Annotated in this window: 213 protein-coding genes, 1 tRNA gene, 1 pseudogene and 1 riboswitch (2 of these 216 only partly in view); of the genes and pseudogenes, 83 read left to right on the plus strand and 132 right to left on the minus strand. The window is 62.6% G+C overall.

Annotation, left to right across the window (positions count from 1 at the left end):
• On the plus strand, positions 1-57 hold the final stretch of the coding sequence (locus A3AU_RS1000000139715; protein WP_154674529.1) for a hypothetical protein. 87 nt of this gene lie to the left of the window's left edge; 57 of the gene's 144 nt are visible here — the last part of the coding sequence; its start codon lies beyond the left edge, outside the window; its stop codon occupies positions 55-57.
• Between the two features lie 125 nt (positions 58-182).
• Here A3AU_RS1000000139715 and A3AU_RS1000000140085 read toward each other — a convergent pair whose 3' ends face one another.
• Positions 183-380, minus strand: a complete 198-nt coding sequence (locus tag A3AU_RS1000000140085) for a hypothetical protein (protein ID WP_209444636.1) — start codon at positions 378-380, stop codon at positions 183-185.
• A gap of 29 nt (positions 381-409) precedes the next feature.
• On the opposite strand from A3AU_RS1000000140085, the gene lexA reads away from it, so the two are divergent.
• Positions 410-1,162: a transcriptional repressor LexA gene (gene lexA / locus A3AU_RS0105390; protein ID WP_027051872.1), complete on the plus strand. Its 753-nt coding sequence runs from the start codon at positions 410-412 to the stop codon at positions 1,160-1,162.
• Here lexA and A3AU_RS0105395 read toward each other — a convergent pair.
• Entirely contained in the window at positions 1,156-3,609 is a 2,454-nt protein-coding gene (locus A3AU_RS0105395) for a ComEC/Rec2 family competence protein (RefSeq protein WP_027051873.1), read from the minus strand. The two genes, lexA and A3AU_RS0105395, sit on opposite strands and share 7 nt — an antisense overlap.
• A 102-nt stretch (positions 3,610-3,711) precedes the next feature.
• Here A3AU_RS0105395 and gltX (A3AU_RS0105400) point away from each other — a divergent pair, with 102 nt between their 5' ends.
• Both gltX (A3AU_RS0105400) and gltA read left to right on the plus strand, forming a co-directional pair.
• Positions 3,712-5,136 (plus strand): glutamate--tRNA ligase, encoded by a 1,425-nt coding sequence (gene gltX, locus A3AU_RS0105400; RefSeq protein WP_027051874.1) that lies wholly within the window; start codon positions 3,712-3,714, stop codon positions 5,134-5,136.
• 183 nt (positions 5,137-5,319) lie between these two features.
• Positions 5,320-6,645, plus strand: a complete 1,326-nt coding sequence (gltA, locus tag A3AU_RS0105405; RefSeq protein WP_027051875.1) for a citrate synthase — start codon at positions 5,320-5,322, stop codon at positions 6,643-6,645.
• A 32-nt stretch (positions 6,646-6,677) separates the two neighbouring features.
• Here gltA and lpxB read toward each other — a convergent pair whose 3' ends face one another.
• The 13 genes from lpxB to A3AU_RS0105475 form a co-directional block, all read right to left on the minus strand.
• Positions 6,678-7,850 carry a lipid-A-disaccharide synthase gene (lpxB, locus tag A3AU_RS0105410; protein ID WP_027051876.1) on the minus strand — a complete coding sequence of 391 codons (1,173 nt, stop codon included), beginning with the start codon at positions 7,848-7,850 and terminating at the stop codon, positions 6,678-6,680.
• On the minus strand, positions 7,843-8,742 hold the full coding sequence (locus A3AU_RS0105415) for an LpxI family protein (protein ID WP_245235417.1): 900 nt from the start codon (positions 8,740-8,742) through the stop codon (positions 7,843-7,845). The genes lpxB and A3AU_RS0105415 overlap by 8 nt, the downstream gene beginning before the upstream one ends.
• Complete coding sequence (gene lpxA / locus A3AU_RS0105420; protein WP_027051878.1) at positions 8,729-9,562, minus strand: acyl-ACP--UDP-N-acetylglucosamine O-acyltransferase; 834 nt, start codon at positions 9,560-9,562, stop codon at positions 8,729-8,731. Before lpxA ends, A3AU_RS0105415 begins: the two co-directional genes overlap by 14 nt.
• Before the next feature lie 13 nt (positions 9,563-9,575).
• Positions 9,576-10,043, minus strand: a complete 468-nt coding sequence (fabZ, locus tag A3AU_RS0105425) for a 3-hydroxyacyl-ACP dehydratase FabZ (RefSeq protein WP_027051879.1) — start codon at positions 10,041-10,043, stop codon at positions 9,576-9,578.
• The gene (gene lpxD / locus A3AU_RS0105430; RefSeq protein ID WP_027051880.1) at positions 10,036-11,091 is read right to left on the minus strand and encodes a UDP-3-O-(3-hydroxymyristoyl)glucosamine N-acyltransferase; all 1,056 of its coding nucleotides are present in this window, start codon (positions 11,089-11,091) and stop codon (positions 10,036-10,038) included. The genes fabZ and lpxD overlap by 8 nt, the downstream gene beginning before the upstream one ends.
• A gap of 75 nt (positions 11,092-11,166) precedes the next feature.
• Positions 11,167-13,545 carry an outer membrane protein assembly factor BamA gene (bamA, locus tag A3AU_RS0105435; protein ID WP_027051881.1) on the minus strand — a complete coding sequence of 793 codons (2,379 nt, stop codon included), beginning with the start codon at positions 13,543-13,545 and terminating at the stop codon, positions 11,167-11,169.
• Between the two features lie 217 nt (positions 13,546-13,762).
• The gene (rseP, locus tag A3AU_RS0105445; RefSeq protein WP_027051882.1) at positions 13,763-14,905 is read right to left on the minus strand and encodes an RIP metalloprotease RseP; all 1,143 of its coding nucleotides are present in this window, start codon (positions 14,903-14,905) and stop codon (positions 13,763-13,765) included.
• Between the two features lie 95 nt (positions 14,906-15,000).
• Entirely contained in the window at positions 15,001-15,813 is an 813-nt protein-coding gene (locus A3AU_RS0105450) for a phosphatidate cytidylyltransferase (protein ID WP_027051883.1), read from the minus strand.
• On the minus strand, positions 15,810-16,544 hold the full coding sequence (locus tag A3AU_RS0105455) for an isoprenyl transferase (RefSeq protein WP_027051884.1): 735 nt from the start codon (positions 16,542-16,544) through the stop codon (positions 15,810-15,812). The genes A3AU_RS0105450 and A3AU_RS0105455 overlap by 4 nt, the downstream gene beginning before the upstream one ends.
• 32 nt (positions 16,545-16,576) lie before the next feature.
• Positions 16,577-17,131: a ribosome recycling factor gene (gene frr / locus A3AU_RS0105460; protein ID WP_027051885.1), complete on the minus strand. Its 555-nt coding sequence runs from the start codon at positions 17,129-17,131 to the stop codon at positions 16,577-16,579.
• Positions 17,132-17,240: 109 nt separating this feature from the next.
• Positions 17,241-17,963 (minus strand): UMP kinase, encoded by a 723-nt coding sequence (gene pyrH / locus A3AU_RS0105465; RefSeq protein WP_027051886.1) that lies wholly within the window; start codon positions 17,961-17,963, stop codon positions 17,241-17,243.
• A 142-nt stretch (positions 17,964-18,105) separates the two neighbouring features.
• A complete protein-coding gene (locus A3AU_RS0105470; protein WP_027051887.1) occupies positions 18,106-19,215 on the minus strand; it encodes an aldo/keto reductase in 1,110 nt (369 codons plus the stop codon).
• Positions 19,216-19,268: 53 nt separating this feature from the next.
• Entirely contained in the window at positions 19,269-19,796 is a 528-nt protein-coding gene (locus tag A3AU_RS0105475; protein WP_027051888.1) for a nuclear transport factor 2 family protein, read from the minus strand.
• A gap of 112 nt (positions 19,797-19,908) precedes the next feature.
• On the opposite strand from A3AU_RS0105475, the gene A3AU_RS0105480 reads away from it, so the two are divergent.
• Complete coding sequence (locus A3AU_RS0105480) at positions 19,909-20,844, plus strand: LysR family transcriptional regulator (protein WP_027051889.1); 936 nt, start codon at positions 19,909-19,911, stop codon at positions 20,842-20,844.
• A gap of 13 nt (positions 20,845-20,857) precedes the next feature.
• Here the strand turns inward: A3AU_RS0105480 and tsf are convergent, their stop codons facing one another.
• The 4 genes from tsf to A3AU_RS0105500 all read right to left on the minus strand — a co-directional run bounded on the left by tsf (position 20,858) and on the right by A3AU_RS0105500 (position 24,019).
• Positions 20,858-21,778 (minus strand): translation elongation factor Ts, encoded by a 921-nt coding sequence (tsf, locus tag A3AU_RS0105485; protein ID WP_027051890.1) that lies wholly within the window; start codon positions 21,776-21,778, stop codon positions 20,858-20,860.
• Positions 21,779-21,887: 109 nt separating this feature from the next.
• On the minus strand, positions 21,888-22,670 hold the full coding sequence (rpsB, locus tag A3AU_RS0105490) for a 30S ribosomal protein S2 (protein WP_023777441.1): 783 nt from the start codon (positions 22,668-22,670) through the stop codon (positions 21,888-21,890).
• Positions 22,671-22,873: 203 nt separating this feature from the next.
• A complete protein-coding gene (locus A3AU_RS0105495) occupies positions 22,874-23,152 on the minus strand; it encodes a DUF4031 domain-containing protein (RefSeq protein WP_027051891.1) in 279 nt (92 codons plus the stop codon).
• A gap of 36 nt (positions 23,153-23,188) precedes the next feature.
• Positions 23,189-24,019 carry a cell envelope integrity EipB family protein gene (locus A3AU_RS0105500; RefSeq protein WP_027051892.1) on the minus strand — a complete coding sequence of 277 codons (831 nt, stop codon included), beginning with the start codon at positions 24,017-24,019 and terminating at the stop codon, positions 23,189-23,191.
• 138 nt (positions 24,020-24,157) lie between these two features.
• On the opposite strand from A3AU_RS0105500, the gene A3AU_RS0105505 reads away from it, so the two are divergent.
• The 4 genes from A3AU_RS0105505 (at position 24,158) to A3AU_RS0105520 (ending at position 27,147) form a co-directional block, all read left to right on the plus strand.
• A complete protein-coding gene (locus A3AU_RS0105505; protein WP_027051893.1) occupies positions 24,158-24,622 on the plus strand; it encodes a RidA family protein in 465 nt (154 codons plus the stop codon).
• A 13-nt stretch (positions 24,623-24,635) separates the two neighbouring features.
• Entirely contained in the window at positions 24,636-25,364 is a 729-nt protein-coding gene (locus tag A3AU_RS0105510) for a glycerophosphodiester phosphodiesterase (RefSeq protein WP_027051894.1), read from the plus strand.
• Between the two features lie 55 nt (positions 25,365-25,419).
• Positions 25,420-26,646: a GNAT family N-acetyltransferase gene (locus A3AU_RS0105515; protein ID WP_027051895.1), complete on the plus strand. Its 1,227-nt coding sequence runs from the start codon at positions 25,420-25,422 to the stop codon at positions 26,644-26,646.
• A gap of 72 nt (positions 26,647-26,718) precedes the next feature.
• Positions 26,719-27,147 (plus strand): HIT family protein, encoded by a 429-nt coding sequence (locus A3AU_RS0105520; RefSeq protein ID WP_027051896.1) that lies wholly within the window; start codon positions 26,719-26,721, stop codon positions 27,145-27,147.
• A 12-nt stretch (positions 27,148-27,159) separates the two neighbouring features.
• On the opposite strand, the gene A3AU_RS0105525 is transcribed toward A3AU_RS0105520, so the two are convergent.
• From A3AU_RS0105525 to A3AU_RS0105550, 6 genes are all read right to left on the minus strand, one after another.
• On the minus strand, positions 27,160-27,534 hold the full coding sequence (locus tag A3AU_RS0105525; RefSeq protein WP_245235418.1) for an AzlD domain-containing protein: 375 nt from the start codon (positions 27,532-27,534) through the stop codon (positions 27,160-27,162).
• Positions 27,507-28,244: an AzlC family ABC transporter permease gene (locus tag A3AU_RS0105530; RefSeq protein WP_027051898.1), complete on the minus strand. Its 738-nt coding sequence runs from the start codon at positions 28,242-28,244 to the stop codon at positions 27,507-27,509. Before A3AU_RS0105530 ends, A3AU_RS0105525 begins: the two co-directional genes overlap by 28 nt.
• Positions 28,245-28,376: 132 nt before the next feature.
• Positions 28,377-29,006, minus strand: a complete 630-nt coding sequence (locus A3AU_RS0105535; RefSeq protein WP_027051899.1) for a chloramphenicol phosphotransferase CPT family protein — start codon at positions 29,004-29,006, stop codon at positions 28,377-28,379.
• Between the two features lie 59 nt (positions 29,007-29,065).
• Positions 29,066-31,534 (minus strand): ATP-dependent Clp protease ATP-binding subunit ClpA, encoded by a 2,469-nt coding sequence (gene clpA / locus A3AU_RS0105540; RefSeq protein ID WP_027051900.1) that lies wholly within the window; start codon positions 31,532-31,534, stop codon positions 29,066-29,068.
• 6 nt (positions 31,535-31,540) lie between these two features.
• On the minus strand, positions 31,541-31,870 hold the full coding sequence (gene clpS / locus A3AU_RS0105545; RefSeq protein ID WP_027051901.1) for an ATP-dependent Clp protease adapter ClpS: 330 nt from the start codon (positions 31,868-31,870) through the stop codon (positions 31,541-31,543).
• 276 nt (positions 31,871-32,146) lie between these two features.
• Entirely contained in the window at positions 32,147-32,476 is a 330-nt protein-coding gene (locus A3AU_RS0105550; RefSeq protein WP_010909566.1) for a phasin family protein, read from the minus strand.
• A 284-nt stretch (positions 32,477-32,760) separates the two neighbouring features.
• Between A3AU_RS0105550 and A3AU_RS0105555 the strand changes: the two genes are divergently transcribed.
• The gene (locus tag A3AU_RS0105555) at positions 32,761-34,188 is read left to right on the plus strand and encodes a D-alanyl-D-alanine carboxypeptidase (protein WP_027051902.1); all 1,428 of its coding nucleotides are present in this window, start codon (positions 32,761-32,763) and stop codon (positions 34,186-34,188) included.
• Positions 34,189-34,234: 46 nt separating this feature from the next.
• Here the strand turns inward: A3AU_RS0105555 and A3AU_RS0105560 are convergent, their stop codons facing one another.
• From A3AU_RS0105560 to A3AU_RS0105570, 3 genes are all read right to left on the minus strand, one after another.
• On the minus strand, positions 34,235-34,936 hold the full coding sequence (locus A3AU_RS0105560; protein ID WP_027051903.1) for a DnaJ domain-containing protein: 702 nt from the start codon (positions 34,934-34,936) through the stop codon (positions 34,235-34,237).
• A 275-nt stretch (positions 34,937-35,211) separates the two neighbouring features.
• Complete coding sequence (locus tag A3AU_RS0105565) at positions 35,212-35,649, minus strand: DUF1489 family protein (RefSeq protein WP_027051904.1); 438 nt, start codon at positions 35,647-35,649, stop codon at positions 35,212-35,214.
• 77 nt (positions 35,650-35,726) lie between these two features.
• Complete coding sequence (locus tag A3AU_RS0105570; protein WP_027051905.1) at positions 35,727-37,130, minus strand: L-serine ammonia-lyase; 1,404 nt, start codon at positions 37,128-37,130, stop codon at positions 35,727-35,729.
• A gap of 175 nt (positions 37,131-37,305) precedes the next feature.
• Between A3AU_RS0105570 and A3AU_RS0105575 the strand changes: the two genes are divergently transcribed.
• On the plus strand, positions 37,306-38,025 hold the full coding sequence (locus tag A3AU_RS0105575; RefSeq protein WP_027051906.1) for a DUF599 domain-containing protein: 720 nt from the start codon (positions 37,306-37,308) through the stop codon (positions 38,023-38,025).
• Here the strand turns inward: A3AU_RS0105575 and A3AU_RS0105580 are convergent.
• The 5 genes from A3AU_RS0105580 to A3AU_RS0105605 form a co-directional block, all read right to left on the minus strand.
• Complete coding sequence (locus tag A3AU_RS0105580; RefSeq protein WP_027051907.1) at positions 37,998-38,795, minus strand: YdcF family protein; 798 nt, start codon at positions 38,793-38,795, stop codon at positions 37,998-38,000. The two genes, A3AU_RS0105575 and A3AU_RS0105580, sit on opposite strands and share 28 nt — an antisense overlap.
• Positions 38,796-38,916: 121 nt before the next feature.
• Positions 38,917-40,482 carry an amidase gene (locus A3AU_RS0105585; RefSeq protein ID WP_027051908.1) on the minus strand — a complete coding sequence of 522 codons (1,566 nt, stop codon included), beginning with the start codon at positions 40,480-40,482 and terminating at the stop codon, positions 38,917-38,919.
• A complete protein-coding gene (locus tag A3AU_RS0105590) occupies positions 40,482-40,937 on the minus strand; it encodes a GNAT family N-acetyltransferase (protein ID WP_027051909.1) in 456 nt (151 codons plus the stop codon). The genes A3AU_RS0105585 and A3AU_RS0105590 overlap by 1 nt, the downstream gene beginning before the upstream one ends.
• Before the next feature lie 7 nt (positions 40,938-40,944).
• On the minus strand, positions 40,945-41,232 hold the full coding sequence (gatC, locus tag A3AU_RS0105595) for an Asp-tRNA(Asn)/Glu-tRNA(Gln) amidotransferase subunit GatC (protein WP_027051910.1): 288 nt from the start codon (positions 41,230-41,232) through the stop codon (positions 40,945-40,947).
• A 389-nt stretch (positions 41,233-41,621) separates the two neighbouring features.
• The gene (locus tag A3AU_RS0105605; protein WP_027051911.1) at positions 41,622-42,329 is read right to left on the minus strand and encodes a metal-dependent hydrolase; all 708 of its coding nucleotides are present in this window, start codon (positions 42,327-42,329) and stop codon (positions 41,622-41,624) included.
• 124 nt (positions 42,330-42,453) lie between these two features.
• On the opposite strand from A3AU_RS0105605, the gene ruvX reads away from it, so the two are divergent.
• Positions 42,454-42,960, plus strand: coding sequence for a Holliday junction resolvase RuvX (ruvX, locus tag A3AU_RS0105610; protein ID WP_027051912.1), 507 nt, complete (start codon positions 42,454-42,456; stop codon positions 42,958-42,960).
• Here ruvX and A3AU_RS1000000140270 read toward each other — a convergent pair.
• The 3 genes from A3AU_RS1000000140270 to A3AU_RS0105620 form a co-directional block, all read right to left on the minus strand.
• Positions 42,878-43,219, minus strand: coding sequence for a DUF6105 family protein (locus A3AU_RS1000000140270; protein WP_081709449.1), 342 nt, complete (start codon positions 43,217-43,219; stop codon positions 42,878-42,880). The genes ruvX and A3AU_RS1000000140270 overlap by 83 nt on opposite strands.
• A complete protein-coding gene (locus A3AU_RS0105615; RefSeq protein WP_027051913.1) occupies positions 43,219-43,767 on the minus strand; it encodes a hypothetical protein in 549 nt (182 codons plus the stop codon). The genes A3AU_RS1000000140270 and A3AU_RS0105615 overlap by 1 nt, the downstream gene beginning before the upstream one ends.
• Positions 43,768-43,915: 148 nt before the next feature.
• On the minus strand, positions 43,916-45,544 hold the full coding sequence (locus A3AU_RS0105620) for a DNA alkylation response protein (RefSeq protein WP_027051914.1): 1,629 nt from the start codon (positions 45,542-45,544) through the stop codon (positions 43,916-43,918).
• Positions 45,545-45,768: 224 nt separating this feature from the next.
• On the opposite strand from A3AU_RS0105620, the gene A3AU_RS0105630 reads away from it, so the two are divergent.
• Genes A3AU_RS0105630 through dprA form a run of 4 tightly spaced genes read left to right on the plus strand, consistent with a single transcriptional unit; the run spans position 45,769 to position 49,791 of the window.
• Positions 45,769-46,734 carry an aspartate carbamoyltransferase catalytic subunit gene (locus A3AU_RS0105630; protein ID WP_027051915.1) on the plus strand — a complete coding sequence of 322 codons (966 nt, stop codon included), beginning with the start codon at positions 45,769-45,771 and terminating at the stop codon, positions 46,732-46,734.
• The gene (locus tag A3AU_RS0105635) at positions 46,731-48,017 is read left to right on the plus strand and encodes a dihydroorotase (RefSeq protein WP_027051916.1); all 1,287 of its coding nucleotides are present in this window, start codon (positions 46,731-46,733) and stop codon (positions 48,015-48,017) included. The genes A3AU_RS0105630 and A3AU_RS0105635 overlap by 4 nt, the downstream gene beginning before the upstream one ends.
• A 56-nt stretch (positions 48,018-48,073) precedes the next feature.
• Positions 48,074-48,661 (plus strand): glycerol-3-phosphate 1-O-acyltransferase PlsY, encoded by a 588-nt coding sequence (gene plsY, locus A3AU_RS0105640; protein WP_027051917.1) that lies wholly within the window; start codon positions 48,074-48,076, stop codon positions 48,659-48,661.
• Entirely contained in the window at positions 48,658-49,791 is a 1,134-nt protein-coding gene (dprA, locus tag A3AU_RS0105645; protein WP_027051918.1) for a DNA-processing protein DprA, read from the plus strand. Before plsY ends, dprA begins: the two co-directional genes overlap by 4 nt.
• A gap of 8 nt (positions 49,792-49,799) precedes the next feature.
• Here the strand turns inward: dprA and A3AU_RS0105650 are convergent, their stop codons facing one another.
• The 5 genes from A3AU_RS0105650 to A3AU_RS0105670 form a co-directional block, all read right to left on the minus strand.
• Entirely contained in the window at positions 49,800-50,012 is a 213-nt protein-coding gene (locus tag A3AU_RS0105650; RefSeq protein WP_027051919.1) for a hypothetical protein, read from the minus strand.
• A 45-nt stretch (positions 50,013-50,057) separates the two neighbouring features.
• A complete protein-coding gene (gene otsB / locus A3AU_RS0105655) occupies positions 50,058-50,840 on the minus strand; it encodes a trehalose-phosphatase (RefSeq protein ID WP_032916932.1) in 783 nt (260 codons plus the stop codon).
• Positions 50,840-52,609 carry an alpha,alpha-trehalose-phosphate synthase (UDP-forming) gene (locus A3AU_RS0105660; protein ID WP_027051921.1) on the minus strand — a complete coding sequence of 590 codons (1,770 nt, stop codon included), beginning with the start codon at positions 52,607-52,609 and terminating at the stop codon, positions 50,840-50,842. Before A3AU_RS0105660 ends, otsB begins: the two co-directional genes overlap by 1 nt.
• Positions 52,610-52,714: 105 nt before the next feature.
• A complete protein-coding gene (locus A3AU_RS0105665) occupies positions 52,715-54,877 on the minus strand; it encodes an amylo-alpha-1,6-glucosidase (RefSeq protein ID WP_027051922.1) in 2,163 nt (720 codons plus the stop codon).
• Positions 54,878-54,922: 45 nt separating this feature from the next.
• Positions 54,923-55,984 carry a glycosyltransferase family 4 protein gene (locus tag A3AU_RS0105670; protein ID WP_027051923.1) on the minus strand — a complete coding sequence of 354 codons (1,062 nt, stop codon included), beginning with the start codon at positions 55,982-55,984 and terminating at the stop codon, positions 54,923-54,925.
• Between the two features lie 85 nt (positions 55,985-56,069).
• Here A3AU_RS0105670 and A3AU_RS1000000140090 point away from each other — a divergent pair, with 85 nt between their 5' ends.
• From A3AU_RS1000000140090 to A3AU_RS0105685, 3 genes are all read left to right on the plus strand, one after another.
• Positions 56,070-56,651 (plus strand): hypothetical protein, encoded by a 582-nt coding sequence (locus A3AU_RS1000000140090; RefSeq protein ID WP_245235420.1) that lies wholly within the window; start codon positions 56,070-56,072, stop codon positions 56,649-56,651.
• Between the two features lie 147 nt (positions 56,652-56,798).
• A tRNA-Lys gene (locus tag A3AU_RS0105680) sits at positions 56,799-56,874 on the plus strand.
• Positions 56,875-57,095: 221 nt separating this feature from the next.
• Complete coding sequence (locus A3AU_RS0105685) at positions 57,096-57,572, plus strand: BA14K family protein (protein ID WP_027051925.1); 477 nt, start codon at positions 57,096-57,098, stop codon at positions 57,570-57,572.
• 69 nt (positions 57,573-57,641) lie between these two features.
• Here the strand turns inward: A3AU_RS0105685 and glpK are convergent, their stop codons facing one another.
• From glpK to A3AU_RS0105765, 16 genes are all read right to left on the minus strand, one after another.
• The gene (gene glpK, locus A3AU_RS0105690; RefSeq protein WP_027051926.1) at positions 57,642-59,132 is read right to left on the minus strand and encodes a glycerol kinase GlpK; all 1,491 of its coding nucleotides are present in this window, start codon (positions 59,130-59,132) and stop codon (positions 57,642-57,644) included.
• Between the two features lie 90 nt (positions 59,133-59,222).
• Positions 59,223-60,947: an ABC transporter substrate-binding protein gene (locus tag A3AU_RS0105695; RefSeq protein WP_027051927.1), complete on the minus strand. Its 1,725-nt coding sequence runs from the start codon at positions 60,945-60,947 to the stop codon at positions 59,223-59,225.
• Between the two features lie 78 nt (positions 60,948-61,025).
• Positions 61,026-61,313: a DUF2160 domain-containing protein gene (locus A3AU_RS0105700; RefSeq protein ID WP_027051928.1), complete on the minus strand. Its 288-nt coding sequence runs from the start codon at positions 61,311-61,313 to the stop codon at positions 61,026-61,028.
• Between the two features lie 2 nt (positions 61,314-61,315).
• Positions 61,316-62,236 (minus strand): carbohydrate ABC transporter permease, encoded by a 921-nt coding sequence (locus tag A3AU_RS0105705; protein WP_027051929.1) that lies wholly within the window; start codon positions 62,234-62,236, stop codon positions 61,316-61,318.
• A 1-nt stretch (position 62,237) separates the two neighbouring features.
• On the minus strand, positions 62,238-63,104 hold the full coding sequence (locus tag A3AU_RS0105710; protein WP_027051930.1) for a carbohydrate ABC transporter permease: 867 nt from the start codon (positions 63,102-63,104) through the stop codon (positions 62,238-62,240).
• Positions 63,105-64,172, minus strand: coding sequence for an ABC transporter ATP-binding protein (locus A3AU_RS0105715; RefSeq protein WP_027051931.1), 1,068 nt, complete (start codon positions 64,170-64,172; stop codon positions 63,105-63,107). It lies immediately after the preceding gene.
• Positions 64,173-64,182: 10 nt separating this feature from the next.
• The gene (locus A3AU_RS0105720) at positions 64,183-65,262 is read right to left on the minus strand and encodes an ABC transporter ATP-binding protein (protein WP_027051932.1); all 1,080 of its coding nucleotides are present in this window, start codon (positions 65,260-65,262) and stop codon (positions 64,183-64,185) included.
• 42 nt (positions 65,263-65,304) lie between these two features.
• Positions 65,305-66,831, minus strand: a complete 1,527-nt coding sequence (gene glpD, locus A3AU_RS0105725) for a glycerol-3-phosphate dehydrogenase (RefSeq protein WP_027051933.1) — start codon at positions 66,829-66,831, stop codon at positions 65,305-65,307.
• A 125-nt stretch (positions 66,832-66,956) separates the two neighbouring features.
• Positions 66,957-67,724 carry a DeoR/GlpR family DNA-binding transcription regulator gene (locus A3AU_RS0105730; RefSeq protein WP_027051934.1) on the minus strand — a complete coding sequence of 256 codons (768 nt, stop codon included), beginning with the start codon at positions 67,722-67,724 and terminating at the stop codon, positions 66,957-66,959.
• A 125-nt stretch (positions 67,725-67,849) separates the two neighbouring features.
• Positions 67,850-69,262: a pyridoxal phosphate-dependent decarboxylase family protein gene (locus tag A3AU_RS0105735; RefSeq protein ID WP_027051935.1), complete on the minus strand. Its 1,413-nt coding sequence runs from the start codon at positions 69,260-69,262 to the stop codon at positions 67,850-67,852.
• Positions 69,263-69,351: 89 nt separating this feature from the next.
• The gene (locus A3AU_RS0105740) at positions 69,352-70,083 is read right to left on the minus strand and encodes a proteasome-type protease (protein WP_027051936.1); all 732 of its coding nucleotides are present in this window, start codon (positions 70,081-70,083) and stop codon (positions 69,352-69,354) included.
• Positions 70,084-70,114: 31 nt separating this feature from the next.
• Positions 70,115-70,909 (minus strand): transglutaminase family protein, encoded by a 795-nt coding sequence (locus A3AU_RS0105745; RefSeq protein ID WP_027051937.1) that lies wholly within the window; start codon positions 70,907-70,909, stop codon positions 70,115-70,117.
• Between the two features lie 7 nt (positions 70,910-70,916).
• Positions 70,917-71,858, minus strand: a complete 942-nt coding sequence (locus A3AU_RS0105750; protein ID WP_027051938.1) for an alpha-E domain-containing protein — start codon at positions 71,856-71,858, stop codon at positions 70,917-70,919.
• A gap of 92 nt (positions 71,859-71,950) precedes the next feature.
• A complete protein-coding gene (locus tag A3AU_RS0105755; RefSeq protein WP_027051939.1) occupies positions 71,951-73,363 on the minus strand; it encodes a circularly permuted type 2 ATP-grasp protein in 1,413 nt (470 codons plus the stop codon).
• Positions 73,364-73,533: 170 nt separating this feature from the next.
• A complete protein-coding gene (locus A3AU_RS0105760; protein WP_010909609.1) occupies positions 73,534-73,770 on the minus strand; it encodes an Lrp/AsnC family transcriptional regulator in 237 nt (78 codons plus the stop codon).
• Positions 73,771-73,851: 81 nt separating this feature from the next.
• Positions 73,852-74,460, minus strand: a complete 609-nt coding sequence (locus tag A3AU_RS0105765; protein WP_245235421.1) for a DsbA family protein — start codon at positions 74,458-74,460, stop codon at positions 73,852-73,854.
• A 210-nt stretch (positions 74,461-74,670) separates the two neighbouring features.
• On the opposite strand from A3AU_RS0105765, the gene A3AU_RS0105770 reads away from it, so the two are divergent.
• Positions 74,671-75,084, plus strand: a complete 414-nt coding sequence (locus A3AU_RS0105770; RefSeq protein ID WP_027051941.1) for a DUF4864 domain-containing protein — start codon at positions 74,671-74,673, stop codon at positions 75,082-75,084.
• Between the two features lie 4 nt (positions 75,085-75,088).
• Here the strand turns inward: A3AU_RS0105770 and tgt are convergent, their stop codons facing one another.
• From tgt to coaD, 7 genes are all read right to left on the minus strand, one after another.
• The gene (gene tgt, locus A3AU_RS0105775; RefSeq protein WP_027051942.1) at positions 75,089-76,219 is read right to left on the minus strand and encodes a tRNA guanosine(34) transglycosylase Tgt; all 1,131 of its coding nucleotides are present in this window, start codon (positions 76,217-76,219) and stop codon (positions 75,089-75,091) included.
• The gene (locus A3AU_RS0105780; protein ID WP_027051943.1) at positions 76,212-76,481 is read right to left on the minus strand and encodes a hypothetical protein; all 270 of its coding nucleotides are present in this window, start codon (positions 76,479-76,481) and stop codon (positions 76,212-76,214) included. The genes tgt and A3AU_RS0105780 overlap by 8 nt, the downstream gene beginning before the upstream one ends.
• A complete protein-coding gene (gene queA / locus A3AU_RS0105785; RefSeq protein ID WP_027051944.1) occupies positions 76,471-77,559 on the minus strand; it encodes a tRNA preQ1(34) S-adenosylmethionine ribosyltransferase-isomerase QueA in 1,089 nt (362 codons plus the stop codon). The genes A3AU_RS0105780 and queA overlap by 11 nt, the downstream gene beginning before the upstream one ends.
• Positions 77,559-78,008 carry a DMT family transporter gene (locus tag A3AU_RS0105790; protein ID WP_027051945.1) on the minus strand — a complete coding sequence of 150 codons (450 nt, stop codon included), beginning with the start codon at positions 78,006-78,008 and terminating at the stop codon, positions 77,559-77,561. The genes queA and A3AU_RS0105790 overlap by 1 nt, the downstream gene beginning before the upstream one ends.
• Positions 78,009-78,020: 12 nt before the next feature.
• On the minus strand, positions 78,021-78,533 hold the full coding sequence (locus A3AU_RS0105795; RefSeq protein ID WP_027051946.1) for a peptidylprolyl isomerase: 513 nt from the start codon (positions 78,531-78,533) through the stop codon (positions 78,021-78,023).
• A gap of 30 nt (positions 78,534-78,563) precedes the next feature.
• Entirely contained in the window at positions 78,564-79,058 is a 495-nt protein-coding gene (locus A3AU_RS0105800; RefSeq protein WP_245235427.1) for a peptidylprolyl isomerase, read from the minus strand.
• Positions 79,059-79,168: 110 nt separating this feature from the next.
• Positions 79,169-79,669, minus strand: a complete 501-nt coding sequence (gene coaD / locus A3AU_RS0105805; protein WP_027051948.1) for a pantetheine-phosphate adenylyltransferase — start codon at positions 79,667-79,669, stop codon at positions 79,169-79,171.
• Positions 79,670-79,863: 194 nt separating this feature from the next.
• Here coaD and A3AU_RS1000000139730 point away from each other — a divergent pair, with 194 nt between their 5' ends.
• Positions 79,864-80,016, plus strand: a complete 153-nt coding sequence (locus A3AU_RS1000000139730) for a hypothetical protein (RefSeq protein ID WP_081293956.1) — start codon at positions 79,864-79,866, stop codon at positions 80,014-80,016.
• 66 nt (positions 80,017-80,082) lie between these two features.
• Here the strand turns inward: A3AU_RS1000000139730 and gyrA are convergent, their stop codons facing one another.
• On the minus strand, positions 80,083-82,884 hold the full coding sequence (gyrA, locus tag A3AU_RS0105815; RefSeq protein ID WP_027051949.1) for a DNA gyrase subunit A: 2,802 nt from the start codon (positions 82,882-82,884) through the stop codon (positions 80,083-80,085).
• A gap of 211 nt (positions 82,885-83,095) precedes the next feature.
• Between gyrA and A3AU_RS01000000134960 the strand changes: the two genes are divergently transcribed.
• A complete protein-coding gene (locus A3AU_RS01000000134960) occupies positions 83,096-84,799 on the plus strand; it encodes a SulP family inorganic anion transporter (RefSeq protein ID WP_032916937.1) in 1,704 nt (567 codons plus the stop codon).
• Positions 84,796-85,419, plus strand: coding sequence for a ParB-like protein (locus A3AU_RS0105825; RefSeq protein WP_027051950.1), 624 nt, complete (start codon positions 84,796-84,798; stop codon positions 85,417-85,419). The genes A3AU_RS01000000134960 and A3AU_RS0105825 overlap by 4 nt, the downstream gene beginning before the upstream one ends.
• Before the next feature lie 24 nt (positions 85,420-85,443).
• On the opposite strand, the gene A3AU_RS0105830 is transcribed toward A3AU_RS0105825, so the two are convergent.
• Positions 85,444-86,274 carry a helix-turn-helix transcriptional regulator gene (locus tag A3AU_RS0105830; RefSeq protein ID WP_027051951.1) on the minus strand — a complete coding sequence of 277 codons (831 nt, stop codon included), beginning with the start codon at positions 86,272-86,274 and terminating at the stop codon, positions 85,444-85,446.
• A gap of 85 nt (positions 86,275-86,359) precedes the next feature.
• Here A3AU_RS0105830 and A3AU_RS0105835 point away from each other — a divergent pair, with 85 nt between their 5' ends.
• Both A3AU_RS0105835 and A3AU_RS0105840 read left to right on the plus strand, forming a co-directional pair.
• On the plus strand, positions 86,360-86,890 hold the full coding sequence (locus A3AU_RS0105835) for a hypothetical protein (RefSeq protein ID WP_027051952.1): 531 nt from the start codon (positions 86,360-86,362) through the stop codon (positions 86,888-86,890).
• A 312-nt stretch (positions 86,891-87,202) separates the two neighbouring features.
• Positions 87,203-87,832: a MarC family protein gene (locus tag A3AU_RS0105840; RefSeq protein WP_027051953.1), complete on the plus strand. Its 630-nt coding sequence runs from the start codon at positions 87,203-87,205 to the stop codon at positions 87,830-87,832.
• A 25-nt stretch (positions 87,833-87,857) separates the two neighbouring features.
• On the opposite strand, the gene A3AU_RS0105845 is transcribed toward A3AU_RS0105840, so the two are convergent.
• A complete protein-coding gene (locus A3AU_RS0105845; protein ID WP_027051954.1) occupies positions 87,858-88,283 on the minus strand; it encodes an OsmC family protein in 426 nt (141 codons plus the stop codon).
• Between the two features lie 129 nt (positions 88,284-88,412).
• Complete coding sequence (locus A3AU_RS0105850; RefSeq protein ID WP_027051955.1) at positions 88,413-88,931, minus strand: single-stranded DNA-binding protein; 519 nt, start codon at positions 88,929-88,931, stop codon at positions 88,413-88,415.
• 223 nt (positions 88,932-89,154) lie between these two features.
• Here A3AU_RS0105850 and A3AU_RS0105855 point away from each other — a divergent pair, with 223 nt between their 5' ends.
• From A3AU_RS0105855 to A3AU_RS0105895, 9 genes are all read left to right on the plus strand, one after another.
• Positions 89,155-89,469, plus strand: a complete 315-nt coding sequence (locus A3AU_RS0105855; RefSeq protein ID WP_027051956.1) for an ArsR/SmtB family transcription factor — start codon at positions 89,155-89,157, stop codon at positions 89,467-89,469.
• The gene (locus tag A3AU_RS0105860; RefSeq protein WP_027051957.1) at positions 89,466-89,945 is read left to right on the plus strand and encodes an SRPBCC family protein; all 480 of its coding nucleotides are present in this window, start codon (positions 89,466-89,468) and stop codon (positions 89,943-89,945) included. The genes A3AU_RS0105855 and A3AU_RS0105860 overlap by 4 nt, the downstream gene beginning before the upstream one ends.
• A 21-nt stretch (positions 89,946-89,966) precedes the next feature.
• On the plus strand, positions 89,967-90,572 hold the full coding sequence (locus A3AU_RS0105865) for an ATP-dependent Clp protease proteolytic subunit (RefSeq protein ID WP_027051958.1): 606 nt from the start codon (positions 89,967-89,969) through the stop codon (positions 90,570-90,572).
• 87 nt (positions 90,573-90,659) lie between these two features.
• Entirely contained in the window at positions 90,660-90,959 is a 300-nt protein-coding gene (locus tag A3AU_RS0105870; protein WP_051355286.1) for a hypothetical protein, read from the plus strand.
• 777 nt (positions 90,960-91,736) lie between these two features.
• Complete coding sequence (gene uvrA / locus A3AU_RS0105875; protein WP_027051960.1) at positions 91,737-94,658, plus strand: excinuclease ABC subunit UvrA; 2,922 nt, start codon at positions 91,737-91,739, stop codon at positions 94,656-94,658.
• 41 nt (positions 94,659-94,699) lie between these two features.
• A complete protein-coding gene (locus tag A3AU_RS0105880) occupies positions 94,700-95,065 on the plus strand; it encodes a DUF302 domain-containing protein (RefSeq protein ID WP_335334237.1) in 366 nt (121 codons plus the stop codon).
• Positions 95,065-95,529, plus strand: coding sequence for a GNAT family N-acetyltransferase (locus tag A3AU_RS0105885; protein WP_027051962.1), 465 nt, complete (start codon positions 95,065-95,067; stop codon positions 95,527-95,529). The genes A3AU_RS0105880 and A3AU_RS0105885 overlap by 1 nt, the downstream gene beginning before the upstream one ends.
• 28 nt (positions 95,530-95,557) lie before the next feature.
• Positions 95,558-96,364 carry a DUF72 domain-containing protein gene (locus A3AU_RS0105890; RefSeq protein ID WP_027051963.1) on the plus strand — a complete coding sequence of 269 codons (807 nt, stop codon included), beginning with the start codon at positions 95,558-95,560 and terminating at the stop codon, positions 96,362-96,364.
• A gap of 171 nt (positions 96,365-96,535) precedes the next feature.
• Positions 96,536-97,684 carry a GGDEF domain-containing protein gene (locus A3AU_RS0105895; protein ID WP_027051964.1) on the plus strand — a complete coding sequence of 383 codons (1,149 nt, stop codon included), beginning with the start codon at positions 96,536-96,538 and terminating at the stop codon, positions 97,682-97,684.
• Positions 97,685-97,734: 50 nt separating this feature from the next.
• Here A3AU_RS0105895 and A3AU_RS1000000139735 read toward each other — a convergent pair whose 3' ends face one another.
• The 6 genes from A3AU_RS1000000139735 to urtA all read right to left on the minus strand — a co-directional run bounded on the left by A3AU_RS1000000139735 (position 97,735) and on the right by urtA (position 103,966).
• Positions 97,735-97,911 (minus strand): hypothetical protein, encoded by a 177-nt coding sequence (locus A3AU_RS1000000139735; RefSeq protein ID WP_081293955.1) that lies wholly within the window; start codon positions 97,909-97,911, stop codon positions 97,735-97,737.
• Between the two features lie 269 nt (positions 97,912-98,180).
• Positions 98,181-98,876 (minus strand): urea ABC transporter ATP-binding subunit UrtE, encoded by a 696-nt coding sequence (gene urtE / locus A3AU_RS0105905; RefSeq protein ID WP_027051965.1) that lies wholly within the window; start codon positions 98,874-98,876, stop codon positions 98,181-98,183.
• Between the two features lie 69 nt (positions 98,877-98,945).
• A complete protein-coding gene (gene urtD / locus A3AU_RS0105910) occupies positions 98,946-99,692 on the minus strand; it encodes an urea ABC transporter ATP-binding protein UrtD (protein WP_027051966.1) in 747 nt (248 codons plus the stop codon).
• Between the two features lie 6 nt (positions 99,693-99,698).
• Complete coding sequence (gene urtC / locus A3AU_RS0105915) at positions 99,699-100,934, minus strand: urea ABC transporter permease subunit UrtC (RefSeq protein WP_027051967.1); 1,236 nt, start codon at positions 100,932-100,934, stop codon at positions 99,699-99,701.
• The gene (urtB, locus tag A3AU_RS0105920) at positions 100,931-102,547 is read right to left on the minus strand and encodes an urea ABC transporter permease subunit UrtB (protein WP_027051968.1); all 1,617 of its coding nucleotides are present in this window, start codon (positions 102,545-102,547) and stop codon (positions 100,931-100,933) included. The genes urtC and urtB overlap by 4 nt, the downstream gene beginning before the upstream one ends.
• A gap of 108 nt (positions 102,548-102,655) precedes the next feature.
• Entirely contained in the window at positions 102,656-103,966 is a 1,311-nt protein-coding gene (gene urtA, locus A3AU_RS0105925; RefSeq protein ID WP_027051969.1) for an urea ABC transporter substrate-binding protein, read from the minus strand.
• Between the two features lie 313 nt (positions 103,967-104,279).
• Here urtA and A3AU_RS0105930 point away from each other — a divergent pair, with 313 nt between their 5' ends.
• Together A3AU_RS0105930 and A3AU_RS0105935 are read left to right on the plus strand one after the other, a co-directional pair.
• Positions 104,280-104,678: a hypothetical protein gene (locus tag A3AU_RS0105930; RefSeq protein WP_027051970.1), complete on the plus strand. Its 399-nt coding sequence runs from the start codon at positions 104,280-104,282 to the stop codon at positions 104,676-104,678.
• Between the two features lie 252 nt (positions 104,679-104,930).
• Positions 104,931-105,179, plus strand: a complete 249-nt coding sequence (locus A3AU_RS0105935) for a hypothetical protein (RefSeq protein ID WP_064988562.1) — start codon at positions 104,931-104,933, stop codon at positions 105,177-105,179.
• Between the two features lie 290 nt (positions 105,180-105,469).
• On the opposite strand, the gene A3AU_RS0105945 is transcribed toward A3AU_RS0105935, so the two are convergent.
• The 3 genes from A3AU_RS0105945 to A3AU_RS0105955 form a co-directional block, all read right to left on the minus strand.
• On the minus strand, positions 105,470-107,041 hold the full coding sequence (locus tag A3AU_RS0105945) for a GMC family oxidoreductase (protein WP_027051972.1): 1,572 nt from the start codon (positions 107,039-107,041) through the stop codon (positions 105,470-105,472).
• Positions 107,042-107,092: 51 nt separating this feature from the next.
• On the minus strand, positions 107,093-107,623 hold the full coding sequence (locus A3AU_RS0105950) for a hypothetical protein (protein ID WP_027051973.1): 531 nt from the start codon (positions 107,621-107,623) through the stop codon (positions 107,093-107,095).
• Positions 107,624-107,701: 78 nt separating this feature from the next.
• Positions 107,702-108,097 carry a VOC family protein gene (locus tag A3AU_RS0105955; protein ID WP_027051974.1) on the minus strand — a complete coding sequence of 132 codons (396 nt, stop codon included), beginning with the start codon at positions 108,095-108,097 and terminating at the stop codon, positions 107,702-107,704.
• Positions 108,098-108,332: 235 nt separating this feature from the next.
• Between A3AU_RS0105955 and A3AU_RS0105960 the strand changes: the two genes are divergently transcribed.
• Positions 108,333-108,638 carry a ribbon-helix-helix domain-containing protein gene (locus A3AU_RS0105960; RefSeq protein WP_027044642.1) on the plus strand — a complete coding sequence of 102 codons (306 nt, stop codon included), beginning with the start codon at positions 108,333-108,335 and terminating at the stop codon, positions 108,636-108,638.
• Here A3AU_RS0105960 and A3AU_RS0105965 read toward each other — a convergent pair.
• Both A3AU_RS0105965 and cckA read right to left on the minus strand, forming a co-directional pair.
• A complete protein-coding gene (locus A3AU_RS0105965) occupies positions 108,635-109,348 on the minus strand; it encodes a purine-nucleoside phosphorylase (protein ID WP_027051975.1) in 714 nt (237 codons plus the stop codon). The two genes, A3AU_RS0105960 and A3AU_RS0105965, sit on opposite strands and share 4 nt — an antisense overlap.
• Positions 109,349-109,437: 89 nt before the next feature.
• Positions 109,438-112,014 carry a cell cycle histidine kinase CckA gene (cckA, locus tag A3AU_RS0105970; RefSeq protein WP_027051976.1) on the minus strand — a complete coding sequence of 859 codons (2,577 nt, stop codon included), beginning with the start codon at positions 112,012-112,014 and terminating at the stop codon, positions 109,438-109,440.
• Positions 112,015-112,259: 245 nt separating this feature from the next.
• Here cckA and A3AU_RS0105975 point away from each other — a divergent pair, with 245 nt between their 5' ends.
• Complete coding sequence (locus tag A3AU_RS0105975) at positions 112,260-113,018, plus strand: flagellar biosynthetic protein FliO (RefSeq protein WP_027051977.1); 759 nt, start codon at positions 112,260-112,262, stop codon at positions 113,016-113,018.
• Between the two features lie 141 nt (positions 113,019-113,159).
• Here A3AU_RS0105975 and dksA read toward each other — a convergent pair whose 3' ends face one another.
• Entirely contained in the window at positions 113,160-113,576 is a 417-nt protein-coding gene (dksA, locus tag A3AU_RS0105980; RefSeq protein WP_006202025.1) for an RNA polymerase-binding protein DksA, read from the minus strand.
• Positions 113,577-113,847: 271 nt separating this feature from the next.
• Here dksA and A3AU_RS0105985 point away from each other — a divergent pair, with 271 nt between their 5' ends.
• The 4 genes from A3AU_RS0105985 (at position 113,848) to A3AU_RS0106000 (ending at position 117,659) form a co-directional block, all read left to right on the plus strand.
• Positions 113,848-114,351 (plus strand): SixA phosphatase family protein, encoded by a 504-nt coding sequence (locus tag A3AU_RS0105985; protein ID WP_027051978.1) that lies wholly within the window; start codon positions 113,848-113,850, stop codon positions 114,349-114,351.
• 75 nt (positions 114,352-114,426) lie between these two features.
• Positions 114,427-115,902, plus strand: a complete 1,476-nt coding sequence (locus A3AU_RS0105990; RefSeq protein WP_027051979.1) for a YcjX family GTP-binding protein — start codon at positions 114,427-114,429, stop codon at positions 115,900-115,902.
• The gene (locus A3AU_RS0105995) at positions 115,899-116,984 is read left to right on the plus strand and encodes a YcjF family protein (protein ID WP_027051980.1); all 1,086 of its coding nucleotides are present in this window, start codon (positions 115,899-115,901) and stop codon (positions 116,982-116,984) included. The genes A3AU_RS0105990 and A3AU_RS0105995 overlap by 4 nt, the downstream gene beginning before the upstream one ends.
• A 123-nt stretch (positions 116,985-117,107) precedes the next feature.
• Positions 117,108-117,659: a hypothetical protein gene (locus A3AU_RS0106000; RefSeq protein ID WP_027051981.1), complete on the plus strand. Its 552-nt coding sequence runs from the start codon at positions 117,108-117,110 to the stop codon at positions 117,657-117,659.
• Between the two features lie 92 nt (positions 117,660-117,751).
• Here the strand turns inward: A3AU_RS0106000 and A3AU_RS0106005 are convergent, their stop codons facing one another.
• From A3AU_RS0106005 to A3AU_RS0106020, 3 genes are all read right to left on the minus strand, one after another.
• Positions 117,752-118,018 carry a hypothetical protein gene (locus A3AU_RS0106005; RefSeq protein WP_027051982.1) on the minus strand — a complete coding sequence of 89 codons (267 nt, stop codon included), beginning with the start codon at positions 118,016-118,018 and terminating at the stop codon, positions 117,752-117,754.
• A 181-nt stretch (positions 118,019-118,199) separates the two neighbouring features.
• Entirely contained in the window at positions 118,200-119,408 is a 1,209-nt protein-coding gene (locus tag A3AU_RS01000000134965) for an MFS transporter (RefSeq protein ID WP_032916883.1), read from the minus strand.
• 59 nt (positions 119,409-119,467) lie between these two features.
• Positions 119,468-120,457: an AraC family transcriptional regulator gene (locus A3AU_RS0106020; RefSeq protein WP_027051984.1), complete on the minus strand. Its 990-nt coding sequence runs from the start codon at positions 120,455-120,457 to the stop codon at positions 119,468-119,470.
• 161 nt (positions 120,458-120,618) lie between these two features.
• Between A3AU_RS0106020 and A3AU_RS0106025 the strand changes: the two genes are divergently transcribed.
• Genes A3AU_RS0106025 through A3AU_RS0106035 form a run of 3 tightly spaced genes read left to right on the plus strand, consistent with a single transcriptional unit; the run spans position 120,619 to position 123,271 of the window.
• A complete protein-coding gene (locus A3AU_RS0106025; protein ID WP_027051985.1) occupies positions 120,619-122,454 on the plus strand; it encodes a monovalent cation:proton antiporter-2 (CPA2) family protein in 1,836 nt (611 codons plus the stop codon).
• A 14-nt stretch (positions 122,455-122,468) separates the two neighbouring features.
• A complete protein-coding gene (locus A3AU_RS0106030) occupies positions 122,469-123,014 on the plus strand; it encodes a DUF924 family protein (RefSeq protein ID WP_027051986.1) in 546 nt (181 codons plus the stop codon).
• Between the two features lie 17 nt (positions 123,015-123,031).
• Positions 123,032-123,271: a hypothetical protein gene (locus A3AU_RS0106035; RefSeq protein ID WP_027051987.1), complete on the plus strand. Its 240-nt coding sequence runs from the start codon at positions 123,032-123,034 to the stop codon at positions 123,269-123,271.
• 13 nt (positions 123,272-123,284) lie between these two features.
• Here A3AU_RS0106035 and folK read toward each other — a convergent pair whose 3' ends face one another.
• From folK to folP, 3 genes are all read right to left on the minus strand, one after another.
• A complete protein-coding gene (folK, locus tag A3AU_RS0106040; RefSeq protein ID WP_027051988.1) occupies positions 123,285-123,797 on the minus strand; it encodes a 2-amino-4-hydroxy-6-hydroxymethyldihydropteridine diphosphokinase in 513 nt (170 codons plus the stop codon).
• Complete coding sequence (folB, locus tag A3AU_RS0106045) at positions 123,781-124,140, minus strand: dihydroneopterin aldolase (RefSeq protein ID WP_027051989.1); 360 nt, start codon at positions 124,138-124,140, stop codon at positions 123,781-123,783. The genes folK and folB overlap by 17 nt, the downstream gene beginning before the upstream one ends.
• Before the next feature lie 90 nt (positions 124,141-124,230).
• Positions 124,231-125,097: a dihydropteroate synthase gene (gene folP / locus A3AU_RS0106050; RefSeq protein ID WP_027051990.1), complete on the minus strand. Its 867-nt coding sequence runs from the start codon at positions 125,095-125,097 to the stop codon at positions 124,231-124,233.
• 114 nt (positions 125,098-125,211) lie between these two features.
• On the opposite strand from folP, the gene A3AU_RS0106055 reads away from it, so the two are divergent.
• Entirely contained in the window at positions 125,212-125,835 is a 624-nt protein-coding gene (locus A3AU_RS0106055; protein ID WP_027051991.1) for a DUF922 domain-containing Zn-dependent protease, read from the plus strand.
• 233 nt (positions 125,836-126,068) lie between these two features.
• Entirely contained in the window at positions 126,069-127,550 is a 1,482-nt protein-coding gene (locus A3AU_RS0106060; protein WP_027051992.1) for an MDR family MFS transporter, read from the plus strand.
• A 64-nt stretch (positions 127,551-127,614) separates the two neighbouring features.
• Here the strand turns inward: A3AU_RS0106060 and A3AU_RS0106065 are convergent, their stop codons facing one another.
• The 3 genes from A3AU_RS0106065 to A3AU_RS0106075 all read right to left on the minus strand — a co-directional run bounded on the left by A3AU_RS0106065 (position 127,615) and on the right by A3AU_RS0106075 (position 129,519).
• The gene (locus A3AU_RS0106065) at positions 127,615-128,646 is read right to left on the minus strand and encodes an NAD(P)/FAD-dependent oxidoreductase (protein ID WP_027051993.1); all 1,032 of its coding nucleotides are present in this window, start codon (positions 128,644-128,646) and stop codon (positions 127,615-127,617) included.
• 83 nt (positions 128,647-128,729) lie between these two features.
• Positions 128,730-129,050, minus strand: a complete 321-nt coding sequence (locus A3AU_RS0106070) for a 2Fe-2S iron-sulfur cluster-binding protein (protein WP_027051994.1) — start codon at positions 129,048-129,050, stop codon at positions 128,730-128,732.
• 100 nt (positions 129,051-129,150) lie between these two features.
• Positions 129,151-129,519 carry an Hpt domain-containing protein gene (locus tag A3AU_RS0106075; protein ID WP_027051995.1) on the minus strand — a complete coding sequence of 123 codons (369 nt, stop codon included), beginning with the start codon at positions 129,517-129,519 and terminating at the stop codon, positions 129,151-129,153.
• A gap of 271 nt (positions 129,520-129,790) precedes the next feature.
• Here A3AU_RS0106075 and A3AU_RS0106080 point away from each other — a divergent pair, with 271 nt between their 5' ends.
• Positions 129,791-136,393 (plus strand): kinesin, encoded by a 6,603-nt coding sequence (locus tag A3AU_RS0106080; RefSeq protein WP_027051996.1) that lies wholly within the window; start codon positions 129,791-129,793, stop codon positions 136,391-136,393.
• A 186-nt stretch (positions 136,394-136,579) separates the two neighbouring features.
• A complete protein-coding gene (locus A3AU_RS0106085; protein ID WP_027051997.1) occupies positions 136,580-137,194 on the plus strand; it encodes a 3'-5' exonuclease in 615 nt (204 codons plus the stop codon).
• Positions 137,195-137,229: 35 nt separating this feature from the next.
• On the opposite strand, the gene A3AU_RS0106090 is transcribed toward A3AU_RS0106085, so the two are convergent.
• From A3AU_RS0106090 to A3AU_RS0106110, 4 genes are all read right to left on the minus strand, one after another.
• The gene (locus A3AU_RS0106090) at positions 137,230-137,826 is read right to left on the minus strand and encodes an ABC-type transport auxiliary lipoprotein family protein (protein WP_027051998.1); all 597 of its coding nucleotides are present in this window, start codon (positions 137,824-137,826) and stop codon (positions 137,230-137,232) included.
• 87 nt (positions 137,827-137,913) lie between these two features.
• A complete protein-coding gene (locus tag A3AU_RS0106100; protein ID WP_027051999.1) occupies positions 137,914-139,287 on the minus strand; it encodes an MlaD family protein in 1,374 nt (457 codons plus the stop codon).
• A 14-nt stretch (positions 139,288-139,301) separates the two neighbouring features.
• Positions 139,302-140,123 (minus strand): ABC transporter ATP-binding protein, encoded by an 822-nt coding sequence (locus A3AU_RS0106105; RefSeq protein ID WP_051355287.1) that lies wholly within the window; start codon positions 140,121-140,123, stop codon positions 139,302-139,304.
• Between the two features lies 1 nt (position 140,124).
• Positions 140,125-141,312 (minus strand): MlaE family ABC transporter permease, encoded by a 1,188-nt coding sequence (locus A3AU_RS0106110; RefSeq protein ID WP_027052001.1) that lies wholly within the window; start codon positions 141,310-141,312, stop codon positions 140,125-140,127.
• A gap of 78 nt (positions 141,313-141,390) precedes the next feature.
• Between A3AU_RS0106110 and dgcA the strand changes: the two genes are divergently transcribed.
• Entirely contained in the window at positions 141,391-142,374 is a 984-nt protein-coding gene (gene dgcA / locus A3AU_RS0106115; RefSeq protein WP_027052002.1) for an N-acetyl-D-Glu racemase DgcA, read from the plus strand.
• Here dgcA and A3AU_RS0106120 read toward each other — a convergent pair.
• Complete coding sequence (locus A3AU_RS0106120; RefSeq protein WP_027052003.1) at positions 142,294-143,559, minus strand: MFS transporter; 1,266 nt, start codon at positions 143,557-143,559, stop codon at positions 142,294-142,296. The two genes, dgcA and A3AU_RS0106120, sit on opposite strands and share 81 nt — an antisense overlap.
• A 123-nt stretch (positions 143,560-143,682) precedes the next feature.
• On the minus strand, positions 143,683-144,462 hold the full coding sequence (locus A3AU_RS0106125; RefSeq protein ID WP_032916885.1) for a UDP-2,3-diacylglucosamine diphosphatase: 780 nt from the start codon (positions 144,460-144,462) through the stop codon (positions 143,683-143,685).
• A gap of 151 nt (positions 144,463-144,613) precedes the next feature.
• On the opposite strand from A3AU_RS0106125, the gene A3AU_RS0106130 reads away from it, so the two are divergent.
• The 4 genes from A3AU_RS0106130 (at position 144,614) to A3AU_RS0106150 (ending at position 150,026) form a co-directional block, all read left to right on the plus strand.
• Positions 144,614-145,393, plus strand: a complete 780-nt coding sequence (locus tag A3AU_RS0106130; RefSeq protein WP_027052005.1) for an SDR family oxidoreductase — start codon at positions 144,614-144,616, stop codon at positions 145,391-145,393.
• A gap of 161 nt (positions 145,394-145,554) precedes the next feature.
• Positions 145,555-147,879, plus strand: a complete 2,325-nt coding sequence (locus A3AU_RS0106140; protein ID WP_027052006.1) for an NADP-dependent malic enzyme — start codon at positions 145,555-145,557, stop codon at positions 147,877-147,879.
• Between the two features lie 184 nt (positions 147,880-148,063).
• The gene (locus A3AU_RS01000000134970) at positions 148,064-148,744 is read left to right on the plus strand and encodes an outer membrane protein (RefSeq protein WP_032916887.1); all 681 of its coding nucleotides are present in this window, start codon (positions 148,064-148,066) and stop codon (positions 148,742-148,744) included.
• A gap of 73 nt (positions 148,745-148,817) precedes the next feature.
• Entirely contained in the window at positions 148,818-150,026 is a 1,209-nt protein-coding gene (locus tag A3AU_RS0106150) for a DUF2865 domain-containing protein (protein ID WP_027052007.1), read from the plus strand.
• Here A3AU_RS0106150 and gltX (A3AU_RS0106155) read toward each other — a convergent pair.
• The 3 genes from gltX (A3AU_RS0106155) to A3AU_RS0106165 all read right to left on the minus strand — a co-directional run bounded on the left by gltX (A3AU_RS0106155) (position 149,944) and on the right by A3AU_RS0106165 (position 154,659).
• On the minus strand, positions 149,944-151,317 hold the full coding sequence (gltX, locus tag A3AU_RS0106155; RefSeq protein WP_027052008.1) for a glutamate--tRNA ligase: 1,374 nt from the start codon (positions 151,315-151,317) through the stop codon (positions 149,944-149,946). The two genes, A3AU_RS0106150 and gltX (A3AU_RS0106155), sit on opposite strands and share 83 nt — an antisense overlap.
• A gap of 138 nt (positions 151,318-151,455) precedes the next feature.
• The gene (locus A3AU_RS0106160) at positions 151,456-152,628 is read right to left on the minus strand and encodes a hypothetical protein (protein ID WP_027052009.1); all 1,173 of its coding nucleotides are present in this window, start codon (positions 152,626-152,628) and stop codon (positions 151,456-151,458) included.
• Between the two features lie 225 nt (positions 152,629-152,853).
• On the minus strand, positions 152,854-154,659 hold the full coding sequence (locus A3AU_RS0106165) for an ABC transporter ATP-binding protein (protein ID WP_027052010.1): 1,806 nt from the start codon (positions 154,657-154,659) through the stop codon (positions 152,854-152,856).
• 133 nt (positions 154,660-154,792) lie between these two features.
• On the opposite strand from A3AU_RS0106165, the gene A3AU_RS1000000138805 reads away from it, so the two are divergent.
• The gene (locus A3AU_RS1000000138805) at positions 154,793-155,593 is read left to right on the plus strand and encodes a hypothetical protein (protein ID WP_154674530.1); all 801 of its coding nucleotides are present in this window, start codon (positions 154,793-154,795) and stop codon (positions 155,591-155,593) included.
• A gap of 96 nt (positions 155,594-155,689) precedes the next feature.
• Here A3AU_RS1000000138805 and A3AU_RS0106175 read toward each other — a convergent pair whose 3' ends face one another.
• Positions 155,690-155,929 carry a DUF6471 domain-containing protein gene (locus A3AU_RS0106175; protein ID WP_032916890.1) on the minus strand — a complete coding sequence of 80 codons (240 nt, stop codon included), beginning with the start codon at positions 155,927-155,929 and terminating at the stop codon, positions 155,690-155,692.
• Positions 155,930-156,031: 102 nt separating this feature from the next.
• On the opposite strand from A3AU_RS0106175, the gene A3AU_RS0106180 reads away from it, so the two are divergent.
• Together A3AU_RS0106180 and A3AU_RS0106185 are read left to right on the plus strand one after the other, a co-directional pair.
• Positions 156,032-157,015: an IS1595 family transposase gene (locus A3AU_RS0106180; protein ID WP_027052013.1), complete on the plus strand. Its 984-nt coding sequence runs from the start codon at positions 156,032-156,034 to the stop codon at positions 157,013-157,015.
• Between the two features lie 97 nt (positions 157,016-157,112).
• The gene (locus A3AU_RS0106185; RefSeq protein WP_051355288.1) at positions 157,113-158,114 is read left to right on the plus strand and encodes a ParA family protein; all 1,002 of its coding nucleotides are present in this window, start codon (positions 157,113-157,115) and stop codon (positions 158,112-158,114) included.
• 2 nt (positions 158,115-158,116) lie between these two features.
• Here A3AU_RS0106185 and A3AU_RS0106190 read toward each other — a convergent pair whose 3' ends face one another.
• The 3 genes from A3AU_RS0106190 to A3AU_RS0106205 all read right to left on the minus strand — a co-directional run bounded on the left by A3AU_RS0106190 (position 158,117) and on the right by A3AU_RS0106205 (position 161,441).
• Positions 158,117-158,545 carry a hypothetical protein gene (locus tag A3AU_RS0106190; protein ID WP_027052015.1) on the minus strand — a complete coding sequence of 143 codons (429 nt, stop codon included), beginning with the start codon at positions 158,543-158,545 and terminating at the stop codon, positions 158,117-158,119.
• Positions 158,546-158,939: 394 nt separating this feature from the next.
• Entirely contained in the window at positions 158,940-160,616 is a 1,677-nt protein-coding gene (locus A3AU_RS0106200; RefSeq protein ID WP_027052016.1) for an NAD+ synthase, read from the minus strand.
• A 108-nt stretch (positions 160,617-160,724) separates the two neighbouring features.
• Positions 160,725-161,441: a DNA-3-methyladenine glycosylase I gene (locus A3AU_RS0106205; RefSeq protein WP_027052017.1), complete on the minus strand. Its 717-nt coding sequence runs from the start codon at positions 161,439-161,441 to the stop codon at positions 160,725-160,727.
• Positions 161,442-161,529: 88 nt separating this feature from the next.
• On the opposite strand from A3AU_RS0106205, the gene A3AU_RS0106210 reads away from it, so the two are divergent.
• Both A3AU_RS0106210 and A3AU_RS0106215 read left to right on the plus strand, forming a co-directional pair.
• Complete coding sequence (locus A3AU_RS0106210; RefSeq protein WP_027052018.1) at positions 161,530-162,093, plus strand: DUF1003 domain-containing protein; 564 nt, start codon at positions 161,530-161,532, stop codon at positions 162,091-162,093.
• A complete protein-coding gene (locus tag A3AU_RS0106215) occupies positions 162,090-162,677 on the plus strand; it encodes a DedA family protein (RefSeq protein WP_027052019.1) in 588 nt (195 codons plus the stop codon). Before A3AU_RS0106210 ends, A3AU_RS0106215 begins: the two co-directional genes overlap by 4 nt.
• A gap of 30 nt (positions 162,678-162,707) precedes the next feature.
• Here A3AU_RS0106215 and A3AU_RS0106220 read toward each other — a convergent pair whose 3' ends face one another.
• Together A3AU_RS0106220 and A3AU_RS0106225 are read right to left on the minus strand one after the other, a co-directional pair.
• Complete coding sequence (locus A3AU_RS0106220) at positions 162,708-163,067, minus strand: diacylglycerol kinase (RefSeq protein WP_027052020.1); 360 nt, start codon at positions 163,065-163,067, stop codon at positions 162,708-162,710.
• 78 nt (positions 163,068-163,145) lie between these two features.
• Positions 163,146-163,562: a GFA family protein gene (locus A3AU_RS0106225; RefSeq protein ID WP_027052021.1), complete on the minus strand. Its 417-nt coding sequence runs from the start codon at positions 163,560-163,562 to the stop codon at positions 163,146-163,148.
• 413 nt (positions 163,563-163,975) lie between these two features.
• Between A3AU_RS0106225 and A3AU_RS0106230 the strand changes: the two genes are divergently transcribed.
• The gene (locus A3AU_RS0106230; protein ID WP_027052022.1) at positions 163,976-165,046 is read left to right on the plus strand and encodes a diguanylate cyclase; all 1,071 of its coding nucleotides are present in this window, start codon (positions 163,976-163,978) and stop codon (positions 165,044-165,046) included.
• Between the two features lie 225 nt (positions 165,047-165,271).
• Here A3AU_RS0106230 and A3AU_RS0106235 read toward each other — a convergent pair whose 3' ends face one another.
• From A3AU_RS0106235 to A3AU_RS0106245, 3 genes are all read right to left on the minus strand, one after another.
• A complete protein-coding gene (locus A3AU_RS0106235) occupies positions 165,272-166,645 on the minus strand; it encodes a class II 3-deoxy-7-phosphoheptulonate synthase (protein WP_027052023.1) in 1,374 nt (457 codons plus the stop codon).
• 136 nt (positions 166,646-166,781) lie between these two features.
• On the minus strand, positions 166,782-170,285 hold the full coding sequence (mfd, locus tag A3AU_RS0106240) for a transcription-repair coupling factor (RefSeq protein WP_027052024.1): 3,504 nt from the start codon (positions 170,283-170,285) through the stop codon (positions 166,782-166,784).
• Positions 170,286-170,356: 71 nt separating this feature from the next.
• Positions 170,357-170,644: a succinate dehydrogenase assembly factor 2 gene (locus A3AU_RS0106245; RefSeq protein WP_027052025.1), complete on the minus strand. Its 288-nt coding sequence runs from the start codon at positions 170,642-170,644 to the stop codon at positions 170,357-170,359.
• A 92-nt stretch (positions 170,645-170,736) separates the two neighbouring features.
• On the opposite strand from A3AU_RS0106245, the gene recG reads away from it, so the two are divergent.
• Entirely contained in the window at positions 170,737-172,845 is a 2,109-nt protein-coding gene (gene recG / locus A3AU_RS0106250; RefSeq protein ID WP_027052026.1) for an ATP-dependent DNA helicase RecG, read from the plus strand.
• Here recG and A3AU_RS0106255 read toward each other — a convergent pair.
• From A3AU_RS0106255 to A3AU_RS0106270, 4 genes are all read right to left on the minus strand, one after another.
• The gene (locus A3AU_RS0106255) at positions 172,797-173,549 is read right to left on the minus strand and encodes a DUF502 domain-containing protein (protein ID WP_027052027.1); all 753 of its coding nucleotides are present in this window, start codon (positions 173,547-173,549) and stop codon (positions 172,797-172,799) included. The genes recG and A3AU_RS0106255 overlap by 49 nt on opposite strands.
• 217 nt (positions 173,550-173,766) lie before the next feature.
• The gene (glmS, locus tag A3AU_RS0106260; protein WP_027052028.1) at positions 173,767-175,590 is read right to left on the minus strand and encodes a glutamine--fructose-6-phosphate transaminase (isomerizing); all 1,824 of its coding nucleotides are present in this window, start codon (positions 175,588-175,590) and stop codon (positions 173,767-173,769) included.
• Between the two features lie 174 nt (positions 175,591-175,764).
• On the minus strand, positions 175,765-177,123 hold the full coding sequence (gene glmU / locus A3AU_RS0106265; RefSeq protein ID WP_027052029.1) for a bifunctional UDP-N-acetylglucosamine diphosphorylase/glucosamine-1-phosphate N-acetyltransferase GlmU: 1,359 nt from the start codon (positions 177,121-177,123) through the stop codon (positions 175,765-175,767).
• 142 nt (positions 177,124-177,265) lie between these two features.
• Positions 177,266-178,012, minus strand: coding sequence for a cytochrome c biogenesis CcdA family protein (locus tag A3AU_RS0106270; protein ID WP_027052030.1), 747 nt, complete (start codon positions 178,010-178,012; stop codon positions 177,266-177,268).
• Between the two features lie 265 nt (positions 178,013-178,277).
• On the opposite strand from A3AU_RS0106270, the gene A3AU_RS0106275 reads away from it, so the two are divergent.
• The 8 genes from A3AU_RS0106275 (at position 178,278) to rpmG (ending at position 187,345) form a co-directional block, all read left to right on the plus strand.
• Positions 178,278-178,655 carry a COG4315 family predicted lipoprotein gene (locus A3AU_RS0106275; RefSeq protein WP_027052031.1) on the plus strand — a complete coding sequence of 126 codons (378 nt, stop codon included), beginning with the start codon at positions 178,278-178,280 and terminating at the stop codon, positions 178,653-178,655.
• Between the two features lie 364 nt (positions 178,656-179,019).
• A complete protein-coding gene (topA, locus tag A3AU_RS0106280; protein WP_027052032.1) occupies positions 179,020-181,641 on the plus strand; it encodes a type I DNA topoisomerase in 2,622 nt (873 codons plus the stop codon).
• Between the two features lie 6 nt (positions 181,642-181,647).
• On the plus strand, positions 181,648-183,954 hold the full coding sequence (gene rnr / locus A3AU_RS0106285; protein WP_027052033.1) for a ribonuclease R: 2,307 nt from the start codon (positions 181,648-181,650) through the stop codon (positions 183,952-183,954).
• The gene (locus A3AU_RS0106290) at positions 183,954-184,406 is read left to right on the plus strand and encodes a DUF983 domain-containing protein (RefSeq protein WP_027052034.1); all 453 of its coding nucleotides are present in this window, start codon (positions 183,954-183,956) and stop codon (positions 184,404-184,406) included. Before rnr ends, A3AU_RS0106290 begins: the two co-directional genes overlap by 1 nt.
• Before the next feature lie 72 nt (positions 184,407-184,478).
• A complete protein-coding gene (locus tag A3AU_RS0106295) occupies positions 184,479-185,219 on the plus strand; it encodes an NUDIX hydrolase (protein WP_027052035.1) in 741 nt (246 codons plus the stop codon).
• A gap of 73 nt (positions 185,220-185,292) precedes the next feature.
• A complete protein-coding gene (locus tag A3AU_RS0106300) occupies positions 185,293-186,471 on the plus strand; it encodes an MFS transporter (RefSeq protein WP_027052036.1) in 1,179 nt (392 codons plus the stop codon).
• 93 nt (positions 186,472-186,564) lie between these two features.
• Positions 186,565-187,023: a YqfO family protein gene (locus A3AU_RS0106305; RefSeq protein ID WP_027052037.1), complete on the plus strand. Its 459-nt coding sequence runs from the start codon at positions 186,565-186,567 to the stop codon at positions 187,021-187,023.
• A gap of 154 nt (positions 187,024-187,177) precedes the next feature.
• Positions 187,178-187,345 (plus strand): 50S ribosomal protein L33, encoded by a 168-nt coding sequence (gene rpmG, locus A3AU_RS0106310; RefSeq protein WP_006201775.1) that lies wholly within the window; start codon positions 187,178-187,180, stop codon positions 187,343-187,345.
• A 125-nt stretch (positions 187,346-187,470) separates the two neighbouring features.
• Here rpmG and A3AU_RS0106315 read toward each other — a convergent pair whose 3' ends face one another.
• From A3AU_RS0106315 to A3AU_RS0106355, 9 genes are all read right to left on the minus strand, one after another.
• Complete coding sequence (locus tag A3AU_RS0106315) at positions 187,471-188,538, minus strand: ABC transporter ATP-binding protein (protein ID WP_027052038.1); 1,068 nt, start codon at positions 188,536-188,538, stop codon at positions 187,471-187,473.
• A 4-nt stretch (positions 188,539-188,542) separates the two neighbouring features.
• The gene (locus tag A3AU_RS0106320) at positions 188,543-189,391 is read right to left on the minus strand and encodes a carbohydrate ABC transporter permease (protein ID WP_027052039.1); all 849 of its coding nucleotides are present in this window, start codon (positions 189,389-189,391) and stop codon (positions 188,543-188,545) included.
• A complete protein-coding gene (locus A3AU_RS0106325) occupies positions 189,391-190,314 on the minus strand; it encodes a carbohydrate ABC transporter permease (protein ID WP_027052040.1) in 924 nt (307 codons plus the stop codon). The genes A3AU_RS0106320 and A3AU_RS0106325 overlap by 1 nt, the downstream gene beginning before the upstream one ends.
• 226 nt (positions 190,315-190,540) lie before the next feature.
• Positions 190,541-191,818, minus strand: a complete 1,278-nt coding sequence (locus tag A3AU_RS0106330) for an ABC transporter substrate-binding protein (protein WP_027052041.1) — start codon at positions 191,816-191,818, stop codon at positions 190,541-190,543.
• A 29-nt stretch (positions 191,819-191,847) separates the two neighbouring features.
• The gene (locus tag A3AU_RS0106335; RefSeq protein WP_027052042.1) at positions 191,848-193,035 is read right to left on the minus strand and encodes a PLP-dependent transferase; all 1,188 of its coding nucleotides are present in this window, start codon (positions 193,033-193,035) and stop codon (positions 191,848-191,850) included.
• On the minus strand, positions 193,032-193,766 hold the full coding sequence (locus A3AU_RS0106340; protein ID WP_027052043.1) for a FadR/GntR family transcriptional regulator: 735 nt from the start codon (positions 193,764-193,766) through the stop codon (positions 193,032-193,034). The genes A3AU_RS0106335 and A3AU_RS0106340 overlap by 4 nt, the downstream gene beginning before the upstream one ends.
• 139 nt (positions 193,767-193,905) lie before the next feature.
• Positions 193,906-195,426, minus strand: coding sequence for an FAD-dependent monooxygenase (locus A3AU_RS0106345; RefSeq protein WP_051355289.1), 1,521 nt, complete (start codon positions 195,424-195,426; stop codon positions 193,906-193,908).
• A 532-nt stretch (positions 195,427-195,958) separates the two neighbouring features.
• On the minus strand, positions 195,959-197,332 hold the full coding sequence (locus A3AU_RS0106350) for a PleD family two-component system response regulator (protein WP_027052045.1): 1,374 nt from the start codon (positions 197,330-197,332) through the stop codon (positions 195,959-195,961).
• Positions 197,333-197,365: 33 nt separating this feature from the next.
• Positions 197,366-197,737 carry a response regulator gene (locus A3AU_RS0106355; RefSeq protein WP_006334976.1) on the minus strand — a complete coding sequence of 124 codons (372 nt, stop codon included), beginning with the start codon at positions 197,735-197,737 and terminating at the stop codon, positions 197,366-197,368.
• Positions 197,738-197,984: 247 nt separating this feature from the next.
• On the opposite strand from A3AU_RS0106355, the gene A3AU_RS0106360 reads away from it, so the two are divergent.
• Both A3AU_RS0106360 and A3AU_RS1000000136780 read left to right on the plus strand, forming a co-directional pair.
• Entirely contained in the window at positions 197,985-198,284 is a 300-nt protein-coding gene (locus A3AU_RS0106360) for a DUF3572 domain-containing protein (protein ID WP_027052046.1), read from the plus strand.
• Positions 198,281-198,934 (plus strand): annotated as a pseudogene (locus tag A3AU_RS1000000136780) (hypothetical protein). The gene A3AU_RS0106360 and the pseudogene A3AU_RS1000000136780 overlap by 4 nt, the downstream one beginning before the upstream one ends.
• Before the next feature lie 10 nt (positions 198,935-198,944).
• Here the strand turns inward: A3AU_RS1000000136780 and A3AU_RS0106370 are convergent.
• Both A3AU_RS0106370 and A3AU_RS0106375 read right to left on the minus strand, forming a co-directional pair.
• On the minus strand, positions 198,945-200,513 hold the full coding sequence (locus A3AU_RS0106370; RefSeq protein ID WP_032916892.1) for a hypothetical protein: 1,569 nt from the start codon (positions 200,511-200,513) through the stop codon (positions 198,945-198,947).
• Between the two features lie 85 nt (positions 200,514-200,598).
• On the minus strand, positions 200,599-201,186 hold the full coding sequence (locus A3AU_RS0106375; RefSeq protein ID WP_027052048.1) for a GNAT family N-acetyltransferase: 588 nt from the start codon (positions 201,184-201,186) through the stop codon (positions 200,599-200,601).
• Between the two features lie 66 nt (positions 201,187-201,252).
• Between A3AU_RS0106375 and A3AU_RS0106380 the strand changes: the two genes are divergently transcribed.
• Entirely contained in the window at positions 201,253-202,581 is a 1,329-nt protein-coding gene (locus A3AU_RS0106380; protein ID WP_027052049.1) for a DNA polymerase IV, read from the plus strand.
• 146 nt (positions 202,582-202,727) lie between these two features.
• Here the strand turns inward: A3AU_RS0106380 and A3AU_RS0106385 are convergent, their stop codons facing one another.
• The gene (locus A3AU_RS0106385) at positions 202,728-203,234 is read right to left on the minus strand and encodes a hypothetical protein (RefSeq protein WP_027052050.1); all 507 of its coding nucleotides are present in this window, start codon (positions 203,232-203,234) and stop codon (positions 202,728-202,730) included.
• Between the two features lie 192 nt (positions 203,235-203,426).
• Between A3AU_RS0106385 and A3AU_RS0106390 the strand changes: the two genes are divergently transcribed.
• Positions 203,427-204,308, plus strand: coding sequence for a DMT family transporter (locus tag A3AU_RS0106390; RefSeq protein WP_027052051.1), 882 nt, complete (start codon positions 203,427-203,429; stop codon positions 204,306-204,308).
• A 3-nt stretch (positions 204,309-204,311) separates the two neighbouring features.
• On the opposite strand, the gene A3AU_RS0106395 is transcribed toward A3AU_RS0106390, so the two are convergent.
• The 3 genes from A3AU_RS0106395 to A3AU_RS0106405 all read right to left on the minus strand — a co-directional run bounded on the left by A3AU_RS0106395 (position 204,312) and on the right by A3AU_RS0106405 (position 210,815).
• Complete coding sequence (locus A3AU_RS0106395) at positions 204,312-205,115, minus strand: ion channel (RefSeq protein ID WP_027052052.1); 804 nt, start codon at positions 205,113-205,115, stop codon at positions 204,312-204,314.
• A 52-nt stretch (positions 205,116-205,167) separates the two neighbouring features.
• Positions 205,168-208,695 carry a DNA polymerase III subunit alpha gene (gene dnaE, locus A3AU_RS0106400; protein ID WP_027052053.1) on the minus strand — a complete coding sequence of 1,176 codons (3,528 nt, stop codon included), beginning with the start codon at positions 208,693-208,695 and terminating at the stop codon, positions 205,168-205,170.
• A 107-nt stretch (positions 208,696-208,802) separates the two neighbouring features.
• Positions 208,803-210,815 carry an acetyl-CoA carboxylase biotin carboxylase subunit gene (locus tag A3AU_RS0106405; RefSeq protein ID WP_027052054.1) on the minus strand — a complete coding sequence of 671 codons (2,013 nt, stop codon included), beginning with the start codon at positions 210,813-210,815 and terminating at the stop codon, positions 208,803-208,805.
• A gap of 258 nt (positions 210,816-211,073) precedes the next feature.
• Here A3AU_RS0106405 and A3AU_RS0106410 point away from each other — a divergent pair, with 258 nt between their 5' ends.
• The 7 genes from A3AU_RS0106410 (at position 211,074) to A3AU_RS0106440 (ending at position 216,281) form a co-directional block, all read left to right on the plus strand.
• A complete protein-coding gene (locus A3AU_RS0106410; protein ID WP_027052055.1) occupies positions 211,074-212,201 on the plus strand; it encodes an S-(hydroxymethyl)glutathione dehydrogenase/class III alcohol dehydrogenase in 1,128 nt (375 codons plus the stop codon).
• Between the two features lie 68 nt (positions 212,202-212,269).
• Positions 212,270-212,839, plus strand: a complete 570-nt coding sequence (gene gfa, locus A3AU_RS0106415; protein ID WP_027052056.1) for an S-(hydroxymethyl)glutathione synthase — start codon at positions 212,270-212,272, stop codon at positions 212,837-212,839.
• A gap of 62 nt (positions 212,840-212,901) precedes the next feature.
• Positions 212,902-213,369: a YaiI/YqxD family protein gene (locus A3AU_RS0106420; RefSeq protein WP_019858415.1), complete on the plus strand. Its 468-nt coding sequence runs from the start codon at positions 212,902-212,904 to the stop codon at positions 213,367-213,369.
• A 30-nt stretch (positions 213,370-213,399) separates the two neighbouring features.
• Complete coding sequence (locus tag A3AU_RS0106425) at positions 213,400-214,077, plus strand: DUF1345 domain-containing protein (protein ID WP_027052057.1); 678 nt, start codon at positions 213,400-213,402, stop codon at positions 214,075-214,077.
• A gap of 98 nt (positions 214,078-214,175) precedes the next feature.
• On the plus strand, positions 214,176-215,051 hold the full coding sequence (locus A3AU_RS0106430; protein ID WP_032916894.1) for a cytochrome b/b6 domain-containing protein: 876 nt from the start codon (positions 214,176-214,178) through the stop codon (positions 215,049-215,051).
• A 1-nt stretch (position 215,052) separates the two neighbouring features.
• The gene (locus A3AU_RS0106435) at positions 215,053-215,844 is read left to right on the plus strand and encodes a molybdopterin-binding protein (protein ID WP_027052059.1); all 792 of its coding nucleotides are present in this window, start codon (positions 215,053-215,055) and stop codon (positions 215,842-215,844) included.
• The gene (locus A3AU_RS0106440; protein ID WP_027052060.1) at positions 215,844-216,281 is read left to right on the plus strand and encodes a GNAT family N-acetyltransferase; all 438 of its coding nucleotides are present in this window, start codon (positions 215,844-215,846) and stop codon (positions 216,279-216,281) included. Before A3AU_RS0106435 ends, A3AU_RS0106440 begins: the two co-directional genes overlap by 1 nt.
• Here A3AU_RS0106440 and A3AU_RS0106445 read toward each other — a convergent pair.
• The gene (locus A3AU_RS0106445) at positions 216,278-217,279 is read right to left on the minus strand and encodes a hypothetical protein (protein ID WP_027052061.1); all 1,002 of its coding nucleotides are present in this window, start codon (positions 217,277-217,279) and stop codon (positions 216,278-216,280) included. The genes A3AU_RS0106440 and A3AU_RS0106445 overlap by 4 nt on opposite strands.
• 222 nt (positions 217,280-217,501) lie before the next feature.
• A riboswitch (glycine riboswitch) is annotated at positions 217,502-217,588 on the plus strand.
• Between the two features lie 149 nt (positions 217,589-217,737).
• Here A3AU_RS0106445 and gcvT point away from each other — a divergent pair.
• The 3 genes from gcvT to gcvP are packed head-to-tail and all read left to right on the plus strand — an operon-like array spanning position 217,738 to position 222,041.
• Positions 217,738-218,838 (plus strand): glycine cleavage system aminomethyltransferase GcvT, encoded by a 1,101-nt coding sequence (gcvT, locus tag A3AU_RS0106450; protein WP_027052062.1) that lies wholly within the window; start codon positions 217,738-217,740, stop codon positions 218,836-218,838.
• Between the two features lie 5 nt (positions 218,839-218,843).
• On the plus strand, positions 218,844-219,212 hold the full coding sequence (gene gcvH / locus A3AU_RS0106455) for a glycine cleavage system protein GcvH (RefSeq protein ID WP_027052063.1): 369 nt from the start codon (positions 218,844-218,846) through the stop codon (positions 219,210-219,212).
• Positions 219,213-219,230: 18 nt separating this feature from the next.
• A complete protein-coding gene (gcvP, locus tag A3AU_RS0106460) occupies positions 219,231-222,041 on the plus strand; it encodes an aminomethyl-transferring glycine dehydrogenase (RefSeq protein ID WP_027052064.1) in 2,811 nt (936 codons plus the stop codon).
• 12 nt (positions 222,042-222,053) lie between these two features.
• Here gcvP and A3AU_RS0106465 read toward each other — a convergent pair whose 3' ends face one another.
• The 5 genes from A3AU_RS0106465 to A3AU_RS0106485 form a co-directional block, all read right to left on the minus strand.
• Entirely contained in the window at positions 222,054-223,229 is a 1,176-nt protein-coding gene (locus A3AU_RS0106465) for a GGDEF domain-containing protein (RefSeq protein WP_027052065.1), read from the minus strand.
• A gap of 175 nt (positions 223,230-223,404) precedes the next feature.
• A complete protein-coding gene (locus A3AU_RS0106470; RefSeq protein WP_027052066.1) occupies positions 223,405-223,878 on the minus strand; it encodes a hypothetical protein in 474 nt (157 codons plus the stop codon).
• A 137-nt stretch (positions 223,879-224,015) separates the two neighbouring features.
• Entirely contained in the window at positions 224,016-224,837 is an 822-nt protein-coding gene (locus A3AU_RS0106475; RefSeq protein ID WP_245235423.1) for a PA3715 family protein, read from the minus strand.
• A 118-nt stretch (positions 224,838-224,955) separates the two neighbouring features.
• Entirely contained in the window at positions 224,956-225,927 is a 972-nt protein-coding gene (locus A3AU_RS0106480) for a type II secretion system F family protein (RefSeq protein WP_027052068.1), read from the minus strand.
• A gap of 1 nt (position 225,928) precedes the next feature.
• Positions 225,929-226,703, minus strand: the 3' portion of a protein-coding gene (locus tag A3AU_RS0106485) for a type II secretion system F family protein (RefSeq protein WP_027052069.1). 191 nt of this gene lie beyond the right edge of the window; only the last 775 of its 966 coding nucleotides appear in the window; its start codon lies beyond the right edge, outside the window — the gene reads right to left on this strand; the stop codon is at positions 225,929-225,931.

Raw genomic sequence — 226,703 nt, forward strand, 5'->3', positions numbered from 1 at the left:
AACATCGATGCCTGCGCCTATGCGCAGGTCCTGGCCGGAACGGCGCCGGAGGCCTGAACCGCCAGCCGCGCCCGACAAACGGTGATCGTTGGCGTTTTGATTTCGTTTCGTTCCGCCGGGAATGGATCGACAAACCATACAAATCCACCTCGCAGGCGCCTTTGAGAAGCTGGTGCCAAGCGTCACCATGCGCTAGGCCACAGGCCATTAACCATAACAATTTCAATGCCGGTGCCGGCGGTGGGATCAGCCGATAGGCGTCCTCCGCCGGGACAGATAATTGCCGACGCCTTAACAAATTCACTAAACTTTAAACAGTTGCGGAACACAACTGGAACAGATAGGGTTTGTTCTGGGTTTGTTTTTCGATTCTGGTTCATACCCTTCGTCCAATGCCTTGGGGGGCGCCATGCTGACGCGCAAGCAACACGAACTGCTGATGTTCATTCATGAACGGCTCAAGGAAAGCGGCATCCCGCCCTCCTTCGACGAGATGAAGGAAGCACTCGATCTCGCCTCGAAATCGGGCATCCATCGCCTGATCACGGCACTGGAGGAACGTGGTTTCATCCGCCGGCTGCCCAACCGGGCGCGCGCGCTGGAAGTGCTGCGGTTGCCGGATTCGATCGCGCCGGGCCTCAACGCGGCAAAGAAATTCTCGCCGAGCGTGATCCAGGGCAGTCTTGGTCAAGGCAGTGTTGGTCAAGGCGGCCTCGGCCGCCAGATCAAGCCGGCGCCGTCGCGCTTGCCCGCGGCCGGCAATGACGACGACGCGGTTCCCGCCGTGTCGATCCCGGTCATGGGCCGTATTGCCGCCGGTGTGCCGATCGATGCCATCCAGCATCAGACACATTCGATCTCGGTGCCGCCTGACATGATCATGGGCGGCGTGCATTACGCGCTGGAGGTCAAGGGCGACTCGATGATCGAGGCCGGGATCTTCGATGGTGACACGGTCATTATCCGCAACGCCGACACGGCGAGCCCGGGCGAGATCGTCGTGGCGCTGGTCGACGAGGAGGAAGCGACCCTGAAGCGGTTCCGCCGCAAGGGCGCCTCGATTGCCCTTGAAGCCGCCAACCCCGCTTACGAGACGCGCATCTTCGGGCCGGACAGGGTCAAGGTGCAGGGCAAGCTCGTCGGGCTGATCCGGCGCTACTGAGCAGGGACGGCGGCCGGCTTTCCGGGTTTTTGATAGGGCGGCAGCCCCCTCGCCTCGCGTGAATATTTTCGCTGCTCGTGCCAAGGCCGATACGGCCCGTCCACCGCGAAGCTGACGATTGGCGGACTGCTCGCCGATTGGCGGTCGAAGAAGACGGCGGCGCTACCCTTGCGGGCGAGTTGCCGTTTGGTGACGACGAGAACCAGCGGATTGTGGCAGGCGTCGTAGCCGGTCGCGTCATTGACGACGATCAAATCGGCGAAACCGCAAGCCTTCCACGTATCCTTGCGGTCCTCGACATGCGCGATAATCGCGCCGGACGGATGCCGGGCGAGACAGACGCCGTCCGTGCAATAGAATGGCGCTCCCGGGGGCAGATTGACAGCATCGGCAATGTCGAATCGCCCGTCTGCCTCGTTGAACATTTCCGGCACGACGATGGTTTCGGCTGCCAGCGCGCGTTTCCAGTTGTCGACGGTGAACTCGTTCGGACGAGCCCGGCTGACCGCGAGTTCGCCACCGCCGATCGGTAACGCGACTAGCCGTGCATCTTCCGAGATCAACACATCGGGCGTACGCGTATCCGACACCGTCAGCAGGCCGGCAAGCGCGAATGGAACTGCGGCAAGCCGCAGCCAGGTTGTCGCCATCGTTGCGATGACCAGGGCGATGGTCACCAGCAGTACGGATTGCTGCGAGATCAGCCCGACCGCATCGACCGGCGAGCGTTCCGATATCCAAGCCGATATCGCGATCATCGCCGTCAGGCCCTTGCCCATCAGGTAAAGGGATGGCGCATCCAATCCGAACGGCATCAGCAACGCACTGGCAACGGCCAGGAACATCACCACTGACACAATTGGCATGACAGCCAGGTTGGCGAACAGGCTGAGCGGCGACACACGCTGGAAATGCCAGATGGCAAACAGCGCCGTGGCGCAGCCGGCAATGATCGAGGTCATCGCCAATCCGCCTGTTGCCAGCAGGAACTTTCTTGTCAGAAATCCAGGCAAGGATCGCTTTGGCGGGGGCGGTCTGGTCTTTCCCGCATGGTGATCAGCCCAGCCGGCATAGGCCCCGACCAGGGCTGCCGTTGCGGCGAACGACATCTGGAAGCTCGGGCCGACCACTTCGTGCGGCGACACCACGATGACGGCAATCGCCGAGATCGCCAGATTGCGCATGGTCAGCGCGGCGCGATCAAAGAGGACGGCCGTCAGCATCACCGCCAGCATGATGAAACTCCGTTCGGCGGCAACGACGACGCCGGAAATCACCAGATAGGCGGCGATCGATAAGAGGGCTGCGGTGGCCGCGTATTTCTTCACCGGCCGACGCGCGGAGAAGTCCGGGAACAGCGCAAAGGCGCCGCGCAGCAGGCCCATGATGGTGCCGGCGACGAGCGCCATATGCAGTCCCGAAATAGAGATGATGTGATAGATGCCGGTGCGCCGCATCGCTTCGTTGATTTCATCGGGAATGCCGGCGCGCACGCCGACGATCAGCGCCGCCGCGATCTCGCCTTCGGCACCGCCGACGGTGGCTCGGATATGATCGGCAATGGCTTCGCGGGCATTTTCTATTCCCGAGAAAAGGCGTGCCGTGAGGGGCATCTTCCCATCGGCGGCCGCGATCAGCTTTGGATTGCCGAGAAAGAAGCCGCTGCCGCCTATGCCGGCGAAATAGCTGTCGAAGGAGAAATCGTAGCTGTCCGGCCGCACCGGACCGGTCGGCGGCAATAGTTTGGCGTAGCCTGTGACCAAGGAACCAGCGGTCATTTCCACCGGGATATCGCGCGCCGAAAGCCGGACCCTTTCCGGCGCATAGCGCAGTTTCGGCCGGTCGGTCGACGTCACGTCTATGGTCAGTCGGATGCGTCCGGTCTCCATCCGGTCGAGCGAGACGACGCGGCCGGTCACTTGCGTCGAGATTTCGGAACCCAGCATCTGGGTACCCGCCCGCCATGTCTCGACCTTGGCGGCAAGCAGGCCAAGCGCGCATAGCAATGCCGCCATGAAGCCCAGATGGGTTTTCGGCCAGGAACGCGAGACCAAGGCACAGACCGCCATCAGCACGACGACCGTGACAGGCCTTGCAAAATCAGGCTCCGCGTCAAGCGAATAATAGCCGATCGCTCCAGTGGCCAGACAGACCGGCACCAGCAGGAAGGCGATGCCACGGTCAAGCTCGAGCTCGGCCGCCTTGGCCACGCCATGGCGCAGGCGAGGCAAGGAAACCTGGCCAAGTTGCCGCCGCACACGCACGATCCTGCCCGAGGCAGGGGACTGAAGAGGCGCCGGGTTATCCGCCTGCGACGGCCGGCTGCCGGGCGCGGGCACGAGAGGCGATGGCAGGGGGGTTGCCAAAGGCATCGCAAACAGCGACCGCTCGCTGACGCCAACGCTGGCGTCCTCGCCCTGATCCAAGCCTCGGCCTCGTCCAGCCATCGGGTCTGCCCCTTGCACCCCTGACGCCCTATGCTACATGAACGCCGGGCGCGCGAAAGTCCGCGCAGCCGCACCCCGCTTCAGATGGTTTGCGAGAGTTCCATGTCCGACAAGGTCGTCACCCGTTTTGCCCCCTCGCCCACCGGCTATCTGCACATCGGCGGCGCGCGCACGGCGCTGTTCAACTGGCTCTACGCAAAACACACGAGCGGCACGATGCTGCTGCGCATCGAGGACACCGACCGCGAGCGTTCGACCGATGCCGCGACCGCTGCCATCCTCGACGGCCTGACCTGGCTCGGCCTGTCATGGGACGGCGACGCGGTTTCTCAGTTCGAGCGCGCCCCGCGCCACCGCGAGGTGGCCGAGGAACTCGTGCGTCTGGGCAAGGCCTATTACAGCTACGAGACGCCTGCCGAGCTGGAGGCAATGCGCGAGGCAGCGCGGGCCAAAGGCCTGCCGCCGCGCTACAACGGCCAGTGGCGCGATCGCGATCCATCCGAGGCACCGCCAAGCGTCAAGGGCGCCATCCGCATCAAGGCGCCGACCGCGGGCGAGACGATCGTCCACGACCGCGTCCAGGGCGAGGTGCGCTTCCCCAACAAGGATCTCGACGACTTCATCATCCTGCGTTCGGACGGCAATCCGACCTACATGCATGCCGTCGTCGTCGACGACCACGACATGGGTGTGACGCACATCATTCGTGGCGACGACCACCTGACCAATGCCGCCCGCCAGACGGTGATCTACAATGCCATGGGTTGGGATGTGCCATCGATGTCGCATATCCCGCTGATTCACGGCGCCGACGGGGCCAAGCTTTCGAAGCGTCACGGCGCGCTGGGCGTCGAGGCTTATCGCGCCATGGGCTACCTGCCGGAAGCGCTGCTCAACTATCTGGCGCGCCTGGGCTGGAGCCACGGCGATGACGAGATCATGTCGATCAAGGACATGATTTCCTGGTTCGACATCGGCGACGTCAACAAGGGCGCGGCCCGCTTCGATTTCGCCAAGCTGGAAGCGATCAACGGCGCGCATATGCGCCGCATGGCCGACCCCGAGCTGTTCGATATCTTCATCGCCACTCTGCCTTATCTCGAGGGCGGCCCGGCGATGGCCGAACGCCTTGATGATCGGAACAAGGCACAGCTGCTGGCGGCCCTTCCGGGCCTGAAGGAGCGCGCCAAGACGCTGGTCGAGCTTGTCGACGGCGCGGCCTTCCTGTTTGCCACGCGGCCCATGCCGATCGACGAAAAGGCGGCCCTCCTGCTCAACGCCGATGCCCGCAAGGTCCTGCGTGGCGCTCTCGAAGCTTTGAACGCGCTTTCAGCCGACTGGACGGCTGCCGCGGCGGAAGCCGCGATCCGCGACTATGCGCTGGCTGGAGGGCACAAACTCGGCGCTGTGGCCCAACCATTGCGGGCCGCGCTGACCGGCAAAAGCACCTCGCCGGGTGTATTCGACGTGCTTGCCGTGCTCGGGCGCGAGGAAAGCTTGGCGCGCATAGCGGATCAAATCGATTAGGAGCAACCTGGCCCAAGAAGATTGGCATTGAAAGGCGCGTTTCGCAGTGCAACATTGTGCCTTGGCCCAATCTGGCACGCACCTCCTAGAATGCGGTGGCGAATACGCGCATTGCGGTGATTTCGACGTGTCGCTCTGCGGAATTTGCCTTTGCCGGCATGAGGAAACAAGAAGGAGTTTGCAATGACCGAAGCTGCGAAAAAACTGGATGTGGGCGCGAACCCAGAGGCTACGGCAACGCTTCAATTCGCCGGCAAGACCCATGAATTCAAGGTGCGGAGCGGCTCCGTCGGGCCTGATGTCATCGACATCGCCTCGCTCTACAGCACGACCGGCGCCTTCACCTACGATCCCGGCTTCACCTCGACGGCAAGCTGCGAGTCCGAAATCACCTTCATCGACGGCGATGCCGGTATTCTTCTCCACCGCGGCTATCCGATCGACCAGTTGGCCGAACACGGCGACTTCCTCGAAGTCTGCTACCTCCTGCTCTACGGCGAACTGCCGACCAAGGCGCAGAAGGACGATTTCGATTACCGAGTGACGCGCCACACAATGGTGCACGAGCAGATGTCGCGGTTCTTCACCGGCTTCCGCCGCGATGCGCACCCGATGGCGGTGATGTGCGGCGTGGTCGGCGCGCTGTCGGCCTTCTATCACGATTCCACCGACATCTCGGATCCGTACCAGCGCATGGTTGCATCCATGCGGTTGATCGCCAAGATGCCGACGATCGCGGCCATGGCCTACAAGTACCATATCGGCCAACCCTTCATCTACCCGAAGAACGATCTCGGTTTTGCGGCAAACTTCCTGCATATGTGCTTTGCGGTGCCGTGCGAGGAGTACAAGATCAACCCGGTGCTGGCTCGCGCCATGGAGCGCATCTTCATCCTGCACGCCGATCACGAGCAGAATGCCTCGACCTCGACGGTTCGTCTCGCCGGCTCGTCGGGCGCCAACCCGTTCGCCTGCATCGCCGCCGGCATCGCTTGCCTGTGGGGTCCGGCCCATGGCGGCGCCAACGAGGCGGCGCTCAACATGCTGGGCGAGATCGGCCATGTCGATCACATCCCGGAATTCATTGCCCGCGCCAAGGACAAGAACGACCCGTTCCGGCTGATGGGATTTGGCCACCGCGTCTACAAGAACTACGATCCTCGCGCGAAAATCATGCAGAAGACGGCGCACGAGGTTCTGGGCGAGCTCGGCATCAAGGATGATCCGTTGCTCGACATCGCGATGGAGCTGGAAAAGATCGCGCTGACCGACCCCTATTTCATCGAGAAGAAGCTTTACCCGAACGTCGACTTCTATTCCGGCATCACGCTGAAGGCGCTGGGCTTCCCGACCACCATGTTCACCGTGCTGTTCGCGGTCGCCCGCACCGTCGGCTGGATCGCGCAGTGGAAAGAGATGATCGAGGACCCGCGCCAGAAGATCGGCCGCCCGCGCCAGCTCTACACCGGCGCGCCGGAGCGCGACTACGTGCCGATAGCCAAGCGCTGATTGAAGGCAGCTTGAAATCGAAAAGGCGCCGCTCAGGGCGCCTTTTTCATGTGACGCAGGACCACGCCCGCAGCGATCTCGCCCGACGGCTTGTCCGTTGCCATGCGCCTGGCGATCTCGGCAAACCCGTCCTTCTGCCAGGCGCGCATGCCGCTGTCGGCGAACAGCGCTTCCAACTGGCGCGCCAGATTGTTCGGCTTGACGTACTCGTTGTAGAACTCCGGGATAAGCGCACGATCCGCGATCAAATTGGGCAACAGCGCCGACCAGACTGAAACGAAATAGGGCGCAATGGCGCGTGCGATGGGATCGAGCCTGTAGCAAGAGACCATCGGCACGCCGGCCAACGCCAATTCCAGCGACACGGTCCCCGACGCGATCAACGCGGCATCGGCCTTGCCGAACGCCTGCCATTTGCGCTGGGGGTCGACGATGATCTCAGGCTTTTCATCCCAGCGGTTGACCGAGGATTTGACCAGATCGGCAACGTGCGGAACCGTCGGTAGCAACAGCCTCAGGCGATGTCCGCGCGCACGCAGCATCGACACGGTCTCGCCGAACGCGTCGACTAGCCGCCGCACTTCGCCGCGCCGCGAGCCGGGCAGGACGAGCAAAGTCTTGGTGCGGTCCTGGGCAAGATCGCGCGGCAATGCCTGCGCCTTCTCAGCGGCAAGCACACCCGCATCATGCGTCAGGCGATGCCCGACATAGGTGCCGGGTGGCCCCCCCAGCCGCTCGAGTTCCTTCACCTCGAACGGCAGGATGCAGAGGATATGGTCGACATAAGGCTTCATCGCCACCGCCCTGCCCGGCCGCCACGCCCAGACGCTCGGACAGACATAGTGGATGATCGGTATCGACGGATTGGCCGCGCGCACCTTCCTGGCGACGCGCAAGGAAAAGTCCGGGCTGTCGATGGTGATCAGACAATCCGGCTTTTCGTCGGCGATGGTTTTGGCCAGCTGGCCGATCCGCCTGATTAGGCGCGGCAGATCGCGCAGGACCGCACTGAAACCCATCAGGGCAATCTCGCCGGCATCGAAGGGCGACACCAGGCCCAGTTCGCCGAGATGGCGGCCGCCGAGGCCGACGAGTTGAACCTTGCGGCCCGTTATCTGGCACAGAGATCGCACGATGTCGGCGCCAAGCAGATCGCCCGATTCTTCCCCAGCGACGATCGCGATCTTAAGCGCCTTGTCAGCCATGCGCAGGCTCCGCTGCAGCCAGGCCGACGATGAACAGGCCCAGTTCATTGGCGCGTGACAGGGTTGCGGGACCTTCGAGAATCAGCGAGCGCCCCGCCTCGACGGCGATACCAGCAAGCCCGGCCGCATGCGCCGCCTCCACCGTCTGCGGGCCGATGGAGGGAAGATCCGCACGCAGCTCCTGACCGGGCTTGGCGCATTTGACCAGCACGCCGCGTGTCTTGCCGGCGATACGGCCGTGGCTGCGCAACTCCCGCGTTCTCTCGAGCAGGCCGCTGGTGCCTTCTATGCCTTCGAGAGCGATCGCCCGGCCACCGATCGCAATCGCTGCCTGGCCAATGTCGAGCGCGCCGATCGCCTTGGCGGCTTGCCTCGCTGCCTCGATATCACGCCAGTCCGATTGCTGTGGTCTTGTCGAGGTCAGCGTGCCTTGGCCGGCGGCGAGTTCGGGAACGACCTCATGCGCACCGATCACCTTGATGCCTCGCTTTTCCAGGCCGCGTGTCACAACCTTCAACAGGCCGTCATCGCCGCGCGCCAGTGCCATGATCACCGACGGCACGATCGACAGCAAGCCAAGGCTCGGGCGAATCTTGGCCAATTGCGGCCTGCGTTTGATCTCACCAGCCAGCACCAGATGCGTGATTCCGTGCCGCTTCAGAGTCGGCACCAGGGAACCGATCTGCTCGAGGGCCAGACTGTCGTGCTCGTATCGGCGCAAATCCTGCTGGCGATCGGCTTCCCCATCCATCAGGAGGACGAAAGGCGGATAACCATGCGCGGCCAAACCCTGTGCGACTTCGACCGGGAGACTGCCGCCGCCGGCGATGATGCCGACCTTGGCATCTGGCGGGAGAAGAAGACCTGCGGCCGCTGTCTCAGTCTTCATCATCGGTGTCGTCGCCATCGCCTGCCTTGAGCGATGGCACCGCATAGTGGCGCTTGCCGCGGCTGGAGATGAAATCGATGATCTTCATGGCTGTTGGCGAAGAGGCAAACTCGGCCTTGGCGAATTCGATGTTCTCGCCGACGGTGCGGGAGCGGTCGAAAATCGTCCTGTAAGCCTTGCGCAGCAGATAAATCTCGGAACGCGGCAGACCGGCGCGCTTGAGACCGATGATGTTCAAACCGCGCAAGGAGGCACGGTTGCCGACGGCAATGGCATAGGGAATGACGTCACCGACAAAAGCCGAGCACCCGCCCAGAAAGGCGTTGTCGCCGACACGCACGAATTGATGAACGGCGCTGAGGCCGCCGATATAGACATTGTCGCCGATCTCGCAGTGTCCGCCCAGCGTCGCGCCATTGGCGAAGGTGGCATTCTTGCCGACAACGCAATCATGGGCGATGTGGGCGTAGGCAAGGAAATTGCCGTTGTCGCCCACCGTCGTTTCGCCGCGGCTGGTATCGGTGCCGACATGCATGGTGACGCCTTCGCGGATGGTGCAGTTGGCGCCGATGACAAGCGTGGTGCGACCGCCCTTGTGCTTGGTGTTCTGCGGCGGCGCGCCCAGTGTCGCCATCGGGTAGACCTTGGTCGACGCCCCGATCGTCGTCGCGCCCATCACGGAGACATGGCTGACCAGTTCGACACCATCGCCGATCACGGCATCGGCGCTGATATGGCAGAACGGGCCTATGCGCACGCCCTGGCCGAGTCGGGCGCCTTCCTCCACGACGGAGGAAGGATGGATTGAAGTCTTGATTTTCATAGGCACTCGATCGTCAGTCGCCGGTGACCATCATGGCTGAAATCTCGGCCTCGGCCGCCTTGGTGCCATCGACCAGGGCCTCGCAGGCGAATTTGAGCAGGTTGCCGCGCTTCTTGATTTTCTTGACATGAATCTTCAACTGGTCGCCGGGAACGACCGGTTTGCGGAATTTAGCGTTGTCGATGGTCAGGAAATAGACCAGCGACGGCTTCGACGCCCCGAGGCTGCGGATGCAGATGGCGCCCGCCGTCTGCGCCATGGCCTCGACGATCAGCACGCCCGGCATAACCGGCTGCTCCGGAAAATGCCCCTGAAAATGCGGCTCGTTGATGGTGACGTTCTTGATACCGACGGCAGAATTGTCACCGTCGATGTCGACGATACGGTCGATCATCAGGAACGGATACCGGTGCGGCAGAAGCTTCATCAGCCCCATTATGTCGACCGCTTCCAGCGTCGCCGCCGCCACCATATCAGCCATTGTCCTTGCCCTGTTTGCGTGCCCTGGCCATCGTGCGCAACATGGCTATCTCCCGCATTGCTTCCGCCATCGGCTGCGCCGGATAACCGCCCCATATCTCGCCGGCAGGCACATTGCTCATGAACCCACTTCTGGCGGCAAGCTTGGCTCCTGTGCCGATCGTCAGGTGATCCGCAAGCCCGACGCCGCCGCCCATGGTGACATTGTCACCCACGACCACGGAACCGGAGATACCCGAAAGCCCGGCCACTATGCAATTGCGACCGATGCGGACGTTATGGGCGATCTGCACGAGATTGTCGATCTTGGTGCCCTGACCGATGATCGTATCGGACATGGCGCCGCGATCGACGGTCGAATTGGAGCCGATCTCGACATCGTCCTGGATGATGACACGTCCGATCTGGGGAACACGTTCCGGTCCCTTGGCGCCGCCCACGAAGCCAAACCCGTCCTGGCCGATCCTGGCGCCGCCATGGATGATGACCCGATTGCCGATCAGCGCATACTGGATGCTGGCGCCCGGTCCGACATAGCCGTCGCGGCCGATCTGGCAGGACTGTCCAATGACGGCGTTCGGCGCGATGACGGTGCCGCGGCCTATCGAGGCGCGCGGCCCGATGACCACGCCGGCCTCGATGACGGCGCCGGCCTCGACATGCGCGGTCGGATCGATATGGGCATGCGGCGACACACCGGTTTCACCGGTCATCGGCCCCGGCGTGGCGGCTGTCGGGAACAGCAGTCGACCGACCAGCGCGAATGCCTGTTGCGGACGCGGATGGATCAGCACAGCCACGCCAGCCGGCGCCTTGTTGGCGAATTCCGCCGGGCACAGGACCGCGGCCGCCCGCAGCGACGGCATCAACGCGGAATTGCGCCTGCCGTCGACGAAGACAAGTGCACTGCCGCCGCCCTCGTTGGCCGGTGCCAAGGCCTCGATCGAAACGTCGGAGTGGCCGGAATCGACAAGCACCGAGCCGGTCAGATTCGCGACTTCGGCCGCCGTATACCGGCGTGATGGCGCGAAGAACACCGGATCGGTCATTCCAGAAGCTATATCCAGCTAGGTCGGAACATTTCTCCCGAATCCAAAAAATCCGGGAGCATCGTTTGCCGCCGATCAGAAGCGGGTCGATATGCCGAAGTTGAATTCCTGCACGTCGTCGCTCGCTTCCTTCTTGACCGGGATCGCATAGTCGATACGGATCGGACCGAACGGCGAGGCCCACATCAGGCCAACACCGACCGAGGCACGCAATTTCATGCCAGTAGAATCTGGATTGACCAAGCCAGTTGCAAGCTTGCTGCCATAGAGCGTCGCCGCATCTGCGAACACCGCGCCACGCAAGCCGAAGCTCTCCGGAACAACCGGCAACGGGAACTGGGCTTCGGTAGACGCGTTGAAGTATGTCGTGCCGCCGAGATGGTCACCGCTTGTGCCGGAAGCGACCGGACCAATACCACCGTAGGCAAAGCCACGGATCATGCGGTCTGTACTCTGGAAGTGATCGAATACGCGCAGCTCGCCGTCGCTGCCATAACCTTCGACGTGACCAGCGCCACCCGAAATCAAGCCCACGAGGTCGAGCTGCTCGGACAGTGTCTGATAAACGCTGGCACGGCCAGTGACCTTCACGAACTTGGCATCGCCCCCGAGACCCGCGACCTCGACGGTCGTGTTGGCATAGATACCCTCATGTGGGTTCTTCATGTCGTCGATGGTGTTGTAGACCAGCCCCAGGCTGACCGACGACTTGATCCACGGACTTTGGTGTTCTATGGCATCCAGGATGGCTGCGGAAATATTACAGGTACCTTGCGGTATCGCGTCGGTGGGATTGCAATTGCTGTCGACCTTATACTTCTCCTGAGAGATATTATACGCCAGCTGGGTCGTGATGCTGTTGGTGATCGGCAGTCCGAAACGGACCGTCGCACCCGTGGTGTCGCTGTCGTAGTTGTTGTTATACTGCCTCGTCGATTTGTAGATATCGAAGCCGGCTGCGATACGCCGCCCGAGGAAATACGGCTCGGTGAAGGACAGGCTGTAGTCGCGCGAATTCTTGCCGCCACCCGCCGACAGCTTGATGAACTGGCCGCGGCCGAGGAAGTTGCGCTCGGTGATGGAACCTTCGACGGACGGACCCGCCGTGTCGCCGCCGGTCGAATAGCCGGCACCGACCGAGAATTCACCCGTCGACTTCTCGACCACGGTGACCACCAGGACGACCTGGTCCGGCTGCGAGCCGGGCACTGTCGAGATGTCGACCGACGTGAAGTAATCGAGGTTCTCCAGGCGCTTCTTGGCACGCTGGATGAGAACCTGGTTGAAGGCGTCGCCTTCGCTGACATCGAACTCGCGGCGGATGACATAGTCACGCGTGCGGTCGTTGCCGCGGATCTCGATGCGCTCGACATAGGCCTTGGTGCCCTGGTCGACCGTATAGACCACCGAAATCGTATGGTTCTCGAAATTGCGGTCGCCGCGCGGCGTCACCTGCGCGAAGGCGTAGCCCGAACCGGCCACCTTCTCGGTGAGCGCGATGATGGAGTCTTCGACATTCTTGGCGTTGTAGACGTCGCCCTTGCGTGTCTCGACAACCGATTCCAGCGATTTCGAATCGACTTCCGGGATCGTGCTTTCGACGCTGATATCGCCGAAATTGTAACGCTCACCCTCCTGGACGGTGATGGTGACGGTGTATTTGTTCGTCGCATTGTCGAGCTCGCCGACGGCCGACACGACCTGGAAATCGGCATAGCCGTGATTGTAGTAGAAGCGACGCAGCAACTCCTGGTCGGCGCGCAGCTTATCCTCGTCATAGACGTCATCGCGCAGGATGAACGAAACCCAGGACGAGCGCTTGGTGTTGATAACGTCGGACAAGCGGCGGCTGGAATAGGCGCTGTTGCCGACGAAATTGATCGCCGCAATCTGCGTACGGTCGCCCTCGGTGATCTTGAAAACCACGTTCACGCGATTGTCGCCGAGATCCATGATCTGCGTGGTCACGCCGGCATCGTCGCGTCCAATGCGCCTGTAGGCAGCCTTGACCGCCTCGACGTCGGAATCGAGCGTCGCCTGCGAGAACGTCCCGCGCGGCTTCAACTGAACCGCCGCCTCAAGCGCATTGTCCTTGAGCTTCTTGTTGCCCTGGAACAGGACCTGGTTGACGACCTTGTATTCGGCAACCTTGACCACCAGGGTCGAGCCGACCTGGTTGATCTGCACATCAGAGAACAGCCCTGTGCCGAACAGCGCCTTCACCGCGCTGTCGATGTCGGAACTGGAGAAGGCTTTGCCAGGCTTGATGGTGATGTAGTTGCGGATGGTTTCGGCGTCGACACGCTGGTTGCCGGTCACCTCCACCCTGCTGACGACGGCGGCTTCAGCCGACGATGTGGCAACGAACTGCACTGCGAGCGCACCTGGTACGACCAGAGCGGCGGACAGTGCCGCCGCGGACGCGGCGCTTAGAAACTTGGATGCTGCCTTCATCGGGCTTAATAACCTTTTCTCGTAGTCCCCACGGCGAGAAAACCGGACGTGCGGTAATTTCCCCTACCGTATTAACCGGATTTTCCCTACACGCAAGGCTTCTGGTTAATTTGTATTTACTTAACCCTGGTGCGTGGCTTTCGCGTCACTCATATCCCCGCGCATGGTAAACGGCGTCTCAACATCGACCGCTGCCAGGCCAAATTTCTTCATGATTTCAGCATCCAAACAGATCGTTCCAGAACACGAAACCCATGAAGCATAGGACCACAAGCAGACCGGCCCGATAGGCCATTTCCATCATCCGTTCCGACACCGGCCGGTGGATGACAGCCTCCACCCCGTAGAACAAGAGATGGCCGCCGTCGAGGGGGGGAATCGGCAAAAGATTTAGAATACCTATGCCCACGGAAAGCAGCGCGACGAGCTGCACCAGCCATTCGAAACCGAGTTTGGCCGCCTTGCCGGCCATGTCGGCGATCTTGACCGGCCCCCCCAACTGGCACTTGTCCTCGCGACCGACGGCGAAACGCTGCAGGAACTGGCCGGTGCGCTCGATGACGTGGCCTGTTTCCTCGACTGCCGCCGCAACCGCCCCGACCGGGGTGTAGGTGATGAGACGGGGCTGGCCGAGCTCCTTGTTGTTGACGACACCGATCACGGCGACCTTGACCTTGTTGCCGAGCGCGTCGTCCTGTTCCATCAGCCGCGGGGTCGCGGTCACTGTGACTTCCTTGCCATCGCGCAGCATGACAAAGGTGATGGTATCGCCGGCGCGGCCCGAGACCAGCCGCTGCACATCGCCGAAGGTTTCGACCTTGCTGCCGTCGACGCTGACGAATCGATCGCCGGGCTGGATGCCGGCCTTTGCGGCCGGACTGTCCGCTGTAACCTCCGCCACCATGGGCTCTGCGACATAACGCCCATAGGCGGCAAACAGCACGGAAAAGACGACGATCGTCAGCAGGAAATTGAACAGAGGCCCGGCCGCCACCGTCGCCGCGCGCTTCCAGATAGCCTGGGTGTGGAAGGCAACTTTGCGCTCCTCCTCGGTCAACGTCTCGAGTTCGTCCGACGTCGGCTTGCTGGAGGTGGCGCTCATATCGCCGACAAATTTGACATAGCCGCCAAGCGGTATCGCGCAAAGCTTCCAGCGCGTGCCGTGCCTGTCGTTGAAGCCGAAGAGTTCGGGACCGAAGCCGATCGAGAAGGCCCTGACCCCGATGCCGCACCAGCGGCCCACGAGGTAGTGGCCCATCTCGTGGACGAACACCACCACGGTCAGCACGAAGAGAAACGGCACGAGCGTGCCGAGAAACAAGCCGTCGGTGCTGAAAATCGCGTGAAGAATCCCGTTCAACTCATCCCCTCAAATTCTTCCGCTGCCGCGCGGTGACTGTGACATCAATCCGGGCGAATCCAAGGCGCCCGCACCAGATCGTGGAACGACATCATTCAAATCGGAAACAGCCCCTGCGCCGGATGATCGGCGCCCGCCGAAATCCAGCCGATCACGTATAGAGCGAGAGCCGCCGCGACAAGGCCGTCGACACGATCCATGACGCCGCCATGGCCTGGAATGAGCATGCCCGAATCCTTGCAGCCATGCCGCCGTTTGACCCAGGATTCGAACAGGTCGCCGGCCTGGGCGACAATCGAAAGCACAAGTGCGACAAGGCCAAGCAAAGCCAGGTTGCCGGCACCGGCGGCGGCCGCCAGCATAACCCCGGCGACAACGCCACCGACAGCGCCTCCGAGCGCGCCGCTGCGCGTCTTGCCGGGCGAAATCGACGGCGCCAACTTGGGACCGCCGATGGCGCGCCCGACGAAATAGGCAAAAATGTCGGTCGCCCAGACGACGGCGAACAGGAACAGGATGGCGACCAGGCCCGAATTGTCGCCATCGCGCAACAGGGCGAGCGACAGGCCGGACACGCTGGCATAGGCAAGGCCGCTCGCCTCCCATTGCCCCGTCTTGCGTACCTGGGCGGCTATCGCCGTCACGGCAGTCAGAAACGCGACAAGCAGCAGCAGCCAGGATGCCGAAAGCCCGCCAATCAAGGCGCCTATGAAAACGACGACCAGCGCCTCGGGCAGGAAGCTCAGCCCATTGACCGCAGGCCGCGACATGCGTGTCCACTCGTAGAAGATCATCGCCGACATGGCTGCGCACAGAAGTCGGAAAGGCAGGCTGCCAAGCCAGGTCAGGCCAAGCGCAATGACGGCAAGCACGACCGCTGAAATGACGCGGAGCTGAAGGTTGCTCATCCCGCGGCCGGTCGCGAAGCGACGTCTTGCGGCCCCAATGCGCCGAATCGGCGCTCGCGGCCGGCAAATTCGCGCAACGCCTCGGTGAGATGCTCGCGGCTGAAGTCGGGCCAATAGCAAGGCAGGAAGACGAGTTCGCTATAGGCGGCCTGCCATAACAGGAAGTTGGACAGGCGAAGCTCGCCGCTGGTGCGTATGACCAGCTCCGGATCGGGAATGCCTTGCGTGTCGAGAGCGCCGGCAAAGCTTTCGGCGGTGATCGCCTCGCTGTCGATTTCGCCCCGTGCCACGGCCGCGGCAAGTTTGCGCGCCGTGCGGACGATCTCGTCGCGCCCGCCATAGTTGAAGGCGATCACCAGCGTCAGCGCTTCGTTGCCGGCTGTGAGCGATTCGGCCTCGTCGAGCAGCCCCCGGATGTCGGCCTGCAGCCCGGCCCTGTCGCCGATGATCCTGACCCGCACGCCACTCTGGTGCAGTTCGGCGAGGTCGCGGCGGATGAACAGCTTCAACAGCCCCATCAGGTCGCTGACCTCGGACTTCGGCCGCGACCAGTTCTCCGACGAGAAGGCGTAGACGGTCAGGAAGGAGATGCCGAGATCCGGTGCCGCGCGCACCGTCTTGCGCAACGCCTCGACGCCGGCGCGATGACCGGCGAGCCTCGGCATGCCGCGCGCCTTGGCCCAGCGTCCATTTCCATCCATGATGATCGCGACATGCGCGGGCGTTGTCATGATCTCGCTTTCGGGTCAGTCGGCGGCCAACCCTAAACCTGCATGATTTCAGCTTCCTTATCGGAAAGCAGATGATCGATGGTGCTGATCGTTTCGTCGGTAAGTTTCTGGACCTGGTCCGAACGCTTGCGCTGATCGTCCTCGCTGATCGTGCCGTCCTTCTCCGCCTTCTTCAGGAAATCCATGCCGTCGCGGCGCACATGGCGTGCGGCGACACGGGCGTTCTCGGCATAGCCATGCGAAATCTTGACCAGTTCCTTGCGGCGCTGCTCGTTGAGCTCCGGCAGCGGAATCCTCAGATTGGTACCGTCGACGATCGGATTGAATCCCAGATTCGATTCGCGGATGGCGCGGTCGACGGCGCCAACCATCGACTTATCCCAGATCGACACCGAGATCATGCGCGGCTCCGGCACCGTCACGTTGGCCACCTGATTGATCGGCATGGTGGTGCCATAGGCCTGCACCTGGATGGCATCGAGCAGATTGCTGGAGGCGCGACCGGTCCGCAACGAAGCCAGGTCATGCTTGAACGCGGCGATTGCCCCATCCATGCGCCGCTTGAGATCGTCGTACTCACCACTCATCTTAGTCTCCTCGACCCGTCTGCCGCGGGTTCACTGCTTCGGGCACGGCCCCGTTCGAGCCTGATCTTCGAAAAAGCCGGTTTCCCCTTTTCAAGGGATCAGGCCCGGATCAATTGTCCGCGACGACCGTGCAGCGGCCGCCGCCCCTCAGAATGTCGCCGAAACCACCTTTTTCGTGGATCGAATAGACGATTATCGGAATGTTGTTTTCGCGCGCAAGTGCAATCGCTGCCGTATCCATGATGGAAAGGCCGCGATTTATGACTTCGGCATGGGTAATGCGCTCGAAACGCGTCGCGTTCGGGTCCTTTTTCGGATCGGCCGAATAGACGCCATCGACCTGCGTGCCCTTGAACAGCGCATCGGCGCCGATTTCGGCCGCGCGCAGTGCCGCGGCCGAATCAGTGGTGAAGAAAGGATTGCCGGTGCCGCCGGCGAAGATCACCACCTTGCCCTGGTTCATGTAGGCGGTGGCCTGGCGCTGCGAAAAGCTTTCGCAAAGCTCGGGCATGGCGATCGCCGACAACACCACGGCTTCGACGCCGATCTTGTTCAGCGATGTGCGCAGTGCCAGCGAGTTGATGACCGTGGCAAGCATGCCCATGTGGTCGCCGGTGACGCGGTCTCCGCCCTTGGAGGCGACAGCCACGCCGCGGAAAATATTGCCGCCGCCGATGACGACGCCGACCTCGATGCCCAGTGCACGAGCCTCGGCAATGTCGGCGGCGATGCGATCGACGACCGAGACGTCGATGCCGAAATGCTGTTCGCCCATCAACGCTTCGCCCGACGCTTTCAACAAGACACGTCGGTAGAGGGGCTTCACCGTCATCTGGTCCTCGTCATTTTGCATATGGTATCCGGGCAGGCATTCGCACAGGCGCCATCCCAAAACACCGGGTTCCGATACACGAAGGGCGCCGCGATGTCACGCGGCGCCCGACCTGCCAATTTATGCGATCCTGCCCGATCGATCAGTTGGTGGACACGCTCGCCGGCACGCCCTCCACAAGCACCGGTGATGCGTAGCCGGAGGGCTTGTCACCGGTTGCGGCGCCGCCGGTGACGCGCGCCTGTATCTGCGGCCCGAAATAGGAATAGGGGAACGGCGCCGGCGTTCCGCTGACCGAATCCAGCCGGTCGCGAAGCCTTGCCGGGATGTCGAAGTTCAGCGCGGAAAGATTGTCCTGGATCTGGGAAAGGGTCGTCGCACCGAGGATGACGGTGGCGATCCCCGGCTGCGTCGCCACCCAGTTGAGCGCGACCTGCGGCATGCTGCGGCCGAGTTCGGACGCGACCTTCTCGAGTTCGGCCACGATGGCCCAGTTGCGCTTCGTGAACTTCTGGAAGCCCGGATGGGTCGAATTGCGGAATCCGTCGAGCCGGCCGGCGTTTCCGGCCTGGGCTGGCCGATACTTGCCGCTGAGCAGCCCGCTGGCGAGCGGGCTCCACACCATGATGCCGGCACCATGGCGCGTGCCGAATGGCACGAACTCGTTCTCGATCATCCGTTCGGCCAGCGAGTATTCGAGCTGTAGCGCCGAAACCGGCTCATATCCGCGCAGTTCGGCGATCGCCTGTGCCCGCCCCGCATACCAGGCCGGCACATCGGACAGGCCGACATGGCGCACCTTGCCCACCCGCACCAGGTCATCCAGGGTGCGCATGACCTCTTCGGCCGGCGTCAGCCTGTCCCACACATGCATGAGATAGAGATCGATATAGTCCGTGCCCAACTGCTTCAACGAGGCATCGACCGCCCGCATGATGTTCTTGCGGCCGTTGCCGCCGGCGTTCGGATTGCCGGGCTGCATGTTCATGGTGAACTTGCTGGCGATCACCGCCGTATCGCGCAGTCCCCGCTCGGCGATGAACTCACCAAGCCAGGCTTCGGCGGTGCCGCCGGTGTAGAGATCCGCCGTGTCGAAAAAATTGCCGCCCGCCTCGACATAGGCGTCGAACATCGCGCGCGCTGTATCCCTGTCGGTTCCCCAACCCCATTCCTTGCCGAAAGTCATGGTGCCCAGCGCCAGCCTGCTGACCCTGAGGCCGCTGTTGCCGAGAGTGTAATAGGTCATGCTCATGATCGTCTTCCAATGCTTGGTAGTGAATGCCGTGGCGCCAATGCCCGGGAGTGTCAGTGTCCCGGCGTCGTCTTGACCCAGAAATTGCCGCGCTCATGCGTCATTCGGAACGCAAAGCCGTCGACCTTCCAGCCGGCGGAGGAACGCGTCAGGTGGTGCTCGTAGGTGCCCCAGACTTCCCAAAGCGGGTCGCCATTGCCTTCCATCCGGTTCCAGGCATAGCCGTTCGAACGGACGGTCGCCGTGTCCGCCTCGAGAACGACTTGGTGATTTGTGCGCAGATGCAGGCTTGTCTTGCTGCCCTTGAGGTTGCCGGCCCAGGCGCCGATCAGATCGTCGGAGGCGATGTTGGCCGCGGGCTGCCCGGAAAGACTGCTGAAATCGGCGGTAACCCGATCCGCGAAATAGCTGCGCGCCAGTGTCCAGTCCTGGGCGTCGACGGCGCGGTCGATGCCGTCGGCAATACGGATGACCGCGCGTTCGTCCGCGAGCGCTTGCCAGCCGGAAGGTTCCGCCCCGCCGGCATCGATCGGCGCCAGCGCCATGCCTGCCGCGAACGTTACGTGCTTCAACGCATTCATGTCTCTTCTCCTCGATGCCATCAATTGCCGATGTGTTGGCGACAATGTGGACCGTGGCTTTCGCGTCGATAAGATTGCATTGTTCGCAAAGACTATGCGATATCATGCATGAATGGATCGGGATCTGCTGAGCCACCTGCCTGTCGTCGTCGCCGTTGCCCGACGCGGTGGCTTCGCGCTTGCCGCCGCCGAACTCGGCATGAGCCCTTCGGCTGTCAGCCATGCCGTGCGTATCGTCGAAGAACGGATCGGCCAGCCCTTGTTCGCACGCACGACGCGTAGCGTTTCACTCACCGAGGCCGGCAAGGCGCTGGTGGAAACGGCGGCCCCTGCACTCCAGGACATTGCCGAGCGGATGGACCGTATCCGCAGCGTCAAGGGCCGGCCGTCCGGCCTCCTCAGGATCAACGCCTCCAACATCGCGATTCCGTTGGGGGTGACCCCGATCGTCGCGGCGATGGCCGAGCGCTATCCAGACATTACGGTGGAGGTCTTCGCCGATCAGGGGCTGGTCGACATCGTCGGCGAAGGTTTTGACGCCGGCATCCGGCTGGGCGAGATGATCGCGCAGGACATGGTTGCCGTGCGGCTCACGCATCCATTCAAAGCCGTCATCGTCGCCGCACCGGCTTATCTCGGGCGACGTGGCCGACCGCGCTGCGTGGCCGATCTCGCCAACCACAACTGCATCGGCTACCGTCTGGTCCGCTCCGGTGCGCTCTATCGCTGGGACCTGACAGAGGACGGCGAGGATGTCGTCATGGAGACCGGCGGCACGGCCATAGTCACGGATTCGCTCGCCGCGATTGACCTGGCACTCGCCGGAGTGGGTCTCGCCTACATGTTCGAACCGCTGGCGCGCGCGGATCTTGCTGCTGGCCGCCTGGTGCAGGTTCTGCCGCAATCGGCGATCGAGGAGCCTGGCCTTTTCCTCTACTTCCCGCGCCGGGCGGCGATGGCGCCGAAGCTGCGGGCCTTCATCGACACCGCACAAGAAATCGGCCTGATGTCCCAGCGGACGTCAGGCCGAAAAACACATTCGGAATAAAGCGGTAGGAAGCTTACTTCTTGACCGCCGCGGCGACTTCCGCCGCGAAATCGGTCTCTTCCTTCTCGATGCCTTCGCCGAGCGCGAAGCGCAGGTAGGCGGTGATCTTGGCCGGCGCGCCGATCTCCTTCTCGGCATCCTTCAGCGCCTTCTCGACGGTGATGTCGGGATTGAGCACGAAGGCCTGCTTCAGGAGCACGACTTCCTCGTAGAACTTGCGCAGGCGACCCTCGACCATCTTTTCGATGATCGCTTCCGGCTTGCCGGTCTGGCGCGCCTGGTCGGCGAAGATCGCCTTCTCGCGCTCGACCGCGGCCGGATCGATCTGCTCTGCCGTCAGCGCCAGCGGGTTGGTGGCGGCGACATGCATGGCGACCTGCCGGGCAAACGCGTTGGCGGCATGTTCATTGCCAGTGGTCTCGATCGCGACCAGCACGCCGAGCTTGCCGAGGCCATCGGCAACCGCATTGTGGACATAGGTCGCAACCGCGCCGTGTGGAACGGTCAGCTTAGCCGAACGGCGGAAGCCCAGATTCTCACCAATGGTGCCGACGGCATCCTTGATGGTGTCGGTGACGGACTTGTCCGAACCCGGGTACTTTGCGGCAGCCACGGCCTCGGTGGTGCCATAGGCCAGCGCAACCTTGGCGACATTGGCGACAATTTCCTGGAACGCGGCATTGCGGGCGACGAAGTCGGTCTCGGAATTGACCTCGACAATGGCAGCCTCGCGGACGCCGGCATCAACGCCGATCAGGCCTTCGGCCGCGGTGCGCCCGGCCTTCTTGTCGGCCTTGGAGATACCCTTCTTGCGCAGCCAGTCGACGGCTTCTTCCATGTTGCCGTTGGTCTCGGTCAACGCCGCCTTGCAGTCCATCATGCCCGCGCCGGTCAAGTCGCGGAGTTCTTTGACCTGTGCAGCCGAAATACTCATTGTCGCCTCTTTGTTTTAAATGCACCGACGCACCATCGGTACTCGATGATGCGTCTGTTTAGCGTGCCAAAATATGAGAAAGATGAAGGCCGTGTCCGGCCTTCGATTATCAAGCCTCGGGGGCTTCCGATGCCGGAGCCGGATCGAGAGCCGGTTCGACCGGGGCTTCGACCGAAGCGCCGATATCGACACCCAGCGCGCCCTGCTGGCGGGCGATGCCGTCGATGGCGGCCTTGGCGATCAGGTCGCAATAGAGCTGGATGGCGCGCGCGGCGTCATCATTGCCGGGGATCGGGAAGTCGATCTTGTCCGGATCGCAGTTCGAGTCGATGATGGCGACGACCGGGATGCCGAGGCGCTTGGCCTCGAGAATGGCAATCGCTTCCTTGTTGGTGTCGATCACGAACATCAGGTCGGGCGTCGAGCCCATATCCTTGATGCCGCCCAGCGCCTTGTCGAGCTTCTCGCGCTCACGGTCGAGGTTCAGGCGCTCCTTCTTGGTGAGGCCTTGGGCTTCGCCGGCCAGCATCTCGTCGAGCTTGCGCAGGCGCTGGATCGAGTTCGAGATCGTCTTCCAGTTGGTCAACATGCCGCCGAGCCAACGAGAATTGACATAATACTGGGCCGAACGCTGCGCGGCATCGGCAACGATGTCGGACGCCTGGCGCTTGGTGCCCACGAACAGAACGCGGCCGCCCTTGGCGACGGTATCGGAAACCTGCTTCAGCGCCTGGTGCAGCAAAGGCACCGTTTGCGAGAGGTCGATGATGTGGATGTTGTTGCGAGCGCCGTAGATGTAAGGCGCCATCTTCGGGTTCCAGCGGTGGGTCTGGTGGCCGAAGTGAATGCCAGCTTCCAAAAGCTGGCGCATGCTGAAATCAGGCAGTGCCATTCTCATTTCCTTTCCGGTTAGCCTCCACGGACACAGGCATTTTTGGACAAAGTCCTCGAACGCCACCGGAGGTTTCAGCCGGATTTCTCCCGGGCAGACACCAAAGTCCGTGTGTGGAATGAGCGGGCGTATAGAGGGGAAGCGCCGTAAACGCAAGCGCTTTGGCGTGCACACGGTTGCGTGCGACGATCCGCGCCTCGCCCTCAGCGCTTCTTCTTGCCGTTGGGCACCCTTACTCGCCGGAAGATCGCGACGATCTCCTCGCGGCTACATTCGATGGCGCCAAGCCGCACCGCGCGGTCGCGCTCGAAGCCGGTTATGTCATAATGCGGCGCCGATGTCCTGGGCGGGCCCTGGTAGGATGAGCGCTTGACGGCAAGCGCCGCGGCGAAACGATGCAACTCGTCGGTGTCGTCGGCCATCAGGTGGCACCAGCGGTGGCCGGCCCACTTCCAGATCGCCGCATCGACGTAGACTGCCATCAAGCCCGCCGTGGCCAGCTCAGTTTCGCAAGCCTGCTATTTCGATACCGGGCAAGGCTTTGTCTGGTCGAACAGCGACAGATTGACCAGCTTGCCGGTCATCGAGAAGTCGCCATAGTCCATTGTGAGATCGCGGGTGATGCCGTTCTCATGCAGCTTGAAGCTGATCCGGTATTCCGGCACTTCTTCGCCGTTCTGGGCGCTGTCGTCGAAATAGGCGATGTCGACCGGCCAGTATTTGTCGGTGGCGAGCTTGGCCAGCGCCGGAGCTTCCGGGTCGGCCTTGTCGGCCTCGGTCTTCTTGCCGACGACAACGGTTGTCGTCATCACCTTGTTGGCGTCCTCGGAGCCGTCGAACAGGTTTGTCTGGTAGAACTTCTCGCCTTTCTCGGCCTTGCCGATCAGTTCGACCAGATGCTGGGTCGGAAACTGGGTCGCGGCGAGTTGCAGACTGTTCTTTTCCGGCTTGTCGATATCGACCTTGAGCCCTTTTGCGTCTTTCGTGGCCATACCCTTGACCTCCTTGTCGAGGTTCTGGTCGACGAAGGATTTGGTCACGAACGAAAACGTCTTGCCTTCGGCATCCTCGAAAGTCGTCGTCTGCTGGTCGGTCAGTCTCGTATTGTCGTTGGTGACGATCTGGGTGACGAACCGGAATTTTACCGTATAGCCTTCGCAGGCCGAGCCATTGAATTCGTAGACCATGCGACCGGATATGCCTGTTATCCCGGAGCGGTCGGAAGCCTTGTTGAGGGTGAGGTCATACACGGCGCGATGCGCCTGCAGCGCCGGCACGGCGAAAGCGGGGACTATCGGCAAGGCCGCGGACAACAGAACGGCGTGGAATGCAAGGCGCGCTGCGCGCATGAGGTACTCCGATCGTCGCGGCTGATGGCAAGCCGCAGGGAAAGATGGTCCAGCTTAAAAAAAGTCGTGGCGGAAGCGAGGCAAAAATAGCAATTTCGGCCCCGCCAGCGCGGCGTCTTCCAGCAATAGGGAAAAGCAATGAGTGAAACAATCGAAAAGCGGCTAAGTGATCTCGGCGTGACGCTTCCTGTCGCCGCCGCACCCGCCGCCAACTACGTTCCCTACTGCCGGACCGGCAATTTGCTGTTCACCGCCGGGCAGTTGCCGCTCAAGGAAGGCAAGCTACAGGCGAGCGGCCTGCTCGGCCGCGATGTCGACACGGCAAGCGGCAAGGATGCGGCAAAATACTGCGCGATCAACATTCTGGCGCAGGCCAAGGCAGCAATCGGCGATCTCGAGAAGATTCGCCGCCTGGTGAAGATCACGGTTTTCGTCGCCTCGTCCGCCGACTTCGTCGAGCAGCATCTGGTTGCCAACGGCGCCTCCGATTTCCTGGTCGCCGCCCTTGGCGAGCGCGGCAAGCACGCCCGTTCCGCCGTCGGCACCGCCTCCCTGCCGCTTAATGCCGCGGTGGAAATCGAAGCGATCTTCGAAGTCGAATGAGCGAAGGCCTGATATGACCGACCTTTCCTGGCTGACTGCCCGGCCCGTTGCCCATCGCGGCTTCCATGACATGAACAGGACGCGCTGGGAAAACACCCTTTCCGCCTTCGCGGCCGCGGCCGAACGCGGCTACGCCATCGAATGCGACGTGCATCTGTCGTCGGACGGCGTTCCCATCATCATCCATGATGACGACCTGAAAAGACTGACCGGAGCGGACGGTTTCGTCTGGCAGCGCAGCGCGGCCGAACTGACCGCGCTCAAGGTTGGCGGCACATCCGATCACGTGCCGACGCTTCAGGAAGCGCTCGACCTCGTCGACGGCCGCGTACCGATGGTCGTGGAACTCAAAGGGGTTCCCGGTCGCGACGAAGGCCTGGTGGCGCGCGTCGGCAAGATGCTCAAGCGCTACAAGGGCAAGGCGGCGGTCATGTCGTTCGATCACTGGCTGATCCGCGATTTCCCCAAACATGCGCCCGGCATCCCTGCTGGTCTGACCGCCTATGGCAAGGACCTGAAATTGATCGAAGCGCATTTTTCCATGTTGGCGCATGAGCTCTCCTTCACCTCCTACGCCGCCGGCGACCTGCCGAATCCGTTCGTCAGCTTCGTGCGCGAAAAGCTCAAAATGCCAGTCATCACCTGGACCGTGCACGATCAGCCCGCGATCGACCTGACCTTCAAATATGCCGATCAGATGACGTTCGAAGGGTTCGAGCCCGATTTGGTCAAAGTCGCCTGAGCGGGGTGTCTGAAACGTGACTTGTAGCGGCCCGGATGGAGCTTAAATAAGCCTCATGGATCAGGGCGACGATGGCGACGGGCAAGCAGCAAATGCGGACTATTCGATCCGCATCGCCGCCGGTATTGGCGCGTTCACCGGAGATGAGTGGAATAGCTTTGCCGGGACCACGCGCGGTGATACGGAAAACGGCTATAACCCGCTCGTTTCATTCGCTTTCTTGAGCGCGCTGGAAGATTCCGGCTGCGCCGTTCGACGCACCGGTTGGCAAGGACATCATTTGCGGCTGGAGACTGCGCAAGGCAGGCTGCTGGGTGCCGTCCCCTGCTATCTCAAGTCGCACAGCCAGGGCGAATATGTGTTCGATCATGGCTGGTCGGATGCCTTCGAGCGCGCCGGTGGCCGCTATTACCCGAAACTCCAATGCGCCGTGCCGTTCACCCCCGTCACCGGCCCTCGCCTGCTGGTCGGCAAGAGCGAGGATCCAGATGCGGTGAAGGCCGGGCTGGCGGCCGGCCTCAAGATGGTGACCGACAAGCTCGGCGTGTCCTCGGCACATGTCACCTTCGCCCAGGAAAGCGACATCGCCACGCTGGAGGCCGCCGGTTTCCTGCATCGCACGGACCAGCAGTTTCATTTCTTCAACGAAGGCTTTTCGACCTATGACGACTTCCTCGCCACGCTTGCCTCACGCAAGCGCAAGGCGATGAAGAAGGAACGGCGCGAGGCGCTTGCCGACGGTATCTCGATCGACTGGCTGACCGGCAAGGACCTGACGGAAAAGGCCTGGGACGATTTCTTCGCTTTCTACATGGACACCGGCAGCCGCAAATGGGGCCGCCCCTATCTGAACCGCCAATTCTTCTCGCTGATCGGCGAACGCATGGCGGACGACATCCTGCTGGTGATGGCCCGGCGCAACGGGCGCTACATTGCCGGCGCCATCAATTTCATCGGCTCCGACGCGCTCTACGGCCGTAACTGGGGCTGCGTCGAGGATCACCCCTTCCTGCATTTCGAGGTCTGCTATCACCAGGCCATCGACTTCGCCATCGAACGCAAGCTGAAGGTGGTCGAGGCGGGCGCGCAGGGAGAGCACAAGCTGGCGCGCGGCTACCGGCCGGTGACCATGCATTCCGCCCACTACATTTCGCATCCCGGCCTGCGCAACGCGGTGGCCGACTACCTCAACCGAGAGCGGCGCGAGGTCGAGCGCATGGGCGAATATCTGGAAGAGCATACCCCGTTCCGTAAGGATCTCGAGGACCAGGCCCCCGAGTAGGTTCCGCCGCGCCTTGCCGCCCACGCGAGCCTTCGCTAAACCGGGCACTGAGCACAAACGGAGCCTACCGCCATGGCCGAAGCTTACGACCCCGGCAACATCTTCGCCAAAATTCTGCGCGGCGAAATTCCCTCTCATCGTGTCTATGAGGACGAGGCCGTCGTCGCCTTCATGGATGTGATGCCGCAAGGCACCGGCCACACTCTGGTGGTGCCGAAGGCGCCGTCGCGCAATATGCTCGATGCTGATCCGGCAACCCTCGGCGCTTTGTTCGCGGTCGTGCAGAAGGTGGCGGTGGCGGTGAAAAAGGCCTTCGACGCCGATGGCCTCACGCTGATGCAGTTCAACGAGCAGGCCTCGGGCCAGACCGTGTACCACCTGCATGTTCACGTCATCCCACGCTTCGAGGGTGTGCCGCTCAAGCCGCATTCCGGGCAGATGGAGAAACCGGAAGTTCTGGCTGAACACGCCGGCAAGATCCGAGCGGCTCTGGCGGGCTGACGGGGCGAGCACTCAAAAGTTCAGATAAAGCCCGGCCAGTAGCAGAAACTCGGCCGTGGCAATGCCGACGACCATGCGCTTTCCCGACGCCAGATAGGCGACGAAGCCCAGGGCCACCGCCACTATCCTCAAGGCAAGCGGCGTATGCGCAAGCGCACCGCCCGGAAAGACAATCAAGTTGCCGATGACGGCGGCGACAAGCGCGGTTGCCATGGTGCGAACCAGCACCAACAGGTCTGAATTTTCAGAAAGCTTCCCGCCGAGATAGACACCCAGGAAGCGCCAGATATCGGTCGCGGCGAAACCGGCAAGGAGAATGAACAGGTATGGCCACCACCAGGCGCCGTTGGAAAAGTAACTCACGCCGTGCGCGCCTTGCGCCGCCATAAGTGCCAGCCATAGGCGGCGATGCCACCGACAAGTCCGGCGGCCAGCAAGTCGATTCGCGGCACCAAGATGTGGAAGACCGGCCCGAGGACGAGGCCCAGGACCATTGCCACATGCCCTACCCGTTCGCGCGCGGAACCCCACAACGAGGTCAGGAAATACATCGGCGTCAACATCAGCAACGCCGCTGAAACGGCGGACGGCAGCGTATCCGCCACCGCATAGACGATCGTCACGACGATGATGTTCGTGGTCACCAACATTGCGCCAAGGCCGGCATAGTAAGTCGTACGCATGCGAGGCGGAACGCACTTCAGGCGCTCCATGGCCAGCACCCAGGACGTCACAGCCACGAAATGCGCGAGGAGATAGAGCACATGCTGCCGGGTTGTCCTGGTGCGCATCTCGGGCACTAGCACCATCACCATCGGCATCAGACGGATTGCGGACAATGTGACGGCCAACATCGCCGCAGGCAGCGCCGCCCCCGATGTGACCGCGCCCACCAGCACCACCATCGATGGCAGCGCCCACACCGTCCCGGTCATGAAAGCGGCCTGTGTCGCTGTGACCCCGGCGTCTTTCGCCAGGGCGGCGAAGCCAATGAACGAGCTGATGAGTATCAGGCCAGGGAGGGAAAAGGCTGCTCCGACACCACGCAGGAACCAGGTGGAACGAGGCACTGTGGAGTCCGGGGGCCAAGTCGACATGTGCCGGCCACGGGATGCGACCGCACCGAAAGTCGCGTATGGTCTTTCCATTGATCCAGGAAGGAAGTCGGCCCCTTCCGGTCTGGTCGAAGGTGCGACAAGCAAGTTAGCGCGGCGCTGGGGAACTGGCCTCTACTGTCCGCCAATCGGCAATTGCGCCAAGGTCTGGAACGCCGATGGCTGCGGTGCGCCGGTGAGACGCCGCTCGATTGCTCCGGCGCAGTCCTGCGGGCTCAACAGCGACGTATCGACATTGAGGTCGTAGGTGCCGGGTTTGTGCACTTCTTCCTGCCACAGGCGGACGGGTGAAGGCACGGGGTCACCAGGCGAGGCGATGACGTAGGCCCTGCCCGGCTCGCTGGCTGCGCGCCGTTCCATGATAACCTCGATCGGACAGCGAACGCCAACAAACAGGACCGGCAGGCCGGCAAGCCGTCGCGCGCAATCCGCCAGGATACCGAGCGGCTTCGAATAGGCATCGTGATGCCCGACATCCGTCACGACATTCAGCCCGAGGCGGCTATGAGCCGCGATCGACTCGTAGAGCGCGGCATAGAAATGCCGCACGAAATCTTCGAGATCGGGTCGTTCGCCACCAGGACGCAATCCTATTCCCGGGCGAAGTCGCGGCGGCGTAATCTGCTCATAGCTGTCGACGCCCAAATTCATCCATGCGCCGTCGAAGCTTTCCTGAATGGCTCGGGCGATGCTCGATTTTCCTGACCGCGGCGCGCCGTTAAGGATGATGATCTGACCAGCCATGCGCCACCTCCCAATGAAAAAAGCCCCGTTTCCGGGGCTCTTCTCGATTTTCGCCAGGCTCAGCCCTTGCGGGGCAGTTGCGGCACAAGGCTGCGCTTGCCGCCATCCTTGCCCTTGGGCTCTGGCTTCTGCGCCACGAGCTTCTTGGCAGCGGGCTTCTTGGCCACGGCCTTTCGCGGCTTGGGCGCGTCTTCCGGCTCTTCCTTCTTCGGCGTCACCGGCGCCTCGTCGGCCAGCGATTCGAGCTTCAGGCCGGTCTCGCCGGTTTCCTTCTTCTCGACGGTGACGCGCACCGTGCCGCCCTTCTTGAGCTTGCCGAACAGCACCTCGTCGGCCAGCGGCTTCTTGATGTGCTCCTGGATCACGCGGCCGAGCGGCCGCGCGCCCATGCGCTCGTCATAGCCCTTGTCGGCGAGCCAGGCGATCGCTTCCGGCGACAGGTCGAATGTCACACCACGCTCGGAGAGCTGCGCCTCGAGCTGCATGACGAACTTCTGCACCACCTGATGGATGACCGGCACCGGCAGCGAGCCGAACGGGATGATCGCATCGAGACGGTTGCGGAATTCCGGCGTGAACAGCCGGTTGATCGCCTCGACATCGTCGCCTTCACGCTTGGTCGAACCGAAACCGATCGCCGCGCGCTGCGCATCGGATGCGCCCGCATTGGTGGTCATGATCAGGATGACGTTGCGGAAGTCGATCTGCTTGCCGTTGTGGTCGGTCAGCTTGCCGTGGTCCATCACCTGCAACAGGATGTTGAACAGGTCCGGATGCGCCTTCTCGACCTCGTCCAGCAACAGCACGCAGTGCGGATGCTGGTCGACACCGTCGGTCAACAGGCCACCCTGGTCGAAGCCGACATAGCCGGGAGGCGCGCCGATCAACCGGGAGACGGTGTGGCGTTCCATATATTCCGACATGTCGAAGCGGATCAGTTCGACACCGAGCGAGGCGGCGAGTTGCTTTGCCACTTCGGTCTTGCCGACGCCGGTTGGCCCTGAGAACAAATACGAGCCGATCGGCTTCTCCGGTTCGCGCAGGCCGGCACGTGCCAGCTTGATCGCCGAGGTCAGCGCGGTGATGGCGGTGTCCTGGCCATAGACGACGCGCTTCAGCTCGATGTCGAGGCCCTGCAGCACCTTCTCGTCATCGGCCGAAACCGTCTTCGGCGGAATGCGCGCCATGGTGGCGATCGTCGCTTCGATCTCCTTGATGCCGATGGTCTTCTTGCGCTTGGCTTCCGGCACCAGCATCTGCGAGGCGCCGGTCTCGTCGATCACGTCGATCGCCTTGTCCGGCAGCTTGCGGTCGTTGATGTAGCGGGCCGACAGTTCCACCGAAGCCTTGATCGCCTCGTTGGTGAACTTGACCTTGTGGAATTCCTCATAATAGGGCTTGAGGCCCTTCATGATCTCGATGGCGTCCTCGATGGTCGGCTCGTTGACGTCGATCTTCTGGAAGCGCCGCACCAGAGCGCGGTCCTTCTCGAAGAACTGGCGAAATTCCTTGTAGGTGGTCGAGCCGATGCAACGGATCGCACCCGAAGACAGCGCCGGCTTCAACAGGTTCGACGCATCCATGGCGCCGCCCGACGTGGCACCCGCTCCAATCACGGTGTGGATCTCGTCGATGAACAGCACGGCACCAGGGTAGTCCTCGAGTTCCTTGACGACCTGCTTCAGCCGTTCCTCGAAATCGCCGCGGTAGCGCGTGCCGGCCAGCAGCGTGCCCATGTCGAGCGCGAAGATGGTGGCGTTGAGCAGCACCTCGGGAACGTCGCCCTCGACGATGCGCTTGGCCAGACCTTCGGCGATCGCTGTCTTGCCGACGCCGGGGTCGCCGACATAGAGCGGATTGTTCTTGGAGCGGCGGCACAGCACCTGGATGGTGCGGTTGATCTCGCTCTCGCGACCGATCAGCGGGTCGATCTTGCCGGCCTTGGCCTTGTTGTTGAGGTTGACGCAATAAGCAGTCAGCGCATCCTGCTGCTGCTTCTTCTTGCCGCCTTCCTCTTGCGGCTCGGCGCCGTTCTGGCCGCCCTGCTCATCGTCGGCGCCACGCGGCGAGCGCGTCTCCGATGCACCGGGACGCTTGGCGATGCCGTGCGAAATGTAGTTGACCGCGTCATAACGGGTCATCTGCTGTTCCTGCAGGAAATAGGCGGCGTGGCTTTCGCGCTCGGCGAAGATCGCGACGAGCACGTTGGCGCCCGACACTTCCTCGCGGCCGGAAGACTGCACATGGATCACCGCGCGCTGGATGACGCGCTGGAAGCCGGCGGTCGGCTTGGAATCCTCGTCGTAGCCGGTGACCAGGTTGTCGAGCTCGGTGTCGATATAGGTGAGAACAGTGTGCTTCAGCTCGTCGAGATCGACGTTGCAGGCGCGCATGACGGCGGCGGCCTCGGTGTCATCGATCAACGCAAGTAGCAGATGTTCAAGGGTTGCGTATTCATGGTGCCGCTCATTGGCGAGCGTCAGCGCCTGGTGAAGCGCCTTTTCCAGGCCTTGGGAGAAAGCCGGCATGTTACCTCACTTCTTCTCCATCACGCATTGCAGCGGATGCTGATTCTGTCGGGCGAAATCCATGACCTGAGACACTTTGGTCTCGGCCACCTCGAATGTATAGACCCCGCACTCGCCCACTCCATGATTGTGAACATGAAGCATGATGCGTGTGGCGGCTTCGCGGTCCTTCTGGAAAAAACGCTCCAGCACGTGAACCACGAACTCCATCGGAGTGTAGTCGTCGTTGAGGATGAGGACCCGATAAAGGCTGGGCTTCTTGGTCTTGGTTTTGGTGCGCGTGATGACGGCCGTACCGCGGCCGGCCTCATTGCCGTCGCCGCTGCCGTTTTGCATCCGCGCCACTTGTCTCGTGGCAGTCAAACCGATCGTCACGTAATCCTGCCTCTTTCGAATCCCCATGCGAGTTCGACATGTAGGTGTTCGATGGACGATTTTAAGCCCTTCTGGTTAGCTGACAATATGGCTAGGTGACCAACTTGGCTGTTTTTCGCAATCGTGAAGGCCCACGTCTCCTCAGAGCGGAAATCGACATGAAAAAACCCGGCCGCGCTGCCGCGACCGGGTCCTGTCCCGGGCCCAAAGGGCCGGATCTGAAACTGTAGAGCGAAATTACTTCGCCTTGGCAACGATCGATTCGAACGGCTTGTAGGCTTCCTTGGCGAGTTCGGCATAGAGGTCGCCAATCTTGGTGGCCTCGGCGACGAAAGCCTCGTAGGACTGCTTGGCATAGTCTGTCTGGATCTCGATCGCCTTGTCCAGCGACTTGGCCGAGAACAGCTTCTCGACAGCGGCGCTGCCCGCTTCGAAGCTCTTCTTGGTGTACTCGCCGGCCTCGGTGGCGATTGCCTGGGCGCCCTTGGACAGCGAAGCGAAGCTCTTCAATCCGGTGTCGGCGAATTCCTTGCCGTATTTGCTGAAGTCCTCATAGGTCTGGGTCATTTCACGATTCCCTTGACGGTTGAGGCGTCCTTCTTCGGGGCGCCTTTGTGCAATGCACCTCAATATATTGTGCGCCGCACAAAAGTCAATATTCGCCGCGGCGCGGAGCCCGCCTGCGCAGGCAATGGCTAAAAATCAAATAAAGTGAGTTTCAAGCACGAAGAAAATGGTGAACGCGGCGGTTACCATAAACGGATTGGTAACGCTGCCCGTCTAGCGTGGCTGGAAGTGAGGCAGGACCCTTTGCCGCCTCCAACGCAACGAAGAATCCAAGGGTAATATCAGTGCGTCAGGCGTTGTTGGGCATCGTTTCCAAATCCACTTCCCCCCTCAAAGCGATCATGGTCTTCGCCCTGGCGGTGACGTTCGTTTGTGCCGACGTGGCCTCATCGCTGGCAGCACGGCCAGCGGCCATTGTCGTGGATGCCAAGACCGGCAAGGTGCTGTATTCCGCGGATGCCAACGGCAGGCGCTATCCGGCGTCGCTGACCAAGATGATGACGCTTTATCTGACCTTCGAAGCGATGGCGAAGGGCAAGATCAACAGGAATTCGCAGGTCGTGTTTTCGGCCCATGCCTCTGCCGAAGCGCCGACGAAACTTGGCGTGAAGCCGGGCGGTTCGGTCACGGTCGAGACCGCGATCCTGTCGATCGTCACCAAGTCGGCGAACGACTCGGCCACCGCGCTCGGTGAAATGCTCGGCGGCGATGAACCCACTTTTGCCCGCATGATGACCGCCAAGGCGCGGCAGCTCGGCATGAACGGCACCGTCTTTCGCAACGCTAACGGCCTGCCAGACCCCGGCCAGTTCACCACGGCGCGCGACATGGCGACGCTCGGCATCGCCTTGCGGGAGCATTTCCCGCAGTACTATGGCTATTTCTCTCAGCGCTCCTTTCTCTACGGCCGTCAGCGCATCAACGGTCACAACCGTCTGCTTGGACGCATCAAGGGCGTCGACGGCATCAAGACCGGTTACACCCGCGCTTCCGGTTTCAACCTCGTCTCGTCGGTCAACGACGGCAACCGCCGCCTCGTCGCGGTTGTCATGGGCGGCACGTCGGGCGGCAGCCGCGACAACCAGATGGCAAGCCTGATCAACACCTACATGCCGAGGGCCTCGACCCGCGGTGGCGGCGATCTGGTTGCCAAGGCCGACAGCAGCAACCCGATCAAGGCCCTTGCCAAGGTTATCCTGCCCAAACACGACGCCCCGACCCCGGACGACAAGCCGGTGGCGGTGGCCAGCGCCGACGATACAGCCGTTACCGAAGACGCGACTGTCGCCGAGGATGACACCGCCGACAGCGATGCCCAGGCCGAAACACCCAAACTGGTCGCCCCGGCAAAGAAGGTGAAGACGGTCATCGTCGCCGCGCCGAAGGTCGCCACCGCCCAGGTCGTCGCCGCCTATGCCGAGCCGACGCCGCCGGCCGTCGATCCGGTCAATACCGCTTCGGTGCCGTCGGGTTGGGCCATACAGGTCGCGTCGTCGCCGAAGCAGTCGGAAGCCCAGGCCTTCCTCGACAGGACCACAAAGCAGGCGCCCAAAATCCTGGCGGACGCGTCGGGCTTCACCGTCGCCTTCGACAAGGATGGCGAGACGTACTACCGCGCCCGCTTTGGCGGTTTCGGTTCGAAGGATGCCGCCTGGAAAGCCTGCACCGCTTTGAAGAAGAAGAAAATCGCCTGCTACGCCGTCCAGCAATAGGACAGCGTGGAAGATATCTCCCGGAAATTTTTTGCGTCGAAGGAGACTAGTTGTGATTGGAGAGCAAGACGTCCTTGGCTTCGTTGATTCGCGCCGCCAGGAAAGACGTGCCGCCGATATCGGGGTGCAGGCGCTGCATCAGGCGGCGGTGCGCCTTGCGGACATCCGCCGCGGCGGCCCCCGCTTCAAGACCAAGGACCTTGTAGGCCTCCTCCTTAGTCATGGCGCCCGGACCTGGCGCAACACCCAGCCCTTCGCCACCGTTCGTCTCAGTGTTTTTGCGCCAGACGGGAAATCTGCCGTCAAGATACGTCTCTAGCAGCTGGCAGCTCTCCGCGTCGCCGGAGAGCTCACGGTAGAGATGCTGCAGCTCGCCAAGACCCATCGCGCCAAGCATCTTGCCGTCGTGGCGGCCAGCCAGAACCAGCCCTTCGAGGCCGCCCGTATTGTGATCCAGCTCCATCTCGAGCGCTGCCGTTCGCACCGTTGAGCGTTTTCCTGGCTCCGGCCTGACGTCAGGCCGGTCCGCACGCGTGGCGAAATACCAGCCGATTGCCGCGAACAGAATGACGCCGCCGATTCCGCTTCGGCCAACCAGAAGCACCGCGCCGCCCACCAGCGCCAGCAGGATCGGTCCCATTGTTCTGGTCCCGCTTGCCAGCCGGGCCGGATCGGCCCGAAGGAAGGCCGATGCTACCCCGAGCATCACCAGCAGCAATGCGACCAGACCGATAATTGCGCCTAACATTTCCCACCGCCCCGCAGGTTCCCTGCCCGCCCGGACAGCCGCCTGATGTCATCCAGCACTTTTTCTGCGCCGGAATGATGGCCTTCATCGAGACAGGGAGAGGACCGCCCTGCGAGATGGCTCCCCAACTCCGTGGCCCTTGCCGAATTCGACGGCTGTTCATTGCGCATGAGTTCAAGATGTGGCGTTGTCGAGCCGCTTGCAAGTCCAGCAAGAGGCAAGAGTGAGGGCCAGAAAGCCCGCGCAGGCGGCAGGCAATACCGCCGCGCTATGGCTTATAGCAAACCCAGATCGGCAAGCTCGCGCCTGAGTTTCGGTGGCATCTCGACCAACCCCGCCTTGCCCTTGCCGAGGTCGAGGGGCGCGTCCGATGGCTTCAGGTAGCGCCAGCCCTGGAAAGCCCGGCGCGGCTGCCAGTCGGTGCGCACGACGTGCGGATCGAGCATCAGATGGCAGCGGCCAATGCCTTCGTCATCGGTGAAGGGCCTGATCTCGGTGATCAGCTGGCGGCATTGCACGCTGCCCTTGATCACCCAGTAGAGCGAGCCGCCATCGGTAATCTCAGCGCCGCGCGTCGGCACCATGCGGGTCGTGTGCCAGTGTTCGGCCGGTTCACCGGCCCGCCGCCGTTCGTCGAGACGGAACTCGATCCATTCCTCGAGATCCTCGACGCTGTCGCAGCCGACGCACAGTTTTAGGAGATTGAGAGCCATTCGTTAAGGTTAGTCGTGAGCGCCGAGACGTCAACGGCCTGACGGACTTCTCCACAGTGCGAGTTCGGTCCAGCCCCTCAGCACTCGACGACATTGACGGCGAGCCCGCCAAGGCTGGTTTCCTTGTACTTCTCGTTCATGTCGAGCCCGGTCTGGCGCATGGTCTCGATCGCCGCGTCGAGCGGTACGAAGTGGACGCCGTCACCCTTGATCGCCAGGGACGCCGCCGTCACCGCCTTGACCGCGCCGAGTGCATTGCGCTCGATGCACGGCACCTGCACCAGCCCGCCGACTGGATCGCAGGTCATGCCGAGATGGTGTTCGAGCGCGATCTCGGCGGCATTCTCGACCTGCATGGGTGTGCCGCCCATGACGGCACAGAGGCCGGCCGCGGCCATCGCCGAGGCGGACCCGACCTCGCCCTGGCAGCCGACCTCGGCGCCCGAGATCGAGGCATTGCTCTTGATGATGCCGCCGACGGCCGCCGCCGTCAGCAGGAAGTCGCGGATGCTCGGCTGGTCGGCCTCGGGATGAAAATGCAGCCAGTAGCGCAGCACTGCCGGCAGCGTGCCCGCCGCCCCGTTGGTCGGCGCGGTGACGACGCGGCCCCCGGCGGCATTCTCCTCGTTGACGGCCATCGCGTAGATTGACAGCCAGTCATTGGCGAGCAGCGGATTGGGCCGGTTCTGTTGCCACTGTTCCTGCAGCTTGTCGTGGAGCTGCCGGGCACGGCGCCGCACCTTCAGCCCGCCCGGCATGATGCCGTCCTGCGACAGGCCACGGTCGATGCAGCCCTTCATCGCACCCCAGATGGCGTCGAGGCCGGCGTCGAGCTCTTCGCGCGACATCTGCGTTTCCTCGTTGATGCGCTTCATCTCGGCAATGGAAAGACCACTCTTGCCCGCCATCTTCAGCATCTCGACGGCGTTCTTGAAGGGATAAGGCACTTTCTTGCCTTCTGATGTCACGGACCCCTTGGCCTTCATCCGCTGCAGTTCTTCTTCCGAAACCACGAAGCCGCCGCCGATCGAATAGTAGATGCGCTTGAGCAGCAGACGGCCACCGCCATCGTAGGCATAGAACGCCATGCCGTTGGCATGGCCGGTGAGAGGCGTCTTGCGGTCGAGCACCAGATCGGTGGCTGGGTCGAACCGATAAGAGGGATGACCGGGAGGCGTAATGCGCTTCTCGGCAGCGATGCGGCTGGCAATTCGGTCAGCCTGGTCGGGATCGACGGTCTGCGGCGTCAGGCCGGCAAGGCCGAGCACGACAGCACGATCGCTGCCATGGCCGATGCCGGTATAGGCGAGTGAACCGTGCAGGCTGGCGCCAACGCGATCCACGCTCACACCAGCGGGTCGCGGCCAGTCACCATCCAGGATTTCGTCCAGGAAACGCGAGGCAGCCGTCATCGGCCCCATCGTGTGCGAGCTCGAAGGACCGATGCCGATCTTGAACAGGTCGAAAACCGAAAGGAACACGTTGTCTCCTGGAGTCGCGTCGAGGACTACATATAGGAATTGCCAGGATGTTTCCGCTCTTTTGAAATTCGCGGCGCTGCGCCTGCCGACCTTGTTTGCTCCGGCAGCGACATTGTGTCGTCGATCGCAATGTCAGTCATCGAAGCCACCGCGCCGGATGTGATAAATTCGGCTTATGGGCGATTCCCTCGATCTTTCGACAGCCGATTTAGCGGCGCTGGGCCTTTTCCTTCTCGCCTGGGTGCTGCATACGCTCGCTTCCGACGGCCGGTTGGTCAGCCGCATGTCGTTGACGATGGCCATGAATGCGCAGCGCGAGGCCTGGATGCGCACCATGGCCGAGCGCGAAATCCGCATCGTCGACACCGCCATCATGAGCGGCCTGCAGCAGGGAACTGCCTTCTTCGCCTCCAGTTCGCTGATCGCGCTTGGCGGCTGCTTTGCCTTGCTCGGTGCGTCCGACCGGGTGCTCGAGGTGCTGAGCAACCTGCCACTCGGCGGCGCGCCGTCGCGCTCGGCCTTCCAGATCAAGGTGCTGGGACTGGTTCTGATCCTGGCCTTTTCCTTCTTCAAATTCGGCTGGGCCTACCGGCTGTTCAACTATTGCTCGATCCTGATCGGCGCCGTGCCGATCCCGCATGGCGAAGCTTCACGCAATGCCGTCACGCAAACGGCTGTATGGCGTGCGACGCAGATGAACATGCTGGCCGGCAAGCATTTCAACTCGGGCCTGCGCGGCGTGTTCTTCTCAATTGGCTATCTCGGCTGGTTCGTCGATCCGATGGTGTTCGTGGCTTCGACGCTTCTGCTGCTGGCCGTGCTGGTGCGGCGTCAGTTCTTCTCGGCGGCGCGGCGCGCCGTTATCGGTCAGCCGCCCGGTGCTGGGAAAGGCTGATCGATGCGGCCGGAAAGCCAATAGGCGAAAAGCCCGATCCATTCGCGAACGGCCACGGTCGTATTCTCCAGGGAATCGGCCGGATTGTCGCGGAACAGGCCGACACCTTCCTTGCCGGAGGTGCGATAGTCGACCGGCCACGGGACGGTTGGAAAACCCGCTCTGTCGAACAGCGCCTTGGCCCGGGGCATATGGAAGGCGGAGGTCACCAGCAGCCAGGTCTCGCCCGGTCCCGGTTTGACAAGTTCATGGCTGAAGACCGCATTTTCATAGGTATTGCGGGACTTGTCCTCGAGGACAAGACGATCGGCCGATACACCCAGCGGCACGAGCAGGCGGGGCGCGGTGTCGGCATCACCCTCGCCGTCCAGCAACAGTGAGCCATTCCCACCGGAGACCACCACCTTCGCCTGCGGGAAGCGCCGGGCAAGGATTGCGGTCTCGACCATGCGATCGCCGCCGCTGCTCAATTCATAGCCGCCGCGTACCAGATTGATCCCACCCTCGAAGCCGCCGCCGAGAACGACTATGCCGTCGACCTTTTGCGGCAGCGGCGGCCGTGGAAAGCGCTCTTCGAGCGGATTGAGCATCATCGCGCCGAGCGACGTCCAGGCCGAGAGCGCAAGGATCAGAAACGCCAGAATACTGCCGGTGACGGCCATCCGCCGCCGGCCGATCATGCCGGCGATCAGCCCCGCCAGGAACAGGAAGATCGTGAGGTTGAGCGGCTGGATGAAAAACCAGAAGATCTTGGAAAGATAGTAGAACATCGCTCACCCCGCCGCGCGCGTGTGGCCGCGCACAGCACGCTGTAGCAATTGATTTCGCCCATGATCCTTCCCGAAAGCCGATTCCGGTTTTCGCGATCATGCCGCTAGACGAGCGATACCCTTACCACCACTTTTCCGGCTGAAATGTGCCGGCCGCCTGTTCGATGACGGCAGCGGTCTGAAACAGCGTTTCTTCCTCGAACGGCCTGCCGATCAGCTGCAGGCCAAGCGGTAGCCCCTTGGGATCGAGCCCGGCGGGCACGGCGATACCCGGCAGGCCGGCCATGTTCACGGTGACGGTGAAAATGTCGTTGAGATACATCTTGACCGGGTCGGCAGCCATGTCCTCATCGGCAATGCCGAAGGCGGCCGACGGCGTCGCCGGGGTCAGGATGACGTCGACGCCGGCGGCGAAGACGTTTTCGAAGTCGCGCTTGATCAGGTTGCGCACCTTCTGCGCCTGCAGATAGTAGGCGTCGTAATAGCCGGCCGACAGCACGTAGGTGCCGATCATGATGCGGCGCTTGACCTCGCGGCCGAAGCCGGCGGCGCGGGTCTTCTCATACATGTCGACGATGTCCTTGCCGGGCACGCGCAGGCCGTAGCGGACGCCGTCATAGCGCGCCAGGTTGGACGAAGCTTCGGCGGGCGCTACGATGTAGTAGGCAGGCAGCGCGTATTTGGTGTGCGGCAGGGAAATGTCGACGATCTCGGCGCCGGCATCCCTGAGCCAGGCAATGCCCTTCTGCCACAGGGCTTCGATCTCCTCGGGCATGCCGTCGACGCGGTATTCCCTGGGAATGCCGACCTTCATGCCCTTGATCGGCTTGCCGATCGCCGCCTCATAGTCCGGCACCGGCCGGTCGACCGAGGTCGTGTCCTTCGGGTCGACGGAGGCCATGGACTTCAGCAGGATCGCGGCATCGCGCACGTCGCGCGCGATCGGTCCAGCCTGGTCGAGTGACGAGGCGAAGGCGACGATGCCCCACCGTGAGCAGCGGCCATAGGTGGGCTTGATGCCGACCGTGCCGGTGAAGGCGGCCGGTTGGCGGATCGAACCGCCGGTATCCGTGGCAGTCGCGCCGGCGCATAGGAAGGCCGAGACGGCGGTGGCCGAGCCGCCGGAAGAACCGCCCGGCACCAGTTGCGCATTGTCCAGGCTGCGCTGGGTTTTCGTGCCGCCGGCCGAGACGAAGCCACCATCGCCCTGATGCGTCGTCGGCATCACCACCGTGTCGAGGCGCGAACGCCGCCAGGGATTGATCACCGGGCCATAATAGGAGGTCTCGTTGGACGAGCCCATGGCGAACTCATCCATGTTGAGCTTGCCGAGCATGACCGCGCCGTCGGCCCACAGATTTGATGTAACGGTCGATTCGTAGCGCGGCTTGAAGCCGTCGAGCACATGGCTGCAGGCCTGGGTATGAACGCCTTCGGTGCCGAACAGGTCCTTGATCCCCAGCGGGATGCCTTCCAGCGCACCGCCCTCACCCTTGACGAGCCTGGCATCCGACGCCTTGGCCATATCTAGCGCCTTGTCGCCGGTCACCGCGACATAGGCATTGAGCGCCGGATTGGCGCGGTCGATCGCCGAGAGATAGGCCTCTGTTATCTCGGTCGCGGTGATCTCCTTGCCGCGCAGCTTGGCGCGGGCCTGCGAAATCGTCAGTCGGGTCAGGTCGCTCATCAAAGGCTCTTTTCGTAAAACACCGACCACTCGGAATCGGGATAATCCAGCACCGGGCCGCAGCGCGAAAATCCGGCACGTTCGTAGACGGCCCAGGCGGCGGGATGACGATCACCCGTCTCCAGCACCAGCCGCTTCAGTCCTTCCTGCCTCGCCAGCGCCTCGACCCGTTCGACGATCCTGGCGCCGATTCTCTGGCCGCGATGCGAAGGCCGCGTATACATGCGCTTGACCTCGCCGATCCCGGCGCCGTGACGCTTGAGCGCCCCGCAACCGATGGCAAGGCCATTGTCACGGGCAATGAAAACCGTCGTGTCCTGGCCCGCCATCTGTTCCACCGTCAGGTGATAACAATGCTCCGGCGGCGTCAGTTCAAGCAAGGTCTCGTTGAGTTCCGTGACCAGGCCGCGCACGTCGTCCTGCAGCGGTGTCTCGATGGCGATCTCGATTGCCATCGGGGCCTTACTCCACGACCTTCGGCACGAGGAAGAAATTCTCTTCGGTCGCCGGTGCGTTGGCGACAATATCGGCCGCCTTGTTGCCGTCGGTGACGACGTCCTGACGCTTCTTCATCTCCATCGGCGTGACCGAGGTCATCGGCTCGACGCCTGATACATCGACCTCGTTCAGCTGCTCGACAAAGCCCAGTATGGCGTTCAGCTCGCCGGTCATGCGCTCTGCATCGTCTTCGCTGACCGCAATGCGGGCGAGACGCGCCACGCGCTTCACTGTCTTGACATCAACGGACATACATTTTGCCTCGGGGAAAACCAGTCCGCGCTATAGCGGCGCGGCGCGCACTGCGCAACATGCATCGTGCCAAGGCATCACGCCAGACTGCCATGCCGGCCCGGTTCTTGGGACGGCGCAACAGGGCGGACAACTCGAACAATCGCTTCCTTGACGAACACTGCCGCATGGGTCCTCGCACGGCGAAGGCTCGCAATTCCGCATTGGAACAGCCAGGCTCAAGCGATCGATATGCCAGATAGGGATCCTAGTGCCGGAATGGCCGTGATTGGATTGGCTCGAACAACTTTCGCAGGAGAGATTGGAGCGATCCGCGACGTGCGGTTCCAGCTTTGGGAACACCAGCCAGATCGCCCCAACGCCATGGATTTGCTCCGCTTTGGCTGTTTCTAGATCGTAATCGCTTTGCCGATGTCAGGCAATGCGACCTTGACCCCGGACCCTTCCAGGCCGGCCTCGAACTTCTCGGGCGTCGGATCGATCATCGGAAATGTACCGAAATGACAAGGGACGACCGTGTCGAACTTGAAGAAGCGACGGCAGGCAAGGGCCGCCACCGCACCGCCCATGGTGAAGCGGTCACCGATCGGCACGATGCCGATCTTCGGCTCATGCAGTTCGTTGATCAGCGCCATGTCGGAGAAGATATCGGTATCGCCCATGTGGTAGAGCGTCTTGTCTTCCGGGAAATGCAGAACCAGCCCGCCCGGATTGCCGAGATAGACGTTCCTGCCGCCGTCTTCGCCAAACGAGGAAGAGTGGAGCGCCTGGACGAAGGTGGTGGTAAAGCCGCCGCAATCGACCGTGCCGCCGATATTGCCGGGGTTGATCTTGCCGCCGTCGACGCCCTTGCCGACCAGATACATGCAGATCTCAAAATTGGCGACCAGCTGCGCGCCGCTCTTGCCGAGCACTTCCAGCGCACCGCTGATATGGTCGCTGTGTCCGTGCGTCAGCAGGACATGCGTTATCCCCTCCGCCGGCCCTTCCCAGCCGCCTGTCCAGGACGGATTGCCGATCAGATAGGGGTCGATGAGGATCTTGGCGTCGCCGGTTTCGATACGGAAGGCCGAATGGCCGTACCAGGTCAGTTTCATGAATGCATTCCTCGATTTTTGCCGGGTCAAAGGATAGAACGCCGATGGCCCGGAGATCAAAGGGTATAGTGTCCGCCGCGCCTCCGGAAGGATGGGCGCTGCTGAAAAAGATAAGGGAAAACTGTTGGCTATCATCACGATTGAGCAATTGCCGGCACGGCTCGCCGATGGCAGGACGCTGGCGGGGCTCGATCTCGGCGACAAGACCATCGGCGTCGCGGTTTCCGATCGGGGCTTCTCCTTCGCCCATCCACGCCCGGTCATCATGCGAAGGAAATTCTCGCTCGATGCCGCCGTGCTTCTGGCGTTGCTCGAGAAGGAGAACGCCGGCGCGGTGGTAATCGGGCTGCCGATCAACATGGATGGATCGGAAGGGCCGCGTGCGCAGAAATCACGCGCCTTCGTGCGCAACATGGCGCAATTGAGCGACCTGCCCTTCGTATTCTGGGATGAGCGGCTCTCGACGGTCGCGGCCGAGAGGACGCTGATCGAAATGGACTTTTCGCGCGCCAAACGTGCCGGCAAGATCGATTCGGCGGCGGCCGCCTTTATTCTGCAGGGAATTTTGGACCGGCTTCAGTCGCTCGATGCAGCCGATCGAACGGAACCTGGACCGCCCAACGCCGACTGATCCAGCCGGCGATTTCGCGACGGCGGCGGAAAGCCCAGAGGGCCAGCAACAGAAACCCGTCGAAGATGCACGTCTTGGCTACCATTCCGGGGATGATCGAAGGGTCGATGCCCAGCATCTGACCGTAGAGCTGGAAGAAGAAGTCATGCGTCCGCCGGCTGAGCATGACGTAGCCGAAATTGAGGTCGTTGGCCGACAGATAGAACCAGCCCCAGAAAATCGCCATCGGGGCCGCCCACATTCCGAAGATATAACGCATCAGCGGCCTCCCTTCCCTTTCGGGCTGGCCCGGCCCGATATCAGGGAGAGCAGCGAATTGTGAGCCGCTGCCTTCGCCATTGTGTGCGCCGTAGCCCGGAAATCGAGGTCATCCGACGCCTCCGCCGAGCGCCGCTCGGCGAGCATCGCGACATAGGAGGCCAGAAGTGCGGCCAGTTGCACCGCGACGACCATGAAAAGCCCGTTGATGCCCTGTGCGGCGCCACCGATCAGGATCATCGACAGCACACCGGAAGCCGAAATGAAGGCGATACGAACGACGCTCTCGGCGCCCGGGCTGGTCGCATCGCTGATCAGGGAATCGACAAAGGCCCAGAAGAACAGCACCGAGACGACCAGCAAGGCGGTCGCCAGCGGCGCGACCACGACGAGATTTTCCAGATTGACGAAGCGGGCGCTCTCGACGGTCACACCGAGTACGCCGAGGGCTGCCGCCACACCGCGATCACCGTCGATGCAGATCAGCGCCAGCAGGGCAAAAACAATTGCCCAGTGCACGGACAGAAAGGAGGTCATTACGTGTCGCATCGTGGTTCCTGCTTCGGCGGCGATGACAGTGGGCTTTGCCGCCCGCCGCCGCAATGGAAACCATTTGTTAAGGTTAACGGCGATGCACAGGGCACGCCCCCCGGATGTGTTCAGCCGATCGAAGCCCCAGCGGCATGCAGCACCCGGCTCAGTTCACCGGCGGATAGAGCGTGTCGATGATCATGCGCGCGTCGTGGCGCGAGTCGAGCATGCCATAGGTGTTGCGCCACTGACCGGCCAGGCGCGTTTCGACGAAGGCATCGGCGATCCGCCCTGCCCCCAGCCGGCGCAATTCCGCCGCGGCGGCCGACAGTGCCAGTTGCTCCGTCAGCAGGCGTGCCGAACCCTCGTCGGTCGAAGCCACCTGCATCGCCGCCTTCAGTACACCGATCGTGCCGCGCCCGCCGGCGCCGAGGTCGCGGTCGATGCCGGCCAGCACCTCTTCGAACAGCCCAGGCGCGCGGCCAAGCACGCGCAGCACATCGAGTGCCATGACATTGCCCGACCCTTCCCAGATCGCATTGACAGGGGCTTCGCGGTAATAGCGTGCGAGCGGCGCCTCCTCGACATAGCCATTGCCGCCGAGGCATTCCATCGCCTCGTAAAGCAGCGGCGGTGCGATCTTGCACACCCAGTATTTGACGACCGGCGTCATGGCACGGGCAAACGCCGCCTCGCCGCGATCTCCCGCCGCCTCGTCGAAGGATCGCGCCAGCCTGAACGACAGCGCCGTGGCCGCGGCGACATCCAGCGCCATGTCGGCCAGCACGCGCTGCATCAGCGGCTGCTCGATCAAGGTCGAGCCGAAAACCTGGCGATGGCGAGCATGATGAACGGCTTCTGCCAGCCCCGCCCGCATGAGAGCCGAGGACGCCACCGCGCAGTCGAGCCGGGTCAGGGTCACCATGTCCATGATCGTCTTCACGCCGGCGCCGGGTTCGCCAACCATCTCGCCGATGGCATTGACGAATTCGACCTCGGAAGACGCATTGGAGCGATTGCCGAGCTTGTCCTTCAGCCGTTGGAAGCGGAAGCCGTTGCCCGATCCGTCGCCGAGAACGCGCGGCACGAGAAAGCACGACAGTCCCTCCGGCGCCTGCGCCAGCACCAGGAAGGCATCCGACATCGGCGCCGACATGAACCATTTGTGCCCGGTCAGGCGATAAAAACCGCTGCCGGCGCGTTCAGCCCTTGTCACATTGGCGCGCACATCGGTGCCGCCCTGCTTCTCCGTCATGCCCATGCCGAGCGTCAGTCCGGTCTTCTCCACCGGCGGCTTCTGACTCTGGTCATATTTGCGCGTGGTCACGCGCGGCGCCCATTCGCGAAACAGCTTTGGGCTGGCCATCAATGCCGCCAGCGAAGCGCTGGTCATGGTGATGGGACAAAGGTGCCCGGTCTCGAGTTCGGCGGTCAGATAAAAACGGGCAGCGCGCACCTGATGGCGGCGGCCGATCTCGGCGTCACCATTTTCCCAGACCGACGAATGCAGCCCATTGGCCACCGAACGGCGCATCAACGCGTGGTAAGCGGGATGGAATTCGACAAGGTCTATGCGCCGTCCCTGGCGATCATGCGTCCTCAGTTTCGGCGTCTCGACATTGGCGAGACGCGCAAGTTCCTGCGCCTCCTGCGTCAGCACGAAACGGCCGAGCCCGTCTAGTTCCTTGCGCACCGGATCGGAAAAGCGCTCGGCAAGCTGGATCAGCAACGGATCGCCCCGCCAGGCGTTGCCGCCCGTCAACGGCGGCGGCTGGTTCGTTACGTCGTCGGTCACGCCCAATCCTTTTATCGGTAGACCTTTTGTCGGTAGAAAGGTCTTATCGTGCGAAAGCCTCGAATCCGAGGCCCTCGGCTAGATATAGCCAAGCGTTGCCGCGCGCGCGACGAAAATACCGGCCGATCTCATCGGCCATCTCTACAAAAAAATGAGGAGAACGGCGCCAAACGAAAGCTGGTGCTTGCGGGCGCAAAATCCGCACCCTATAGCAGCCACTTGAGATGACCGACGCTTCGTCCCTGCCACTCTATCCCCACCGCCATCTTCTGGGCATCAGCGATCTTTCGCCTGGTGACATCGAGCTTTTGCTGGACCGGGCGGACAGGGCGGTCGCGATCTCGCGGCAGTCCGAGAAGAAGACCTCGACGCTGCGCGGACGCACCCAGATCAATCTCTTCTACGAGGCCTCGACCCGGACGCAGTCGTCCTTCGAGCTTGCTGGAAAGCGGCTCGGCGCCGATGTCATGAACATGTCGGTGGCAAGCTCGTCGGTGAAGAAGGGCGAGACGCTCATCGACACGGCGATGACGCTGAATGCCATGCGGCCCGACATATTGATCATCCGCCATCAGTCGGCGGGTGCCGCCGCTCTTCTGGCGCAGAAAGTCGGCTGCTCCGTCGTCAATGCCGGTGATGGTGCGCATGAACACCCGACCCAGGCGCTGCTCGACGCGCTGACCATCCGCCGCGCCAAGGGGCCGCTGTCGAAGCTGATCGTGGCGATCTGCGGCGACATCCTGCATTCGCGCGTCGCGCGTTCCAACATCATGCTGCTCAACGCACTCGGCGCGCAGGTACGCGTGGTGGCACCCTCGACGCTGCTGCCCTCCGGCATCGAGAAAATGGGCGTTATCGTCACCCGATCGATGGCCGAAGGCCTCAAGGACGCCGACGTGGTGATGATGCTGCGCCTGCAGCGCGAGCGCATGGAAGGCGCGTTCGTGCCTTCGGTGCGCGAGTATTTCCGCTATTTCGGCCTCGATGCCGAGAAGCTGAAGGCCGCCAAGGACGATGCGTTGGTGATGCATCCCGGCCCGATGAACCGCGGCGTCGAAATCGCCTCGGAAATCGCCGACGGCCCGCAAAGCGTCATCCAGGAACAGGTGGAGATGGGCGTCGCCGTGCGCATGGCGGTGATGGAAGCGCTGCTCGACCCCCGTCGCAATCAAGAAGGCCGCGGCGCATGAGCATAACGGTCTTTGAACGCGCTCGCATCGTCGACCCCTCTCGCGGCATCGATGAAGTCGGCTCTCTCGTTGTCGATGGCAAGAAAATCCTTGCCGCGGGCAAGGCAGCGTTGAACCAGGGCGCGCCCGATGGCGCCCTCATTACCGATTGCGCCGGCAAGGCGATCATTCCAGGCCTGATCGACGGTCGCGTCTTCATCGGCGAGCCGGGCGGCGAACATCGCGAAACCATCGCTTCGGCGAGTGTCGCGGCGGCGGCCGGTGGCGTCACCTCCGTCGTCATGATGCCCGATACCGACCCGGTGATCGACAATGTGGCGCTGGTCGAGTTCGTGCTGCGTACCGCCAAGGACACGGCGAGCGTCAACATCTTCCCGGCGGCGGCGATCACCAAAGGGCTCGATGGCCGCGAGATGACCGAATTCGGCCTGTTACGCGAGGCCGGCGCCGTGGCTTTCACCGATGGCCGCCACACCATATCGAGCGCGCTGGTGATGCGCCGCGCGCTCATCTACGCCCGCGACTTCGGTGCCACCATCGTCCATGAGACGCAGGATGCCGACCTCGGCTCGTCAGGCGTCATGAATGAAGGCCTGTACGCCAGCTGGCTCGGCCTCTCCGGCATTCCGCGCGAGGCCGAATCGATCCCGCTGGAACGCGACCTGGCTTTGGCCCGGCTGACGCGCGGCTTCTACCATGCGGCAAAAATCTCGACGGCGATGGCGGCAAACGCCGTGACGCGCGCCAAAGCCGACGGTGCGGCGGTCACATCAGGCGTGTCGATCCACAATCTGTCGCTCAACGAAAACGACGTCGGCGAATACCGCACCTTCTTCCGGCTGACGCCGCCGCTACGTGCCGAGGAAGACCGGTTGGCGATGATCGAGGCGGTCAGGGACGGCACGGTCGACATCATCGTCTCCTCGCACGATCCTCAGGATGTCGACACCAAGCGCCTGCCCTTCGCCGACGCGGCCGCCGGTGCCATCGGGCTGGAGACGCTGCTCGGCGCCGCCTTGCGGCTCTACCACAATGGCGATGTGCCGTTGCTGCGGCTGATCGAAACGCTCTCCACCGCGCCGGCAAAACTGTTTGGACTGTCCGGTGGCACGCTGAAGCCCGGCGCCGTCGCCGACCTTGCGCTTGTCGATCTCGATGAACCATGGATCGTCAGCGAAAGCGGCATTCGCTCGCGCTCGAAGAACACCTGCTTCGAAGGTGCGCGCCTGCAAGGCAAGGTCTTGCAAACGCTGGTGGCGGGCCGCACAGTGTTCTCGGCATAGGCTAAGAACGGGCGCACACCTGATCTCGCCTATCTGGGGGAAATGCGGGGGAAACAATGACTTACGGCCTGATCCTGGCGCTGGTGTTCGGCTACCTCCTGGGCTCGATTCCCTTCGGCCTGCTGCTGACCCGCGCCGCCGGCCTTGGTGACGTGCGCAAGATCGGCTCCGGCAATATCGGCGCCACCAACGTACTGCGCACCGGCAACAAGGGTCTTGCCGCCGCGACCTTGCTGCTCGATGCGCTGAAAGGCACGGCCGCCGTTCTGATATCAGGCCATTTCGCGCCGGAAACGGCAGTCTGGGCCGGCCTCGGCGCTTTTCTCGGCCACCTCTTCCCGGTCTGGCTGGGCTTCAAGGGTGGCAAGGGCGTCGCCACCTATCTTGGCGTGCTGATCGGCCTTGCCTGGCAGGTGGCGCTCATCTTCGCCGTCGTCTGGCTGGCGATGGCATTCCTTTTTCGCTATTCCTCCCTGGCGGCGCTGACGGCGGCCGTCGTCGTGCCGATTGCCCTTTATTTCATGAGCGCGCCGCAGACCGCCGTCCTATTCGTGGTGATGAGCATCATCGTTTTCATCAAGCACAGGGCCAACATTTCCCGGCTCCTTGCCGGCAGCGAGGGCAAGATCGGAGCCAAGGGATGAGCGAGCCTGCCGCCGGGCCGCGCCTCAGCGACCGGCAGCGGCTGAGCTGGCTGCGGCTGATCCGTACCCAGAATGTCGGACCTGCCTCCTTTCGCGACCTGATCAACCGCTTCGGGTCCGCCGAGGTGGCGCTGGAGATCCTACCGGAACTGATGATTTCGGGCGGCGCCAGCCGGATAGCCCGCATTCCATCGATTGCCGAGGCCGAGGCCGAGTTGGAAGCAGCCCGGCGGGCGGGCGCGCGTTTCGTCGGCATTGGCGAGCCCGATTATCCGCCACTGCTGAGAAGCATGGACAATCCACCGCCCCTGCTGGCGGTGAAGGGTAATGCCGCGGTGTTCCGGCTGCCGGGCATTGCCATTGTCGGCGCCCGCAACGCATCGCTGGCCGGCATAAAGATGGCGCGCATGCTGGCGACCGATCTTGGCGGCGACGGCTATGGCATCGTGTCGGGGCTGGCACGTGGCATCGACACCGCAGCGCATCAGGGCAGTTTGGCGACCGGTACCATCGGTGTGCTCGCCGGAGGCCTCGACCTGCCCTACCCGCCTGAAAATGCTGGTCTGTGCGACGAAATCGCCGGGCGCGGCGCCATCATTTCGGAAATGCCGTTCGGCTGGCAGCCACGCGCCCAGGATTTTCCACGCCGCAACCGCCTTGTCGCTGGTGCTGCCCTCGGGCTGGTGGTGATCGAGGCAGCACAGCGGTCGGGTTCGCTGATCAGCGCGAGACTTGCCGGCGAAATGGGCCGGCTGGTGTTTGCCGTGCCCGGCTCCCCGCTCGATCCCCGGGCCGCGGGCACCAACGGCCTGCTCAAGGACGGCGCCATGCTGGTCACCGAGGCGTCGGATATTTCCAGGGCGATCGCGCCCCTGACCGGCATGCGGGCGCCTGAGGTGCCGCCATTTGAAGATCCGCCCGACTTCTCGGCCACGCCGCCACCCGGCGAGAGCGACCGCGCCAAGGTCATCGAGGCGCTCGGCCCGACACCCGTGGCTATCGACGAGATCATTCGGCACACCGGCCTGCACCCGGCCCAGGTTTTCATGGTGCTTTTGGAACTCGACCTCGCCGGCCGGCTCGATCGCCATGCCGGCGGCAATGTTTCGTTACTGTTCGGGGAAGGCTGACCCAGCCATCAATGGCGGCTGGGTTCTTTCTCGCTGGTCTCGGCGTAATCCGGCGTGTTGGCTCCACACTGGTTCTTTTCGACAGCCTTGCGCCAGACTGCGTCGGCGTCTTCGGGGTGCAACGGCCCGGCTGCCGTCTTGGCATCACCGTCTAGGGGCCTGGAGCGCCGCCGCAGCCAGGCGGGCATGATTTCCCGGATGAGGCTGGTCAGTTGGGTCATTGCAAACTCCTTCCATGCGTGAACCGGGGGGCTCGGATGCCGGTTTCACTTGGCCATTTCGGCTGGCATGGCGGCGGTCCCGTGCCCGGCCAGGCCGTCCAGCCATGCCAAGGCCGCATCGACGCCGGCCAGCGCAAACGGTGCCGCTGTCGATCCCTGCGGCTTTATGCGAACCGAGATACCGCCCAATTCATTGACCACTTCGAATCCGTTTTCGTCGGATGTGTCGTCACCAAGGAACACCGGCCGCCGGCCCCTGAAAGCCGCAGTTTGCATGAAGCGTCGGATGGCTGCTCCCTTCGCTGCCTCCAGCGGCATCAGCTCCACACCGGCATTTCCGGCCAAGACCCGATATCCCGCGGGTAATCTGTCCAGTGCCCGTTCGACCAGGTCGGTTGCGCGGTTCAGCAAATGCGGGGCCGCGCGCGTATGAATGGCCAGGATCGGCCCCTTGCGTTCGATATAGACATCCGCGTTGTCCAGTTCCGCCGCGATTTCGTCGGCAAGCGCGGCAATGTCAGCCGGTTCGACGGCCGCCTCGACCGCCCCATCGCGTATCAGCCTGTGCTCGAGGCCATAAAGTCCCGCGGCGCGCAATCTGAGAGGCTGGAAGAGATGGTCGACGGCGGCGATCGACCGCCCGGTAATGAACGCCAACGCTCCATCCAATTGCGCTTCGAGCCGCACCAAGAGTGCGCGCAACCGCTCGTCTACAGCCACCGCATCGGGATGCGCGGCATGTTCGAGAAGCGTGCCATCGATATCGAGGAACAGGCTCCACGGCCCTTGCGGGACCTCGGGCACCGGCAGGTTTGACAGTTTAGACATCATAACGCCGCCACGCGTTTTCGATCGAGCAGCGATATCACATTGCCCGGCGCCGCTGGCGCGGCGCCGACGGCACGATCGACCGCGATGCGCTTGCGCAGGCGCGCGGCGTCCAGAAGCATGCTGCCCGCCCATCGATAGACATTGTTGTCGCGAACGACCTCGCGCATGCGCTGCATGCGCTGGCGTTGTTCCTCCTCAGACATCGTCAAGGCCTGCAGCAAGGCGTCGCCCATCATCGCCGCGTCATAGGGATTGACGATCAGTGCCTCCAGCAGCTCCTTCGAGGCGCCGGCAAACATGCTGAGCAGCAACACACCCTGTTCATCCTCGCGCGCCGCGACAAACTCCTTGGCGACCAGGTTCATGCCGTCATGCAGGCTGGTGACCATGCAGACGTCGGCGGCACGGTAGATTTCATAGACCTGCTGCTGTGAATGATGTTCCGTCACCATCAGGACGGGCGTGTAGCCTTCGCGGCCATAGCGCCGGTTGAGGTCCTCGGCGTGGCGCAGGCACTCCTCGTAGAGCTGTTGATAGGCAGGCAAGGTGCCGCGGCTGGGTGCGGCAATCTGCAGAAGCGCCACCTTGCCGATCCATTCCGGATGAAGCTTCAGCAGTTCATCCAGCGCGCTGAGGCGATCGAGGATACCCTTGGTGTAGTCGAGCCGTTCGACGCCGACGCACAGCCTGACATCTTCGCCCAGGCCGAATTTTTCGCGGACCTGCCGGCGGCACTGCGTCACGTCAGGCAGTCTGTCCAGCTGCGCCGGCGGCCATTCGATTGAAATCGGATAGGCATGGACCAGACTGATCTCACCGCCGTAGGAGATGGCCGAATCCTCGCGCTCGATCCGGCTCTCCAGGAAGCGGTCGACGCTGTCGATGAAGTTGTTGCAATGGAACTGGGTGTGAAATCCGACAATCGAACTCCCGAGCAGGCCCTCAAGTATCTTCTCGCGCCACGGGCAGATGCTGAACACTTCCGAATTCGGCCATGGAATATGCCAGAAAGTTATGATGATCGCCTCCGGCAGGCGCTCGCGGATCATTCGCGGCAGCAACGCGAAATGATAGTCCTGGACCAGCACGATCGGCCGCTCGTTGCGGGCCTCCGCGATGACGGTGTCGGCGAACTTGCGGTTGACCGCCTCGTATGCCTCCCAATCGGAGGCGCGGAATATCGGCCGGGTGAAGGCGATATGGCATAGCGGCCAGAGACCTTCATTGGCAAAGCCTAGATAGTAGCCTTGCTGTTCCTCCTCGCTCAGCCAGACCCGGCGCAGGGTGTAGGAAGGATCCTCGGGAGGCACCTCGATACGGTCGTTTTTGTCGACTACGAGCGTGTCGGCCGAACCGCCGCCATAGGCGATCCAGGTGCCCGCACAGGCGCGCGTGATCGGCTCCAGGGCGGAGACGAGCCCGCTTGCGGGTACGACCAGCTGGATGTCGTCGCCCTCGCGGTTGTGGATATACGGCTCGCGATTCGAGACGACGATCACCTGGGCTTCGGGGAGTTCGGTCGCCAGGATATGACGAAGCGTTTCAGGCGACCATTGCACCAGCGCGGCGGCGGCCGACTGCCCATTCTTCTCGAATTCCGGCAAGGGACTGCGCGCAGGTTCCGAGGCCACAGCGACCGGCCCGTTCGACGCGCGCGCGCGCAACATCATCGCGACCAGCACAATGGCCAGGACGCCGACCGCTACGAGGATGAGAACCCACAATGAGAACACGGGAATGACCAGGTACGAACTGTTGTCGGGCATTGAAATCGATTACCTTTCAATGGGATACCTCAGCGACTTCATCGACCTGATTTCGGCACCCATGGCGCGGGTGCAACGCCCGTGGCGCGGGATGGTTCCAATTTTTCAGCTCCTGACCACGAGAGGCACCAGCCCTTCATGCGGCTCGGCGAGGAAGGCGCCGACACGATCCCCGACGCGCTGAAACGTCAGATCCACCGCTGCCTGTCCTACTGAAAGATGACGAATGACGAGGCTGTCGATGCCGATCGGCAGGCGCGGCCGGGTCACATGGATCTCGCCTGTCCAACCATCGATCTGGAGGCCAAGGCACGATTGCATCAGCATGAAGGCTGAACCGGCGGACCAGGCTTGCGGCAGGCAGGCTACCGGATAGGCGATCGGCGCTTCGCCGGCCGCGCGGGTAAAGCCGCAAAAGAGCTCGGGCAGCCGCATGTTGAAATGGACGGCGGATTCGAAGGTTCCGCTCATCAGCCGCACCACGCTGTCGCGGATGCCGTAGCGCGCCAGTCCGGCAGCGCAGATCGCGGTGTCGTGCGGCCAGATGGACCCGTTGTGATAGGACATCGGATTGAAGAAGATCGCGTCGTCCGCCAGCGTTCGCAGCCCCCAACCGGAATGGAAAGAGGCTGACAGCAGCTGGTCGGCGACCATGCGCGCGCGATCCGGGCTGGGAAGGCCGACGTAAAGCAGGTGACCGGCATTGGATGTGCGCACCTTGCAAGGCTGGCCGTCGCCATCCAGCGCCAGCGCATAGTAGCCGAGCTCTTCGATCCAGAAATGGCGCTCGACCTGTTGGCGAATGGCGTCGGCGCGCATTTCCCAGCTTTCCGCCCGCTCCACGTCACCACGTAGCCGTGCCAGTTTCGCCAACCCCTGGAACGCCGCGAAGACGTACCCCTGCACCTCGACCAGCGCGATCGGCCCCTTCGGAATGCGGCCGTCGGCGTGGAAGACAGAATCGAAACTGTCCTTCCATCCTTGGTTGGCCAGGCCGGATTCGGCGGCGCGCTGGTAGGTGAGGAATCCCGTCGAACGGCTCGCCGTTTCGATCCACTCGGCCGCTGCGCACAACGACGGCCACAGGTCATCGATGAAGGCCGTGTCCCCCGTGCGGTCCGCATAGGCGCAGGCAAGATGGATATAGAGCGGCGTCGTATCCACGCCGCCATAGTAGCGACCGAACGGCAACTCGCTGAGCGCCACCATCTCGCCCTTGCGGGTCTCGTGCATGATCTTGCCAGGCTCGGAATCGCTGAACGGAGAGGTCTCGGTTGCCTGATGCTGGGCGAGAAACGCCAGGACGCCGCGCGCCAGGCCAGGATTGAGCCAGAGCATCTGCAAGGCCGAGATCACGCCATCCCGGCCAAAGGCGGTGGAGAACCAGGGAATGCCGGCATAGGGATATGGCCCGGTCGCCAGTTCCGTGGTCAGCAGCGCGACATCGGCGCGGGCCCGCTCCATCCAGTCGTTGAAAACGCGGCCTGAACTGTGCAGCGTTGCGCCATGACGGCGTTTGGCACGCATGCCAAAACGAGCACGGGCGGCAGCAGCGCGAAACCGGTCGCTTTCGGGGCGAGCATCGGTCTCGTCGCCCACTTCCACGTAAAGCGTCTGGCTGCTGCGCTTGGTAACGGCGATGAAGAAGTCCGCCCGCTCGGAGGTCAGTTGATCAGGAGTATGCGAAAAAGAAATCGCCGATGTCCGCACCACTTTGTCCAGGCCTTCGTAACCAAGCACGACCGCATTGCGGGTAATCTCGGCCGTGTGGGCGGTTCCACGCTTCGAACGGGTCGAGCCGCGGACCTCGAACATATCGCGGAAATCAGCGCCGAAACTCAGCGACAGCAAGATCGTCGAATGCTCCCGGCTGTAGTTCGAGAGCGTTATGCGCTCATATAGCCGTTCCTCCCACAGCAGCCTGACGCGCTCGATATGGATAGCACCTTGCGGGATCTGTCGGCCTGCCGTGCTCTCGATCGGCAGGTTGGTCAGGTTGGTGGTGAACAGCACATTGTCCTGGCTGAGCGATGCACCGAGCAACGACGTCGATCGCCCGCCGACGGTGAGGCGAAATTCGGAAAGCACGCGGGTATCGTCACGGAAGAAGCCATCGCCGACACCACGTATGTCGCCATAGGCATCGGCAACGGCAAAACAATCGCCATGCTTGAGAGCGAACAGGCGGTGCGGCTCCCTGGGCGCGGTCTCGTCGAGGGACGCCAATGCTATGGCCGGATCAAGCTTGCGCTCGTCGAGTTGAGTGATGGTCAAGAAGATTGTCCCGTGCTGGTTTTTCGGACGGGTGAACGGTTACGAGGCTCTGCTTTCCTCATGGCCGCTGCTCAGCCGGGAGTAGGCGGCGACATAGTCCCTCGCCATTCTGTCGGCTGAAAACCGCCTTTCGAACACCGCCCTTATGCGCCGCCTGTCGAGTTGCAGGAGAGCCGGCATGGTTGCGACAGCGTCTTCGATGGTTTCCACGACGAATCCGGTAACACCGTAGTCGACGATCTCGGGCATGGCGCCGCAACTCCAAGCCATGACCGGGGTTCCACAGGCCATGGCCTCTATCACGGCAAGGCCGAAGGGTTCGGGCCAATCAATCGGGAACAGCAGGGCGGCTGCATTGCCGAGAAATCCGCTCTTCTGGTCCTCATTGATCTCGCCGACATATTCGACCCTGTCGCCATCGATCATGGGTTTGACGACTTCCTCGAAATAGGCGCGATCGCCATCGCCGATCTTGGCCGCGAGCTTGAGTTTCAGCCCGGTGCGGCGGGCGATCTCGATCGCCCGGTCCGGCCGCTTGTCGCGCGACATCCTGCCGAGAAAGGCGAGATAGCCGCCATCCGTGCTCGCCTCGAAATCGGGTTCGTAGAGATCGAGCGGCAACCCGTGGTGGATTGTCGCCAGCCAGTTCGCGGAAGCGAAGCGCGCCCGTTGGCTGCGCGATATCGAAATCATCGGGAAGCGCGGGAACCGGTCATAGGCCTGCGCGAGATCCGCGTAATCCAGCCTGCCATGAGGCGTCGTAACCGTGCGCTCCGGCATGTCGCGGAAAAACGGGAAATGCAGGAAATGGCTGAGATGAAAGTGAACGACATCGAAATCGTCGGCGCGTTTCCTCACCTCATCGAGCATCGATAGATGCGCCGCGATCTCGGATTTCAGCGGACGCGGATCGAGACGAAGCGCCCGCTCGCGGCATGGCACCAGTTTGGCGGAAGTCTTCGTGTCACCGCTGGCAAATAACGTCACATCATGGCCGAGACCGACGAGCGCCTCGGTGAGATAGGAGATGATGCGCTCCGTCCCGCCATAGAGTCGTGGCGGAACCGATTCGTACAGTGGCGCGACATGGGCAATCTTCATGGCCCGGCTTTCCCTCGATGAGCTGGTCATGGAGCCAAATGCTTTGGGCCCAGGATAGTTCCGTCCTTATTGGCAGACACGCCAAATGGTCGAACAGCGTTTGATGTCCGATCATGCCGCCCTATTTCTTTTTGGCTGCCGAATTTGCGTTCAGCTCAAGGAGGCCGCGGTGCAAGAACCCAGGGATGTCGCAGCGAGACGCCTGAGCATGCTCATCGAGCAATATGTCGAGGCCAGAAAGCGGCGTTACGACTTCGTGTCGACGGATCAGGCTGCCAGGGTGGTCCGCAAGATGTTGAAACCTGCGGATCCGGTTCTCTCGGACCGCAAGCTCGACGACATGGTCGCCGCCCTCGCCGTCAAGAACGGCCTGGCGGTCGTCTTTGATCGCGGCGTCAGAGCCCCGGCCGATATCGCCGAGGCCGACCTGAACAGGAAGGAGCCGACCATGCGAGCACCATCGGAGACCCCGGATGTTGCCGGCGCGGTGGATGCCATTCTGGGCACTCAGACCGCTCCGCTTACGCAAATCACCCCGCTTTCAATGAGCGCGGTGATCTCGCTGCTGCGCGAACGGACGGGCACGAAACGGTCGGACGCCGACCTGGAAGGCCTGATCGCCAAGAAGGCCGCCGTTCTGGACGTGCACTTGGCGCGCAATGGCTGAGCGGCACTGCGCTTCCCTGCGGCGCGGCTCAAAGCCCGGGCCGACGGCTGAAAAGTCTGGTTTGCGGACGCTCTTTTCCGGTTGACCGGTCGATGCACTCTCCCTATGTTCCGCGCAATTTCGAGGGCGGCCTTTTCAAGCCCGCGGGAGCGCGTAGCTCAGCCGGTAGAGCAACTGACTTTTAATCAGTAGGTCATGGGTTCGAATCCCATCGCGCTCACCATTGCCGCAGTTGTACAGCCCGTCGCCGTGCTTCCCCGCCCGCTTCGATCGAAGGGGGATATTGCACCTTGGCGACGCAATGGCACCGGCTCTCTTCGACACGGCGGCAGGCCGGAGAAATATTACAAATCAGCAACTTGGCATTTTGACGAGGAACCTTCCCCCACACCACCCGTTGTCTCGCCACAAGGGACGTCAATCACCCTTTCCAAGGAGAAGACGATGAACAAGATCACAACGGGTATGCTGGCGACCGCCCTGTCGGCCTCTTTTGCGGCTGCCGCTGTACCGGCTAACGCGGCGCAGATGTTTGTGCCGCAGGCGGCTTCGGCTTCCAGCGATGTCCAGACGGTCGACTACAAGCCGTGGATGAAGAACCGCAATTTCAGCAACCGCCATTTCAACGGCAACCGTAACTTTGCGCGAAACTATAATGGCGGCGGCTACTGGAATGGACACCGCGGCTATCGCGAATACCATCGCGGTTATCGCCGCCACGGCGATTATTGGTTCCCGCTGGCGGCTTTCGCGACCGGCGCGCTGATCACCGGTGCCATCGTCAACAGCGAGAACAACCGCGTCTACGAAGGCAACTCGCACGTTCAGTGGTGCTACGACCACTATCGCAGCTACCGGGCCTCCGACAACACCTTCCAGCCGAATTATGGCCCCCGTAAGGAGTGCCGTTCGCCTTACTGATGCAAGGCTGAGCATAGCTGACGAGTATGAGTACAAGGCCCGCGCCAGAAACGGCGCGGGCTTTGCTTTTTATGCGCTCAGCGTTCTGCGCACGGCGTCACGCCATCCTGCCAGCTTGGCGGATCGCGTCGAGGCCTCCATCTCCGGTTTGAATCGCCGTTCAAGCGCCCAGCTTTTGGCAAACTCCTTTGCTTTCGGCCAAACCCCTGCCTTCGAACCGGCGAGCCAAGCCGCACCCAGCGCCGTCGTCTCCAGAATGGTCGGCCGATCGACCGGCGCATCGAGAATGTCAGCCAACCGCTGCATGGTCCAATCCGATGCCACCATGCCGCCATCGACCCTGAGAACCGTTTTGGCGGAAGTGCCCTTCCAGTCCTTGCGCATGGCGTCGAGCAGGTCGCGGGTCTGGTAGGCGACGGATTCGAGTGCTGCGCGCGCGAACTCCGCCGGGCCGGAATTGCGGGTCAGTCCGAAAATGGCGCCACGCGCCTCGGCGTCCCAATGCGGCGCGCCAAGACCGACAAATGCCGGCACCAGATAGACATTTTGTGTCGGGTCAGCCTCTTCAGCCAGTTTGCCGCTCTGCTCCGCCTTGCCGATCACCTTGATGCCGTCCCGCAGCCATTGCACGGCCGCGCCGGCAATGAAGATCGAGCCTTCCAGTGCATAGGTCGTCTTGCCGTTCAGCCGGTAAGCGATGGTGGTCAAAAGCCGGTTCTTGGAACGCACCAGATCGCTGCCGGTATTGAGCAGGGCAAAGCAGCCGGTGCCATAGGTGGATTTCATCATGCCCGGCTCGAAGCAGGCCTGGCCGATGGTCGCGGCATGCTGGTCGCCAGCAACGCCAAGGATTCTTATCTCGGCGCCAAAGAGATTTTTTTCAGTGATTCCATAGTCATCCGCACAGTCTTTGACCTCCGGCAGCATTTTTGCCGGAATATTGAGAATGGCCAACAGCTCATCGTCCCAGGCGTTGTTCTCGATGTTGTAGATCAGCGTGCGCGACGCATTGGTAGCGTCCGTTGCATGGACCTTGCCCCCAGTCAGCCGCCAGATCAGGAAACTGTCGATGGTGCCGGCCAGCAATTCGCCCTTCCCGGCGCGCTTCCTCGCCCCCTTCACCTTGTCCAGCATCCAGGCGATCTTGGTGCCTGAGAAATAGGGATCGAGCAGCAGGCCGGTCTTGCGGGTGAATTTCTTCTCCATGCCCTGCTTCTTCAGTTTCTGGCAGAGCGGCGCGGTGCGGCGGTCCTGCCAGACGATCGCGTTGTGGATCGGCTTGCCCGTCGCTCTGTCCCAGATGACGACGGTCTCGCGCTGGTTGGTGATGCCGATCGCGGCTAAGTCCGATGCGGTGCGGCCGGCCTTTTTCAATGCACCCTTCACGCTCGACACGACGCTCGCCCAGATCTCTTCGGGATCGTGCTCGACCCAGCCCGAGGCAGGATAGTGCTGCGTGAATTCCTGCTGATCGGTGCCGGCGATTTTCATGTCCTTGTCGAACAGGATCGCCCGGGTCGAAGTCGTTCCCTGGTCGATTGCCAGCACAAAACCGCTCATTCCACACCTCCACCTTTACACAAAGAAGGGAGACGGCAACGCGCCGCCTCCCCCAATTTCACACGGGCTCGAAAGCCCGCATAGACAGTCTTACTTCTGCCAGCTCTTCACCAGTTCGTCGTAATTGATGGTGATCGGCTTGTCCTTCTCCTGCTCGAGCTTCAGCTGAGGCGCGAGATTGCCGGCCTTGACCGCGTCGGCATTCCAGTAGGCAAGGTCATGCTCTTCGGCCATCTTCGGTCCGATGTCACCCTGGACACCGGATTTCTCGATACGAGCCATGACTTTTTCCTGATCGGCGCAGAGCGAATCCATGGCTTCCTGCGGTGTCTTGGCACCAGAGGATGCGTCACCGATGTTCTGCCACCAGAGCTGCGCCAGCTTCGGATAGTCCGGCACATTGGTGCCGGTCGGCGTCCACTGCACACGGGCCGGCGAGCGATAGAACTCGATCAGGCCGCCGAGCTTCGGCGCACGTTCGGTGAAGCTCTTGTCATGGATGGTGGAGTCGCGAATGAAGGTCAGGCCAACCTGGCTCTTCTTCACGTCGACGGTCTTCGAGGTGACGAACTGCGCGTAGAGCCAAGCGGCCTTGGCGCGGTCTGTCGGCGTCGACTTCATCAGCGTCCAGGAACCGACGTCCTGATAGCCGAGCTTCATCCCGTCCTTCCAGTAGGAGCCGTGCGGCGACGGCGCCATGCGCCATTTCGGCGTACCATCGTCGTTCATGACCGGAAGGCCGGGCTTGACCATGTCGGCGGTGAACGCCGTGTACCAGAAGATCTGCTGGGCAACATTGCCTTGCGACGGTACGGGGCCGGATTCGGAGAAGGTCATGCCCTGGGCTTCCGGCGGCGCATAGGCTTTCAGCCAATCAAGATACTTCTGGATGGCATAGACCGACGCCGGTCCGTTTGTGTCGCCACCGCGCGCGGTGCACGAGCCGACAGGCCGCGAATTTGCATCGACCTTGATGCCCCATTCATCGACTGGCAAGCCGTTCGGCAGGCCCTTGTCGCCATTGCCGGCCATCGACAGCCAGGCGTCGGTGAACCGCCAGCCGAGCGACGGATCCTTCTTGCCGTAGTCCATGTGGCCATAGACCTTCTTGCCGTTGACGTCGCGGCCCGTGAAGAATTCGGCAATGTCCTCATAGGCCGACCAGTTGACCGGCACGCCGAGATCGTAGCCGTACTTGGCCTTGAAGTCGGCCTTGTTCTTCTCGTCGTTGAACCAGTCGTAGCGGAACCAGTAGAGGTTCGCGAACTGCTGGTCGGGCAGCTGGTAGAGCTTCTTGTCCGGCGCGGTGGTGAACTTGGTGCCGATGAAGTCGCCGACGTCGAGCATCGGATCGGTAACGTCCTTGCCTTCGCCCGCCATCCAGTCGGTCAGGTTGCGCACCTGCTGGTAACGCCAGTGCGTGCCGATCAGATCGGAATCGTTGACCCAGCCGTCATAGATGTTCTGGCCGGTTTGCATCTGGGTCTGGATCTTTTCGACGACGTCGCCTTCCTGGATGACGTCATGCGTGACCTTGATGCCGGTGATGGCGGTAAAGGCCGGCGCCAGCACCTGAGACTCGTACTGGTGGGTGGTCAAGGTTTCCGAAACGACCTTGATGTCCATGCCGGCGAAGGGCTTGGCCGCATCGATGAACCACTGCATCTGCTTTTCCTGGTCCGCGCGGGAAAGCGTCGATACGTCGCCTATCTCCTTGTCCAGAAAGGCTTTTGCCTCATCCATCCCGGCATAGGCATTGCCTACGCCGAGCAATAGGACAAGGGCAGTTGTTGATGTTAAAAATTGCCGTCGCATGTGTTTCCTCCACTGTTTAGGTTTCAAGTGCGATCTGGAGCGGCCGCCTGCACGCGGTCGCTCCAACAGTTTCCCCCTCTATACGTAGCGGAACACGCCAATGGCGTAGACCACGGAGAGAGCGAGAGCCCACCAGAGGCTCGGTCCGACAAGACCCAGCCAAGCGAGATGGATAAAGGCGCTGCCGAGCAGCGATAGGAACAAACGGTCGCCGCGCGTCGTCTCGAAGCGCAGCACGCCGACGCGAGGATTGCCGCCCGGCGAGGCGTATTCCCAGACGCCCATGCCGACCAGCAGCAGGGCAATGACGCCAAAAAAAGCGGCCGTCGGCCAGGTCCATGCCATCCAGGAAAAGTCGAGGTTCATGATCACACCCTCCCCAGGGCGAAGCCCTTGGCGATGTAGTTGCGGACGAACCAGATCACCAAAGCGCCCGGGATCAGCGTCAGCACCCCGGCAGCAGCCAGCAGGCCCCAGTCCATGCCGGATGCCGACACGGTGCGGGTCATGGTCGCGGCGATCGGCTTGGCATCGGTGGTGGTCAGCGTGCGGGCGATCAGCAGTTCCACCCATGAGAACATGAAGCAGAAGAAGCAGGCGACACCGATGCCGCTGGCAATCAGCGGCATGAATATCTTCACGAAAAAGCGCGGAAACGAATAGCCGTCAATATAGGCGGTCTCGTCGATTTCCTTCGGCACGCCGGACATGAAGCCCTCGAGGATCCACACCGCCAGAGGCACGTTGAACAGGCAGTGCGCCAGCGCCACCGCGATATGGGTGTCGATCAGCCCGAAGGCCGAGTAGAGCTGGAAGAACGGCAGCGCGAACACTGCTGGTGGCGCCATGCGGTTGGTCAAAAGCCAGAAGAACAGATGCTTGTCGCCAAGGAAGCGGTAGCGCGAAAAAGCGTAGGCTGCCGGCAGCGCCACCGACACCGAAATCACCATGTTCATGACCACATAGGTGATCGAATTGATGTAACCGGAATACCATGCCTTTTGCGTGAAGATGGTGACGTAGTTGGCGATCGTCGGCGCATGCGGATAAAGCGTCAGCGAGTTGAGGATCTCCTCATTGGTCTTGAAGCTCATATTGATGAGCCAATAGATCGGCAGCAAAAGCACGATGATGTAGAGCGTCGGCACGATCCACCACCAGCGCGATTCCTCGCCGCGGCGGCGCATGCGCCTGTCGAGTTCGCTCTGCGACAGCGAGCTGGCCAGTCCTTCGTCGGCGGCAGTGCCGTTGATTGCGTTGCGCTCAGTTCGTTCGTTGGCGCCAGCCATATCAGCGCTCCGCGTCGTAATTGGTCATCACGGTGTAAAACACCCACGACAACAACAAGATGATGAGGAAGTAGACCAACGACATCGCCGCCGCCGGGCCCAGGTCGAACTGGCCGAGTGCCGTCTTGACAAGGTCGATCGACAGGAACGTCGTCGAATTGCCCGGGCCGCCGCCGGTGACGACGAAAGGCTCGGTGTAGATCATGAAGCTGTCCATGAAGCGCAGCAGCACGGCGATCAAAAGCACGCGCTGCATCTTCGGCAGCTGGATGTAGCGGAACACCGCCCAGCGCGAGGCGCCATCGATCTTGGCCGCCTGATAGAAGGCATCCGGGATCGAGACCAGGCCGGCATAGCAGAGCAGAACGACAAGGCTGGTCCAGTGCCAGACGTCCATGATGATGATCGTCACCCAGGCGTCGAACGGGTCCTGCACATAATTGTAGTCGATGCCGATGGCGTTGAGGTAGTAGCCCATCAGGCCGATGTCGCTACGACCGAACACCTGCCAGATGGTGCCGACGACGTTCCACGGGATCAGCAGCGGCAGCGACATCAGCACCAGGCAGACCGGTACGCCCCAGCCCTTTTTCGGCATGTTGAGGGCGATGAAGATGCCGAGCGGCACCTCGATGGCCAGAATGATGAAGGAGAAGATCAGGTTGCGGACCATCGCTTCCCAGAAGCGGCTGGAGGAGAGCAATTCCTCGAACCATTCCGTGCCGGCCCAGGTGAAGACGTTGTTGCCGAACGTGTCCTGCACCGAATAGTTGACGACCGTCATCAGCGGGATGACGGCGGTGAACGCCACCAGCACCAGTACCGGCAGCACCAGGAACCAGGCCTTGTTGTTCCAGGTCTTGTCCATCTATGCCCCCATCTCGACACGCCAGGAATCGGCATAGATGTTGATGCCGGCCGGGTCGAAACGAACCTTCGGTTCGGCCGGCACCGTCTCGTCCTCACCGATCACGGCTGCGATGTCGCGGCCTTCCAGCTTGGCGCGCACCACCTTGTGGCGGCCGACATCCTCGACCTTGCTGACTGAAACGGCCATGCCGTCGCGGCCGAGCCTGACATATTCAGGGCGAATGCCGAGTTCGACGGCGCCGCTCGCGGCTTTCGGCGCACCCGGCAGTTCGATGCGCTGCGAGCCCAGCATCGCCGTCTTGCCCTCGACCGCGACCGGCATGACGTTCATGCCGGGCGAACCAATGAAATAGCCGACGAAGGTGTGGCGCGGCCGCTCGAACAATTCCGCTGGCGTGCCGATCTGGACGATGCCGCCATCATACATGACCACGACCTGGTCGGCGAAGGTCAGCGCTTCGGTCTGGTCGTGCGTGACATAGACCATGGTGTAGCCGAACCGGCGGTGAAGCTGCTTCAACTGCGAGCGCAGCACCCATTTCATATGAGGGTCGATGACGGTCAGCGGCTCGTCGAACAGGATGGCGTTGACGTCGGAGCGCACCAGGCCGCGGCCGAGCGAGATCTTCTGTTTCTGGTCGGCGGTCAGCCCCCTCGCCTTCTTCCTTGCCCAGGACGCCAGGTCGATCATCTCCAGCGTCTCGCGCACCTTGCGGTCGACATCGGCCTCCGGCACGCCGCGGTTGCGCAGTGGGAAGGCCAGATTGTCGTAGACGGTCATGGTGTCGTAGATGACCGGAAACTGGAACACCTGTGCGATGTTGCGTTCCTGCGTCGACAGATTGGTCACGTCCCTGCCGTTGAACAGCAGTTTGCCGTGCGAGGGATGCAGCAATCCCGAAATGATGTTGAGCAGCGTGGTCTTGCCGCAGCCGGACGGCCCGAGCAGCGCATAGGCGCCGCCATCCTCGAAGGTGTGATGCACTTCGCGCAATGCGAAATCAGCTTCCTTCTGCGGATTCGGCAGGTAGGAATGCCTGACATGATTGACGTCGATGCGCGCCATACCGCCCTCCTCACGCCGCCAGCTTCTGGGCGGTCACGGCGCGGCCGTGCTCGTCGAAGACCATGATGTGACGCGGATCGATGAACACCTCGACCACCGCGTCGGTTTCGAAATCCCTGATGCCGTGGGTCAGCATGACCCAGCGAACATCGGCGAAATCGAGATGGATGAAGCTTTCCGATCCGGTGATCTCGGTGATGGTCACCTTAGCGCGCACCGGCACGGCGCCGGCATTGGGCCGTTCGAGGGAAAGATGGTGCGGCTGGAAACCGATCGTGTAATTGCCGTCGGCAATGCCGACGAGTTCGGCCGGCACCGGCAGCTTCACCCCGCCATCGAGCAGGAAGTCGGCGCCCTTCTTGGCCAGCACGATGGTGTTGAGCGGCGGATCGGCGAAGGTCTTCGCCGTTACCAGGTCGACCGGCTTGCGGAACACATCGATGGTCGGCCCGAACTGGGTGATGCGGCCTTCCGAGAGTGTTGCCGTGTTGCCGCCGAGCAGCAGCGCCTCGTGCGGTTCGGTGGTGGCATAGACGAAGATGGTGCCGGCGGCGGCGAAAATCCTCGGCAGTTCGGCCCGCAATTCCTCGCGCAGCTTGTAGTCGAGATTGGCCAGCGGCTCGTCGAGCAGCACCAGGCTGGCGTTCTTGACGATGGCGCGCGCCAGCGCGGTGCGCTGCTGCTGGCCGCCCGACAGGCTGAGCGGGGTGCGGTCGAGATAGGGCGTAAGCTTCAGCAACGCCGCGGCCTCGCGCACCTGGCTGTCGATCTTGGCCTGCTCGACGCCGGCTACCCTCAGCGGCGAGGCGATGTTCTCATAAACGGTCATCGCCGGATAATTGATGAACTGCTGGTAGACCATGGCGATCTTGCGCTTCTGCACCGGCGTGCCGGTAACATCATGACCGTCGAACCAGACAGAGCCGGAGGTCGGCACATCAAGGCCGGCCATCAATCGCATCAGGCTGGTCTTGCCGGAAAGCGTCGGTCCAAGCAGGACGTTAAGCGAGCCATGCTGAAGTGTCAGCGAGACGTCGCGTATATGCTCGACCGCACCGACCGTCTTGGTGACGTTCCTCAGTTCAAGCATGACGCCTCCTCCCAGGCTTTCCGCATCAGTTCATGACCCTCTTCATTCGGCGGCCGCGACGTGCCGCCGGCTTATGCCGCGCATGAATTCATCGAGTGCCGCGACCTGTTCACGGGCAAGGTGCAGGCCGCGCTTGGTCCGCCGCCACAGCACATCTTCCGCCGTGACCGCCCATTCGTTTTCAACGAGATAGCGCACCTCGGCCTCGTAGAGGTCGCCACCGAAATTGCGGCCGAGCTCGGCATTCGACTTGGCAAGACCGAGCAGGAGTTGAGCCCGCGTCCCATAAAGCCGGGTCAGCCGGCGGGCGAGACGCGCGTCCAGGAACGGATAGGCCGTCTTCAGCTTCGCCGCCTGCGCGTCGAAACCGGTGGCCGGAAAATCACCGCCGGGCAGCGGCGCATTTGATGTCCACGGCTTGCCGCGTTTGCCGAGAAAACCTTCGATCTTTTCCAGCATCGATTCCGACAGCCGGCGATAGGTGGTGATCTTGCCGCCGAAGGCGTTGACGATCGGCGCGGCGCCCTCGCCGCCATCGGCCTTCAGCACGTAGTCGCGCGTCGCTTCCTGCGCCTTGGAGGCGCCGTCATCATAGAGCGGGCGCACGGCCGAATAGGCCCAGACGATGTCGGAACGCTTGACGGGCTGGGCGAAATATTCGCTTGCCGCGGCGCAGAGATAATCGATCTCGGTGTCGCTGATCTTCACCTCATGCGGATCGCCGAGGTAGTCCTGGTCGGTGGTGCCGATCAGCGTGAACTCTTCCTCATAGGGGATGGCGAAAATGATGCGGCCATCCTTGTTCTGGAAGAAATAGGCACGCGGATCATCGAACTTCTTGGCGATGACGATGTGGCTGCCCTGCACAAGGCGCACATTGTGCACATCGTTCAGGCCGACGACGCCGGAGAGTACATGATCGACCCACGGTCCGGCGGCATTGACCAGCAGCCGCGCCTTGACCTCCTCGGTCTCACCGCTCCGCAGGTCCTCTATTTTGATCGTCCAAAGGCCGTTTTCGCGGCGCGCGCCGACAACTTTCGTGCGTGTGCGGATCGTTGCACCACGGTCGGCGGCGTCGCGTGCGTTGAGCGCCACCAGCCGCGCGTCGTTGACCCAGCCGTCTGAATATTCGAAGGCCTTTTTGAACAATGGCTTCAGAGGCTTACCGGCCGGATCCGTAGCCATGTCCAGCGTCCTGGTCGCCGGCAGCAATTTGCGTCCGCCAATGTGGTCATAGAGGAACAGGCCGAGCCGGATCAGCCAGGCGGGACGCAGGCCCTTGGCATAGGGTAGCACGAAGCGCATCGGCCAGATGATGTGCGGCGCGTTCTTCCACAGAACCTCGCGCTCCATCAGCGCCTCGCGCACCAGACGAAACTCGTAGAATTCGAGATAGCGCAAGCCGCCATGGATCAGCTTGGTCGAACCGGAGGAGGTTCCGCTGGCAAGGTCGTTCATCTCGGCCAGAAAGACAGAAAACCCACGCCCAACGGCATCGCGGGCGATGCCGCAGCCATTGATGCCGCCACCAATGACGAAAATGTCCCGGACTGAAGATGTGTCCACTTAACTCCTCCACGATTTCGCATTGCACCATTTTTGTCTTTTACGAAACCGTGGCGGGATTATTTCGAACTCATAACGAATGTCAAACGAAATATCACAAACTGGTGAGATGGCTGTGACAGACCTCAACCAAGCGACGTCTCGATAAGCTGAACCTCGGCCTCCTGGCAGATCTTGTGCACCGATGGAATATCGCAGCGGTCGGTGATGAAGGTGTTGACCTGCGACAGATGGCCGATGCGCACCGGCGCGGTGCGTTCGAACTTGGTCTGGTCGGATACCAGAATCACATGCCTGGCATTGGCGATGATTGCCTGCGCCACCTTCACCTCGCGAAAATCGAAATCGAGCAAGGCGCCGTCATGGTCGATGGCCGAGGCGCCGATAACGGCGTAGTCGACTTTGAACTGCCTGATGAAATCGACCGCCGCCTCGCCGACGACGCCGCCGTCCGAACCGCGCACCACGCCGCCAGCGATCACTACCTCGATCGAGGGATATATGCGCATCCTGTTGGCAACATTGATGTTATTGGTGATGACCATGAGGCCGTTATGGTCCAGCAATGCCTTGCTGACCGCCTCGGTCGTGGTGCCGATATTGATGAAGAGCGAGGCGTTGTCGGGGATGAGCCTGGCGGCGGCGCGGCCGATCGCTTCCTTCTCGTCCGCCGCGATCTTGCGTCTCGCCTCATATTCCATGTTTTCGATGCCGGACGGGAACAATGCCCCGCCATGGATGCGCGACAGCAGCCGCTGGTCGCAGAGATCGTTGAGATCCTTGCGAATGGTCTGCGGCGTCACGTTGAAGTGGGTGGCTAGGTCGTCGACCAGCACGCGGCCGTGGTCCTTGGCCATCTGGATGATTTCGGCATGGCGTGGGGACAGATACACTGCAGGCTCCCGTTTTCGTTTTTCTTGTCTATAGCGGAAAACGAAAGCAATGAAAAGGCATAAGCCGGCTAAGGGAAATCATCTGATTGCAAAGGCAAACTCCGGCGCAATCCTGTATTGACCTTTCAGGCCATGCCTCGTGCGATTTCGGTGATGACGACAAAGGCAGCATCGACATCGCCGGCGGTTGCCTCGAACTGGCCGACTTGGAACCTGATCGCCACATGCCCGTCGACCCTCGTCTGCGTCAGGTAAATGCGGCCATCGTCGTTGATCGCATTGACCAGCCGCAGATTGTGCTCGTCGGCATCGGCACCTGAGCCCACGATGTGCCGGAACGAAAACAGCGACAGCATCGGCTCGCTGACGATCTCGAAATCCGGCTCGCCTGCCAGCCGTGCGGCAAGCCCCTCACTCCATGCGACATGGTTGCGGATCATGGCGCGCAGGTTTTGCAGTCCGTGGGCGCGCAGCAGGAACCACAATTTCAAGGCGCGGAAGCGCCGGCCGAGCGGCACCGACCATTCGGAATAGTTGATGATGCCGTCCCGCCCGTGCGTCTTGAGGAATTCGGGCTTGATCGCCAGCGTGCGCACCAGGTCTTCCGGCTGTCGCAAGAACTGGATGGAGCAGTCAAACTGTGCTCCAAGCCATTTGTGCGGATTGAAGACGACAGAATCCGCTTGTTCGACGCCGGCCCAGAAATGGCGATACTCCGGGCAGATCATTGCCGATCCGGCCCACGCGGCATCGACATGCAAATAGAGCCCATACCGGCGCGCCACACCGGCGATCGCGGCGATGTTGTCCGTGCCGCCGATGCTGGTTCCGCCGACGCTGCCTATGATGCCGGCGGGCAGCAGTCCAGCCGCACGATCAGCGACGATTGCCGCTTCGAGGGCTGCTGTATCCATGGAGCGCAAACGGCCGCTGACAGGAATGCGCACGAGATTATCCTCGCCGATGCCCGATACCCAGATCGCCCGGTCGATCGACGTATGCACCTGATCCGAAGAATAGACGCGCAGCCGTGCCTGGCCGGCCAGTCCCTTTTTGTTGCCTTGCCAATCCAGCGCCCGCTCGCGCATGGTCAGCACGGCGTTCAGCGTCGCCGACGAGGCCGAATCCTGGATGACGCCGGAGAAGCCATCCGGCAGGCCGAGCGCCTGGCGCATCCAGTCGACGGTGCGGGTTTCGAGTTCGGTCGCCGCCGGCGAGGTCTGCCAAAGCATGCATTGCGCGGCCATGGCCGAGACCAGATACTCAGCCACCACCGAAACCGGCGCCGCGTTGGCCGGAAAATAGGCGAAGAAGCGCGGATGCTGCCAATGCGTCATCCCCGGCACGATCTTGCCTTCGAAATCGGCGAAGATCCTGTCCATCGGTTCGGCGTCTTCGGGCGGTGACGCTTCTATGCTCCTGAATATGTCGCCGGGCTCGACCAGCGGCCGCACCGGCCGCTCGCGCAAATTGTCCCGATAGTCGGCGCCCCAGTCGGCGGCGCGCTGCGACCACTGCCGGAACTCATCATTGTTCATCCTGTCCTCCCGACACGGACCGCAATGCCGGCGCTCTCGGCCCGACTTTCAAAATGTACCATCAATCAAGCGCTGGCGGCGCACACGCCCTAACCCGGAAAATCCGGCAGGCTGGCAAAAGCCGTTTTCAGCGCATTTGACCAGCCATCGGAGATCGTGCGGTAATACTGGTCGTCCTGGCCGATCCGCTTCTTCAGGCCGACCTTGAAGGCGTCCTGTTCCAGGAACAGCAGGTCGAGCGGCAAGCCGACCGACAGGTTCGACTTCAGCGTCGAGTCGAACGACACCAGCAGCAGCTTCACCGTCTCGGCCAGGCTCATCGCGCGCTCATAGGCGCGGATGATGATCGGCTTGCCGTACTTGGTCTCGCCGATCTGGAAGAAAGGCGTGTCGTCGGTCGATTCGATGAAATTGCCCTCGGGATAGATCATGAACAGCCGTGGCGGACTGCCCTTGATCTGGCCGCCCAGGATGAAGGAGGCGTTGAAATAGGAATCGGCCTTCTCGCCGGCGGGTGACGCCTGCGCGATCACCTCTTTCACCGTATCGCCCACCAGCCGCACCGTTTGATACATGGATGGCGTTTCGAGCAGCTTCTCGTGACGATCCGTCACCGCCTTGGTGCGCTCGTCGAGCAGGCTGACCACGGCCTGGGTCGTCGCCAGATTGCCGGCCGACATCAAGACAATAACGCGCTCGCCGGGCTGCTCCCAGACATGCATCTTCTTGAAGGTCGAGATCGAATCCATACCGGCATTGGTACGCGTGTCCGACATGAACACGAGCCCGCGATCGATCTTCAGGCCGACGCAATAGGTCATGGAATCTCTTCTGGCACCAATCCTCGGCGGATTACTGCTCCACCGTGACGGTGACCGCAAGCTGTTCTTCCGCCTGTCCCAGTCGAATTCCCGACACCGGAGAAGCATCGCGATAGTCGCGGCCGGTGGCCACCTTCACATAGCGTTCGTCGGGAGAAATTCCGTTTGCGGGGTCGAAAGCCACCCAGCCGAGACCTGGAACATGCGCTTCGGACCAGGCATGGCTTGCCGCCTGCTCGACGTCCGCATCCATCATCAGGTAGCCGCTGACATAACGGGCTGGAAAACCCATCGCACGCGCAGTGGCGGCAAAGATGTGGCTATGGTCCTGGCAGACCCCGGTCTTCAGCGCCAGGGCCTCTTCGGCCGAGGTGGCCGCATTGGTCGTGCCCGGCGTGTAGGCGACGCGTTCGCCGATCATTGCCATCAGCCGGTGCAGCCTTTCGATGTCGGTGCCCTTGCCGACAGCTTCGGCAAGATCACGGACGCCGCCGCCTATCGTGGTCAAAGGCGTCTCCTGCGCGAACAACCACAACGGCGCAAAACCCTGATGCGGCCCACAGACGCCGGATGTATCGCGCGTCACCACCTCGCCAGACGCCTCGACGGTGATGAAATCGTGGTTGCCCTCGACGCTCAGCAGTCGCGTGTCGTTGCCATAGTGATCGGTAAATCGCACCTCCTCGCGCGCGCCTTCGACCTTCAGCGCCCAAGACAGCACGGTCTGCGTAGGCCCGCTCACCGGCAGCAACCGCAGACGTTGCAGCAGATATTGCACCGGCGCGTCGTAGCGGTATTCGGTCCGGTGGGTGATCTTGAGTCGCATGATGTCCTCAATAAAACCGGTAATCCTGCGCGATTTCGTCGCCGAGCCTAGTGTTGTCCCTGATGAAATTGGCCAGGAATTCATGCAGGCCGGCATCGAAAATATCCTTGATCGACCCTGCCCTCAGCATTGTCTGCGTCTTCTCCGCCGTGGCGTGGCAGGCATGACGTTCGCCGTAATCGTCGCCGAGGAATTTCAGGTGCTCGGCCAGGAAGCGGTAGCAGAAAGTCAGCGAACGCGGCATGCGCACGTTGAGGATCAAATAATCGGCGATGTTCGTCGGTTTGTAGTCGGCGTCATAGACCCAGCGGTAGGAGCGGTGCGCGGACACCGAGCGCAGGATCGATTCCCACTGATAGTTGTCGAGCGTCGAGCCGACCCAGGAGATCGACGGCAACAGCACATAGTATTTCACGTCGAGGATGCGTGCGGTGTTGTCGGCGCGCTCGACATAGGTGCCAAGTTGCGAGAAGTCGAAGATCTCGTTGCGCAGCATGGTGCCGTAGAACGAGCCGCGGATCAGCGCCGTTTCGCGCTTGATCGCGTCGAGCACAGTGGGCAGGTCGCGCTCGTCGATCGGCTTGGCCAGCATCCGCTTCAGCGCCATCCAGGCTTCGTTGATGCTTTCCCAGGTCTCGCGCGTCAGCGCGGTGCGCACCATGCGGGCATTGTTGCGCGCGGTCTCGATCGACGACATCGTGCTCGACGGGTTCGACGTGTCGCGCAGCAGGAAATCGGCGACATTGGCGGCCGTATAGTCCGAATATTTCTGCTTGAAGGCCACGTCGGCGCCGGCGCTGAGCAGCACCGAGTTCCACTCCTCGGACGCGCTCTGCGTGCGCGTCAGCGCCATGCGCAGCCCGGCATCGACCAGTCGCGCCATGTTTTCAGCCCGCTCGATATAGCGGTTCATCCAGTAGAGCCCGTTGGCGGTGCGGCCCAAAAGCATGTCAGCTTGCTCCGGTGTCGGGCGAATAGCGAATAGTCAGTAGCGAATAGCGAAGAATACGTCTCATGATTGCTGCGTTCCCCGCGCTCGTCTCAATCATCCAACACCCAGGTATCTTTCGTTCCGCCACCCTGCGAGGAATTGACCACCAGTGAGCCTTCCTTGAGCGCGACCCGCGTCAGGCCACCGGGCACGATCTGGATGCGGTCGGATACCAGCACATAGGGCCTGAGATCGACATGGCGCGGCGCCAGTCCCTTGTCGGTCAGGATCGGGCAGGTCGACAGCGCCAGAGTCGGTTGGGCGATGTAGTTCGAAGGCTTCGCGGCGAGCTTCTTGGCGAAGGCCTCGCACTCCTTTTTGGTCGCCGCCGGGCCGACCAGCATGCCGTATCCGCCGGAGCCGTGCACTTCCTTGATCACCAGCTCATGGATGTGCTCGAGCACATACTTCAGGCTGTCGGGTTCCGAACAGCGCCAGGTCGGGATGTTGCCTAGGATCGCCTTGCGGCCGGTGTAGAACTCAACGATCTCCGGCATGTAGGAATAGATCGCCTTGTCGTCGGCTATGCCGGTACCCGGCGCATTGGCGATGGTGATGTTGCCGGCGCGGTACACATCCATGATGCCGGGTATGCCAAGCGCCGAATCCGGCCGAAAGGTCAGCGGATCGAGGAAGGAATCGTCGACGCGCCGGTAGAGCACGTCGATCTGCTTGTAGCCCTCGGTCGTGCGCATCGCGACATGGCCGTCGACGACGCGCAGATCCTGGCCCTCGACCAGTTGCACGCCCATCTGGTCGGCGAGGAAGGCGTGCTCGAAATAGGCGGAGTTGAAGCTGCCGGGTGTCAGCACCGCGATTGTCGGCGCGCCCTTGGTGCTCTGCGGACGAACCGCCGCCAGCGACTGACGCAGCAGCTGCGGGTAGTTCTCCACCGGCCGCACCTTGATCTTCTGGAACAGCTCGGGGAACAGCTGCATCATCGTCTCGCGGTTCTCCAGCATGTAGGAGACGCCGGACGGCGTGCGCGCATTGTCCTCCAGCACGTAGAATTCGTCTTCGCTGATGCGAACGATATCGACGCCGATAATATGGGTGTAGACGCCGGCGGGCGGGCGCACTCCGATCATTTCCGGCAGGAAAGCCTCGTTCTTGGCGATCAGCTCCCGCGGCACGCGGCCGGCGCGCAGGATCTCCTGGCGGTGATATATATCGTCGAGGAAGGCGTTCAGCGCTTGCACGCGCTGCTCTATGCCTTGCGTCAAGCGTCGCCACTCATTGCCGGAAATGATGCGTGGGACAATATCGAACGGGATCAGCCGTTCGGACGCCTCCTGCTCGCCATAGACGGCGAAGGTGATGCCGGTCTTGCGGAAGACGCGTTCGGCGTCCTGCATCTTCTCGGTAAGCCTGGCCGGATCCTGCTCCTTCAGCCAGCGGTCATAAGCCAAATACGGTCTTCTCAATCCGGAGACTTCCGGAAGCATTTCATCGAACGCTGCCAATCGCATACTCCCCTGTGACGCCATTTCAATGGCGTGGCCGGAGAAAATCAAGCGCAATCGGTGATTTGGGAGATCCGGACGATCAGTATGTTGCGGCTGCCTAAAATTGAGGCAGCTGAAATATGACCTTGAACAGGCTTTGCCTTGTGCCCGGGCAGATGCATTCCTGGCTAGAAGGCGCGAAAGGTGACGACCGTGAAGGTGTCTTTTATGCCGGGGAGAATCTGCACCTTCTCGTTGACGAAATGGCCGACGTCCTCTTCGTCATCGACATAGAATTTGGCGAGCAGATCGTAATTGCCGGCGGTGGAATAGATTTCCGAGGCGATCTCGGCGTCGGCAAGCGCGCTGGCAACCTCATAGGATTTGCCCAGCTCGCATTTGATCTGCACGAAAAACGCCTTCATGGCTTCGTCCCGCTAAACGTCCAAGTCTAAGCGGCCCTTCTGGCAGACTGGAGGCGGCCTTTCAAGCACTGGAATCCGTACTTAGCCGGCGCGGGCCCTGGCCACGGCCTCGCGCAGCTCCGCAACCGGCATGCCACGCTTGAACAGCCTGCCGCCGATCACCAGCGCCGGCGTGCCCCGCAGCCGGAAGGCCGTTGCCTGGGCATCGTTGCGCGACAGCAAGGCATCGATCGCCGGCCGACGGCCAGCGAGAGCGGCGCGCGCACCGGCGACATCGACCCCGGCCACCCTGAGAATATCGTCGGTGCGACGCGCGGAAAGCCCACGTTCATTGGTCATCAGCGCATCGACGGCGGCCGCATAGTGGCCACCGGCCGACAACGCCATCCGCGCGGCGTCGCGCGAGACGTCGCCGAAGATCGGCCAGTCCTTCATCACCAGCCGGACGCCATGGTCCTCCGCCAGCAGCTTCTTCAGTTCGACAAAGACAAGCTTGCAGACCGGACACTGGTAATCGACGAATTCGGCGATGGTCACATCGCCCTTGGGATTGCCAAGCGCCGGTATCGCCGGGTCGAAGGCCACTTCGCTGACCGTCGGCGCGATCCTTGCCCAGGCCGGCAGCGGCGCCAAAGCCGCAAGACCGGCGGCACCTTTCAACAAGAGGCGCCGATCAACGGACTGCGTCAAAATCATTCGTCCCACGGGTTTTGCACGCTCTCTCTCCCAAGGTTCACGATGAGCGCCCCGCCTTAAAGGAAGCTTAAGCATGAGGGACCTGCCTCGACGAGGAAGAATATTGGCGGATACTGAAACCGCGAGGCGCCGTCACGCGTATGTTAAGATGTCTCCAGGAACAGCTTTCCGGAGGCATCCTTCGAGGGACAGTGGAGACAGGCCATGCGCCGCGCCTTTTTCGCATTCGCGTTCGTCATGCTGGCGTCCTCGGCGTTTGCCGGCGACGCCGAGGTCAAGGCAGGCCAGGCTGTCATCGACGGCCAGTTGAAGGCCCTCCTCGCCGATGACGGCGCCAAGGCCTACAGCTTCGCCGCCCCGAACGTGAAGCAGGTCTTCCCGACCGTCGAGGCCTTCATGAACATGGTCACCAATGGCTACCCGCCGGTGCGCAAACCACAATCCTATGCCTTCGGCAAGGTCGAGCAGACAGGCCCAGGTTCGATCATCCAACAGGTGTTGATCGTCGGCCCCGACGGCAAGGATTATGAGGCGGTCTATACGCTGCAACAGCAGCCCGACGGCACGTTCCAGATCACCGGCTGCAGCCTGCGCGCGTCGAACTCGCTGAGCACCTGAGGTTTTACAGGACGGGAATATCGCCCCGCGCCCAGCCTTCGGTGATTTCAACCCCACGCGTCTCGAAGCTGCCGGCGTCGATCGCGGCGCGAATGTCCTGCATCAGCTTCTGGTAATAAGAAAGATTGTTCCACGTCAAAAGCATGGCGCCCAGCGCCTCCTGAGAGCGCACCAGATGGTGCAGGTAGGCGCGCGAATAATCCCGCGCGGCCGGGCAGTCGCTTTCCTCGTCCAGCGGGCGCGGGTCGTCGGCATGGCGCGCGTTGCGCAAATTGACCTTGCCGCGGCGGGTGTAGGCAAGGCCGTGGCGGCCGGCCCGCGTCGGCATCACGCAGTCGAACATGTCGATGCCGCGCGCCACCGATTTCAGGATGTCGTCGGGCGTGCCGACCCCCATGAGATAGCGCGGCTTGTCGTCGGGCAGTTCCGGACAGGTGATGTCGAGCATTTCGAGCATCACCGCTTGCGGCTCGCCAACAGCCAAGCCGCCGACCGCATAGCCCTTCAGCTCCATGGCGCTCAGCGCCTGCGCCGAACGAACGCGCAGCGCAGCATTGTCGCCGCCCTGCACGATGCCAAACATCGCCTTGCCCGGCTGGTCGCCGAAAGCCGTCTTGCAACGCTCGGCCCAGCGCAGCGACAGCTCCATGGCGCGCTCGATCTCCTTGAGCTCGGCCGGCAGTGCCGTGCATTCGTCGAGCTGCATCTGGATGTCGGAATCGAGCAGGCCCTGGATCTCGATCGAACGCTCGGGCGACATCTCGTAGGCGGCGCCATCGATATGCGAGCGGAAGGTGACGCCTTTCTCGGTCAGTTTCCTCAGCTTCGACAGCGACATCACTTGAAAACCGCCACTGTCCGTCAGGATCGGATGCGGCCAGCGGGCGAATTCGTGCAGGCCGCCAAGCCGCGCCACACGCTCGGCGCCCGGCCGCAGCATCAGGTGGTAGGTGTTGCCCAGGATGATGTCCGCGCCGACGCCACGCACCTGGTCCATATACATCGCCTTGACCGTGCCGCCGGTGCCGACCGGCATGAAGGCGGGTGTACGGATCTCGCCGCGCGGCATGTCGATGACACCGCGCCGCGCCTTGCCGTCGGTCGCCAGAACCTTGAAGGTGAACGGCTTAGCCATTGAATTCCTTGTCGTGGATCGACGCGTCAGGCGCCTGTCTGTCGAGCGACTGCCGGTATTGGATGCAGCCGCGCATGAATTTGGGCCAGGGCGGCACGGCGATCGAGGGCGTGGTCTTTTCCGGCAACAGGTCCCACAGATCGGGATGATGCCAGCAAAGATCATGGCCTGATGTGTCACGATGCGCGCGAATGCCGCCGCCCAATTTCTTCACCTCGGCGATCAGGGCATCGCGATCGAGGGCTTGCAGGTCATTGTCCATCGCTCGTCTCCGCTCGGTAAAGCAGGCTTGCGTCGCCGTAGGAATAGAACCTGTAGCGGTTCGCGATGGCATGCGCATAGGCGGCCCGCATCGTGTCGAGGCCGCTGAAGGCCGAGACCAGCATGAACAGCGTCGAGCGCGGCAGATGGAAATTGGTCATCAGCATGTCGGCGGTGCGAAAGCGATAGCCGGGCGTGATGAAGATGTCGGTCGGGCCGGACCACGCAGGTACAGTACCGTCGTCGCGCGCCGCACTCTCCAGCAGCCGCAGCGAGGTCGTGCCGACGGCGACGATGCGCCCGCCTCTCGCCTTGGCCGCGTTCAGCGCGTCTGCTGTTTCCCGGCTGACCGAACCGATCTCGGCATGCATCTTGTGATCGGCGGTGTCATCTGCCTTGACCGGCAGGAACGTGCCGGCGCCGACATGAAGCGTGACGAAATGGCGTTCGACGCCCTTGGCGTCGAGCGCCGCGAAAAGCTCCGGCGTGAAATGCAAGCCGGCGGTGGGCGCCGCAACCGCCCCCTCCTCTCGTGCATAGATGGTCTGGTAGTCGGCACGGTCGCGCTCGTCGTCGTCACGCTTCGAGGCGATGTAAGGCGGCAATGGAATGTGACCGACGGCGTGCAGCGCCTCGTCGAGGAACGGTCCCGACAGGTCGAAGCCAAGCAGTGCTTCGCCGCCCTCGCCTTTTTCGATGACGGTGGCGTCGAGCTGGCCGAGGAAACAGGAGTTGCCGTCATGGCCAAAATGGATGCGGTCGCCGGCGGCGATGCGTTTGCCTGGCCGCATGAAGGCGAGCCAGCGATCCGGCGCCACGCGCATGTGCAAGGTGGCCTCGACCAGTGCCTGTGCTTCGCCACGCCGCCGGATGCCTTTGAGCTGCGCTGGAATGACCTTGGTGTCGTTGAAAACCAGCACGTCGCCGGTCCTGAGCAAAGACGGCAGGTCGCGGACTATGCGGTCGTCGAGTTTCGCCCCCGGCTTGACGACCAGCATCTTGGCACTGTCGCGCGGCTCGGCCGGGCGAAGCGCGATGCGCTCTTCCGGCAGGTCGAAATCGAAGAGGTCGACACGCATCAGTAGAGCCGGACGAGCAGCGCTCCGGCCAAGAGCAGCACCGCGCCGGCAACGCGGCCGAGCGAGATTTCCCGAACCGCGACGCCGAGGAAGCCGATGCGGTCGATGAGCATGCCAGCCAGCAGCTGGCCAGCCACCAGGAACGCCATCAGCGCGGCGGCACCGATGCGCGGCGTCAGGATTGTCGAGAGCGTGACATAGAAGCCGCCGAGCATGCCGCCGGCGATGAACAGCCAGGGGGCCGGCGCCTTCCAGTCGAGGGTGATGCCTTGCAGCTTCACCACCGTGACGGAGATGATGCCGAGCACGACGGCGCCCGACAGGAACGAGAAGGCGGCAGCCGCGACCGGGAGCCCCAGGCCGCGTGCCAACTGCGAATTGATCGGAGCCTGAATGGCAATGAAGGCGCCGGACAGGATGCCGAGAAGCGACCAGACGACGCCCATCATTGTCGTTCCGCCTTACTTGACGTCGGCCGCGACCTTCAGCGACACAATCTTGTCGGGATCGACCACCGGCTCGCCGCGCTTGATCTTGTCGACATTGTCCATGCCTTCGATGACCTGGCCCCAGACCGTGTACTGGCGGTTGAGGAAGGCGGCATCGTCGAAGCAGATGAAGAACTGCGAATTGGCCGAGTTCGGGTTCTGCGAACGGGCCATCGAGCAGGTGCCGCGGCCGTGGTTGGCATTGGAGAATTCAGCCTTCAGGTCAGGCTTTTCCGAGCCGCCCATGCCGGCACGCGACGGAGCAAAGCTGGGCTTGCTCGAATTCCCGAACTTGACGTCGCCGGTCTGCGCCATGAAGCCGTCGATGACGCGGTGGAAGACGACGCCATCATAGGCGCCTTCCCTGGCCAGTTCCTTGATGCGGGCGACATGGCCGGGGGCCAAATCGGGGAAAAGCTCGATGACGACCTTACCCTTGGTCGTTTCCAGGATGAGCGCGTTCTCGCGGTCCTTGATCTCAGCCATGTCAGATATCCTTTTTCTCAGAAAATAGAGTTACTTATCGGCGGCGATGCGCACCTTGATCATCCGGTCGGGGTCGGAGACCGTACCATTGTCCGCTTCGTCGCCCTTCTTGATCTTGTCGACCAGTTCCATGCCGCTGACGACGTTGCCGACGATGGTGTACTGGCCATCCAGCGGCGGTGCCGGCGCGAACATGATGAAGAACTGCGAATTGGCGGAGTTCGGATCCTGCGAGCGGGCCATGCCGACCACGCCGCGCTTGTAGTGCTCGGTCTGCGAGAATTCGGCCGGCAGGTCAGGCAGATCGGAACCGCCGGTGCCGACGGCCTGGGCGTTGAAACCCTTCTCCATGTTGCCGAACTTGACGTCGCCAGTCTGGGCCATGAAGCCGTCGATGACACGGTGGAAGGCGACATTGTCATAGGCATGATCACGCACGAGCTTCTTGATCTGCGCGACATGCTTGGGCGCCAGATCAGGCCGCAAGGCGATGGTGACGTCGCCATCCTTGAGCGTGATGATCATGGTGTTTTCGGGGTCGGCGGCATAGGCCGAGACCGATGCGGTCACAAGACCGGCAAGCACGACGAGGAACGAGGCGAGCTTTTTCAGCTGCATGGTCTTCTCCGAGAAACTTATTTTGCGAATTTGGCGGTGAGCGCGCCAGCGACCGCCGCCGGCACGAAGGGGCGGATGTCGCCGCCCATGGAGGCTATCTGGCGTACAAGTGTGGCGGTAATGGTGCGCACCGAAGGGCTGGCGGGCAGAAAAACCGTCTGCAGCTCTGGCGCCATGGTTTCGTTCATGCCGGCCATCTGCATTTCGTAATCGAGATCGGTGCCATCGCGCAGGCCTCGGATCATGATCGAGGCGCCCTCTCTCCTGGCGGCGTCGATGACCAGCCCGTCGAAGGCGACGACCTTGATGCGGGTGCCATCGCGGCCAAATTCGGCCTTGGTGGCCGCTTCGATGAGCTGCACCCGTTCTTCGAAGGAGAACAGCGGCTTCTTGCCCGGATGAATGCCGATCGCGGCGTAGACGATGTCGGCCACGGCCAGCGACGCTTTCAGCACATCGAGATGGCCGTTGGTCAGCGGGTCGAAAGAGCCGGCGTAAAGGGCGATGCGTTCCATCATGCCGCAGCTTCTAGCGAGCCTCTCTCGCAAAGGCAAATCCGATCAGCGCGCAGACCGTGAACCTTTTCCGGCACATGAACGACAGATGAACACGCTGATCACGAAGCCTTCACGCAGCGTTCACTAGGTTGCACCCTTAATAAGATGAAACCAAAACCCCATCTATCCGTTATAAGGCGCAGGAGAACACGCATATGCTGATCTACATGCTCGCCACCGCAATGACCGTCGCCATGCTGATCGCCACAGTATTCGGGCTGCATCAGGAGGCGCAACGCATCCGCGTCAGGGCAACAACCAAGCGCTTCGAGGGCTTCGGCCCCCGCAAGCCGTATCGTCACTACTAAGTCTATCTAGAACTTGCTGCCGCGCCGGCCAACAGGCCGGCGTTGCTATGTCCAAGCCTGCCCTGCCTACTCAGCACCCTCAGGGCCATCAGCCGCCGGATCGGCTTCGGCGCCGCCCTGAACGATCTCTTCGCTTTCCTCGTCCGACTGCGGCTCCGAGATCCGCTCGACCGAAACCACCTTCTCACCGTCGGCGGTATTGAAGATGGTCACGCCCTTGGTGGCGCGGCTTGCGAAGCGGATACCATTGACCGGCACCCGGATGACGGTACCGCCATCCGACACCAGCATAATCTGATCGTCATTGCCGACCGGGAAAGTCGCCACCAGCCGGCCGATCTCGGCCTTTTTCGACACGTCGGTGGCGCGGATGCCCTTGCCGCCGCGTCCAGTCAGGCGGAAATCATACGACGACGAGCGCTTGCCGTAGCCATATTCGGTCACCGTCAGCACATACTGCTCGTGTGCTTTGAGGAACTCGTAGCGTTCGTCGGAAAGCTCCGCCTCCTCGCCGACCTCTTCATTGGTCAGCGCTATTTCTTCCTCTTCGCCGGCGGCGATGCCCGCGGCAGCCCGCCGTTCGGCCGCCGCACGCTTGAGGTAGGCGGCGCGTTCGGCGGGCGGCGCATCGACACTCTCGATCACCGACATGGAGATGATGCGGTCGGTCTCGGCCATGGTGATGCCGCGCACGCCGACCGAATTGCGGCTCTGGAAGACGCGCACGTCGCCCACAGAGAAGCGGATGCACTGGCCGGAGCTGGCGGTCAAAAGCACGTCGTCATTGTCGGTGCAGGTCTCGACGCCGAGAATCTCGTCGCCCTCTTCCTCCAGCTTCATGGCGATCTTGCCGTTGCGGTTGACCTGGACGAAGTCGGAGAGCTTGTTGCGGCGAACGGTACCGCGCGTCGTGGCGAACATAACGTCGAGCTCGCCCCAGCTCGTCTCGTCCTCGGGCAGCGGCATGATGGTGGTGATGCGTTCGCCCTGCTCGAGCGGCAGCATGTTGATCAGCGCCTTGCCGCGTGACTGCGGATTGCCGATCGGCAGACGCCAGACCTTTTCCTTGTAGACGATGCCGCGCGAGGAGAAGAACAGCACCGGCGTGTGCGTATTGGCGACGAACAGCCTTGTGACGAAATCCTCTTCCTTGGTCGACATGCCGGAGCGGCCCTTGCCGCCGCGGCGCTGCGCCCGGTAGAGCGACAATGGCACGCGCTTGATGTAGCCGGAATGGCTCACCGTCACGACCATGTCCTCGCGCTGGATCAGGTCCTCGTCTTCCATGTCCGCGCCGCCGTCGGTGAGTTCGGTGCGGCGAGGCGTGCCGAACTCGTCGCGCACGGCGGCGAGCTCGTCCTTGACGATCTGCTGGACGCGCGCGCGCGACGACAAAATGTCCAGATAATCAACGATTTCGGCGCCGATCGTGTTCAATTCGTCGGCGATCTCGTCGCGGCCGAGCGCGGTCAGGCGCTGCAGGCGCAGTTCGAGGATGGCGCGCGCCTGTTCCTCGGACAGATTGTAGGTGCCGTCCTCATTGATGCGGTGGCGCGGATCGTCGATGAGGAGGATCAGCGATTCCACATCGCCCGACGGCCAGCGCCGCTCCATCAACTGCTCGCGCGCCGTCTGCGGGTCCGGCGCGGTGCGGATCAACTTGATGACCTCGTCGATATTGGCAACCGCGATGGCAAGGCCTACCAGCACGTGGGCGCGGTCGCGCGCTTTGCGCAGCAGGAATTTGGTCCGCCTTGTGATGACCTCTTCGCGGAAGGTGACGAACGCCTTCAGCATGTCGGTCAGGTTCATCACTTCCGGCTTGCCGCCATTCAGCGCCACCATATTGGCGCCGAACGAGGTCTGCAGCGGCGTGAAGCGGTAAAGCTGATTGAGAATGACGTCGGCGACGGCGTCGCGCTTCAGTTCGACGACGACTCGATAACCCTGACGGTCGCTTTCGTCGCGAATGTCGGAGATGCCTTCGATGCGCTTGTCGCGCACCAGCTCGGCCATCTTCTCGATCATCGAGGCCTTGTTCACCTGGTAGGGCACCTCGGTGATGATGATCGATTCCCGGTCGTTGCCGCGCTGTTCGATATTGACCTTGCCGCGCATGACGATAGAGCCGCGGCCGGTCGAATAGGCGCTGTAGATGCCGGAGCGGCCAAGCACGATGCCGCCGGTCGGGAAATCGGGGCCTGGAATGATCTCCATCAGCGCCGGAAGGTCGATCGCCGGATTGTCGATGACGGCAATGGCGCCGTTGCAGACTTCGCCGAGATTGTGTGGCGGAATGTTGGTGGCCATGCCGACGGCGATGCCGCCGGAGCCATTGACCAGCAGATTGGGAAAGCGCGCCGGCAGAACCTTCGGTTCCGTGTCCGAGGCATCATAGGTGTCCTGGAAATCGACGGTATCCTTGTCGATGTCCTCCAGAAGCTCATGCGCGACCTTGGTCAGCCGCGATTCGGTGTAGCGCATCGCCGCCGGCGGATCGCCGTCGATCGAGCCGAAATTACCCTGCCCGTCGATCAGCGGTACGCGCAGCGACCAGTCCTGCGCCATGCGCACCAAGGCGTCATAGATCGATGCGTCGCCATGCGGATGGTATTTACCCATCACGTCGGCGACCGGGCGCGCCGACTTCACATATTTGCGGTTCCAGTGGTAGCCGCTCTCATGCGCCGCATAGAGAATACGCCGATGCACGGGCTTCAGGCCGTCGCGCACATCGGGCAGCGCACGACTGACGATCACGCTCATGGCGTAAGAGAGATAGGAGCTCTGCATCTCCTCGATAATGGAGATCGGCTCGATGCCGGTGGGGCCGCCGTCGGCGCCGCGCGGTGTCTTTTGGTCGGTCAAATCGGATCACAATCTAATCAGGAATCACTGACCGCTTATATAGGAAGCGCGGCCGAAACTCCAATGTTCGCGGCACTTTTCCAGTGTCATTTTTGGTGGTAATTTCAAAAGGATACCGCAAATTGCGACGATATGGCCACAACGCTTTTCGCCGCCACCAAGGCAAAAGCCGGCAATGGACCAACTTCCCCAGGCAAAAGCCTCAAGCACCATGAACTGGCGCCAGTGGCTGCCTTTGCGCGCGCTGACCGGCTGGCAGCTCCGGGATTTGAATGGCGATCTGATCGCGGGTTTGACGCTGGCCGCGATCGCCATTCCAGAGCAGATGGCAACGGCCCGGCTCGGCGGCTTTGCTCCGGAGATCGGTTTCTTCGCCTTTGTGGCTGGTTCGGTGGCGTTTGCCCTGTTCGGCGCCAACCGTCACCTCTCGGCCGGCGCGGATTCGACCATCACGCCGCTGTTTGCCGGTAGCCTGGCGCTGCTCGCCACATCAGGCTCGCCGCATTACCTGGCGCTGGCGGCCATGCTGGCATTGATGGTCGGGCTGATCGTGGCCCTCAGCGGCGTCTTGCGCCTCGGCTGGATTGCCGATCTCCTGTCGGTGCCGGTCACGACGGGGTTTTTGGCCGGCATCGCCGTCCACATCATCGTTTCGCAGATGCCCGGGCTGCTCAGCCTGCCCGCCGAGAGTGGCGAAACCTTGCGGCGTGTCGGCCAGATCGCCGGCAGTCTTCATCTCACCAATCCCTGGAGCTTCGGCCTTGGCTTCGGCGTGTTTGCGATCGTGTTCTGTTCGGAACGGATCAGCGCTCGCATCCCCGGCGCCTTGATCGGCATGGTGCTCGCCACGCTTGCGGTCATCGTCTTCGATCTCAGGGATCGCGGCGTCGAGGTGCTTGGCGCCTTGCCCAACGGCCTGCCGCGCGCCCACCTGCCGGAAGCCGGCCTCGATGACGTTCAGGCGCTCGTTCCGCTGGCCTTGCTGATCGCCATTGTCGTCATGGTGCAGACGGCTGCCACCTCGCGTTCCTTCGCCTCGCAACAGGACGACGCACCCGACGTCAACCGCGATTTCATCGGCGTCGGCGCCGGCAGCATCGCGTCGGGCCTGTTCGGCGCCTTTGCCGTTAATGCCAGCCCGCCGCGCACGGCGATCGTTTCCCAGTCGGGCGGCCGCTCGCAACTGTCAGGCCTCATTGCCGCGGCCATCGTGCTTGCGCTCGGCGCCTTTGGCGGCGGGCTGCTCGCCAATGTTCCGCAGGCCGCGCTTGCAGGCGTCCTGATGTTTGTCGCCCAGCACATACTGCGCTGGAAGGTGTTCGCCAGTGTCTACCGGCAGGCGCCGGTCGAATTCGTGTTGATCCTGATCACCATGGCGGCGATCGTCGTGTTGCCGATCGAGGCCGGCGTGGCGGTCGGCATCGGCCTGTCGCTGCTGCACGGCATCTGGAGCGCAACCCGGACGCTGCCGATCGAGCTCGAACAGGTGCCTGGCACTTCCGTGTGGTGGCCGCCCAGCAAGCCCAATGCCGGCGAACAGATCCCGGGCGTGCTGGTCGCGGCCTTCCAGGCGCCGCTATCCTTCGTCAATGCCGATCGCTTCAAGCGTGGTGTTTGCGATCTCGTCGATGCCAGGAACGAAACCGTGAAACTGGTCGTGCTCGAGGCCAGCAACATCGTCGAAATCGACTACACCGCCGCGCAGGCGCTGATCGACACCATCGCGCATTCCCGCAAGGCGGGCGCGGTCTTTGCCATTGCACGACTGGAATCGCTGCGCGCCCAGGCGGCACTGGCGCGGTTCGGCATCGCCGAAATAGTCGGCACTCAGCGCATATTCCACAGTGTCGACGCAGCGATCAAATCACTTGGTCCGGGCAAACAGCCGCGGCAGGAACAGGATGGAGTGCCATGATCGACCCTCGAGAACCCATTGTCACGCCGGTTGCCGTCGCGGACCTTCGGCCGACGCAGATAACGGTCGGCATGAGAGAAGTTGCGTTGAAGCGCCAGATGATCCGGTCGCAGGACGCCAGGAAGAAGACCGGCGCTTTCCTCGGCAAGCACATGGTGCCGGTCGTATTGGGTCCTAAAAATCGCAACTACGTGACCGACCACCATCACCTCGCTCGCGCCCTGCTCGAGGAGGGGGTCAAGGACGTGCTTGTGACCGTGATCAGCGACCTGTCGGCGCTCGACAAGGACGCGTTTCTTTTCGTGCTCGACAACAGAGGCTGGATGCACCCCTTCGATGAGAACGGCCAGCGCCGCGATTACTCGGCAATTCCGAAGACAATCGGCGAGCTGATCGACGATCCTTACCGGAGCATGGCGGGCGAGTTGCGTCGGCAAGGCGGTTTCGCCAAGGACACGACGCCGTTCAGCGAATTCATCTGGGCGGATTTTCTGCGCCGGCGCATCGATCCGGAAGCCGTGGCGAAGAACTTCGACAAGGCGATGAAAGAGGCGTTGACGCTCGCCAAGGGCAAGGACGCGGACTATCTGCCGGGCTGGTGCGGGCCGACCACGGACTGACGCCGCCGGCGGCGGGCGAGCCTTTCAACGCCTGGACGCCTGCCCGGCGCGATATCTGCTTGGTGTCTGGCCCATGACGCGCCGAAACCGGCGGTTGAAGGTCGAGAGATCGTTGAAGCCGGCGTCGAAGGCGATCGCCGAGATCGCATCGTCCGACAGCCGCAGCCGTACTGCCGCACGGTGCAGCCGGGTCCTGATCAGGAATTGGTAGGGCGTCATGCCGGCGACCTGCCGGAAAATGCGCAGGAAATGATAGGGACTTGTCGCGGTTTCGTCCGCCAGTGCCGACAGCGAGACCGGCCCGTCGCCATCCAGTTCGATGCGCCGTACCGCTTCGGCCACCCGTTTCTGATCGCGGCGGCTCGGTCCGCGCCTGACAGGCGCCGCGTCGGAAGCCGTGGTCACGGCCGCAGCCGCAATGCGCAGGGACAATTCCTCGAAGGCGTCCCTGTCAGCCATGTCGCGCGCGGCTTCGGCCTCGGCCAGCAACGGCGCCAGGGCCGGCAAGGGCGGCAGCCGTGGCGCCTCGAAGGCGAGCGTCCTGGCCCCCGGCACGCCCGCGATGATCCGTTCCATGTAGCTCGGTCCGAAATGGAACGACAGGCAGCGGTCGCCACTGCCATGCTCATGCCCGCATTCATAGCATGTGCCGGGATTGCCGAGCAGGAGCGCGCCGGGCGCCAGCATCGCGGTGCCTTGTTGGGCGCGGTAGCGGAACGTGCCGCTTGTCACCGCCGCGACGCAGAAATCCTGATGGGCTTCCTCGAATGGCCGATCGCCGGCGCTTGCCGTGCAGGTCACATCCGCCACGTGCCAGCCGGGTCCGGATGCGAGAGTGCGGGTCGTCGCAGTCATGGCCGAAATATAGCAATTTTTCCCAAGCCCAGAACCCCGTCGGCGCCTACTCCTAACGGCCTCCTGACAGAAAGAGACCGCAACCATGTTCGCCCCCTTTGCCGAAGCCTTGCACAGCCCCGGACCGATCGGCGGACTTGCGGAAAAACTGAACCTTTACGGCCGCTTCGTCGGCGCCTGGACGTTCGATGCCTCACGCCACCTCGAGGATGGCACCGTGCTGACCGGCCGCGGCGAGGTGCATTTCGGCTGGGTGCTGGAAGGCCGCGCCATCCAGGACGTCTGGATACTGCCCGCCCGTGATGCCGGCCCCTCTCCTTCGCTCGGCAAGTGGACTTTTTATGGCACCACACTGCGCGTCTACGATCCCGGCGCGGATGCCTGGCACATCTTTTGGAGCGATCCGCGCAACCAGTATTTCAGCCGCCAGCTCGGCCGCGCCGAGGGCGATACGATCGTGCAAGTCGGCGCCGATGGCACGGGCTCCTCGGTGCGCTGGAGCTTTTCGCGGATCACCGAAAACTCCTTCCGCTGGCTCGGCGAGCGCTCGCAGGACGGCACGGACTGGCACCTCGAAGTCGAGTTCCTGGCGCAGCGAGAGAATAAAGCTCAATAGGTCTTCGAAAGGCGGTCGAAATGATAGGTGGCGATCCTTCGCGCCCCCCTCTGGCCTGCCGGCCATCTCCCCCACTTGGGGGGAGATTAGCAGCTTCGGCGACGGCGCCATTCCCACAAATTTTGGCGATTGGCGAAAGCGGCAATGACAGCCAATCTCCCCCCTTGTGGGGGAGATGTCCGGCAGGACAGAGGGGGGCACTGTCCCGCCAGCATAAAGGAGAACCGGGCATTCATGCCCCTGACTGTTTCCACCGGCCGGGCTTTGCTCTACCAATGCAGAGCGGGCTCGGCCCGGCGGGAGGGGTCAGCGATGCCGAGTTTCGACAGCCTGTTCAATGCCTTCGTCACCATTCTCGTGACCATCGACCCGCCCGGCCTGGCGCCGTTGTTCCTCGCCGTGACACGCGGCATGAACCGCGAGGAGCGACAGCAGGTCTCCGTGCGCGCCTCGGTCATCGGCTTCCTGGTGATGGCGCTGTTCGCGGTGGCCGGCGCCTCTATCCTGTCGGTGTTCGGCATCACCTTGCCGGCCTTCCGCGTCGCCGGCGGCTTTCTGCTGTTCTTCATCGCCTTCGAAATGGTGTTCGAGCGCCGTCAGGACCGCAAGGAGAAGATCGGCGACGTCGCCATCACCAAGGACATGATCCACAACATCGCCGCCTTCCCGCTGGCGATCCCGCTGATCGCCGGTCCCGGCGCGATTTCTGCGACGGTGCTGCTTTCCGGCTCGTTTCAGGGCTTTGCCGCGCAAGCGGCACTGGTCGGCATCATCTTCGTCTGCCTCGTCATCACCTATATGGTGTTCGTGCTCTCGGAACGCATCGACCGCATCCTCGGCCAGACCGGACGCTCGATTCTCACCCGCCTGCTCGGCGTCATCCTGGCCGCACTGGCTGTGCAGTTCGTCGCCGATGGCATCAAGGCATTGATGGCGGGGTAAACAGCACGCCTACTGCCCTACTGCCCTACTTCGCCGCCGTGTCGATCACTTCAAAATCATGCGTGATCGTGGCCGTCTTGGCCATCATAGCGCTGGCCGAGCAGTATTTGTCGATCGACAAGTTGATCGCCCGTTTAACCTTGTCGGTCGAAAGCGCCCTGCCCTTGACGATGAAATGCATGTGGATGCGCGTAAACACTTTCGGGTCAGTCTCTGCCCTGTCGGCATCGAGTTCGACGACGCAGTCCTCGACCGCTTCGCGGCCCTTCTCGAGAATGTGGACGACATCATAGGCCGAACAGCCGCCGGTGCCGATCAGCACCAGTTCCATCGGGCTCGGGCCTGGCGTCTTGCCCTCAGGGCCGGATGCCGTTCCCAGCACCAGCTTGTGGCCGCTGCCGGACTCGCCGACGAATGTGCGCTCTTCGACCCATTTTACCCGTGCCTTCACCGCCTTGTCCTTTCAATCCTTGATCGCACCTGCCGCCGGGCCAAATCAACAACGCAAAACCCCGAGAGTCCATGCAGGACTCTCGGGGCGTCTCGACCACGCGGCGTCAGCCGTTTGGTGTCAATTCGATCAGAACGGAATCTCGTCGTCCAGTTCACGCGACGAGCCGCCGCCGCCACCCCTGGGCGCGCCGCCGCCGCGGTTGAAGCTTTCATTCGGGCTGGACTGGCCGAAATCGGAACCGCGGCTGCTGCCGCCGCCGGAATAACCGCCGACCTGGCCGCCTTCACCCTGGCCACGTGCGTCGAGCATCTGCAACTCGCCGCGGAATTTCTGCAGCACGACCTCCGTCGTGTACTTGTCGGCCCCGGTCTGGTCCTGCCATTTGCGCGTCTGCAGTTGGCCCTCGACATAAACCTTCATGCCCTTCTTCAGGTACTGCTCGGCCACCTTGGCGATGCCCTCATTGAAGATGACGACATTGTGCCACTCGGTCTTCTCCTTGCGCTCGCCGGAATTCTTGTCGCGCCAGCTTTCCGACGTGGCGATGCGGATGTTGACGACCGGCTCGCCCGAATTCAGGCGGCGGATTTCCGGATCCGCGCCGAGATTGCCGACCAGAATGACCTTGTTGACGCTACCCGCCATGATATTTCTCCGCTCTTCCGAAACAAATTTTTGTCGCAGCACCTTACAGGCTGCGGACTTCAGCCGCCTGCCAAGGCTGGCTTTTCCCACAAGGTTTTTGTTCCCTTTTCGTTCCTATATGCACTGCCGCTGATTGTCAAGGAATGGCAGCAATGCCCGAGCCATCATATGGGTCTCAAAACAGCGCTTGCCAAATCAATAAGTATCGACTTATGCTTTCGCCATGATCGAAGCAGAGATTTTCCGCGCCCTGGCCGACCCGACGCGCCGCGCCGTCTTCGAGCGCCTCGCCACGGCTGAAATGAGCGTTTCGGAATTGCGCAGCGGCCTGACGGTATCGCAGCCGGCTGTGTCGCAGCATCTGGCGGTACTGCGTGGCGCCGGCCTGGTCGTCGAGCGGCGAGCGGGCCGCAACGCCTACTACCGCGCCGACCCTCAAGGGCTTGCCCCGCTGCTCTCCTGGATCGATCGCTACCGGACCTTCTGGCCGGAGCGCATCGAGAGGCTGAAGACGGTTTTGAAGGATATGGATCAATGAACGACGAAAAGCAGGCGCGAACCGCCAACGACGCCCTCGCCTTCGAATGCGATCTCCCGGATGCGCCGGAAAAGGTGTGGCGTGCGCTGACCGTGCCGGAGCTGTTGGCGGCGTGGATGATGCCGAACGATATCAAGCCGGAAAGCGGCAGCCGCTTCGCCTTTGCCGGACAGGGCGCGCCGATCGAGTGCGAAGTGCTCGATGCCGAACCCGGGCGTCTGCTTCGCTACTCCTGGCGCGAGCGGTCCGAGAGCGGCGAGGCCGATCGTCGGGAACTCGACAGTGTCGTCACCTTCACACTCTCCCGCACCGTTTCCGGCGGCACGCATCTGCGCATTGTCCATGACGGCTTTGCCGGGAAGGCGATACCTGCCGTCGCCATGGCGGGCACCGGCTGCCGGCTTTCGCTCGGGGTTCACGGGACCGGAAAGCCCGTCGCCGCGAACACACCGCGCTCTCTGCTGCGCGCCGCTTGAACACGAAATCGGAGACGAAAAATGAGCGGTATTGCCAGTCTGGTGCCGATGGTGATCGAGCAATCGAGCCGCGGCGAACGTGCCTTCGACATTTTCTCGCGGCTGCTGCGCGAGCGCATCGTCTTCATCAACGGCGAGATCAACGACGATGTCTCGGCGCTGGTCTGCGCGCAGCTCTTGTCGCTGGAATCAGACAATCCCGACAAGGAGATCTCGCTCTACATCAACTCGCCGGGCGGCGTGGTGACCAGCGGCTTCGCCATCTACGACACGATGCAATATGTCAGCTGCCCGGTATCAACCGTGTGCATGGGTTTTGCCGCCTCGATGGGTTCGTTCCTGCTGATGGCGGGCACGCCGGGGCGCCGCATCGCGCTGCCGAACGCCACCATCCTGCTGCATCAGCCGCTGGGCGGCTTCCAGGGCCAGGCATCCGACATCCAGCGCCACGCCGAGCGCATCGGCAAGACCAAACAGCGCATGGCTGAACTCTACGCCCAGCATTGCGGCCGCAGCTATGAGGAGGTCGAACGCACGCTCGACCGCGACCATTTCATGACCGCGAAGGAAGCGCAGGCATGGGGCATTGTCGACCACGTCTTCGACACCCGCAAAAAGGCTGCATGAACCGGGGCCACATCGCATCCTGCTCATTGTCGAAGATTTGACGACACCGGTCTGGTTCCGATGGCGGCTCGTCCCTATAATCGGGGAATGACCGATACTCATCTGTCCAGGACATCGCATCGTATTGTCGTCGCGGCGGCGCTCGTCGTCGCCGGCCTTGTGTCTGGCACGGCACTTGCCGAAGACACCTCATCATCGGCGCAGAAAAGTGCCCTGCCCGGCGTGACCGGTAACTACCGTATCGCCAAGCCGGCACCCCAGCCCGAACCCGACGACGCATTCCCCGGCAACGGCAACGGCACGTTCAAGATCGGCGATACGGATGTCAGGATTTCCGGCAGCATCACCGTGGACGTCGCCACGGGCGGGATGAAACCTCCCAGGTAGGGTCTGGCCAGACAAACGCGGCCTCGGGCAGAAACCCGCCGTGTTACCGATTCAAGCCATTCCCCAAAAAGAATAGCCCCGCCGTACCCTTGGGCAAACGGACGGGGCTTTTCTGGATCTCAAATCCATATTTTGCCGGGAGTGTACTGCCGGCGTTGGATTTCGGATGCTTCGCGGCGTCAGCCGACGATCCGACTAGGAGTCTCTGATTGTTGGGGGATACGGCAAGTCACGGTTTGTCGGGTGGCGCAAACGCTAAACCCTGGCACTTATGCCTGCCGCGGCTCCAACGAGACGTGGAGCCTTTGGGGACTATCCGGTGGCGTCATGCTCCGCTCCTGTGTCCGTTGCGACATGGTCGTCGCGAAGCGCAAATCGCAAATGCCTGCGGCGTCTCGCAGGCCGCCTTGGGGCGGCGAGGCCGTCGAAAGACGGCCGGCTTCGCTGACTTCTGGAGACTGCTCCCGTGAGACGGCCGCGTCAACCATCAATAGCCGGTTACCGAAAATTGTGATCGCAGGGAGGTTACGTGCCAGTCATTTTTCCGAAACAGCCATGCCAGTTTTCCGAAACAGCCATGCCGGCTTTTGCACAGCTTTGTCAGGAGCGTGTTCGGCCTTTGTTCTTTCCGCTTGCCCGTTCACGGGAAAGGCGGTTAAACGACTTCTGTCGGGAATTGTGGCGTCTCTCGACGTGGCGGCAAAAACACCTACATAGGGGATGGCCGGGAAAATCCCGCCAATCCCACGAATTCCAGATCTGAGGCGGCGACCGGCGATGGCCGACCATAAATTCCTTTCCATTCGCGGGGCGCGCGAACACAATCTGAAGAACGTCGATCTCGACCTGCCGCGTGACAGCCTGATCGTCATGACCGGCCTGTCCGGTTCCGGCAAATCGTCGCTTGCCTTCGACACCATCTACGCCGAAGGCCAGCGCCGCTATGTCGAGAGCCTGTCGGCCTATGCCAGGCAATTCCTCGAAATGATGCAGAAGCCCGACGTCGACCAGATCGACGGCCTGTCGCCCGCCATCTCCATCGAGCAGAAGACCACGTCGAAGAACCCGCGCTCGACGGTCGGCACCGTCACCGAGATCTACGACTATATGCGCCTTTTGTTCGCCCGTGTCGGCGTGCCCTATTCGCCGGCCACCGGCCTGCCGATCGAGAGCCAGACGGTCAGCCAGATGGTCGACCGGGTGCTGGCGCTGGAGGAAGGCACGCGCCTGTTCCTGCTGGCGCCGATCGTGCGCGGCCGCAAGGGCGAATACCGCAAGGAACTGCTGGAACTGCAGAAGAAGGGTTTTCAGCGCGTCAAGGTCGACGGCGTCTTCTATGAGATCGCGGACGTTCCGGCGCTGGACAAGAAGTACAAGCACGACATCGACGTCGTCGTCGACCGCATCGTCGTGCGCGGCGATCTTGCGACGCGTCTTGCCGACTCCATCGAAACCGCGCTGAAGCTCGCCGAGGGGCTGGCGGTGGCCGAGTTCGCAGACAAGCCGCTCGATGCCAGCCAGACCGGCGAGGATTCGGTCAACAAGTCGAAGAACGAGACGCATGAACGCATCCTGTTCTCGGAAAAATTCGCCTGCCCGGTATCCGGCTTCACCATTCCCGAGATCGAGCCGCGGCTGTTCTCGTTCAACAACCCGTTCGGCGCCTGCCCGACCTGCGACGGTCTCGGCAGTCAGCGAGCAATCGACCCCAACCTCGTCGTGCCCGACGAGAACGTGTCGCTACGCGAAGGCGCCGTCAGCCCGTGGGCGAAATCGACCTCGCCCTATTACGTGCAGACGCTCGAGGCGTTGGGCAAGGCCTACAATTTCAAGCTCGGCGACAAGTTCAAGGACCTTTCCGCCGCGGCCCAGGACGCGATCCTGCGCGGCACTGGCGAGCGCGAAGTCACCTTCCAGTACGATGACGGCCTGCGCTCCTACAAGACGACCAAGACCTTCGAAGGCGTCATCCCCAATCTCGAACGGCGCTGGAAGGAAACCGAATCCGCCTGGATGCGCGAGGAGATTGAGCGTTTCATGTCGGCGACGCCTTGCCCCGTCTGCAAGGGCTACCGGCTGAAGCCTGAGGCGCTGGCCGTGAAGATCGCCGGCAAGCACATTGGCGAGGTCACCGAGCAGTCGATCCGCAACGCCGACAAATGGTTCACCGACCTGCCGGCGCAGCTCAACGACAAGCAGAACGAGATTGCGGTGCGCGTGCTCAAGGAAATCCGCGAGCGCCTGCGCTTCCTCAACGATGTCGGGCTCGACTATCTGACGCTGTCGCGCAATTCCGGCACGCTGTCGGGCGGCGAGAGCCAGCGCATCCGGCTGGCCTCGCAGATCGGCTCCGGCCTCACCGGCGTGCTTTACGTGCTGGACGAGCCGTCGATCGGCCTTCACCAGCGAGACAACACCCGTCTGCTCGATACGCTCAAGCACCTGCGCGACATCGGTAATACGGTGATCGTCGTCGAGCATGACGAGGACGCCATCCTGCATGCCGACTATGTCGTCGACATGGGGCCGGCCGCCGGCATCCATGGCGGTGAGATCATCGCCCAGGGCACGCCGCAGCAGGTGATGGCCAATCCCAATTCGATCACCGGCAAGTACCTGTCGGGCGCGCTCGAAGTCGCGACCCCCGGTGTTCGGCGTGAGGCGAGAAAGAACCGCCGCCTGAAGATCGTCGGCGCGCGCGGCAACAATCTGAAGAACGTCACCGCCGAAATCCCGCTCGGCACCTTCACCGCCGTCACCGGCGTGTCGGGCGGCGGCAAGTCGACCTTCCTCATCGAGACACTGTTCAAGGCAGCCTCGCGCCGCATCATGGGTTCGCGCGAACATCCGGCCGAGCATGACCGCATCGAGGGCCTGGAATTCCTCGACAAGGTCATCGACATCGACCAGTCGCCCATCGGCCGCACGCCGCGGTCGAACCCCGCCACCTATACCGGCGCCTTCACGCCGATCCGCGACTGGTTCGCCGGCCTGCCCGAAGCCAAGGCGCGCGGCTATCAGCCGGGGCGTTTCTCGTTCAACGTCAAGGGTGGCCGCTGCGAAGCCTGCCAGGGCGACGGCGTCATCAAGATCGAGATGCATTTTCTGCCCGACGTCTACGTCACCTGCGACGTCTGCCACGGCAAGCGCTACAACAGAGAGACGCTTGATGTGCTGTTCAAAGGCAAGTCGATCGCCGACGTGCTCGACATGACGGTCGAGGAAGGCGTCGACTTCTTCGCCGCCGTGCCCGGCGTGCGCGACAAGCTCGACACGCTGAAGCAGGTCGGCCTCGGCTACATCCATATCGGCCAGCAGGCAACGACGCTTTCAGGTGGCGAGGCGCAGCGCATCAAACTCGCCAAGGAACTGTCGCGCAAGGCGACCGGCAAGACGCTCTACATTCTCGACGAGCCGACCACCGGCCTGCATTTCCACGATGTCGCCAAGCTGTTGGAAGTGCTGCACGAACTGGTTGACCAAGGCAACACGGTGGTGGTCATCGAGCACAATCTCGAAGTCATCAAGACCGCCGACTGGGTGCTCGACCTCGGCCCCGAAGGCGGCGACGGCGGCGGCGAACTGGTTGCCCAGGGCACGCCGGAAGCCATCGTGCGCGAAAAGCGCAGCTATACCGGCCAGTTCCTCAAGGAACTGCTGGAACGGCGCCCCGGAGGCAAGCGCGAAGCGGCCGAGTGATGACTGGAAATGGCCTCATCACGGTCCGGAGCCGGTTTGGCGTGACCGAAACCATCGACCGCCTGGCTGAGGCGGTCAAGCGCGCGGGGCTGCTTGTCTTTGCCCGCATCGATCACGCAGCCGGCGCGCGCGATGTCGGCGCATCGCTGCGGCCCACTGAATTGCTGATCTTCGGCAACCCGCGAGGTGGCACGCCTCTGATGCAGGACAGTCAGCTTGCCGGCATCGATTTGCCGGTGAAGGCGCTGGCCTGGGAGGACGAGCAAGGCAAGGTCTGGCTGTCCTACAACGACCCACACTGGATCGCCGAACGCCACGGCTTGGGCGACGCCAGCGGCGCTGCTGTAGCGGCGATGGCTGCGGGCATGGAAAAGGTGATCGCCGCCGCCGCTGGACTGGCTCAATGATGAGACTTGCCCGCTCCGACGATCTCGCGGCGATCGTCGCGCTGACGGAAGCGGCCTATGCCCCCTATAATGCCATACTCGACGCGCCGCCGATTCCGGTGACCGAGGACTATGCGCCACGCATCGCGCGCGGCGAGGTCTGGCTGCTGGAGGATGGCTCAGAATTCGCGGGGCTGATTGTCCTCGAACGGCATGAGGACCACGCGATGATCTTCAGCGTCGCCGTTTCGCCGGCCTTCCAGGGCAGGAAACTCGGCATCAGGCTGCTCGACTTTGCGAATGAGCAGGCGCGCCTATGGGACCTGCCAGAGATACGGCTTTACACCAACGCGAAAATGGAACGGAACATCGCGCTCTATCTCGCATACGGCTATCGCGAAACGGGTCGCCGGCCCAATCCTTACCGGCCAGGTTGGGTGCTCGTCGACATGGCGAAGCCGGTCAACGAAGCCAGCGCGGCCTGATCGCTTTTAGAAATCTGGGAGGACGACAATGACCGCATCAGGAACAATCCGCGCCGGCATGGGCGGCTGGACTTTCGAACCCTGGGATACATCCTTTTACCCAGACAAGCTGTCGAAGGCCAAGCAACTGCAATATGCCAGCCGGCAGGTGCCGAGCATCGAGGTCAATGGCACCTACTATTCCAGCTTCAAGGAACCGACTTTCGTCAAATGGGCCAACGAGGCGCCGGACGGTTTCGTCTATTCGCTGAAGGGCAACCGCTTCGTCACCAACCGCCGCGTGCTGGGCGAGGCCGGTGAATCGATGATGCGTTTTCTCGGCTCCGGTGTCGCCGCCCTCGGTGAAAAACTCGGGCCGATCCTGTGGCAGTTCGCGCCAACCAAGAAATTCGATCCCGACGATTTCGAAGCCTTTCTGAAACTGCTGCCGGAAAAGCAGGACGGTGTGGCGCTGCGCCACGCACTCGAAGTCCGCAACGACAGTTTCATCGTGCCGGAATTCGCCGCGCTCGCCCGCAAGTACAAGGCGGCGATCGTTTATGCCGACCACGCGAAATATCCTGATATCGCCGATGTCACCGGCGATTTCGTCTATGCAAGGCTGCAGACCGGCAGCGACGACAATCCTGATTGCTACACGCCAAAAGGCCTCGACGAATGGGCCGCGCGGGTAAAAACGTGGGCGGAGGGCAAGCAGCCGGCCGATTTGCGGCGCGCCGATCCCGCCGTCGACGCGACTGTGCAGCCCCGCGACGTGTTCGTCTACTTCATCACCGAGGGCAAGGTGCGCGCACCGTTCGGGGCGATGGCGCTGATGAAACGGGTAGCCGGCTGACGAGCATTCCCCTATGCCCGCAAGTGCATCATCCCTGCGTTTTGCGCATGGCAAACCGCCTATTCGTGGCATCTTCGCCACGATCGTAACCTTATCGACACTTCCTTGCTGCATGAATGCGACGACGCCAAGCCGCAGAGTTGGAGCCGCCGCCGGCAGGGAAAGAGGGGCATGTCGCTCGACTACACTTCACTTCTGCTGGCTGTCGGTTTCTCCGCGGCTTGCCTGAGCCTGACATTGTTCGGCATGTGGCTGACCGCCCGCTCGGAACGGTTCCTGCTGACCTGGGCGATCAGCCTGGTGTTCGTGGTCGGCGATATCTTTATCTATGACACCTATATCGATATGCCCGGGCGCCTGCTCGGCATCGCCACCCTTGCCCTGTTGCTGCTCGGTTTCTCGACAATGCTGGGTGCGGCCTACCAGTTCAGAACCGGCGGCTCGCCGCTGCCGCGGACACTGTGGGGCTGCGCCTCGCTGGTGGTGGCGCTGCCGGCCATGGCCCTCGGCTATGACGGCCTCGGCTTCATGTTCGAGAACCTGTTCGCCGCCCTGCTCCTGTTCGCGACGGCATTCGAATACTGGCGGGGTCGCAATGAGGCCCCCGCGCTGACAATCGGCATCACCGCGCTCTATTCGGCCACCGCCATTTCCTTCATGCTGTGCGCGGGGGTGCTGGCATGGGACGGCAAACTGGTACTCGGACACGCACCAAGCAACTGGGCGGAAGAACTCAGCCTCATTGTGGTCATCGCCAGCATGACGGGTATCGGCGCGCTTTCGCTTGCGCTCAACCAGGGGCGTCTGGCGAGGCACCACCGCCGCAATGCCCTGACCGATCCGTTGACCGGCCTGCTCAACCGGCGCGCGCTGTTCGACATGCATGGCCATCTTCCGGTCGGCGCCTTTACGGCGGTGGTCGTCTTCGACCTCGACAACTTCAAAGCCATCAATGATGAATTCGGCCATGCGGCGGGCGACGAGGTGCTGAAAGTGTTTGCGAGCGAACTCACCGGCAATCTTCGCCAGACCGACGTCGCCGCGCGCATGGGCGGCGAGGAATTCGCACTGGTGTTGAAGCGCACCCTGCCGGAGACGGTCGAGGAAGCAGCGGAACGTATCCGGACCGCGTTTGCCACGCGCCTGATAGAAACCGAAACCGGCTCTCTGACATGCACGGTCAGTGCCGGATTTGCGTTTGGCGGCAAAGAGGGGCTCAGTTTCGACAAGGTGCTCAGCGCCGCCGACAAGGCGCTCTACGACGCCAAGCGCGGCGGCCGCAACCGCGTCACCGCCTCGCCATTCCGACGCGCCGGCTGATCGCGCTCATCAATGTCCGGCCTGCGATTGCTGGACCGGCGAAATTGGCTCTATGCCGCCATGACGATCTCATTGAAGGTATCGAGATCGACATAGAAGACCTTGGTGATCTCCTCGATCAGATCGTCGTATTCGCAGCCCTGCGACCTCAAGATATTGATGGCTGTGATGATGTCGACGCGCTCGGTAAGCCGCCGCTTCTGGTGATCCTCGACATAACGTTCCATGGCTGTCCCTTAGCCTGTGTGCCCAAACGCGTTTGAACGACAGAAATCGCAGGAGGGAAGCTAGGAAGCCTTGCTTGCGTGGAACTTGCCCGACCGTCGCCGCGCCCTCGATCTGCGATAACCAGACTGATACGGAAGCGGCCGACTCACAAAAGCCAAGAAAAGACTAGCACGCGATATTGGGCGCGCCAGAGACACAGGTGACCCGATCGGAGAAATATTGGGCTTGCCAAGGACTTCGGATCCTCGACTGACGTCCGATACCGATTCTAGACCGTCAAAAATCTACGAACATCAGCCCGATCTAAATCTTGCGCCGGCCCAGAATGGACGATCTGGCCACGGTCCATGATGTTGACCTCGTCGGCGAGTTCGCGGCAGAAATCAAGATACTGCTCGACCAGCAGGACGGCGATGCCAGCCTGGTCGCGCAGATAACGAATGGCGCGGCCGATGTCCTTGATGATCGACGGCTGGATGCCTTCGGTGGGCTCGTCCAGGACCAGCAGCTTCGGCCGCATCACCAGCGCCCGGCCGATCGCCAGTTGCTGCTGCTGGCCGCCGGAAAGATCGCCGCCACGGCGGCCAAGCATCTGCTTCAGCACCGGAAACAGCTCGAAGACATGCGCCGGCACGTTGCGGTCGGCGCGCTTCAGGGGCGCAAAGCCCGATTCCAGGTTTTCGCGCACCGTGAGCAGGGGGAAGATCTCCCTGCCCTGCGGTACGAATGCGATGCCCGACCGGGCGCGGTCATACGCCGCGCTCCGGTCGAGCGCCTTCCCCTCGAAGGCAACGCTTCCGCTCGTCAGCCGGTGGTGGCCGACGATCGATCTCATCAAACTGGTCTTGCCGACGCCGTTGCGGCCGAGCACGCAAGTGATCTTGCCGGCGCCCGCCTTTAGCGAAACGCCGCGCAGCGCCTGGGCGGCGCCGTAATGGAGCGTGGCGTTGGAAACTTCGAGCATGTCAGCGCCTTCTCCAGAAGCGGAGGAAGGACAGATCGAAGCGATGGAATTGAACCCGCCAGACCATATTCATCTCCCCAGATAGACTTCGACGACGCGCTCGTCGGCCGACACGAAATCGAGCGTGCCTTCCGACAGCACCGAGCCCTCATGCAGGCACGTGACCTTGACGCCGAGTTCGCGCACGAAATGCATGTCGTGCTCGACGACAATGACCGAATGGTCGCGCGCAATGTCCTTGAGCAGCCGCGCTGTCTCCTCGGTCTCTGCATCGGTCATGCCGGCCACCGGCTCGTCGACCAGCAGCAATTTCGGGTCTTGCGCGAGCAGCATGCCGATTTCGAGCCACTGTTTTTGTCCGTGGCTGAGATTTGCCGCCAGGTCGTAACGCCTGCTGCCCAGCCGGATGATGCCGAGAATGTCATCGATCTGTCGGGCCTCGGCGACCGAACGGCGGTGGAACAGCGCCGGGAAGATCGAGCGCGGCCCCTTCAGCGCCAACATCAGATTCTCTTCGATCGTGTGGCTTTCGAAGACCGTCGGCTTCTGGAACTTGCGGCCGATGCCCATCATGGCGATCTCGGCCTCGTCATGCCTGGTCAGATCGATCTCTCCGTCGAAGAACACTTCGCCCTCGTCGGGCCGTGTCTTGCCGGTGACGATGTCCATCATCGTCGTCTTGCCGGCGCCGTTGGGGCCGATGATGGCGCGCATCTCGCCCTTGTCGAGCACCAGCGACAGACTGTTGATCGCGCGAAAGCCGTCGAAGGAGACCGAGACGCCGTCGAGATACAGGATGGTGTTCGATTTGCTCATGGTCGCCTACTCCGCCGCCTGCGGCTTAGTGGCCGACCAGGACCATTCGCCTGGATTTCTCGCCGGCGAGCGAGTGGGCTCCGACGTCGCCTCCGCCACTCCAACCTTGGTGCCGGCTTCTTCAGCGACGGAGGCCGCGCGCAGCGCCTTGGCATTGCCGCGCCACGAATCCCACATGCCGATGATGCCTTTCGGCAAGAGCAGAGTGACGGCGACGAACAGCCCGCCGAGCGCGAACAGCCACAATTCCGGCAGCACGCCGGTGAACCAGGATTTGCCGGCATTGACGAGCAGAGCGCCGATGATCGGCCCGACAATGGTGCCGCGGCCGCCGACCGCCGCCCAGATCACCACCTCGATCGAATTGGACGGTTCGAATTCGCCAGGATTGATGATGCCGACCTGCGGCACGTAGAGCGCGCCGGCGATGCCAGCCATGACCGCCGACACGGTGAAGGCGAACAGCTTCACGTTCTCGGCCCGCCAGCCGAGGAAGCGCGTGCGGCTCTCGGCATCGCGCACCGCCATCAAGAGCTTGCCGTATTTGGAGCCGACGATCGCCCAGGTGACGAACACGGCGAATGCCAGCATCACAGCGCTGGCCGCGAACAATGCCGAGCGGGTCGCGTCGGCCTGCACGTTGAAGCCCAGAATATCCTTGAAATCGGTCAGGCCGTTGTTGCCGCCGAAACCCATGTCATTGCGGAAGAAGGCGAGCAGCAGCGCGTAGGTCATCGCCTGGGTGATGATCGAGAGATAGACGCCGGTGACACGGCTGCGGAAGGCGAACCAGCCGAAGATGAAAGCCAGCAGGCCGGGTACCGCCAGCACCATGATCGCGGCGAACCAGAAATGGTCGAAGCCGGTCCAGAACCATGGCAATTCCTTGTAGTTCAGGAACACCATGAAATCAGGCAGGATCGGGTTGCCATAGACGCCGCGCGAGCCGATCTGGCGCATCAGATACATGCCCATCGCATAGCCGCCGAGCGCGAAGAAGGCGCTGTGGCCGAGCGAGAGGATGCCGCAATAACCCCAGACAAGATCGAGCGCGAGCGCGAGCAGCGCATAGCAGAGATATTTGCCGGTCAGCGCCACGATATAGGACGGGATGTAGAAGGCGCTGGTCGGCGCGACAGCCAGGTTGAGCACGGGCACGACGATGGCCACCGCCAGCAGGATGAAGATGGTGATGGCGATGCGGCGGTCGGCGCCGGCGGCGAAGAAGCGTCCCGTGATCATGCTTCCACCGCCCTGCCCTTGAGCGCGAACAGGCCGCGCGGACGCTTCTGGATGAACAGGATGATCAAGACGAGAACAACAATCTTGCCGAGCACGGCGCCGGCGTAAGGCTCGAGGACCTTGTTGACGATGCCGAGCGAAAAGGCGCCGACCAGCGTGCCCCAGAGATTGCCGACACCGCCGAAGACCACGACCATGAAGCTGTCGATGATGTAGCCACGGCCGAGATTGGGCGAGACGTTGTCGATCTGGCTGAGCGCGACACCGGCAATGCCGGCAATGCCTGAGCCCAGCGCGAAGGTCAGCGCATCGACCCACGGCGTCCTGATGCCCATCGAGGCGGCCATGCGCCGGTTGGCGGTGACGGCGCGCATCTGCAGGCCCCAGGGCGTCCGCTTCATGACGTAGAGCAGCACGCCGAAGACGGTGAGCGCGAAGACCAGGATCCAGAGCCGGTTCCAGGTGATGGCCAGTTGTCCGACATCGAACGAACCAGACATCCAGGACGGATTGCCGACCTCCTGGTTGGTGGGTCCAAAGATCGAGCGCACAGCCTGCTGCAGGATCAGCGAGACGCCCCATGTCGCCAGCAGCGTTTCCAGCGGCCGGCCATAGAGGAAGCGGATAACGCCGCGTTCGATGACCAGGCCGACAAATGCTGCGACCAAGAAAGCGAGCGGCAGGGCAATGACCAGCGACCAGTCGAACAGGCCGGGAAACGATGTGCGGATCACTTGCTGGACGACGAACGTCGTATAGGCGCCAAGCATGACCATCTCGCCATGCGCCATGTTGATGACGCCCATGACGCCGAAGGTGATGGCAAGCCCGATCGCGGCGAGCAGCAGCACCGAGCCCAGTGAAATGCCGTACCAGATGTTCTGGCCCGCATCCCAGAGAGCCAGCGTCGAATTGATGTTGGCGATCGCGGCCGAGGCCGCTTCCTTGACTGCCCCAGAGGCGTTGGCCTCGACGGAGGTGAGCAGCGAAACCGCGCTGCGGTCGCCACGCGCACCTATCAGCGCGATTGCAGCGAGCTTGTCTGCATCGGGGTTGTCTGAAACCAGTATGGAAGCGGCACGCGCCTGCTCCAGCAAAGACTTGACGCTCGCCACGCTCTCACTGGCGATCGCTGCATCGAGCGGCCCGATATTGGCGGCGTCCGGCGTCTTGAACATGGTGTCGGCGGCGGCGATGCGGACAGTCGGATCCTTGGAACCAAGCGTCAACGTGCCCAATGCATCGCGAATGGCGCGGCGCAACGTGTTGTTGACGCTGATCTTGCTTATGTCGTCCTCGGAGGCCTCGCCCGCAGCCTCGCCGCTCAGCGGATCGAATAGCTGGACGTTTTCGTCGCCTTCCTTGCCGACAAATACCATCGAGTCGGCCGTGCGAACGTAAAGATTGCCGTCCGCCAATGCAGCAAGCGGCCGCTCGACAGATGGATCGCCTGTCGCAGTCAACTCCTGAACGACAGCTCCGGTCTCGGAGAAATCCGTTACTGTCGCGAATTTGGCGATAATGGCACGCAGATCGGCTTCCGCGGCGCCCGAAGACGACAGCGTCGTCATCAGGAACAACAGCGTCAGGCCCATCGCATGGAAGATATTCATCGGTTTTTGGCGACCCTTGAAGGTTGAAGTCGGCGTCCGGACGGCGGAGGAAACCGTCCGGACGCACGCGGTCTTGGGCATGGACCCGAAGGTCCAGCCCGGGGAGGATCAGTTCGTGCCCTTGCCGCCGCACTTGCCGGTTTTGACGTTGAAGTTGCCGCAGCTGAGCGGCGCGCGCCAATCGGAAATGAGGTCCTTGGAGTCGGGCAGGTAGTCGGACCATTCGTCGCCCATCACCAGGCCCGGCGTCTTCGAAACCGTTTGGAACTGGCCATTGGCCTGGATTTCACCGATCAGCACCGGCTTGGTGATGTGGTGGTTCGGCATCATCGTCGAGTAACCGCCGGTCAGGTTCGGTACCGAAACGCCGATCATGGCGTCGATGACCTTGTCCGGATCGGTGGTGCCGGCCTTCTCGACCGCCTTTATCCACATGTTGAAGCCGATGTAATGGGCTTCCATCGGGTCGTTGGTGGTGCGCTTGTTGTTCTTGATGAACTTGTGCCAGTCGGCGATGAACTTCTTGTTCTCGGGCGTGTTGACGCTCTCGAAATAGTTCCAGGCGGCGAGATGGCCGACCAGCGGCTTGGTGTCGAGACCGGCAAGCTCTTCCTCGCCAACCGAGAAGGCCATGACCGGGATGTCCTCGGCCTTGATGCCCTGGTTGCCGAGTTCCTTGTAGAACGGCACGTTGGCGTCGCCGTTGACGGTCGAGACGACGGCGGTCTTCTTGCCAGTCGAGCCGAACTTCTTGATCGCCGAGACTTCGGTCTGCCAATCGGAGAAGCCGAACGGCGTGTAGTTGGTCATGATGTCTTCGGCCGCGACGCCCTTGGACTTCAGATAGGCTTCGAGTATCTTGTTGGTGGTGCGCGGATAGACGTAGTCGGTGCCTTCGAGCACCCAACGCTTCACCGAGCCGCCATCCTTGCTCATCAGGTAGTCGACAGCCGGGATGGCCTGCTGGTTCGGAGCCGCACCGGTATAGAACACGTTGCGTTCGCTCTCCTCGCCCTCGTACTGGACGGGATAGAACAGGATGTTGTCGAGCTCGGAAAACACCGGCAGCACCGATTTGCGCGACACCGATGTCCAGCAGCCGAACACCGCCGCGACCTTGTCCTTGGAGATCAGCTCGCGTGCCTTTTCGGCGAAGAGCGGCCAATTGGAAGCCGGATCGACGACGACAGCCTCGAGCTTCTTGCCGAGCAGTCCGCCCTTGGCATTCTGTTGCTCGATGAGCATCAGCATGGCGTCCTTCAGCGTCGTCTCCGAAATCGCCATGGTCCCCGACAGCGAATGGAGAATGCCGACCTTGATCGTATCCTCGGCCGCCTTGGCGGGAGCCGACATCATTAGACCCGCGGCCACGACGCTTGCCGAAAACATTTTTGTTATTGTCGCGAAATTACCCCTCATACGGAAGACTCCCAAGCTGGTTGATTGCACCGCAACAATGCAATGCAACCCCCATGCCAACCGCTGCAGAGCCTCTGAAAGGCTTTAAATAGGCAAGCGATATCAGCCGGTTATTGCATTAAATCAAACAAACGAAAGAGAGCCGGTTAAAAATTGGTTGAGGGAATTTTGCGCAGCATACAAGGCATCTGCCTAATTTTCGCCCAATTTCACCAACTGCCTAGATTTTGACCTTAATGCGAGGGTCGCGGACGACAAATGTTGCCGCGCAGCGCAAAAATAGGGCAAGCTCGCGCCTCAACCGAGCGACGTCATGGCATCCCTGATTTCACGTATCTCTGTCGGCATGGTGTTTCTGGCGGCAACGACCGGGGCCGCACGGGCCGACTTCAGCGACGGCAAGATGCCAGACGGCACCTATCACTGCGAAGTCTATCTCCTCGGCATGTTCATCAACCTCGGCGACATCACCATCAAGGGCAATGTCTACACCGGCCCCACCACCTTCGGCACCGTGCAACAGGCCTACAACTACCAGATGGACGCCAACGGCGTGATCTCGTGGCTGGGGCCGCTCGGTGGCTACACCACCGGCGGCAACGCGCTGTCGATGACCCAGGCAACGCTGGACGGCCAGAGCCCGCCCTCCTTCGACATAGTCATGAAGCAGCCCGACGGCGCCTTCATCGCCTCGACCTGCACCAGGGGCTGAACAGTCAACAAGGCCCTCCACTGCAGGGCCGCCTCGGTCCCGCTGCACGAACACACGAACAGAAGATCCTTGAACGGCTCGCCGGCCCAGTCCGCGACCGGAAATCAGCAACTGGCCGTTGTCGAAACGCGAACTGTCGATCTCGAAGCCGGTCAGGGGGCTGTGGACTTCATGTTTCCTTAATTCCATTCCGGCGATGTATTTGACGTCCGCAAGCTTTTGATGGCGCTTGCCACCTTTCGACGACGGATCATGGCTACCGACAAGCGATATCATCCATTCATCAAGGTGGCCTTCGGCGTGCAGATGCTGATCGGAGGCGGATTTATAGCCTTCTGGCTCTGGAATGGCTCGGCAACCCTACCGAAACACGGCGGTGGCTCGTTCACCCTCGACCGCGCCGAGCAGCCTTATCAGTATTGGCTCCTTATCATCGCAATTGGCTTGGCCATGATCGGCATGCCCATTCGATCACTGCTTAAAGGCCCCCCGCAATACTAACCCGGTCAAGGCCGGGCTTCATTCCGCCGAGTACTCCGCCTTCGGTTCCGGTGCCGACCAACCCTTGCCCGATTTAGATCCCGACGACGAGGTGCAAACCATCGCGCGCGGATCCGCAAGGGTCAATGTCGCGCGCGCCGTCGCTTTCGGCCTTGGTGTCCTGCGTCGACTCGACCGATTTGATGACCATCTGCTCGAGATGGATGCGAGGATGCCCGACAACATAACCCGCAGACATGAAAAAAGGCGCGGAACCCGGTCGGGTCCCGCGCCAGCAGGCAGTCGGGAGGCTAGATCGTCTTCGCCGACATTTGCGCGGCGATGTAGTCGGCCTGGCGGATCGCAAGCGATACGATGGTCAAGGTCGGGTTTTCGGCGGCGCCCGTGGTGAACTGGCTGCCGTCCGACACGAACAGGTTCTTGATATCGTGCGTCTGGCCATGCTTGTTGACGACGCCGTGCTCCGCTTTTCCGCTCATCCGGTTGGTGCCGAGATTGTGGGTCGAGGGATAGGGTGGCGTCGGGAAGGTGCGTGTAGCACCTACCGCATCGTAAAGCGCGGAAGCCTGCTTGTAGGCGTGGTTGCGCATCGCCGTGTCGTTCGGGTGGTCGTCGAAATGCACGTCGGCGATCGGCATGCCATGCTCGTCCTTTTCATCGGCATGCAGCATGATGCGGTTTTCCTCGCGCGGCATGTCCTCGCCGACGATCCACAGGCCGGCCATGTGGTCGTAATGGTCGAGCGCGGTGGTGAACGAGCGTCCCCAGCCGCCTGGGTTGAGGAAGGCCGCCATGAACGGCAGGCCGAGCGACAGCGTCTCGAACTCGTATCCGCCGACGAAGCCGCGCGACGGGTCATGCCGCGCCTCATCGCGGATGATGCCGGCCATGGTGGTGCCGCGGTACATATGCACGGGCTTGTCGAAGATGGCATAGACCGAGCCGGTGGTGTGGCGCATGTAGTTCTTGCCCACCTGCCCCGACGAATTGGCGAGCCCATGCGGGAATTTGGCCGATTGCGAGTTCAGCAGCAGTCGTGGGCTCTCGATCGAATTGCCGGCAACGGCGACGATACGGGCCTTCTGCTCCTGCAGCTTGCCGTCCTTGTCGGCATAGACGACGCCGGTCACCTTGCCTGAGGCATCATGGTTGATCTTGATCGCCATCGCATTAGGCCGGACTTCGAGATGGCCTGTCGCCTCGCCCTTTGGGATCTCGGTGTAGAGCGTCGACCATTTGGCGCCCCATTTGCAGCCCTGAAAGCAGAAGCCGGTCTGTTGGCATGAGTTGCGGTCGTCGCGCTCGACCGAGTTGATCGCCATGTTGCCCGTGTGGCATTCCTTGTAGCCGAGCTTGTCGGCGCCGGCCTTGAGAACCTTGAAATTGTTGTTGCCGGGCAATCGCGGCCAGTCATTGGTACCGGTGACGCCCATCTTGGCTTCCGCCTTGGCGTAATAGGGCTCCATTTCGGCCAGCGTAATCGGCCAGTCCAGAAGGTTTGCGCCTTCCAGCTTGCCATAGGTCGACGCCGTCTTGAACTCATGTTCCTGGAAACGCAGCGAGGCGCCCGCCCAATGCGTGGTCGAGCCGCCTACCGATTTGACGATCCAGGCTGGCAGGTTCGGGAAATCCTTGGCGACCCGCCAGTCGCCGGATGTGGTGCGCTTGTCCTTCCAGGCGAGTTGGGCGAACGAATCCCACTCGTCGTTGATGAAGTCCTCATATTCGTGGCGGGCGCCCGCCTCGAGGATGACGACGTCGATACCCTTCTGCGCCAATTCATTGCCGAGCGTGCCGCCGCCGGCGCCCGAGCCGATGATGACGACCACTCCGTCGTTTTTCAGATCAAATGAAGCTGCCATGGTTTCCTCCCATGAGATCGGTCAAAAAAGCGGTTATCGGAACGATCGGGCTCAGAGCCACTCGATGTCGCTGAAACCGCGCGCGATGTAGCCACCCTTCGAGTAGGACTCGCCCTCGTAGCCAAAGATCGGCCACACCTCCTTCTGGTTGTAGAGGCTGACGACGAGGCCGCCGCGCACCGCCTGGAAGAAAGGCGCCTTCTCTATTTCGGTGAGCAGCGCCACACGCTGCTCTTCCCAGCCAAGGCCGCGATAGCCACCCTTGCCGGCCTTCTTGTCGAGCTCGGCGATGCCCTTCTCGATCAGTTCCTTGTGGGCAGGATCCTTGGCCGCTGTCTCGTGATGGCCTTTGACGGCGATGGCGTAATATTTGTCCGGCACCTGGTCATGCGGATAGATGTCGCGCGCCATCTGGATCAGCGTCGCCATCGTTTCGGGCTTCAGCGCCGAGGTTTCCAGCCCCCACGCCTGTTCCGGGCTGATGACGGCGCTGCCGGAGATGACGAGCAGTGCGCCGATACTGCCGCGTTTGAGAAGTTCACGACGTGAAAGTCCAGGCTTCCCGTCATAGATCGTGACCATGGTTTCCTCCCTGCTTGCTGTTCGCACCTATCGGGTGCCGTTGCTGGCGCCGCGCCGATCCGCGCGGCCGGTTGTCCCCTATTGGAAGCGCCCCCCTCGCTGCAGGACCTCGATCTTGTAGCCGTCGGGGTCTTCGATGAAGAAAAAGCGGGCGATCAGCGACCCATCGCGGTTGAACTCGACGATCTTCTTCGGGTTGAGGCCGAGCGCACCAAGCCGGTCGTGTTCGCTGTCGAGATCTGCGACCGAAACCGCAAGGTGGCCGTAGCCATCGCCAAGCGCATAAGGCTCCTGCCGCCCCTTGTTGACGGTCAGTTCGACTTCAAAAGGCGTATCGGCATTGCTGAGGTAGATCAGCGTGAAGGTCTCGAAATCCAGTCGTTGGGCGATCTTCAGCCCGAACGCTTTCGTGTAGAAATCGATGGACCGGGCCTCGTCGAGAACCCGGATCATGGTGTGGATCGCCTTCGCCAAATCAGACTCCGCAGCGTTCGTGCTTTTCGAAGGTGATTATGCGCGCCTCTGAAGATAGAGTGGTGGCAGCCGATTACCACGCATGCGACCGGAAAACGGATAGTGTCGGCCCGCGTAAGGACGAAAGTCCGATTGCCGTTGTCGAGCGTCCGGTCGAAGATGAAATCGCAGGCAGTGTTCAAAAGGCGCCGATGGCCCCGTCGACGCCCAAGACCAACAAAAATGGGAGGTAACAATGTGCAGAGTCTTTGCCGCACAGGATCCGGAAGGCTATCGCCAGATCAACCGGTCGATCCGCATCGATGGACATTCGACCAGCATCCAGCTCGAGGCGACGTTCTGGGCCTTGCTTGACGAAATCGCTGAAAGCCAGAACCTGACAACGCCCAAATTCATCTCGAAGCTTTACGACGAAGCCATCGAGATCAACGGCGAGATTCCCAATTTCGCGTCCATGCTGCGCACCACCTGCGCGCTCTATCTGCGCGGCCATCGGCCTGATCTGGACGAGAGAATGGCGTTGAAGCAGGAAGCGGCCTAGCGCGCTTCCACGGCGATTTCGAGCGCCAGACGGCTCATATCGGTGAAAAGCGCCTGGCCTTCGGAATAGTCGGCCTGCTCGCCGGTAATTAGATTGTCGACGACGGTCAGCAGCGACAAGGCCCTGGCGCCGAAATGCGCGCAGATGCGGTAGAGCGCGCTGGTTTCCATGTCCACGGCCAGCGCACCGAGCGCCTTTGCCTCGCCATAGCGGCCGCGAGCTTCAGGATGGTAGAATATGTCGGTGCAGGCTGTCAGGCCGGCATGGTGTTGGACGCCGAGTTCGGCTGCCTTGGCCAAGGCACGAGCGAGCAGCGCCGGATCCGGGCCGGTATCGGCACCGTAAAGGCCGAAGACCTGGCCGCTCTCGGTGTTTTCCGGCCGCGCCGATTGCGAAATCACCAGGCTGCGCAACCCTAGCTCGGGGCTCAGGCCACCGCAGGTACCGGTGCGGATCAATGTTCTGGCGCCATAATAGTCAAGCAATTCGTGGGCATAGATCAGGAACGATGAAACACCGATACCCGTCGACTGAATGCTGATGGGCCGGTTGCGGTAAAGTCCGGTGAAGCCGAGAGCGCCCCGCCGGCGATTGACGCAGCGCGGCGCTTCGAGAAATGTCTGCGCCATCCATTCGGCGCGCTGCGGATCACCCGGCAACAGCACCGTTTCGGCGTAGTCGCCCTTGCCTGCCTCTATGTGTGGCGTCACCGCTGCTCCCCCAAGCCCGCTTGCCCCTTCAGCCGCAATCATGACGTTGTCAGGGCGTTGCGCAAAGCGATTCGGTGGAGCGCGCTGAATTACGACTCCAGCACGTCCTTGACGATCGTTGCCAGCTGCTTGAGCGAGAACGGCTTCGGCAGAAAGCCGAAATGCGCGTCGGCGGGCAGGTTCCTGGCGAATGCGTCCTCGGCATAGCCGGACACGAAGACGAACTTGATGTCAGGCTGGCGCTTGAGCAATTCGCCGAGCAGGGTCGGCCCATCCATTTCCGGCATCACCACGTCGGAAACGACGATGTCGACCTTGCCGCCGAGCGCCTCGAACACCTCCAGCGCCTCGACACCGGAAGAAGCCTCGTGCACCGTATAGCCGCGCGAAGTCAGGGCCCGCATGCCGCCCATGCGCACGGCATCCTCGTCCTCGACCAAAAGCACCGTGGCTGATCCGGACAAGTCCTTGGTGCTATCGATTGGTTTGACCGGTGCGGCGCTCGGCGCTTCCCCGGCTTCGGCTGCCTTCTTCGCTTCCGCGATGTGACGCGGCAGGAAGATGCGAAAGGTCGACCCTTTGCCCACTTCGGAATCGCAGAAAATGAAGCCGCCGGTCTGCTTGATGATGCCGTAGACCATGGACAGGCCAAGGCCTGTGCCCTTGCCGACCTCCTTGGTGGTGAAGAACGGCTCGAAGATCTTCTTCAGCACGTCCGGCGCGATGCCGCTGCCCGTGTCCTCGACCTCGACCACGACATAGTCGGCCGCAGCGAGTTCACGGTAGGGGAAGGTCTTGCACTCTTCGGCGGTGACGTTGCGGGTGCGCACCGTGAGATCGCCGCCGGCAGGCATCGCGTCACGCGCGTTGACAGCCAGATTGACCACCACTTGCTCGAACTGGCCGATATCCACCTTGACCGGCCACAGGTCGCGGCCGTGATCGATCTTCAGCTTGATGTCGTTGCCGACCAGCCGGGCAAGCAGCATTCTGAGGTCGGCGAGCACGTCGGTGAGGTTCAGCACTTCCGGCCGCAGTGTCTGCTTGCGCGAGAAGGCCAGCAACTGCCTCACCAGGGAAGCCGCCCGGTTGGCATTCTGCTTGATGTTCATGATGTCGGGGAAAGACGGGTCCGACGGGCGATGATTGGTCAAAAGCAGATCCGACGCCATGATGATGGCGGTCAGCACATTGTTGAAGTCATGGGCGATGCCGCCGGCGAGTTGCCCAACCGCCTGCATCTTCTGGCTTTGTGCCATCTGCCCTTCCAGCGCCTTCTGCTCGGTCGTCTCGACAGCGTAGACGATGGCCGATTCTTCGGCACCCTCGCCGCCGGTGCCGTCAGCGACGGCATTGACGTAGAAGCGGATGTGCCGCTCCTCGTTGCCGGGCAGCACGGTGTCGATCGGCTCGATGTCGGCCTGGCGTTGCCGGGCCTTCTCGAAAGCCGCGGCAAAGGCTGGCCGTTCGCGATCATGGATCACCGTATCGAGCCGCACCCGGCGATCCACGGCGTCGCGATCGACGACCGAGGAAAACAGCGACAGGAACGGCGCGTTGGTGCGCAGGATGCGCCCGCTGGCGTCGACCCCCGCGATCGCCATTGGCGTCGAATTGAAGAAGCGGGTGAAACGGACTTCCGACGCGCGAAGATCGGCCGAGGCATCCTCGCCCTGCGTGCGGTTGAGCACGATCGTGCGCGTCGGGCCGCCGATACCTTCGCGGCTTGCCGAAACGCGATGCATGAAGCGCACCGGCAGCGCTTGCCCCGTCATCGTCGTCAGGTCGAGATCGATCACCGCGTTGCGCGTCGTGCCGGGGTCGGCCTTGACCGAGCGCACCAGCGCCATGCCGTCGCCGGCAACGATATCCGGCAAAGTCACGGCGCCGGGTGTGAAACTGGCAAGATCGATGCCCAACCATTCTGCCAGCGTGGCGTTGATATAGGTGACGCGGCCGTCCTGGTCGGCGGAGAAAAAGCCGGCCGGGGCGTGGTCGAGGTGATCGATGGCCTTCTGCAAATCGAGGAAGAAACGCTCCTGTTCGGCCCGTTCCTGCGAAATGTCGGCGAGTTGCCAGGCCAGCATCGGCAATCGCTGGCCCGGAACGTTGAAGGTGCGGGCGCGCGCCCTGTACCAGCGAGCTCCCGGTTCGGCGCCGGGCCGGATCGATTGCGCCAGCCGGAATTCGCCGTCGCCCGGCTGGCCGTCACGCAAGCCGGAGGCCAGCCGGTAAATGGTCACCGAGGCCTCGGGAACATCGGAAAGCAGTGCTTCCACTGTCTTGAGGTCGGCGGCCGAGGAGGCTCCAGTCATCTCGGCATAGGCGCGGTTAGCGTAGACGACGCGCCCCTTTGTGTCCGTCACAAGCAGGCCTTGCGCCATCGAATCGACGAAAGCCTTAGACAGTTCATCGCCGGTCGACCGCGGCGTGACCTGCACGAAGCCGATCGCCGTCGCGAACAGGAAGCCGACGCCGATCATCGCCAATACACCGAGCATGCCGAGCAGGAAGGGATCGCCGAGGCGCTCGCGGAAAATGCCGAAAACGATCGCAGCACCCGTCAGAACGACGATGAAGATGATGAGCCGGGTGACCGCGCCCGGTCGCGTGTTCTGGTCGACGATCGGTACCGGATAGAAATCGCCGCGCGCTTCCTTGGCCATGTGTCCCCTGCTCGTGAAGTCCGGCGTTCTGGCACTTGCCCCACTTGTGCCGGCACCCACCCCAATCGGGTTGAATCATATTCTCCTGGTTCGGAAAAGGCCCGGGCGGCAAATGTCGGATAAAAATGATGCCAGCCGGCCCTCCCCGTGTTTCAAGCTGTTCACGATGCGTGAAAGGCAACTTGCGGTGGCCAGCCGCAACGGTCTAGTGTCGCGTCACTTTCCGAACCGATCAGGGGAAACCAATGCAGTGGCTGGATAGCGTGGCGGGTCCTGGTTATGCGGCGGCACTCCTGTGGACCTTCGCGGCGCTGATCCTGCTGGTCATCGTGCTCGTCATCGTCAGGCTCGTGCGCAACCTGACCTTCGGCACGTTTGTCGCCGGTGGCCGCAACCGCAAGACGCGGCTCGCCGTCATGGACGCCACCGCCGTCGACAGCCATCGCCGGCTGGTGCTGGTGCGCCGCGACGACATCGAACATCTGCTCCTGATCGGCGGCCCGACCGATGTCGTCGTCGAACGCGACATCCGCCTGGCCGCACCGCGCCGTCCGGCGTTGACCGGAGATGGCGGTCTGCAGCCTGTCCCGGCCACCGCGGCACCGGCAGCGAAGCCGCGGCCGGCTCAGCCTGCTCCCGCACCGGCACGACCTGCTCCGCCGCCGCAACCGGTGACCGCGGCGCCCCCGCCTGCCCGCCAGCGCCCGTCGGCGCCGCCGCCAGCCCCGGCCCCCGCGCCGAAACCGGTGGCGCAAACCTATCCGTCGACCAACGTCACGCCGCTACCTGCCTATGGCTCCGCCAACGCCAATGCCGCGCGGCACACGCCATCGCCGCCGCCCAGGCAGGACAGCATCGACGATACGCTGATGAAGGACCTCGAGATTTCGCTCGATCAGCCGCGCTCCGGCGGCCCGGTGGGCAAACCGGCAGCCAAGGCACCGCCGTCTCTCGATGATGAAATGACCAGACTCCTGGGCGAACTTTCCAGCCAGAAGAGATGATTTGCGCCAGAAGAGATGACTAGCGACCGAGTCGCTTGCTGGAGGGACGTGCCACGCATCAATAAAAATGGCCGGTAAATCCGGCCATTTTCACAAAGACTTCTTTGCGACCGCCTTGAAACGCGGCCCGGAAGCAATCCGTCAGTCGTCGCGATAGACTTTTTCGCGGCGCTCATGCCGCTCCTGCGCCTCGATCGACAAGGTGGCGATCGGACGTGCATCGAGCCGCTTCAGCGCGATGGGCTCGCCGGTTTCCTCGCAATAACCGTAAGTGCCTTCATCGATGCGCTGCAATGCCGAATCGATCTTTGAGATCAGCTTCCGCTGACGATCGCGCGCCCTGAGCTCGATGGCGCGGTCGGTCTCCGACGAGGCGCGGTCGGCGAGATCAGGGTGGTTGGCGTTTTCTTGCTGAAGGATTTCAAGAGTTTCGCGCGCTTCGCGCAATATGTCATTTTTCCAGGTGACGAGCTTCAGGCGGAAGTAGGATTTCTGCCGTTCGTTCATGAACGGCTCGTCTTCGGAGGGTACGTAATCGGCGGTAACGATGTCGTTCATTCGACTCACCCAAACTGCCCCAAATTTGGCGCCTATATATTCGCCGCCCGACGCCTGCACAAGCGCAATCGGCCACCGACTCACGCAATTGTTAAGGTGCCCCAGCGGCACTCGTTGCAGCGAGATGATGCTGATTCGGTACGGAAAGTGCCGCCTTTGCACGATGTCTCGTGCCTGATTCGTTGCGCGGAAGAAGACGGACCATTGTGCGCAACGCCCTTCTCGTGACTAATCGCGGCGCGGCTTCGGCCTCGGCATGATTGGAGGTTGGGTGAGCAGGCTCTATCTGTTGCGACACGCCAAGGCCGGCTGGGCACTGCCCGGCATGCGCGATTTCGATCGCCCGCTCGACGCCTCCGGCCGCGCCGATGCCGAGATCATGGGCACGGCCATGCGGTCGCGCGGCTATGTACCAGACCTGACATTGTGCTCCAACGCCAGGCGCGCCAGGGAAACGCTCGAGGGCCTGGCCGGCCAGACCGACACTGGCAAGGTGCTGTTTTTCGACACGCTCTATAGCGAAGACGCGGCCGGCTATCTCCGCCTTATCCAGGAACATGGCGGGCCGGGCTCCCTGCTGGTCATCGGCCACAACCCGATGACGGAAGATCTTGCCATGGCGGTCGCGGGCGATGGCGACGAAACGGCGCGTGCCATGCTCAACCATGGGTTCCCGACCTCGGGCCTGGCGGTCGTGCGCTTTTTGGACGATCTGGCCAAAGCGGCCCAGGACGCGGGGTATCTCGAAGCTTTTCTGACACCGGCCGATCTTTGATACCGGTTTCGGCGCCATTTCAAAGCCGGATTGCAGAACCTATATCGGACGGACGCAAGCCCGAGAGATCACATTTTGGCATCATCGCTGACCACCTTGACCGACGAGGCAAGAATTGCCCTCGATACCCTGTCGGGACGTGCGACTGGGCTTTTTTCTCCTTCGCTGCGATTGGGCGTTACCGGCCTTTCACGCGCAGGCAAGACGGTGTTCATCTCCGCGCTGGTCCACAATCTGATCCACGGCGGCCGCCTGCCGCTGTTCGAGGCCCAGAAATCCGGGCGTATCGCGCGGGCCTTTCTTGAAGAGCAGCCTGACGACGCCGTGCCGCGCTTCCAGTACGAGGACCACATCGCCGCATTGGTCAATGACCGCGCCTGGCCCGATTCGACGCGCGCCATTTCGGAACTGCGGCTGACCATCGAATATGAGTCGGCCTCCGGCTGGAGCCGCATGTTCTCATCAGGCAAACTGTCGGTCGACATCGTCGACTACCCCGGCGAATGGCTGCTCGACTTGCCGCTGCTCGGCAAATCCTTCGCCGATTTTTCACGCGAGGCGATCGAGATGGCTGCTCTGCCGGTGCGCGAGGATCTTTCGCGGGCCTGGCGGGCGATCTCGGCGGAAATCGACCCGAACGCCGACGCCGACGAGATGACGGCACGCCGCCTGGCAGAAAGTTTCGCCGCCTATCTCAAGGCCTGCAAGCTGGACGAGCGCGCGCTTTCGACCCTGCCGCCCGGCCGCTTTCTGATGCCTGGCGATCTCGAAGGTTCGCCAGCACTGACCTTCGCGCCGCTGGCCGGCCTCGACAGGCGTCCGCGCCCGGGATCGCTGCACGCCATGATGGAGAGGCGTTACGAGGCCTACAAGACGCACGTCGTGAAACCTTTCTTCCGCGAACACATCACCCGCCTCGATCGCCAGATCGTGCTGATCGATGCCATGCAGGCGCTGAACGCAGGCCCCGGCGCCATGGCTGACCTCGAGCGCGCCGTGACCGAAATCCTCAGCTGTTTCCGCCCCGGCCGTGGCAGTTTTCTCACCGACCTTTTTTCGCGGCGCATCGATCGCATCCTGGTCGCCGCCACCAAGGCCGATCACCTGCACCACGAAAGCCATGACCGGTTGCAGGCGATCGTTCGGCGGCTGGCCGACCGCGCCGTGGCGCGGGCGAATTTCACCGGCGCCGACGTCGACGTGGTCGCGATGGCGGCGGTGCGTGCAACCCGCGAAGGTACGGTCAAGCAAGGCCGCGAGACATTGCCTGTTATCATCGGCACGCCGATCGCCGGCGAGAAGATCGACGGTGATACGTTTGACGGAAAGATCGAAACCGCCATATTTCCCGGTGACTTACCGGACAAGATTGATGCGGTATTCGACATCTCCGGGCCTGACCACAGACAGGATTCCACGGACCCGGCAATCCGTTTTGTCCGGTTCCGCCCGCCAAAACTCGAACGCACCGCCGAAGGCGTCACACTGTCGTTGCCGCATATCCGGCTCGATCGTGCCCTGCAGTTCCTGATCGGAGACCATCTGGCATGATCGCGCCCCGCAAACCGGCGGCATTCCGCATCGAGCCGGAAGCCGCGCCAACGCACGAGGCGCCAAAGGCGCGCCAGGTCGAGCTTTCGCGCAAACCGCGCGTGCTTAAGGCCGATGCCGCGCTGGTCATACCGACGGAGGTCGACGTTTTCGACGAACCGGACATCATAGCCGCCGAACCGCCGCCGGCGATCGCCCCCAGGAAACGCTCGCTGTTCGGCAGCATCTTCTTTGGCGCCCTTGGCGTCCTGGTTTCGCTGGCTGTCGGCCTGTGGACCGATCAGCTGATACGCGACCTCTTCGCCCGCGCCGAATGGCTGGGCTGGCTGGCCGCCGGCATGGCTGTCATTGCCGTGCTCGCGCTTCTGGTGATCCTGATTCGTGAGTTCCTGGCGATCGCGCGCCTCGCCGAGGTCGAAAAACTGCAGAAGCGGGCGCTCGATGCCATGGCGCGTGACGATCCCAAGGCGGCACGATCGGTGGTCGACGAGCTTTCGGCTTTCGTTGCCGCCAAGCCGGAAACCGCGGCCGGCCGGCGCGCGCTTGCCGAACTGCGCGGCGAGATCATCGACGGCGGCAATCTGGTGCGCCTGGCCGAAGCGGAAATTCTCGGCCCCCTGGATGCAAGGGCCAAGGTGATGATTCTCGAGGCCGCCAAACGCGTCTCGCTGGTGACGGCGGTCAGTCCGCGCGCGCTGGTCGATGTCGCCTATGTCGTGTTCGAGGCCGGACGCCTCATTCGCCGCCTGTCGGAACTCTATGGCGGACGCCCGGGAACGCTGGGTTTCTTCCGCCTGGCGCGCAGCGTGCTGGCGCATCTGGCGGTCACCGGTTCGATCGCCGTCGGCGACAGTTTCGTGCAGCAGATCGTTGGCCATGGCCTGGCGGCACGACTTTCGGCCAAGCTTGGCGAGGGCGTCGTCAACGGCATGATGACGGCGCGCATCGGCATCGCGGCGATGGAAACGGCGCGCCCCCTGCCCTTCAGCGCCGCGAAGCGCCCAGGGCTCGGCGATTTCCTCTCGGCATTGACATCATTTGCATCGAAGAAGGACACCGAAACGGCCGGCCCCGGCAAATAGCGTGTTACTCTTCGGGACGGCAACGGAATTGCGGTTTCAAGGCATCGCAGTGACGAAGCATTAACCAATATTCTTCATGGTCAGACCGGTTCCAAACAGCCTCTTTGTTGCCGGGTGTCGTCGATGAAAAGTGTAATTCTGTCCAGCGCCCTGCCCGTGGCGCTCGCGATCACAACAGTCGTCGCTGTCGCCTCGCGAGCTTCCGCCACAGAGCCGGACAAGCAGTTCTTCCAGTCGGCCGAAGGCAAATGGGTCGGCCCTGGCGAAATCGTCGCCGGCAAGTACAAGGGCACGAAATTCAATTGCAGCTTCACCGGCTCCACGCCGGACGGCAAGATGGGCATGTCGCTGGACGGCGGCTGCCGGGTCGGCGTGTTCACCCAGCAGATGTCGGCCAAGATCGAGCGCAAGGGCCGGGATTACAAAGGTTCCTTCATGGGTGGCGCTGACGGCGCCGGCCTCGATATCATCGGCGGCAACGTCGTCGATGCCCGCAAGGTCGTCTTCACCATCAACCGCAACCAGTTGCGCGGCGTCATGCAGGCCCGCATTCCCGACGACAATTCGATGACGGTGACGGTTGCCGTGCGTGTCCAGGACCAGTTGGTGCCGGTCATCGGCATGAGCCTGAAGCGCGTCGACGCCGTCGAAGTCGGCTCCATCGCGCCGAACTGAGCGCGTTATCGCGCCTACCCTGACACTATCCCTTAAAAGCAAAGAGGCGGCGGCCCATCGCCACCGCCTCCTTGAACCCTTCGAGCCGGACGTCAGCCCTTGATGGCGGCCGTCACCTCGTCATACGCCTTGCAGGCGTCGGCAAGAGTCGTGGTGCCTTGGTACTTGGTTGTCACCGCCTGGACCTTGGCGGTCAGGTCAGCGGCCTTGGACGGATCCTTGGTGATCGCTTCCTGCAGCGCGGCAGCCATCTCCTGCGCCTTCTTGGTCGCGATCTCGGCCGTGCATTCCGGCGCCTTCGAACAGGCCGAACCGGCAAGCACCGCCAGGCCGACGGCAACAAGCAAAAACTTCTTCATGTCAGTCATCTCCTCAAAAGGGCTCGACTTGATCGTCGCTCACCCTCCAATGGCCGAAGCCGAGCGTGCTCTAACCCTCGATTGTGGCAAGATGCAACGCGTTGCCGACGTCAACTTGTGTAACGTGCCTGCAACGTCGCCGACCGCCGGATTTGGGCTGCGGTGTCAGCGGCGGCAAAGCTCAGTTGCGCGGCTGTAGCAGCGCCAAGACGGCTGTCGATGCAGCAAGGATGGCGGTCACGGTCAAAGGCGCTGTGGGGCCGTAAGTGTCCACAACATAGCCGCCGACAACCGCGCCGGTGGTGATGGCGACCTGAAAAGAAGCGACCATCAGGCTGCCCGCTGCTTCCAGCGCGTCAGGCGCCGCGCGAGACAAATTTGTCGGCAGCACCACCGGCGCCATGCCGAAGGCGAAGCCCCAAAGCGTGGCGAAGCCGAAGGCAACGCCGATGTGCACGCCCCAAAGCACCAATGCCAGCGCCGCGAACGCCATCAATGCGGCGGTGACCACGAGGGCCACGTGGATATTGGCGTCGGCCATGCGGCCACCAGCAATGTTGCCGATCACCGCGGCAATGCCAAATCCGAGCAATGCCAGCGCGATTGGCCCGGTCGCAAGGTGCGTCACATGTTCGAGAAAGGGACGCACATAGACCGACCCGGCGAAATGACCGGTCATCAGCAAAAGGATGGCAAGCATGCCGAGTTGAATGCCACGCCGCCGCGTGAGCCGAAAGACATCTGCAAGACTATTGCTTGCCGTTGCAGGCAAGGTCGGCAGGCTAAGCAACTGCAGCAGCATGGCAAGCAAGGCCAAACCCGCCGTCATGGCCATGGCGCTCCGCCAGCCCAGCCAGTCGCTGATCAACGCGCCCATCGACGGTGCGGCGATGGTGGCGAGCGAGACGCCGAGGGTGACGATCGCCATGCCCCGCCCCGTCGCATTGGCGCCAACAAGCCTCGCCACGACGGCAACCGAAAGCGCCCAGAACGCGCTGAGCGCGATCCCCAGCCCGGCCCGGCCTAACAACAGCAGCCAGAAATTGGATGCTAACGCCGCCAGAATGTTGGAACCGACCGCCAAGGCCATGAGGCCAACCAGCACCGTCTTGCGATTCAATCGGCCGATGAGAACATTGCTCAACATGGCCGTGACGGCGCCGACGGAAGCCGTAGCGGTGACGACCTGTCCAGCCGTTCCCTCGCTGATGCCGAGATCGCGCGCCATTGGCGTCAACAGACCTGCCGGCAGAAATTCAGCTGACACCAGGGCAAAGCTGGTGGCGGCCAATGAGATGACTGCGAACCACGTGGTTGCGCTCCACTTGGCCGGTGCGACGGCATCAAGGTCTATCGCCGCGTCTTCAAGCTGTAATGTTGTGTCTGTCACGGGAGTATCTCCAAAGGTTGGAGACATTCATAGACGAGTCCTTCCGGATGATATGTATCTCAAAATCCGAAATTCATGTCCATTCGTCCGGGACTTGTGCGGCGCACAACACCCGGCGAGACATTGGTGATGCGCTTGAACGCGCGAGCGAAGGATGCCTCGGAATCATAGCCCAAGCGGGTAGCAACTTCGGCCACCGACAAGCCGTTTTGCCCCAACAACTCGCGGGCAAGCTGCATGCGCAGGCGGGCGAGATAGCGTGCCGCGCCTTCTCCCAATACGGCGCTGAAGCGCTCCGCGAAAATCGAGCGCGATTGACCTGCCAGCCCGGCGAGGCTTTCCAGGGTCCAGTTATGGCCGGGGTCTCGGTGCATGGCTGCCAGAGCGCGGCCAATATGGGGGTCGCGGATGGCAGCAAGCCAACCGGTGGTCGAAGCGCCCGTGCAATTGACCCAGCAGCGAATAAGCCGGGCTGTCAGCAGGTCCGCCATACGCGACAGAATCGTGGCGCTACCCATCTGCGGCTGCGCGGCCTCCGCGGTCATGGCCGCCAGCAAAGGACCAACGACCGGATCATTGCCGGCAACGTCGCAACCCTTGATGATAGGCGGCATCAACGTGATCAATGGGTTAAGCGCACAGGCGCCCAAGGCCATGGAGCCGCAGAAAAGCGTGCTTGTCGCGCCAGTGCCTTCCCGCACCACTTCGCAGACGTTGCTCCCCAATTTGGTCACCTGACAATCATCGAGCGAGCCGCCTGCAACGTCCGGCGCGCTGGCCAGCCGATGGGCAATGCCTTGCGGCAGCAGCACCAGATCGCCATCGCGCAACTCCTGCCATCCCTGCGCTTCGGTGTGGATCCAGCATGGACCCTGACCTACAAAGTGAAAACGAAGGAGGGGTTGTTCAGGAAAAGCGATACTCCATGGGTGGCGGAGCTCGCAGCGGCCATAGTTGACGCCACTCAAGCGAAAGTCTTGTAGGACTTCGCTGAGCGCGTCCATTGGAATATGGTGCGCCGAGGACGGTCGGGACGAATAGTCAGACATCCTGCCCGTATAGATACCAATCGTCCGACAGGCAAGCGAAGACCGTTGTTCCACAAGAGGAATCGCTTCAACGGCACCCTACCCGTCCTGGCAGGTTCCCCGCCCTTGCCTCTCGCTCCAACAGCATGCAAGGAGTGATGTCGGACACAGGGACAAGAGGCATGGCAGCGGAAGCATCAGGCAGCGATCTCATTCAGGTGGTGGCGCTGCTTGCCGCGGGCGTCGTCGCCGTTCCGATCTTCAAACGCATGGGCCTCGGCTCGATCCTGGGCTATCTGGCCGCCGGCGTGGTGATCGGCCCGTTCGGCATCGGCGTCTTTTCCGAATCGGGGGCCATCCTCCATGTCGCCGAACTCGGCGTCGTCATGTTCCTGTTCATCATCGGACTGGAAATGCAGCCGTCGCGGCTTTGGGGCCTGCGTCGCGAAATCTTCGGGCTTGGAGCGCTGCAAGTCGGCGTCTGCGCGGTGCTGTTGACCGGTGTCGGTGTGGCCGGAGGCTTTCCCATCTCGCAATCCTTCGTCGCCGGGGCCGGTTTCGTGCTGACGTCGACGGCGATCGTCATGCAGCTTCTCGAGGAACGCGGCGAGATCGCCTCGCCGAAAGGCCAGCGCATCGTCTCCATCCTGCTGCTGGAGGATCTGGCCATCGTGCCGCTGCTGGCCCTGATCGCGTTCCTGGCGCCGGGCGGCGCCGATACCAGCCTGTCGGAAAGGCTGACCGAGGTCGGCATCGGCCTCGCCGCGATCGTCGGACTGGTGTTGGCCGGACGCTATCTGCTCAATCCATTCTTCCGCATCCTGGCGGATGCCCGTGCCCGTGAGGTGATGACGGCCGCAGCACTTCTGGTCGTGCTCGGGTCGGCGCTCGCCATGCAACTCAGCGGCCTGTCGATGGCGATGGGCGCCTTCCTGGCTGGCGTTCTCTTGTCCGAATCGACCTTCCGCCATCAGTTGGAGGCCGACATCGAGCCCTTCCGCGGCATCCTGCTCGGTCTGTTCTTCCTGGCGGTCGGCATGTCGCTCGACCTGCATGTGGTGGCGGCGAACTGGAGACTGATCGCCATCTATGTCGTCGCCTACATGGTGATGAAGGCGGTTGGCATCTACATCGTCGCGCGCGTCCTCAAGACCGGCCATCGCGAAGCGCTGGAACGCGCGGTCTTCATGGCGCAGGGCGGCGAATTCGCCTTCGTCCTCTACTCCGCCGCCGCGGCCGTCGGCATCATCGACAGCCAGGCCAATGCGACACTGACGGCGATCGTCATCATCTCCATGGTGCTGACGCCGTTGGCGATCATCGGCTTGCGCTATGTCACCCCGCGCGACGAACAGTCGCTCGACGGGGTCGATGTCGCCGACGGCCTGACCGGCAGCGTCCTGATCATCGGTTTCGGCCGCTTCGGCCAGATCGCCAGCCAGCCGCTGCTGCTGCGCGGCATCGACGTCTCGATCATCGACAATGATGTCGAGATGATCCAGGCGGCCGCCGATTTCGGCTTCAAGGTCTACTATGGCGACGGCACGCGGCTGGATATCCTGCACGCCGCCGGCGCCGGTCGGGCACGCGCCGTGCTGATCTGCGTCGACAAGGCCGATGTCGCCGTTCGCATCGCCCAGCTGGTCAAGGCCGAATTTCCGCTGCTCACCGTGCTGGCCCGGGCTTTCGATCGTGGCACCGCGCTGCAGCTCATTCGTGCCGGCGTCGACTATCAGCTGCGCGAGACCTTCGAATCGGCGCTGGTTTTCGGCGGCTCGGCCCTGGAATCGCTAGGCGTTGATCCTGAAGACGTGGCCGAAACGATCGAGGACGTCCGGCGTCGCGACACCGACCGTTTCGAAACCCAGCTCGCCGAAGGCATTCGCGCCGGCCAACGCTTCCTGCGGGGCAATATCGGCACGCCGATTCCGACACCGCTCTCCACGCCACGCCGCCCTGGTCAGGCCCTCAACGAGGAGACGGCCGGCGTTCTGCACAAGTCCGAAACCGCCGACTGAACAGGGAATCATGCATGGAATTGGACGCCAAGGCCCTGTCGGTCACCAAATTCTGGCGTGACGCCGGCGAGGATGCATGGTTCGAGAAGAATGACGCTTTCGATGCCGGTTTCCGCGACCGCTTTCTCGACCTGCATTATGCCGCCGCGCGGCGCGAATGCGACGACTGGTCCGAACACGCCGAAGGCTCGCTGGCGCTGATGATCCTGCTCGACCAGTTTCCGCGCAATTGTTTTCGCGGCACCAGTCACATGTTCGCCACCGACTCGCTGGCGAAGCATTTCGCTCAAAAAGCCGTCGCTGCCGGGCATGATCTGGCGCTGGAGCCCGAACTCCGCGTATTCCTGTATTTGCCGTTCGAACACTCTGAAAACCTTGCCGACCAGCACATGTCAGTGGAACTGCACACCGCCAGGGCCGAGTTCAATCTGAAATACGCGCTGGAACATCTCGACATCATCCAGCGCTTCGGAAGGTTTCCCCACCGCAACAGAATGCTTGGCCGCGAAACCACGGCGACGGAGCAGGCATTTCTCGATGGCGGCGGGTTTTCGGGCTGATTACAGGGGGCCGAGAAATGGTTGAGTTAGCCGGTCGCAACTACGATGCCATCATCGGGAGCGATGTCCAACGGGACGGCATGTATCTGGAGCTTCTCGACCAAGATGGTCGCGTAGTGGGCGAGATTTTCTACTCAGATGTCGCTGGGAAGATGACGGTTACCTTATCTCAGCCTCAAGCGCCCTTGGACGTGGTTGAATGGATGATTGCCACCGCCAAGATTCGCCTTCCACCAACAGAAGCTGTTGTCGGCTAACCATACTGGTCCGCTAAGCCAGCCACCAGTCGCGACCGGCCGGCAACCGCTCGATGCCGGCGGCGTCGACTGCGCTGAGGCGCGCCGACACGCTTCGTCCGCCGACGGCAAGGTCCGGTGCGATCTCGGCCAGCGGCGCCAGCACGAAGGCGCGCTCCAGCATGCGCGGATGCGGTACTTCCAGCCCGGTCTCATGGATGATGCGGTCGCCGAACACCAGAATGTCGATGTCGATCAGGCGCGGCCCCCAGCGCTCCTCGCGCACCCGCTTCAGCTTCCGCTCCGCATCGAGGCAAAGATCGAGCAGCGCCCGAGGCGAAAGCCGGGTCGACAGTTCGGCCGCGGCATTGAGGAAATCCGGCTGGTCGAGCTTGCCCCAGGGCGGCGTGCGGTAGAGCGAGGAGACGGCGCTGACGCGCGTCTCCGCATCGGCATCCAGAAGGCGCAGCGCGGCCGCCATCGAGGCCGCCGGATCGCCCAGATTGCCGCCGAGGCTGAGGTAGACGGTGTTATTCGGGCCAGACAACAGTCACCTCGACATAATCGAGCACGCCGGGTACCGGGGCGTTCGGCTTGCGCACAGTGATTTCGGCCCGCTTGATCTGGGGAAACCGCGCCGTCAGCGCCTTAGCCACTTCCATTGCCAGGGCCTCGATCAGGAAGCGCCGCTGGCCGGTGATGATCTCCTCGATCACCGTGAAGGCAATGCCGTAGTTGACGGTTTCCCCGATGGCGTCGTCGACAAGCGCGCGCCCAGGTTCGACCGACAGCACCGCGTCGACATAGAAACGCTGGCCGAGCGCCTCTTCCTCGTCGAGCACGCCATGCCGGGCAAAGAAGGCGCAGTTCTTCAGGCGGATGACATACATGGCTCAGCGTCCCGGTCCATAGAGCGACGTGCGTCCACCTGGACGCACGAAGTACGCTCTAGCACTTTTGAATCTACACATCGTGCTTTCCTAAAACCGATTCCGATTTCCGGCCGATGCGGCGTTTTCAAGAGCCAGCATAGCATCCGCCACGGCCAGCGCGTCCACGTTGATTGCGACATCGTGGACGCGAAACAGATGCGCGCCCTTGAGCCTCAGAATGACGCTGGTCGCGGCCGTCCCGGCAGCGCGGTCGGCCGCATCACGCCCGGTGACGGTGCCGATGAAGCGTTTTCGCGAGGTGCCTGCCATCAACGGGAAGCCGAGCGCATGAAGCTCGGAGAACCGCGCCATCAGATCGAGATTTTCCTGCGCAGTCTCCTTGGCGAAGCCGAAGCCGGGATCGAGCACGATGCGATCGTCCGCGATGCCGTTGCGACGCGCGATTTCCAACGATTTTTCCAGGAACACAAACTGGTCGGCGATCACGTCGGGCAGTTTCTCACGGTCCCGCCCGGTATGCATGATGATGAGACCGGCGCCGGTTTCGGCTGCGACCCGCGCAATGTCGGGGTCGCGCTGCAGACCCCAGACATCGTTGACGATATGGGCGCCGGCAGCCACCGCAAGCCGCGCGGTTTCGGCACGATAGGTGTCGACCGATATCAGCGCCTCATTGGCGCTCGCCAGTGCCTCGATCACCGGCAGGATACGCGCCTGTTCCTCGCTGGACGATAGTGTGGCGGCGCCCGGCCGCGTCGATTCTCCGCCGACATCGATGATGCCAGCCCCTTCCCCAACCATGCGGTGCGCCTGGTTCAGCGCCGCTTCGGGCGCATCGAACAGACCACCGTCGGAAAAACTGTCGGGGGTGACATTGAGGATGCCGACGACCACGGCCTTGCCGCCAAGGTCGAGATGGCGTCCATGCGCCAGCTGCCATCGCCTCGCCGTCATTGCGCGTCAACCATGGGCTCATCAACCAAGGGTTCATCAACGATGTGTGATCCGCAAAGGATCAATTCCGTTGCGCCGGCAACGGCCGTAAAGCAAGGTGGTCGAAGAGGCAATATGATGAAACGATCCCTGCTTTGCGCGCTGATGCTTGCCGTGACCGCCGTTCCGGCGAGCGCGGCCAATCTTGTGAAAACATACAGCTATTTTTCCATCGGCGGCAGCACGCTCGAAGACATCGAGCAGCAGCTTTCCACCCATGGACCGCAGGTCAAAAGCACGGGCTCGCGCCACCCCGGCGCCACCCAGATGGCCTTCACCAGCCGTATCAGCTATGCAAAGCAGGCCGGCTCCTGCCGGATCGCCGACGCGGTCGTGACCGTCAAGGTCAAGGTGATCCTTCCGCAATGGCGCCGCCCGCGCAAGGCGGACCCCGACGTGACACTGTTCTGGGATACGCTGGCCGCCGACATCAAGCGCCATGAAGAACGCCATGTCGAGATAGCCAAGAACCATGGCCGCGCGCTGGAAGACGCGCTGAAGGCGACCTATCCGCAGAAGGATTGCGATGCCGCCAAGGCCAAGGCGGCCGAGATCACCGCCGCCATTCTCGCCAAGCACGACCGCGCCCAGGTGCAGTTCGATCGTGTCGAGAGCGTCAATTTCGAAAGCCGTATCCTGCGGCTCATGCGCTATCGCATCCAGCGCATCGAGAACGGCCGGCTGCCGCCGCCAGCCTGAATTTCGTCGGCGCACGCAATGCGGCCGATGCAAGCCAACCGGACCGAAGCGTAATGCCAGCTTCGAAAAACTTTTCGAACAGGGGTCGAAATCGGCCTATACGGAACGACATATGACGGGTTGTCAGAGCACACCCCTCGAAACACGGGCATCACGACCGAGCGCGCGGCGCAAGCACCAGACAAGCCCAATCGGTGACCCGACCAGCGCGCAACGCACATGGACAAAAGACTATGGACCAGGCTGTCGACAAGCAGACCATCGCGGCTGCCGCAACACCGCTGAGCGAAAGCGAGAAGAACGCCATTATCGGCGGCGTCCTCCTGTCCATGCTGCTGGCAGCGCTTGACCAGACAATCGTCGCGCCTGCCATGCCGACCATCGGGCGCTCACTCGGCCATGCCGAATACCTGCCGTGGATCGTCACCGGATACCTTCTGACGGCAACCGCCGTGGCGCCGCTTTACGGCAAAATCTCCGATGTCTATGGCCGCCGGCCGACTGTCTATGCGGCAATCCTTATCTTTCTCGCCGGATCGCTGGTCAGTGCACTGGCCCCCAACATGTTCGTCCTGGTCCTCGGACGCGCAATCCAGGGTGCCGGTGGCGGTGGCCTTTTCGCACTGACGCAGACCGTGGTCGGAGACCTCGTTCCGCCGCGCGAACGCGCGCGCTATGCGGCGTGGTTTTCCGGCACATGGGCCGTCGCCAGCGTCGCCGGACCGTTGCTGGGCGGCACCTTCGCGCAACATCTGCACTGGTCGCTCATCTTCTGGATCAACATCCCGCTGGGCTTCCTGGCGATGGCGATCATCAACAAGCCACTCAAGAAGCTGCCGATCGCCGCCAAGAACCATAGTATTGATGGCCTCGGCGCGTTGCTGCTCATCGTGGCCACGGCCCTGCTGCTGCTGGCGTTGAACTGGGGCGGCAGCGCCTACCCCTGGATATCGCCGGAAATCATTGGCGTCCTGGCATGCTCCGCTGTTTTCTGGAGCGCCTTCGCCTTACGCCTTATGCGAGCCGCCGAACCGCTCATCTCGCTCGAGGTGCTGGGCAACCCGATCGTGCTCGCCGGCACTCTGTCGATGTTCCTGTTCCAGGCCTCCAGCGTCGGCCTTGCCGTGTACCTGCCTGTCTACCTGCAGTCGATACTTGGCCTCACGGCCAGCCAGTCGGGCATTGCAATGCTTGGCCTTCTGCTTGGTACCGTTGGCGGGGCCGCTTCGAGCGGTCGCCTGATACCGCGTTTCACCCACTACAAGCGCATCGCGATGACCGGCGTCATCTTCGCCTCCCTATGCATGGGCCTGCTGGCCTTTGTCGCCGGCCATGCATCACTGATTGTCGTCGAAGTCCTGACCATCTGTATCGGACTGGGAACCGGAACGACGTTCCCGGTAACCACCGTCTCCGTGCAAAACGCTGTCGACCGCATCCACCTTGGCGTAGCGACGGGCGTACTGACCTTCCTGCGTTCGCTGGGCAGTGCATTGGGTGTCGCGATACTCGGCGCCGTCGCTCTTGGCTATGGGTTGCCGCTGGCCGGCGAAGGCGTGCAGATGGCTGGACATGTCGCATCGGTCCAACCTTTTGTGATGATCTTTCTCGTCGCCGCCGCCACTTTGGTGCTGGGGCTCATTACGCTGACGCTGATGCCCGAGAAAGAGCTTCGCGGCCATGTCGACAATCCGGCGCCAATCCTGGCGGAGTAAGGACCGTGATTTAGGGTATGTTGATACTCAGGTCATGCGGACATCCCCTGAATATCAACATAAGCTAGCCTGAAACACCAAGCTTCTTCTGCAGGCTTGTCGACGAGGTCGTGTACTGGAACACGATCCGCTCGCCAGGGCTGATGACGCGTTTGGCGGCCTGCGCCATCAGCGCCACCTCATGGAAGCCCGACAGGATCAGCTTCAGCTTGCCAGGATACCAGTTGATGTCGCCGACAGCGAAAATGCCGGGGACCGACGTCTGGAACTTCTCGGTGTCGACCGGGATCAGGTTCTCGTGAAGATTGAGCCCCCATTCCGCGATCGGCCCGAGTTTCATGGTCAGGCCGAAGAACGGCAGCATACGCGTGCACGGCACTTCGACATCGCCATCCGGACCGCCCTTGATGGTGGCCGATGACAGTTGGCCATCGGTCCCGGCGAGACCGGTCACCTGGCCCACCCTGAATTCCAGCTGCTTCGCCTCCTGCATGGCGTACATCTTGTTGACGCTGTCGGGCGCCGCGCGGAATTCGGGGCGCCGATGCACCAGCGTTATGCTCTTTGCCACCGGCTGCAAGTTCAGCGTCCAGTCGAGCGCCGAGTCGCCGCCGCCGACGATGACGAGGTCTTGGCCGCGAAAATCCTCCATCCGGCGCACCGAATAGAAGACGCTCTTGCCTTCATAGGGCTCGATGCCCGGGATCGGCGGGCGTTTCGGCTGGAATGAACCGCCGCCGGCTGCGATGACCACCACCTTGGCCTCGAACACCTCGTTCTCGTCAGTGATGACACGAAAGCCTCCATCCTCAAGCTTCTCGAGGCTGGAGACCATGCGATTGTAGGTGAAGTCGGGCTTGAACGGCGCAACCTGTTCGAGCAGCTTGTCGACCAGCCCTTGCGCCGAGATCGAAGGCCAGCCGGGAATGTCGTAGATCGGTTTTTCCGGATAGAGTTCCGCGCATTGGCCGCCGGGCTTGTCGAGAATATCGATGAGATGGCATTTCAGGTCGAGCAGGCCGAGTTCGAACACGGCAAACAGGCCGACCGGCCCTGCCCCGACAATGAGGACGTCTGTGCTGATGGTCCCGGTCATGCGCTATGCCTCGCTGCTGAGTTGGCGTGAGACTGCATGACCACCGGCTCGCTGCCAAGCGGCAGCGGGAAAAATCGGCTTTTTCAGCCCTGGCGCTCGGGCACCCTCACCACAAGGCCGTCGAGCGCGTCGCGCACCTTGATCTGGCAAGACAGCCGGGAATTGGGCTGGACGTCATAGGCAAAGTCCAACATGTCCTCTTCCATAGCTTCCGGCTCGCCGACCTCCGCCGTCCACGCATCATCGACATAGACGTGGCAGGTTGCGCAGGCGCAGGCGCCGCCGCACTCCGCCTCGATCCCTGGCACGGCGTTGCGAATGGCGTTTTCCATGACCGTCGAGCCGTTTTCGGCGTCCACGTCGAAATGGGTGCCGTCATGGGCGATGAAGGTCAGCTTGGTCATTTGTCACCTGAAGGGAGTTTCGCCCGAGATAATCACTCCGGCAGACAAGTCAACTGCCGCGCGAAAACGCCGCTCCGTGACGTTTTTCTGCAAACCAGGATCAGCGATTGATTGCGGCGATGAAATCGCGCACTTCGTCGATCAACGTGCCAAGCCGCTTGAGGATTTGGCGATCTTCCGGCCGCTGCTCGATCTCGGTGACGCAATCAGCGATGGCGAAGGCGCCGACGCCGCGAGCCGACCCTTTCAAGCCATGCGCCAGCAGCAGCCGATCCTTGACATCGGCATCGACTATTTTGTCGCGCACCGACAGCGCCTGCTGTACAAACAGCGCCAGCAACTCCTGCTCGAGGGCGCGATCGCCCATCGTTTGCCGGGCAAGGTGTGCCAAATCGACCGGTCGGGACTGTCTTGTTCCCGATACGTCGCCCCCGGGCATTGAGAAGGCAATGCCGCTTTCGCCACGCATGAACTCGAACTCCGTTTCTTCGGTCGCCCGAAAAACTAGGCGAATCCAATGGACAACGGGTTAATGAATGGCCGGGAAAAATGTTGCGAAAGCGGCGCCCAAATCACGCTTCCGTTAACCTTATATTTAAAGTTTTACGTATCCCGCGGAATGCATGTTTTCTTTACCCCCCTGTGTCATTACGATACGAGGGTCCATTTTCAGCCTCCTGCGCGGGGGTACGACAAAGACAATTATAAGCCCGCGGCAGCTAGTACAGGGTAGCGAAGGCATGGCAAAGAAACCAACGACCACGACGAGAACTCTCGACAGCGACGTGGCCAGGGAACTGGAAAAAGCGCTCGATCTCGACCTCAGCAGCGATGTCGGCAGCGGCGATCTCGACATCGCGGCTTCGATGGAAGATCTGGAAGCGCAGATATCCCAGGCCGCCGATGAACTGGCCCGCGAAGGACGCAACCAGAAGCCGGCACCTGCCGCCAATCAGCCCCTCATTGCCAATCAGCCCGCCAAACCCGCGCCGAAGGCAAAGCCCGCCGAACTGCGCCCTGTGGAGACACGTAGCAACGGCAGTGGCACGCAGCCCACCGGCTTTGCACCGGCCAATGACGATCGCCAGAAGGATTACAAGACACTCCTGCATAGCCTCAACAGGCGCGCTTCCAACACCGTCTACTGGATTGTTGCCTTCGTTTCGCTCGCCTGGATCGCCGGCGCCGGCGGACTGGCCAACCTGCTGTTCGGACCGAGCATCTGGCGGATCCGCACGCTCGACCAGTTCCTTGCCCGTCCCGAGCTGATTGGCCTCGCCATCGCGGCGATCGTGCCGATCATCCTGTTCTGGGCCTTCGCGGCCATGATCCGCCGCGCCCAGGACATGCGCATTGCCGCACAGTCGATGACGGAAGTGGCCTTCCGCCTGACCGAGCCGGAAAACATGGCGCAAGATCGCGTCATGATGATCGGCCAGGCCGTTCGCCGCGAGGTGGCGGCGATGGGCGAAGGCATCGAACGCACGCTTGCCCGCGCCGTGGAGCTGGAAACGCTGGTTCACAGCGAAGTCAACCAGATCGAGCGCTCCTATTCGGAGAACGAAACCCGCATCCGGTCGCTCGTCGACGGGCTCGGCAGCGAGCGCGAGGCTGTCGTCACCCATGCCGAGCGGGTCCGCGCCTCCATTTCGGGTGCGCATGAGACGCTTCGAGACGAGATCGGCGCTGCAAGCGATATCATCCGTGATTCGATCCTCAACGCATCGACCAAGCTGTCGATGACGATCACCAATTCTGGCGACACGTTGATCGACCGTATCAATGAAAGCTCGATGTCGATATTCGATTCGGTGGAAGGCCGCCTCGACAGCATCACCGACAGGCTGTCGACCTCTGGCGAGGCCTTCGCCAGCCTGCTCGACACGCGCATTGCCAAGCTGACGGACACGACGGATGGCCTGACCCGGTCGCTGACCGATCTGCTCGACGATCGCACCACTGGCATGGTGTCGCTGCTTGGCGGCGCCGCGCGCACTCTCAATTCGGAATTCGAAGCCAGCCTCAATGGCATCGAGCGCACGCTGGCCGAACGCGGACAGGCGCTGATCAGCGAGTTCCAGACCCGCGCCGAGGCGCTCGACACCGGCACGCAGAAGCTCAACGCCGCGCTCGAGGCCCGCGCGCGCCAGATCAACGAGACGCTGGTCGAGCGCGCCCGCGAAATCGCTCACACCTTCGCCGAGAGCAAGGACACGCTGGCCGCGATGATCGATCAGGGCAAGACCCAGATCGGCGCCGACATGGCCGACATCGTCACCTCGACTTCAAGCATGCTGGAGGCTCGTGCCAGCGACTTCGCCGGCCGCATGGAAGCGGCGCGCCATGTCGTCTCGCGTTCCTTCGACAGCGACATCCAGCGGCTTGCCGACGCCCGCGTCGGTATCGAGGAAGCCGTCGAGAACCACAGCCGCAAGCTCTCCGAAAGCCGCGAGCGCATGGCCGCCGCCATGGAGGCGGATCTGGCGAAATTCGACGAGGGCCGCGCCGGCATCGATGCCGCGGTGACCAACCAGGTGCAGAAGCTGGCCGAAGGCCGCACCCTGATCGCGCGCGCCCTCGAAGAGGATCTGCGCAAGGTCAATGAATCGCGCGCTGCCATCGATGCGTCGCTCGGCAGCCACCTCGAAAGACTGGAAGAAGGCCGCAACAGGCTTTCCCTTGCTCTTAACGAAGACTCTGGGAAACTCGTGCAAGCCCGTACGGTCATTGATGAAATGGTCGCCGGTCATGTTGGCAAACTTGCCGAAGGCCGCAACATCCTGTCGCGCGCCCTGGAAGCAGACCTCGGCAAACTGTCCGACAGCCGCGCCAGCATCGACGGTCTGGTCGCCGGCCAGGTCGAGAAGATCGCCGAGGGCCGCGCGGTGCTCGCCAAGGCGTTGGAGAACGACATTGTCGGCATCAAGAGCCTGATCGAAACGCATTCGACGAAGCTGGCGGAAGACCGCAGCCAGCTCGGCCGTTCGCTCGAGAACGACCTTTCCGGCATCAGGAGCCTGCTCGACGATCATTCGGGAAGGCTTGCCAACGACCGCAGCCTGCTCTCGCAGACACTCGAAGCCGACCTTGCCAAGCTGGCCGAAAGCCGCTCGAGCATCGACGGTCTCGTCGCCGGCCAGGTCGAGAAGCTGGCCGAGGGTCGCGACATCCTCAAGCGCGCGCTGGAATCGGACCTCAACACCATAAAGGGCGTCATATCCAGCCAGTCGGAAAAGCTGGCTGAGGATCGCGGGCAACTTTCGCGCGTCCTGGAGGCCGACCTGCAGAATGTGAACAGCGTCATATCAGACCACATGAACAGGCTGGTTCAGGATCGTTCGACCCTGTCGAAGGCACTCGAGGACGACCTCGCCAAGCTGGCCGAGAGCCGCTCCAGCATCGACGGCCTGGTTGCCGGTCAGGTCGAGAAGTTGTCGGAAGGCCGCGACATCCTGCGGCGCGCCCTCGAAGCCGACCTCAACACGATCAAAAACACCGTTGCCGACCAGTCGCAGAAGCTGGTCGACGACCGCGCCCAGTTCGCCCGGGCGCTGGAAGCCGATCTCGACAGCGTCAACAGCCTCGTCAACAGCCATGGCGAGAAGTTGGTGCAGGACCGGTCGACGCTGTCGAAGGCGTTGGAGGACGATTTGGCCAAACTGGCTGAGAGCCGGTCCAGCATTGACGGGCTGGTTTCGGGCCAGGTCGAGAAGCTCGCCGAAGGCCGAGATATCCTCAAGCGGGCTTTGGAAACCGACCTCAACACAATCAGAGGTGTAGTAACTGACCATTCGCAGAAGCTGGTCGACGACCGCGCGCAGTTCGCGCGAGCTCTGGAGGCCGACCTCGAAAGCGTCAGCGGCCTGGTCAACAGCCATGCCGAGAGGCTTGTCCAGGAGCGTTCGACCCTGTCGAGGGCCCTGGAGGACGATCTTGCCAAGCTGGCCGACAGCCGCTCCAGCATCGACGGCCTGGTCGCAGGCCAGGTGGAAAAGCTGGCGGAAGGCCGCGACGTTCTCAAGCGCGCCCTCGAAGCTGATCTCGCCAAGCTGGCCGAGAGCCGCTCGAGCATCGACGGCCTGGTCGCAGGCCAAGTGGAAAAGCTGGCCGAAGGCCGCGACATTCTCAAGCGCGCGCTGGAATCGGACCTGAACACCATCAAGGACGTGATATCCAGCCAGTCGGAAAAGCTGGTGGAGGATCGCGGGCAGCTTTCGCAGGCTCTCGAGGCCGACCTGCAGAAGCTCACCGAAAGCCGCGGTGAGATCGATAGCATCATTGCCGGTCATGTCGGCAAGCTGGCCGAGGGCCGCAACATGCTGAGCCGCGCACTGGAAGACGATCTCGGCAAGCTCGCCGAGACGCGCAAGGACGTCGACCGCTCGCTGTCCGGACATATCGACCAGATCGCGGCCCGGAGCACCGACATTTCGAGCGCGATCGCGGCCGACGTGGACAAGATCGAGCAGGCGTTCAGCCGTCAGACCGGCATCATCGAGGAACGCTCCGGAACCATGGAGCGTGCGCTCTCGACCGGCGTAGACAATGTCCGCAGCGTGCTCGAAAAGAGCGCGGTCTTCGTCGCCGGTGCCTTGCGCGACAAGGTCCTGGAAGTCACCAGCACGCTGCATGAACAGGCCGGCGCGGCCTTCAGCGACGCCGATCGCAAGATCGCCGAACGCGCCGAGCAGACATCCGCCGCGCTTCTGGCACGGGCTGAAGACATCGCCCGCACCTTCGAGGAGGCCGATCGTCGCCTCCACGCCCGTGCGGAAGATACCTCGAACGCCTTGCTCGCCCGTGCCGACGACACCTCCAGCTCACTGCTGGCCCGTGCCCATGAGAGCGCCGATCAGTTGGCCGCCCGCGCCAGCGAGATCGCCGGCGCCTTCGATCTCGCCGACCAGAAGCTCGCCGCCCGCGCCCAGGCAACCACCGACCAGTTGGCCGCCCGGGCTCAGGATACCGCGGATCATCTGGCCTCCCGAGCAAACGAGATTGCCGGAGCCTTCGACGCGGCCGACCAGAAGCTGGTTGCCCGCGCCGTCGAGACGGCACAGTCGCTGGCCGCCCGCGCCGGCGACATCCTGCGCAACTTCGAAAGCGCCGACCAGCGGCTCGGTGTGCGCATCGGCGAATCCGCCGAGGCGCTCGCCGCCCGTGCGTCTGATCTCGGCCGCATCTTTGATGCCGCCGACCAGCAATTGGTCGCCCGCATCGCGGAAGGTTCGGACGCGCTCTCGAACCGCGCCTCGGAAATCGGCCGTATCTTCGACGAGGCCGACCAGCGCCTGGTGTCGCGTATCGCCGACAGCACGTCGACAATCGGCGAACATGCGCAGACCATCGTCGGTGCCTTCGCCAGCACCGAGCAGAGGGTTGCCGACCGTGCGCGCCAGACCGGCCAGGAGATGGCCGTGCATGCTCGCGAAATCGAGCAGGCGCTCGCCGGCGCCGACGAACGTCTTGCATCGAGCGCGGTGGCCGCGGCCGCCCGTGTCGAGGAGCAGATCGCCAGCGTCGAGAGCCGCCTCGCCTACACCACCGAGGCGATGGGCCAAAGGCTCAACGAGCAGGTATCGACCGCCGAGGCGCAGCTCGTTTCGCGTGCCAATGTTATTGCCGAGACCTTCACCGCGGTTGGCCAGCATATCGGCCAGAGCACCAACGACGCCGCCAAGACGATCGGCGCCAACACCCGCGAACTCAACACCATGCTCGCGGCGCGGTCGGCCGAAATGTCCAAGATCCTCGACGAGACCGCGCGGCCCTTGGTCGAGCGCTTCGCCCAGGGCGGCTCCGAACTGCAAAAGAGCATGGAAGAGGTCACCGAACGCGCCACCGAGAAGCTGCGCAGCGAAAATGCAGCGCTCGTCAACGCGCTCGCCAGCCGCACCGCCGAGACGTTGTCGGCGGTCGAAGGCGCCCGCTCGTCGCTGTCCGACAGTGTTGCCGACCTGATCGGCCGCATGACCACGTCCAGCTCGCAGCTCGGTCAGCTGATCGAGCAGGCCGCCGTCAATCTCGGCCAGGTCGACGAGCGCCTGACCGGCAGCACGCAGAGCTTCGCGGCGACCACCGAAAAGGCGGCGCAGACTTTCGCCAGCTCGGCGCGTCTGGTCGACTCGAACACCACAAGGTTGACGGAACTGTCCTCGTCGACCTTGCGCGAAGTGGCCTCGATCGCCACCAAGTTCGATGAACATAGCCGTCTGCTGGCCAGCGCCTCGGACCTGTTGAGCTCGGCCCAGAGCAACCTCGAGCACACGCTGGAAAGGCAGTCGTCGCTCGAAGACCTCGCCGTCGGCCTGGTCAAGAAGTCGGAAGATCTCGAAAGGGTCATGCGCTCGTTCGAAAACCTCGTCGGCCAGACGCTGCAGAACGCCGAAGGCAAGACGATGGAGTCGGCCGACAAGATCCGCAACGCCATCACCGACGTCGTCGATTCGGCGACCAAGCGCTTCGCCGATGCGACCGAGGAGATGCGGCGCACGGCGGGCTCGATCAAGAGCGAGCTCGACCTCACCCGCGCCGAGCTCAAGAAAGGTGTCATCGAGATGCCGGAAGAGGCCAAGGAATCGACCTCTGCCATCCGCCGCGCCGTTTCCGAGCAGATCAACGCCCTGAAGGAACTTTCCGACATCGTTGCGAAGTCCGGGCGCGGCGGCGACACCTCGGAGCGCCCGTTGCGCCCGGCGCCACAGGCGCCGGCGGCACGTCCCGCCGAGCCGCCGCGTCGTGCGCCGGCACCCCAGCCGGAGCTCCGCACGCCTCAGGCGCCGCTGGGTGGCGCGGCACTGCGCGGCACGCTCGACCTCGAGCGTCCGGCCGAGGCGGCACCACGCCAGCGTCCTGACGCCAACGCCCGCACGCCGCAGGGCGGCTGGGTGCGCGACCTCCTGAGCGCGGCGTCAACCGATGCGGATCTAAGGCCGGCAGCACCACCTTCGGCGCCCGCGGAAGCACCGCGCGCGGCCCCTGCCCAGCGCTCGCCCTTGCATGTCGTGGAATCGCTGAACTCACTCTCCGTCGACATCGCACGGGCCATCGACCACGATGCCTCGATCGAGTTGTGGAACCGCTATCGGCGCGGCGAGCGGGACGTGTTCACGCGCCGGCTCTATACGCTGAAGGGTCAGCAGACGTTCGACGAGATCCGCCGCAAGTATCAGGGCGAGGCCGAGTTCCGCGCCGCCGTCGACCGTTACTGCGACGACTTCGAGAAGCTGCTCAAGGACGTCTCGCGCAATGACCGCGACAACATCATGGCGCAGACTTACCTGACCTCGGACACCGGCAAGGTCTACACGATGCTGGCCCACGCCAGCGGCCGTCTGCATTAGCCAGTATTAGAACGGGTGGGGCCATGGCCCCACCCGTCGCTGATTCTGTCAAGCGCTGAACCATCCCCACCGGCGCAGCAAGCCGATGGATGGGTTGGACAAGCCCGCAACGCAAAATCCGATGCCGGCCACGCGAAGACCACGAGTGAACCGGCTGCGCCGACCCTCGCCCAAAGGGTGCTAACCGTGAAGACGGCAATCATATTCGACTGCGAATTTCTCTGCCTTGAGGGCTCGCAACGCAGATTCTGGTGCGCGGCCCACGATCCCGACCCGGTCATCGCCCAGATCGGCGCCGTCAGGCTTGGTCTCGAAGACGACTTTCCTCTGCTCGGCACGCACAAGGCCTATGTCAGGCCGATCGACCGGCTTGGCCAGAGATACGCACTCGACCCGTTCTTCACCAAACTGACCGGCATCACCGAGGACGACATCGACACAATGGGGATCGCGCTGGGAGAAGCCCTTGCGGAGGTCGATCGGTTTTCCGGTGGCGCGCGATTCTGGTCCTGGGGCAAGGACGAACTGAACATGATCGCCATCAGCTGCTATGTCGCGGGCATCCAGCCTTCCATCCCGGCCACTCGGTTTGACAACGCTGTCAAGCTGCTGATCGCCGCCGGGATGCCGATCGAGGATTTGGCGAGGACGCCGAGCAACAAGCTCGCGGGCTATTATGGCGTCGACCACCCGCCATTGCGGGGCCACGACGCGCTCGACGATGCACTGTCTGTTGCCTACACCTTGCAGTACCTGTTGAAGACCGGAAAGCTACGGCCGGATGTTTTCGACCGCCTCTAGCCCGGAAGCGTTGGTGCAGCAGGCGCGTCCGCCGCTCAGATCACCGAATCGGTCCAGCGGACGATCTGTCTGGCGGCATCGCCAAACGCGCTGTCTAGGGCGCCGACATAGGCGGCGTTGCCTTTGCCCGAAACGGGTGCGGTCGCGGTAAAGCTCTTGGAAGCCCGCACCTCGCCGTTGCGGTCGTTGAGCAATCGGACGAACAGATCGACCTCGGCATGTTCACCGCCAGCGACGCGGACCTCGAACGACCGGATCTCGACGATGACCTGATAATCGATCGCCAGGCCCTCGCCCGGTTTGCCGACGCCGGCAAAGCTGCCCGAGCGCTGGAACGTCTCGCCCAGCCGCGCCTGCACGATCAGCGGCAGCCGGTCGGCCCACTGCGCGCCCTTCAGATACTGGATCGACCGGTCGGAAGGCTTGATGACGATGTTCTGGCTATCCAGCGCCTTGAGCGCCGAGGGTTGCGCGATCAGGATCTGCTTGCGGCTATGGCCATGCGCGTCGACCGAAGGCGCGGACAGCTCAAACGTATCGAGCGGCGCGGGACCACCGCCGGGCAGCGCCGCGCAGCTGGCGAGAGCCAAGGCAAGCAATGCCACGCCCGATCTGGACACAATCGACTTCACGCGCGACCCCTGTAGTCCCCGTTATGTATCGACTTCAAAATAACCTGCATGCGCAGTGCCTGTTTCTGGGGCGCAGAGGCGCCGAAGTCAACGCCGCGCCCTGCCATCGAACTGCCGAACCTCGCCGTCACCACCGGAAAGAATGCGCTGCGGATTGCGGCTGAGATCCGTGACCGCCTCCTCGATGCGGCTGATCGAGCGGCGGCTGTCCTGCACCAGCGCCTCGACATTCGACAGGCCCTGGCCCGAGAAACGCGCCAGATTGTCGGTGATAACGCCAAGCCGCGCATTCAGCGTGTCGGCAACCTGCTTGAACGATTTCAGAGTATCCCTGGCGTCGGCCATCACACCGTCGGCCTGCCCCGAGCCGAGCAAGGTATCGACCCTGGCGAGGATGCCGTCGACGCGCACCGAGGCATCGTTGAGCCGCTGCGCCAGCTGCTTGGCGTCCTTGATCGTCTGGTCGATGTCGTCGGCCCGGCCGGCGATCTTGTCGGTCACTTTGGCAATGTCGGCGGCGGCTTTGTCCGCACTTTCGCTGGCCTTCTGGATGTTGGCGAGCGCCGTTCGCACCTGTGCCGGATCGATGCCGTCAAGCACGCCGTCGACCTTGTTCAGCGTACCCTGCGTCTGTTTGGCGAAATCATTGACCGATCCGACCGCCGTATCGACATTCTTTATCACGCCGTCGAGCTGTTGCGAGGTTTGCTTGAGGTTCGCGGTCACCGTGTCGACGTTGGCGACGATGCTCTTGATCTTGTCTCGGTCGACGGCATTGAGCAGGCCTTCCGCCGCCTTCAGCGTGCCATCGAGCTTGCCGGACACGCCCTTCAGTTCGTCAGACAGCGCGCTGACGCTGGACAGGAACTTGTCGATGCCGTCGGCATTCTTGGCCAGCGCATCGGAGAATGTCTGCGCGTTCTGGACAGTCTGCGTCAGCGGCCCGCGAACATCCTTGGTGAAGCCTTCGAGTTCCGAAAGCACCTTGTCGGCACGGGTGAAGATGTTCTGCGCCGTCTGCAACAGGTTGGTCACGGCGGATGGGTTGGCGACGATCTCGGCGACCTTGCCTTCCTTCTCGGCCTGGTCGAGGAGTTTGATTTCCTTGGGGTCGGCGCCCTTGAGTTCGATATTCGCCTGGCCGGTGAGGTTGGCAAGGCCGAGATCGGCCTGCGTCGACTTGGTGATCGGTGTCAGCCGGTCGATTTCGGTGTCCGCTATGGCGACGGTCGGATTGTCGAGGTCGAGATAAACGCGCTTGACCACACCGACCTTGACGCCGTTGAACAGCACCAGACTGCCGGGACCGAGGCCGGAGGCCGAACCTGGAATGCGCACGCGCAGCACCGCGGTCTCGCCCCTGTCACCGATCGCCGCCGTCCAATAGACGAACGCGAAAGCACCCAGGATCGCAACAAGCGTGAAAATGCCGACAATGACGTAGTTGGCTCTGGTTTCCATTGCTTCACTTATGGCTATGCACGTGCGGCAAGATCAAGTTGTCGGGCGCGCTTTCCGCGGAAATAAGACTTTACCCACGGTTCCTCGCTCTTCAGCATGTCGTCTATGGTGCCTTCGACCAGCACTTTCTTGTTGCCGAGCACGGCAACGCGGTCACAAGCCGTGAACAGCGTGTCGAGGTCGTGCGTGACCATGTAGACGGTCAGGTCCATCGTATCGCGCAGCTTGACGACCAGTTCGTCGAACTCCGCCGCGCTGATCGGATCGAGGCCCGACGTCGGCTCGTCGAGAAAGACGATGTCCGGATCGAGTGCCAAGGCGCGCGCAAGTGCTACGCGCTTGATCATGCCGCCCGACAGCTCGGAGGGAAATTTCCGCGCCGCATCCGGCGGCAGCCCGACCAGCTCGATCTTCAGCAGAGCCAGCTCGTCCATCAGCTTTTTCGGCAGGTCGAGATATTCGCGCATCGGCACCTGCACGTTCTCCTGCACGGTCAGGGCCGAAAACAGCGCGCCATGCTGGAACAGCACGCCAAGCCGCATGTCGACGCGAAGGCGCTCCATGTCGCTCGCTTTATCGACATCGACGCCGAACAACTTGATCGTTCCGGATTGCTTGCGCAGCAGGCCAAGGATTGTACGCAACAGCACCGATTTGCCAGCACCCGAGGCGCCGACAAAGCCCAGTATCTCGCCGCGCCTGATGTCGAGGGACAGCTTGTCGAGGATGAGCTTGTCGTCAAGGGACACCGTGATGTCGTGCGCGGAAAGCACGATATCGCCCTCGTCCGCGTTGCCGACCGCTGTGCTCGCCAGCTTCCTGTCTCGCAGCTTCATCTCAGAACTCGATCGCTGCGTAGAAGATGGCGAAAAGCCCATCCAGGATGATGACGATAAAGATCGACTTCACCACCGACGCTGTCACGTGCTGGCCGAGCGATTCGGCGCTGCCGCCGACCTTCATACCCTCGACCGAGGCGATCGTGCCAATGATCATGGCCATGAAGGGCGCCTTGATCAGGCCGGCAAAGATGGTGCTGAGGTCGATGGCGACGCGCAGCCGGTCGATAAACGCCGCCGGGGTGATGCCGGAATAAAGCCAGGCGGCGGCCATACCGCCGCCAAGTGCGGCGAAATTGGCGATGATGGTCAGGCAAGGCAAGGCGATGACAAGCGCGACCAGCCGCGGAAACACAAGAACGCCGATCGGGTTGAGGCCGATGACCTTCAGCGCGTCGACCTCCTCACGCATCTTCATCGAGCCGATCTCAGCGGTGATCGCGCTGCCGGAGCGGCCGGCGATCATGATGGCCGTCATCAGCACGCCGAGCTCGCGCAGGATCAGCACGCCGACCAGGTCGACGACCAGCAGGTCGGCGCCGAAATAGCTGAGCTGGTAGGCGCCTTGCTGGGCGACGATGGCTCCAACGATCGCCGACATCAGCACAACCACCGGAATGGCGCCGACCCCCATGCGATCGATCTGGTTGAAAATCGCCGCCGGGTTGACGCCGTGGCCGCGGCCGAGCTTCATCTGCGCGCCGCGAATGGTGGCACCCAGAATATTCATCGAAGCGAGGAAATCGTCACGCATCTCGTAGACGCGTCGGCCGATCAGCTCCAGTGCCCGAATGACGATGTTGGGCGGTCGCTCCGGCCCGGATTCGGGCTCGCGCCGGACAGCTTCGGCGACCGCGTCGAGCAGGATGGAAGCGATCTCGCTTTGGCCCTGCATCCGAACCTCGACGTTCTTCTTCTCGAAGGCGCTGACCAGCCGGTCGATCAGCCAGGCACCAGCGGTGTCGATCTTCTCGATATGAGAAAGATCCAGCGCCAAGGTCTTGAAGCCGCTTCGTTTCTCGATGCTGCGCATGTCGGCGTCGATCAGCGCCACGGTCCGCGTCGTCCAGATTCCGGAAAACGCGCAGCCGAGAACGCCGCCCTCCTCGCCAACAGCCACACGCGGTTGGTGGTCAGCCTCCGAGGCGGCGGTGCCGCTTGCGTCGCGCTTGCCGATGGTCAACATGGCGTCCTGTTTAGCCTGATGGGTCCGACCTTGTCGATTTGCCGACAACCCTATCTCGCACAGCCGGAGCAGAAAAATATGGCGCGTGTCATTTCGGTTGAGGCGGAACGTTTTCCCATCGCCGGCACCTTTACCATTTCGCGCGGCTCCAAGACCGAGGCCGAGGTCATCACCTGCACGATCAGCCAGGATGGTCATAGCGGTCGCGGCGAATGCGTTCCCTACAAACGCTACGGCGAGACCATGGACGGCGTGCACGCCGCGATAGAGGCCATGCGCGAGCCGGTCGCCAGCGGCATCGGCCGCACCGCCCTGCTCGGCGCCATGCCGGCGGGAGCCGCCCGCAACGCCGTCGATTGCGCCCTGTGGGACCTCGAAGCCAAGATCAGCGGCAAGCCGGTGGCGAACGCGATCTGGCCGGCTTCGCCGCATCCGCTCGAAACCGCCTACACGCTATCGCTGGGCGAACCCGAGGCGATGGCCGCCCAGGCCCGTGCCAACGCCGGACGACCGCTGCTGAAGGTCAAGATCGGCGGTGACAACGACATCGCCCGCATCCGGGCGGTGAGGCAGGCCGCGCCTCGAAGCCGAATCATCCTCGATGCCAACGAGGGCTGGACCGACGATAACATCGTCGCGAATCTCGCCTTTGCCGCGGAGCAAGGCATTGCGCTCGTCGAGCAGCCCCTGCCCGCCGGCCAGGACGAGATCCTGCGCCACATCGCGCATCCGCTGCCGATCTGCGCCGATGAAAGCGTGCATGAGGCGAAGAACCTTGAAACACTGGTCGGCCTCTACGATGCCGTCAACATCAAGCTCGACAAGTCCGGCGGACTGACGGCGGCGCTCCTGCTGCGTGACCGCGCCCGCGAACTGGGGTTTGGCATCATGGTCGGCTGCATGGTCGGCACGTCGCTGGCGATGGCGCCGGCGGTGCTGCTCGCCCAGGACGCCGATTTCGTCGACCTCGACGGTCCGCTGCTACTTGCCCGCGACCGTGTGCCGGGTCTCGTCTACCAGGGGTCGCTCGTTTCCCCCCCGGACCGGCAGCTTTGGGGCTGAGCGCGCCGCAAATCCGATCAGCGCCAAGCCGACGATCGCGATCGGGATCATCGCCCAGAAACCATTGACGCCGAGACGGTCGTAGAGCGGGCCGGACGCAAGCGTGACGGCAGCCATGAAGAAGCCGTTGAAGAAATAGGCGATGCCTTGCGCGGCACCCGTACGCTCCTCGGAGACGGTCTCGGCGATCATTTTCTGCAGACCGATCAGCACCATCGCGACCGACACCGAATGCAGCGACTGGACGGCGAAGAAGCCGGCTGTGCCCAGGCCGAACGGCCATACCAATGGAAAGATTATCCAGCGCACGATCGAGCCGATGCCGGCGATCGCCATCACCTTGACGACGGACACGGAGGCGAAAATACGATTGAAAAACAAAAACATGCAGACTTCGGACACGACCCCCCAGGCCCACAGGAGGCCGACCACGGAATCGCTGATGCCGATCGACTTCCAGTAGATGGAAACGAAGCCGTAGAGGAAGGCGTGGCTGGCGGTGATGATGCCGACGCCAAAGGTGAAGTAGAGGAAATAGGCGTTGAACAGGCTCGGCGCCGCGTGCTGGATTTCCGCCGCCGACAACGGCGAGGCCTTGCGCGGCCGCCCCATGCACGGCGCGAACAGGGCAGCGCCAAGCGCCGCGGCTAGCGCCAGGACTATGATCACCGGCACGGCTTTGGCTCCAGCCGCCGCCAGGATGAACCCGCCCACGACATTGGCGCAGAGATAGGAGATCGAACCCCATTTGCGCATAGCGGTGTAGTTCGAGCCGAAGCGGCGCACCCCGGACAACGCCAGCGAATCGGCCATGGGCGAGTGTGGCGTCCACACGATCGTCAAAAGCAGCGATACGACCAGCACGATCGCATAGGTCGCCGGCAGGAAATAGCCGGTCGATATGATCATCGTTGCCGCGACCAGCGCGATATAGACGTTGGCGCGGTCCTTCGCCCGGTCGGCAAGTGCCGTCAGCATCGGCGTCGTCACGACGCGCAGGAACATCGGCGCGGCAAGGATCACGGCGATCTGTTCGGCGCCGAAACCTTTCGCCTGCAGCCACAGCGGAAAATAGGGCAGATGCGTGCCTTGCGACACGAACAACGTCGCGAAAATCAGACTCATGCGCAGTTCGAAATGGCGCGGCTTGACGAGCTGTTCTGGCGAAAGCGGCGGCAGGGACATGAATCGATCCAATTACGCCGCGTACGATCGGCCGGCGACGTGGATCGAACCCTTAACATGGCGGAAAACCAGACGAAACCGGCTGGACCAATCGATCAACGTTAAAAACGTCGCGCCTTCCCCTCAGGCCGCCTGCCCGACCCGATCGATGAGCATCGGGATGAAGGGTTCGTCCAGCGACTCCGGCAGCACCTGCGCCCAGGTCAGGATTTCCATCCGGCCATCGAAGTGCTCGACCACGGCCGTGCAGCTTTCCACCCAGTCGCCGGTGTTGATGTAGCGCACGTCATCGAAATTCTCGATCGCGGCATGGTGGATATGGCCGCAGATGACGCCATCGACATGCGATCGGCGGGCCTCTTCGGTCAACACGGTCTGGAACGAGCCGATGAAATTGACGGCTTTCTTGACCTTGACCTTGGCCCAGGACGAGAACGACCAGTAAGGCAGGCCGAGCAATTGGCGCAACCGCGTCACCACGCGGTTGACGATCATCGCCGTGTCATAGGCATGATCGCCGAGATAGGCGAGCCAGCGTTGATTGTGGACGACGGTGTCGAACTGGTCGCCATGGATGACGAGCATGCGCTTGCCGTCGGCTGTTTCATGGATGGCGCGGTCGGCGACGACGATGCCGCCGAAATGCACGCCCTGGAACTGGCGCGCGAATTCGTCGTGGTTGCCGGCGATATAGGTGATGTTGGCGCCCTTGCGGGCCTTGCGCAGCAATTTCTGCACGACGTCATTGTGGCTTTGCGGCCAGTGCCAGCTCCGCCGCAGCCGCCAGCCGTCGACGATATCACCGACCAGATAGATGATGTCGGCATCGTGGTAGCGCAGGAAATCGATCAGGAATTCGGCCTTCGCCGCCTTCGAGCCGAGATGGACATCGGAAATGAACATGCTGCGGAAAGTGCGGGGCTCTTGGCCTGACATCGCGATTTCACCTTGCTTTCGCGCAGCCTATGCCCCGATTCATGCAACAACCGTATGACGGTTGCGATTGGTCCAGCCTAGGGACTAGCTTGCCGGGCAAATCACAGGAGAAATCGTCATGGATCTCGGTATCCGCGGGAAGAAGGCCATCGTCTGCGCTTCGAGCAAGGGGCTTGGAAAAGGCTGCGCCATGGCGCTGGCCGAGGCCGGTTGCGATATCGTCGTCAACGGCCGCAACGCCGAGCTGGTGGCGAAAACCGCCGCCGAGCTGCGCCAGCGCTATGGCGTGACGGTGACGGAAGTCGTCGGCGACGTTTCGAAGCCGGAGGTGCAGAAGGCGCTGCTCGCCGCCTGTCCCGAACCCGACATCCTGGTCAACAACAATGGCGGCCCGCCGCTTCGCGATTTCCGCGAGCTCGATCGCGCGAAGATCCTCGAAGGCGTCACCCAGAACATGGTGACGCCGATCGAACTGGTGCAGGCCGTTGTCGACGGCATGGCGAAGCGCGGCTTTGGCCGCATCGTCAACATCACCTCGCTGTCGGTCTACGTCCCTATCCCTGGCCTCGACCTGTCGTCGGGCGCGCGCGCCGGCCTGACCTCGTTCCTTGCCGGTGTGGCGAGAACGGTGATCGACCGCAACGTCACCATCAACAGCCTTCTGCCGGGCAAGCTCGACACCGACCGGCTGCGCGGTCCGCATGAAGCCGGCACCGTGGAAGATCCAGCCGCGGCAGCCGCCCGCAAGACCCGCATCAGCGCCGACGTGCCGGCCAAGCGGCTCGGCACGCCGGAGGAGTTCGGCCAGATCTGCGCCTTCCTGTGCTCGGTCCATGCCGGCTATCTGACGGGCCAGAACATACCGGTCGATGGCGGTCTCTACGTCAGCGCCTTCTGATCACCTTGGATGGCGAAACCGAAGAAAATCCGTCCAAGTAGCTGAAATAGATCGGATATTCCTGTCTCGCCAATGTGAAGCGCGATTGCGTCATTTGGCGTCTCGAAAAACCGCGGCCGCATGCTAAGAAGGGTTTGAGACAGAGCGCAGGGAGGGCCGGAATGAGCGGCGAGAACAAGAACACGGCACGTTCGGACCTCGACGAAGCCGCCCTCTACTTCCACAAGCACCCGACCCCGGGAAAACTCGAAATCCAGGCAACCAAGCCGCTCGGCAACCAGCGCGACCTGGCGCTGGCCTATTCGCCGGGCGTGGCGGCCCCTTGCCTGGAGATTCGCGACAATCCGGCGACCGCCGCCGACTATACGGCACGCGCCAACCTGGTCGGCGTTGTCTCTAATGGCTCGGCCGTGCTCGGCCTCGGCAATATCGGCCCGCTGGCCTCCAAGCCGGTGATGGAAGGCAAGGCGGTGCTGTTCAAGAAGTTCGCCGGCATCGATGTCTTCGACATCGAGATCGACGCTCCTGAGATCGAGCGCATGGTGGAAACCGTCGCCGCTCTCGAACCCACTTTCGGCGGCATCAACCTCGAGGACATCAAGGCGCCCGAGTGCTTCGAGGTCGAGGAAAGGCTGAAAGCCCGTATGAGCATACCGGTGTTCCACGACGACCAGCATGGCACCGCCATCATTGTCGCCGCCGCCGTGCTCAACGGGCTGGAATTCGCCGGCAAGACCATATCGGACATCAAGGTCGTCACCTCCGGGGCGGGCGCGGCCGCCCTCGCCTGCCTGAACCTGCTGGTTTCGCTCGGCGTGCGGGTCGAGAATATCTGGGTCACCGACCGTTTCGGCGTCGCCTACAAGGGCCGCGTCGAGGAAATGGATCGCTGGAAAGACCCCTATGTGAAGGACACCGAGGCGCGCACGCTGGCCGATGTAATTCCCGGCGCCGATGTCTTCCTCGGCCTCTCGGCGGCCGGCGTCCTGAAGCCGGAACTGCTGCAGCACATGGCGCCAAAACCATTGATCCTGGCGCTGGCCAACCCCAATCCCGAGATCATGCCGGAAGAGGCACGCGCGGCGCGTCCTGATGCGATGATCTGCACCGGCCGGTCCGATTTTCCCAATCAGGTCAACAATGTCCTGTGCTTTCCCTACATCTTCCGGGGCGCGCTTGATTGTGGCGCCAGCGCCATCAACGAAGAAATGAAGATGGCTGCCGTGCGGGCCATCGCCGCCCTTGCCCGTGAAGAGCCCTCGGACGTCGCCGCGCGCGCCTATTCGGGCGAGACGCCAATCTTCGGGCCCGAATTCCTCATCCCCTCGCCCTTCGACCCCAGGCTCATCCTGCGCATCGCGCCGGCCGTTGCCAAGGCTGCCTGCGACACCGGCGTGGCGACACGGCCGATCACCGATTTCGCCGCCTATATCGACAAGCTCAACCGTTTCGTCTTCCGCTCCGGCCTGGTGATGAAGCCGGTGTTCTCATCCGCCAAGGCATCGAGCGCCAAGCGCGTCATCTATGCCGACGGCGAGGACGAGCGCGTGCTGCGCGCCGCCCAGGTGGTGCTTGAGGAAGGCATCGCCGAGCCGATCCTGATCGGCCGTCCGCATGTCATCGAGGTCAGGCTGAAGCGCTACGGGCTGCGCATCAGGCCGGGCGTCGATTTCGGCCTGATAAACCCGGAAGACGATCCGCGCTACCGCCACTACGTCGATCTCCTGATCGAACTCGCCGGCCGGCGCGGTGTCACGACGGAGGCCGCGCGCACCATGGTGCGCACCGACAACACGGTGATCGCCGCCCTGGCGCTGAAGCGCGGTGATGCCGACGCCATGGTCTGCGGGCTTGAAGGGCGCTTCGAGCGGCACCTGCGCAACGTGACGCTGATCATCGGGCCACGCGCCGGCATCAAGGACCATGACCTGTCGACGCTGTCGATGCTGATCTCGCAACGCGGCATCATTTTCCTCACCGACACCCATGTCTCCGTCGACCCTACGGCCGAGGAGATCGCCGAGATGACCGTGCTGGCGGCCGAGGAAATCCAGCGCTTTGGCATCGAACCGAAGGCGGCCCTTCTGTCACATTCGGATTTCGGCTCGCGCGACTCGCCAAGCGCGCTCAAGATGCGGCATGCAGCGGCTATCCTGGCGCGCATCGCGCCGGAACTGCAGTGCGACGGCGAAATGCATGCCGATTCCGCTTTGTCGGAGCCTCTGCGCCAGCGTGTCTATCCGCATTCGCGGCTGAAGGGCGAAGCCAATCTGCTGGTGTTCCCGAACCTCGATTCGGCCAACATCACGCTGACGGCGCTGCGCGCCATGATGGATGCGCTGCATGTCGGGCCGATCCTGCTCGGCACCGACAAGCCGGCGCACATACTGACGCCGTCGGTCACGTCGCGCGGTGTCGTCAACATGACGGCGCTGGCCGTGGTGGAGGCCGCGCACAAGGCGCAAGCGATCGCCAATCTGGACTAAGCCGATCCCTACGTTTCGCCTTGGCCAACAGGGCAGCTTGCCGTCTTGTGCCGGCCCGTTGCAAAGCCGGGGTGTTGCGGACCGGCAACTTGCGATTGCGGAAATTCGGCGGCCGACGGAAGCGGATTTCGCAGGGAAGGCCAACCTGATATTGTTGTGCATCTGATCTGACGGTGAGGACGTCATGAAGGGCCTGCTGTTTGCATCAACATTGCTGTCGCTGATTGGTGGTCAGGCTCTCGCCGCCGACGGCATCAGTGCCGAGCCCGCAACCGTCCACGACTGGTCAGGCGTCTATGTCGGCGGGCAGATTGGCTACGGTTTTGGAACGACCGGCGCGAGTTTCAGCTCGCCCAATACGCCTGGTTTTCAAGCCAGCCAGGACTATGACATAGATGGTTTCTTGGGCGGTATTCAGGTCGGGTATAACTACCAGCTCAATTCGTTGGTTCTCGGCATCGAAGCTGACATTGCGGGAGCGGACATCAAGGGACATTCAGACGAGATCAATGTCGGTGTCCGTGGTGACACATATGACACTAAGGTGGATTGGTTTGGGACGCTGCGTGGCAAGGCTGGGTATGCGTTCGACAGCACCCTGATCTATGGAACCGGTGGCCTGGCTTACGGAAGCGTCGAAAACCGGTATCTTGACGGACCCTTTAATAGCTTTTCAGAGAAGAGCACCAAAACTGGCTGGACCCTCGGCGCAGGGCTGGAGCAGGCATTCACTGATCATTGGTCCGCGAATTTCGAATATCTTTATATCGATCTGCGTAACCAGACCATCGACTATGGTGGCAGCAACACCGAGTTCGACAACACGTTCAGTACGGTTAAGATCGGCATGAACTACAAGTTCTGACAACCATCCGAAATAGACGATTAACCGCGAACGGGGTAGCTTGTCGACCACAGGCAAGCGGGATTGCAGGCGGATGACAAGCGCAGGGTTGAAGCGGGCGCATGCTGCGATGCTGCTCGGCCTGCTGCTGTCCGGCGCCACCATTACCGAGCCACAGGCCGCTTCGCGGGTCTGCCGTCAGCTGGAGGCCGATCTTGCCGCGGCTTCTCGTGGCGGTGACGGTGGTCCGGCCATGATCCGGAAATACGATGCCGCGATCGACCGGCAGCGCGAACAGATCTCTAAGGCCCGCGACCAGGCAAGCAACGCCGGTTGCGGGTTTTCGTTGTTTTCCCGCAACGTCAACCGATGCGCCGGGCTCAACGCCACCATCGAGCGCATGAATGCCAATCTCGACGGTCTGCAGGCCAAGCGTGCCCAACTCGCCGGTGGCGGCGGATCGCGCCGCGACCGTGGCCGTATCCTGGCCGCGCTCGATGCCAATGGCTGCCCTGACGACACGGTTGCGCCACGCCGCGACCCGCTGCAGGAAGCGGACCGCGGAGAAGAAGACGGCACTGCGAACCTGTTCGACCAGCTTTTCGGCAACGACAACCAGCAGAGTGATCCGCTCGACCAGTCAGAGGGTTCCGGCGAGGGACGCAATGTCCGTCGCATACTGAACCAGCCCGGCATTCCCGACTTCCCGAGCAGCGGCGGTGAGTTCCACACCACTTGCGTGCGCACCTGCGACGGCTATTTCTTCCCGATGTCGAACGCCGCCTCGGTCGGCGACTTCGAGCGTGACCAGAAGAATTGCGAATCGAGCTGTCCCGGCACCGAGATGCAGGTCTTCTATTCACGCGGCATGGACGACGATTCGGCCTCGATGACGTCGTCCGCTACTGGCAGGCCTTACGCCGAATTGCCGACCGCCTATCTCTACAAACAGACCAACGTGTCGCGGCCGCCGGCCTGCGGCTGCAATGCCGCGCAGAATTTTCAGATCATTGGCGGCAACCCGCCGCCCCCGCAACAGTCACAGCCCGAAACGGACGCGGCGACGTTCGTTCCCGTGCCGGCATCCAAGCCCGATCCGGGTGCCGACCCGGAGACGTTGGCCAACATGGAAGGCGGGCTCGACCGGGAGGCCATCAAGCGGCTCTCCGCCAAGCCGGTGACGCCGCCCGTGTCGGCTGTACCGCCCGAGCAGCGCAAGGTCAGGGTCGTCGGGCCAACGTTCCTTCCCGACCCATCAGCGGCAATAAATCTGCAAGCTCCGGCCCCGAAGGCAGTCCAGTAAGGGCAAGTCTCAGCGGCATGAACAGCCCCTTGCCCTTGCGCCCGGTCGCTTCCCTGATTTTGCCGGTCCAGTCCTTCCAGACCGTGCCGTTCCAGGGCTCCTCCGGCAGCAGATCGAATGCCTGTCCGAGAAACTCACGATCATCATCGGAGAATTCCGGTCTGTCGCGTGCCCCCTCGCGCAGGATGCGCCACCAGCCTGCCGCGTCGGCCAGCCGGTCGAGATTGCCGCGCACCGCCAGCCAGAACGGCTCGGCCTGTTCGCCCGAGATGCCCAACACCATCAGCCTGTCGCGCGCTTCGTCGAACGGCATATGGTGCAACAGCACGCGGTTCAGCACGAACAGTTCGTCCGGATCGAACTTCGCCGATGATTTCGAGGTCGCCGCGGGGTCGAAATGGCCAGCGAGCTCGGTCAGATCATGCGCGGCCGCGACATTTTCCGACGTGCCGACCAGGACGGCCAGCGAAGCAACGGCCATCGGCTCGATGCCGTCCTCACGCAGGCTCTCGATGGAGAGCGCCCCGGTGCGCTTCGACAGCCCCTCGCCCGACACGGTAGTCAAGAGATTGTGGTGGCCGAAGACAGGCGGCTCGGCGCCCAGCGCCTTGAACAGCGCGATCTGCACACCGGTGTTGGTGACGTGGTCGTCACCGCGGATGACATGGCTGACGCCCATCTCGATGTCGTCGACGACGGAGGGCAGCGTGTAGAGATAAGTGCCGTCCTCGCGCACCAGCACCGGATCCGAGAGCGAAGCGAGATCGACCGTTTCCTCGCCACGCACCAGATCGTTCCAATGGACCTCGGTCCGTTCGGGCTGCAGCGCATCCCCGGTGAAGTTGGGAAGCAGAAAGCGCCAGTGCGGCCGGCGTCCGTCGGCCTGGTATTCGGCCACCTGCTCATGTGTCAGCGCCAAGGCTTCGCGACCATAGACCGGCGGCAAGCCGCGCGTGCGGCGCACCTTGCGCCGGAGATCGAGTTCTTCCGGCGTTTCGTAACAGGCATAGAGAACGCCCGTCGCCTTCAGCCGTTCGACCGCCGCGTCATAAATCTCGAAGCGCCGCGACTGATATTCGGTGGCGTCCGGAAAAATGCCCAGCCAATGCAGGTCGTAGAGGATGGCGTCAGCGAATTCCTGCTTCGAGCGGGCGATGTCTGTGTCGTCGAAGCGCTGGATGAAGCGGCCCTTGTTGTTGAGGGCAAACAGCCAGTTGAACAGAGCGGTGCGCGCATTGCCTATGTGGATGCGGCCGGTCGGTGATGGGGCGAAACGAACGGTAACTGTCATGAGCGGGGCGTACCGGATGCCTTTGTGATTGACAAGATGCGCCCCCGCACCGTGCCGCAGACATAGAACATGGCGCGCGCAATGAAAAGACCGAGGGAAATGCGAGACCTCCCGACAAGATCAGATCATTGGAAGCGATCAGCGGCCGAAGTCGTCGGAGCTGAGGCGGGTCCAGCGGTCGCCCATCAATCCGCCGATGAAGATATCGCCGGAGCGAACCGCTTGCGTGACCTCGGGGATGCGCGAGCGCACCATCGTCCCCCCGGCATAGCGGAAGAAAACATTCTTATAGCTGAAGAGCTGCGGCATGAATCTGCTCTGCGTCTGCCCGATGATGCCGGCGCAACCCATGGTCCACGCGTCCGCGATCAGGCCATCCAGCGTTGCACCCCAGTGAGATCCAGTGGCCTGGATCTGCAAAAGGTTCGCCATGCCGCCAGCCTGTCCGTAGAAAGCGTAGCAACCGAGCATTTTACCGGCTTCGTCGTAGGTCCCGCCGAAGTGAAGCGGGCCATCGGCCCGCTTCTCGGACGCCAGCGCGAGCAGCCGTGGGAGCTCGCCGTCCTGCCAACGCGGTCGGAGCGAGTAGTCGGACACCAGGGTCGGCAACCGCTCCGCAAACTGCGCGGCATCCATAGACTCGCGATGGACCCGGTGTGACGAGGAATGCTGGACGGATGGCTCGAACCTTTTTTTCGTAAAGGCGTCGAATGCCTTGGCGCAAGGATCGAGCGCGAAGCGAGACAGGCTCGGCCATTTGCCGCGCACCACGGCGGAGGCCACCGCGGCCGGCCGGAAAATGCGGGTCCACCCCAGACAATGTGCCGGCAGGAGCTGGTATTTCATCGGACGGGCGAAAGCCAGGGATACCCGGTTGGCTGAATCGGTCAGATACAGATCGAATTCGCCTTGATGCAGGGCACGCAGCAATTGCGGTCCAGCCGAGCCGTGATCGGTGCCGGGATCGGCCATCAGCGGTCCGATGATCGCAGCATTCAACACCGCTCCGTTGAGCTCGTAGCGGGCTTTAAGGACACCGAGGAAGCCACCCAGATCGCCCTGCGGGTTGATCTGGACAAGAGCATTGTTCGCGCCGGACGGGCCGGCAGGGTCGAGATAGATCTTTCGCATATACTCGGCCGTCTCCGCGATCGCGCGATCGAGGAGACGGCGCCGGCGACGAAACTTCGTCAGGAAGAGCGCGGCGACGCGCTCGAGATCTTCTGCTGCAAGCGGTCGAACCGAGCCGTGCTGAGTTGCCAGCACGGTCGGCGCAGCCACCGGTTCGGCATTTGTGGAAACAAGAGGCATCGTGAAGCCGAAATCCTGCGCTGGTCAAATCTGATCCCAGGATAGGCACGTACCATCTCTGGATTGCTTTTGAGTAAATGCAGCACAACCAATGGTAGAGGCAACGTGTCACGGCCAACGTCAAACAAGACGTCTCAAAGCTAGGGATGCCGCATGCGCATAGGTCACTCTAGCGGATAGCGCCTGATGGAAATGGCCTCCGGCCGAAACCGGAGGCCGCCCAATTCAGATGACCAGTCCCTTGGTCAGCTCGAGCGCCTGGCGCTCGAACAGGCGACGGTAGATGCCACCCTTCAGCCGGATCAGCTCGTCATGCGAGCCTTCCTCGACGATGTTGCCGCGGTCGAAGACCAGCAGCCTGTCGAGCGCCCGCACCGTCGATAACCGGTGCGCGATGACCAGAGTCGTGCGGCCGACCATCAGGCGTTCCATCGCCTGCTGGATCAGCACCTCCGATTCCGAATCGAGGCTCGAGGTCGCCTCGTCCAGGATCAGGATGCGCGCATCGGCCAGGAAAGCGCGCGCGATTGCCACACGCTGCCGCTCGCCGCCCGACAGTTTGACCCCGCGTTCGCCGACCAGCGTGCCGTAGCCTTTCGGCAGGCTGGTGATGAAGTCATGCGCGCTCGCCAGGCGTGCGGCATGCTCGATCTCCTCCTGCGTCGCGCTGGGCCTGGCATAGGCGATGTTCTCGGCCAGGGACCGGTGGAACAGGATCGGCTCCTGCTGGACGATGGCGATCTGCCCGCGCAGTGACGCCTGCGCCACCTCGGAGATGTCCTGGCCGTCGATCAGGATCTTGCCGGCATTCACGTCATAGAGCCGCTGGATGAGCTTGACGAAGGTCGTCTTGCCCGAACCCGAGTGACCGACGAGCCCGACACGTTCACCCGGCGCGATATCGACCGAAAAGTCGCGGTAGAGCGGCGACCGGTGACTGCCGTAATGAAAGGTGACATTGTCGAAGTGGATGGCCCCTCGTGTGATCCGGATCGGCTGGGCGCCGGGCAGGTCTTCGATGCCAAGCGGTTCGGACTGGAAATCGACCAGTTCCTCCATGTCGTTGATCGAGCGTTGCAAATTGCGGATATGCGTGCCGATATCGCGCAAATAGCCCTGCAGCACGAAGAACGAGGTCAACACGAAAGCGACGTCGCCGGCGCTCGCCTGCCCCCACGACCAAAGCAGCAGCGCCAGACCGATAACGGCGGCGCGCATGACCAGCAGCAGCACCCCTTGCGTCGTGCCGTTGACGGTGCCGCGCACCCAGGTGCGCCGCGTGCGCGTACGCCATTTGGCGACAACCTTGGCGAGGCGGCGCTCCTCGCGCTCCTCGGCGCCAAAGCCCTTGACCACGGCGTTGCAGCTCACCGCGTCGGCCAGCGAGCCGCCGAGGCGCGTGTCCCAGGTGTTGGCGAGCCGTGCCGCCGGCGCGACATAGCCGAGCGACAGCATCGCCGTCACCATGATGAACAGCACCGAGCCGGCGGCGACGACCACGCCCATCAGCGGCCAGAACCAGCCAAGCAACAGCGTCGAGCCGACGAGCATGACCACCGACGGCAGTAGCGCGATCAGGATGGTGTCGTTGAGCAGATCTAGCGCCCACATGCCGCGCGTCACCTTGCGCACGGTCGAGCCGGCAAACGAGTTGGCGTGCCAGTCGGTGGAAAAGCGCTGGACACGATGGAAGGCATCGGCGGCGATCTCGGCCATCATCTTCAGCGTCAGTTCGACGATGCCCATGAAAGCAAGGTTGCGCAGCACCACGCCGGTCAATGCCAGGGCCATCAGGATGAAGAACGCCGTCATCGCGGCATTCCAGGCAATGGCGTCCGCGCCGGCGCTGCTGGCGACGGCATCGACCAGCCGGCCGGAATAGAGCGGCGTCAGGACGTCTGCCAACGTCGACAGCAGGAAACCACCCATGATCAGCGAAAGCCGCCAGGGCTGGCGCCGCCAATGGATGAAGGTGAAACCCAGAACGCTGCGAAAGGCGCTCGCGCGCAAATCGATCTTGAAACGAGCCATGATGTCATTCGGGCGCAAACGAGCCCGATCCCAGTAAGGTCGAAAATTGCGGTATTATGGCGCAAACGCCACGGGCCAATCGAAGCCACTATTCCTAGATCACAGGAGGGAACCGTGAGCTAGGAGAAGCGCCGTGCGGGCGCAAGCGGCATTGGCCGCATTAATCAGCATCATTGCCGTAGCGGTGATATCTAGCGAATTCGGCCGCTATGAAGCGACCGATACAAATTCGCTTGGACAACCTCACGTCGACCCAGACATAGTCAAGGTTGACGCTATTGTAGCGGTGACAAAACTGGGTGCGCCTGGTTTTCCCAAAACCGTCGTCATAGATGACGATCCCCCAGACATACAGGAAACGATCAGTTTCCTCCCACAATTCGCCCGGGTCGGTACTGCCGATTTCCCTAACGTTGATTTCTATGCCGCCCTGAATCATGTGCCCGGAAGGCGGAAGTACGTTTCGCCCCTCGCATTTAGTCTCATCCGGATGGAAGTCATCCAGTCGCTTATCCATGCTGAACTCGTGTTCGATCCGCCACTTTATTTCTCGGGCGGGCAAGTTACCGGCGTTGGATATTTTGATTTGCGCCACGCATTGGAATGGCCCCTTGTCTCCAGGGAGACGGGCGCGCCCGCGTTCGTTATGCGCATGCACGCCATATGGTTCTACGCTCAAGTAGGCACGTTGGAGCGTTCTAGTGTCTTCCGCAGCCGTCTCGCGAATCCGGCGGGTTTCCAGCCAGAGGAGCACGGTGGATCCACCAAGAACTATGGTGAACGCGGCAAGGACAGCCGTAAAGAAAGCGACCGGGTCAGTCGTCAACCGTATCCAGAAGGTTTCATCGAGTGGCTGCTTAAGGTCGCTGGCGCCGCTGGCTTGATCATACTGGGCATTCCCTTGGCCTTGTTCTTGAACAAGGGGATGGAATAGATATCCAACGTTCAGAGTGATGAGCCAGACATAGCTCCAAAACAGGAGCAATACGGCCATCCGGCGTAACCATACCCGCATTGCGCCCCTCGACCGCTAGATATCCTCTAGCGTTACGCCCTCACGGCCAGTGGCGGCAAGGGCCGCCAAGAAGAAATGCGCGGACATAGTTGCGCGCGCCAGTTTGTTGGCGATGCTTGCCTTTGTTTCATTGAAGCCGTGCGCTTTGAGCCGTTCCGCCAGGTCGTCATATGTCAGGTCTGCGCGCTTCAGCTCGACCTTCAGATGACGCGCGGCACGTTCGGCCCATTCCTTCTCGGTCTTTGCGAATGTCATGCGGTTTCCAATCTCATATTCGGAGACTGGTTATCATATACGATAATTTCATGTTGACAATGATACCACATACGGTAAGGTGTTCTCAGAAACGAGAACACCGTGGCCCAACATTTCCTCCTCTCTTCGGCAGCAAAGACCCTGAGCCTCGCTCAGGTCTTCCGCATGTCCGATGCGGAAGCGGAAACGGTGTTCCGCAAGGTCCGTTGGTCTGAGACGAATGGCGAACCGGTTTGCCCGGCATGCGGCGGCGTCGATGCTTACGATTGCCGCCGCCCGAATGGCGCCAGCCGCTTCCGTTGCCGCGCTTGCCAGAAGGATTTCAGCATTACCTCCGGCACGCTCTTCGCCTCGCACAAGCTGCCCCTGCGCGGCTATCTGGCGGCCATTGCGATCTTCTGCAATGAGGTCAAGGGCAAGAGCATGCTCGCCATGTCTCGCGACCTGGGCCTGTCCTACAAGGCGGCTTTCGTTCTCTGCCACAAGATGCGCGAAGCGATGGCGGAGGAAATGAAGGGTCGCAGCATCGGCGGCGAAGGCAAGGTTGCCGAGGTCGATGGCGGCTATTTCGGCGGCTACGTGAAACCGGCCAACCGCAAGGAAAACCGTATCGACCGGCGGCTTTTGGAAAACCAGAACGGCAAGCGCAAGTCCGTCATCATCATCCGCGAGCGCAACGGCAATTCGTTGCCGGCAGTGTTCGGCACGGAAGGCGCGGCGCTGAATTGGATCAAGTCGCGGATCGTAGACGGCACGGTCGTCAACGCCGACGAAGCGGCGTCATGGAATGGCCTGCATTCGCGGTTCGAAATGAAGCGCATCAACCATCAAGAGGCTTACAGCGCGGACGGCGCTTGCACCAATATGGCCGAGGGATATTTCAGCCGGCTGCGTCGCGCCGAAGTCGGCCACCATCATCATATCGCTGGCGTCTATCTGCTCCGCTACGCTCAGGAAGCGGCATGGCGCGAAGACAACCGTCGCAACACCAATGGCGAACAAGTCCAACGCGTGGCCGGCAATGCCTTGAAGCGTAAGCCTTCGGTCGATTTCACCGGCTACTGGCAGCGCCGCAAGGCGGCGTAAAAGGCGGAAAAATTACCAGAAAACCGAAGCGCCCTACTTCAACGCGTGGTAAAAGCATTCTAGTTTGCTCAAACCATCAGATGGCAGCGGGGAATTCATGCGTTATGCAGTTTGGAATAACAAGGGTGGCGTTGGCAAGACTTTCCTATCATTTGTCCTTGCCACAGAGATCGCTCACACCAGGAATATCCCGGTGGTACTGGTCGATATGTGTCCGCAAGCGAACTTGTCAGAGATCGTTCTAGGTGGCAATGGCATCGGGTCTGAGCGCCTCGACAAATACATCAAGGACAGAATAACAATAGGCGGATATTTCGATTCTCGTATTAATTCACCGCACTCCAAGACCGGCAAGGAAGTCGATTACCTCCTTGACGCAAGGTTGATCAACGAAAATCTGCCTAAGGGCATCTATTTGATTGCGGGAGATCCCAGTCTTGAATTGCAGGCGCAGGTTATTAATCAGATCAGTAGCCAAACTCTGCCGGTCGAGACATGGAAGAATGTGCACGGGTGGGTGGCCGATCTAGTTGACGAATGCAAGAAGAAACTTGGTCCGGAGACGATGGTTTTTATCGACTGCAACCCAAGTTTCTCGGCCTATACCGAGCTATCTATGGTTTCCGCCGATGCGTTGATTGTGCCCTGCTCAAGTGATGGTTCATCCGCGCGCGCGATCGATAACGTCGGCTCTCTATTGTACGGGGTCATGAAGGGTGCCGACTATGGCGCGGCGAACTTCTCAGGCAAGGCAAAGCAGTTCAATATTAAGCTGCCGGATGTGCACTCCGTCGTTCTCAATAGGTCAACGCAATATAGCAAAAAGGCGAGCAAGGCGTTCGGGGCAATGTTCGAAGAAATAAGACGACGTGTTGATGCCCTTAAGAAGGTCGCACCAAATTATTTTGCGAATGGCGGCCCTTATTTTGAGGACGTTCCTGATAGTCACTCGGTTGCAATCGTCTGTTCCCACCATGGTATGCCGCTATATGCTTTGAAGCCGGGACGGTATGATGTTCACGACACAGAGCCGCAGGTAAATTCGGAGCCGTTAGAGCGATATAAGGACGCCGTCGCCAAGTTCGTAAAGACGATCTAGCCTTACAGCGCCCTCGCTAGCGTCCAGCGCCGTGGCCGCCCCTCATGCACGGTCACGTCGCGGTTGTATTTGAGCGACGCGCTTACCGCACCGTACATCAACTCAATCTCGGCCCGTGTAGGCTCCGCAACGCCCTTGGAGCGCAGCAAGGCTATGCCGATCTCCTCCGCGCTCATTGGTGCCGTGGCGGCCCTGAGAACGCCTAGGGCGGCCCGTATGACATGGCCACGCTTGAAGTGCGGGTTAGGGTTGTTCCGACGCTTCGGCGCGATGGTGCGGGCATTGAAGCCCGGTTCCAGCATGTGAAGCACAGCCTCGACATGCTTCATGTCTTCGATGAGCTTTAGGGCTTGGGCCTTGTTGTCTTTGATCCTGCCGCCGATTTCGGCGTGAAGGCGGAGCAGGGCGTAAAGGGCGGGTTTGTGATCCATGGCCGAAATGTAGGCTCAGGCTGGATTCACTTCTTCTGGCGTTTGCGCCATAATACCGGAAAATTGAAGAAGCCGCGCAAAAGCTGGCGATTGCCCAGAAGCGGAATGGCATAGTTTGGCGTCACGCCCGTAATCAGGCGGTGATCGGCATCGGCATAGGCCTGTGCTCAATCCGGCGCCGAGACGAAGGGTGAACCTTCGCGGAGCGCCTGAGGAGACCTAGGCTTCGCGGCCTCGCATTACCATGTGAAATACTGCCATTCGGACCTCCCGCAAATGTATCGCGGAACGGCCCTTATAGAGGCGCCCTGATGCATCGCCAAGATCGAGGCCCGCCCAAAAGCCTATCTGGTCCAAGCACTGATGTTATTTTGCAACAAGGACGACCTGCGCTTTACCCGCGGTCCCTGAAACGGTTGGTGATGGGATAGCGGCGGTCGCGGCCGAAATTCTTCCGGGTGATCTTCACGCCCGGCGCCGCCTGCCGGCGTTTGTACTCGGCGATATAGAGCAGGTGCTCGACGCGCGTCACCGTCGCCCGGTCATGGCCGCGCGCGACGATGTCGTCGACGCCCATCTCGTTCTCGACCAGGCATTCGAGGATGTCATCCAGCACCGGATAGGGGGGCAGCGAATCCTGGTCGGTCTGGTTCTCGCGCAGTTCCGCCGACGGCGCCTTGTCGATGATGTTCTTCGGGATCACCTCGCCCGAGGGCCCGAGAGCGCCCGGCGGCACATGGCTGTTGCGCCAGCGCGACAGCGCGTAGACCTGCATCTTGTAGAGATCTTTTATCGGATTGAAGCCGCCATTCATGTCGCCATAGAGCGTGGCGTAGCCGACCGACATCTCGCTCTTATTGCCCGTGGTGACCACCATCGAGCCGAACTTGTTGGAGATCGCCATCAGGATTGTGCCGCGCGCGCGGCTCTGCAGATTTTCCTCGGTGATGCCTTCCTTGGTGCCTTCGAAAAGCTGCGTCAGCGTATGCAGAAAACCTTCGACCGGCTCGAAGATCGGCACGATGTCGTAGCGGCAGCCGAGCGCGCGGGCGCAGTCCTCGGCGTCCTTCAGCGAATCCTTCGACGTATAGCGGTAGGGCATCATCACCGCGCGCAGTCGCTCCTCGCCGAGCGCATCGACGGCAAGGGCAGCACAAATCGCCGAATCGATGCCGCCCGACAGGCCGAGCACCACATTCTTGAAGCCGTTCTTGTTGACGTAGTCGCGCAGGCCCAGCATGCAGGCGCGATAGTCGGCCTCCTCCCGCTCGGGGATCTTCGACATCGGCCCTTCCGAACAGACCCAATGATCGCCTTGGCGTTTCCAGATGGTGACGTCGACCGCGTCCTCGAACTGGCTCATCTGGAAGGCGAGCGTCCTGTCGGCGCCGATGGCGAAGGAGGCACCGTCGAAGATCAGCTCGTCCTGCCCGCCGAGCTGGTTGGCGTAGATCATCGGCAGGCCGCATTCGATGACTTGCTTGATGACGACCTGATGGCGCACGTCGATCTTGGCGCGATAATAGGGCGAGCCGTTTGGCACCAGCAGCATTTCGGCGCCGCTTTCGGCCAGCGTCTCGCAGACCGCGACGTCACCCCAGATGTCCTCGCAGATCGGAATGCCCAGCCGCACGCCGCGGAAGTTGACCGGCCCCTGCAGTTCCGGCCCGGCCTGGAAGACACGTTTTTCGTCGAACTCACCATAGTTCGGCAGGTCGAGCTTGTAGCGTTCGGCGATGATCTTGCCGCCATCGGCGACGATGATCGAATTGTGCGTGCCGCTCTTGCGCTTCAGGGGCGTGCCGATGATGACGCCAGGGCCGCCATCGGCAGTGTCGGCGGCAAACTCCTGCGCCGCCCGCTCGCATGTCTTCAGGAAGGCCGGCTTCAGCACCAGATCCTCCGGCGGATACCCGGCAAGGAAAAGCTCGGTATAGAGCACGAGATCGGCGCCCTGGCGCGCGGCGTCCGCCCTCGCCTCTCGCGCCTTGGCTAGGTTGCCGGCGACATCGCCGACGGTCGGGTTGAGCTGGGCGATGGCGATGCGCAGGATGTCGGGCTTCTTGGTCATGCCTGCTGACTTAGCGCGGCGGAATTCGCCCCGCAATGGCGTTCGTTTGGACCAATCCAACGTGGTCGATTGAGGTCAATCCCGTCTCGGCCGACAGGCGATCGACGATCAATCCTCGCCCATATACTCGCGCAACGACTGCGGCGAATGGTTCTCGCCGATCGACATCGCCAGGATGCGCGAAATGTGCCGGCGCGGCAGCCTCGTGTCTGCCACCCACTGATTGATCTGGGCCTGGATCTTGTCGAGATCCCTCTTCGAGGTCGGGCTTTCGGCGATGTCGAGGCCCGCGTCACGAAGCGCTGCCGCCATGTCGCTCGAAATGACAAAGGCATCCCAACCCAGCCAGCGTAGGAAATACTGTCCGGTATTGCCACCCAGCCGGCTGCCATGCTTGCCGAGGTAGGCCATCAGCCCGACCTGGTCGTCGGCAGGCCAGTTGGCCAGGAATTCGCCGAAGCCGCCATGTTCCTTGGAGACGCGTTCGACGAAGGCCGCGTTGTCGCGGACGGACTTGATCTTCTGCGGGTTGCGCACGATGCGCTGGTCGGAAGCCAGATCGTGCCAGAAATCGTCAGGCTGGAACAACAGCCGCTTCGGCTCGAAGTGCAGGAACGCCTCCTCGAATCCCGGCCACTTCTGTTCGATGACGCGCCAGACAAAACCGGCGGCAAATATGCGCTCAGCCATGGTCGAAAGAATGCGGTCGTCCGCGATATCGGCGACGGCGGCATTGTCGGGCACGGGTCCCAGCAGCGACGAAAGCTCCGCCTCGCCGCCCTTGCGTTTTGCCGCGCGCTGGCGAATTTTCTGGAAATCGGTCATGGGTTCCTCACCTTAGCCCCAGATGTAACACTTCCCGTGAGGGCCTGCAGCCTCTACGTCTTATGGCAGGCAAGCCTTGGAGACGGCCATGTACAAGACAATCGACGATCTGGCGAACCGCTGGCTCAAGCGACGGCCGGACGGCCTCAGCCAGTTGGAAAGCCGGGTGCTGCAATCGACACTCGAGCGCACCACCATATCGCGGGACACCAACAAGGCGGTCGCTTCCCACCAGACCTTCGGTGACCGCCTCGCCGATACGATCGCTCGCATCGGCGGCTCCTGGTCCTTCATCCTGGGTTTTCTGGCCTTCCTGACCGTCTGGACCGTTGGCAATGTCTGGCTTTTGACGCGCGACGCCTTCGACCCCTACCCGTTCATCTTCCTCAACCTGGTGCTGTCGATGGTCGCCGCCTTGCAGGCGCCGGTGATCATGATGGCGCAGAACCGCCAGACCGAGCGCGACCGCATCGACGCCGCCCACGATTACGAGGTCAATCTGAAGGCCGAGATCGAGATCATGGCGCTCCATGAAAAGCTCGACGAACTGCGCCACAGCCAGATCATCGGCATGCGCGACGAGATCGTGCGGCTGGCCGAGACGGTCAAGCGCATCGACGAAAGGCTGACGCCGCAGCAGTCGGCTTCATGACTGACGCGATCCACCACTTCATCGAGCAATATGGGCTCATTGCGGTCTTTCTCGGCTGCGTCGCCGAAGGCGAGAGCGCCGCGATTCTTGGTGGCTTCTTCGCCCACCAGCATGTCTTCGTCCTGTGGCATGCCATGGTCGCCGCGGCCCTCGGCGCCTTCACCGGCGACACCTGCTTCTTCATCCTTGGGCGCAGTTTCGCCGATCATCGCTATGTCAAAAGGCTGCGCCGGCGCCCCGGTTTCAGTCGGGCCTATCGCCTGCTCAACACCCACCCCAACATCTTCGTGCTGTCGAACCGCTATATCTACGGCATGCGACTGGTCGGCGGCATCGCGGCTGGCCTTTCGACCATACCGATGCCGCGCTTTGTCATCCTCAACGCCATCTCATCGGCAATCTGGGCGGCGCTGTTCATCACCATCGGCTATGTCTTTGGACTTGGCGCCGAACACTTCATCGGTCAGGCGCTATTGCGGCACGAGCGGTTGTTCATCGGGCTAGGCATCGGCTTGACGGTAGCGATCCTTGCCTGGTTCATCGCCGGCCACATCGCCAAGCGGGAACGTCGCCGGGAGCAGTGACGCCGCCGGCCGCCATGGCCGCTCGGAAAGTCAGATGGGAAAGCCGGTGACCCGCTCGATGAGCGCGATACCCCAGACCCCGGCGACGATGACCACCGAAATCAGCACCGCCAGCGAGCCACAGTCCTTGGCCAATTGGATGTCGACATTGAACTCACGGCTGAACGCATCACAGGCCGCCTCGATGCCGGTGTTCAACACCTCGACCATGATCAGGAGCAGCACCGCGCCGATGAGCAGGCCGTAGCCACGCCACGAAACCGAAACGAACCATCCGGCTGGCAAGGCCAACGCCAACAGCATCAACTCCTGCTGGAAAGCTTTCTCATGGGCGGCCAGTTTGCGAAACGCCCGCACCGAATTGATAAATGCATCGATCAGCCGCTGCATGCCCAAGTCCCTCTCCGAGTCACCGGCACGGGATAAAGCAATGGCCCGATCAAGGGAATAAGACAGCCCGCCCAAAATTCATTCGGCAACCGCTATCGAAGGCGTCGATTTTTCAAACTGCGGCAGCCCGTCGTCGATCGAATAATAGTCGCCCTTGTCGGCGACGAAGATATGACAGTCGGCCTTGAGACCCGTCGGTCCGTCGAACGCTCCCGCCATGACCGAAATATAGTCTTGAGTCCTTGGCTTCCAGAAAAGCACGGACCCGCATGTCCTGCAAAAGCCGCGACTGGCGAAAGCGGACGCTTCATACCAGGTGATGCTTTCCGTACCTTCGATCACGATGTCGGCGTCGGCAACATTGGTCGCGGCATAGAAATGCCCGCTTTGCTTCCGGCATTGCGAGCAATGACAGTAGACGACCCCCCGCAGCGCTCCACTTGTGCGGAAGCGGACCGCTCCGCACAGGCATGATCCATGGTGGCTGTCGCTCATTTCGGCACCCCTAGGCAAACCTCGTCCAACTCGATTGCCAGGATTCCAGCTTTGCGGTGGGTGTGCGCAAGCAAATACGACATCGATTGGCGTGGTAAAATCGATATATGGTGCCATCTCCAGCAGCGCGCCGCTCGGATTTCGAGTTCAAAGTCGCCAAACCGTGCTCCACTTCGCGATAATGGTGCAGAAATTTACGCATCTACAGCCACAGGTAGAGGATAACCTGCAGAAGCCGTGCGGATTAAGGAAACTTTAGCGCTACCGCATTTATAGTCATGTCAAGCGAAGGTCGCGGGTGGGGACGCGCCTCTTCGCAAGATGTTCCGGACTATCGGGTCGCGCTCCCCAGCTCGGCGATCAATGGAACCCGCAAATTCCGCGTGGGATCCGAGGGGAAGAGTGGTTCAGACATGCAGCCGGCAGCAGCCCCAACCGAACGAAGCACCGATATCGCGGCCACGGTTGTGGCGACCATGCGCCAGCTTGGCGTGCTCGGTCTGCCCCGTAACTACGAGATTTTCTACGAGGCCTTGAGCGGCACCAACCGCGAGCTCAGCCTCGCTGTGCTCTCGCTGAGCAACCGGCCGACACAGGACGAGTTGGACAAGATCGGCCGTTCTTTCTTCGCCCAGAACCACGGTCCGGGTATCGTCGAGCATGCTCGGGACGTCATCGCCAGGGAGCTCGAGGAAGTCGCATCGCTGCTGCGCAGCGAACGCAGCCACATTGAGAAATACGGCAGGATCCTCGATGAGACCTCGAGCGGCTTGAGCGGCCGCAGCCTGCTCTCCCAGGATCTTCTGCAGAAGATCGCCAACGCCATGTCGGTCGCCACCAGTTCGACCATCGATCACGGCCGGCAGGTCGCCTCGATGCTGAGCGACAAGACGGCGGAACTCGAGAGCGTCAAGTCGAAGCTCGAGGAATACAAGCGCCTGGCCGACACGGATCCATTGACCCAGATCTGGAACCGCCGCGCCTTCGACAAGGAGATCACCCGGATCTACACGAGCAACAAAGGTATCCTGTTCAATGCCCTGATCCTCGCCGACATCGATCGGTTCAAGGATATCAACGACCGCTACGGCCATCCCGTCGGCGACAAGATCATCCAGATCATCGCCGAGATCTTCCAGACCAGCATTCGCGGCGACATGTTCGTCGCCCGCACGGGCGGCGAGGAATTCGCACTGATCATCGAGGGCGCCAGCGAAGATGCAACCTACGAGATCGCCGAGCGCATTCGCTCGCTGATCGAGCAGACGCCGTTCACCAGCAGCCAGACCGGCACGAATTACGGCACCGTGACGGTATCGATGGGCATCTGCATGGCATCGGAGGCCGAAGGCCCGGAGGACCTCTACACCAAGGCCGACCGGGCGCTCTACCGTTCGAAAGTGAGCGGACGCAATCGCGTCACCAAGCATTCGACGATGGCCGGTCGCCCCGGCAAGAGCTGGCTACTCTACAAGAAGGACTGACGCCGTAGTTCTTGCCGATCGCTGAAACAGAAAAGGCGCCCGATCTCCCAGGCGCCTTTTCGTTATCGGCTAATTGGTGCGATCAAGTGTGTTGAGATTCAGGTTAGGCCGAGCCGAAAACGGCGGGTTCCAAGAACTGGAGCGGAGCGTATTTAAAGTACGTGAGCACCGGAAGCGCAGGAAATCGACGTTTGCAGGCCGACATCACCTGAATATCTGCACGCCTTAGCCGTTGGCGACCTGCTTGTGCTGCACCGGATGGCTTTTCTTCAGCAGGTCCGAGACCAGGAAGGCAAGTTCGATCGCCTGATCGGCGTTGAGGCGCGGGTCGCAATGGGTGTGGTAGCGGTCCTGCAATTCCTCGGCGGTGATGGCGCGCGCACCGCCCGTGCATTCGGTGACGTTCTTGCCGGTCATCTCGACATGGATGCCGCCGGGATGCGTGCCTTCGGCGCGGTGCACCTCGAAGAAGGTCTGCACTTCCTTCAGGATGCGGTCGAACGGCCGCGTCTTGTAGCCGGCGGCCTCGATCGTGTTGCCATGCATCGGGTCCGACGACCAGACCACGCTGCGGCCTTCCTTCTGCACCGCGCGCACCAGCTTCGGCAGATGGTCGGCGACCTTGTCGGAACCGAAGCGGGCGATCAACGTCAGCCGGCCGGGCTCGTTCTCGGGGTTGAGCAGGTCGATCAGTTCCAGCAAGCCGTCAGCGGTCAGCGACGGGCCGCATTTCAGGCCGAGCGGGTTCTTGATGCCCCTGCAATACTCGACATGCGCATGATCGGGCTGGCGCGTGCGGTCGCCGATCCAGATCATGTGGCCCGAGGTGGCGTACCAGTCACCCGAGGTCGAATCGACGCGGGTCAGCGCCTCTTCATAGCCGAGCAGCAGTGCTTCATGGCTGGTGTAGAAATCGGTCTCGCGCAGCGCATAATTGGTCTCCGAGGTGATGCCGACGGCCTTCATGAAGTCCATCGTTTCGGTGATGCGGTTGGCCAGCGACTCGTATTTCTCGCCCTGCGGGCTGTCGGAGACGAAGCCCAGCATCCAGCGATGCACGTTCTCCAGACTGGCATAGCCGCCCTGGGCGAAGGCGCGCAGAAGATTGAGCGTCGCCGCCGACTGGCGGTACGCCATTTCCTGGCGGGCGGGATCGGGAATGCGCGACTTCTGGTCGAATTCGATGCCGTTGATGATATCGCCGCGATAGCTGGGCAGCGTCACGCCACCCTTGGTCTCGTTGTCGGACGAGCGCGGCTTGGCGAACTGGCCGGCGACGCGGCCGACCTTCACCACCGGCTGCGCGCCGGCAAAGGTCAAGACGACCGACATCTGCAGGAAGACGCGGAAGAAGTCGCGGATGTTGTCGGCGCCATGTTCGGCAAAGCTTTCGGCGCAATCGCCACCCTGGAGCAGGAAGGCGTCGCCGTTTGCGACCGCCGCCAGCTGCTTCTTCAGCTTGCGTGCCTCGCCGGCAAAGACCAGCGGCGGAAAGGTGGCGAGCTGGGCTTCCGTGTTCTTCAGCGCGGCAAGGTCCGGATAAGCAGGAACCTGCTTGATCGGCTTTGCTCTCCAAGAATTCGGCGACCATTTCGTCATCGCTGCACCCAACGCTCTTTCCGGCGGGTATCATCACCCGCCATTTCCCGCCCCTATATGGGGTGGCGGCTCCATACACGAAGCCGATTTCCTATTCTAGACTGGAATTTCAGCGCTGGCGAATGATGGCCAGACGCTAAGCCGCCTTCTCGACCACCACCAATCGCGCCAGTTGCGTCATGACCACCGCCGAGCCCGCCAACCGCTTCTCGGCCGTCGGCCAGTCGCGGATGAAAACGACGCTGTGGTCCGGCCGGATCTTGGCCAAGGCCCCCTGTTCGCCGATGAACTTGACCAGTCCGACCGGGTTGGAGAATTCGCGCTTGCGGAAATGGATGACGACGCCCTTCGGCCCGGCATCGAGCTTCTCGACATTGGCCTTGCGGCAAAGCGCCTTGATGAAGACGATCTTCAACAGATGCTTCACCTCGTCCGGGAGCGGGCCGAAGCGGTCGATCAGCTCGGCGCCGAAAGCGTCGATCTCCTCGGTGTTTTCGAGATCGCCGAGACGGCGGTAGAGCGCCAGCCTGAGCTGCAGGTCGGGCACATAGCTTTCCGGGATCATCACCGCCGTGCCGACGGCGATCTGCGGCGACCAGCCGCCATCCTGGACCTCGCCGGAATCCTTCACCTCGGCAACGGCCTCCTCCAGCATCTGCTGGTAGAGCTCGAAACCGACCTCCTTGATATGGCCGGACTGCTCCTCGCCCAGAAGATTGCCGGCGCCCCTGATGTCGAGATCATGGCTGGCCAGCTGGAAGCCGGCGCCCAGCGTGTCGAGCGACTGCAGCACCTTCAGCCGGCGCTCGGCGGTGTCGGTCAGCTTGCGGTTGGCCGGCAGCGTGAACAGCGCATAAGCGCGCACCTTGGAACGGCCGACGCGACCACGCAACTGGTAGAGCTGCGACAGGCCGAACATGTCGGCGCGGTGGATGATCAGCGTGTTGGCGGTCGGGATGTCGAGACCGGATTCGACGATGGTCGTCGACAGAAGCACGTCGTACTGGCCGTCATAGAAGGCATTCATGATGTCGTCGAGTTCGCCCGGCGGCATCTGGCCATGGGCCACCGCAACTTTCAGCTCGGGGACGGATTCTTTCAGGAAATCATGGATTTCGGCGAGATCGCTGATGCGTGGCACGACATAGAAGGAATGGCCGCCACGGTAGCGTTCGCGCAGCAGCGTCTCACGGATGACCAGCGGATCGAACGGCGAGATGAAGGTGCGCACCGCCATGCGGTCGACGGGCGGCGTGGCGATCAGCGACAGTTCGCGCACGCCCGTCAGCGCCAGTTGCAGCGTGCGCGGGATCGGCGTCGCCGACAGCGTCAGCACATGGACGTCGGTCTTCAGGTCCTTCAGCCGCTCCTTGTGCTTGACGCCGAAGTGCTGCTCCTCGTCGATGATCAGCAGGCCGAGGTTCTTGAACGAGATCGACGATCCGAGCAGCGCATGAGTGCCGACGACGATGTCGACCTGACCTTCGGCCAGAGCCTTCTTCGTCTCCGCCAGTTCCTTGGCTCCGACCAGCCGCGAGGCCTGGGCAACGCGGATAGGCAGGCCGGAAAAGCGCTGCGAAAACGTCTTGAAATGCTGGCGCGACAACAGCGTCGTCGGCACCACCACGGCGACCTGGAAGCCTTCCATGGCCGCGATGAAGGCGGCGCGCAACGCCACTTCGGTCTTGCCGAAACCGACATCGCCGCAGATGAGCCGGTCCATCGGCTTGCCGGCGCCGAGGTCGTCCCTGACCGAGTCGATCGCCGTCTGTTGATCGTCTGTTTCCTCATAGGGGAAACGCGCGGCAAATTCGTCGTACAGGCCTTCGGCCGGCACCAGCGCCGGCGCGGCGCGCATCTGGCGTTCGGCGGCGATGCGGATCAGCTGCCCGGCCATATCGAGCAGGCGCCGCTTCAGCTTTGCCTTGCGTGACTGCCAGGCGCCGCCGCCGAGCTTGTCCAGCGTCGCCTCGGCTGTGTCAGAGCCGTAGCGTGACAGAAGCTCGATGTTTTCCACCGGTAGGAACAGCCGGTCGTCGCCGGCATAGTGGATTTCCAGGCAGTCATGCGGCGCACCAACCGCCTCGATGGTGCGCAAGCCGATGAAGCGGCCGATGCCGTGGTCGGCATGGACGACGATATCGCCGGCCGACAAGGCCGAGGCCTCGGCAATGAAGTCGGACGCACGCTTCTTGCGCTTCGAGCGCCGGATCAACCGGTCGCCCAGAATGTCCTGTTCGGCGACGACGACCAGCTTTTCGGTCTCGAATCCGGATTCGAGCGGCAGCACGGCAAGCGCCGCCTGCCCCGGCTCGAGCTTTTCCGCTTCGGCAAGCGTTTCGACCTGCTTGAGATTGCCCAGATGATGCTCGGCGAGGATCTGGCCGAGCCGGTCGAGCGAGCCTTCGGTCCAGCCGGCGATGACGACGCGGCGGCGCGCCGCGCGTTCGTCGGCGATGTGCCTAACGACGACGTCGAAGACATTCACGTTGGGATCGGCGCGTTCCTCGACGAAGCTGCGGCCATGTCGCGAGCCGGCGTGGTAGACCTTTTTCGCACCGGCATCCGGCGCGTCGAACGGCGTGAAGTCGATCGCTTCGCGCGGCCCGAGCGAGGCAATCAGGTTTTCCGGCGACAGGTAAAGCAGATCCGGCGCCACCGGCTTGTAGGGCACCGCATCCTTCAGCGCGGCGTCGGCCTGCTTCCGGCGCGCCTCGTAGTGGTCGAGGATCAGCGTATGGCGTTCAGCCAGCGCCTCATGCGCCAGATGGTCGAAAACAACCGGCGTATCCGGCAGATAATCGAACACCGTCTCCAGCCGCTCGTAGAAGAACGGCAGCCAGTGCTCCATGCCGGCGAAGCGCCTGCCCTCGCTGACCGCCGCGTAAAGCCCGTCATCGCGCTGCGGGGCGCCAAAGGCCTCGATATAAGAGCGGCGGAAGCGGCTTATGGTTCCTGGTGTCAGCGCCACTTCGCTCATCGCCTGCAGCGCCATCGATTTGCGCTGTCCGGTGGTGCGCTGGGTGGCGGCGTCGAAGACGCGGATCGATTCCAGCGTATCGCCGAAGAAATCGAGCCTCAGCGCCTCGGTCCAGCCCGGGGCGAACAGGTCGAGAATGCCGCCGCGCACGGCGAACTCGCCGATGCCGCGCACCGTCGGCACGCGCTCGAAGCCTGATGTTTCCAGTCGCGCGATCAGCGCATTCATGTCGATCTGGTTGCCGGGTCTGGCGTGAAACGTCTGCGCTTCGACAAGATCGGCCGGTGGAATGCGCTGCAGCAGTGCATTGGCGGTGGTGAGGATGACGGCGCGATGCGGCTTCTTCGCCAGCGCGATCATGGCGGTGAGCGCGTCGACACGCTTGGCGGCGGCGTCCGAACCGGGCGAAACGCGATCGTAGGGCAGACAATCCCAGGCCGGCAGTTCCAACACCGGCAGGCCTGGTGCGGCGAAGGCCAATGCCTCGATGATCGCCGGCAGGCGCTGGCCGTCTCGCGCCACGAACAGCACCGGCTTGTCGGGCGCGATTTCGAGTGCGGCCTGCACCAGCGCGAAGGCTTCGTAGCCGTCGGCAACCCCGTCGACGATAAACTGGCCGGCACGGCCTTTCGGCAGACCTATGGTGGGAACAAGGCTCATCAAATCACGGTCTTGATTATCGCAATTCCCGTCGGAAAACCGCTTTGCGCTTTTCTTAGAATTGCTTGTGTTCAGAATGTCATGGTCCGGCGGGACGCCAGGATCTTTTGCAGGACCGCACAATCGATATCCTGGGGGATCGGGCGTTCGCCAGTGATCAACGGCAGGAATTCGGTGTCGGGAATATCGAGGAGCCTTTCATATTGGTCGATTTCCTCGCCGGTCAAGGCACCGATCTCGGCGTCGGCAAAGGTGCCGAGGATGAGATCCATCTCGCGCATGCCACGATGCCAGGAGCGGAACAAGAGCTTGCGGCGGTGGGCGTCCAGCGCCTCGCTCGATCGTTTCGTTCCGGTCATTGTGCCGCATCCTCACTTGCTGCGGCGCATATAGCGTGGATAGAAGGTGCTGTCAGCCTTGCGCTGAGGCCGTCGCAACATAAGCTGACATTATGCGTCCTTCCATCCTCGATCCGCTGTTCGTCCCGATCACTTCGCTTGCCGGCGTCGGGCCGAAGGTTGGCGCGTTGATCGAGAAGGTCGTCACGGCTGACCTCGGTGATCGCGCGGCCCGTGCGGGCGACCTTCTGTTCGTGCTGCCGCATACCGTCATCGACCGCCGCAGCCGGCCAGGAATCGCAGGTGCCGCGGAAGGCCAGATCGTCACCCTCGACCTGCGCATCGACCGCCATCAGCCGCCGCCGCGCGGCAACAGGGCGGTGCCGTACCGGGTCTACGCCCATGACGACACCGGCGAAATCGGCCTGACTTTTTTCCATGCCCACGCGGCCTATCTCGAAAAAGCTATGCCCGTTGGCGAGCATGTCGTGGTCTCCGGCCGCATGGAATGGTTCAACGGCCGCCCGACCATGGTCCACCCCGACCATATCGCCCTGGCCAGCGAGGCGGAAAACCTGCCGCTGGTCGAACCGGTCTATCCGCTCACCGCAGGGCTCTCCGGCAAGGTGCTACGCCGCGCGATCGGCCAGGCGCTGGCGCGCCTGCCCGAATTGCCGGAATGGCAGGATGCCGCTTTCATGCGCCGGCATACCTTTCCCACCTTTGCCGATGCGCTTACCCGCATCCACAATCCGGCCGACCCGATCGACGTTTCCATTGATGGCGCTGCCTGGCGCCGCCTTGCCTATGACGAGTTGCTGGCCGGCCAGGTCTCGCTGGCGCTGGTGCGGTCAAAGGTCCGCCGCCTGTCCGGGCGTCCCCTGGTTGGCGACGGCCGCATTGTCGAGAGACTGCGCGCCGCCCTTCCCTATTCGCTGACCGCGAGCCAGGAATTCGCGCTGGCCGAAATCAATGCCGACCTTGCCGATCCCGAGCGCATGCTACGGCTGCTGCAGGGCGATGTCGGGTCCGGCAAGACTGTGGTGGCGCTGCTCGCCATGGCGCGCGCCGTCGAGGCCGGCGGCCAGGCGGCACTGATGGCGCCGACCGAAATCCTGGCGCGGCAGCACTTGGCGACCATCGCGCCACTAGCCGCCAAGGTCGGGCTGCGCGTCGCCATCCTGACCGGCCGCGAGAAAGGCCGCGAACGCACCGACACGTTGGCCGGCCTGGCCAACGGCGAGATCGACATCGTCGTCGGCACCCACGCACTGTTCCAGGAGACGGTCACCTTCCACGATCTTGTGCTCGCCGTCATCGACGAGCAGCATCGCTTCGGTGTCCACCAGCGGCTTGCCATCACCGCCAAGGGCGATGCGCCCGACATGCTGGTGATGACGGCGACCCCGATCCCGCGCACGCTGGTGCTGACCGCCTTTGGCGACATGGATGTGTCGAAACTGACGGAGAAACCGGCCGGCCGCCAGCCGATCCGCACCGTCACGTTGCCGCTTGAGCGGCTGGACGAACTGGTCGCTCGCATGGAGGACGCGGTCGCAGGCGGCCAGAAGATCTACTGGATCTGTCCATTGGTCGAGGAATCCGAAGAGATCAAGCTGATGTCGGCCGAGGACCGCTTTGCTTCACTGAAGCCGCTGTTCGGCGACCAGATCGGCCTTGTCCATGGCCGCATGAAGGGCGCCGAGAAAGACCAGGCGATGCGCGCCTTCAAACAGGGCGAGACCCGCATCCTGATCGCCACCACGGTCATCGAGGTCGGCGTCGACGTGCCTGACGCCACGGTCATGGTCATCGAACATGCCGAGCGTTTTGGCCTCGCGCAACTGCACCAGCTGCGCGGCCGGGTCGGGCGCGGCGACAAGCCTTCCTCGTGCGTACTGCTCTACAAGGATCCGCTCGGCGAGACCGCAAAACGCCGGCTTTCTGTCATGCGCGAGACCGAGGACGGCTTCTTGATCGCCGAGGAAGACCTGAAATTGCGCGGCGAAGGCGAGCTTTTGGGAACCCGCCAGTCGGGCACGCCGGGCTTCCAAGTGGCGCGGATCGAGGCGCATGCCGATCTGCTGGAGGCTGCGCGCGACGACGCCAGGCTGATCCTGTCACGCGACCCGGAGCTGCAATCCGACCGGGGCGAAGCGCTGCGCCTGTTGCTCTATTTGTTCGGCCGCGACGAGGCGGTGCGGCTCTTGCGCGCCGGATGAGGCCCCAGTGGCGGATTGGCCACCATTCCATTGATAGGTTCGCCGTTCAGCGTCACCATCTTTGTCTTCACCTCGGGCGCCACCAGCCCTGCGGAAACGATCAGCTTGGCGCCGTCCTCGATCGTCATGTCGAGCAGCACGATGTCCGACTTCAGCACATACATCAGGAAGCCGGTCGTCGGGTTCGGCGTGCAAGGCATGAACACGGCGATCAACGGGTCGCCTTCCTGGTCGAGCTTCTGGTTGATCTCGGTTTCCTTCTCGCTGGCGACGAACACCAGCGACCACACGCCCTTGCGCGGATATTCGACCAGCCCGACCTGCCGGAACATGTCGCCCTTGTTCGACAGCACGGTCTCGAAAATCTGCTTCAGCGAGCCATAGATGCCGCGCACCAGCGGCATGCGGCCAAGCAGGCGCTCGCCGAACCCGACAATGGCGCGGCCGACGATGTTGGCGGTGAGAAAACCGATCAGCGTGATCAGGATCAAGGCGACGATCAGCCCAAACCCCGGGACCGGGAACGGCAAATAGGTGTCTGGACTATAACGCGCCGGAATATAGGGTTTTACCCAGGAATCGACCCAGCCGATGAACGACCAGGCGATGTAGGCGGTGATCGCCAGCGGCGCGCAGACGATGAAACCCGTGAGGAAATAGTTCCTCAGCCGGGTCATGCCGGAGGTCTTGGGAGCGTCGGACATGGTTCACCGGGGCGCGGGTTGCAGCGCAACATTAATGAACCGCCGCAAGCTTTGGAACTGCGAAGTTTTTAAAAGAGTGCCTTTGCAACCGCGTCGACGGGAGGCCCAAACGGAGCCGTTTCCGTCGACCACCAGCCGAAAACAATCGCCCTTTCTCGGGTCCGCGCAGGAGCTTGGCTCCTGCTTCGCCCGTGGATGACGAAGGTATGGGGCGAACTTACTCCACCGTCACCGACTTCGCCAGATTGCGCGGCTGGTCGACGTCGGTGCCCATGAACACGGCGGCGAAATAGGCCAGCATCTGGATCGGCAGCGCGTAGATGATCGGCGAGATGATTTCCGGCACGTCCGGCAGGATGATCGTCTCCATGGTCTTAACGCTTACCTGTGCGGCGCCCTTGGCGTCGGTGATCAGGATGATCTTGCCGCCGCGCGCCGCCACTTCCTGCATGTTGGACACGGTTTTCTCGAAAATGCGGTCATGCGGCGCAATGACGATCACCGGCATGTTCTCGTCGATCAGTGCGATCGGTCCGTGCTTCAACTCGCCCGCGGCATAGCCTTCGGCATGGATGTAGGAGATTTCCTTGAGCTTCAGCGCGCCTTCCATGGCCAGCGGGAAATTGGTGTCGCGGCCGAGATAGAGCACGTCCTTGTAGCGCGAGAGTTCTCGCGCGATGCGTTCGATCTGCTCTTCAAGCTTGAGCACCTGGTTGGCATAGCGCGGCGCTTCCGAGAGCGCGCGCACCAGGTTTTTTTCCTGTTCTTTCGAAATTGTGCCGCGCGTGACGCCGGCACGCACGGCAAGCGACGCCAGCACCGACAGCTGGCAGGTAAAAGCCTTGGTCGAGGCGACGCCGATCTCGGGCCCAGCCAATGTCGGCAGCACCACGTCGGATTCGCGCGCCATGGTCGATTCCCGCACATTGACGACCGCGCCGATCTTCATGCCGGCCTTGCGGCAGTAGCGCAGCGAGGCCAGCGTGTCGGCGGTTTCGCCCGATTGCGAGATGAAGAAGGCGGCATCGTTGGCCGACAGCGGCATCTCGCGATAGCGGAACTCCGAGGCGACATCGATGTCGACCGGCAGCCGGGCATAGCGCTCGAACCAGTATTTGCCGATCAGGCCGGCGAGATAGGCGGTGCCGCAGGCGGAGATCGCCAGCCGGCCGATTTTAGCGAAGTCGAATGGCAGATCGAGCGGCTTCGACACGCCAGAGACGAAATCCACATAATGGGCCAGCGTGTGCGAGATCACCTCGGGCTGTTCATGGATTTCCTTCTCCATGAAATGGCGCCGGTTGCCCTTGTCGACCATGAAGGAGGTCGACAGCGATTGCTGCCGCCTGCGCTCGACCTTTTTGCCGTCGATGTCGAAAATGGCGACGCCGTCGCGGCGCACCACGGCCCAGTCGCCATCTTCGAGATAGGTGATCGAATTGGTGAATGGCGCGAGCGCGATGGCGTCCGATCCCAAAAACATCTCGCCATCGCCGTGGCCGACAGCCAAAGGCGGTCCGTTGCGCGCGCCGACGATCAGGTCTTCGTCACCCTTGAACATGATCGCCAGCGCAAAGGCGCCTTCCAGCCGCTTCAGCGCCTGATGCGCGGCCTCGACCGGCTTCAACCCTTTGGCAAGCTCGCGTGCCACCAGATGGGCGACAACCTCGGTGTCGGTCTGCGATGAGAAAGAATAGCCGTCGCGGATCAGTTCGTCCCGCAACTCGGCGAAATTCTCGATGATGCCGTTGTGGACGATGGCGACGCCATCGGAAAAATGCGGATGCGCGTTGGTTTCATTCGGCACGCCATGCGTTGCCCAGCGGGTATGGCCGATGCCGATCGTGCCGCCGAGCGGCTCCTCCTTGAGCCTGCGTTCGAGGTTGATCAGCTTGCCTTCGGCGCGGCGACGGCTAAGTTGACCCTTCTCGATGGTGGCGACGCCTGCCGAGTCATAGCCGCGATATTCGAGCCGCTTCAGCGCGTCGACGATGAGCGGCGCAACCTGCGAATGGCCGACGATTCCAACGATACCGCACATGCAGACAGCCCCCGATTCCCCATGGAAAACCGGCGCTATTTAGGGATGGCCGGCCTGCCATGAAAGTCACATTGCATTTCGCCCGGTGTAACGGACGGTTGCGCATGCATGCACCATGCCAGACCGCTCTTGCAATCCCGTCACTGAAATCGTTTGGTTTCCGGCGGTCCGGTTTTACTTCTTCTTCGCCGCCGCGGCCGACGCTAGGCGCTCGCGCAATTCCTTGCCTTTTCCCGGGATCGTCTTCTGCCGGGCGCGGCCGAAGGCCAGCGCGTCGTCCGGGACGCTTTCGGTGATCACGCTGCCCGACGCAATGTATCCACCCTTGCCGATCGATATGGGCGCCACCAGCGACGAGTTCGAACCGACAAAAGCGCCTTCGCCGATTTCGGTGAAGAATTTCGAATAGCCGTCATAGTTGCAGGTGATGGTGCCGGCGCCGATATTGGCGCCCGCCCCGACCCTGGCATTGCCGATATAGGTCAGATGGTTGACCTTGGCGCCGTCCTCGACGACGGCCTGCTTGACCTCGCAGAAATTGCCCACCTTTGCTTTGTTGCGAAGATCGGCGCCCGGTCGCAGCCGCGCGAATGGCCCGACATCGCAATTCGTGGCGATGGTGGCGCCTTCGATATGGCTGAAGGCGTGGATCTTTGCGCCGCCGGCGATCTTCACGCCCGGACCAAACCAGACGTTCGGCTCGACGACCGTGTCGGCGCCGATTTCCGTATCGTGCGAGAAATACACGGTCTCCGGCGCGATCAGCGTCACGCCGGACAGCATTGCCTCATGACGCCTGCGTTGTTGCCAGATGCCTTCCGCCTGCGCCAGTTCGGCGCGATTGTTGATACCGAGCGCGCTTTCGAAACTGGCCTCGGTGGCGACGACATCGAGGCCTTGTGCGGTGGCGATCTCGACGATGTCGGTCAGGTAATACTCACCCTTGGCATTCTTGTTGCCGACGGCGTCAAGCAGCATCAGCGCATGGCCGCCAGCCACCGCCATCATGCCGGCGTTGCAGAAGCCGATCTTTTTCTCCTCTTCGGAGCAATCCTTTTCCTCACGGATGGCAATCAGCCTCCCATCCTTTTCGATCAGCCGGCCATAGCCGGTCGGGCTGGGCGGCCGAAAGCCGATGACCACGACGGCTGCTCCTTCCGCCAGCCTCGACCGCGCCACTGTCAGGGCATCGGCGTCGATCAGCGGCGTGTCGCCGAACATCACCAGCACATCGTCATATCCCTTTGATATCGCTTCGCGAGCGGCAAGAACCGCATGCGCCGTACCGAGCCGCTTCTCCTGCACGAAGGTCTCTGCCTTCGGCGCAAACTTTGCCGCAGCCTTGCGCATGTCATCCGCGCCATGCCCAATCACCAGCGCCTGGCTGCTCGCCCCCGCGGCTTCGGCCGCCTGCACCACATGGGCGACCATCGGCAGCCCGGCGATCTGATGCAGCACTTTCGGCAGCGCGCTCTTCATGCGCGTGCCTTCGCCGGCGGCGAGGATAACGGACAGGCAGGATCTCTGGCTCATGGATAGGCAACCATCTGAAAAGGGTCGGGAATCAAAATCATGCTAGCAGCGGCGCCATGCTGCACCAATGCGGTTAAATTCCGGTGAGATAGGTAGAGCAACTGACTTTTGATCAGTAGGTCAACAGTAAGATCCTGGGTCGCTATCCCAGCCGCCCCAGAACCGGGAAATTCTCCAGCAGCCAATACGACACGCTCTGCACCCCGCCGGTGAGGAAAAACACGCCGGCGACCACCAGCAACGCGCCGATCGCCTTCTCGACCCGGCCGAGATGGACGCGGAATTTGCCGAGGAAGCGCATGAAGGCGCCAGAAAACAGCGCCGCGACCAGGAACGGAATGCCGAGCCCGAGCGAATAGGCAGCGAGCAGCAGCGCACCCTCGCCCACGGTTTCGCGCCCGCCGGCCAGCGTCAGGATCGGCCCCAGCACCGGGCCGATGCAGGGCGTCCAGCCGAAGGCGAAGGCCAGTCCCATGACATAGGCGGCGACGGCACTGGCCGGCTTGCCCTGCGACTGGAAGCGCGCCTCGCGCGACAACAGCGGAATGCGCAATATGCCGAGGAAATTCAGGCCCATCAGGATGATCAGCACGCCGGCGGCCATCGCCAGCGGCTCCTGCCAGACGCGCAGCAGCCGGCCGATGGTCGAGGCACCGGCGCCGAGCGCCACGAACACGGTGGAGAAACCGAGCACGAAGGCGATCGAGGAATAAAGCAGGGCGCCGCGCGCGCCTTGCCTTGCCGTCACACCGGCATTGCCGCGAAAATCGTCGACCGACACACCGGCCATGTAGCAGAGATAGGGCGGCACCAGCGGCAGCACGCAAGGCGACAGGAACGAGATGGCCCCCGCCCCGATCGCGCTGACATAGCCGATGTCCAATGCCATTCCAAAGCTCCGACTGTTCCGCCGATATAGCGACGCTGTGACCCGTTAGCCAATCACCATTCTGTCGCAACCGATCGCCGTCCAGGCAATCGGACTGGCCGGGATTCCCGCCGCGCCACACCCGAGTACGGCCGGACAGGGAGAATTGTTACTATCGGCCAGATTGCCAAATGCTCCTGTTCGGGAAGAACCGATGGCCGGCAGGCGTTGACGTGTCGAGGCCGCAAATTCCGCGCGTCTCCAGATATCAGCCAGGGAGATTTCCATGAAGACCATAGCCACAGGGCTGGCCGCACTGCTTCTCAGCACCGCCACATCCTTCGCCGCCGAGGCGTGGAAGGAAGCCGAGGTCAACGGCACCAAGATCTACACCGATGCCATGGGCATGACGCTCTACACCTACGACAAGGACGAAAAGGGCAAGACCAACTGCTACGACAAATGCGCCACCAATTGGCCGCCACTGAAGGCCGAAGCCGGCGCCAAGGCGGATGACGAGTGGAGCGTCGTCGACCGCACCGATGGCACCAAGATGTGGGCCTATGACGGCAAGCCGGTCTACACCTTCATCAAGGACAAGAAGGCCGGCGATGTGAACGGCGACGGCGTTGCCGGCGTCTGGCATATCGCCAAGGCCAACTGAGCCTTCACACCATTCCCGCCTGCTGGCGGGACGTGAGCTGGTCGCCCGCATCCCTCAATACGTCTGGCGACCAGCTTCTTCCGATGCGGCGTGACATGCGGACGGGTCCGGCACGCAACGCAATTCGTCGACTCACCGGAAACGAGGGACCATTTCCGGTGACCGGTGGCCATCATCTCGCTTGAGCGAAATTCTGTGATTTTCTCCATACACTCTAAGAGTGTATTGCTGCGGACAGCCCTGCAATTTGGGCGCTTCCCCTTGACCGGATGGAAAAGCGCGGCCATGTGAGCGACAAACAGAAACGAGATTTCGTCGCGCGCAGCGGAATTCTTCTGGCGCATCACAGCAGATAAGAGACCTCATGGACGTCGTCGTCGTCGAATCGCCGGCCAAGGCGAAGACAATCAACAAATACCTCGGCAGGAACTACAAGGTTCTGGCCTCGTTCGGCCACGTCAGGGATCTGCCGGCCAAGGACGGCTCGGTGCGCCCGGATGAAGACTTCGCCATGTCCTGGGCGGTCGACACCGCGTCCGGCAAGCGCCTCGCCGACATTGCCAAGGCGGTCAAGGACGCCGACGGCCTGATCCTCGCCACCGACCCGGATCGCGAGGGAGAGGCCATCTCCTGGCATGTGCTGGAAGTGCTGAGGCAGAAGCGCGCGCTGAAGGACAAGCCGGTCAGCCGCGTCGTCTTCAACGCCATCACCAAATCGTCGGTGCTGGAAGCGATGGCCAACCCCCGCCAGATCGACGTGCCGCTCGTCGATGCCTACCTCGCGCGGCGGGCGCTCGACTATCTCGTCGGCTTCACGCTGTCGCCGGTGCTGTGGCGCAAATTGCCGGGCGCCCGCTCGGCGGGCCGTGTCCAGTCTGTCGCATTGCGTCTGGTCTGCGACCGCGAATCCGAGATCGAGCGCTTTATCCGCGAGGAATACTGGCAGATATCAGCTCTCCTCGGCACCCCGCGCAACGAGACCTTCGAAGCGCGGCTCACTGCCTTCGAGCGCAAGAAGCTGCAGAAGCTGGACATCGCCAACAAGACGCAGGCCGACGACATCAAGGCGATGCTCGAGGGCGCTGTTTTCAAGGCGTTGTCGGTGGAGGCCAAGCCGACCAAACGCAATCCCGGTCCGCCCTTCACCACCTCGACGCTGCAGCAGGCCGCCTCGTCGGGCCTCGGTTTCTCGGCCACCCGCACCATGCAGGTGGCGCAGCGCCTCTATGAAGGCATGGACATTGGCGGCGAGACCGCCGGCCTCATCACCTATATGCGAACCGACGGCGTCCAGATGGCGCCCGAAGCGATCGACGGTGCCCGCGACGCCATCGCCAAGGAATTCGGCCGAAAATACCTGCCCGAAAAGCCGCGCCAGTATACCGCCAAGGCCAAGAACGCCCAGGAAGCGCACGAAGCCATCCGCCCGACCGATTTCATGCGCACTCCTGCATCGGTCAGGCAATATCTCGATGCCGATCAGGCGCGGCTCTATGAGCTGATCTGGAAGCGCGCCATCGCCAGCCAGATGCAGCCGGCCGAGATCGAACGCACCACCGTCGAGATCGAGGCTGTGAACGGCGCCCGCACCGCCGAGCTTCGCGCCGTTGGTTCCGTGGTTCGCTTCGACGGCTTCATCGCCGCATACACCGACCAGAAGGACGACGACGCCGAAGACGAGGAAAACCGCCGTCTGCCCGAAATCCGCGCCGGCGAGCAGCTTGCCCGCCAGGCGATCAACGCCACCCAGCACACGACCGAGCCGCCGCCGCGCTATTCCGAGGCGTCGCTGATCAAGAAGCTGGAAGAGCTCGGCATCGGCCGGCCCTCGACCTACACGGCGATCCTGAAGACGCTCGAGGACCGCGACTACGTCACGATCGACAAGCGCCGGCTGGTGCCGCAGGCCAAGGGCCGCCTACTGTCGGCCTTTCTGGAGAGCTTCTTCGAGCGTTACGTCGAGTACGACTTCACCGCCTCGCTGGAGGAGAAGCTCGACGAGATCTCGGACGGCAAGCTCGCGTGGAAAGACGTGCTGCGCGATTTCTGGAAGGATTTTTCCGGCGCCGTCGCCGACATCAAGGAACTGCGCGTCACCGACGTGCTCGATGCGCTCAACGAGGAACTGGCGCCGCTGGTGTTTCCCGCGCGGGAGGATGGCTCGAACCCCCGCATCTGCCCGAAATGCGGCACCGGCAACCTGTCGCTCAAGCTCGGCAAGTTCGGCGCCTTCGTCGGCTGCTCGAACTATCCCGAATGTTCGTTCACCCGCCAGCTCGGCGACGCCGCCAACCCGAATGGCGAAAATGGCGGCGGCGAGGACGGCACAAAGGTGCTCGGCAAGGATCCTTATACGGCCGAGGAAATCACGCTGCGCTCGGGCCGTTTCGGCCCCTACCTGCAGCGCGGTGACGGCAAGGAAGCAAAACGCTCGAGCCTGCCCAAGGGCTGGACGCCCGAATCGATCGACCATGAGAAGGCGCTAGCCTTGCTAGGGCTGCCGCGCGACGTGGGAAAACATCCCGAATCCGGCAAGATGATCTCGGCCGGGCTTGGCCGCTACGGCCCGTTCGTGCTGCATGATGGCACCTACGCAAATCTCGACAGCATCGAGGACGTGTTCTCCATCGGCCTCAACCGCGCCGTCACCGTGATCGCCGAGAAGCAGTCGAAGGCCAAGGGCGGCCGCAACGGTGGCACTGCTGCAGCCCTCAAGGAGCTCGGCGACCATCCGGACGGCGGCGGCAAGATCGTCGTGCGCGACGGCAAATACGGACCTTACGTGAACTTCGGCAAGGTCAACGCCACGCTGCCCAAGGGCAAGGATCCGCAATCGGTGACCGTGGAGGATGCGCTGGCGCTGATTGCCGAGAAGGAAGCCAAAGGTGGCGGCGGCAAGAAGCCTTTCCGCAAGGCGGCAGCGGCCAAGGCCCCCGCAGCCAAGAAAACGGCGGCAAAAAAGCCGGCCGCGAAGAAAAAAGGGTAGGACGGCGTGGCGCGCAGGATTTCCGGACGAAGCCACGGCGATCCGCGCACCGCCGACACCAGGGCCAAGGTCAAGGACGACTACCGGCCCTCGCGCGACGAAATTCTGCGCTACATCGCCGAAAACCCAGACCGTGCCGGAAAGCGCGACATCGCTAAGGCCTTCGCGCTGCGCGGCGACGACCGCATCTGGCTGAAAGACATTCTGCGCGACCTGCAGGATGAAGGTGTGCTCACCAAGGAGCGCAAGCGGCTGGCCCGCGTCGGCGCCCTGCCCCATGTCGCCGTGCTCGACATTTTTGGCCGTGACGGCGACGGCATTTTGCTGGCGCACCCGGCGGAGTCTGTTGGCACCGGCGAACCGCCCGTGGTCTCGATCCGCGTGTCGCGCAGCGGCAACGGACCGGCGCCGGGCATCGGCGATCGCGTGCTGGCGAAAACCTTCCCGACCGATGATCCCTCCGGCCCCGCCTATACCGGACGGGTTATGAAGATCTTCGAGAAACGCAGCGACGCCGTTCTCGGCGTCTTTCGCGTGCTGAAGGACGGCACATTCCGCATCGAGCCGGTGGAACGCCGCCAGCCCGAGCTGATCGTCGACAAGGAATTCCAGAACGGCGCCAAGAACGGCGACCTGGTCGAGGTCGAGCCCGCGCGCGCCTCCCGCTATGGGCTGCCGCGCGCCAAGGTGCTCAACGTGCTGGGTTCGCTGACCAGCGAAAAGGCGGTCTCGATGATCGCCATCCACGCCCACGACATTCCGCACATCTTCCCGGCCGACGTCATTGCCGAATCCGAGGCGGTCAAGCCGGCGACGCTCGATCACCGCGAGGACTGGCGCGACCTGCCGCTGGTTACCATCGATCCCGCCGACGCCAAGGACCATGACGACGCTGTCTTTGCGACGCCCGACCTCGACGAGAAGAACCCGGGCGGCGTTATCGCAACGGTGGCGATCGCCGATGTCGCCGCCTATGTGCGCTACGGCACGGCGCTCGACCGCGAAGCCTTGAAGCGCGGCAATTCGGTGTATTTCCCGGATCGCGTCGTGCCGATGCTGCCCGAACGCATCTCGAACGATCTCTGTTCGCTGCGCGAAGGTCAGGATCGCCCGGCGCTTGCCGTGCGCATGACCTTCTCCGCCGACGGCCACAAGATCCGGCACTCCTTCCACCGCGTGATGATGAAATCCGCGGCGAAGCTCGCCTATCCGCAGGCACAGGCGGCGATCGACGGCGTGCCGGACGACAAGACCGGTCCAATCCTAGACACGGTGCTGAAGCCGCTGTGGGACGCCTATGCGATCCTCAAGCGCGGTCGCGACGGCCGCCAGCCGCTCGAACTCGACCTGCCGGAGCGCAAGATCCTGCTGAAAGACGATGGCACGGTCGACCGCGTCATCGTGCCGGAACGGCTCGATGCCCACAAGCTCATCGAAGAGTTCATGATCCAGGCCAACGTCGCCGCCGCCGAGACGCTGGAGGCGAAGAAGCACGCGTTGGTCTACCGCGTCCACGATGCGCCCTCGCTCGCCAAGCAGGAATCGCTGCGCGAGTTCCTGCAGACGCTCGGCCTGTCGCTGGCGCGCGGCGCGCAGATGCGGCCCAGCCAGTTCAACGGTATTCTGGAGCGCGTGCGCGGCGCCGACAACGAAGCGCTGGTCAATGAAGTGGTGCTGCGCTCGCAGAGCCAGGCCGAATATTCGCCCAAGAACATCGGCCATTTCGGCCTCAACCTCAGGCGCTACGCCCATTTCACCTCGCCGATCCGCCGCTACGCCGACCTGATCGTGCATCGCGGCCTTATCGCTGCGCTCGGCCTTGGCCCGGGAGGACTGACGCAGGATGAAGCCGCTCGGCTGGAAGACGTCGCGGTGTTGATTTCCGGCACCGAACGGCGCGCCATGGCCGCCGAGCGCGACACGGTTGACCGGCTGATATCAGCCTATCTCGCCGAGCGCATCGACGACCGCTTCGATGCCCGCATCTCCGGCGTCACCAAATCAGGACTTTTTGTCCAATTGCCGCAATATGGCGCCGATGGTTTCATCCCCGTGTCAACTCTGGGCGGCGATTACTATATATACGACGAAACGGCTCGCTCCCTGTTCGGAGAGCGCTCTGGCAAAGGCTACCAACTGGCGGACCGCGTCGAGGTCCGCCTTGTCGAGGTGGCACCGATGGCCGGAGCGATGCGTTTCGAGATGTTGACCGACCCGAAGCCCCTGCCAGGCTCCAGCAGGTCGTTTCACAAGGCTAAGGGCCGTGCCCGTGCGTCGCAATCGCGACCCGGTTCGCGCGGCAGGAGACGATGATGCCAAACGAACTAGGGATACAAGAACAGGTTTTCGGCGGCGAACATCATACGGGCCGGGTCGCCCGCCCGTTGTGGACAGCGATGAAGCGCGGCCTTTTGGGCCGCTGCCCGAATTGCGGCGAAGGCAAGCTTTTCCGCGGCTTCACCAAGACCGTCGAAACCTGCAGCGTCTGCGGCGAGGAAATCCATCACCATCGCGCCGACGACCTGCCGGCCTATCTGGTCATCGTCATCGTCGGCCACATCGTTCTTGGCGCCTTCATGGGTGTCGAGGCGACATCCGACCTGTCGACCTGGCAGCACATCGCCATCTGGGTACCCTTGACCATCCTCTTGTCGGTTGCCCTGCTGCAGCCTGTCAAAGGCGCCGTCATCGGACTGCAATGGGCATTCTATATGCACGGCTTCGGTGGCGAAAAGGATGGGACCGAGACCCATCACGGCGCCTGACGCGCCGCTGGCGCAACACGCCAATCGCTAAGGCCACTTTCGCATGCAAGAAGTTTCCGCTAGGTCCTGCGCATGGAAGCAATGACCAAGGCGGACGTCGACAAGCTCGACAAGGGTCTTGCCGCGCATCGCGGCCGGCCTCTGCGTCCGCGTGATGCCGCGACCCTGATCCTGCTCGACCGCAAGGGCGACGAGGTGCTGGTGCTGATGGGCCGCCGCCACGCCGGTCACGCCTTCATGCCCGGAAAATTCGTGTTCCCCGGTGGCCGCACCGATCCGGCCGACAGCCGCATCGCAACGGCGACCGCATTGCATCGCGACGAGGAAGCAAAGCTGCTTGCCGGCCCCGGCCGTACCAGTGCCGCGCGGGCTCGCGCCGTCGCCCTGTCCGCAATCCGAGAGACCTATGAGGAAGCCGGGCTGCTGATCGGCCAGAAGGCAGCCTTTGCGACCGACAAAAGTGACTGGCAAGGTTTTGTCGAACACGGCGTCACGCCTTCACTCGAAACGCTGCGTTACATCGCGCGCGCCATCACCCCGCCCAACCGGGTACGCCGCTTCGACACGCGCTTTTTCGGCGCCTGGCGCAACGATGTCGCCGTCGAGCTACCGGGCGGTGGTCCGACCAACGAACTCGAGGAACTGGTCTGGCTGCCGCTTGCCAAGGCCAGGGAAGCCGACATACCCGACATCACTCGAATGATCCTGGACGAGCTGGAAAAGCGCCTCGCTCATGATCCACTGCTGCGTCCAGGAGGTCCCGTCCCCTTCTACCGGCTTGTCCGCAACCGCTTCACCCGCGAACTTCTTTAGAGCAATTCCAGGAAGTGTGACGCGGTTTCCGTCCGGAATTGCGTAAGATAACAGACAGAGTATTCAGCATCCCATGACGGTCGATACCCAACCACAGGGCGACGAACGCGTACACTGGCTGCCGATGGTGGCGGCGATCTCGTCGATTAGCGTCGTCGGCATTGCCATTGGCCTCGGCATGCCGCTGCTCAGCGTCATCCTGGAAACGCGTGGCCACTCGGCTTCCATGATCGGCCTCAACACCGCCGTCGCCGGCCTGGCCTCGATTGCCGGAGCGCCGCTCGCCACGCCGCTCGCCATGCGCTTTGGCGTCGCCTGGACCATGATCGCCATGATCGCCGCCGGTGCGCTCGCCTTCGTCGGCTTCCATTTCGCGCCCGACTTCTGGATGTGGTTCCCGCTGCGCATCGTGCTGCACATCGCGCTGACAGTGCTGTTCATCCTGTCGGAATTCTGGATCAGCACGTCGGCACCGCCGCACCGGCGCGGCCTTGTCCTTGGCATCTACGCCACTGTCCTTTCGCTCGGTTTTGCCGCGGGGCCGTGGCTGTTCGCTCATCTCGGCAGTTCCGGCTTCAGGCCGTTCGGCGTCATCATCGCGCTGGTGACGTTGGCCGCGATACCGGTGCTGGCAGCGCGCAACGAAAGCCCCTCGATTGTTCCCGACGGCGAAACCAGCAATTTCCTGCGTTACATCTGGCTGGTGCCGTCGGCTACCGCCGCGGTGCTGGTGTTCGGCGCGGTCGAAACCGGCGGCTTTGCGCTGTTCCCTGTCTATGGCAACCGAATCGGCTATTCGGAAGCCGACGCCGCCTTGCTGCTGACCATGATCGGCCTTGGCAACGTGCTGCTGCAGATCCCGATCGGCATGATCAGCGACCGCGTCAGCGATCGCCGTTATCTGCTGCTCGGCTGCGCCACGGTCGGCCTCGCCGGCACGGTGTTCATGCCTTTCTTCGCCCAGAACTGGCATCTGATGGCCGCTCTTCTGTTCGTTTGGGGCGGCGTGGTGGCCGCCATGTACACGATCGGCCTTGCCCATCTCGGCTCGCAGCTTTCCGGCCACGAACTGGCGTCCGCCAACGCCGCCTTCGTGCTCTGCTATGGCGTCGGCATGGTGCTTGGCCCGCAGGCGATCGGGATCGGCATGGATGCTTTCGGACCGTCCGGCTTCGGCTGGTCGCTCGGCCTGTTCTTCGCCGCCTATATGGCGCTGGTCGGCGTCAGGCTCGTCCGCAAGATTCTCCTCTGACGCTTCGACGCAGCGACCGCTGCTGACAGAACCGTGTCAGCAGCGCTGGGTTAAAAGAGTGTCCCAAAAACATCGGAAGTCGAGGACATTCCCATGATCGACAGCGGCTTTGAAACAACGTCCCTGCGAATGACGCTCCTGCTGCTCGTAACCTTCCAGGCTCCAGCCGCGGATGTGGACCGCATCATGGACGCGGTGGTTGCGATCGCCCCGCTGGCCATGGGCAAGTATGACCGCAACGCCTATCAGTCCGCCCATGGCGTCGAGCGCTACAGGCCGCTCGAGGGTGCCGCGGCCGGCGCTGAAACCGAATTGCGTCGCCGCCCGGGCACGGTCGAGGTTTCGTTCGAACTGCCGGACGACCAGGCGTTGGCGGCCCGTGTCGTCGAGGCGATTTTCCAGGCGCATTCCTATCAGGAGCCGGTAATCCGTATCCAGCCGATCCTCGCCAGCCGCTCCAAGGGGCTGGATGACCGCGCCAATCCGAATCGCTGGTGGAACACGACTGGAGACTGGAAGAAGGTCGCGGCGCCTGAGGCGGAAATCGCCTGATTTGCGCGTAATGGGCTGCGCGGGCGGATCACTTCGGGTCCGCCGGGCTTGACTTTCCAGGCACGTTCTTTATGTGTCGCGCCAAGTTTCCCGCGTCCGGGTGTTTTCCCCGTGCTCCAGCGGCCAAAACTCCACGAACGAACGGACTGATACCATGGCCAAAGCCGCAAACATCAAGATCAAGCTTCTGTCGACCGCCGACACCGGTTTCTTCTACGTGACCAGCAAGAACAGCCGTACCAAGACCGACAAGCTGTCGTTCCGCAAGTACGACCCGGTCGCCAAGAAGCACGTCGAATTCAAGGAAACCAAGATTAAGTAATCTGGCTTTTCCCTTTGAAATGCCGAAACGCCGCCCCTCGGGCGGCGTTTTTGTTTGCAAGGCAGCTACCGCGGGCTGAACCCCTCAACCCCGGCTCAGTTTCCTTCAGCCCGGACTGAGGCTTCTCAACCGATGCGGTCGCCGCTTTTCGGGTCGAACAGATGCAGCGACGCCGGATCTGCCGCCAGCCGCACAATATCACCGGGTCTCACGCCGGCGCGGCCCATGGCAAAGACGCAAAGCTGCTGGCCGGCCAGTTTGACGTAAAACTGAGTCGAAAGGCCGAGCGGCTCGACCACAACCACCTCGCCCCGCAGCGCGCCGTCTTCGGCCAATCTTATATGCTCGGGCCGCAGACCGATTGTGATCGCATCGCCATCCCTGAGCGGCAGGTCGTCGGGCAGGCGCAGCGCCTGGCCATCGGCCAGCACCGCTTCCGATCCACTGCCCTTGCGAACCGTCGCCGGCAGGAAATTCATGCCCGGCGAGCCGATGAAGCCGGCGACGAACATGTTGGCGGGGCGGTCATAGAGTTCGAGCGGCGCGCCGACCTGCTGGATCAGTCCGTCATGCATGACGACGATCCGGTCGGCCATGGTCATCGCCTCGATCTGGTCGTGGGTGACGTAGACCGAGGTGGTCTTCAGCTGCTGGTGCAGCGCCTTGATCTCGGCGCGCATATGGACGCGCAGCTTGGCGTCGAGGTTCGACAGCGGCTCGTCGAAGAGGAAGACTTTCGGATCGCGCACGATGGCGCGGCCCATGGCGACGCGCTGGCGCTGGCCGCCGGACAGCTGGCGTGGCAGGCGTTGAAGGTAGGTGTCCAGGCCCAGCCGCTTGGCCGCGCCGTCGACCCTGGCGTCGATCGCTGGCTTCTCTTCTTTCCGCAGCATCAGGCTGAAGCCCATGTTCTTCGACACATCCATATGCGGATAGAGCGCATAGGACTGGAACACCATGGCGATGTCGCGGTCCTTCGGCGCCACGTCGTTGACCAGCCGCTCGCCGATGCGGATCTCGCCACCGGAAGCTTCCTCCAGCCCGGCGATCATGCGCAAAAGCGTGGACTTGCCGCAACCGGATGGGCCGACCAGCACGACGAACTCGCCGTCGGCGATCTCGAGGTCGACCGCATGCAGGACGCGAACCGCCCCATAATCCTTGCGCACCTTGTCGAGTGTAACAGAAGCCATCGATCTACCCTTTGACGGCGCCGGCGGTCAGGCCGGTGACGAGATAGCGTTGCAGGAAAGCGAAGAAGATGCAGACCGGGATCAGTGCCAAGATCGACGCCGCCATCATCTGTCCCCAGTCGACGGCGAACTTGCCGATGAAGGTGAGCAGGCCGACAGCAAAGGTCTTCTGGTCGTCGCTGGAAATCAGCATCAACGCGAACAAAAGCTCGCTCCAGGCGGCGGTGAAGACGAAGCCCAGGGTCGCGCCCATGCCGGGCAGCGTCAACGGCACGATCACGCGGCGCATCGCCTGCGCGCGGGTGCAGCCATCGATCATCGCCGCCTCCTCCAGGTCCTTGGGGATGCCGTCGAAGAAGGACTGCATCAGGAAGGTGGCGAAGGCGGTATTGAAGGCGGTGTAGATGATGATCAGCCCGGTCAGGCTGTTGATCAGGCCGATCTGCCCCATCACGCGGTAGATCGGCGGAATCACCATCACCAGCGGAAAGGTCTGGGTCAAAAGCAGCATCAGGGCCAGTGCCGCCTTGCCGCGAAAGGTGAAGCGCGACATGGCGTAGCCGGCGAGCGTGGCAATGACCGTCACCAGTGCAGCCGTCGACACCGAAACGATGACGCTGTTGAGGAAATAGCGCGGGAAATCGGTGGCCTCGAGCACGGTGACGAAATTCTGCAATGTCATGCGCGACGGCCAGAAGGTGATGCCTTCGGAATAGAGAAGCCGCTCCGGCGTGACCGAAATCTTCAGCGTCCAGTAGATTGGGAACAGGGCGAAGACCAGATAGGCCGCGATCGCGGCATAGAGGCCGATGCCGCCGAAAAATCGTTGTGAAGTCGAGCGTCCCGCGATCATCAGACGTGCCTCACCAGGGAGCGGCGGATGGCGATCAGCGCGATCGCATAGGCAATCAGCAGGACAAGCAGCAGCACGGCGACCGCCGAGGCGTAGCCCTTGTCCAGTGACTTGAAGGCGCTGACATAGATGTAGACCGGCACCGTGTTGGTCGAGCCGGCCGGCCCACCCTCGGTCATGACGAAGATCAGGTCGGCGAAGGTGGCGATCCAGATGGTGCGCAGCATGACGGTGATGGCGATCGTCGGCGCCAGGAACGGCAGCGTCACCTTGGTGAAGCGCTGCCAGGGCGAAGCGCCGTCGATCGCCGCCGCCTCGTGCAGTTCGGACGGGATGGATTTCAGCGCCGCCAGAAGCGTGATGGCGAAGAACGGAATGCCGAACCAGACATTGGCGATGATCGGCCCCCACATCGCGGTGGCAGGATCGGAAAGCACATTGGTCGGCTCCGCCTTCAGACCCAATGCGAACAGCCAGTGCGGCAGCGGTCCGACGATCGGGTTGAACAGCCAGGCCCAGGTCAGGCCCGACAGGAAGGACGGCACCGCCCAGGGCAGGAACACCAGCGCCTGCACCACCTTGCGGCCCCAGAACGGCTTGTCGAGCAGGAGCGCCAGGCCAAGGCCGAGAAAGAACTGGAAGAACAGGCTGGCAACCGTCCACCACAGCGTGTTGACCAATGCCTGCCCCAGCACTTGATCCGACAGCATCGCCTGGTACTGGCCAAGCCCGACATACTCCGACTTGAAAGCCGAGAATTTGCGGAAGGAGTAGCTGATGCCGATGACCAGCGGCACCAAAAGCACCACGATCAGCAGGATGATTGCCGGGCTGAGATAAAGCCAGGGCTCGAAATTGGCATAGGAGAGCCGCCTCTTTCGCGGCTGTCCTGCGGATCGAATTTCGGACACGGCATAGGTCATTGGCTGAGGAACGGCTCCCTGGAGAGGTGGCGGAGACAGTCTCCTTCGGCCCGTTAAACGGGCGGAAGGTGCCGGTTCACCCTCCGTAGCAGCGGCGCAGCTGCTGCGATGGAGGGCAGGCAGATGAGGGGCAGCGCGACCCTACAGAGGCATGGCGCCGCCCCTCATCCGTCACTTCGTGACACCTTCTCCCCGTAAACGGGGAGAAGGACGAGGGCGCTGGCGCCTACTTCTTGTTCTTCGCCATCCAGTCCTGCTGTTCCTTGGTCAGGAAGGCGGCCCATTGGTCGGCGACGTCCTTGGCGGTCTTCTGGCCGAGCAGCACTTCCTGGAAGTTCTTGATCGCCACCTGATCGACGAAATTGCCAAGGTTTTCCAAGTGCGTCGGCGGTGTCACCATCTCATATTTGGAGCTGTCGCTGAGCTCCGTGAACCAGCCTTTGAACTGCTCGGTCTTGAAATGCGGATCCTGGTCGGCGCCCTTGTGGATCGGGACGACGCCGACTTCCTTGGCCCATTCCAGATTGTCCTTTGGCGACAGCAACGTTGCCATCAGCTTCCAAGCATCGTCCTTGTGCTGCGAGTTGGCGAACATCGCCCAGCCGGCATAGCCGAGCGTCGGGTAGGATTTGCCGCTCGGTCCAACGGGCAGCGGCGCCACGGCGAAGTCGTCGGCGCTCATCTTGTCGGCGATGCCGAGCAGCGCGTCGGGATCCTGGTTGAGCATGGCACAGGTGCCGGAATAGAAGCCGGTGACGGTTTCGTTGAAGCCCCAGCTCACGGCATCCTTCGGCGCCAGGCCGTCCTTGTACATGTCGGCCAGCATCTGCAGGCCCTTGACCGAGCCCTCGTCATTGATGGTCGAGGTGCCGTCCTCGTTGAAGTAGCCGCCCTTGCCCTGAGCGATGTTCATGAACATGTGCATGCCGTTGAAGGCACCGGGGCCGCCGCGCAAGCAATAGCCGTATTTGCCCGGGATGGCCGAAATCTTCTTGGAGTCGGCGACGAACTCGTCGAGTGTCGCCGGCGGGCCGTCGAGGCCGGCTTGCTTGAACAGCTTCTTGTTCCAGAACAACGCGTTCACATAGTAGCCGTAAGGGATCATGAACTGGGTGTTGTTGACGGTCGAGCCGAACTGTTTGGCGCGGTCGCCGAGCGTTTTGGCGTCGTCCCATTTGGCCATGTAGGGACCGAGATCCTCGAGCTGGGCATTGTTGGCATAAAGGCCCATCCAGCGTTCCGGCATCTCGACCACGTCGGGCGTGTCGCCGGCCTGCACCATGGTCAGGAACTTTTCGAACGCCTGGCCCCAGGGCAGCGAGATCAATTCGACCTTGATGCCGGGATTGGCGGCTTCGAATTCGGCGATCTGTTTTTTCAGGAATTCGGTGCGCGGCGGGCTGGTGATGACTTCGACCATTTTCAGGGTCGAATCGGCCAGCGCGCTCCCGGCGGAAATCGCCAGCCCCGCGACGGTGGCAAGCATGACGGTCAGTTTCTTCATGTTCAAGACTCCCATTTTGAACCCGCTTGTTATTTTCTGGCTTTTTCGAAGGCCTGGGCGATGTCGGCCCAGAGGTCTTCGACACTTTCCAATCCGACATTGAAGCGGATGGTTCGGGGGCTGACGCCGAAGCGCGCCATCGAATTCAGGCCCGGCGTCTGCTCCAGCGACGCCTTGGCCGGCACGACCAGGCTCTCATGCCCGCCCCAGCTGACGCCGATGCGGAAATATTTGAGCGCGTCGACGAAGACCGGGATGTCGATATCGTCCGTCACCTCGAAGGAGAACAGGCCGGCATAGCCTGCCAACGTCGCCTTGCCCGGATGGTTCGAATAGACGGGATGGTTGACCCGCTCGACACTCGCATGGGCCTTCAACCGTTCGGCGATGGTGAGCCCGCTCTTCATGTGGTGCGGCAGGCGTAGCGGCAGCGTGCGCAGGCCGCGCAGCAGCAGCCAGGCTTCGAACGGCGACAGCTTGCCGCCGAGATAGGAATAGGTCTGTTCGTTGATGTGCTTGATGTGCGCGGCCGAGCCCGCCACCACGCCGGCGACCGTGTCGCTGTGGCCGCCGAGATATTTCGAGGCCGAGTGCAGCACAAGGTCGACGCCGTGCGAGATCGGCTTCTGGAACACCGGCGAGGCCCAGGAATTGTCGATCGTGGTGACGATGCCCTGCTCTTTCGCCAGCCGCGCCAGATGCGCGATGTCCTGCAGCTCGAACATCATCGAGGTCGGGCTTTCCAGGTAGAGCAGCTTGGCGCCGGGAAGTGCCGCCGCCACCGCATCCGGGTCGGAACCGTCGACATAATCGACCTTGATGTTGAGCCGAGGCAAAAGCCGCTCGAACAGCCGGTAGGCATCGCCATAGCAGTTGCGCACGGCCACGATGCGCTCGCCCGCTCCGACGAAGGCAAGCACGGTCGCGCTGATTGCCGCCATGCCACTGGAGAAGCCCCGCGCCGCTTGCGCCCCCTCGAGCGCGGCGACGCGCGCTTCGAACTCCATCACCGTCGGATTGTCGCCGCGCGAATAGATCGGCTGTTTTCGTTTGCCGGCAAAGGTGTCGGCCATTTCGGCATAGTTGGCGAAGGTGAACAGCGACGTCTGGTAGATCGGCGGCACCACCGCGCCGCCTGGAAACGGTTCGTCATGCGCCAGGAGCGTCGCCGCCTCGGCGAGATAGTCGTGATCGAAACCGGTCGGATGCTCGTTCATGTCTGGCTCGAAAGTTTGAGTTTGGCCGCACCGCGCTTCAAATCGTCCTCGACGGTGGCGATCAGCTTGAGCGCCTCGGCGCGGGCGCCATGCGGATCGCGCGCCGCGATGCACTGGTAGATGGTGCGGTGGTAGGGAAAGCTGGCATGGCCGAAGTCGCGCACGCCGAGGGGGTGCTCCCAGAAGCGGTGGAACAGTTCGTGCATCGCGGCGATGATCTGCTCGAACAGCGGATTGCCGGAGACCCGGTAGATCGCCTGGTGAAATTCCCAGTCTTCTTCCGAAGACATGCCGTCGCGGGTGCGGAACGCCTGTTCCATGATATCGAGCTTGCGCTCGATCTCGGCAATGTCGGCCGGGCTGGCGCGCTCGGCGCAAAGGGCCGCTGCCTCCGCTTCCAACGCGCGCCGGATTTCAAGCGTGTGCATGAGCGAGGTGAAATCATTGCCGCCGGCCAGCGTCAGCGGCATGTGCATCATGCCGGGTGACACAGCCGCCTTGAGATAGGTGCCGCTGCCTTGCCGGCGCTCGACGAGACCGAGCCCCTCCCAGCGCGTCAGCGCCTCGCGCACCGTATTGCGGCTGACCTTCAGCCGCTCGGCCAGAATACGCTCGGTCGGAAGCCGCTCGCCGGGCCGCAGGGCCTCGGCGCGAACAAAGCCCACCAAAGCCTTCAGCACGGCGTCATCGCGCGCCGTCGTCTGAATGGGTGGCAGGCTGTTCTGGTCCACATCCCCTCCCCGAAGCGATGCACAAGTGGTCCAATGGTCCAACCAATTCTGCATAGATGAAACCTCCTGTCAATCCGTTGTCAGGAGGACTGCGAGCTTTGCCTCGTCGCAAGCTGTCAAGCGATCGGTCTTCAAGAGGTCAAGTGTGCTCACCTGCACTAACCTGCTGGCCAGCAGGCTGCCCGAACCAGGTGGTCAGGGCCTCAGCCAGCCCCTCTTGGGTTCCCATCCCAACCCAAGCCACATAGCCATCGGGCCGGACCAGGACGACGTCGGGCGCGGCGACCGTCCCGAGGGCCGGAAGCTCCCAGGCACCGGCATACCCGACGTCGATTTGCCGGACCCGATCCGCCCAATACGCGATGTCCAGTCTGCCCGGTTCGCCGAAGTTGAGAAGCAACGGCCGCGCGTCATGCAGCAAGCTGAAGACCCGTAACGGTCCATTGGTGGTGATCAGATCAAGATCGGGCATTCGCCGCCCAAGCAGCTTGTGCCCTTCGCCGAGATCGTACTGAACGCCCAGACCGGACATCTCCGCGGCGATCCGTTTGCGCGGCTCTTCCATGCCAAGCAGCTCGGTAAAGACGTCGCCCAACGCCTTTGTGCGGTCATCCGTACGACGAAGCGCGACCTGTGCCATCGTGTTGCGCAGGACGCGTGCGGCAACCGGGTGGCGTTCGGCGTGGTAGCTGTCGAGGAGGCTTTCCGGCGAGGTCCGCTTGACCACCTGGGCCAGCTTCCAACCCAGATTGACCGCGTCCTGCACGCCGATATTGAGCCCCTGCCCGCCCATCGGCGGATGGATATGCGCTGCGTCGCCGGCCAGCAGAATGCGTCTGTCGCGGTAAGTGGCGGCCTGCCGTGTGATGTCGGTGAAACGGGAAATCCAGGTCGGACTGTGGACCCCGAAGTCGGTGCCATGGACAGCGACAAGCGCTTCACGGAGATCGCGCAGCGTCGGTTCGCCGCCTATGGTCAGTTGCCTCTCGGTCAGCACGACGCTCACCCGGTCGCTTCCCTCGATCTTGCCCATCGCGTGAAATCCGTAAGCATCGCTGCGAAAGCCCAATGCCGGTTCCCTGGACATTTCGACCTCGGCGATCATCCAGCTCATCGTCGGATCCCATCCGGCGAACGCGATGCCTGCCGCCTTGCGGATCGTGCTGCGTCCTCCGTCGCAGCCGACGAGGTATTGCGCCCTCAGCCGTTGGCCTCCGCACAAATCCAGGTCGACACCATGATCATCCTGCGCGAAGTCGGTGACCTCCCGTCCGCGATGGATCTGCACCCCCAACTCGTTGACCCAGTCGGCCAATATCCGTTCGATATGGTTTTGCCGCAGCGCCAGCAGATAGCTGTGCCGGCTGGGAGAGTCGCCGATGTCCAAACGGATCATATGGAAGCCGACGGTCGGGAAGCGCTGCCCCTGCGACAGGAACAGGTCGGCAATTCCGCGCTGATCGAGAACCTCGATGGTGCGGGCGTGCAGGCCACCCGCGCGCAAGCCGATCAGTTGCTGATCGGGACGTCGCTCGACAATGGCGACATCGATCCCCGCCAACGCGAGTTCACCCGCCAGCATCAACCCCGTCGGACCACCTCCCGCGATCACCACCGCATGATCCCGACGCATTCCATCCAAAGGCGACACCACACCCATTCTCGTCACTCCCTTTCGCTGGCCAATCCAGGGTCGCGGTTTTACGGGAGCAGGCGGGTCTTGCCGCAAGCCCCTTGTGCGCCATATGTACGAAGTGGAGAGGGTGCTCTCCTGCCCTTGACGAACGACAACCAAACGACGGTCCGCGGTTGCGCAGCCGCAGTTGACGCCACCTTTGCCCAGGAACCGTTTTCCACATTCTGCCGCGCACGAAAAAAGCCCCTTTCGGGGCTTTTACGGAACCTTGAGATAAAGGGGGCCGGTCGGCGTTTGGCAGCGGTACGAGGAGGCCACTATGTGCCAGCGCCGGCCGGCCGACCCCACGGACCCAGGAGATGCGGCGGACCTGAGCATCATGGGGTATTTCAGGGACCGAGCCGGCTATCTACCCTCGTGCCGGCTTCGTCTTGGCCTTCACATTTGCGCAAGAGCTTAAGAAAATCAACAGTTTCTTAACCAAGCCTCGCGAATCGCTTGGATTAAGGTAAATGGCTAACCCTACCGAGTTGACGGGATATTCGGGCCCGGGCGCCTATGCTGCCTTGGCAACCACGCGGTTGCGGCCGCCGCTCTTGGCTTCATAGAGCGCGAGATCGGCGCGCTTCATCATCGCCGCCACCGTATCCACGCCCTTCAGCACCGATGACACGCCGACACTGACAGTGACCTCGATCGTCTTGCCGTCGGCACCGATGGCGAACGGTTTTTGGGCGATTTCGGCGCGGATGCGTTCGGCCACTTTCTCAGCCACGGCGCCATCGGTGTCCGGCATCACGACGACGAACTCCTCGCCGCCGAACCGGCAGGCAAGGTCGATACCCCTGACATTCTTGCGCAGCCGCCGCGCGAATTCCCGCAGCACCTCGTCGCCGCCGTCATGGCCATGCGCGTCATTAATCGACTTGAAGCGATCGAGATCGGTGATCATTACCGATAGCGGCCGGCGCCGCGCCACAGCGCGGTCGAACAACGTCTGCAGATGGCTGTCGAGATAGCGGCGGTTGTGCAGCCCGGTCAGGCCGTCGGTAACCGCCATCTCGATGGTCTGGGTCACACTTGCGCGCAATTGGTCGTTATACCGCTTGCGGCGCACCTGGGTGCGCAGCCGGGCCGTCAGTTCCTGCTGGTCGATCGGTCGCATCAGATAGTCGTTGATGCCGAGTTCGAGGCCACGGATGATGCGCTCCTCCTCGCCCTCCTCCGCCAACAGGATGATCGGCACGAAACGGGTGCGGTCGAGCGAGCGCAATTGCGAGCAAAGCCGGAGCGGATCGAAATTCGCGAAGGCCGTCGAGATCATCACGCATTCATAGGAAGTCTCGGCCGCCTGGAAGAAACCGGCATGCGGATCGCTGGTGACGTCGAGGTCGGCACGGTCGCGCAGCATCTTCTCGATGCGCTCCACCGACGATTTGCGCTCGTCGATCAACAGCACTTTCGGCGTCGTGTCCTCGGACGCGAAATTGCGGCTGAGCAGTTCCTCGATGCCGATATTGCGTGTCGTCGAGGCGCGCAGCCTGAGCTCATCGGTGAGAGATTTCAGCCGCACCAGGCTCTTGACCCGCGTCATCAGTTGCAGGTCGTTGACCGGCTTGGTCAGGAAATCGTCGGCGCCGGCTTCCAACCCGCGGACGCGGTCGGACACCTGGTCGAGCGCGGTGATCATCACCACCGGGATATGCGACGTGGCCGGATCGCTCTTCAGCCGCCGGCAGACATCGAACCCGTCCATGTCCGGCATCATCACGTCGAGCAGCACGACATCGACCTTGCCGTTCTCGCAGGTCTCGATCGCGTCGGGCCCGTTGGTGGCGGTCAGCACCTCGAAATATTCGGCCAGAAGCCGAACCTCCAGCAGCCTCACATTGGCAGGGATGTCGTCGACGACGAGGATCCGCGCAGTCATTTCACAAGGCTCCGGCTCGGTTGGAAGGGCACATCAGGCATCGCCCAGATAGGATTTGATGGTTTCGATGAAACGCGGCACCGAGATCGGCTTCGAAATATAGGCCTCGCAGCCGCCCTGGCGGATGCGTTCCTCGTCGCCCTTCATGGCAAAGGCAGTCACCGCGATGACCGGGATGACGTGCAAATCATCATCTTCCTTCAGCCATTTGGTCACCTCCAGCCCCGACACTTCGGGCAACTGGATGTCCATCAGGATGAGATCGGGCCGGTGCTGACGCGCTAGGTCGAGCGCCTCCAGACCGTTGCGGGTGCGCACCGTCTCGTAGCCGCTCGCTTCGATGAGGTCCCGAAAGAGCTTCATGTTGAGCTCATTGTCCTCGACGATCATGACCTTCTTAGGCATCGACATCCCGTCCCGGCCGTCCCTCCGCTCGAAGGCGGCCTTCATGCGCTCGTCCTTGAACGCACCAAACCCTGCTTCACTATACGGCAATATGATTGACGAAACGGAAACCTTCGGGCTGCAAAGCAGCGCGAGTTCCACCTCGCCCGCCAGCGCGTCCAAACGGCGCGCTGCACTGTAAAGGCTTGCCGCAGGCAAATCTTGCCATTACTGCGGAAGAGACTCATTCCACATGCCGAAGGTAGTGATGGCAAACGCGGCGTCAATGCGCGAAGAGGCGGAAACCATTGCCGTAAAGGCGCTGGGCTTCGTCGCCTCCGATCCGGAGCTGTTGCCGCGCTTTCTGGCGATCACCGGAATAGAGGCCCATTCGATCCGCAAGGCCGCCGGCGAGCCGGGTTTCTTGGCCGGCGTGCTGCAGTTCATTCTCGCCCACGAGCCGACGCTGATGCGCTTTGCCGAGGAGACCGGCACTCCGCCGGCCGCCGTCGGCAAGGCGTTGCGCGCACTGCCGCTCGGCGATGACAACCATGAGCATTCCATATGAGCGATGATCCGGAAACCGCGCGCCAGATCGAGGAACTTTCGGCTGACGACCGGCCGCTACTGGTGCTCGACGTCGACGACGTCGTGCTCGAGTTCATCCGCCCCTTCCCGCATTTCCTCAAATCGCGCGGCTAAGGGCTGACACTGGCCTCCTTCCGGCTGACCGGCAACATTGCCGAAACGGCCAGCGGCCGGCTGATCGAACAGCCCGAAGTCACGGCACTCCTTGGCGATTTCTTCGACGCGCAAGCCGATTGGCAAAGTGTCACCGACGGCGCCGCGGATGCCCTGGCAAGGCTTGGAGACCGCGCCGAAATCATATTGCTGACGGCCATGCCGCACCGCCATCGCGCCGTGCGCCGCGCCCATCTCGATGGGCTGGGGCTGAACTATCCGCTGCTGACCACCGAAATGGCCAAGGGACCGGCGGTGGCCAGGCTGCGCGGCAACAAGGGCAGGCCGGTGGTCTTCGTCGATGATCAGCCGCACAATTTGGCGTCGGTGCGGGAATCGGTCGCCGATGCCAGTCTTGTGCACTTGATGGCCGACAATGCGCTGCGCGCGTTCCTGCCGCCGGTCCCGGACGAGGTCATCGTCGTCCAGGACTGGCACGAAGCCGCGCCAAAGATCGCGGGCGCGCTGGGGCTGTAGAGCCGAACCCTCAAGGGTTCAGCTTCGCGCCGGCCCCGCCATTGTCGCCGCCGCCATTGTCGCCGCCGCCATTATCGCCGCCGCTGCTATCGTCCGCGCCGTCACTGTTGTCGACGCCATCGCCCGCCGCCGGATCGGCGGGCTTCAGCATGACGCCGTTGATGGTGACCGAGCCGTCGGCCTTGGTGTTGACGACCCATTCCAGCCGGCCGTCCGGCAGCGTTTTGGCAAAACCCTTCACCATCAGGGCGGCAGGCACGTACTGCCCCACCTCTGGCTCCGACTTTGCCGCGTCCTGCAGACGCGTCATGATCTTGTCGAAACCGGCGACATCGACAGTGAGATTTGCGTCGGGCTTCTCACCGAAGCTTGTCATCTCGCCTTCCAGCGCGATCTCCAGGTCCTTGTTCTTCACCGTGCTGTGGCCGATGACGACCTTCGGCGCCTTGGCCAGGAAATCGGCTTTGAGCTGGTCGCCGAACTCGGGTGACAGCGGCGGATCCTGATTGAGATCAAAGGCTTCGATCGCCTTCTTCGCCATGCTGTCGAGATCGATATTGGCGCCGCCGAAGTTCAGGTCTATGTCTGTGGGCAAGAGCGCCACGCTCCAGCTAGGCAAAAGCTGCTGCGGTACGGTCAGCCCCGAGGCCTTGATGCCGTAGGTGACCTTGCCGTTCTGCGAAACGCCGTCGCTGCCGAAGGCGGTGCTTAGCTGCGTCGCCCCGAAAGTGCCGAGCGGGCTGTCGACCGCGAAATCCTTGAAGCCATAGTTGCCGTCGATACGCTCCCACACCGGAAGTGCTGCGAGCAGAAGCGACTTCAGCTGCGCCTGGTTCGCCTTCAGCGTCTTCTCGTCCTCATTGGCCACGGCGAATGCCAAGAGGTCGAGCAGCGGCCTCGTCTGCACGCCCTTGCCGCTGGCTTCCACCGACAATTCCGGCGACTTCACGGTGACTGGAAAATTTAGCCCCTTCTCGGGATCATTGAACTTTATCGTCTCGACGAAATTCGAGATCTTCTGCGACGTCGTGAAATCAACACCGCCATTGGCGGCCTTGGTGCCGGTAATGGTCGCGGTGCCCGCGCCAGTGCTGGCTTCCGTCTGCTGCTTGGCATCCTTCGATGCCATGGTCATGCCAGCCAATGAACTCGCGCCGCTGATGAAGGCGGCAAGCGCGGGGTCGTAGACGCCGGAACCCTTGCCATCCTTGATCGAAAACTGCGTGCTTTGCAGCCCCTCGGGTCCGTTGAACTCGAAGGACGCGCTCTGCGAAAAGTCCATCGACACATTCCAGGTGCCGTCGCTGCGCGGCTTGACCAGCAGGGCGTAGGGCGCGAAGTCGAATTTCACCTGCCCCTGCTTCGGCAGAATCTCCGCCAGTGCCTTGAAATCAAAAAGAATCTTGTAGGCATCGCCTTCGACCGAAACCTTCAGGATACCCTTGTCGAGCGCCTGTTTGCCGACATAGCGGGACAGGTCATCGGACAATTGCTTGGCACCCTGGCTATCGACGGTCTGGCCGAAAGCAGGCGCGCAGAACAGAAGCGCGGTAAAGGCAACTGGCAACATACGGTTCACGGGAAGTCTCCGTTGGGTCGAAAGGCAAAAATCAATTTCGTACTTCTGGTAGGAAAATACCATCACAACTGCAAGATGATGACAGTCACGCAATCGGCCTCAACACCAGCCGCATCAGCGGGCGGCCTGCCTTGCGCTCCACCAGCCGCTCGAACCCGGCCTTCTCGAAAACCCCCGACGAGCCGACGAACAGGCCGATCGAACGTGAATCGCGCGACAGGTCGATCGGGCAGGCCTCGACAAGCCGTGCTCCGTTGCTGCGGGCGAAATTGATGCCGCCTTCGACGAGGCGATGCGTGATGCCGCGGCCCCGCGCCTTGGCGCGGATGAAGAAGCAGGAAATCGCCCAGACGGCCGGATCGGAAGCATCGGCGGGATCGATAGGCGCCGAGCCCCTGCCCTTGTTGTTCCATTCGGGCACGTCGGCGCGCGGCCCGATCTGCATCCAGCCGACCGCCTTGCCATCCTCGAAGGCCAACAGACCCGGCGGCGGGCCCGCTTCGATGCGCGCCTTGATATGGTCCTTGTTACGCTCGCGGCTGCTCTCACGCCGCGCTACCGGCGCCAGCCGGAAATGCGTGCACCAGCAGCCGTAACAGGCGCCTTGCTTGCCGAAAAGGTCCTCGAAATCCGGCCACAGCTCAGGCGCCAGCGGTACTATGGTCGTGCTCATGCGGTTCTCCCCAGGCCAAGCTTGTCGCTGGCCTTGCACTATCGTACCATTGCTTTTGTTCTCTTTATGTTCGCAGCGATGGCGGCCCCTGTCAACAATCCCGATCACGGTTTTTGCCGTGACTGCCTGACCTTTCAGCGCAGTGAGACGCGCCGCTGCGAGCGCTGCGGCAGCCCTCGCCTTGCCCGTCATCCTGAGTTGTACCGGCTGCATCTGGCCCATATCGATTGCGATGCCTTTTACGCGGCGATCGAAAAGCGCGACAATCCGGCGCTCAAGGACAAGCCGCTGATCATCGGCGGCGGCAAGCGCGGGGTCGTCTCCACCGCCTGTTACATCGCCCGCATCCGGGGCGTGCGCTCCGCCATGCCGATGTTCAAGGCGCTCGAGGCTTGCCCGGAGGCGGTCGTGATCCCGCCCAACATGGAAAAATATGTGCTTGTCGGCCGCGAGGTGCGCGCCATGATGCAAGCGCTGACGCCGCTGGTCGAGCCGCTGTCGATCGACGAGGCGTTTCTCGACCTCGCCGGCACCGAACGGTTGCACGGCCTGCCGCCGGCCGTGGTGCTGGCGCGCTTTGCGCTGGCGGTGGAGAAGGAAATCGGTATCACCGTTTCATCAGGCCTCTCCTACTGCAAGTTCCTCGCCAAGATAGCGTCCGATTTCCGCAAGCCACGCGGCTTTTCGGTCATCGGCGAAGCCGAGGCGGTCGGCTTCCTGGCGGAGCAGCCGGTGACGATGATCTGGGGTGTCGGCAAGGCGTTCAACGCCACGCTGGAACGCGACGGTATCCGCAGCATCGGCCAGCTTCAGAAGATGGAGCGTGGCGACCTGATGCGCCGCTATGGCACGATGGGCGACCGGCTCTACCGGCTTTCGCGCGGCGAGGACGTCCGCCGCGTCGACCCCGACCAGGACGCCAAGAGCGTATCGGCCGAAACCACCTTCGACACCGACATCGCGTCGCTGGAAGAGCTGGTCTCTGTACTAAGAGGTCTTTCCGAAAAGGTTTCAGCGCGGCTGAAAAAGTCAGGCATCGCCGGACGCACCGTGGTGCTGAAACTGAAGACACAGGATTTCAAGCTGCGCACCCGCAACCGCCAGCTCGGCGACCCGACAAGGCTCGCGGACCGCATCTTTCAGACCGGGGTCGAGCTTCTTCGCAAGGAAACCGACGGAACTAAATTTCGATTGCTCGGCATCGGCGTCAGCGACCTCTCGGACGACGACAAGGCCGACCCGCCGGATCTGGTCGACGTCCAGTCGCGCAAGCGCGCCATGGCCGAAGGCGCCATCGACGCGCTGCGCGACAAGTTCGGCCGCAAGGCGGTGGAGACCGGCTATACGTTCGGCAGGGGCCGCGATGCCCACCCGCCGGAGCCGCTGGAGGACTGACACCGGGTGTGTTGAGATTCAGGTCAGGCCGAATCGAGAATGATGGTTTTCGAGAACCGGAGCGGAGCGTATTTGAATTACGTGAGCACCGGACGCGCAGGAAACCATCGTTCGCAGGTCGGCCTCACTGAATATCGACACATCCGTCAGGTCCGCGTCAGATCGATCCTGCTCGTCACCACGTTCTTACCGGTCTTCGGATCGGTGTCGATGACCGTCAGCCGGATGCCGTTCTCGCCTCTCTTCTCGACCGTCATCCGCGCCTTCCGATCGCCGTTGACATCCTTCGCCCAGCGTATGCCGAGGTTGATGGCATTGCCCGACCGGCTGCCGTTGAGCTGCGCCGGACCGGTGCGTGATCCCACATAGACGCCGCTGTATTTCGCACCAGTGACCTTCAAGTTGGCGCTGATGGCCCGCGTCACCAGCACGAGACCGCGGCAGTTGCCATCCAGCGAGAGCGAGGTTGAGGTCGCGTTCGACTTGAAGCTGCAAGACACGCTGACGTTCGGCACATCCGTGGTTACCTGGACAGTGCCCTTGCCGGCGAAATTGCCCTTGAACGACTGCAGGAACCTGGTCTCGTCGGCATGTGCCGAGCCCGCCGCGACCAATAAACAGCCTGCAAGCGCAAATGGCGCAAATGATCTCATCGAAGTCTCCTTGTCGGTGCTGGAATGCAAGACGCCCTGCGAAGCACGGCTGAATAGCGGGACTCAACGCCTCTTGCCGTATCAGGTTCCGCCAGCAACGTGACTGTTTCGTAACGCCGTCGCCACAACTGGCCCAGAAGAATACATGAGCTAGCAATTGCGGCAAAAGCTTCGGCCTGCGAGATAAAGACCATGGCACCTACCCCCTCTATTCCCAAGGCAGCCTTCTGGATGGCGCTGTCGATCGCGTCGTTCCTGGCGATGTCGGTCGCCGGCCGCGCCACCACGGCCGAGCTCAATGTCTTCCAGGTGCTGGAACTGCGCTCGGTGATCGGCTTCTTCATCCTCTTGCCGCTGGTGCTGAAGAGCGGCGGCTTTGCGGCGATGCGCACGCAGCGTCCCCTCGCCCATATCGCCCGTAACGTCATCCACTATACGGGGCAGGCCGCATGGCTCTACGCGCTCACCTTGATTCCACTGGCCGTGTTGATTTCGATCGAGTTCACGACGCCGATCTGGACAGCGATCCTGGCGGTGACGTTTCTCGGCGAAAGGCTGAGCCGGCCGAAACTGGCGGCCGTCGTGCTTGGCCTGATCGGCGTCGTCGTCATCGTACGCCCGGGCGTCGGTTCGGTCGATCCGGGACATGTGATCGTGCTGGGCGCCGCGGTCTGCTTCGGCATTTCGGTGGTCCTGGTCAAATCGCTGACGCGTACGGACAGCGTCGTGCGCATCATCTTCTGGATGCTGATCATCCAGTCGGTGGTCGGCCTCGTTCCAGCCCTTTATGAATGGCGCGATCCACCGCTGGAGCTCTGGCCATGGATCGTGCTGATCGCCTTCACCGGCATGTCGTCGCATTTCTGCATGGCCCGCGCGCTCACCTATGCCGACGCGACGGTCATTTCGCCGATGGATTTCCTGCGGGTGCCTCTGTCGGCGCTGGTCGGTTGGCTGCTTTATCAGGAGCAGATCGATGCCTTCACCGCCGGCGGCGCGCTGCTCATCCTGATGGGCAACCTGCTCAACCTGCAGCGCAAGCCGGTACAGCCAGCTGAAGTGGCTGCATCGTAACGGTCAGATCCCGTCATCCGGTATGTTGAGAACGTGCCCGCAGGCCTTGCAGTGCACCGCATCCGGCTCATGCCGCTGCAGCCCGCATTGCGGACAAGGGAAGAACACCTTGGCCGGCCTGAAGATCGCCTGCGCCAGCCTGACGAACAGCGATATGCCAATGATCATGGTGACGATCGCCGTCAGCTTGCCGGCGATGCCAGGCAGCACGATGTCGCCGAAGCCGGTCGTCGTCACCGTGGCGACGGTGACGTAAAGCGCGTCGACATAGTTTTCCAGCCCGGCGCCGTTGCGGAAGAAGAACGTGTAGACGAAGCCGGTAATGACGAAGAGGAACGTCAAAAGGTTGATGACCGCATGGCTCGCCTCGCGCCAGGGCCTGAGGCCACGCATCTCGAAATGCCGCCAGATCGAACCGCTGCGCGACAGCGACCATAGCCGCAGGATGCGCAAAAAGCCGAGATTGGCGAGCGCCGTTGGCATCAGCAGCGTCAACAGGATGAAGACATCCACCCAGGAGGTCGGCTGCTTCATCAGGCGCAGCATGTCATTGGAGGCCAGCAGCCTGGCAAAGAGATCGGCTCCGACGAGAACCGCCACCGCATAGTCCAGCCACAGGAACGAAGGCGATTGCTGGATCACCGGTGTCGCGATGAAGAAAGCGATGATGGCCAGATCGATGACGATTGCCACAACCTGAAACCGAAAGGCCGCAGGCGTGCGCCCGTGGTAGAGCCGGCGCAACTTGTCACGCACCCGCGCCACTGCGGACCTGCCCTGCGGTGCGCCCTTCCGCGCGACCTTCATGCCGATCGCGATGACATGGGACACAGACGCCGGAACCTGCCAAGGGCGGCGATCACACCAATTCCACTTCGACCACGCCGGGCACTGCGCGCATCGCCGAGGCGATCTGCGGCGAGACGCGGAAGCCACCCTGCAAGGCGATCTCGACCTCGCCCTGCGCCTCTTCCTTGATCACGATAATGCTCACTTGGCTTTCGCCGCGCTGGGTGAGCTGGGCTTGGATCATCGAGGCAGGCCCCTCGTTCCTGACGAAGATGCGCAGCGCCTTCTGGATGCGGCTTGCCTCGTCTTCCAGCGACTGCACGGAATTGATGCGCAAATTGACGCCCTCGGGCCTGTCCTCCGCCGCGACCGTGATGACGACGGAGCGGCCGGCCTCCAGGAGGTCACGGTACTGGGCCAATGCTTCCGAAAACAGCACCGCCTCGTACTGGCCGGACGTGTCGGAAAAGGCCACAACGCCCATCTTGTTGCCGGTGCGCGTCTTGCGCTCCTGCTTGCTGGTCACCGTGCCGGCAAGGCGGCCGGCGGAAGCGCCGCGTTTGACGGCGGCCGAGAATTCGCCCCAGTTCTGCACGCGCATCTTCTGCAGGGCCGCCTTGTATTCGTCGAGCGGATGGGCAGAGAGGTAGAAGCCGACGACCTGGAATTCGCGGTGCAGCCGGTCCGCGGCGAGCCAAGTATCTGTCACCGGCAGGTTGAGCGCCTGCGACTGTGCGCCGAGCGAGGCGCCGAAAATGTCGGCCTGGCCGGAAACCGCGTTCTGCTGGGCCAGCGATGCCAGCCCCATCATCCGTTCGACGCCGGCCATCATCTGGGCGCGGTCGTGGCCGAAACAGTCAAGCGCGCCAGCCATGATCAGGCTTTCGAAGACACGCTTGCCGACGATCTTGGGATCGACCCGCTCGCAGAAATCGGCAAGGTTCTTGAACGGCTTTTCGCCCCGTACCGCAACGATATGCTCGACCGCCGCGTCGCCGACTCCCTTGAGCGCGGCCATCGAATAATAGATGCGGTTCTCACCGACCTCGAAAGGCCGAAAACTGGTCATCACCGACGGCGCCAGAACCTCGATGCCGAGGCGTAGCGCGTCCTGCCGGAAGTCGGCGAGCTTGTCGGTGTTGCCCATGTCGAGCGTCATCGAGGCGGCGAGGAACTCGACCGGATAATGCGCCTTGAGATAGGCGGTCTGGTAGGAGACGACGGCGTAGGCTGCGGCGTGCGATTTGTTGAAACCATAGTCGGCGAACTTGGCCAGCAGGTCGAAAATAAAGTCGGCTTGCGGCTTGCTGACGCCACGCTCCACCGCACCGGTAACGAACCGCTCGCGCTGCTTGTCCATCTCAGCGCGGATCTTCTTGCCCATGGCGCGGCGCAGAAGGTCGGCTTCGCCGAGCGAATAGCCGGACAGTTCCTGCGCGATCTGCATCACCTGTTCCTGGTAGACGATTACGCCCTGCGTCTCCTTCACCAGATGGTCGATCTTGGGATGGATCGAGGCCATCTCCTCCTCGCCATGCTTTCTGGCGTTGTAGGTCGGGATGTTCTCCATCGGGCCCGGCCGGTAGAGCGCGACCAGCGCGATGATGTCCTCGATGCAGTCGGGCCGCATGCCAATCAGCGCCTTGCGCATGCCGGCACTTTCCACCTGGAACACGCCGACCACTTCGCCGCGCGACAGCATGGCGTAAGTGTCTGGATCGTCGAGCGGGATCGTTGCCAGATCGATGTCGATGCCTCGCCGGCGGATCAGCTTCACCGCCGTCTCCAGAACGGTCAGCGTCTTCAGGCCGAGGAAGTCGAACTTCACCAGCCCAGCCTGCTCGACATATTTCATGTTGAACTGGGTGACCGGCATGTCCGAGCGCGGATCGCGGTACATCGGCACCAGTTCCGAAAGCGGCCGGTCGCCGATGACGATGCCGGCGGCGTGCGTCGAGGCGTGGCGGTAAAGGCCTTCCAGCTTCTGCGCCATGTCGAGCAGCGTCTGGACGATCGGCTCCTTCTCGGCCTCCTCGGCAAAGCGCGGTTCGTTGGCGATGGCATCGGCGAGCTTCACCGGATTGGCCGGGTTCTGCGGCACCATTTTCGAGAGCTTGTCGACCTGGCCGTAGGGCATCTGCAGAACGCGGCCGACGTCACGCAGCACGGCGCGAGCCTGCAGCGTACCGAAGGTGATGATCTGGCCGACCTGGTCGCGGCCGTATTTCTGCTGGACGTAGCGGATCACCTCTTCACGGCGATCCTGGCAGAAGTCGATGTCGAAGTCAGGCATCGAGACGCGGTCGGGATTGAGGAAGCGCTCGAACAGCAGCGAGAAGCGCAGCGGATCGATATCGGTGATGGTTGTCGAATAGGCGACAAGCGATCCGGCGCCCGAACCACGGCCCGGCCCGACCGGAATGCCTTGTGCCTTGGCCCATTTGATGAAGTCGGCAACGATCAGGAAGTAGCCCGGGAATTTCATCTTCTCGATGATGCCGAGCTCGAATTCGAGCCGCTCGCGATATTGCTCGACCGTGTAGCCAGGCGTCGGTCCGTGGAGTGCAAGCCGAGCGTCGAGCCCCTCGCGCGCCTGGCGGGCGAGTTCGGCGGCCTCGGCCTTTTCCGCCGCGTCCTTGTCGGAGGCATCGCCGCCGGTGAAACGCGGCAGGATCGGGCTGCGGTTCTTTGGATAGTAGGAGCAGCGCAAAGCGATCTCGACGGTGTTGTCGATCGCTTCCGGCAGGTCGGCGAACAGCTTTGCCATATCGGCCTGGCTGCGCAGGAAATTGTCCGGCGACAATCGGCGGCGGGTGTCGACGGCGACGACGGAGCCCTCGGCAATGGCGATCAGCGCGTCATGCGCCTCGTAATCGTCGCGCGAGGAAAAAAACGCCTCGTTGGTGGCGACCAACGGCAGTTCGTGCGCGTAGGCGAGATCGATCGTCTGATGTTCGACGACCCGGTCATAGCCCGCGACCCGGTCCAACTCGACATAGAGCCGGTCGCCGAACAGTGCTTTGAGCGTCAATAGCCGCGCCTCGGCCAGATCGCGGCGATCCTCCTTCAAGGCGTTGCCGATCGGCCCGCGTGGTCCGCCGCTGAGGCAGATCAACCCATCGGTCTGTCCATTCAGCGTCTCGGTGGTCAGGTGCACCGCCTCGCCCGGCGGTGTTTCCAGATAGACGCCGCTGACCAGCCGGACCAGGTTGGAATAGCCGGTTTCTGTTGCCGCGATCAGCACGACCGGCCGCATCTCAGGCCCTTGCCGCCGGCGGTCGCGTTGGCCGTCGCTGTTTTCACCGGAAAAGGCGAGCGCGATCTGACAGCCGATGATCGGCTGGATGCCGTCCTTGACCGCCTTCTGCGCGAACTCCAAGGCACCGAACAGATTGTTGGTGTCGGTGACGGCGATGGCCGGTGCCTCGTCCTTCACGGCGTGGCCGACGATCTTGCCGAGCTGGAGGGCCCCCTCGAGCAGAGAATAGGCCGAATGCACGCGCAGATGCACGAACGGCCGCGCCGGCACCTCCGGACGCGCCGCCGCGATCGCGGCTTCGCGCTTCAGGGGATCGCGTGGAAGTCTGTCATCCGCCATGGTTTCTCGCGCTGCCTAAGGGCTTTGAGTCGATGCAGATGTATTGTCCGGGACCGGGCGATACCAGTCCAGCACAAACGGCTACTTACCACAGGCTTCCAGCCTGCTCAGGCGAATTCCATGATCACGGCGTCCACCGCAAGACTGTCGCCCGGCTTGGCGTTGAGCTTCGACACGACGAGATCGCGTTCGGCGCGAAGCACGTTTTCCATCTTCATCGCCTCGACGACGGCAAGCGTTTCGCCGGCCTTGACCTCCTGGCCCTCGGCAACGGCGATCGACACGACGAGGCCGGGCATCGGGCAAAGCAGCAGTTTCGACGTGTCCGGCACCACCTTCTCCGGCATCAGGCGCTCGAGCTCGGCGGTGCGCGGCAGCATGGCGCGGGCGGTCACCGACATGCCCTTCCAGGCGACGCGAAGACCGTTGGCGACTGGCCGGATTTGGGCGACAACAGAGCGCTTGCCGACCGTGCCGCGCCAGATCAGGTCGCCGGGCCGCCAATCGGAAGAAACGGTCAGCGCCTTGCCGCCATCGATCGACAGGTCGATCTCCATCGGAATGGAAATCATGCCTTCGAGGATGGAGGCCTGGAGATACTCCTCGCCGATCTTCACCACCCAGTCGCGCTTGAGCGCTCCCGAATGTGGCGCCAGGCGGCCGCCCAGCCGGTCGAGCCGGTCGCGACGCAGCAGTTCCACGGAGGTGGCGATCGAGGCCAACACGGCTTTTTCTTGGACGTTTGGTACGACAGGCGCAAAGCCGTCGGGGTATTCCTCGGCGATGAATCCCGTCGATATGGCCCCTTCCCGCCAGCGCGGGTGCTGCATCAGGGCAGCCAGGAACGGGATATTGTGCTCGATGCCATCGACCACAAAACTGTCGAGCGCTTCCGACATGGCATTGATTGCCTCGAGCCGAGTCGGTGCCCAGGTGCACAGCTTGGCCAGCATCGGGTCGTAGAACATCGAAATCTCCGAGCCCTCGGTGACGCCGGTGTCGTTGCGGATGACGACATCGCCGAATTGCCCCTCCTCCGGTGGCCGGTAGCGCGTCAGCCGGCCGATCGACGGCAGGAAATTGCGATAGGGATCCTCGGCGTAGAGCCGGCTTTCGACCGCCCAGCCATTCAGCGTGATGTCGCTTTGCTTCAGGCCAAGTTTTTCGCCGGCGGCGACGCGGATCATCTGTTCGACCAGATCAATGCCTGTAACAAGCTCCGTCACCGGGTGCTCGACCTGCAATCGGGTATTCATTTCGAGGAAATAGAAGTTTTTGTCCTTGTCGACGATGAATTCCACCGTGCCGGCGCTCTGATAGTCGACAGCCCGGGCCAGCGCCACCGACTGCTCGCCCATCGCCTTGCGCGTCTTGGCATCGAGAAACGGCGACGGCGCTTCTTCCGCTACCTTCTGGTTGCGGCGCTGGATCGAGCATTCGCGCTCGCCGAGATAGAGCGCGTTGCCATGCGCGTCAGCCAGCACCTGGATCTCGATATGACGCGGATCGACGACGAACTTTTCGATGAAAACCCGGTCGTCGCCGAACGAACTCTTGGCCTCCGAACGCGCCCGGTCGAAACCGTCGCGCACTTCCGATTGGTTCCAGGCGATGCGCATGCCCTTGCCGCCGCCGCCGGCCGACGCCTTGATCATCACGGGATAGCCGATCTCGCCGGCGATCTTTTCAGCATGGTCGGCATTCTCGATCACGCCGAGCCAGCCGGGCACCGTCGAAACCTTGGCGGCGTTGGCGAATTTCTTCGATTCGATCTTGTCGCCCATCGCCTTGATCGCCTTGGGCTTCGGGCCGATGAAGACGATGCCTTCCCCTTCCAGCGCCTCGCAGAATGCGGCGCGCTCCGATAGAAAGCCATAGCCGGGATGCACGGCCTGAGCTCCGGTTTCCTTGCAGGCGGCGATGATCTTCTCAGGCAGCAAATAACTCTGTGCCGCGGGCGACGGGCCGACATGCACCGCCTCGTCGGCCATCTCGACATGCACGGCATCGCGATCGGCGTCGGAATAGACGGCGACCGTCGCAATCCCCATCTTGCGCGCCGTCTTGATGACGCGACAGGCGATCTCGCCACGGTTGGCGATCAGGATCTTCTTGAACATTCGGATGTCGTTCCTCCGGCGAAGTGGTCCAGTTCTATGGACAATTCCGGTGCGCCTCAAGTGGCCGAGCGGTTGCAAGCGGCATACGGCGACAGCGCCGAAAAACGTCGCAAGGGAAGTTGGACGCCAACAAGGAAGTCTATAAGGTGGCATGGGCTCACTGCGGAGGGCTGGCGGACATTCGCTTCGCCGGGCAGGCTCGACAAGCCGGCCACATCAAAACAGATTATGTCGATTGCCTTTGGGAGGAACCGCCTGATGAAAACCCGCGCCGCTGTCGCTGTCGCCGCCGGAAAGCCGTTGGAGATCATGGAGGTCGACCTCGACGGTCCGCGCGAGGGCGAAGTGCTGGTCGAGATCAAGGCGACCGGCATCTGCCACACCGATGAGTTCACGCTCTCGGGCGCCGATCCGGAAGGCCTGTTTCCGGCCATCCTTGGCCATGAGGGTGCCGGCGTCGTCGTCGATGTCGGCAAGGGCGTCACCTCGGTCAAGAAGGGCGACCACGTCATTCCGCTCTATACGCCGGAATGCCGCCAGTGCCCGTCCTGCCTGTCCAGGAAGACCAATCTGTGCACCGCCATTCGCGCCACGCAAGGGCAAGGGTTGATGCCCGACGGCTCGTCGCGCTTCTCGATCGGCAAGGACAAGATCTTCCACTATATGGGCTGCTCGACCTTCTCGAACTTCACCGTGCTGCCTGAGATCGCGGTGGCCAAGGTCAACCCCGACGCTCCCTTCGACAAGATCTGCTACATCGGCTGCGGCGTCACCACCGGCATCGGCGCCGTCATCAACACCGCCAAGGTCGAACAAGGCGCGACCGCTGTCGTCTTCGGCCTCGGCGGCATCGGCTTGAATGTCATCCAGGGCCTGAAGCTGGCCGGCGCCGACATGATCATCGGCGTCGATCTGAACAACGACAAGAAGGCCTGGGGCGAGCGTTTCGGCATGACGCACTTCGTCAATCCGAAGGAGATCGACGGCGACATCGTACCTCACCTCGTCAACATGACCAAGCGTGGCGCCGACCAGATCGGCGGCGCCGACTACACGTTCGACTGCACCGGCAACACCAAGGTGATGCGCCAGGCGCTGGAAGCCTCGCATCGCGGCTGGGGCAAGTCGGTTATCATCGGCGTCGCCGGCGCCGGCCAGGAAATCTCGACCAGACCGTTCCAGCTGGTCACCGGACGCACCTGGATGGGTACCGCCTTTGGCGGCGCGCGCGGCCGCACCGACGTGCCAAGAATCGTGGACTGGTACATGGACGGCAAGATCCAGATCGATCCGATGATCACCCATTTGCTGAAGCTGGAAGACATCAACAAGGGGTTCGACCTCATGCATGAGGGCAAGTCGATCCGAAGCGTCGTCGTTTACTGAAGCAAAGCCACACGCCGCCGACCGACCGGCCTGCGACCACTGTGGTTCACAACTGGGAGGAGAAAAGAATGGCGGAGAAACTGCATCCGAAAATCGACAATGGCCTGCCGAAGGAGAGCGCGAGCTTTGCCGGCGGCACGCTGGTCTGCGCTTGCACCAGCAAGCCGGTCAAGGTGAAGGTCAAGGGACAGATCGCCCACAACCACGCCTGCGGCTGCACCAAATGCTGGAAGCCGGAAGGCGCGGTATTCTCGGTGGTTGCCGTTGCCGGTACCGGCGACGTCACCGTCACCGAGAACGGCGACAAGCTCAAAGTGGTCGACCCCTCAGCGCTGATCCAGCGCCATGCCTGCACCGGCTGCGGCGTCCACATGCACGGTCCGGTCGAACGCGACCATGCGTTCAAGGGCCTGTCCTTCATCCATCCCGAACGCTTCGTCGAGGATGGCTGGTCGCCGCCGGGCTTCACCGCCTTCGTCTCGTCGATCATCGAATCCGGCGTCGATCCGAAGCGGATGGACGGCATCCGGGCGCGGTTGAAGACGATCGGGCTGGAGCCCTATGACTGCCTCAACCCCGGCCTGATGGATTACATCGCCACCTGGACGGCAAAGAGGTCCGGCGCTTTGCCGGCCTGAACATTGTGAGATTTCAGGCAGGGGCCGGACACGTTCCGGCCCCTGCCCGTTTCGGAGAGACAATGCCCGCACCCGCCATCTACGTCGACGCCGATGCCTGCCCGGTCAAAGCCGAAGTGGAGAAAGTCGCCGAACGCCTTGGCGTGGTCGTCACCTACGTCTCCAACGGCGGCCTGCGGCCATCGCGCGATCCGATGATCCGCAATGTCGTCGTCTCCAAGGGCGCTGACGCCGCCGACGACTGGATCGTCGAGAATGCCAAATCCAACGATATCGTGATCACGGCGGATATTCCGCTTGCCGCCCGCGCCGTTGCGCTCGGCGCGCATGTGCTCGGCCCGACCGGGCGCCCGTTCACCCCCGAAACCATCGGCATGGCGGTGGCCATGCGCGACCTCAAGCAGCATCTGCGCGAGACCGGCGAGAGCAAGGGCTACAATGCTTCCTTCGCGCCGCAGGACCGTTCCCGGTTCCTCGGCGAACTCGACCGTATCTTGCGGCGAGCGCTGAAATCCGCCACACCGGGCTAGCAACAAAGCGCCATCCAGGTGGAGACCGCCATGGCCGCCGACCCCCCGATCCAGACCCCCATGCAGCGCCACATGCTGTTCGCAATGTCGGCGTGTTTCGGAGCATTTGCGCTGCTTGTGGCGTTGCTGCTGCACGCCCCGCTCGCCTACTCGATCGGCGCCAACGCATTTTTCGCCGCTTACGTCACTCTCGTCGTCGGCCAGATGCCGAAATTGACTGGCAAGTATCTGAGCAAGAATGCGCGCGCCACCGACATGCCGGTGCTGGTGATCTTCGCCGTGACGCTCGTCGTCGTCATCGTCGCCGTTGTCTCCTTGTTCTTGCTGATCAATCAGAAGGACAGAGGCGATCTCGTCGGACTCGGCTTCGCATTGCTGTCGATCCCGCTCGGCTGGTTCACTATCCACGCCATGGCGGCGCTCCACTATGCCCATGTCTACTGGATGGACGGCGACGAGGTCGACACCAAGACCAAGAAGAATATCCCGGTCGGCGGACTGCTGTTTCCCGGCGACAAGAGGCCGGAAGGCTGGGATTTCCTCTACTTCTCGGCCGTTATCGGCATGACGGCACAGACCGCCGACACCAACATCTCGACCACGCATATGCGTTGTGTGGTACTTGTCCATTCGATCCTGTCGTTCTTCTTCAACACTGTCATCGTCGCCGCCGCCGTCAATCTCGCCGTCAGCCTGGGCGGCCCGTAATAAATCCGTGATCGGATGAAACATCGGTTTGGATCGCGACGTATCAGGAGGACAATGGACGCATAGGCCACGTCGCGGGGCCGGGGAGACGAGACAAGATGGAATCGATTGCCAGAAGCCAATCCGCCACCGGTCCGGGCGTTCCCGCATCAACAGAGAGGCCGCTGATCTACCGGCAGTCGCGCTGGACACGGCTGACGCATTGGCTATGGGCCATCTCGTTGTTCTTCATGCTGCTTTCCGGCCTGCAGATCTTCAATGCCCGTCCCCAACTCTACATCGGCAAGCAATCCGGTTTCGGCTACCACAACACGATCCTCGAGATAGGCGCCGAGAACACAAGCGCCGGTCCACGCGGCTTCACCGAAATCTTCGGACACCGCTTCGACACGACGGGCGTGCTCGGCTGGTCAGGCCCGGCCGGCAACGAAACGGCGCGCGGCTTTCCGTCCTGGGCGACCATACCGTCCTATTATGATCTCGGCACCGCCCGCGTCATTCATTTCTTCTTCGCGTGGATCCTGACGACGACCTTGCTCGTCTGGCTGGTCGCCAGCCTGATCAACGGCCATATCAGGCGCGATCTCGCACCGCGCCTCGACGACCTCAAACGGCTGCCGCAGGACATCGTCGACCATGCGAAGCTGAAATTCCACCACACGCGCGAATACAACACGCTCCAGAAGATGGCTTATGGCGGAGTGCTGTTCGTGCTGTTGCCGCTGATGATCATCACCGGCCTTGCGATGTCGCCGAGCATGAATTCGGTGCTGCCGTTCCTCAACGAATTGCTTGGCGGCCGGCAGACGGCGCGCACCATCCATTTCACTGTCATGCTGCTGCTCGTCGGCTTCTTCATCATCCACATCCTGATGATCCTGGCAGCCGGCCCGATCAACGAACTGCGCTCCATCATCACCGGCTGGTACCGCACCGACCCCACGGCGCATGACGACAAGACGAGCGAGGCCTGACATGACGAAGTTCCAAATCAGCCGCAGAAAATTCCTGACCGCCGCCAGCCTCGGTGCCTCCGGCATGATGCTCTCGGGCTGCGACGCTTTCGACAGCCAGTTGAGCATCGGCAGCGGCCTGCGCAGCTTCCTCGAAAACGCCAATGGCCTGACCTATCGCGCGCAACGGCTGCTTGCCGGCCGCGATGCGCTGGCGCCGGAATTCACCGAAGCCGATATCCGCCAGCCACAGCGGCCGAACGGCGTCACCTCTCCCGACGACGACACCTACAAGGGCCTGCTCGCCAACAATTTCGCCGACTGGCGATTGGAAGTTTCGGGCCTGGTCGAAAAGCCGCTGTCGCTGACCCGCGAGCAGTTGCAGAACATGCCGAGCCGCACGCAGATCACCCGCCACGATTGCGTCGAGGGCTGGAGCTGCATCGCCAAATGGACCGGCACACCGCTGTCGCTGCTGCTCGACCAAGCCGTGGTCAAGCCGCAGGCGCGCTATGTCATGTTTCACTGCCTGGACACGATCGACCGCAGTCTGTCGGGCGACATCAAATACTACGGCACCATTGACCTGATCGACGCCCGCCACCCGCAGACCATCCTCGCCTACGGTCTCAACGGCAAGCCGTTGCCAGTCGAGAACGGTGCACCGCTGCGTGTCCGCGTCGAACGCCAGCTCGGCTACAAGATGCCGAAATACCTCTACAAGATCGAATTGGTCGACGGTTTCGCCAATGTCGGCGGCGGCCGCGGCGGCTATTGGGAAGACAATGGCTATGACTGGTATGGAGGGATTTGATGCCCTCTCGAATAGAGGCTGAGCACGACCTGTCGCCCACCGAACTGGGTGCCTTGGAGGACCAACTGCATAGCGAGAACCGGCGCCTCACAGGCCGCGGCGATGACAAAGGATTAGCTTTTGTAGTTCGTGACGACGCAGGACGAGCGATTGGTATAGCAGCTGGACATTCGTGGGCAGGCACGTCTGAACTTAAATTGATGTGGGTTGACGAAGCCTATCGAGGTCGAGGCCACGCAAGGCAGTTGCTCGATGCTTTTGTCGCTGAGGCCGCCGGTCGCGGCGTTCGGTGGATATGGGTCTCGACACACGACTTTCAGGCGCCGCGCCTATACGAAAAGGCCGGCTTCGAGCGCGTCGCTGAGCTCGCGGATTGGCCCGAGGGCCATTCCAACATTATTCTGCGCAAAACGATCGCGGCGGATGCCTTGCCTTAGGCCACCTTGTCCAGCAGCGGCTTCAGCGCCGGGTGAATCTCCGGCGACGCGTGCTTGATCAGCGTCAGCAGCGCGCACTCGTTCTCGTAGAGAGGCCTGTCCACGCCGATATGTCCGACCAGCCATTTGGCTTCGCCGGCATCGATCGTCTCGGCACGGCGGGCGAGTGCTTCGGCCGCCCTGTTCCTGGCCTCCCATTCGGCTTCGATGTCGCCAGGCGAGCGATAGGCCTCGATGATGCCGGCAAGGCCACCCGAGACCATGCGGCTGAAGAAGCCGCCGATTTCCGGATCGGCGTGGTCGAGGAAGTTTTCCTGGCGCAGCGCCACATCGCGGGTCGGAGCCTCATAGCCGGCGGAGCACATGACGAAATTGGCGATCGCCTTGACGAACAGATCGTTCCAGGAAGGGTCGTTCTTGGCGTGCGCCGTCTGTTCATTGATCCTGAACAGCACCTCGGCCTCGCCACGGGTGACGGCGATGTTGCCGTCGCCGCCATGGGCATGGAGGATGCGTCGCAGCAGTTCGACCTCCGCCTTTGCGATCAGTCCCGGCACCAACGCACCGCCCAGCATCAGCGGCCCCTTGCCGTCGATGACGGCGTAGGCCACCTGCTCCAGCGCGTAGACGCAAAGCCGGCTCGGCGAGGATCTCGCCCCTTCCAGCACATGGACTAGCAATTCAAGTTCGGTGCGGCTGTCGACCATGCCGTCCCGCGAGATGGTGCGGATCAGCCAGTCGGCATTGTCCTGCGAGATGTAGCCGGACGGCTTTTCCTGATGGACGATGTAGTCGGTCACCGCCTCGACGAAGAACGGCGCCCAATCCGTGCATTTGTCCCGCGCCGTCTGGTCGAGCGCGAACAGTGCCTCGGCCTCGCCGCGCGTCACCACGCCATCGGCGAATACGTCGCGGCGCAGCATCACCACATCCTCCGAAGCGATGCGGTTCTTCGAAGTCAGCCCCGCCACCGGCGCGCTCATGATCAATTCGCCCATCTTCCGTCCCCGATCCGCCCCAAAGCGTTACATGGGCCTCCCATATCAGGAGTGTCTTGAAAAACCGGCAAACGGCTTGGTTAGCGAAGGCTTGTCGGCGAGCCGCGCTTTAGGTGTGTTGAGATTCACCTGAATATCACTGCACCTTTGATGTCGCTGGGAGGTGACAAGGTGTCGTCGACGGGCTATGGATGGCGCGTCGAGGGCTCATGGTTTGAGTCCTACCTGTTTGCGGGAGAGAGCAGCGCGAGCTGCCGCCGAAGGGGAAATCGCCCGAAATCTCTCAGGCAAAAGAACCGTGGACGGGAAAGACACTCTGGAAAGTCGGGGCTTGCCCCCGCGCCGAAGGTGTAAGCGCCGCTGACAGAGTTCCGGCTGCGCGAGTCTCTCAGGCTTCAGACAGAGGGGCACGGACTGGTCGCCATTCGCGGCCGATTGCGTGCGACTCTGGAGACGACATGACGGGCGACGACTCAAAACACCTTCCCCTTGAAGATATCCACGCAGCCGCCGGTGCGCGCTTCGGCGCCTTTGCCGGCTGGTCGATGCCGCTGACCTATCCGGCCGGCGTCATGAAGGAGCATCTGCATACCCGCGAACATGCCGGCCTGTTCGACATCTCGCACATGAAACTGTTCGAGGTCAGCGGGCCGGGTGCGCTTCCCCTGCTCAACCTTGCTTGCCCACTGGATGCCGGCGCGCTCGGGATTTCGCAGTCCAAGCTGACGTTCCTCCTGAATGAGGCAGGCGGCATTCTCGACGATCTGATCGTCACCCGACTTGGCGACGACCGCTTCATCGTCGTCGCCAATGCCGGCAACGCCATCGCCGACGAAAAGCATCTGCGCGCGCTGGCCGCTGATTTCGATGTGAAGGTCGAGCCGCTCGACCGCGTCTTCCTGGCCATCCAGGGGCCTGAAGCCTGGGCCGCCCTTTCCCGCGCCGGCATCGAGACCGGTTCGCTGCTGTTCATGCGCGGCGCCGAGCCGCGGAAAAACTGGTTCATGAGCCGTTCTGGCTATACCGGCGAGGACGGTTTCGAGATCGGCCTGCCGGAGGCGGACGCACGGGATCTGGTGGCGAAACTGCGCGAAGACGAGCGTGTGCTCTGGATCGGCCTCGCCGCGCGCGACAGCCTGCGGCTGGAAGCGGGGCTTTGCCTGCATGGTCAGGACCTCACGCCGGAGACCGACCCGGCCGCCGCCGCGCTGATGTGGGCGATCCCCAGGGATGTCCGCGCTTCCGGCACCTTCATCGGCGCCGACGCCCTGCGCGCCGCCGTCGAACGCGGCCCGGCGCAAAAGCGTGTCGGGCTGAAGCCGGAAGGCCGCCAGCCGGTGCGCGCCGGTGCCGCGCTGTTCGACGCCGACGGCAATCCTGCCGGCCACGTCACATCGGGCGGCTTCGGCCCCTCGGCCGGCCATCCGGTGGCCATGGGCTATGTCGCCGCGGCGCTGGCAAAGCCCGGTACACGGATTTTCGCCGATGTGCGCGGCGCCAGGATCCCCGTCGATATCAGTTCCCTGCCCTTCACCCCTCATCGCTACCGCAAAGGATGAATTCCATGGCAACGACCTATTTCACATCGGATCACGAATGGCTCCGCGTCGAAGGCGGCATCGCCACCGTCGGCATCACCGACTACGCGCAGGAACAGCTCGGCGACTTGGTCTTCGTCGAACTGCCAGAGACGGGAAAGAAGCTGACCAAGGGCGATACCGCCGTCGTGGTCGAATCCGTCAAGGCGGCCTCGGATGTCTACGCGCCGGTCGATGGCGAGATCACCGAGGCTAACAGCACGCTGTCGTCCGACCCGTCGCTGGTCAATTCGGCCGCCACCGGCGCCGGCTGGCTGTGGAAGATGAAGCTTGCCGACGAAGGCCAGCTCGCCGGCCTCATGGATGAGGCCGCCTACAAAGCCCATATCGCCTGATAGCAGGATTTCAAAAAGATGAGCGCAGCACTTACCCCCTTCTCGGCCCGCCATATCGGTCCTGGCGTCAACGATGTCAGAGCCATGCTTGCCGTTATCGGCGTTCCCTCCGTCGAGACGCTGATCAGTCAGGCCGTACCCCAATCAATTCGGCTCGACTTGCCGCTGACCTTGCCCGCGCCGGCCAGCGAAGCCGAAGCGTTGGCCGAATTGTCGGCGACGATGGCCGGGAATATCGTGCTGAAGAGCTTCATCGGCGCCGGCTATCACGGGGTCCATGTACCGCCGGTCATCCAGCGCAATCTGTTCGAGAATCCGGCCTGGTATACGGCCTATACCCCCTATCAGGCCGAGATCAGCCAGGGCCGGCTGGAAATGCTGTTCAATTTCCAGACGCTGGTCACCGAACTGACCGGCCTGCCGGTGGCATCGGCCTCGCTGCTCGACGAGGCGACCGCCGTGGCGGAAGCTGTCGGCATCGCGCTTCGCCACCACCGCGACAAGCGCACCAAGGTGGCGTTCGCGGGCACGCCGCACCCGCAGACGCTGGATGTCGTGCGCACCCGCGCCGAACCGCTCGGCATCGAGATCGATGGCGAGACGATCGACGACAATACGGCTGCGCTGCTCGTCTCCTGGCCCGACACCTTTGGCGTCTACGGCGACCACAAGGCCGCGATCGACAAGGCCCGCGCCACCGGTGCAATCGTCGTCTTCATCGCTGATCCGCTTGGTCTGACGCTGACCGATGCACCGGCAAAACTCGGCGCCGACATCGCTGTCGGCCCCATGCAGCGCTTTGGCGTGCCGATGGGCTTTGGCGGCCCGCATGCCGCCTATTGCGCCGTCTCAGACAAATTGACCCGGCTGATGCCCGGCCGCCTGGTCGGCCAGTCGACCGACAGCAAGGGGCGGCCCGGCTACCGCTTGGCCTTGCAGACGCGCGAACAGCATATCCGCCGCGACAAGGCGACCTCCAACATCTGCACCGCGCAGGCGCTGCTCGCCAACATGGCGACAGCCTACGCCATCTGGCACGGGCCCGCCGGGCTGCAGGCGATCGCCGGGCGTATCCACGCGCTGGCCAACCGCTTGGCAAGCGGCCTCGAGGCCGCTGGGCTTTCGGTGCTTGGCGCCAGCCGCTTCGACACGGTGACGGTGGCGGTGAAGGGCAAGGCGACGCGGATCGCCGAAGCTGCCGAAAAGAGCGGACGGCTGCTGCGCGTCCTCGACGCCGACCATGTCGGCATCGCCTTCGACGAGACCTCGACCGACGCCGATCTCGATGCGATCGCTTCCCTGTTCGGCGCCAAGGCCGCTGCCTCGGCCGACAGCACGGTACCCGGCAAGCCGCGGGGAAAAGAGTTTCTCACCCAGCCGGTCTTCCATGAGAACAGGTCGGAAACCGACATGATGCGCCTGTTGCGCCGGCTGGCCGACAAGGACCTGGCGCTCGACCGCTCGATGATCCCGTTGGGATCCTGCACCATGAAGCTCAACGCGGCGGCCGAAATGATGCCGGTGAGCTGGCCAAGCATCGCCAATCTGCATCCCTTCGCACCGGCCAGCCATTCGGCCGGCTACCGCGCCATGATCGGCGAACTCGAGGGCTGGCTGTCGGAAATCACCGGCTTTGACGCAGTCAGCCTGCAGCCCAATGCCGGCAGCCAGGGCGAATATGCCGGCCTGCTCGCCATCCGCGCCTATCACCGCTCGCGCGGCGAAGGCCATCGCACTATCTGCCTGATCCCCTCCTCCGCGCATGGCACCAACCCGGCAAGCGCGGCGATGGCCGGCATGAGCGTCGTCGTCGTGCGCTGCCTTGAGGACGGCAACATCGACATGGAGGACATGCGGGCCAAGGCCAACGAGCATTCCAAAGACCTCGCGGCACTGATGTTCACCTACCCCTCGACGCACGGCGTCTACGAGGAAGGCGCCCGCCACCTCTGCGCCCTCATCCATGAGCATGGCGGCCAGGTCTATTTCGACGGCGCCAATCTCAACGCCCTGGTCGCGCTCGCCCGGCCCGCGGATATCGGCGCCGATGTCTGCCATATGAACCTGCACAAGACCTTCTGCATCCCGCATGGCGGCGGCGGCCCCGGCATCGGCCCGATCGGCGTCAGGGCGCACCTCAAACCCCATCTGCCGGGCCATGTCACCGAAGGCTCGGCGCATGCCGTGTCGGCAGCGCCGTTCGGCAGCGCCTCCATCCTGCCGATCACCTGGATGTATATCCGCATGATGGGCGCCGCCGGGCTGAAGCAAGCAACGGAGACCGCCATCATCTCGGCCAACTATGTGGCGACACGGCTCGCGCCGCACTTCCCGCTGCTCTACAAGGGGCGGCACGATCGCATCGCGCATGAATGCATCCTCGACACGCGTGTGCTCAAGGAGAGCGCCGGCATCAGCGTCGACGACATCGCCAAGCGCCTGATCGATTACGGTTTCCACGCGCCGACCATGTCGTTTCCGGTCGCCGGTACGCTGATGGTCGAGCCGACCGAATCCGAACCCAAGCGCGAGCTCGACCGCTTCTGCGAGGCGATGATCGCGATCGCGGGCGAGGCAGCCAAGGTGGCGAAGGGCGAGTGGCCGCTGGCCGACAATCCGCTGGTCAACGCGCCGCACACCGCCGCCGAGGCCCTAGCCGGACCTTGGACCCATCCATACTCGCGCCTAGAAGCGGCCTATCCCGCCGGCGACGCCGACACCGCGGCCAAGTATTGGCCGCCAGTGTCGCGCATCGACAATGTCGCCGGCGACCGCAACCTGGTCTGCTCCTGCCCGCCGCTCTCGGATTATCTCGGTGCAGCGGAATAGCAGTCTCTCAGCCTACGCGGAGCGCAAGGCCGGCTCGACCGGCTCGGCCTTGCTCATCCTCTTGCGGCTGATGACACAATTGCGGCCGGCGCGCTTGGCCGCGTAGAGCGCGGCGTCCGCATCGGCCAGCACCTCGTCGAGGCTGCGGCCGTCGGCGCCGCCAAAGCCAATGCCGCCACTGACCGTGCTGCGCAACGGACCGAGCGGGGTGGCGACGACCTCGGTGCCGAAGGCAACGCCGATCTTGCTGGCGAGATCATGGGCGCGCTCTTCCGTCATCCGCGACATGACGATGGCAAACTCCTCGCCGCCCAGGCGGAAGGCGTCGACTCCGGTTCTGGCATATTTCCGGATGACGGCGGCGAAGCGGCACAGGACCTGGTCTCCGACCGGGTGACCATAAATGTCGTTCGTCCGCTTGAAGTGATCGAGGTCGAACATGACGACCGCCGTGAACGGACCGAAGGACCGCTCGCCGTGGAGTGACGTCAACCCGCGACGGTTCATCAGCCCGGTCAAAGGATCGGTCATCGTCTCGGCCTTCAGCTCGATCTGCGCCTGCAGATGGTGAAGCGAGAGCGTCAGGGCGCCGAGACCAGTCATGCAGGCCACGGCCACGACGGAATTCAGACGTTCGGCCCAATTGTCGGGCGCCGCCCCGAGCGTCCATTGCCACTTTGCGATCAGAACCACGGCGCAAAGGGCAAAAGACACCGCGCAGGTGCCGCTCAGGAACGAGACCACCAGCAGGATCCGGCGGTCGTGGCTGCCATTGATCCAGAACATGACCCCGATCGCCGCAAGTAGCACGGTGGCCGTCGCGTAGGTGACGACAAAGCCGACACCGTCCAGGCCGCCGAAGGTGACCGCCGCGCAGACCGCCATGGCGGCAAGTGTCGGCAGGACCGCCCGCCTGTAATCCGGCACGCCGAGATACTGCATGGCCGAAATACAGATGATCAGGAAGCCCAGGCTGAGCAGCGCCAGCGCGATCTGGCAAAGCAGCGGATCGGGCTCCTTGGTGTATCGCCAGAACAGGACCACATGCGCCACCAGCACGAGAATGCCGCACGCCACGGTCAGCACGAAACGTGCCCGCGGCGCGGTGAGCCAGATAGCAAACATGGTAACGGCGAGGCAGGTGCCCGACAGCGCGGCCGCGAGCAGGAGCGAACTGAAATCCAGCATATCGGGCGGGGGCCTCTCGAGCGTCGGCGGTTGCGCCGCATTCTAGGTCAGCGGCAGCCCTCGGACATGGTTTTCAGCCGATCTTTCGACCCAGGCTGCGGTTAGGGTTTACAAAGCGTCGCCACCACCTGTCCCGAAACCGCACCTGTAGCCCGGCGCGAGGATCAAAGGCGCATCAGCCTTTGTTCAGCAACGCTAGATTGGCGTTGACGACAGTGGGATCGGCCATGCCGGCCTTCGCCTCGAGCAGCAGCGCCCTGGCCTTCTTCTTGTTGCCACGCAGCAACTGCGAATAGCCCATATTGTTGACGATCTGCGGCTTGCGCCCGGCGACCTTCAAGAGCTGGCCATAGGCGCGGTCGGCGAAGTCGAAGCGGCCAAGCTCGTCATAGGAGGCGGCCAGTCCCATCCAGGCCTCCGCATTGTCGGCCTTCAGCTCGACGGCCTTGCGGAAATGCTGTTCGGCGAGACCATAGTTGGCGTCGCGAAACTGCGCCTTGCCTTGCGCCAGATCGGACGTGTCGACGTTCTTTGCCGCAGGCGGAATGGCCGTGGTCTTGGTCGTGTCGACGTTGGTGTTCGTCGTGCACCCGGTAATCATCAGGACGGCCACCATCGCGGCCGCCGCCGTAAATCTTGTCTGACGCATGCCCTGCCCCGTCGCCCGATTTGCCGGGTCGTTCTTCATGCAAGACACTACGGCACAGCGATTAAGCTTCGGTGCCGAAATGCAGCTAAGATTTGGTTTCAAAAATACCGCCAATTAAAAAGACGCGAGCGGCGCTCTCATGGCGGGTCGAGCGCGTTGAGTGCGCGCGGCACCGGATAGCGGCTGCCGTCATAGCGCAGCCGGTAGGTCCGGCTCACGGACTTGCCGGGATGCGACTGGCATTCGCCATCCTTGTCAGGCAATGGCTCATCCGTGTCCTTCCGCTCGACCGCGATGATGTCGTGGTAGCCGCGATGGATCGTCGGCCCCATCGACAGGTTGACTTGGCTGGAATGAAAGGATCCCGCGCAATTGGTGTCGCTTTCGCCGCCATTCTCGGCAGCGAGAAGACCATCGAGCACCAGGTTCAGGACATCGCCGGCGACGGCATAGAGCCGCAGGTCGGTTTCGCTGAACGGATTGGGCTGCGAATGGTTCGCCATCTCGATGCGCAGGCCAAAAGCGGTGACACCGGGCGCCAGCCCATAGCGGCCGGTGTCGAGTTCGATCTTGCGGATGGCGACAGCATCGTCGCTCATCAAGCCGGGCTGAAGCAGGCGCTGGCGCACCTGCAGCGTCGTCCTGTCGACGACCAGAAGCTCAATATCGCCAGAATGCTGGCCGTCGCCGGACTGGGCGCTGTCGATCAACGGCACCGCGACCAGCAGCAGATCGTCATGGGCGGGCCAGATCTTGCAGACCAGGCCCTGCGTGCCGTCCTGCGGCCCCGGCAACGCTATGCTGGTATGAGGTTCGAGCGTGAACGAGCGGCCGTCGGCGCTTTGCTGTATCTTGGGATAAGCCTGCTGCAGAAGCACGCCAACATCGCCGCAATCGTCGGCCGCGGCCCGGACGGGCGATAGGCTGGCAGCGGCGAAAGCGAGGGCAAGAAACAGCATTCGCATAGGATTCTCACGTCGCAGGGCAGCGCTCGGGCACGATGACGTTGTCAGCCCCTGATCTAAATTTGTCGACTCTCATTTGCCGCTGCGGACTTCGACGACCTGCAGATTAATATCAATGAAAGCCGCCGGTCGTCATTTTGACGATGATCGGAATGATCGCGATCATCAGCACCACCGGCAGGATGCACACCGTCACCGGTATCGACATCTTGGCCGGCAGAGCGTGCGCCTTCTCCTCGGCCAGCGACATGCGCTTGTGGCGCATTTCGTCGGAGAAGACGCGCAGCGCGCCCGACAGGCTGGTGCCGAGCTCCTTCGACTGCTGCAACAGCGTGGCGAAAGAACGAACCTCGTCCAGGCTGAGGCGTTCGGCGAGCGCCTTCAGCGCGTCGTCGAGGCTGCGCCCGGCTCGCAATTCCAGCGACACCAGCTGCAAATTCTGGCTGAGCGCCGGATAGGTCTTGGCGAGTTCCTTGGAAACGCGCTCGATGCCGGCCTCCATGCTCATGCCGGCATCGGAGCAGACGATCATCAGATCCATGAAGTCGGGAAAGCCGTTGCGGTATTCGCGCATTTTTTCCCTTACCTTCTGCGTCAGCACCAGACCGGGCAGGAAATAGCCGGCCACGCCCGACAGGATGACGAAGGCCCAACGGCTGGTCATCGTCGCTTCGGCACTGGCCAGCCAGCGGTTGAGAACAAAAGCACCGATCGCGCAACCGATCAGCGCGGAAAAGCGGATGATGAAGAACGTGCCGACGGCGCGCGGCTCCATATAGCCCGCCTGGATCAGCTTCATGCGCAGCCGGGCGACGTTTTCCGGATCGCTCTTGGCGTAGAATTCCTGCGCCCGCTTCACCGCCTTCTCGCGCACCGCGTTCGTGTTCCTCTTCTGCAGCGGCGCGGGTTTCACCGTCACCGCGCCATGGTCGAGCTTGAGCCGCCGCTTCACTTCGTTGCGGTCACCCTTCGCCGTCACCATTGGCCAGGCCACCGCGACGCTGCCCAGGGCCAGAAGCAGGACTGCCACCGGCATCAACGAGGTCGGTGCAAGCGAGGCGAGGAACTCGATGAAGCCCTGCATGTCAGAACCTGAAATTCGACATTTTGAACATCATCAGATTGCCCAGCATAAGCCAGGTCACCGACCCGCCGATCATGTACCAGGTTTTCGGTTCGTCCCAGACATCGCGGTAGAAGCCCGGCATCAGCGCCATGATGGCGGCGAACAGCAGCGCCGGTATCGCCGTGAGGATGTAGGCCGACATGCGGCCTTCGGTCGAGATGGCGCGCACCTTGCGGCGCAGCTTGCCGCGCTCGCGGATCGTCAACGCCAGACCGTCGAGGATCTCGCGCAGATTGCCGCCCGAACTGGACTGGATCGAGACGGCTGTGATGAACAGCGGCAGATCCTCATGGCCGACCCTGTCGAACAGCGAATTCAAAGCCGAAACCAGATCGGAACCATAGGTCACCTCATCGGCGACGACACCGAATTCGGTGCCGATCGGATCGGGCATCTCACGCGACACCATGGCGATGGCCACCGGCACGGGGTGACCGGCCTTGAGGCCGCGCGTGATCAGTTCCAGTGCCTCGGGCAGTTGCACGCCGAAACGCTTGAGCCGGCGCTTGCGCTTGAAGCGCATCACCATCACCGGGACCAGCGGCAGCAGCACGACGAACAGCAGAAGCCCCATCAGCAGCGGCAGGCCATACCAGAGGGCAACCAGCGTCATGGCCATCGCCACGCCGGAAGTGATCATCAGGAATTTCGACAGCGGCATGATCATGCCCGACTGCGTGCGCAGCGCGCGGAACCGGTCGGGCGAGAACAGCGAGGTGCCCGCATCGAGGCCA

Origin of the sequence: Mesorhizobium erdmanii USDA 3471 (assembly GCF_000472705.1) — a bacterium.
Lineage (GTDB): Bacteria > Pseudomonadota > Alphaproteobacteria > Rhizobiales > Rhizobiaceae > Mesorhizobium > Mesorhizobium erdmanii.

What these genes read in the sequence shown, in the direction of transcription:
- A3AU_RS1000000140085 (WP_209444636.1), bottom strand. Translation starts at nt 380, where the DNA reads ATGAACCAGAATCGAAAAACAAACCCAGAACAAACCCTATCTGTTCCA.
- lexA (WP_027051872.1), top strand. Translation starts at nt 410, where the DNA reads ATGCTGACGCGCAAGCAACACGAACTGCTGATGTTCATTCATGAACGG.
- A3AU_RS0105395 (WP_027051873.1), bottom strand. Translation starts at nt 3,609, where the DNA reads ATGGCTGGACGAGGCCGAGGCTTGGATCAGGGCGAGGACGCCAGCGTT.
- gltX (WP_027051874.1), top strand. Translation starts at nt 3,712, where the DNA reads ATGTCCGACAAGGTCGTCACCCGTTTTGCCCCCTCGCCCACCGGCTAT.
- gltA (WP_027051875.1), top strand. Translation starts at nt 5,320, where the DNA reads ATGACCGAAGCTGCGAAAAAACTGGATGTGGGCGCGAACCCAGAGGCT.
- lpxB (WP_027051876.1), bottom strand. Translation starts at nt 7,850, where the DNA reads ATGGCTGACAAGGCGCTTAAGATCGCGATCGTCGCTGGGGAAGAATCG.
- A3AU_RS0105415 (WP_245235417.1), bottom strand. Translation starts at nt 8,742, where the DNA reads ATGATGAAGACTGAGACAGCGGCCGCAGGTCTTCTTCTCCCGCCAGAT.
- lpxA (WP_027051878.1), bottom strand. Translation starts at nt 9,562, where the DNA reads ATGAAAATCAAGACTTCAATCCATCCTTCCTCCGTCGTGGAGGAAGGC.
- fabZ (WP_027051879.1), bottom strand. Translation starts at nt 10,043, where the DNA reads ATGGCTGATATGGTGGCGGCGGCGACGCTGGAAGCGGTCGACATAATG.
- lpxD (WP_027051880.1), bottom strand. Translation starts at nt 11,091, where the DNA reads ATGACCGATCCGGTGTTCTTCGCGCCATCACGCCGGTATACGGCGGCC.
- bamA (WP_027051881.1), bottom strand. Translation starts at nt 13,545, where the DNA reads ATGAAGGCAGCATCCAAGTTTCTAAGCGCCGCGTCCGCGGCGGCACTG.
- A3AU_RS0105450 (WP_027051883.1), bottom strand. Translation starts at nt 15,813, where the DNA reads ATGAGCAACCTTCAGCTCCGCGTCATTTCAGCGGTCGTGCTTGCCGTC.
- A3AU_RS0105455 (WP_027051884.1), bottom strand. Translation starts at nt 16,544, where the DNA reads ATGACAACGCCCGCGCATGTCGCGATCATCATGGATGGAAATGGACGC.
- frr (WP_027051885.1), bottom strand. Translation starts at nt 17,131, where the DNA reads ATGAGTGGTGAGTACGACGATCTCAAGCGGCGCATGGATGGGGCAATC.
- pyrH (WP_027051886.1), bottom strand. Translation starts at nt 17,963, where the DNA reads ATGACGGTGAAGCCCCTCTACCGACGTGTCTTGTTGAAAGCGTCGGGC.
- A3AU_RS0105470 (WP_027051887.1), bottom strand. Translation starts at nt 19,215, where the DNA reads ATGAGCATGACCTATTACACTCTCGGCAACAGCGGCCTCAGGGTCAGC.
- A3AU_RS0105475 (WP_027051888.1), bottom strand. Translation starts at nt 19,796, where the DNA reads ATGAATGCGTTGAAGCACGTAACGTTCGCGGCAGGCATGGCGCTGGCG.
- A3AU_RS0105480 (WP_027051889.1), top strand. Translation starts at nt 19,909, where the DNA reads ATGGATCGGGATCTGCTGAGCCACCTGCCTGTCGTCGTCGCCGTTGCC.
- tsf (WP_027051890.1), bottom strand. Translation starts at nt 21,778, where the DNA reads ATGAGTATTTCGGCTGCACAGGTCAAAGAACTCCGCGACTTGACCGGC.
- rpsB (WP_023777441.1), bottom strand. Translation starts at nt 22,670, where the DNA reads ATGGCACTGCCTGATTTCAGCATGCGCCAGCTTTTGGAAGCTGGCATT.
- A3AU_RS0105495 (WP_027051891.1), bottom strand. Translation starts at nt 23,152, where the DNA reads ATGGCAGTCTACGTCGATGCGGCGATCTGGAAGTGGGCCGGCCACCGC.
- A3AU_RS0105500 (WP_027051892.1), bottom strand. Translation starts at nt 24,019, where the DNA reads ATGCGCGCAGCGCGCCTTGCATTCCACGCCGTTCTGTTGTCCGCGGCC.
- A3AU_RS0105505 (WP_027051893.1), top strand. Translation starts at nt 24,158, where the DNA reads ATGAGTGAAACAATCGAAAAGCGGCTAAGTGATCTCGGCGTGACGCTT.
- A3AU_RS0105510 (WP_027051894.1), top strand. Translation starts at nt 24,636, where the DNA reads ATGACCGACCTTTCCTGGCTGACTGCCCGGCCCGTTGCCCATCGCGGC.
- A3AU_RS0105515 (WP_027051895.1), top strand. Translation starts at nt 25,420, where the DNA reads ATGGATCAGGGCGACGATGGCGACGGGCAAGCAGCAAATGCGGACTAT.
- A3AU_RS0105520 (WP_027051896.1), top strand. Translation starts at nt 26,719, where the DNA reads ATGGCCGAAGCTTACGACCCCGGCAACATCTTCGCCAAAATTCTGCGC.
- A3AU_RS0105525 (WP_245235418.1), bottom strand. Translation starts at nt 27,534, where the DNA reads ATGGCGGCGCAAGGCGCGCACGGCGTGAGTTACTTTTCCAACGGCGCC.
- A3AU_RS0105530 (WP_027051898.1), bottom strand. Translation starts at nt 28,244, where the DNA reads ATGTCGACTTGGCCCCCGGACTCCACAGTGCCTCGTTCCACCTGGTTC.
- A3AU_RS0105535 (WP_027051899.1), bottom strand. Translation starts at nt 29,006, where the DNA reads ATGGCTGGTCAGATCATCATCCTTAACGGCGCGCCGCGGTCAGGAAAA.
- clpA (WP_027051900.1), bottom strand. Translation starts at nt 31,534, where the DNA reads ATGCCGGCTTTCTCCCAAGGCCTGGAAAAGGCGCTTCACCAGGCGCTG.
- clpS (WP_027051901.1), bottom strand. Translation starts at nt 31,870, where the DNA reads ATGCAAAACGGCAGCGGCGACGGCAATGAGGCCGGCCGCGGTACGGCC.
- A3AU_RS0105550 (WP_010909566.1), bottom strand. Translation starts at nt 32,476, where the DNA reads ATGACCCAGACCTATGAGGACTTCAGCAAATACGGCAAGGAATTCGCC.
- A3AU_RS0105560 (WP_027051903.1), bottom strand. Translation starts at nt 34,936, where the DNA reads ATGTTAGGCGCAATTATCGGTCTGGTCGCATTGCTGCTGGTGATGCTC.
- A3AU_RS0105565 (WP_027051904.1), bottom strand. Translation starts at nt 35,649, where the DNA reads ATGGCTCTCAATCTCCTAAAACTGTGCGTCGGCTGCGACAGCGTCGAG.
- A3AU_RS0105575 (WP_027051906.1), top strand. Translation starts at nt 37,306, where the DNA reads ATGGGCGATTCCCTCGATCTTTCGACAGCCGATTTAGCGGCGCTGGGC.
- A3AU_RS0105580 (WP_027051907.1), bottom strand. Translation starts at nt 38,795, where the DNA reads ATGTTCTACTATCTTTCCAAGATCTTCTGGTTTTTCATCCAGCCGCTC.
- A3AU_RS0105585 (WP_027051908.1), bottom strand. Translation starts at nt 40,482, where the DNA reads ATGAGCGACCTGACCCGACTGACGATTTCGCAGGCCCGCGCCAAGCTG.
- A3AU_RS0105590 (WP_027051909.1), bottom strand. Translation starts at nt 40,937, where the DNA reads ATGGCAATCGAGATCGCCATCGAGACACCGCTGCAGGACGACGTGCGC.
- gatC (WP_027051910.1), bottom strand. Translation starts at nt 41,232, where the DNA reads ATGTCCGTTGATGTCAAGACAGTGAAGCGCGTGGCGCGTCTCGCCCGC.
- A3AU_RS0105605 (WP_027051911.1), bottom strand. Translation starts at nt 42,329, where the DNA reads ATGAAACTGACCTGGTACGGCCATTCGGCCTTCCGTATCGAAACCGGC.
- A3AU_RS1000000140270 (WP_081709449.1), bottom strand. Translation starts at nt 43,219, where the DNA reads ATGCGTTATATCTTCGGAATGTGGGCGGCCCCGATGGCGATTTTCTGG.
- A3AU_RS0105615 (WP_027051913.1), bottom strand. Translation starts at nt 43,767, where the DNA reads ATGCGACACGTAATGACCTCCTTTCTGTCCGTGCACTGGGCAATTGTT.
- A3AU_RS0105630 (WP_027051915.1), top strand. Translation starts at nt 45,769, where the DNA reads ATGACCGACGCTTCGTCCCTGCCACTCTATCCCCACCGCCATCTTCTG.
- A3AU_RS0105635 (WP_027051916.1), top strand. Translation starts at nt 46,731, where the DNA reads ATGAGCATAACGGTCTTTGAACGCGCTCGCATCGTCGACCCCTCTCGC.
- plsY (WP_027051917.1), top strand. Translation starts at nt 48,074, where the DNA reads ATGACTTACGGCCTGATCCTGGCGCTGGTGTTCGGCTACCTCCTGGGC.
- dprA (WP_027051918.1), top strand. Translation starts at nt 48,658, where the DNA reads ATGAGCGAGCCTGCCGCCGGGCCGCGCCTCAGCGACCGGCAGCGGCTG.
- A3AU_RS0105650 (WP_027051919.1), bottom strand. Translation starts at nt 50,012, where the DNA reads ATGACCCAACTGACCAGCCTCATCCGGGAAATCATGCCCGCCTGGCTG.
- otsB (WP_032916932.1), bottom strand. Translation starts at nt 50,840, where the DNA reads ATGTCTAAACTGTCAAACCTGCCGGTGCCCGAGGTCCCGCAAGGGCCG.
- A3AU_RS0105660 (WP_027051921.1), bottom strand. Translation starts at nt 52,609, where the DNA reads ATGCCCGACAACAGTTCGTACCTGGTCATTCCCGTGTTCTCATTGTGG.
- A3AU_RS0105670 (WP_027051923.1), bottom strand. Translation starts at nt 55,984, where the DNA reads ATGAAGATTGCCCATGTCGCGCCACTGTACGAATCGGTTCCGCCACGA.
- A3AU_RS1000000140090 (WP_245235420.1), top strand. Translation starts at nt 56,070, where the DNA reads ATGGTCGAACAGCGTTTGATGTCCGATCATGCCGCCCTATTTCTTTTT.
- A3AU_RS0105685 (WP_027051925.1), top strand. Translation starts at nt 57,096, where the DNA reads ATGAACAAGATCACAACGGGTATGCTGGCGACCGCCCTGTCGGCCTCT.
- glpK (WP_027051926.1), bottom strand. Translation starts at nt 59,132, where the DNA reads ATGAGCGGTTTTGTGCTGGCAATCGACCAGGGAACGACTTCGACCCGG.
- A3AU_RS0105695 (WP_027051927.1), bottom strand. Translation starts at nt 60,947, where the DNA reads ATGCGACGGCAATTTTTAACATCAACAACTGCCCTTGTCCTATTGCTC.
- A3AU_RS0105700 (WP_027051928.1), bottom strand. Translation starts at nt 61,313, where the DNA reads ATGAACCTCGACTTTTCCTGGATGGCATGGACCTGGCCGACGGCCGCT.
- A3AU_RS0105705 (WP_027051929.1), bottom strand. Translation starts at nt 62,236, where the DNA reads ATGGCTGGCGCCAACGAACGAACTGAGCGCAACGCAATCAACGGCACT.
- A3AU_RS0105710 (WP_027051930.1), bottom strand. Translation starts at nt 63,104, where the DNA reads ATGGACAAGACCTGGAACAACAAGGCCTGGTTCCTGGTGCTGCCGGTA.
- A3AU_RS0105715 (WP_027051931.1), bottom strand. Translation starts at nt 64,172, where the DNA reads ATGGCGCGCATCGACGTCAATCATGTCAGGCATTCCTACCTGCCGAAT.
- A3AU_RS0105720 (WP_027051932.1), bottom strand. Translation starts at nt 65,262, where the DNA reads ATGCTTGAACTGAGGAACGTCACCAAGACGGTCGGTGCGGTCGAGCAT.
- A3AU_RS0105735 (WP_027051935.1), bottom strand. Translation starts at nt 69,262, where the DNA reads ATGAACAATGATGAGTTCCGGCAGTGGTCGCAGCGCGCCGCCGACTGG.
- A3AU_RS0105740 (WP_027051936.1), bottom strand. Translation starts at nt 70,083, where the DNA reads ATGACCTATTGCGTCGGCCTGAAGATCGATCGCGGGCTCGTGTTCATG.
- A3AU_RS0105745 (WP_027051937.1), bottom strand. Translation starts at nt 70,909, where the DNA reads ATGCGACTCAAGATCACCCACCGGACCGAATACCGCTACGACGCGCCG.
- A3AU_RS0105750 (WP_027051938.1), bottom strand. Translation starts at nt 71,858, where the DNA reads ATGCTTTTGGGCCGCACCGCCAACGGGCTCTACTGGATGAACCGCTAT.
- A3AU_RS0105760 (WP_010909609.1), bottom strand. Translation starts at nt 73,770, where the DNA reads ATGAAGGCGTTTTTCGTGCAGATCAAATGCGAGCTGGGCAAATCCTAT.
- A3AU_RS0105770 (WP_027051941.1), top strand. Translation starts at nt 74,671, where the DNA reads ATGCGCCGCGCCTTTTTCGCATTCGCGTTCGTCATGCTGGCGTCCTCG.
- tgt (WP_027051942.1), bottom strand. Translation starts at nt 76,219, where the DNA reads ATGGCTAAGCCGTTCACCTTCAAGGTTCTGGCGACCGACGGCAAGGCG.
- A3AU_RS0105780 (WP_027051943.1), bottom strand. Translation starts at nt 76,481, where the DNA reads ATGGACAATGACCTGCAAGCCCTCGATCGCGATGCCCTGATCGCCGAG.
- queA (WP_027051944.1), bottom strand. Translation starts at nt 77,559, where the DNA reads ATGCGTGTCGACCTCTTCGATTTCGACCTGCCGGAAGAGCGCATCGCG.
- A3AU_RS0105790 (WP_027051945.1), bottom strand. Translation starts at nt 78,008, where the DNA reads ATGATGGGCGTCGTCTGGTCGCTTCTCGGCATCCTGTCCGGCGCCTTC.
- A3AU_RS0105795 (WP_027051946.1), bottom strand. Translation starts at nt 78,533, where the DNA reads ATGGCTGAGATCAAGGACCGCGAGAACGCGCTCATCCTGGAAACGACC.
- A3AU_RS0105800 (WP_245235427.1), bottom strand. Translation starts at nt 79,058, where the DNA reads ATGATCATCACGCTCAAGGATGGCGACGTCACCATCGCCTTGCGGCCT.
- coaD (WP_027051948.1), bottom strand. Translation starts at nt 79,669, where the DNA reads ATGATGGAACGCATCGCCCTTTACGCCGGCTCTTTCGACCCGCTGACC.
- A3AU_RS1000000139730 (WP_081293956.1), top strand. Translation starts at nt 79,864, where the DNA reads ATGCTGATCTACATGCTCGCCACCGCAATGACCGTCGCCATGCTGATC.
- A3AU_RS01000000134960 (WP_032916937.1), top strand. Translation starts at nt 83,096, where the DNA reads ATGAACTGGCGCCAGTGGCTGCCTTTGCGCGCGCTGACCGGCTGGCAG.
- A3AU_RS0105825 (WP_027051950.1), top strand. Translation starts at nt 84,796, where the DNA reads ATGATCGACCCTCGAGAACCCATTGTCACGCCGGTTGCCGTCGCGGAC.
- A3AU_RS0105830 (WP_027051951.1), bottom strand. Translation starts at nt 86,274, where the DNA reads ATGACTGCGACGACCCGCACTCTCGCATCCGGACCCGGCTGGCACGTG.
- A3AU_RS0105835 (WP_027051952.1), top strand. Translation starts at nt 86,360, where the DNA reads ATGTTCGCCCCCTTTGCCGAAGCCTTGCACAGCCCCGGACCGATCGGC.
- A3AU_RS0105840 (WP_027051953.1), top strand. Translation starts at nt 87,203, where the DNA reads ATGCCGAGTTTCGACAGCCTGTTCAATGCCTTCGTCACCATTCTCGTG.
- A3AU_RS0105850 (WP_027051955.1), bottom strand. Translation starts at nt 88,931, where the DNA reads ATGGCGGGTAGCGTCAACAAGGTCATTCTGGTCGGCAATCTCGGCGCG.
- A3AU_RS0105855 (WP_027051956.1), top strand. Translation starts at nt 89,155, where the DNA reads ATGATCGAAGCAGAGATTTTCCGCGCCCTGGCCGACCCGACGCGCCGC.
- A3AU_RS0105860 (WP_027051957.1), top strand. Translation starts at nt 89,466, where the DNA reads ATGAACGACGAAAAGCAGGCGCGAACCGCCAACGACGCCCTCGCCTTC.
- A3AU_RS0105865 (WP_027051958.1), top strand. Translation starts at nt 89,967, where the DNA reads ATGAGCGGTATTGCCAGTCTGGTGCCGATGGTGATCGAGCAATCGAGC.
- A3AU_RS0105870 (WP_051355286.1), top strand. Translation starts at nt 90,660, where the DNA reads ATGACCGATACTCATCTGTCCAGGACATCGCATCGTATTGTCGTCGCG.
- uvrA (WP_027051960.1), top strand. Translation starts at nt 91,737, where the DNA reads ATGGCCGACCATAAATTCCTTTCCATTCGCGGGGCGCGCGAACACAAT.
- A3AU_RS0105885 (WP_027051962.1), top strand. Translation starts at nt 95,065, where the DNA reads ATGAGACTTGCCCGCTCCGACGATCTCGCGGCGATCGTCGCGCTGACG.
- A3AU_RS0105890 (WP_027051963.1), top strand. Translation starts at nt 95,558, where the DNA reads ATGACCGCATCAGGAACAATCCGCGCCGGCATGGGCGGCTGGACTTTC.
- A3AU_RS0105895 (WP_027051964.1), top strand. Translation starts at nt 96,536, where the DNA reads ATGTCGCTCGACTACACTTCACTTCTGCTGGCTGTCGGTTTCTCCGCG.
- A3AU_RS1000000139735 (WP_081293955.1), bottom strand. Translation starts at nt 97,911, where the DNA reads ATGGAACGTTATGTCGAGGATCACCAGAAGCGGCGGCTTACCGAGCGC.
- urtE (WP_027051965.1), bottom strand. Translation starts at nt 98,876, where the DNA reads ATGCTCGAAGTTTCCAACGCCACGCTCCATTACGGCGCCGCCCAGGCG.
- urtD (WP_027051966.1), bottom strand. Translation starts at nt 99,692, where the DNA reads ATGAGCAAATCGAACACCATCCTGTATCTCGACGGCGTCTCGGTCTCC.
- urtC (WP_027051967.1), bottom strand. Translation starts at nt 100,934, where the DNA reads ATGATCACGGGACGCTTCTTCGCCGCCGGCGCCGACCGCCGCATCGCC.
- urtB (WP_027051968.1), bottom strand. Translation starts at nt 102,547, where the DNA reads ATGAATATCTTCCATGCGATGGGCCTGACGCTGTTGTTCCTGATGACG.
- urtA (WP_027051969.1), bottom strand. Translation starts at nt 103,966, where the DNA reads ATGAGGGGTAATTTCGCGACAATAACAAAAATGTTTTCGGCAAGCGTC.
- A3AU_RS0105930 (WP_027051970.1), top strand. Translation starts at nt 104,280, where the DNA reads ATGGCATCCCTGATTTCACGTATCTCTGTCGGCATGGTGTTTCTGGCG.
- A3AU_RS0105935 (WP_064988562.1), top strand. Translation starts at nt 104,931, where the DNA reads ATGGCTACCGACAAGCGATATCATCCATTCATCAAGGTGGCCTTCGGC.
- A3AU_RS0105945 (WP_027051972.1), bottom strand. Translation starts at nt 107,041, where the DNA reads ATGGCAGCTTCATTTGATCTGAAAAACGACGGAGTGGTCGTCATCATC.
- A3AU_RS0105950 (WP_027051973.1), bottom strand. Translation starts at nt 107,623, where the DNA reads ATGGTCACGATCTATGACGGGAAGCCTGGACTTTCACGTCGTGAACTT.
- A3AU_RS0105960 (WP_027044642.1), top strand. Translation starts at nt 108,333, where the DNA reads ATGTGCAGAGTCTTTGCCGCACAGGATCCGGAAGGCTATCGCCAGATC.
- cckA (WP_027051976.1), bottom strand. Translation starts at nt 112,014, where the DNA reads ATGGCCAAGGAAGCGCGCGGCGATTTCTATCCGGTACCGATCGTCGAC.
- A3AU_RS0105975 (WP_027051977.1), top strand. Translation starts at nt 112,260, where the DNA reads ATGCAGTGGCTGGATAGCGTGGCGGGTCCTGGTTATGCGGCGGCACTC.
- dksA (WP_006202025.1), bottom strand. Translation starts at nt 113,576, where the DNA reads ATGAACGACATCGTTACCGCCGATTACGTACCCTCCGAAGACGAGCCG.
- A3AU_RS0105995 (WP_027051980.1), top strand. Translation starts at nt 115,899, where the DNA reads ATGATCGCGCCCCGCAAACCGGCGGCATTCCGCATCGAGCCGGAAGCC.
- A3AU_RS0106000 (WP_027051981.1), top strand. Translation starts at nt 117,108, where the DNA reads ATGAAAAGTGTAATTCTGTCCAGCGCCCTGCCCGTGGCGCTCGCGATC.
- A3AU_RS0106005 (WP_027051982.1), bottom strand. Translation starts at nt 118,018, where the DNA reads ATGAAGAAGTTTTTGCTTGTTGCCGTCGGCCTGGCGGTGCTTGCCGGT.
- A3AU_RS0106020 (WP_027051984.1), bottom strand. Translation starts at nt 120,457, where the DNA reads ATGTCTGACTATTCGTCCCGACCGTCCTCGGCGCACCATATTCCAATG.
- A3AU_RS0106025 (WP_027051985.1), top strand. Translation starts at nt 120,619, where the DNA reads ATGGCAGCGGAAGCATCAGGCAGCGATCTCATTCAGGTGGTGGCGCTG.
- A3AU_RS0106030 (WP_027051986.1), top strand. Translation starts at nt 122,469, where the DNA reads ATGGAATTGGACGCCAAGGCCCTGTCGGTCACCAAATTCTGGCGTGAC.
- A3AU_RS0106035 (WP_027051987.1), top strand. Translation starts at nt 123,032, where the DNA reads ATGGTTGAGTTAGCCGGTCGCAACTACGATGCCATCATCGGGAGCGAT.
- folB (WP_027051989.1), bottom strand. Translation starts at nt 124,140, where the DNA reads ATGTATGTCATCCGCCTGAAGAACTGCGCCTTCTTTGCCCGGCATGGC.
- folP (WP_027051990.1), bottom strand. Translation starts at nt 125,097, where the DNA reads ATGACGGCGAGGCGATGGCAGCTGGCGCATGGACGCCATCTCGACCTT.
- A3AU_RS0106055 (WP_027051991.1), top strand. Translation starts at nt 125,212, where the DNA reads ATGATGAAACGATCCCTGCTTTGCGCGCTGATGCTTGCCGTGACCGCC.
- A3AU_RS0106060 (WP_027051992.1), top strand. Translation starts at nt 126,069, where the DNA reads ATGGACCAGGCTGTCGACAAGCAGACCATCGCGGCTGCCGCAACACCG.
- A3AU_RS0106065 (WP_027051993.1), bottom strand. Translation starts at nt 128,646, where the DNA reads ATGACCGGGACCATCAGCACAGACGTCCTCATTGTCGGGGCAGGGCCG.
- A3AU_RS0106070 (WP_027051994.1), bottom strand. Translation starts at nt 129,050, where the DNA reads ATGACCAAGCTGACCTTCATCGCCCATGACGGCACCCATTTCGACGTG.
- A3AU_RS0106075 (WP_027051995.1), bottom strand. Translation starts at nt 129,519, where the DNA reads ATGCGTGGCGAAAGCGGCATTGCCTTCTCAATGCCCGGGGGCGACGTA.
- A3AU_RS0106080 (WP_027051996.1), top strand. Translation starts at nt 129,791, where the DNA reads ATGGCAAAGAAACCAACGACCACGACGAGAACTCTCGACAGCGACGTG.
- A3AU_RS0106100 (WP_027051999.1), bottom strand. Translation starts at nt 139,287, where the DNA reads ATGGAAACCAGAGCCAACTACGTCATTGTCGGCATTTTCACGCTTGTT.
- A3AU_RS0106105 (WP_051355287.1), bottom strand. Translation starts at nt 140,123, where the DNA reads ATGAAGCTGCGAGACAGGAAGCTGGCGAGCACAGCGGTCGGCAACGCG.
- A3AU_RS0106110 (WP_027052001.1), bottom strand. Translation starts at nt 141,312, where the DNA reads ATGTTGACCATCGGCAAGCGCGACGCAAGCGGCACCGCCGCCTCGGAG.
- dgcA (WP_027052002.1), top strand. Translation starts at nt 141,391, where the DNA reads ATGGCGCGTGTCATTTCGGTTGAGGCGGAACGTTTTCCCATCGCCGGC.
- A3AU_RS0106120 (WP_027052003.1), bottom strand. Translation starts at nt 143,559, where the DNA reads ATGTCCCTGCCGCCGCTTTCGCCAGAACAGCTCGTCAAGCCGCGCCAT.
- A3AU_RS0106125 (WP_032916885.1), bottom strand. Translation starts at nt 144,462, where the DNA reads ATGTTCATTTCCGATGTCCATCTCGGCTCGAAGGCGGCGAAGGCCGAA.
- A3AU_RS0106130 (WP_027052005.1), top strand. Translation starts at nt 144,614, where the DNA reads ATGGATCTCGGTATCCGCGGGAAGAAGGCCATCGTCTGCGCTTCGAGC.
- A3AU_RS0106140 (WP_027052006.1), top strand. Translation starts at nt 145,555, where the DNA reads ATGAGCGGCGAGAACAAGAACACGGCACGTTCGGACCTCGACGAAGCC.
- A3AU_RS01000000134970 (WP_032916887.1), top strand. Translation starts at nt 148,064, where the DNA reads ATGAAGGGCCTGCTGTTTGCATCAACATTGCTGTCGCTGATTGGTGGT.
- A3AU_RS0106150 (WP_027052007.1), top strand. Translation starts at nt 148,818, where the DNA reads ATGACAAGCGCAGGGTTGAAGCGGGCGCATGCTGCGATGCTGCTCGGC.
- gltX (WP_027052008.1), bottom strand. Translation starts at nt 151,317, where the DNA reads ATGACAGTTACCGTTCGTTTCGCCCCATCACCGACCGGCCGCATCCAC.
- A3AU_RS0106160 (WP_027052009.1), bottom strand. Translation starts at nt 152,628, where the DNA reads ATGCCTCTTGTTTCCACAAATGCCGAACCGGTGGCTGCGCCGACCGTG.
- A3AU_RS0106165 (WP_027052010.1), bottom strand. Translation starts at nt 154,659, where the DNA reads ATGGCTCGTTTCAAGATCGATTTGCGCGCGAGCGCCTTTCGCAGCGTT.
- A3AU_RS0106175 (WP_032916890.1), bottom strand. Translation starts at nt 155,929, where the DNA reads ATGACATTCGCAAAGACCGAGAAGGAATGGGCCGAACGTGCCGCGCGT.
- A3AU_RS0106185 (WP_051355288.1), top strand. Translation starts at nt 157,113, where the DNA reads ATGCGTTATGCAGTTTGGAATAACAAGGGTGGCGTTGGCAAGACTTTC.
- A3AU_RS0106190 (WP_027052015.1), bottom strand. Translation starts at nt 158,545, where the DNA reads ATGGATCACAAACCCGCCCTTTACGCCCTGCTCCGCCTTCACGCCGAA.
- A3AU_RS0106200 (WP_027052016.1), bottom strand. Translation starts at nt 160,616, where the DNA reads ATGACCAAGAAGCCCGACATCCTGCGCATCGCCATCGCCCAGCTCAAC.
- A3AU_RS0106205 (WP_027052017.1), bottom strand. Translation starts at nt 161,441, where the DNA reads ATGACCGATTTCCAGAAAATTCGCCAGCGCGCGGCAAAACGCAAGGGC.
- A3AU_RS0106210 (WP_027052018.1), top strand. Translation starts at nt 161,530, where the DNA reads ATGTACAAGACAATCGACGATCTGGCGAACCGCTGGCTCAAGCGACGG.
- A3AU_RS0106215 (WP_027052019.1), top strand. Translation starts at nt 162,090, where the DNA reads ATGACTGACGCGATCCACCACTTCATCGAGCAATATGGGCTCATTGCG.
- A3AU_RS0106220 (WP_027052020.1), bottom strand. Translation starts at nt 163,067, where the DNA reads ATGCAGCGGCTGATCGATGCATTTATCAATTCGGTGCGGGCGTTTCGC.
- A3AU_RS0106225 (WP_027052021.1), bottom strand. Translation starts at nt 163,562, where the DNA reads ATGAGCGACAGCCACCATGGATCATGCCTGTGCGGAGCGGTCCGCTTC.
- A3AU_RS0106230 (WP_027052022.1), top strand. Translation starts at nt 163,976, where the DNA reads ATGCAGCCGGCAGCAGCCCCAACCGAACGAAGCACCGATATCGCGGCC.
- A3AU_RS0106235 (WP_027052023.1), bottom strand. Translation starts at nt 166,645, where the DNA reads ATGACGAAATGGTCGCCGAATTCTTGGAGAGCAAAGCCGATCAAGCAG.
- mfd (WP_027052024.1), bottom strand. Translation starts at nt 170,285, where the DNA reads ATGAGCCTTGTTCCCACCATAGGTCTGCCGAAAGGCCGTGCCGGCCAG.
- A3AU_RS0106245 (WP_027052025.1), bottom strand. Translation starts at nt 170,644, where the DNA reads ATGACCGGAACGAAACGATCGAGCGAGGCGCTGGACGCCCACCGCCGC.
- recG (WP_027052026.1), top strand. Translation starts at nt 170,737, where the DNA reads ATGCGTCCTTCCATCCTCGATCCGCTGTTCGTCCCGATCACTTCGCTT.
- A3AU_RS0106255 (WP_027052027.1), bottom strand. Translation starts at nt 173,549, where the DNA reads ATGTCCGACGCTCCCAAGACCTCCGGCATGACCCGGCTGAGGAACTAT.
- glmS (WP_027052028.1), bottom strand. Translation starts at nt 175,590, where the DNA reads ATGTGCGGTATCGTTGGAATCGTCGGCCATTCGCAGGTTGCGCCGCTC.
- glmU (WP_027052029.1), bottom strand. Translation starts at nt 177,123, where the DNA reads ATGAGCCAGAGATCCTGCCTGTCCGTTATCCTCGCCGCCGGCGAAGGC.
- A3AU_RS0106270 (WP_027052030.1), bottom strand. Translation starts at nt 178,012, where the DNA reads ATGGCATTGGACATCGGCTATGTCAGCGCGATCGGGGCGGGGGCCATC.
- A3AU_RS0106275 (WP_027052031.1), top strand. Translation starts at nt 178,278, where the DNA reads ATGAAGACCATAGCCACAGGGCTGGCCGCACTGCTTCTCAGCACCGCC.
- topA (WP_027052032.1), top strand. Translation starts at nt 179,020, where the DNA reads ATGGACGTCGTCGTCGTCGAATCGCCGGCCAAGGCGAAGACAATCAAC.
- A3AU_RS0106290 (WP_027052034.1), top strand. Translation starts at nt 183,954, where the DNA reads ATGCCAAACGAACTAGGGATACAAGAACAGGTTTTCGGCGGCGAACAT.
- A3AU_RS0106295 (WP_027052035.1), top strand. Translation starts at nt 184,479, where the DNA reads ATGGAAGCAATGACCAAGGCGGACGTCGACAAGCTCGACAAGGGTCTT.
- A3AU_RS0106300 (WP_027052036.1), top strand. Translation starts at nt 185,293, where the DNA reads ATGACGGTCGATACCCAACCACAGGGCGACGAACGCGTACACTGGCTG.
- A3AU_RS0106305 (WP_027052037.1), top strand. Translation starts at nt 186,565, where the DNA reads ATGATCGACAGCGGCTTTGAAACAACGTCCCTGCGAATGACGCTCCTG.
- rpmG (WP_006201775.1), top strand. Translation starts at nt 187,178, where the DNA reads ATGGCCAAAGCCGCAAACATCAAGATCAAGCTTCTGTCGACCGCCGAC.
- A3AU_RS0106315 (WP_027052038.1), bottom strand. Translation starts at nt 188,538, where the DNA reads ATGGCTTCTGTTACACTCGACAAGGTGCGCAAGGATTATGGGGCGGTT.
- A3AU_RS0106320 (WP_027052039.1), bottom strand. Translation starts at nt 189,391, where the DNA reads ATGATCGCGGGACGCTCGACTTCACAACGATTTTTCGGCGGCATCGGC.
- A3AU_RS0106325 (WP_027052040.1), bottom strand. Translation starts at nt 190,314, where the DNA reads ATGACCTATGCCGTGTCCGAAATTCGATCCGCAGGACAGCCGCGAAAG.
- A3AU_RS0106330 (WP_027052041.1), bottom strand. Translation starts at nt 191,818, where the DNA reads ATGAAGAAACTGACCGTCATGCTTGCCACCGTCGCGGGGCTGGCGATT.
- A3AU_RS0106335 (WP_027052042.1), bottom strand. Translation starts at nt 193,035, where the DNA reads ATGAACGAGCATCCGACCGGTTTCGATCACGACTATCTCGCCGAGGCG.
- A3AU_RS0106345 (WP_051355289.1), bottom strand. Translation starts at nt 195,426, where the DNA reads ATGGGTGTGGTGTCGCCTTTGGATGGAATGCGTCGGGATCATGCGGTG.
- A3AU_RS0106350 (WP_027052045.1), bottom strand. Translation starts at nt 197,332, where the DNA reads ATGACTGCGCGGATCCTCGTCGTCGACGACATCCCTGCCAATGTGAGG.
- A3AU_RS0106355 (WP_006334976.1), bottom strand. Translation starts at nt 197,737, where the DNA reads ATGCCTAAGAAGGTCATGATCGTCGAGGACAATGAGCTCAACATGAAG.
- A3AU_RS0106360 (WP_027052046.1), top strand. Translation starts at nt 197,985, where the DNA reads ATGGCAAACGCGGCGTCAATGCGCGAAGAGGCGGAAACCATTGCCGTA.
- A3AU_RS0106375 (WP_027052048.1), bottom strand. Translation starts at nt 201,186, where the DNA reads ATGAGCACGACCATAGTACCGCTGGCGCCTGAGCTGTGGCCGGATTTC.
- A3AU_RS0106380 (WP_027052049.1), top strand. Translation starts at nt 201,253, where the DNA reads ATGTTCGCAGCGATGGCGGCCCCTGTCAACAATCCCGATCACGGTTTT.
- A3AU_RS0106385 (WP_027052050.1), bottom strand. Translation starts at nt 203,234, where the DNA reads ATGAGATCATTTGCGCCATTTGCGCTTGCAGGCTGTTTATTGGTCGCG.
- A3AU_RS0106390 (WP_027052051.1), top strand. Translation starts at nt 203,427, where the DNA reads ATGGCACCTACCCCCTCTATTCCCAAGGCAGCCTTCTGGATGGCGCTG.
- A3AU_RS0106395 (WP_027052052.1), bottom strand. Translation starts at nt 205,115, where the DNA reads ATGAAGGTCGCGCGGAAGGGCGCACCGCAGGGCAGGTCCGCAGTGGCG.
- dnaE (WP_027052053.1), bottom strand. Translation starts at nt 208,695, where the DNA reads ATGGCGGATGACAGACTTCCACGCGATCCCCTGAAGCGCGAAGCCGCG.
- A3AU_RS0106405 (WP_027052054.1), bottom strand. Translation starts at nt 210,815, where the DNA reads ATGTTCAAGAAGATCCTGATCGCCAACCGTGGCGAGATCGCCTGTCGC.
- A3AU_RS0106410 (WP_027052055.1), top strand. Translation starts at nt 211,074, where the DNA reads ATGAAAACCCGCGCCGCTGTCGCTGTCGCCGCCGGAAAGCCGTTGGAG.
- gfa (WP_027052056.1), top strand. Translation starts at nt 212,270, where the DNA reads ATGGCGGAGAAACTGCATCCGAAAATCGACAATGGCCTGCCGAAGGAG.
- A3AU_RS0106420 (WP_019858415.1), top strand. Translation starts at nt 212,902, where the DNA reads ATGCCCGCACCCGCCATCTACGTCGACGCCGATGCCTGCCCGGTCAAA.
- A3AU_RS0106425 (WP_027052057.1), top strand. Translation starts at nt 213,400, where the DNA reads ATGGCCGCCGACCCCCCGATCCAGACCCCCATGCAGCGCCACATGCTG.
- A3AU_RS0106430 (WP_032916894.1), top strand. Translation starts at nt 214,176, where the DNA reads ATGGAATCGATTGCCAGAAGCCAATCCGCCACCGGTCCGGGCGTTCCC.
- A3AU_RS0106435 (WP_027052059.1), top strand. Translation starts at nt 215,053, where the DNA reads ATGACGAAGTTCCAAATCAGCCGCAGAAAATTCCTGACCGCCGCCAGC.
- A3AU_RS0106440 (WP_027052060.1), top strand. Translation starts at nt 215,844, where the DNA reads ATGCCCTCTCGAATAGAGGCTGAGCACGACCTGTCGCCCACCGAACTG.
- A3AU_RS0106445 (WP_027052061.1), bottom strand. Translation starts at nt 217,279, where the DNA reads ATGGGCGAATTGATCATGAGCGCGCCGGTGGCGGGGCTGACTTCGAAG.
- gcvT (WP_027052062.1), top strand. Translation starts at nt 217,738, where the DNA reads ATGACGGGCGACGACTCAAAACACCTTCCCCTTGAAGATATCCACGCA.
- gcvH (WP_027052063.1), top strand. Translation starts at nt 218,844, where the DNA reads ATGGCAACGACCTATTTCACATCGGATCACGAATGGCTCCGCGTCGAA.
- gcvP (WP_027052064.1), top strand. Translation starts at nt 219,231, where the DNA reads ATGAGCGCAGCACTTACCCCCTTCTCGGCCCGCCATATCGGTCCTGGC.
- A3AU_RS0106465 (WP_027052065.1), bottom strand. Translation starts at nt 223,229, where the DNA reads ATGCTGGATTTCAGTTCGCTCCTGCTCGCGGCCGCGCTGTCGGGCACC.
- A3AU_RS0106470 (WP_027052066.1), bottom strand. Translation starts at nt 223,878, where the DNA reads ATGCGTCAGACAAGATTTACGGCGGCGGCCGCGATGGTGGCCGTCCTG.
- A3AU_RS0106475 (WP_245235423.1), bottom strand. Translation starts at nt 224,837, where the DNA reads ATGCTGTTTCTTGCCCTCGCTTTCGCCGCTGCCAGCCTATCGCCCGTC.
- A3AU_RS0106480 (WP_027052068.1), bottom strand. Translation starts at nt 225,927, where the DNA reads ATGCAGGGCTTCATCGAGTTCCTCGCCTCGCTTGCACCGACCTCGTTG.